The following is a 230,686-nucleotide window of genomic DNA, read 5'->3' on the forward strand; positions in this document are numbered from 1 at the left end:
AGCCTTAATTCTGATTACAGGAGCTGTTACTACCTTACTATTCCGGAAAATAAAACAACCGTTAGTTCTAGGTTATATTATAGCTGGGTTTCTTGTAGGACCATATATGTCATTAACTCCTACAGTTGCCGATACGGAAAACGTGGAGACCCTGGCAGAAATTGGTGTAATCTTCCTATTATTTAGTCTAGGCCTTGAGTTTAGTTTTAAGAAGTTGATGCGCGTGGGAGGCGCCGCTTCTATTACCGCATTCGTCGAGATTATCTTCATAACCCTGTGCGGCTACGGAGTTGGCCGATGGATGGGCTGGTCAACTATGGATAGCTTGTTTTTAGGGGGGATGCTGGCCAGTTCGTCTACCACAATCATCATTAAAGCCTTTGATGAACTAGGTGTAAAAACGAGACAGTTTGCCCGGATCGTTTTTGGAGTACTGGTAGTGGAAGATATAGTGGTTATATTGCTGATGGTATTATTGTCTACCGTGGCAGTTACCCAACGGTTTGAAGGTGCCGAGATGCTTTTTACAGTAGCAAAACTATCGTTCTTCCTTCTATTGTGGTTTATTGCCGGCATATTTCTTCTTCCCACGCTCCTTAGAAAGGCTAAAAATTTGCTTGATGATGAAACCCTGCTTGTTCTATCGATTGCGCTATGTTTGGGAATGGTTGTAGTAGCAACGCATGCAGGATTTTCAGCAGAACTTGGCGCGTTTATCATGGGATCCATTCTTGCAGAAACGACAAAAGCAGAAAAAGTGGAACACGTGATTAAGCCTGTGAAAGATCTCTTCGGGGCTGTATTCTTTATTTCTGTAGGGATGCTGATAGACCCCGTTACTATTTTTGAGTATCGCTGGCCTGTTCTCTGGGTAACGCTGCTGACCTTATTTGGGAAGCTTATCAGTACTACTTTCGGCGCTTTATTATCGGGGCAACCTTTGAAGCAAGCCGTACAAGTGGGGATGAGTATGGCTCAAATAGGAGAGTTCGCATTCATTGTGGCCGCCTTGGGTCTTTCATTAGGAGTTACCAGCGAGTTTCTTTTCCCTGTTGCGGTGGGTGCTTCCGCTATTACCACCTTTACTACTCCCTATCTAATTAAATTTTCGCCGGCAGTTTATGAGCAGTTGGTGAAGGTTTTGCCCGCCAGGTGGGTAGTCTCTCTTGATAACTATTCAAGTAGTACTGAAAACTTGCAGGCCGAAAGCAATTGGAAAAAGGCAATCACAGCCTATGCAAAAATTGTGGCTACAAACGGAATAGTGCTGCTTGCATTAATACTACTTACAACCAATTTCATCATCCCGCTACTGCAGGAAAACATTACGAATCCCCTGCTCCTGGATATCGCTGCCTTGGTGGTTTCGCTCGCATTATCCGCACCATTCTTGTGGGCACTAATGGCTAAACATCCTAATAATATGAGTTATAAGGAGCTGTGGCTCGACAAAACTTACAGTCACGGTCCTCTTCTGGTACTAGAGATAACCCGAAATCTAATAGGGTTATTGATCATCACCTTCTGGGTTCGCTATCTTTTCTCGGGAACGGTAGCCATCCTGGTCACTGTACCGGTCATAATCCTCGTACTGGTGCTGTTTTCTAAAAGACTTCAAAAGTTTTATCATCGGTTGGAGCGCCGGTTTCTCATAAATCTTAATTCACGTGAATTGGCTGCGGAAGAAGAAAAGAGGCTCAACGAAAATATCCTTACAAAACACTTTCATGCTATTGCAGATCCTTCCTCCTGGAATAGCCACCTTGTCGACCTCGTAGTTAACCAACATGCGGAGTACGTTGGATTGAACCTGCAGGAGCTTGCCTGGCGGGAACGGTACGGTATTAATATAGCTTATATTAAGCGTGGTGATAAAATGATCTATGCTCCGGGAAGAGATAACAAGCTGCTTCCTTTTGATCATGTAGGCATTATAGCAACGGATGAACAGATGCAAGTCTTCAAACCCGTTTTTGACGCCGTAGAAAAAACGAACGGTCAGGAGCCGGATGTGGAGGATATTATTGTCCAGAAGCTGGTTGTTGATGAGTATAACAAGTTGAAAGGCAAAACGATAAGGAATTCCGGTATCCGGGAACAAGCCAACGGACTGGTGATCGGTATCGAGCGGAACAAGGAGAAGATTCTGAACCCCAATCCAGAAATGGTATTTGAATGGAATGATATCGTGTGGATAGTAGGAGAGCGGAAAAAGATTCAGAAGCTGAATGAAAGAAAGAGTTGATGTTGTAACATGCCTTTAGCTGAGCGGCCCTTTTTACGGCCGCTCTTGTTATTATTTCTCGCCTACCTTGTATGGGTTTCCTTCCTTGTCAAAGTTAAATACGCCACTTACAAGAACCTCGTCCTCACAAACGGGGCATTCTACTACGAGATTAATTATAGATACGTTAGGTCGGTTGGTTAAGGCTTTACCGGATATATGTATAACACCTCCGTGTTCAGGGCAAATTACATTCATGATTTTAAATATTGAGTGTTAATAATTTAGTTCGATCATTACTTGAGGGAACTGCAACATCGGGCTCGGGAGTTTGGGATCCTTAATTTGCTTTTTGTTTTCATATGTAGAACTTTAGGACTCCGGAAACGGATTCGAACCGTTGTAAAAGGTTTTGCGGACCTCCGCCTAGCCACTCAGCCATCCGGGCTTATTTTAATTATCAGTTATCCTTTATCTTTCATTTTTTCAGCTGGTCGATCACCCAAATAGTACAAATGCGATGACAAGCGTAACTACTATGTTGAAAGCCTGGGCGATGACAAATGCTAAAAAGGGCTTTTTGCTGTTCTTGTTAAATAAGTCTGCAAAGCGGGTTTCCAGACCGATGCTTGTGAAGGCCAATGCAAACCATAAACCCTGTAAGCTTTTCAAACTGTCTTTCACTTGAGAAGTAGTTTCGGTGGAGAGCACAAAAGAGAACAGTAGAGAAGCCCCAATGAAGCCCAGCACAAATTTCGGGAAGCGCTCCCATATTACTGCCAGCGTTGGTTTCGTCTCTTTATCTTTTACTAGCGGATTTTGCGTATATGTCCAGTAAATGGAAATAGCGAAAGCGGCGATCCCCAAGAGCACATTCTGAGAGAACTTGACGATCGTACTGATCTTCAGCGCTGTTTCTCCAACCAGCGTACCCGATGCAACTACAGCTCCCGTTGTGTCGATGCTGCCTCCCAGCCAGGCACCTGTTACTTCCTGGGGGAAATTGAAATAATGGGCAAGGTAAGGCATAAAGATCATCATCGGGATGGCGGTGATTAATACCATCGAGATGACATATGATAATTTTTTTGAATCGCCTTTTATGGCTCCTGAAGTAGCAATGGCAGCAGAAACGCCGCAGATGGATACGGCACTGGAGATCATCATCGTTAGATCATCGTCTACTTTCAATTTCCGACACAGCCAGAATGCGAAGTACCAGACGGAGAGGACCACCACCAGGGCTTGAATGAGACCTAGCGAGCCAGCCTTGAGAATATCAGAAAAGATAACGCTAGTGCCCAGTAGCACTAAGCCAGTCTTTACATAGAGCTCGGTGGAAAGCGCAGATCGGAACCAATCCGGAAGCTTAAAAAGGTTGCTGACGATGAGTCCGAGCGAAAGACTAAAAATGACCGCTTCGAGGTTCAGGTTTTTTACTTGTTTATTTCCTGCTATTATTAGCGCGAGCAATGTGATGAAAAATACGGTTGGAAATACTACCAACAGATGTTTAAGTGGCTTCCCGGCAAGTAAGGCTCCAAGGAGTGCGATGCCGAGTACCAGTATAAACTGAGCGCCAACGGCCAACAGGTTTTCGACGTGAAAAACTTTGTCCGATAGGTCGGTTACAGAACTCCAACCAAAAGAAGGGACTGGAATAATTATTCCAAATATAGCAAGCAGGATGATCAGGCCGCTTAGAATTACAACAATCCAGTCCTCATGTAGGGTAAATGGGGTATTATTTGTTGACATATGTGTTGCGTGTGATTTAATTGGTCTTTTTAATTAAATAAGTGGCTTGGCTTTCAGATTAAATACGTCTTTTAGTGCCCGTTTTGCAGCGAAGTAGCCACACATGCCGTGCACCCCTCCTCCTGGGGGGGTAGAGGAAGAACAGATATACAAGCCTTTGGCAGAAGTTCGATAGGGAGAAAGGCTAATGACAGGCCGGGTGAAAAGTTGGCCGATGTCAATAATACCTCCGTTGATATCACCGCCGATATAATTCGGATTATAGTCTTCCATCTTAGCCGGGCTAAAGCTGTGTTTGGCCAGAATCCGATCCTTGAATCCCGGCGCAAAGCGTTCTATCTGGTTTTCGATGATCGAAGTCATATCTACCTTCGATCCATTCGGCACGTGACAATAGGCCCAGGCGGTATGCTTGCCTTCCGGCGCGCGACTGGGATCAAAAATGCTTTGCTGAGCAAGCAACACGAAAGGTTTTTGCGGTGTTGCTCCGATTGATGCAGTATGCTCTCCGGCGGCGATTTCTTCAAGCGTGTTTCCGATATGGACGGTACCCGCTTTTCGGGCAGCTTCTGCTGTAAAGGGAATAGCATCATCCAAGGCCCAGTCTACTTTGAACACGCCCATTCCATAGCGATACTTCTTAAGCTGCCATTTGTACAAACTCGAAAACTTGTGGCCAGCGATCTGTAGTAATTGTTTCGGCGTAACATCGAATAACACAGCATGGGCAGACGGAAGCTGCTGCAACGATTTTACATAATAGTTCGTTTCGATCTTCCCGCCAAGGGACAAGAAGTAGGAGGCAAGCGCGTTGGCAATGGACTGTGAACCTCCTTTGGGAATTGGCCAGCCCCCCAAATGCCCAGCGGCCATCAACACCACACCTATCGCCGAGGTTGCTAAATTTGACAAAGGTTGGATAGAGTGAGCCGCCATGCCGGCCCATAATCCTTTGGCTTCTTTTGTACTGAAACGTTTTGCCACCATCAATGCAGAAGGCATTGCTTTCAGTCCGAATAAAGCCATGTCGATCGGGTGAGAAGGAATGCTCAGAGGTGGGCCTAGTACTGATTTATCGATGCATGGCCACGACTTAACCACCGGCTCCATCAGCCTCAGATACGCTTGTTTATCTGTTCCTAACAGAGAAGCTGTTTCTTCAAGGGATTTCGTCAGTATAGCCGCGGTGCCATCGTCAAAAGGATGAGCTGCGGCAACTTCGGGGTAAATGAACTCCAACCCATGTTGTTGCAGGGGTAAAGTTTTAAAAAATGGCGACGCAGCTGCCATTGGATGAATAGCGGAGCACACATCGTGGACAAAGCCCGGCAGCGTAAGTTCCTTCGATCGTAGTCCACCGCCAATAACGTCTTTTGCTTCTACCAAAAGAACTGAAAGTCCTGCCTGCTGCATGGTAATGGCAGCCGCCAAACCATTTGGTCCTGAACCAACTACTATAGCGTCAAAATCTCTTTTTTCCAATGCTGTTTTTATGCTTTGCCCTCGGGCCTAAATAATACTGTTCCATCTCGTTTAATCCGCCAGGCGGTAATGGGATTGAGGTGATAGCCGCCCATATCCCGACCCCGGGCCTCCATTAATTGCTTCATGGTAGGTTGGATATATCCAGTTTCGTCAATTGCCCGACTTAGTATTTCTGTCTCATCACCTCTCCAATTCCAGAGGTATCTGAAGTAGGTATGTGCTTTGTCCATCACCGGTCCCTGCAATTTAGCCGAATTCCATGTTTTTCCGGCATCGGTGCTTACTTCCACTTTAACTATTTTTCCTCGTCCGGTCCATGCGATCCCCCTGATCTCCACCCAGCCCTGTTGCAGAATAACAGGATATGCAGGATAGGTGATAATCGAACGTGCGTCCATATCGAAACTGAATTGTCTGATCTTTCCTCCCTTTATTCCCTCCGTATACTTTGAAGTTTCTTCCCGCGTCATGTAGGGTTGATCAGATACCTCTATCCTGCGGATCCATTTAACGGAAGTATTACCTTCCCAGCCGGGAAGAAAGAGGCGGGCCGGGTATCCCTGCTGCGGCCTGATCGCCTCTCCGTTTTGTGCGTATACGATCATACCGTCTTGCAGGCCTTTCTGCAGAGGAATACTTCTTGTCATTACCGCTGCATCTGATCCTTCGGCTAAAAACCAGCTTGCTTTTGATTTTATACCCACTTCGCGAAACAGGGTAGAAAGCATGACGCCCGTCCATTCACTCTGACTAGTCAAACCGGCAATCTCCTGCGGCATCATTTCTTCTTTTCCTGTCCGGAAGTTTCCTGAGCATTCCAAAAAACAGATACGGGAAAAAGCCGGGAAGCGCTTAAGGTCGGCAAGGGTGAATATCATAGGTTTTTCTACCATTCCATGAATCAGCAGTTCGTACTTCTCAGGATCAATAGTGGGAACACCGCCATGGTGACGTTCATAGTGGAGGTCAGCTGGAGTGATAGTACCATAGAGGTCCTGCAGCGGTGTACGGGAAGAGGTGTCGGATGTTTTTTTCAAAGGACGTTCAAAGGGAGAGCGCGTGCCAAGGTCGAATGGTGGCGGTCCCTGAACTTTAGTAGGGTCGGCTGGGATATAAAGAGATTCAGGGATAGCCGTTTGAATCTCACCAAAGGAAGACTTCACCAGCGCAACTGCTGCTGTAGCCGCTCCTCCCAATAATAATTTCCGACGGCTTATTTTCGCCAATGCGTGATTGGTTTCGTTTTTTGTTTCTTCTGACTTGATACCCATGGTGATTTTTACTTTACTTCCCTTCCGCCACGACGGTCGTCATTTACAAATAATCCCTTCGCTGGCATTTTAATTTTAGCAAGGTTCCTGTTCGTTACTATCTCATCTCGTTCAACGATGCGGTTCTCGTACAGTAGGTAAGCTGTCAGACTGTACACTTCATCCGGGCGAAGAGAACCTGGTGCATTGAACGGCATCGCACGATTGATGTAGTCAAATAGCGTCGTAGCGTAAGGCCAGTAATTGCCGATTGCTTTCGGTTTTTTTCTACCCTCATAATCCGGTCTGGACAGTCTTGCTACCAGTTTAGCCTCAGGTCCTTCTACGCCAGTCCTTCCATGGCAAGTGGCACATTTAGCCAGATAGATCTGCTTACCCAGAGCTACCGTTCCTGATCCTTCGGGAAGCCCTTCACCATCTGGTCTAACGTCTATATCCTGACGTGCTATTTCATCTTCCTGAGCTTCCCTGCCGATTTGAAAGCTCTCCGGCCAATCCCTGGTGTCGAGGGTATTGACCGGATTACTTTCGCTTTCTATAGGAGTAGGCCCTTGTAAGTTCTCGCTGCGATTGCATCCTGCAAGGGCTAAAAACAAGCAGAGAGTTAGATATCTTTTAAGTTTCAATTTCTTAGTATTTACCTGCCACCAGCGTACTTTGAGACAAAGCATACTTCCGCTCAACCTTATCAAGCACTACATAGATGGAGTCGTTGTTTTCGTTGGTGCCTGTTAAAATAATCCGATTTCCATCGTCCGTTTGGTATTTCAATACCATGCGTTTACGCTTCTCATTTTTAGGTGCTTTAGCAAATTCGCGGTTGCGACGGGTAGAAGCAGCTCTTTCATCTATAAAGTTTACCTCATTGCCGATATGCTCCCAGGCCTCTTTGCTGATCCATTCTTTCTGTTCATTCCCCTGTTTGACCTCTTTATTCAGGCCCTCGATGAATCCGGAAGCAGCTCCATTGTCGGTACTGCCAGCCACCCGGTTACGACGATCCGGGACCTTCTTGTACTTATCCTGCAGGTAAAGCACCTTGTCTACCGTATCCGCGTAGTAATGGAAAGTTCTTCTTCCGCCGGCCGTCCCGGTAATTTCAAAGTTTCTGTTGATATCCCGTTGAGGGTCGCCACCTCCGTTTGAGAGATCGATAGGAACGGCCTTGTTTACTTTAAAAGTTAGGGTTGTCCAATTTTCAAACGTAGCTTCCTGCCATCTTACCGAGTCGAGGGGATTGTAAGGGATTACCTGATCGTTGAGACGGAACTCTGTTACCGTGTAATTCCCCCTTAAGCTTTTCACCCCTGCAGTTGAGGGCTGTTTGTACGGATCGTATTTGAAGTTGACGTATTGCAGATAGAAGAGAAGTACAAGAAATACATACAAGACTGCGGTTTTAAGGCCGGCCCTGGTCCATTTTATCCACGATGCCGAAAGGTCCGGATAGTAGAAGTTGAAGCGGGCCGGCTTCTGTTGCACGAGTAGTTGATATAGAGGCTTCAGGTAAGGAACAAGCAGGAAGCCTGATAAAACTACGAAGTAAGAGCTGTAACCATGCACTCCGCCATCGTAGGCAAAGTTTACGTAAACGATGTCGCCTAAAGCAGCAAACAACAGGGCGGCTCCCCATAAGGTGGTCTTGCGGAAAAATAGCAGTGCGCCCGCAAGGACTTCCACCACCCCAGCAAATACCTGATACCAAGGCACAATCCCAATTGATAGCCAATAAATCTTTTGAGCGGTGAAATCGCCGAAATCCGTGTTAAGTAAGGCATAAGAAGGATAAGGCATTTGTACTGGGAGGAGCTTGGTAAATCCAAACCCGATAATTCCAATACCTGCCCGGTAGCGTACAATCACTCGCAGCCAATAGTACAGGGTATTGTATTCCTTCGGTTCGGGCTTTCTCCTTGAATCGACGAGGGTCCAGATTAATCCCGCGACGACGGAAATGAGCAGGGTAATGATCCAATTTGCGTAACCCAATAAAGTGCTGCCGAAAACGGAATTTCCTAACAAGTTGATTCCGGAACCGAAACGAGCGATATCATAGAGATCCCGATAATGCAAATTTGTCCAATCAATGTTGGCTACGTGCTTGTACCATTCAACGCTATTCGGAAATGAAAGCGCGATAAAGAATATGAAGGCTATGCGAAAGGCAACGCGATGCCAGGGTTTCCAGTAGGTTAAGGTCTGTTTTTCCTCCTGGTGTGCAATATAGGGAGCTTCGCTGAGCTCAAGATTGTCGTTAGAAGTTTCTTTTGCCATCGTTCAACGTATTGATGATTATAACTTGATGCCTTTCCTGCGTCCCGATTTAGCAGCTTCTTCGAGCAGGTATTTCTTGTTGATCTTATCCAGAATTACATGGATTGAATTATTCTGCTGATCCGTACCAGTCAAAATGATCCGCGAATTATTTGGCCTGCTGAAATTTAAAGTGAGTGTCTCGGTGGCGTAATTTTTATTTCGGTTGTGCAGTACCAATTGCTGCTTCGCTTCATCAATTTGATAGCCGTAATAGTGGCGGCCGGCAGCGCCCGCCAACTCGTAATTTCTTAACTTTTCATCCTTGTGAATCTCTTCTGTGAGGCTGTGTTCCAATTGGACAGGACGGTTAGAGCGGATGCTCAGGGTGGCCCATTTCTCGAATACCACATCTTTCCAGCGAATTGTGTCGGTAGCCGAGTAGGGTAGTACCTTATTGTTGATCCGGAACTCAGTTACATTATAGATGCCCGCTGCATCTGCTAAGCCCGCTGTTTTAGGATACTGGTAAGGGTCGGTATGATAACCTGCGTACGATTTGTATCCGTAAAGGAAGACAAAGAAAAAAATGAAGGCTGATTTTAGCAGTAACCTCCCTTGCTTCAGATTTCCCTTAAATACCGGTTTGAATTTGTCGGGCAGTACGGTCTGTTCCACGCTAAGGAAGTAAAGTCGTTTCAGGTCGTAAAAGCCTAATAACAGTGCAAAGCTTATTAGATAAAGACTGTAAACGTGTTCTCCTCCTTCGTAAGCAAGATTAGACATAAACACGTTTCCGTGAAAAAGCAGTACAATGAAAGCTCCGAAGGTGGCAGTACCTCTGTAAAGCAGTAGTAAACCTGCAAAAATCTCGATCAGGCCCAGGAAAGACTCATAGTTCGGAACGATTCCTAAACTCATCGAGAAGACTTTCCAGTGAGTCAGGTCACCATAATTGGTGTTCAGATTACTGATAGAAGGTAGCGGCGACTGCAATGGATAGAACTTCAGGAAGCCATAACCGATTACGCCGAGAGCCAGTCGGTAACGCGCTATCACTCTTAAATAGTAGTAAAGGGTATTGTAGTCGCGACTTTTTTTATCCAAAAAGCTCCAGATTCCGGCTCCGATTGCTGCAATTGCAGCTACAATAAGCCAGTTCAGGTATGATTGCCCCTCGATGAATTGCGGGTAGTAACGGGTGAGATTGAAAATGTCGCCGTAATGGAGCTCGAGCCAATTGATGGAAAATAGAGTCTTGTAGAATTTCCAGTCGAGCGGCACTGCCTGAATGAAAAAATAGAGAAAAGCAAACTTGAAGACCAGCTTCTCTACTGCGTTCCCGTCGGGCATAATTGGGCGGTAAGGCCGCGATGCTTCAGTTGTTTCGTTTACTTCAGCCGACTTTGTTTCTTCAAAAACTTCAGTAGTAAATGATGTTAACTTACTCATGATTGTTTTATTAGGTTAAAAATGATTGATTTACTTATATCCCAGTGTCTGCTCCAGTGCTCTGTCTGCCAGCAGTTGCTCCGCTGGGATAGGCATCACAAGTCTGAAATCTTCTGTGATGTTCAGCACCTGTTTTGCTCTTCCGGTCCTTACCAGATCAAACCACCGGTGTGGCTCGTAGGCAAATTCCAGTCTTCTTTCATTTTCGATTGCCGATAACACCTGCTCTTTTGTTACTGCGCTGGTAGGGGCTAAACCGGCTCTGTCGCGAACAGCATTCAGATCTGCAATGGCTTCAGCTAGCTTGGCTGGATTTGCATCAAACTGCTGCGCTTTTGCTTCGGCGCGGATCAGGTAAAGCTCGGCGGTACGTATGATGTAAGACGGATCAGACGGAGTGGGGCGGTAGTAAAGCGTACCATACCAGCGGTTCTGGTTGTCCTTTGCTACCAGCGTGCTTCTGCCGCCGCTAGTAACGGGATCAGTTACCAGGGCTACAAAAGCGTTGTTTGGTGCCCATTGCCTGGTGCCGCCCAGATTCTGCGGAAGCCATTGGTTTTTGTGAGTGTTTTGTTCGGTTGTGCCATTGTAGAATAGTTCAAAAACTGATTCCTGAGTACCTCTTGCGTCGTTCGCAAAGAACGAATTGAAGGGTTTTAATAAGCGATAGTTCCCGTTATCTGCCACAATCTTGTCGGCGTATTCTTCTGCTTTTGTCCAGTCATTCCGGTACAGATAGTAGCGGGCTTTCAATGCAAAGGCCGTTTTTCTGTTTGCTCTATACCTGTCGGATCCACCAACTGCAATATTGCCTGGAAGAGGAAGGAGTGTCTCTGCCTGATCCAAATCGGCCAGTACCTGATTATAAACCTGTTCTATCGTACTGCGGGTAATTCCGATATTATCAGCAGGGGTTTTAGTCGGTTTGGTGACGATGGGAACGCCTCCCCAGGTGCGAGCCAGATCAAAATAAGCCAGTGCACGTACGAAGTAGGCTTCTCCCAAGATCTGCTTTTTTGCAGTTTCAGTTAGCAGAGGGTCGACCACCTCAGGTACCTTTGCTATCACATTGTTAGCCCTGTTGATGGTGCGGTAGATCGCCACCCAAGCCGTGCTTATAGTGGCATTTTCTGGGTTTACTTTATGATTGATAAACTCCTGGATTTGGGATTGAGAACCCGTCCACTGGATATTGTCGCCATTTAGATATCCTATCGACTGGAAGCTCATTCCGTAATAGCCGGCATCGGCCAGCCCGTTGTACACACCATGCAAGGCCGACTCAGCCGAACCTTTGTCGTAAATAGTTACTTCATCAGATACGGAGGCACGAGGTTCTACTTCCAGAAACTTTTCGCAGGAGCTGAAAGAAATAACAAAAGCTATAGCAAGAATATATTTTATCGGATTTGTCATTGTAGTTCTGTTTAAAAGCATCATAAAACTTATAAGGTTAAATCCACTCCAAATTGAATGGTGCGAGGCTGAGGCGGAGTACCTAAGTCGATACCTTGCTCGTTTTGGGCGCTACTGGACGCCGACTCAGGATCTAAGCCGGAATACCTGGTGAAGGTGAGGAGGTTGCTGCCCGTTACAAATAGCCTTAATCCTTCCACCCGGGCTTTTTGAGTTAGATTTTTAGGAAGCGTGTAGCCAATCGAGGCAGAGCGGATCCGGAGAAAGGAGCCATCTTCCAACCAGCGACTTCCGCCGTCCCGGTAGTTATTTACGTTCACGCCGTCTGATTTTGGTACGTCTGTAACATCTCCGGGTTTTTGCCATCTGTCGAGATTACTTGCAAAGATTACCCGTGCTGCATCTCTCGCTCCGCCGCCTTCGCCAAAGAATTTATTATGATTGTAAATCTTGTTTCCGTACTGGAACGCCGCGAACACATTTAAATCAAATTCTTTAAAGGTGAAGTTGTTGGTCAGGCCGCCGAAAAACTTAGGCCAAATGCTTCCATGCAACTGCCGGTCGTCCACAGTAATTTTTCCGTCCTTGTTCACATCCTCGTAAACCGCGTTCCCAGTTTGAGGATCAATGTAAAGTTGCTTGTACACCCAGAAGGAATAAAGCGGGTAGCCTTCTTTGTGCATAATCAGATCGCGACTTCCATACCGAAGCGGATTCTGCAGTTTTTCAACTTTGTTAATATTACGGGAGACATTAAAACTGGTGCTCCATGTGAAATTTTTCTTGCTGATGTTTCTGCTATTCAAGCTGAATTCGAAACCTCTATTACTAATCTCAGCCACATTGCTCCAGTAATTGCTGAATCCGGTGGTTCCGGGAAGCGTCAGCTGCAGCAAACCGTCGGTAGTGTACTTTCGATAGAGGTTAAATTCGAAGTTGAGGCGGTCGTTAAGTATTCCAAGGTCGAGACCAAGGTTAAGCTGCGTAGTTTTTTCCCATTTCAAGTCAGGGTTTGACAGCTGTTGGGGAGAAATACCAGCGCTTCCCTGATAAGGAGAACTTCCACTCCACAGTCCCAGGGCAGCGAAATACCCGATGCCGTTCTGGTTACCTACAGTTCCGTAACTCGTTCTTAATTTTAGTTCGCTGATAAAGTCGACGTCTTGCAGGAAGTTTTCCTGTTTAATACGCCAGGCAGCACCTACAGAAGGAAAATATCCCCAGCGATTACTTGCACCAAAGCGGCTCGAGCCATCAGCTCTCAGGCTCGCATCGATCAGGTATTTACCGTCGAAATTATAATCAACTTTTCCAAAAAATGAAGCCAGTGTACTCTTATTCCAGGTTTCTGAACTGGTGCTGCTGGAGGCGGATGAAATGACTTTAAAGGAGTTATTCGCAAATCCTCGCCCTTCGGCTGATGTTCTGGTCAGCTGATCAAGCTGAAGCGTGTTACCCAGCAGGAAATTGAGGGTATGCTTGTCGTTGAAGCTTTTGCGATAGGAGAGCGTCTGCTCATTAAGAAGTGTAGTAAACTGTCCGATGGCCGAAGTTGCCAATCCTCCCTGGGCTCCTAAAAGGAGAAAGGTGTTCCAGTATTCTGACTCATCGTAATTGTTGTAGTCGACACCAACGCTTGAGCGCAGTTTCAGGCCGGGAAGAAGTACGAAATCGGCATTCAGATTGCCGATGTAGCGTAAGCTAACGGAGTTTACGTCGTAGTTTTCCAGCAAGAGCGTTACGTTGTCAAATCCAGCCCGGCCAACGAGTACTCCTTGCTCGTTATAGGGCGAAAGGTAAGTAGGCGTGTGGAGCGCCGCTTGTAATAATCCCCCTTGCGGACCATCACCTGCGCGGGCCTGATTTCTGAGGGTTCTGCTGAAGGTGTTGCTTATGCTAAGTTGAACGTTGTTGTTTATTCTTTGATCAAGGTTCACCTTAAAGCTCGCTCTTGAAAAATCGATCGGACTTAAGATGGATTCCTGATTGGTGTAGCCGCCACCGATATAATAGCGGGTGTTCGCCGATCCGCCAGTAAGGGCGAGATCGTAATTCTGTAATTGTGCTGTGCGGAAGACCTCACCCAGCCGGTCGTAGGTTTGCTGTTCCTCTGGCAAACCCCGGCCTCCTTCAGAAACAGGACGGAAAGGGCGGGTCGCAAAAGATCCTCCTGTATTGACATGCCACTCATTTACCAACTGCGCGTGCTCGGGCCCAGAAGCCAGGTCCCAAAGTTTCTCCGCCCGGGCAAATCCCTGAGTGGTATTGAAGGAGATCTTTGGCTTTTGGTTAAAATTACCTCGCTTTGTGGTGATGAGAATGACACCGTTAGCACCACGCGAACCGTACAGCGCAGTTGCTGAGGCATCTTTTAATACCTCGATACTTGCAATATCTGCCGGGTTAATATCGGCTATCGGTGATGAAGCTTTACCGCCGGTGCTAATCGTTTGAAGGCTGTTGTTGTTGATGAAGACACCATCAATAACATAAAGCGGATCGGTGTCAGCATTGATAGAAGTGGCCCCGCGTACACGGATATTTGCAGTTTCTCCCGGTACTCCGGTGTTGCTTGAGATCTGGACGCCGGTTATTTTTCCTTGCAATTGCGCGTCGAAACCTCCTGTCGGTATGTTTTTAGTTTCTGCAGGATTGACTTTCGCGATGGAGCCAATAAGATCTCGACGGGTTTGGATTCCATATCCTACAACCACTATTTCTTTCAGCTCGTTGGAGGCTTCTTTTAAAAATATCTCAATGGGACTACCTTCAGCAACCACTTCCTTTTTTTCATAGCCGATATAACTCAAGACTAATGTGTAAGGAAATTTCTGACCAGTGATAAAATTGAATTCACCATTGTTGTTGGTAGATGAAGCATGGGTAGTTCCTTTTATCTGAACTGTAACTCCGATAAGAGGTTCCTGAGTTTTGGCGTCGAGAACGCGCCCACGCAGGGTTGAATTGATAATAGGGCGATTTTCTTGAGAAAACGCGCAGGAAGAACCGATTGTTAAATGGGCTAAAATGACGAGAGCATAAGAAAACACAATAACCGAAAAGCCGTGATGGCGGTTATTTTTCATAACTTTGGACTGTTTTTGTTAATGATTCAATTCATTGATGAAAGCGGGATGAAAATCAGTGGTGATTGGCGTTACTGGCTGATTTCATCAACACAAGCCGGCGGGACTATCCTGTCGGCCTTTTTTTTAATTGCAGCAGCACATGTTCGTATCGGTTTTATTCACAAAAATATGTTAAGATGATAACGGACCTGCAGGTCCATGCTGCAAATATAAAAGTAAAATATAATTATCCTATAGAGTTAGTAGATTAATTGGAAATTTTTGCCCTTTTTCTGGCGTATGATCATAAAGGCTTCAAATCGCACTAGCGCACTACAATTTCCTTCTGAATTTTGTTGATGTATTCTGCCACATCCACCATAGTTGCTATCCATAGGTCTGCCTCCCGTTGCTTCAGGTAGTTCAACAACTTGTTGTGTTCCGCTTCACTGATATTCAAACTATGTTCGCCTCCAACGCCGTGAAAGAGTAATACCAGCAGTGAACCTGATTGCTCAGCTTGCTTTACAGCCTCAATCAATTGCTCCCCCGTATGATTATTTACAAAAAAGGCATTGATGTTCTCAAGGTTGACTTGTCGGGGTGATTGAAGTCCTGACGCTACGCCGCGAGCACCAGCAAATTCAGATTTTAATAAATTATAGTAGAGCGAACCGCCTATTTTTAAATCGCCACAAGGGTAAGCAAAAGTTCGTTTTGTTTTTCCATCGATGGCCTTCAAAAGCGTATTTGCGATCCGTATTTCATTAACGGCTCTGCTAAGTGTAAACTTGCTTAGATCTGTTTCTGCAGTCACGAAGCTCCTTCCGCTCAGATTTCCGTCGCAAGGGTGAGTTAGGGTATGATTACCTAATTCATGTCCTTTTTTAGCAGCTTTTCGCCAATCCTCTAGCCGATTCGAAACTACAGGAGAGACGCCAATCAGATAAAAGGTTCCTTTGAGCTTCCGGGAGTCAAGAGCTGGAATTACTTTGTCAAGGTGAACATTTAACGCATCGTCATAGGTAAGGACTACAGCACTCCGTTTTTTATTCCAACTTCTTTCCTGGATTTGAGCAGTCGCTGATTGGAAAGTAAAGGTAGCGATAACGCTAAAAAATAATAGTTCGTACTTCATCTTACAATGGTGCATCTCGGAGTGAAGAACTTGAGTCCGGAGAATCAGACTCGCAGTTCTTAATCCAAAATACGGTTTTTTCAGGAAGTGCCGATTCTTGCGGTTGAATTTCGGCGCCTTTAAAAAGGGAAGTTGGTAGATGCAGAGTCGAGAAAGGAGAGAATTATTATTACCAAAATAAACGATGAGCGCACTTCCCTTATAAGCTTTTGCTGTGATTATGAATAAATTCTTTGATATATAACATCGAACAGCTAAGATATTCCTTCACTGTATGTTTCGATATGTTAAGTACTTGAGCGGTCTCCTCATAGGTTTTGCCCTCCATTTTGCAGAGGTTAAACACCTTCTGTTTCTGAGGGGATAATTGATGGATTGCTCTCTGTAGTAGCCCTAATTGCGATTGGTAGAGCTCAGAGCTTTCAGACTCCGCTGTTTGTTCATCATTATAAAGGGTGTCGAATGCCAGGCATTCTTTCAATCTTTCCCGCTTAAAGCTGACTGATTTGTTAAAGCTGGTGACGAACAGCCAGCCGCTAACAGATTGTTGAGGGTCCAATGAACCGCGTTTTTCCCAGAGACAGTAGAAAACGTCTTGTAAGATGTCGTCTGCTGCTTCCTCGTCCTTTAAAATTTTCAAAATATTGCGGTGGACGGCAATATGATATTTCCAGTACAGAAGATCAAAAGCTTCAGCGTCATCTCTTTTTAGTTTTAATACTAATTCTTTGTCCGTGCTCATAGTTCAAATTTTGGAAGGATGATTTGTAGACAGGTGCTTTTAATCCTGTTTTCTTTCTAAACTTCATAGAATCGACAGGATTTCTATTGAGTTTTTGAAAATACTGTTTTGGAAGGGTGTTGTTAGGTGTAAATTTTTATATTTTTTCTGATTTTTGCAAGAAAAACTTAAAAAAAATGTTAAAAGTTATTTTCATATAATATTTTATTAAAAAAAATCTAGCGTATCCCCCCGTTTTGTTGATCTTTTCGTATTTACAGTAAAATATCTCTTCGATGGCGAGTGAAAAAGACATACTTTCTAGGATCATACAAGCTGAGTCTTTGGCCAAGGAAGAAGAGTTATGGCTATTGGAATATTTGGAAAGGGGGGAGGTCTCCGAATTGAAGTGCCTGCTAAAGGATGAATTTGATGGGTCTCTTTCAAACGCCAACACCTTTGCCAAGCCAAGTTCAGCAACTATACTTGGTAATATTCACAAACAGATCAACAGCCGCCAACACAGCCGGAACCTATGGAAGAGGATGGGGCGGCTTGCTGTTGCAGCAAGTCTGTTACTGGGCGTATCGATTGCAGTTTATCTTACGAGAAGGGGAAGTGAGTCAGGGCTTAAGCATTTGAATACAACGAAGGTGCTGTCCCGAGACATTGCCCCCGGAGGCAGGAAAGCTACATTAACATTGGCCGATGGCCGTGTCATTGTTTTGACAGACGCTTCAGAAGGTGCACTGCTAAGTAAGGGCGGAGTAGAAATTAAGAAAAAAGAAAATGGACTAATAGAATATTGTGTGAAGGAGAGTAGTTGTAGAAGCGCTTCTTTGAATCTGCAGTTCAATACCATCGCTACTCCCGTTGGAGGGCAGTATAAAGTTATTCTATCAGATGGCACACTCGTTTGGCTAAATGCTCTTTCTTCCATTCGCTTTCCGGCAACTTTTTCTCCTAGCGAGCGGAGGGTTGAAATCACCGGAGAAGTTTATTTTGAGGTGGCAAAAGACCGTAAGCGCCCCTTCAAGGTGTTTACTGGGACTCAAACGGTTGAAGTTCTTGGGACTCATTTTAATATCAATGCTTACCCCGAGGTGGAGGGCATACAGACAACGCTCTTTGAAGGGAGCGTTCGTGTGAGTAAAGGGGCAAAAAGCGTGAAGCTAAAGCCGGGAGAACAAGCCAGGGTGGCTCGAGTGTTAACCGTCCGCAAGCTTGAAGATGCCGCCTCTACAGTTTCCTGGCTTTCCGGCACATTTTACTTCAAAGATGCCGGAATCAAAAATGTAATGAGGGAAGCAGCACGGTGGTATGACCTGGAAGTTGAGTATCAGGGCGAGCCATCACAAAAGCAACTGAACGGAAAAATATCCAAAAATGTTCCGCTCTCCCAATTCCTGTCGATGTTGGAGTTTTCAGGAATCAAGTACCGACAGGAGGGGAGGAAACTAGTCATTCAATAGAACAACAAACCCACTAATCATTAATTTAATAAGAACTTATGAAACAGCAACAGGAAGTTTAACACACCAGTAGGGATAAGCAAAAAAAAACCGCAAAAGCGTTGACAGCACTTCTGCGGGTAAAGGGCTAATCCATCAGCAAACCACGCAATCAGGTATTAACCAAAACATTACAAAGGTATGTATTTTATTACTTCTTTTAAAGGCATGGGAAAGCTATGCCTGTCCAATCCCAAAATCTTCTTGGTCATGCAACTCACTGCCGTTTTCCTGATGGCTGCAATTATGCAAGTGAATGCAGCAGCTATCTATGCACAGAAAATTAATTTGAACGAAAAGGATGCCTCCATCGAGCGAGTTTTCACATCCATCGAACAGCAAACGAATTTCAGCTTTTTGTATGACAAGCTGGAGCTGAAAAAGGCCAGCCGGGTAACTGTTCAGCTAAAGGACGCTACACTTATGCAAGCCCTGGAAGTTTGCTTTAAGAACCAACCTTTAGCCTATAAGATTTTTGAAAATACCATCGTCGTAAAAGAAAAGATTTTGCAGAAGGCAGAGGTAATTCAAGATGCTTTGCCACCTGTCACTGTTACAGGAACAGTGGTGGATGACAAGGGTGAAACATTGCCAGGCGTTTCTGTGATGATCAAAGGAACAACCCGGGCAACATCTACTGGTCTGGACGGAAAGTTTAAGATCACAGTTGATGATGACAAGGCGGTGTTGGTATTCTCTTATATAGGTTTTAAAGCAAAAGAGCTGGCCGTTGGCAAAAATACTAATCTGAAGGTGGAGCTCTTACCTGACACCAAACAGCTGAATGAGGTAGTGGTAGTAGGTTACGGTACGCAAACTAAGGAGGAGTTTACCGGTTCTGCCGCACGCGTTTCCGGAGAAGCCTTGAAGGACGTTCCCGTACAAAGCTTTGACCAGGGCCTGGCGGGAAGAGCAGCAGGCGTTAGTATTGGCCAGCCGAATGGTGTGCTTAATAATGCACCTGTTATCAGAATCCGTGGTGTAAACTCTATTTCCTTGAGTTCTTATCCTTTAGTGGTAGTAGACGGTATTCCAATTACTACGGGAAATGCGTCTGATAATACTACGGTTGCAAATAACCCGCTTGGGGATATTAACCCTGCGGATATAGAATCGATCGACGTGTTAAAGGATGCTGCTTCTACATCAATTTATGGATCGAGGGCAGCAGGAGGAGTGCTTTTGATCACCACCAAAAAGGGGAAACAAGGCAAGGCAAAGGTGACTTATGAAGGCTGGTCAGGGGTAACCCGGGCCGTACGTTTGCCGGAGATGCTTAATGCGGAGCAGTATATGATGATCAAGAACGAGGCCGTGATGAACGCAAAGGTGCTTGGTGGAAATGCTAACAACCCTAACGTTGCTTCAGCACTGTTCTTTCCAACCTACCGGGAAGATGGATCACTGGTTAGTACCAACTGGTACGATCATGTATATCAAAACGGGGTATCGCAAAACCACAGTTTAAGTGTTGCAGGGGGCTCAGACGCTACACGTTACTATTTCTCCGCCAACTACAGCAATCAAAACGGTATTCTAAAAACCAACGAGTTCACCAGGAAGGCGGCCAGGTTTAATATAGATCACAAGCTGGCAAGTTGGATAAACCTATCGGGAAATGTGAACTATAATAATACCCTGAATGCTTCTCCATCCACAGGGTCACTTTCCGGAAATGCCTTTGGCCTGGTTGGATCGGCGCGACTGGCTTGGCTGACAGCCCCCAATGTATATGCAGTGAACCCCGATGGATCCTACAATATTAATATTGCTACTAACTCCATGGGCATGGGGAACAATCAGGTTCAAAGCAACTTTTACAACCCGGTTCCATTGCTTGATCTGAACAAGTTTACGTCGGAGAACGACCACATCATTGCAAATTTTACTGCTAGTGCAACGCTGCTAAAGGGATTGAATTTGAAAACCTATTATGCGATGGATAATACCAGTATCGAAAATATCAGTTTTCAGAATGCTCTGCATGGTGCTGGTGCAACCAGTCAGGGTAGTGCTGCCAACGTGATCCGTCGAATCAATAGCTGGAACTGGACGAATACGTTGAACTACAGTCGGGTTTTGGGAGCGAAGCACAGTGTTTCCGGCTTGCTTGGGTATGATATCCAGAAAAGTAACACCAATGGCTGGGGGGCGACCAGGACTCAGTCGGCCGATGCATTCTTTACCGACTACCAGGGCAACTTTGGAGCGGTGACTGTGCCAGCCGGTTCGATTGCAATGAATGAGTGGGCGTTAGTGTCCTATTTCTCTCGTCTGACCTACGACTTCGACAAGAAATATTTTCTGACGCTGAACTACAGGAAAGATGGTAACTCCCGCTTGGGCGCGGAGCGGAAATGGGGCGATTTTGGCGGTGTTTCTGGGGGGTGGACTTTATCTGAAGAGGAGTTTTATAAGAAGTCGAAGCTTTTTGACATTGCCAACAGTGTAAAGTTGAGAGCTAGCTGGGGCCGGGTAGGGAACGCTTCTTTGTCAAACTCTTACGGTTCTTTGAACTTGTTTGAGTCAAGCCTCTACGGCTCTAACACTACCTGGGCCTATAGCCAGGCGGGTAACCCGGATCTGGGTTGGGAAACCAGCAAGCAGACCAATATCGGCGCGGACGTAGGTTTCCTGAACAACCGCTTCCAATTAGAAGCTACCTACTTTAATAACAATGTGGACGGTCTAATCCTGAGCGTTCCTCAGTCACCATCGAAAGGTATCCCCGGGAACGCAATTCTGATGAACGTAGGGGCGATGTACAACAGAGGTTTGGAGCTCGGTCTGAATGCCTTTTTGATCAGCAAGAAGAAGTTCAGCTGGAATAGCAACATCAACTTCACCAGCATTACCAATAAGGTGACCGACCTGTACGGTGAAGGGTCTGAAATTGTTGGAACAACCAGTACTGCCGCCGAAGCTACCAATATAACCCGGGTAGGTTATTCGGTGGGAAGCTTGTACGGTGCTAAAACAGATGGTGTCAATCCAGCAAACGGACAACGGATTTTTATCAATGGAAAAGGAGAGCGGGTACAATACAGCCACGTCGTTCCATCAGGCGGAAGCCGCTGGACTTACCTTGACGGGACTCCTGCTCCGGCAATTGGAGTAAATGATTACTATCTGATCGGCAACGCGCTGCCAAAATGGTACGGAGGTATCAACAACTCCTTCAAGTACGGGAACTTCGACATGGGTATCAACTTCACTTTCTCGGGTGGCAACTACGTGATGAACGGCAGTAAGGCTACCTGGAGAGACCAACGTTTCTGGAATAACTCTACTGAAGTTTTGGAGAGATGGACGACGCCAGGTCAGGTGACAGACGTGCCAAGGGTAGTTTACGGCGACCTTCTTTCCAACGGATCTTCCTGGCCGATCTCTGAAAATGCCGAGAAGGCCGACTTTTTACGCCTGCAAACTGCCTCTATCGGCTACCGCTTTCCGGCAAAGGTTTTGGGTAAGGCCGGTATTTCCTCTGTCCGGATCTACGGTCAGGTATACAACGCCTTCATCCTGACGAAATATTCAGGCACCGACCCGGAAATATCGGTAAACGGAAATAGTAACACTACGCCGGGCGTTGAGAAGAACTCGGTACCTCAGGGAAGAACATTCACAGTTGGTTTAAATGTAGGATTCTAATACTTAAAACTGAGAAACATGAATTTAAAAGAAACTATAAAAATATCCTGCACTCTTATCGGATTGAGTTTGACTGCCTTTTCTTGCAACGAGAAGGAGTTGTTAAATCCCGAACCACCTACTCAAATACAGGAAGCGAACGTCTTTACTAGCCCGGAAAGGATTCAGGGTGTTGTAAATGGAATGTATGCCAAGGTAAAAGCAGCTAACTTTTACGGTGGCCGGTACCTGATGGTCTGCGATATCCGTGGCGAAGAGTTTATTAACCGTACGCAAAACGTGTTCACGGGTTATGATGCCTGGAGTCATACGGTAATTTCAGGTTCGAATGATGCTTCTAACTCCTGGATTGCTATTTATGCGGCTATCAACTCTGCGAATATCCTCATTAAAGGGCTTGAAGATAATGCTGGCAAGGTAGAGGCTACTCTTGCTGCACAATATACCGGTGAGGCAAAGTTTGTGAGGGCATTAAGCTATTACAGTCTTATAACTCTTTACGCTCAACCTTATGTTAAGGATGCAGGAGCATCGCCAGGAGTACCGCTCCGGTTATCAGCAGAGGTTTCTCCCGAAAATAATAACATGCCTTTAAGTACTGTGGCTGCGGTGTACACGCAGATTCTTAAAGATCTGGATGAGGCTGAAGCAAGCCTGCCGGCTGCCTACACCGGAAGTTCTGCCGCCTTGCTCAACACTACTCGTGCGCACAAAAGCACCGCCATCGCTTTGAAAACGAGGGTGTATTTAACGATGGGCAACTATCCGAAGGTGATTGAAGAAGCGACTAAGATCGTAAGTGCCAGTGCTCCTTTCAAAACTACTTTTGGGGTTCAGCACCAGTTGCAAGCCGATGTGAAAGCTGTTTTTGCACCCGCGGCAACAACGGTAGAATCCATTTTATCCATGCCGATGACGGACCTGGATTTTGTGAGCGGCCAGTCGGCTCTAGCCTACGAATATTGGGTAAACAAGGAATACAATCTTAATCCTTCGGGGATAGTGGGAGATACTGAGTGGAGGACGGCGGATGCCAGGAGAGGCATGATAGCGACTGCTTCCAACTTGCCTTATCTGTTGAAATACAGTGATATTGTTACTCCTTATACAGATTTTATTCCCGTTATCAGGTACGCCGAAGTGCTGTTGAACTACGCTGAAGCATTGGCAAGAATAAGCTCTCCCGACCTGGCAAAAGCAACCGATCTTCTGTATGCTGTTCGTCGCCGTTCTGATCCAACTTACACATATCCAGCAACTGCTCTTGCCAGTCCCGCTGCTTTCGTAAGTACTGTTTTGAAGGAACGACGAATTGAACTGCTTGGTGAGGGGTTCAGATCGAACGATCTGCTAAGGAATCTGATGACTATTCCTGCTAAGGGAAGTGGAGGCCTTTCCTCGCCATCGGTTGGTCCAAACGAAAGCAGCTACGTTTTCCCGATTCCAAATGCTGAAATATCCACCAATAAAGCACTGTAACTAAACGAGTAGTGAGGCCTGCCCTTGCTACTCTCATCCCTGATGTATCTATAAATTAATATAACATGAGAATGAGATTGAATCAACTGCGAAGAAAAATCGCTGTACTGGGAGCAGTATGTATGGCTGCCAATGCCTTAATACTCCCACAAACCGCAGTCGCCCAGGCTCCGGCTATCAGTCCTGCTAAGCTAGACGCCCTGAAAACGGAGCTGATGGCAGAAATTGATAAACAACAGAAGTTTACCCAGGAGATGGTGGATATGGTGTTCAGCTTCGGGGAGTTGGGTTTTCAGGAGAGCGAGACTTCCAAATATCTTACTGACATCCTCAAAAAAAACGGATTCACTATCGAGAATGGAATTGCTAATATTCCAACGGCATGGACAGCGAAGTGGGGATCAGGAAAGCCGGTGATAGCTGTAGGCAGCGACATCGATTGTATCCCAAAAGCTTCACAGAAGCCCGGCGTAGCTTATCATAATCCAATCATTGAGGGCGCTCCCGGACACGGGGAAGGACATAACGGGGGCGTTCCTCTTAATATTACGGCGATCCTGGCGCTTAAGAAAATCATGGAAAGGGAGAAGATTCCGGGGACGCTGGTGCTGTGGCCCGGAGTGGCTGAAGAGCAGCTGGGAACCAAAGCCTACTACGTAAGGGATGGCTACTTTAAAAATGTTGACGCCTGCATTTTTACTCATGTCGGCAATAACATGGGCGTATCTTATGGCGATGGAGGTGGCAACGGGATGATATCGGTTCGTTTTGATTTCGACGGACAATCTGCTCACGCTGCCGGTGCCCCCTGGAGAGGCAGAAGTGCGCTGGACGCCGTGGAGTTGATGAACATCGCCTGGAACTTCCATCGCGAGCATATGGAACCCACGCAGCGCTCCCACTATGTGGTAGTAGATGGGGGCGACCAGCCTAACGTCGTTCCGTCTAAGGCTTCGGTGTGGTATTACTTCCGCGAACGCAGTTATCCTAAGATTATGGAGATGTATAAGGATGCGATTAAGATGGCGGAGGCAGCGAGTACCATGACTAACACCACCATGAAGTACGAAGTACTGGGTAGTGCCTGGCCGGGTCACTTCAACCAACCGATAGCCGAGGCAATGTACGAGAATATCAAGATGGTTGGTTTGCCGACCTGGTCGGAAGATGATCAGACACTTGCCCGGGCTCTTCAAAAGGAAATGCAGGCGCCGGCTACCGAGGGTAGGGACAATACGAAGATTGATGGTCTGAGTACAACCATATCGCCCATCGGGAAACCGGCTGTAAGTACCTCTGCAGGGGGTGGCGGCTCTGATGACATCGCTGATATATCCTGGAATGTGCCTACAGTAGTACTCCGTTTTCCTTCCAATATTCCCGGCCTTCCGGGGCACCACTGGTCAAACGCCGTAGCAATGGCAACGCCCATCGCCCATAAGGGCGCAACAGCCGGCGCAAAGGCCGAAGCCCTTACGCTCCTCGACATGCTGGTAAAACCCGAAGTGATCCAGGATGCCTGGAAGTATTTTAACGAGGTGCAGACTAAAGAAATTAAATATACTCCGCTTGTTTCTGCAACTGATAAGCCCGCTGTACACCTGAATAAGGATATCATGGCCAGGTTCCGGCCGGAGATGAAAAAGTACTACTACAATCCTGCAAAGTATAAAACCTATCTCGATCAGCTGGGAGTTAAGTATCCTACGGTCCGCACTACTACCACCGCTGCCAAGCCAGAAAGTGGGGGTAAATAACTGGTATCAGCAGGTTTAAAAGATTTTGATTTAGTATGATTAGGATTAGCTCTGTGTCGCATCACTACAACAATTCCGTCTCTTTCAATTTTCCCGATTGGAATATTGGCAGGGGGGAGCAATGGGTACTGCTTGGAGAATCCGGAAAAGGAAAAACAACACTTCTTCATATCCTTATTGGCATCTTACAGCCTAAGGAAGGAGAAGTGCTCATCCTCGACCAAAGTTTGTACAAGCTGAAAAAGCGGAATCTCGACAAATTCAGGGGAGAACATGTGGGCGTCGTTTTACAACAACCCCATCTCCTGAAGAGCCTTACAGTTTGGGAGAATCTGCAGCTGGCACAGAGCTTTTCCAACATCATCGACAAAAGAAGGATCGAGGATGTACTCGAATCAGTAGGTCTATCGGAGAAACGGAGGAGCTATCCTCAGGAGCTCAGTCAGGGACAGTTGCAACGCGTTTCTATAGCCAGGGCTGTGATAAACAAGCCGGTACTAGTGGTTGCAGATGAGCCCACCTCAAGTCTGGATGATCGAAACACGGAGAAGGTCTTAACGCTGCTGAAACGTCAGACTGAGCTGCATCAAGCCGCACTGGTAGTTGCAACGCACGACAGGCGGGTAAAGGAAGCTTTTATAAACCAATACAGGATAGCATGAGTTGGATTCGGATCAGTTGGAAAAATTTACTGTCGAAGAAAATGAATTTTTCGATGAACGTGCTCCTTGTTGCGTTTGGTACCAGCATTCTTACGCTACTGTTGCTGAGCAGCGAACAGTTTAAAAGCAAGCTGAGCAATAACTCGAGAAATATTGACCTGGTGGTAGGGGCAAAGGGTAGCCCCATGCAGTTGATCCTTAGCAGTGTCTATTATGTCGATTTTCCTACCGGAAATATTCCCTTGAAGGAGGCCAACAAGCTGGCAGCACATCCGATGGTAGAGCGCGCAGTTCCGCTGGCGTTGGGAGACAATTACGAGGGATTTCGGATGGCTGGAACGGACTCCAATTTTGTGATCCTCTACGGCCTGGAACTGAAAGAAGGGAAATTTTGGAAAGCGCCTTTTGAAGTGACAGTGGGATCAGAAGTGGCCAGGAATCAAGGGCTTCAGGTGGGAGATGTGATACATGGCGCTCACGGACTCAGTTCTAGTCAGGATCTGCACGCCGAGCGGGGGTACACGGTGACGGGAATCCTGAAACGGAAAGGGAATGTGACCGATAACCTCGTTTTAACCAGCGTCGAGAGTATCTGGAACATGCACGGTGGCCATGACGAAGAGCAGGACAAGGAGCTGACAGCCTTGTTGATAAAATACAGTTCACCAATGGCAGTAGTGATGTTTCCGAGGATGGTAAATCAAACTACGGCAATGCAGGCGGCTTCTCCAGCTTTCGAAAGTGCCCGCCTATTTACTCTAACGGGGATAGGGATGGAGGTCCTTCGTTGGTTTGCAATTCTTATTATGCTGATTGCAGGCGCCAGCATCTTTATCAGTCTCTATAGCTCGCTTCAAGAGCGCAAGTATGATCTGGCAGTGATGCGGGTAATGGGGAGCTCACAAGAAAAGATCTTCCTGATTGTAATGATGGAAGGGGTGCTCCTGACGCTAATTGGCTCCCTTGTTGGAGTGTTTCTAGGGCATCTGTCTCTTCAGGTTGTCAGTCACTATCAGGAAATGGGGCAAACGCGGTTCGAACCCTGGATTTTTATGAAGGAAGAGTTTCTGGTGCTAGGTGGTGGGCTTTGCCTCGGCTTACTTGCCTCCGCGATCCCCGCTGTTCAGGCTTATCGATCTGATATTTCTTTAATTCTTGCTACACATTAATATGCGAAAAATATTGCTGTCACTTGTTTTAGTACTATTCTCCTTCTTTGTCAAGGCACAGGCACCGACACATGTGCCGCTCATGACTCCGGTCTGGGAGTTAATTGCGAAAAGGACTTTTAAGAAGAACGCCAACTTCAAAATGGTTCCAGCTTTCCCTGCCCAGCTGCAGATGCTTCAAAATAAGGTGGTAGAGCTGCCGGGGTATATTATTCCTCTCAACACCGACTATGAATCTTCTCACTTCATGCTGGCGGTTGTTCCCTACGACCAGTGTGCATACTGCGGTCAGGGAGATATACCACAAATGGTGGAGGTGAATATGGCAAAGCCTCTTCGCTATACAGACAAGCCTATAAAAATAAGGGGCAAGCTTTTATTGAACGAATCCGGCGACAAACGTTCGGAAGTGTTTCTGTTCAACGCAGAGCAGGTAAAATAGGACGAGCCAGGGTTGCACATTGAAATTGATCTTAACACATGAAAATTAACACATCATTATTACTCATAGGCTTAGCTTTAGCCGATGTATCTTTTGCTCAAACACCTGCGCGAAAAGCTTCGACAGACGCTCCCGCGAGGGCAAGCAGCATCTCTTCCCTTACGCAAGGGATGAAAAAACACGAGGGTTTCTTTGATTTTTGGTACGATGAGAAAACCGGAAAGATATTTCTCGAAGTCGACGAGTTCGATAAAGAGTTTCTTTATTACAGCGGCCTTGCAGACGGGGTGGGCAATGGTGGACCGGAAAGGGGACAGGCCTCTTCGGCAATAGCGAAGTTTGTGAAAGCCGGACCGAAGGTATTGCTGGTGGTGCCCAATTACTCTTACCGGGCGATAACTGATAAGCCTGCAGAAATCAAAGCAGTAGAAAATGCTTTTGCCAAGTCGGTGATCTGGGGATTTATGCCTGTAGCATCCGAAGGTACAAAGGTATTGCTCGACCTGACTCCTTTCCTGATTCGCGATAGTCAGAAAATCGGTGATCGGATTGCCAGTACACGGCCTCTGGGGATATCGGGAGCGAATGCAGCCAGGTCTGGTGGTGCGGCATCTGCCCCCTACCGTATGGACGAAAGTCGCTCGGTTGTGTACATGGATAACACCAAAAACTTTCCGAAGAACTCAGAGTTTGAAGCCATGATTACCTTCGTAGGGGGTGCAATGCCCACTAACCGGTGGGGTGGAGGAGTAAGCATCGCTCCTGATCCCAATGCGATCACGGTGAGAATGCATCAGGCCTTTATCGAACTTCCCGACACAAATTATAGTCCCCGCAAGTTTGATCCCCGTTCGGGCTTCAACATGTTCAGCTATCTTGACTTTTCCGCTCCGATGACAGAACCGATGATTAAGCGGTTTATCAGACGCCACCGTCTTCAGAAAAAAGACCCGAATGCGGCGGTAAGTGAAGCGGTGAAACCTATCGTTTACTATGTTGATGCGGGAGCACCTGAGCCAGTAAAACAGGCGCTTATAGAAGGTGGTGCCTGGTGGAATGAGGCTTTTGAAGCTGCCGGTTTTAAAAATGCCTTTATCGTAAAAGAGTTGCCTGAAGGGGCAGACCCAATGGACATCCGGTATAATGTTGTCAATTGGATTAATCGTTCCGGTAGTCCTCAACGCGCTTTTTCCTCAGGCGCTTCGTATATTGATCCCCGCACAGGGGAAATTATTAAGGGGGTAGTCACGCTTGGCTCTGACCGCCACCGGCAGGATTACTTAATTGCTGAAGGGCTGCTTCAGCCTTATGAAGACGGAAAAGCAGTTAGTCCTGAGATGCAGAAATTGGCACTGGCACGCATCCGTCAGCTTTCCGCCCACGAAATTGGTCACACCCTTGGCTTCTATCATAATTTTACCTCAAGTTCTCACGAGCGAGCCTCTGTGATGGACTATCCGTTTCCAAAATTTTCGTTGGTAAATGGACGAGTTGATGTTACAGATGCTTATGCCAAAGGAATAGGAAGCTGGGATAAACGGGCCGTTATGTGGGGATACACCGAGTTTCCGAAAGGCGCAAACGAAGAAACCGAGTTGGAGAAAATCATGCAGGAAACCTTGCAGCAGGGCCATATTTTCATTCCTGATATCGGAGGTTACGTTCACCCAGCCTCTCATCAGTGGGACGACGGTAAGGATCCGATTGACCAGCTTGGTAATTTGATGGAAGTACGCCGCCACGTGCTCGATAATTTCTCCGAAAAAGCAATTCCGGCAGGCGCACCAATGGCTACTTTGGAAGAAGTATTAGTGCCCATGTACCTGCTACATCGCTATCAAATTGAGGCGGTAGCTAAGTCTATCGGAGGGCTTTACTTTACTCATGCCCTGAAGAATGACGGGCAGACGGTGACCAAAATGGTTGAGCCGGCAGTGCAATGGAAAGCTTTAGACGCGCTGTTAACCACCATCTCTCCCGAAGCGCTAATCTTGCCGGAGAAGCTATTGCAAAAAATACCGCCCCGGCCAGTTGGCTATCCTGCTTCTATCGAAACATTTACGGGGCATACCGGCCCTACGTTTGATCCCATTGCCGCTGCCGAGTCGGCCGCCAGTACCACCATTGCCTCTATCCTGGATCCTCATCGGGCAGCAAGGTTGGTGGAGTACCACTCGAGGGATAGCAAGCAGCCAGGCTTTGCACCTGTAGTGGATAAATTAGTGGCTGCTACCTGGAAAGTACCTATGGCAAGCGGATACAAAGGGGAGTTGCAGACCCTGGTAAACAATCTCACCCTGAAATACCTCCTGCAGCTGTCGGCTAATACAGAGGCGTCAGAAAGCGTACGCGGACATGCGCTCTTGAAGGTTGAAGAACTTAAAAAATGGATGAGTGCGAAAGCTGCTGCTGCCGCCCCTATGCAAAAGGCCAACCTCTTGTTCGGTCTGACACAAATAAAGGAATTCGAAGCTACTCCGGACAAGTTCCAGCCAGCACCAGCGCTTGAAATGCCACCCGGTGCTCCTATCGGTATGCCTGATAACGAATTCGAGTTTTAATATCTAAAATGCGCTCTCCGGTAAGCCGAATTTTATTCGGCTTACCAAAATTTTCGGTCAGTTTTTCTGTCCGCCCGGGGATTTTTTGCCATCTCATTTAGAATCCCTTCTTAGTTCAGGTTTTTAAAAAAAAACTCGCATTATTTCAATGAAGTTAAATTTAGATTATCAGGAGAAGTTTGAGAGGAGGCATATCGCCGCCATTGATCATGCCACTGCAGAAATGCTGGAACTTGTGAATGCCGCCTCTTTGGATGTTCTTATACAGGAAACCGTTCCTGTAAGGATTCGATTAACAAAACCGCTCGACCTACCTGCAGCAAAAACAGAATTTGAATACCTGAAGCATTTGCAGGAGTTGAGCTTAAAAAACAAAGTCTACAAATCCTTCATCGGACAAGGATATTACGATACCATAACACCACCCGTTATTCTGCGGAACATCTTCGAGAATCCGGGGTGGTATACCCAGTACACCCCCTATCAGGCAGAGATCTCGCAGGGAAGACTTCAGGCCTTGCTGAACTACCAGACGATGGTGATTGACCTGACAGGAATGGAGATCGCCAACGCGTCTTTGCTGGATGAAGGAACTGCAGCAGCAGAGGCGATGTTCATGCAGTACTCCCTGCGGAAGAACAAGGAGGCGAATATATTCTTCGTCTCTCAGGAGCTATTCCCGCAAACCATCGACATCCTTAAAACCCGTTCAGCCCCTTACGGGATTGAAGTGCAGGTGGGGGATCATCAGACTGTAGCACTTACAGAGAGGATGTTTGGTGCTATCGTACAGTACCCGGCAGGAAATGGAGTAGTTTACAACTACAAAGATTTTGCCTCAGCAGCTCACGAAAAAGGCATTAAGCTAACCGTGGTAGCGGACATCCTCAGCCTTGCTCTGCTTACTCCTCCGGGAGAATGGGGTGCAGACATTGTGGTGGGAAACACGCAGCGATTTGGTGTGCCGATGGGATTCGGTGGTCCTCATGCCGCTTACTTTGCTACCAAGGAAGAGTACAAGCGCTCCATCCCCGGAAGGATTATCGGGGTAACCATTGATTCTGCCGGCAACTATGCCCTTCGCATGGCACTTCAAACCCGCGAGCAGCATATCCGCAGGGACAAGGCGACTTCCAATATCTGTACAGCCCAGGCACTACTGGCCATCATGGCTGGTATGTATGCTGCTTACCATGGGCAGGATGGCTTAAAGAAGATTGCAGAGCGGGTGCACGGACTGGCAGTGGTGCTTTCCGATGCGCTGGAAGCTTTAGGCTACAAACAGGAAAACGAACAGTATTTCGATACTCTGCGGTTGGATGTGGGTGATCTTGCCGGTCCTATCCATGCCGAAGCGCTAAACAACGACATCAACCTCCATTATCAGGGCTCGATAGTCACGATCTCACTTGATGAGACAACCAGCCTGGAAGATATCACTACCATCGTTCGCTTTTTTGCAAAAGTAAAGGCTAAAAGCATCAACGATGTAGATTTTGATAGAATCAAAACAGGATTAACAGCAAGAATTCCTGTTGAGCTAATCAGAAGCAGCGAGTTTCTCACTCATCCGGTTTTCAACACGCACCACTCTGAGCATGAGATGCTCCGGTATATCAAGTCACTGGAGGCAAAAGATCTTTCGCTGTGTCATTCCATGATTCCTTTAGGTTCCTGTACGATGAAGCTGAACGCCACTTCCGAGATGATTCCGGTTACCTGGAACCATTTTTCCAAGATCCACCCTTTTGCTCCAACCGACCAGGTGGGAGGCTATATGCAGGTGATCGACGAGCTGAATAACTGGCTGAGCGAAATTACCGGCTTTGCATCCATGAGTTTCCAGCCTAATTCCGGTGCCCAGGGAGAGTACGCAGGGCTGATGGTGATCCGTGCTTACCACATCGACAGAGGTGAAGGACATCGCAACGTGGCCCTAATCCCATCTTCTGCTCACGGAACCAATCCCGCTTCAGCGGCCATGGCAGGAATGAAGATCGTCGTAGTAAAATGTGACATCAACGGAAACATCAACGTAGCAGATCTGCGGGCAAGAGCTGAAGAACACAAAGAGGACCTTTCCTGTCTGATGGTGACTTATCCCTCTACACACGGAGTTTTTGAAGAGTCGATCATTGAGATCTGCAACATCATCCATGAAAATGGCGGACAGGTTTATATGGACGGCGCTAACATGAATGCACAGGTGGGACTTACCAGTCCTGCAAATATCGGTGCAGACGTTTGTCACCTGAACCTGCACAAAACCTTCTGTATCCCTCACGGAGGAGGCGGTCCTGGTATGGGCCCGATCGGAGTGGCTAAACACCTGGTTCCCTACCTTCCCGGTCACCCGGTGGTAGATATTGAAAGAGGAAAATCCATTCATGCCGTATCAGCAGCGCCATGGGGATCGGCTTCGATCCTGCTTATCTCCCATGCTTACATCGCTATGATGGGAAGTGAAGGCCTAACAAATGCTACCAAGTACGCGATCCTAAACGCGAACTACATTAAAGCCAGACTGGAGCAGCATTATCCGGTGCTTTATGCTGGAGCAAATGGCCGCTGCGCACACGAAATGATCCTGGACTGCCGGGCTTTCAAAAACGCAGGAATTGAAGTAACAGATATTGCCAAACGACTGATGGATTATGGCTTCCATGCACCTACCGTCTCTTTCCCAGTAGCCGGAACGCTGATGGTAGAGCCTACAGAGTCAGAGCCGAAACATGAGCTAGACCGCTTCTGTGATGCCATGATTGCTATCCGTCAGGAAATAAGTGAAGTGGAAAGCGGAGGAATGGACAAGGCTAACAATCCTCTGAAGAATGCACCACATACCGTTGCTGTTGCTACAGACAGCAACTGGGACAGACCCTACTCAAGAGAGCAGGCAGTATTCCCGCTTCCTTACGTGAAAGAGCACAAATTCTGGCCTTCTATCGGCCGCGTGAATGATACCTACGGTGATCGAACACTTATCTGCTCTTGTCCGCCGCTGGAAGCGTATGAGGAGGAAAGTCTCTTGGAGGAGCCGCTCGAAATTCTTGAATAGTCACCTTAACAATCTTAGATATGAATTTTCCAACAGAACTAAAATATACCCTTGATCACGAATGGATTAAAGTGGACGGTAGTGTGGCCTATGTAGGCGTGACAGATTTTGCACAGAGAGAGCTCGGCGACATTGTTTTTATCGATATCCCTGTTCCGGGAGTGGTGGTGGCAAAGAATGAGGTTTTTGGGTCGGTAGAGGCGGTCAAGACCGTTTCCGATCTTTTTATGCCTGTTTCCGGAACAATTACAGAGCTAAATCCGCTATTGGAGGCATCGCCGGAATTGGTGAATAGTGATCCTTACGGAGAGGGGTGGATGGTGAAGCTCGAACTGGCAGACCTCTCAGAGCTGGATGTCTTGATGAGTGCCGAGGAGTACAAGGAGCAGATAGGAGGTTAATATGGAGATAAAAAACACGGCTTTAACTCAAGTCCATATATCCCTTGGTGCTAAAATGACTCCTTTCGCTGGATATAATATGCCGGTTCAGTATGGGGGGATTAATCAGGAGCACGCCGCTGTACGAAATGGAGTGGGAGTGTTCGATGTAAGTCACATGGGCGAGTTTATTTTAAGTGGAAGAAACGCCCTTGATCTCATTCAGAAAGTAACCTCTAATGATGCTTCAAAACTTACTGACGGGAAAGTGCAGTATTCCTGCTTGCCCAATGAAGCCGGAGGAATTGTGGACGACCTGCTGGTTTACCGTTTTACGCAGGAGAAATACATGTTGGTCGTCAACGCTTCTAATATCGAAAAGGATTGGAACTGGATCATGAGGTATAATACGATAGGAGTAGAAATGGAAAACGTTTCGGATCAGACTGCCTTGCTGGCAGTTCAGGGACCCAAAGCTGCTGAGAGCATGCAACTACTTACCGATGTAGCTCTGGCAGCTATGCCTTACTACACGTTTGTAACGGGAACTTTTGCGGGCGTTGAAAATGTAGTGATCTCCGCCACTGGCTACACAGGGGCAGGAGGATTTGAAATCTACGTACCAAGTATGCAGGCCCGCCAGGTGTGGAATGCCATTTTTGTAGCAGGAGAGGCCTTTGGAATTGTACCAGCAGGGCTTGGCGCCCGGGATACGTTACGGTTGGAGATGGGGTATTGCCTTTACGGAAATGATATTGATGATACCACGTCTCCCCTGGAAGCGGGACTGGGATGGATCACTAAATTCAATAAGGATTTTGTGAATGCGGTAGCGTTGAGGAAACAAAAGGAGATGGGCGTCGAGCGGAAACTTGCGGGATTCGAGATGATCGAGAGAGGCATTCCCCGACACGGATATCCGGTGACTGACGAACAGGGAAAACTGATAGGAAGGGTTACATCGGGAACACAATCGCCATCCTTACAAAAAGCCATCGGTCTTGCTTACGTGGAAAAGGACTGGGCGGAGGCAGGCAAAGAAATTTACCTGCAGATCCGGGAAAAGAAGGTGAAAGCCACCATTGTTAACCTTCCATTTTTCAAGACATGAGAGCAGTATCAGAACGCTACAACAAGGTATTCCTCGCTGAAAGTATATCCGCTTTCGACATGTTTAAGATTGGAGTGGGACCGTCTAGCTCTCACACATTAGGTCCCTGGAAGGCAGCTCTCGAGTTTCTGGAGATCCTGAAATCCCAAACGCCGCTACATAAGATTAAATCCGTCTCTGTAATGCTGTACGGTTCACTCGCGAAAACGGGTGTAGGTCACGGAACGGACGTCGCCATCATGATGGGATTAAGCGGTCACTTACCAGAAAGTATAGATACAGGCCTTATACCGGCTTATCTGCAAACCATCCGAAACCAGGAAATGCTGGTGCTTGACGGCACCACAACGGTAGAGTTTTCTCCAGAGAGCAATATTATTTTTCTGTACAGCGACTCCCTGCCTTTTCATCCTAACGGAATGACTTTCCTGGCCGAAACGGGTAGCGGGAGCCAGTTTGTCGAGACTTTCTATTCGGTTGGAGGCGGCTTTATCAGTAGGGATGGGGCTCGCGATCATAAGAGCAGTGTGGCGAGCGTCGTGCTTCCTTTTCCTATCAATTCAAGTGCAGATTTGCTTGCTTATTGTCAATCGACCGGCTCTTCAATTTCATCCATCGTACATACAAACGAGATGAAATGGCGTAGTGAAGCACAGATCTTACATGATTTGCTCCAGATTTTTCAGGAAATGAAAGATTGCGTGTACCGTGGCTGCAATGCCGAGGGCTTACTACCGGGAGGTTTGCAGGTAACGCGGAGGGCCAAAAACCTGAGTAGGGAATTGCTTAATACGGATTTTCCGGTAGCCTTTGAACAATGGATTTCGCTCATCCGCGAGAAGGGAACGGGATTCCAGTACACCCTGGACTGGGTAAGTTGTTTTGCCCTGGCTGTAAATGAAGAGAATGCTTCGTTTGGCCGGGTGGTAACTGCTCCTACCAATGGTGCAGCCGGCGTGATACCAGCTGTTCTTCTCTATTTTATCATTTTCTGCGACGGCTACTCTGAAGATAAGATTTGCCGCTTTTTACTAACAGCAGCAGAAATAGGGAGCATTTTTAAAAAGGGGGCAACTATTTCAGCAGCAATGGGGGGGTGTCAGGCGGAAATCGGAGTTTCTTCTGCGATGGCTGCAGGGGCATTAACTGAAGTGATGGGAGGTACTCCTGAACAGTGCTTAATGGCGGCGGAAATTGCCATGGAACATCACCTCGGCTTAACCTGTGATCCGGTTGCTGGCCTAGTCCAAATTCCCTGTATTGAGCGAAATGCCATGGGCGCCATCAAGGCGATCACCGCTTCCCAGCTTGCTCTTAAAAGTAATCCTCAACATGCAAAAGTTTCGCTGGACCATGTCATTAAAACTTTGTGGGAAACAGCCCGGGACATGGATTCCCGCTATAAGGAGACGTCTGAAGGCGGCTTGGCTGTCAATATTCCAATCAGCTTAAGCGAATGTTAATCAGTTACTACTGTTTCAAATTTTTCAAAAATGAAGTACAAAAAACCTCTTGATTTATTAGTTAAAGAAGCTGCTGAAACAGGTAGCGGAACCTTGAAGAGAACGCTTGGTGCCGGCAACCTGATAGCCCTTGGTATAGGTGCAATTATTGGAGCCGGTTTATTCGTGAGAACCGCTGCTGCCGCTGCCGATCATGCCGGCCCTGCTGTGACGCTTTCCTTTATTCTTGCCGCCGTTGGGTGTGGATTGGCTGGCTTGTGTTATGCTGAGTTTGCCTCGATGATTCCTATTGCCGGCTCTGCTTATACTTATTCTTATGCAACAATGGGTGAGTTTATAGCCTGGATAATAGGGTGGGATCTGGTGTTGGAGTATGCCGTAGGAGCGGCGACGGTATCCATTGCCTGGTCCGAATACCTGAACAAGCTTTTGGAGACGGTCGGGCTTTCTATTCCCTACCAGTTTTTCCATTCACCGTTTCAAACCTCTCCTGATGGCGTGCAGGGTATTATCAATCTGCCAGCCTTATTTATTGTGATTGTCCTTTCACTGGTGTTGATACGGGGTACGCAGGAGTCTGCTACGGTTAATGGCATCATTGTGATATTGAAGGTTGCCATCGTGATTTTGTTCATAATCCTGGGTTGGAGTTTCATGAACCCCGCAAATCATACTCCTTATATTCCAGATAATTCTGGTGAAGTCGCCCTCCAACAGGAAAATTCAAGCTGGCTAGATTTTTTCAAAAATGATTTCGGAAACTTTGGGTGGTCGGGGATCATAAGTGGCGCCGGTGTGGTTTTTTTCGCCTTCATTGGTTTTGATGCGGTGTCGACTGCTGCCCAAGAGGCAAAAAATCCAAAAAGGGACATGCCTATTGGTATCCTCGTTTCCCTGCTCATCTGTACTGTGCTGTATGTGCTGTTTAGCCATGTGCTAACCGGCGTAGCGAATTACAAGGAATTTGGGGTAGCAGGTAAGGAAGCCTCTGTTGCTTATGCAATAGACAATTATATGAAAAGCTATTCGTGGCTTTCGGTATTGATCACCGTAGCGATACTGGCTGGCTTTTCGTCTGTCATCCTGGTGATGTTGCTGGGCCAGTCGCGGGTTTTCTTCTCTATGTCAAGAGACGGACTTATTCCCAAGATTTTCTCGACAGTCCATCCCAGGTATCAGACTCCTTACAAATCCAACCTGATTTTTTTGGTGTTCGTGGGGCTCTTTGCGGCGTTTGTACCGGGTGACATTGTAGGAGATATGACCAGTATTGGAACTTTATTCGCCTTTGTATTGGTGTGCATTGGGGTGATTGTAATGCGAAAGACAGATCCCGATACAAAACGTCCCTTCAAAACTCCATTCATGCCGGTACTACCTATTGTGGGGGCACTAGCTTGTTTGTTGATGATGGTAGGACTTGGAGCACATAACTGGGAGCGCTTGCTTTTATGGATGGGGATCGGTTTTATCATCTACTTCACATACAGTGTCAAAAATTCATTAATCAGGAAAGGCCTGGTAGTCGTTCCAGTAGATCCGGCAGAACCGAAATTATAGTCATCAGTAGTATTCATGGAACAAAAGAGGATAGTTTATTCATTTACCAACCGCGACGCATACTCGCTTTCGAAATACTTGCAGGAGATAGCGAAATTTGGAACCTTGTCTTCCGCTGAGGAAGAGGAGCTAATTGAGAAGATTCGGCTGGGTGATGAAGAAGCGGTTCAAAAACTTGTCACCTCCAACCTGCGCTTTGTAGTTTCTATTGCGAAGCAATATCAGCGAGAGGGTGTTTGTCTGGAGGATTTAGTTAGTGAAGGAAATATTGGCCTCATCAAGGCTGCAAAACGGTTTAACAATGAGAAGGGGTTCCGTTTTCTATCTTATGCTGTTTTTTGGGTGCGTCAGGCCATTATGGATTCCGTTTCAGAATATATCAACCTGGTATATCTGCCGCAAAATCAGTTGGACGCCCTGAGTAAGATAAGAAAGGCAAGGGTGAAACTGGAGCAGCAATTACATCGGGAACCCAGTGACTCCGAAATTTCTGACTTTTTAAATACCTCCATTGAGAAGATACCCAGCAGTTGTACTTATCTTTCGCTTTACGCCCCGGCTAAGGCAGGCGATGAGCGGCCCCTGATAGATATGTATCCCAGTCATGCAGCCTTAGCAGATCACCACCTCGACACTGAATCGCTTTCGGCCGAGATCAGGCGTTATCTTACCCTTCTCCCTGCAAAAGAAATGGAGGTGGTTAGTTTATATTTCGGTATTGATACCCCATTCGCACTCAGTCTGGAGGAGATTAGTGATAGATTTTCTCTCTCCCGCGAGCGAGTTCGTCAGCTTAAGGAAAAAGCGATCCAGTTGCTGCAGGCGAATGCGGTCAAGTATAGACAATTATTATCTGCCTAGTTTCTGGGTGGAAATAGCCGGTCCTCTTTCATTGTTTCGGGGCCGGTTTTTTTTGTTCCTTCCTTAGTGGCAGTTCCAAACACTTATCTTTTTAATGTCTTAACTTAGTGAAAACATAAACTAGAAGATATGAAATGTCCAAACTGCCAAACTACTTTACTTATCAGCGACAAGCAGGGTGTAGAGATCGACTACTGTCCGAATTGCCGGGGCATCTGGCTGGATAGAGGGGAATTAGAAAAGATTATTGAAAGATCGGCTGACCACTACTCGAAACGAGAGAATTATGAGTCGGATTATAAAAGATACGGCTATCAGGATTACCGGGAAGATGAGCACAAACGGCATCCCCATAAAAAAAAGAAATCATTCCTGGACGATTTCTTTGATTTCTAAAAATTTAGCTGGTGGGAGAAACGAGGATAAAGCCCTTTCTCCCTTTTCGTTACACGATGGCGCTGGAGATGTTTGTTATTTTCCAACCGTTACTGCTATTGGCTATGGTAACAAAGTTGATCCGCGAGAAACCTGAATATTCCATGCGGACTTTGACAACCGCCTGAGTAGGAGTTATATCGAGCACTTCGACGCTGGTGCTGCAATTCTGCTCGACGTTTTCAATGTTCTTCAGATGGCTCATCATTGCTTGTCGGCCATAGTTGCGAATTTTCTCTCTCACTGTTAACGTAAACTTGACGTCGGCATCCAACACCTTATATAAACCTTTTATATTGCCGTGTACCATCGCATCGATGTAAGTGTTCACGGCATGATCAAGCTGGAGCTTTTCATTTTTGCTATCATCAGTTGCAAATGCGCTGAAGGATAGGACCATTAATACTGCTGCAAGTACTGTTCTTAAAGTTTTCATATCTGTTGCTGTTTTTTGAGTGCTATTGTTGGTTTGATGACTCAAAACTAGCTTGAGATAGTGGGTTAGAGAACAGAAACTAGGCCGGCGAATGAAAGTATTCGGTAAATAGTGGGGAAAAGCCGGCGAATGAACTTCAGTAAATTTTCACCGCCTTTATTTCTTTGCCGGATCAGAGAAAACTTGGGATACCTCTCTCCATTCAACCGCTGCCTCTCTCAGAGGGTGATAAAAATCGATCTTCGCTCGATGGGACTGAGATTCCTTGTTTTGTGCCCTTTACCTTCCGTGTCTTCTACCAAAAGGATGTCTCCGGCACCAAACTGTCGTTTCTCGCCGAGTGAAGTTTCAATCTCTATTTCTCCGTCGAGCAGAATGATAAACTGGCGTGCAGGAGCGTTATGAAACTCATAGTCGTACTCCGGTAACACCTTTCGGAATACGAGATTCTCAACTTTGTATTTCTCAGAAAGGTAGCCTATGGGACCAGCTTCTGTTAACGGGATTCTAAGTTCATCGAAACAGCTTTCTCCCGATTCGTTCGAGAAAATCCTTGTTACCACAAAACCTTCCATAGCTACGATAAGATCAGTTGATTGGCCAGTTGGATCTCTTCCATCTGGATAGTGTGCGGCCGCCCTTTATAAATTTTCAAAGTCACCCTTGCCTTTAGCTCTTCCAGGATCGACACGCTTTCTTCCACTCTTCCTACGGGCACGTGTGGATCCGGATCTCCTGTGGTTAAAAGGACAGGGGTGCCGGCAAAATCACCTTTGTAATTGCTCCTGTCCAGCTTCTCACCGATCAGGCCGCCCGTGTAAGCAATTACACCTCCATATCTTTTCCCATTTCTGGCAACAAACTCAAGTGAAAGGCAGGCACCTTGTGAAAAGCCCAGGAAATAGATATGCTCCGACGGTATTCCTTTGCCCTCAACTTCCGCCAGCAGAGAGCCAATCAGATCGAGCGCAGAATCAAGCGCCGGCTGATTTTGTTGCACCGGCGCCATGAAGCTGTAGGGGTACCAGCTATTATTGGTCGCTTGCGGTGCAAGGATAGCTGCATCCGCGAGTTGCAGATGATCAGCAAGTGAAGCAATGCTTTCCGCTGTAGCGCCTCTTCCGTGTATCATAATCACCACTTTCTGTGCCTCCTCCAGCGGAAGCCCTTCGGTCAGAATATTTTTTTCGTGTGTGTACATTTTAATCTAATTTTGGTAAACGACTGGCTATGTCCTCCCGGTAGCCTTCATATTGAGGTGGCAACTTCAACCCTGTTCCCAGCTCATCCACTGTTTCGTCAGTTGCAAATCCAGGATTATCACTGGCAATCTCGAATAATACTCCTCCCGGCTCACGGAAATACAGCGAGTAAAAATAGTTTCGGTCGATCTTTTCGGTGATATGAAGTCCCGCCTCTACGATCCGATCGCGAAAGCGCATTAAAACTTCATCATCCTTTACTCTGAATGCCACATGGTGCACTGAACCGCCTGCTACATGTCCAATCGCTTCTCCCGGCGCCTCTACCAGGTCTACGTAAGCAGCTGTTTCAACTGCATCCGTCACAAAGCGGTATCTGTTTACATGCTGTTCCAGTAACTTGTAGCCAAACAAATCGGTGAGGACGCTTGCGGTCGCTTCAACTTTGTTGCTGGTGATGGTGACGTTATGGAAACCGCGGGTAGCATGTTCAGCACCTACTTCCGCCGTTTCCCAAGGTTGCCGGTGGTCGCTGTTTTTAGGGACCGTCAACTCGAACTTCAATCCGTCAGGATCCAGAAACGTTAGGTACTGTTCACCAAATTTCTCGGCAATTTTATTATAAGTGATATTGTTCTTTTCAAATCTCTTGAGCCAAAACTCCAGACTGTTTTCAGGTACTGAATACCCAATTTCTGTCACCTGCCTTGTTCCGCGACGACCTTTACTAATTCCTTCCCAGGGAAAAAATGTGAGAATGGTCCCGGGAGTACCTACCCGGTCACCGTAGTAGAAGTGATAGGTGTAAGGGTCATCAAAGTTGACGGTTTTTTTTACCAACCGGAGCCCTAGTATCCGGGTATAAAAATCATAGTTCCTTTTTGCTTCACCCGCTATCGCTGTGATGTGATGAAGTCCTAAAATTTTATCTTCCATAATACTTCTTATTAGTAATTCTGCCTTTCAACAATTGTTTTTATTGTTGATGTAATGCAAAACTACGGCGGGAAACAAGGCTCAGCATTGATCTAGGATAAGAACTCAGCCACTTTTCTTTTTGTGAAGATTTGACCTGATTCTGCTTAGTGATTCGGGAGTGATGCCAAGGTAAGAGGCTATTTGTGTTTGTGGCACCCTTTGCGGGATGGTGGGGTAGCGACTCATGAAATCCAGGTAACGTTGCTCGGCAGTATGTGATACAGTCGCATAGAATCGGTTTTCAAGTACGCTGTAGGAGCGTTGCAGCATCAGGCGGAACACCCGCTCCAGGTGAGGTAGCTGCTGGTAAAGAAGTTCTTTGCTCTCATAGTCGATGATTAGAAGCTCGGTGTCTTCCAGTGTTTCTATGAAGAGGTTCGATGGTTTCTGTTCTGAAAAGCTTCCAATGTCACTGATCCACCAGTCCTCTACTGCAAACTGAAGGATTACCTCATCTCCGTTCCTGTCGATATAATACTTCTTAACACATCCGCTCACGATGTATGCCTCAAAGCGGCACACTTCCCCCTGGCTAAGCAGCACTGTTTTCTTTCGGTAGTTCTTCCTTTTCAAGCGGGCATGGAAAAGCTCTAGGTCGGTTGCTGAAAAGGGATGGCAGCGCGTGATGTGTTTGTCGATTTCATTGAACATTCACAAAAATAAAATAAGCTTTATTAAAGTTTGTGAAGATGTTGCTGAAGGGGCAGGTTCTGGAGATTTAGGACGGAAAGGTGTACCGTCCGAGGAAAGTAGGCTGCATGGTTTAGTAAAAAGGCCGGAAAAAATATTCCGGCCTCTGGTCTTATGCTTGTTTAACCAACTGGATCTCTGCGTGCAGTTTGATTTCGTCGCTTACCACAACAGCGCCCGCTTCAGTTACAGCACTCCATGTTAAACCAAATTCTTTTCTGCTTATTTTGCCATCCACTGTGAAGCCAGCTTTTGTCTGGCCATAGGGGTCAACCACAATACCGCCAAACTCTACTTTTACGGTAACTGGCTTTGTGATACCACGGATGGTCAAATTTCCATGTAATTGAGCTTCTTCGCCATCTCCCTCGTACTTGTTGCCTACAAATTTCAGTTGCGCATACTCCTCTGCATTAAAAAAATCAGCAGACTTCAGGTGCGTATCCCGTTGCTCGTTATTGGTGTTAATTGAGTTGATATCTGCAGTGAACTCAATTTTAGAAGCGGTAGTGAAGTCGTCGCTTTCAGTTACCACCTCCAAATCAAAGGTTTGAAAATATCCGGTAACGGTAGTGATCATCAAGTGTTTTACTTTAAACTGCACTTCACTGTGCGTAGGATCAAGTTTCCAAGTAGTTGCCATAGTTTTATGTTATTTAATTTAAGAAATGGTTGTTGTTCGTTTTTGTTTAACAAAACTAGAATAGTCCCCGGTTCTGTAAATTGATCTATGATAAGAAATTCTATTAACGCTAAGGACAAGACTTTAAGATTTTGCTAAATCGGAAAAGCCCGACAAGGCCTCGTCCATAAGGGAATTACTGCTTATTTTGGAGCCGAGTGCTTATATTCGCATTGGAAAACTTGGTCATGTATTTCAAAAGAATCCTTTTCGTAATCACTCTTATCGCTTTTTCAGCTTGCAGCACTTCCCAAAAAATTGAATCATTAAAACCTGCTGCCAGCTATTCAAAAGCCCTTGTTTACGATAAGCAAATTTCCCATCTGGCTTTACCTGTCGAAATCAGCATTGCCGACATTCAGCTGCAGGTCAATAAGTACTTGAACGGACTAGTTTATGAAGACAATAATCTGCTCGACGACGACCGCGAGCTTAAAGTTTGGAAGCAGGGCCCTATTTTGATTTCTGAAATGGATGGTAAACTGCAACTGGAACTCCCTCTGAAAGTTTGGGCTAAGATCCGTTACGGCGTAGAGAAGCTAGGGGTTTCGGCACACGACACCCGGGAGGTGAACCTAAATGGCGTGCTGAAGTTAAGCGCTGCGGTTGGCTTTAGTAACTGGAGGTTGAGCACCGTTACCGAAGTACAGGATGTGGTATGGACAGAAAGTCCGACCCTTACCATCATGGGCAAAAATTTAGCAATTACCTACCTGATTAATCCAGCCCTTGCGCTATTTAAGGGGAAGATGGGTAAAATGGTGGATGAGGCGATGGCGAGCTCCGGGGATGTACGGCCGATGGTGCTGGCAGCGCTGGAATCAGTTTGTAAGCCGCGGCAGCTGAACGAGGAATACAACGCCTGGTTGGCAATACAACCATCAGAAGTTTATGCGAGTAAAGCTATTGTTTCTGGCCGAAAAGTTACCATGAACCTGGGGATGAAGGCTTACCTGGAAACAGCCATCGGCTCAAAACCGGCGCTGACCCTCGACAAGGGGAAGTTGCTGATGAAGGCGGTGGATAAGATGCCCGCCGATTTCAATGTTACAGTTGCCAGCTTTGTGACTTATCCTAACGCTGCAGCCCTTATTCAGAAAAACCTTGTGGGACAGAAATTTGAATCAGGTAAGCGCTCAGTGACGGTTACGAGTGTAAATCTCTGGGGGAAAGATAACAAGATGATTATTGAACTGGGGCTGAAGGGTACTGTGAACGGCTTAATCTACCTCTCCGGTATTCCAGGTTACGATGCCGCCAAACAGGAAATTTTTATGCAACAGGTAGATTTCGTGCTGGATTCAAAAAACAAGCTTTTAAAGATGGGCGATTGGCTAGTGCATGATCTCATCTCGAAAAAAATAGAAACAAATTGTCGGTTTTCCATTAGCAGCTATTTAAAGGAAGGTCAGAAGTCCATTTCGTCCTTTCTAACAAACTATCAACCCATAGAAGGGGTAAGGATAAACGGCACGCTTACAAAACTCGCTCCAAATAAAGTTGTTCTTACACCAAACGCTCTGGTGGCTTTGGTTGTAGCTAAAGGAAAAGCAGGAATAAGTATCAACGGCATGAAACCATAAACTCCTGTCCGCATTATATGATTCACTTAGCCAGCAGATCATGTTGACCAGAACTGCCAGAAACAATGAAGTAAACTTCGACATTCTCTTCTATCGAAGTCCGCTGCCGATGTTAATATTTGACGTGGATAGCTTGCGTATTGTCGATGTGAATGACGCAGCCCTCGAATTCTATGGCTATACGGTAGAGGAGTTCCGGAACATGACGACCCGCGACCTGCGCGTGCCACAGACCAGGAAGGATTTCGATAACTTGGCCCCGCAATTTAAGACGGAGGACAAGATCTATGTGGATGCACAGCATCAAAAGAAGTCGGGAGAAGTTGTAGACCTGCAGATCGTTTCGTATTTAATCGAATATGAAGACAAGACTTATCGTCTGGGTCAGATGCACGACGTGACCACCAAGGTACGCCAGGCAAGAAATCTGGAAATATTAATATCAATAGGCAAATCTATCTCCGAGGAACTTGACCCTAAAAGCGTATTGCAAAAGGTAACAGATGCTACTACTCAGCTCTCTGGCGCAGAGTTCGGTGCGTTCTTTTACAACTTACGTAACGAGCAAGGAGAAGTCTTCCGCATGCATACGTTTTCGGGAGTACCTCCAGAAGCTTGCAAAGAGCTTGAACGGTTTGCCTCCACCTTTCATCCTACATTTTCCCAGGTTCAGCTATTACGGATCGATGATGTGACGAAAGGTCCCCGATTCGGAAAAAACTTCCCTCATGACAACTTGCGTGGGCAGGACTTGTGTTTAACCAGTTTTATGTCTGTTCCCGTGATTTCCAAATCCAGGGAAGTAGTGGGTTGCCTGTTGTTTGGGCACCGCCTTACCGGAGTGTTTTCGGAGGAAGCTGAGCACATGGTAGTGTCAGTAGCATCGCAGGCTGCTATTGCTTTAGATAATGCCACTTTGTTCGAAGATCTGCTGCAGGCTAACAAAGAAAAAGAAGAGTTATTACGGCAGGCCCAGGAGCAAAATTTCAAGAAAGATGAGTTCCTGAGTATTGCCAGCCATGAACTAAAAACGCCTGTTACCAGCATGAAGGGCTACCTGCAGATATTGACCAGGCAAGCCCGGAAAGAAGAAAATTCCGCTTATGCAACGATGGTAGACAATGCGAACCGGCAGGTAGATAAGATAGTACGCCTGGTGGATGAACTTCTTAATCTTTCCAAGTTGGAGTCAGGAAAGATGGTTTATAACCTGGCCGACTTCGCGATCAGTGAAGTGATTGAAGACGTTATTACTCATTTTGTAAATAGTAGAACATCACACTCTATCCGAATTTTCGGAGATAAGAGTCAGCAGGTCTACGGCGATAAGAATCGGCTAGAGCAGGTGATCGTTAATCTGATAGACAATGCCATCAAATATTCGCCGAAGGCGACAGAAGTATTGGTAGGACTTTCGCAGGAAAGGGGCTATTTTAAGTTGGAAGTCAGGGATTTTGGACCCGGTATCCCCGAAGAAAAGCTGTCACTCATTTTCGATCGCTTCTACCGGGGCGAAGAGAACTCGTTCAATACATCCGGCCTTGGTTTAGGCTTATATATCTCTTCCGAGATTATTAGAAGTCATGATGGAAAAATGGGAGTGGAAAGTGAGATAGGCAAAGGCTCCAATTTTTGGTTCATGATTCCGGCGAGTTCCGGCGCCTAAACAAGAAAGCGCCGTAGTAATTGCACACTTTGTGAGGCTCTCTCCGCTTCATTGTTTTGTTTAGGGAACGATAACTATTTTCCCTTTTGTATGATGCGTTTCAATTTGTCGCATGGCAGCGGCTGCTTCGGCCAGAGGGTACCAGTTGCTAAGGTGTACCTTCAGTTTTCCACGATCAGCCATTTCCGCCAGCGCTTCCAATTGACGGCTGTTAGGTTCAACAAAAACATACTTAAAATTCAAGTCTTTTGGCAGGTCTTCCCCGGTATTTAGAATAGACACTAGTTTTCCGTCCGGCTTTAGCGAGGCTAAGCTTTTTTGTAAAGTCTCTCCGCTTGCAGCATCAAAAATAAGATCTACGCCTTCACCGAACAGGTCCCTTAGCTCTGCGGCAATGTCAGTGTCCCGGTAATCAATCGTATGATCGGCGCCAAGCTCTTTCATATATTCATGGTTAGTCTGGCTTGCCACGCCGACTACCTTCGCCCCCTTTTCTTTTGCAATTTGAATCCCCATGGTTCCAATACCTCCCGAAGCACCTAAAATAAGTACTACCTGGCCTTCCTGAAGTCTGCCTGCATCGATAAGGGACTGCATGGCCGTTAAACCGACTAATGGAATGCCTGCTGCTTCGCTAAAGGTAAGTGTGCGAGGTTTGAGCGCCAGATAGGACTCAGGCAATACGATGTATTCGGCAAACGTTCCATGTTGTACCACAGGCCGGCGGGCATAGGCATACACTTCATCACCTGGCTCGAACCTCCGTGCGCTGTAAGCCCTGTCTTCCACAACTCCGGCTACATCCCATCCAGGAATGGCAGGAAATTCCACCGGAATAAAAGATTGCAGATAGCCTTCGCGGACGGCTGAATCTACCGGATTTACGCCCGCCGCCCTGATTCGTATAAGAACTTCTCCTTCCTTTAGCTCAGGAACAGCTATTTGTTCTAGCGCAATTTTATCAGCAGATCCAAACTCTTTGTAAACTGCCGCTTTCATTAGTCTTGTCATAGCGAGATGTTTCCTTAGAAATTTTTTGTACTGCTAATTGTTTTGATTTATCGCATCCATGCTGCAATAAACTAGCCTTCTCCTTTCATCCTAAAACTATTATCGCAACCGATAGTTTAAATTGTGTTTACAGTTAAATACAATCCTTCACGCGTGGAGGGTACAATAAGGTACTATGGATCTGGATACCTACGGCGAATTTTTAGAAACTCTTCCCCTGGCTAGCTTTCTTTTTGACCTGTCCTCGGGGAAGGTGGTCTATAATAACACTTCATTAAGACGACTTCTTGGCACTGATCTTCAGGACTTCAGTGCCGGGAAACTGATAGAGTTGGTTCCGCAGGAGGATAGGGCCTACCTGAAAAAGCGATATTCGATGCTACGGAAGGGGAGCGACCAGAGAGACCTGGAATTCCGGATTTATGCTAAGGACGGCAAAGAGCGCTGGCTGCGCTTAAGTGCTACGCTTGTAGAAGCAGGAGGTAGAGAATGCATAGTTGCTACACTGGCGGATATATCGCCTGAAATAACGAATCTGCATCAGTACAAGAAATTCGCAAATAAAAAAGACTCTATCCTGCAGATACTGGCTCATGATCTCAGGGGACCTCTTGGCACCGCACAAATGGCTACCACTGCTATTACTGCCCGGTTGGGAGATTCGGAGCTGGTCAGACTGACGAGGTCCATTTCAAGTATCCTCAAACAATCGATAGACCTCATTTCTGACTTAACAGAAAGGGAGTTTTTGGAAACAGCTGAGGTAGTATTAGTCAAATCAAGGATTGACGTCGTCTCTAAAATAAAAGAGTGGTTTGAAGAGTGTCAGAAAGCGGCAGGTCTCTCCAACCGGGTTTTTAAGTTCCTGGCTGATAGGGATAGGGTGTTCTTAACGGCCGACGAGGGAAAGATTATCCAGATTTTCAACAACTTGCTTACCAATGCTTTAAAGTTCACGCGGGACGGCGGCACGATTAGTCTTTCGATTGAGGAGAAGCAAAACTCGGTGATGTTTTCAGTGGCCGATGACGGAATAGGGATTCCTGATCATCTGCAGTCTTCGCTTTTTGAGAAGTATACAGAGGCCGGCAGGGCTGGACTGCAGGGAGAGCCGAGCATAGGGCTAGGTATGTACATTGTTAAAACAATTGTAGAGTGGCACCACGGAACGATTTGGGTAGAAAGTAAAGAAAACCAGGGAACGACCGTGTTTTTTGAACTTCCGAAAGCTTAGCTCTTTTCAAACGGTTTCTCTCTTTCTATTAAAATTTAAAGCAAAATCTGCCTGCACCTGTTCCTCGAAAAAACAAGCGACCTATGTTTAAGTACCTTAGGGAACATCAAGAAGATACCATGGCTGTGATGGTTACCGGAAAACTGCAACGGGCTGACTATGATAGTTTGCTGCCGGAGTTGGAACAGAAGCTGCAGCGTTATGGAAAGGTAAATCTGTACTGGGAGATGAAGGATTTCGAGGGTTGGGACGTTTCGGGTGCCTGGCAGGACTTAAAGTTGAATGTGAAGCATGCCAATGACTTTAGGCGGGTGGCGATGGTAGGCGATAAGCATTGGGAACAGCAGCTAACTAGTCTGATGAAACCGTTTAGCAAGGCGGAGATTAAGTTTTTCGATATGTCGGAGGCTGCAGAGGCCAAGGTATGGGTGCAGGGAAAAAATAGTTGATTGAAATGTCGGCGGGCTAATCTAAACCTGATTGACGTGGAAAACCCGCAGCCGAAGCAATGACCAGTGAGAGGGGCGAGGATTTGGAACAGAAAGCAGGACTGGCGGTGAAAAGAGGAGGTTTGCTGTTTTCCAAATAATCCAAAGAAGGAGTCATCCGGGCCTCAACACGGATGACCGATCGCTAGGGTACATCTTGCCGCGGAATGCCGGTCTTTTCTGATAAATACTCCTCTACGTCAATTGGATTGTTTGATTTTACTTCGCGAATTGCTTCGACAACCTCCTCAGTGGTAAGGTTGTATTTTGTTCGCAAATAGTTTACATCGTAGACCTCTTCAAGGTTAGCTCCCGGCTTATCCTGATCCTCTCTTAAATTTGAATTATCGACCATGTTATTTCATATTTAGTGCAACAGATTAACAAGTCCTGATATCAATTGTTGCGGGAAATTTATGTTGGAGAGGGGGCGTATCGATTATCTGCGCACTTCCGTAAAGCCCACCAGTTCTTCCCATCTGGAGCCAGGCCGGCGGTAGTAGAACAGGACCTGGTAGCTGTTGTTGGTCTGAAAAAAGGAACCTTCAAAGGCGGTATGATCGACGTACCGGGTGTTGCCAGACCGCTCTACCCACACGTACTGATAATCATAAACGCCCTGTTTAAGCAGGAGATCTCCATAGAAGCGCTGGTTGGCAGCATCGTAGTTGAGCTTGTTATCTTCCCGCAGATTGTAGGAGTTGAAGCGCCCCACCACGTAGGCGTCACCCTGATCCGAGGGAGCGGAAGCGGCCAGAGTAAATTTTACGGTGGCGTAATCGGCATCGGTACGATTGTCGCGACCGTCCTGATTACGGATGTAGAAAGCACCATTTTCATCAAAGTTGAAGGTATACCCAAGGGTGTTGAGATTGGGATCGGGAAGTAGCTGGACGATGTTCACCGAATCGCGAACGATTCGCGCGACCCGTTCTGTCTGGAAGCGGAGGCTTCGGATATCAAAACGGCGAAATTCATTGCCGGCCGGAAAATCAAATAAACGGATGTCGTTATAAACCAACTGCCCCTGACGCACATAAGTAGGTCGTTCTGCCAGCACGGCAATATCAAACCGGGCATTTTGCATTACGATTGTCTTGATATCTAAATAAGGATTTTGGATCGCCAGCTGTGGATGATTAATGAGCAGGTTGATCTTCTGGTTCTTATCCCGACTGGCCACCTGTGTAGAAGCAGCTATTTCGGCACCTATGGAAACTTGCGGGTTCACTACAAAAAAGCGTCGGGTTAAAATCAGCTTCCGCGGATCGTTGTCTTCGTACACCTTCAGCAGGTAGTTGCCGGAAATTTTGGGCCTGATGCTGAAGTTGGGTAGAGTGACTTCGTAATGGGTGTATTTTTGGAAGGTATTGAACGAAAAACGGTAATCGTTGATGCGGTCTTCCGAAAAATTCTCGAGGTAATCGATAGGAGAGAGGTTGCTGCTATTCCATTTCGAATCGCAGTGCTCAATAGTATAGTAGTAATTCCTGCTGCCGGCTCTCAAGTCGTCGAAGGCGAGAAGGAGCTCATCATTGGAACCCAAAGTGATGACGGGAACAGACTGTTCTTTCTGGCGGTTATAAAACTCTACGGTCTTTATTTGTGGAAGATCGGTCCAATCGTCGTACATCAGCTGTTGCCCGGGGGTGGCTGCCACAGGGGACGATCTTGTTCTGCGCTGGGCAGAACAAGATGTAAACAGGACGAGGAGTAATAGAACTGCCGGGAGCTTTTTCATGCTTGTATAACAGCGGTGTAAGCTAGGCGTTTTCTAAGTCCAATATTTGTTCGGCGAGGCTTTCCCAATCCGCTTGTACTGTTTGCAAGTCTGTCTTCGCTTTCTGGTAACGTTCGTTGACCTCCCTAAGTTTCTCCTGGTCGCTGTAAAGGCTTTCATCACCAAGCTCTAGCTCGGCCCGTTTGACCTCTTTCTCCAGCTCATGGATTTTCTCCTCCAGGCTCTGAAGCGTTTGGTTCAGCTTTTTCAGCTGCTTGCTCTTGTCTTCCGTAGGAGCGGCCTTCTCTTTAGGCTTTTCCTCCTTTTTCGGAGCTGGTGGAGCCGGCTTGTTCTGCACTACGCGCTTTGATGACCACTCTTCGTACTCCTTGTAAGTACCGGGATAATCTTTAATTTTTTGATCTTCGATGTACCAGATCTTGTTCGCTACGTTGTCCAGGAAATACCGGTCGTGAGATACGACGATCAGCGTTCCTTCAAACTGCTGCAAGGCCTGGATCAGGATGTTCACCGACTGGATGTCCAGGTGGTTGGTAGGCTCATCGAGGATCAGGAAATTCGCGTCTGCGGTAAGTGCTTTCGCAAGAGCTACCCTCGATTTTTCACCACCGGATAACACTTTGATTTTTTTGAATACGTCGTCTCCTGTGAACAGGAAACATCCTAAAATAGAGCGAAGTTCTGTCTCCGTGTGTTTGGGGGCGAAGGCCTGAAGCTCACGCACAATCTCATTTTCCAGGTGAAGCGATTCTAACTGGTGCTGTGCGAAGAAGGTCGTGGTAACGTTATGACCCGTTTCTGCCATTCCTTCAAATTCCTTATCTGTTCCTGCAATGATACGCAGTAGGGTAGATTTACCGCGACCATTCGCTCCGATCAGCGCAATCTTATCGCCTTTCTCAATCACCGCTTCTGCGTCCTTCAAAATTTGCAGTCCCGGATAGGATTTGCTGATGTGCTCCATGCGTACAACGTGGCGCCCGGACTGCTTGCTGAACTTGAAGCTGAAGTTTACCGTAGGGTTGTCGTCATCTACATCATCCACTCGTTCCATTTTCTCCAACGCTTTGATGCGGGATTGAGCCATCTTGGCCTTACTTGCTTTGGCACGGAAACGCTCAATCAGGCGCTCTTCCTGACGGATCTTGGCTTGCTGGTTTTTAAACTGATTGGCCTGAATCTCTTCGCGTAAAGCTTTCTCTTCTAAATAAAAACTGTAATTACCTGCATAGGGAATAAGCTTTCCTTTGCGGGATTCCACAATCTTATTTACAATCCTGTCGAGGAAGTAGCGGTCGTGAGATACGATGACGATGGAGCCTTCAAATGCCTGTAGATAACCTTCCAGCCACTTAATGGATGGTAGATCCAGGTGGTTGGTAGGCTCATCCAGCAGCAGGATATCAGGTGTCTGAAGCAGGATTTTTGCAAGCATTACCCGCATGCGCCAACCTCCGGAGAAGGTAGCTAAAGGACGGTTCTGTTCGTCCTCACTGAAGCCTAGTCCTGCAAGAATCTCATGGGCTCTGAATTCAATGTTGTAACCATCCAGAGCTTCGAATTCATGTTGTTTATCACTCAGCTTATGTAAGATATCGTCGGAGTAGTCGGTCTCTAATTTTTTCAGCAATTTCTCGATCTCTGTGTGCAGCTGGTTTTGACGTTCAAAAGCTTCCATTGCCACATGAAGAATGCTCTTGTCTGAATTGTAGGAAAGAAGATCCTGGTTAAGGTAGCCGATCTTGATGTCTTTAGCCATCGAAATCGTTCCGCTGGTGGGAGAGTAAGCACCGACAATCAGTTTAAGCAGTGTTGTTTTTCCTGTACCATTCGCCCCAATCAGTCCTATTTTCTCGTTGGGTTTGATATGTAAGTTAGCGTCGTCGTATAATGCCCTTGCACCAATCTCGAACGTAAGGTTGTTAATCGCAATCACAATGCAAATTTATAATTTTAACTCTATATAGCTTTCCTCGCAATTAGGCCCGGAAGAAATAGGACTTTGATGCTACAAACGCAAATCGGGAATGCTTATTTTACTGATCGAAAGGGAAGCCGAATTCAATGCCGGTACGACGAGAGCCTGCCTTCCTTCGTATTCAAGGAGCTGCTTATTTTACGGTTATTCCAGTTACTTCTTTTAGCTTGAAGTAGGATTTAGCAGCGGGGATAAATACTTCGATTTCCTTCCAGTCGATAGTTACGCTTTTCCCGATAAAGGCTTTGGGATTGCTGATATACTTTTCAGAACCAGGAAATTGTCTAAGCCATATGAAGCTCTTTTCTTTGTTATCCGAGCCGGTGAGAATGAAATAATTAAAGTCTTTCGTGTCAATTCTTTTGAGCACTCCTGTACTGGCCGAGCTAAGTTCGGCGTCGTCCGAGGAGTCAGATTTTACCAGGGCCATCGAGAGTTTTAAAAAGGACTCGCAGTTCTGATTCAGCAGGTTTTTCCCGATATCCATTCCCAACTGGCGCATAGCAGTTTGGTCTGTTATCTCCACTTTGCGTTCCTGCGTTAACGGAATTAGTAAAGCCGCCTGCTTCCCAAAGCAGTCCATAAAGGCTGTCTCTGCTTTTTCTTTTGTCTGGATGGACGAGAATCAAGCGTTTTCAGGCAGGCGCAATAGAATCTGTAATGTTTTGTTCTATTGGGCCGGTTTTACTTTGTGCGGTGGTAAAGAAGCAAAGAAGAGACAGTGCGGCGGATAACGTTAGGTGTTTCATGTTTTATTTTTTGCAAACATACGCCGGTGGCTAAGTCAGGTTACCAAAAAACAAAAGAGGCAGCTTAAACGCTGCCTCTTTTGTTTTTACCAGATTCTAATCCTGTCTTCCGGTTTTTTATAAAGTTTGTCTCCCGGTTTCACATTAAATGCTTCGTACCAGGCATCCATGTTTACCGGCGCACCAATGGTGCGATAAGGACCCGGAGAGTGTGGGTCAGTAACAATAAATTGTGCGGCCGTCTCATTCAGAATATTTCCTCTCCAAACCTGCGCCCAGGAAAGGAAAAAGCGTTGATCGGGTGTGAAACCGTCAATTTTCTCGTTCGACTGCCCTTGCTTCGTCATCTTGAAGGCTTCGTAAGCAGCATTTAAGCCGCCAAGGTCACCGATGTTTTCCCCAAGGGTAAATTTACCGTTTACATGCAGGGTGTCCAGCACGGTATAGGCGTTAAATTGCTCTACCAACGCTTTGGTCTTTGCATCAAACTTAGCTCGATCTTCGTCTGTCCACCAGTTTCTCAAGGTTCCGTCTTTATCGTACTGACTTCCGGAATCGTCAAAACCGTGGGACATTTCGTGCCCTATGACAGCACCGATACCACCATAATTTACTGCGTCATCGGCGTTAGGATCAAAAAACGGGAATTGAAGAATTCCCGCAGGGAAAACAATCTCGTTCATCACCGGACTGTAATAAGCATTTACAGTAGGAGCCGTCATTCCCCAACGGGTACGGTCTACCGGTTTACCTAGCTGGTTGATCATATCATTGTATGCCCAAACAGAAGCATTACGGACGTTATTGAAGTGAGAAGTCCTGCTTATTTCCAGACCTTCGTAGTTTTTCCATTTGTCCGGATAACCGATCTTCGCTTTAAATGCCGCCAGCTTAGCCAGAGCCTTTTCCTTCGTCGCGTCGCTCATCCAATCCAATCCTTTGATGCGGATTTCAAATGCTTTGCGCAGATTTTCTACCAGTACCTGCATTCTCGCTTTCGCCTCCGGCTTAAAATGTTCCTTCACATACAGCTGTCCAAGCAACTCACCAATAGTATTATCAGTTAATGCAGAAACGCGTTGCCAGCGTGGCGTTTGTATTTTTTGGCCGGTTAGCACCTTGTTGTAGGCAAAGTTGGCATTCACGAAAGGAGAACTCAACTGAGACGCTGCGTTTTTCAATACGTTCCACTGCAGATAGGTTTTCCAGTCCGCTACAGGAACTTTACCCAGAAGGGAATTCAACCCTACAAAAAACTGGGGGTTAGAAACGAGAATGGTGTCCTGTCCGTTTACTTTCAGCTTGCTCAGGTACGACTTCCAGTTAATTGCTGGTGTCGACTTGTTGAATTCAGAAATGGCAAACTTGTTATACGTTTTCTGCGGGTCACGCATCTCTACGCGGCCCATTTGTTGTTCGGCAAGCGCTTTTTCAATAGTAAATATTGTTTCAGCATGTTTTTGAGCTACAGCCGCCGATGTTCCTGTCAACTGAAACAGCGTGCTCACATATGTTTTTAGAGCCTCTTGTGCTTTTAAACTTCTGGCATCCGTTTTCAGATAATAGTCTCGATCCGGAAGAGAGATACCGCCCTGCGTCAGTTGCGGAACCATCTTTTCCACGTTTTTCCGGTCCTGACCAACATGGAAACCGAACATGGGCGATGCGGCACCGGCGATGCGTAAATTCGCAGCTTCATTAAGTACTCCAGAGAGATCCTTTATTCCCTGAATTCGACTAAGATCTGGTTTGATAGGCTGGTATCCTGCTTTTTCAATAGCTAGGCTGTCCATGGCCGCCGCGTAAAAGTCACCTACTCTTCTTTCAATAGAGCCTTTAGGTGCAGTCTTGTCTGCAGCAGCATCTGCGAGCAATTTCTTCACTGCGTTGATGTTAAAATCTCTGAGTACCTGGAAGCTTCCCCAACGGGTTTCCTTTGCGGGGACGGGGTTGTTCCTGATCCAGGTACCGCCTGCGTAGGTATAGAAGTCATCTCCGGGTTTTACAGAAAGATCCATATGTGCCGGATCGATGAATTTTTGCTGAGATTCCTGGGCGGAAACCTGAAGGGTACAAGCAATCATACCCATTGCAATAAGCTTAAAACTTTTACTATTCATTAATGATTTGTGTTAATAAGTAGATTTCCTAAAAATAACTTCTGATCGGTTGAAAAATTATTCTGATTAAGTGGCGGGATTGGAAATCCAGGTGTAAAAGAACTAATATGTTCCGAGAATGACAAAGAGGATTTTTAATTTTTTCGTTACAATAACTTAATCTACGAGTGCTGAGGGGGGAAGATAGTGACTAGACTAGTGTTCTGTTGGTACAACAGCATTAGCATTCAAAAGACAAAAGCCTGTAAAACGTTACAGACTTTTGTTTTTTGTTTGTCTGGTATCAATCGTAATCTCTCAGATATTTCAACACCGTTATTCCGAGAGGAGGAAGCGTGAGGTTCACCGAGTGAGAACGTCCGTGTTTAGGAATAGGGAAGGCCTCAATATCTCCGCTGTTCAAAATATCCGCACCGCCATATTTGAGATTATCTGAATTGAAAATTTCTTGGTAATAGCCCATCTTCGGCACACCGATACGGTAGTTTTCTTTCACTGCAGGCGTAAAGCTGGCCACAAAGATCAAGGACTCGTCCGGATCTTTTCCTTTCCTCAGCCAGCTGATCACACTGTTTGCCGAGTCATTGATGTCGATCCATTCAAAGCCCTCCCAGCTGAAATTGTTTTCATAGAGTGCCGACTCGCCTTGATAGAGTTCGTTCAGGTCTTTTAGCACTTTTTGAATGCCGTTGTGTAACGGATGGTTGTTTTCATGCCAGTCAAGACTGAAGTCGTGACGCCATTCATGTCGTTGCGCAAAATCTCCTCCCATGAAGATTAGTTTCGCACCGGGGTGCCCGAACATATAGCTGAACAGCAGCCGCAAGTTGGCAAACTGCTGCCATTCGTCGCCCGGCATTTTATTGATTAGCGAACCCTTTCCGTATACGACCTCGTCGTGTGAAAGGGGCAGGGTGAACTTCTCTGTAAAGGCGTACACTAAGCTAAAGGTGATTTCGCCTTGGTGATACCTGCGGTAGATAGGGTCGGTCTGGAAATAGTGAAGCGTGTCGTGCATCCAGCCCATCATCCATTTCATATCAAAGCCTAATCCTCCGATGCTGGTTGGATGGGTAACGCCCGGCCAAGAAGTTGACTCTTCCGCCACCGTAAAGACGTCGGGGTGATGTTGATGAACTGCGTCGTTAAATTCCTTCAAGAAGCTGATAGCTTCCAGGTTCTCCCGACCGCCGTGCTGATTGGGGATCCATTCGCCTTCCTTCCGCGAGTAATCGAGGTAAAGCATCGACGCAACAGCATCTACACGCAAACCGTCAATATGATATTTATCCAGCCAATAAAGGGCATTGGAGATCAGAAACGCTCTTACCTCATTTCTCTCCAGATTGAAAATGTTACTTTTCCAATCGGGGTGAAAACCTTTTCTCGGATCTGCGTACTCATAGAGGTGTGTGCCGTCAAAGTAACCCAGGCCGTGCTCGTCGGTAGGGAAATGGGAAGGCACCCAATCCAGAATTACGCCTATTCCTTCCTGGTGCAGTGCGTCAATTAGGTGCATGAATTCCTGCGGTGTGCCGAACCTGCTGGAAGGAGCATAGTAGCCTGTAAGCTGATAGCCCCAAGAGCCGTAGAAGGGGTGCTCCATCACCGGCATAAACTCCACATGCGTAAAGCCCATGTACTTACAGTATTTCGGAAGCTCCACTGCCAGGTCCTTGTAGCAAAGGAATTCCCCTTCTGCATTTCTTCGCCAGGACCCAAGGTGTACCTCGTAGATGGAGATGGGCTTGCTAAGCGCATGGGTGCTGGCCCGCTCTTTCATCCAATGTTCGTCGTTCCAAGTGTAGCTGGTGTCCCAAACGACGGTAGCGGTGGCGGGAGGCGTTTCCCAATGAAAAGCATAAGGGTCGCCTTTTTCTACTGAGTAGCCGTTAAACGACTCAATAAAGTATTTGTAATATTCTTTGTCGCCTACCTCCGGTAAGAAGGCTTCCCATACTCCCGATCCATCCCAGCGAAGTTTCATCGGATGCCCCTGCCGGTTCCATGCGTTAAAATTGCCTACTACCGAGACGAAGCGGGCATTTGGTGCCCAAACAGCGAAGTACGTTCCTTTTTGGCCTCCTACTTCCACCAGATGTGCGCCGAGCTTGTTGTAGAGATGATAGTGTTTCCCGGCCTTAAAAAGTTCTATATCGAAATCAGAGAACAAGGAAAAGTGCGATTGTTCATCAGTCATCAGTCCCACTCCCTGAAGGGATTCCCCTGCATTTTCTTCGTACTGTGGTACTATTTGCGATTTTCTTCGTGTCATAACTTTCTTCATTTTATGCAGTTACCATTCCGTTATCCTGCATAATTGCCTTAATTCCCCTTATCGGGATGATGACCCAGTCAGGTCGGTTGTTCAGTTCGTAATTTAGCTCGTATATCGCTTTTTCCAGCAGGAAGGTTTGCATCAGGATATTCAGATCTTCCTTGTTGTTAGGCACGAGTGGAGTTCCTGAAACGGTTTCCAGATAAGCTTTCATGAAGAACCCGCTCATATAATGATACCACTGTTCTGCGTAAGGTAACAGCTTCTCCATGTCTTCTCGGTTGATCTGATCATCAAGGAAAAGACCGCCATAAGCGGCATAATGGAAAGACCTGATCATGCCTGCCACATCGCGAAGTGCTGATCTTTTCAGCCTTCTCTCGCTGTACGGTCTTGCCGGTTCGCCTTCAAAGTCGAGGATTACGAAGTCTTTACCAGTAAACAATACCTGACCGAGATGATAGTCGCCGTGAGTTCTGATCTTCACCACATCTATTTTTTTGCTATAGATGCGTTTCAGCACATTCAGGATTTCAGTGCGCATGTTCAGCAGTTCTTCCGCTTCTCCGCGGATACTTTCATCCACCTTTTTGATATTCCGGCTTTGATTCTGGAAGGTAGCTCTTACCAGGGATTGGAGGGAAGAGAATAGCGATCGCTGGTAGTGCAGCGAGTACTCTTCGGGCCTGAACTCTGGTATGTCGTCGCCTTTCAACAAAGCAAGATGCATCTCACCGGTCCTGACTCCCAGCAGACGAGCTCTTTCAGCTATGCTCGCATCCAGAAGCAACTTAAATTCTTCAGGAGCATCTTCGTAGGCAACGGGGTCTGTCAGTGTTCCCCGAAGGTCGGAAGCTGGCGGTTCTACCCGTGTTCCTGACAATAGCGTTTGATTGTAGTCGTTCAGACGGTCAAGCATGTAACTCCATGCGTCACCGCTGTTCTCCACCATTTCCTGCATCATGCCTAACACCATGGTGTCTTTCTCATATTTCCATTCAATTGCGCCTAAAAATGATGGAATATTTTCAAAGTGGGCATGGTTGGTGAGGAAATGGGTAATTTCCAGATCCGGGTTAATAGCGCGGTCGACCTTCCGATAGATCTTCAGAAAGAACTTATTGTCGAAGGTGAGGGAGGTATTGCTCTGTTCAGCAGACAAAACACGCGATTTCACTTTCTCATGCTCAGAAACATAGGTCCTCAGGGCCTTGGTTCCTGAAAACGCCAGCGCGCTGTCTCTTAAATCGATGGTTTGGTTTCCGGAAATCTTATTAAACAACAACTGCTGAAACTCTTCACAAAACAGCGCATCGAACAGCACGCCGTCTTCACCCTCCAGCCGCAGTCTCGATAGCACCGCTTTAGGGTTCTCTGATTCCAGGGTTGCTGCTACAGAGGCTGATCCAAAGGTAACGGGCAGCTGATAGATTTCTGGTAGTCCGCTATGGTAAGCTACTTCTACCAGTAGGATTACTGCTCCACTTTTAGCAAGGGGAATAGCAGCATGATTGATGATCTTAATACTTTCTATCGACCGTCCCTTACCTCCAAACCAGCGCACTTTCATCAGATAGTCGGGCAAAATCGTTTTCTCCAGGCGGGCGAAGGTCTCTTCTTTGGTAAAGTCTTTCCAGCTTGTCAGTTCTACCATTGGCAGTGTCCGTTGCTCCGGAACGTCTGCATTCACCTGCTCTAATAAAAACCAGTAGCAATCGTAGGGGCCCAGGGTAAAGAAATAAGGCGTTTCGTCCTTGATGCCAGGAAACTTATTCTTACTGAACACTTCAACCGGAACGTATCCCTTGTAAGCACTCAGATCCAGTTCTGCCGGTTGCGAGTAGCGCGATAGGTTAACGATAACGAGCATTGTTTCGTCCTCATAAGTCCGCGTAAATGCGAGTACCTTCGAGTTCTCCAGGTTCAAAAACTTGAGATCTCCCCGGCTAAAGGCTTTGTATTGCTTACGTGTATTGATGATCCGTTTGGTCCACCACAACAATGAGCTGGTGTTTCTGCGTTGGATATCTACGTTTACCGACTCGTAGTGGTAGGACGGGTCGAGGATCACCGGCAGGTACAGCTTGTGCGGGTTTGCTTCAGAGAAACCTGCATTCCGGTCGGACGACCACTGCATAGGCGTGCGCACCCCGTCGCGGTCGCCGAGGTAGAAATTGTCTCCCATCCCGATCTCATCGCCGTAATAAATAACAGGGGTGCCGGGCAGCGAGAATAACAGGTAATTCAGCAGCTCGATCTTCTGCCGGCTATTGTCCATTAGCGGTGCCAGGCGGTGGCGGATGCCGAGGTTAATACGGGCTTTCGGGTCTTTAACATACACTTTATACATGTAGTCACGCTCCTCGTCCGTCACCATCTCAAGCGTCAGCTCGTCGTGATTACGGAGGAAGATGCCCCACTGACACGTTTCAGGGATGTCCGGGGTTTGATCAAAGATGTCGGTGATCGGATACCGGTCTTCCATTTGCAAAGACATAAACATCCGGGGCATTACCGGAAAATGGTAGTTCATGTGACATTCATCGCCGTCTCCAAAATAGGCTGCCGAATCCTCAGGCCACATATTTGCCTCCGCCAGCAACAGCGTTCCCGGGAATTTCTCGTCGACATGTTTGCGCAGCTTTTTCAAAAAGGCATGCGTCTCGGGAAGGTTCTCGCAGTTCGTCCCTTCTCTTTCAAACAGATAAGGCACTGCATCCAGCCGGAAGCCATCAACGCCCATCCGACACCAATAGTCGATCATCTTGAAGACCTCTTCCTGCACCTGGGGGTTGTCATAGTTCAGGTCAGGCTGGTGATGGAAAAACCGGTGCCAGTAGTATTGCTGGGCAACAGGGTCCCAGGTCCAGTTGGAAGTTTCATAATCCTGGAAAATAATGCGGACTTCCCTGAATTGATTCGGGTTATCGGTCCATACATAATAATCCCGGTATGGCGATCCTTTCGGCGATTTTCTTGCCCGCTGGAACCAGGGGTGCTGGTCCGACGTATGGTTGATCACCAGCTCGGTAATGACCTTCAGATTGCGTTTGTGAGCTTCTTTTAAAAATTGCCTGAACTCCTTAATGTCGCCATAGGAGGGATTGATGCTGTAGTAGTCCGCAATATCATAGCCGTCATCCTTTAACGGGGATGGGTAAAACGGCAGCAACCAGATAGCAGTTACCCCCAGGTTCTGCAGGTAATCGAGTTTTTCAAAAAGTCCTTTAAAGTCTCCAATTCCATCGCAATTTCCATCGCGAAAAGCTTTGATGTGAAGTTCGTATATGATGGCATCTTTGTACCAGTGAAGCTTATCGTCTAGTTTCGTTTCTTTCTCAGGCATAGTTCGGTTATTTAAGTTCAACCCTGAATACATGCACGGGCATCTCAAAGGGGTTCAGTTCTACATAGTTCCAGTCATCCACCCAGCGGTAACGGCTACCACTTAGCAGGTCGTGCACAAGGTAAGGCTGGCCCGCCGTTAATCCCAACAGGTTTAGTGGCACCTGCACATGCGCACCCTGGGTGTTGTGGACGTCGAGGTTAGCCACCACAATGAAGTGCTGGCCCGACTTCTTATCAATTTTCGCAAAGCAGAAGATTTGATCATTGCTGGTGCTAATCAACTCCAGGTTGTAAGTGGTGTGGAAGGCAGAATGTTCTTTTCGGATCCGATTAATCCGGGTGATAATGTCTTTAATGCGGGTATATTTATCCCAGTCCCAATGCCATATCTCGTATTTTTCATTGTCAATGTATTCTTCTTTGCCGGGACGGGGGGTGTTCAGACCGAATTCGTATACCGGTCCGTATAGACCATAGTTTGCGGACATGGTTGCAGCAAGAAGTAGGCGCAGGATATGTGCATTTTCTCCACCGTAAGTTAGAAAAGGTGGCAGGATATCCGGTGTGTTGGGCCAGAAATTTGGCCTGAAATAGTACCTCCGCTCAGTTTTGGTAAGCTCGGTGATGTACTCTTCAAGTTCGTACTTGGTATTTCTCCAGGTAAAGTAGGTGTACGATTGGCTGAATCCGATCTTCGCCAGCCGTTCCATGATTCTGGGCCGCGTAAAAGCTTCGGCCAGGAAGATGATTTCAGGATGCGCTTTTCGAACCTCCCCAATCATCCATTGCCAAAACGGAAACGCCTTTGTATGCGGATTGTCTACCCGGAAGATGCTCACTCCCTGCTCAATCCAGTAGTCGATTACACTTTTTAATTCCTGCCAAAGGTTCTCCCAGTCTTCGCTTTCAAAGTTGATAGGAAGGATGTCCTCGTATTTCTTAGGCGGATTTTCAGCATATTGAACGGTGCCATCTGGCCTCCATTTAAACCACTGCGGGTGTTCTTTTACGTAGGGATGATCGGGGGCGCACTGATAAGCAATGTCCATCGCGATTTCAATGTCATAGGCTTTCGCCTGTTCAAGCAGGTCCTTGAAATCTGCCAGACTACCCAGCTCCGGGTGGATATCTTTATGACCTCCCAGCCTGTTTCCAATCGCCCAGGGAGAACCGGGCTCGCCCGGTTCAGCAACCAGCGAGTTGTTTTTACCTTTTCTGTTGATTTCTCCAATCGGGTGGATGGGAGGGAAGTAGATAACGTCGAATCCCATCTTCGCTACCCGAGGCAACAGGCGAGCAGCATCTTTAAATGTCCCATGTTTTCCAGGCTCTGCAGCTGCTGATCGGGGGAAAAACTCGTACCAGGAGCTGAAGCCTGCTTTCTTTCGTTCAATCTCCACGTCGAATATGTGTGGATAAAGGGTGTCAAGCGTTTTATCGCGGAGCCGGTACATTAGTTGTGCTACCTCGTTGCTGGTGGCCAGGGCGACTAGCAGGTCGGGACTTTCATCTCCCCGAAGTCGCGAAGCATATTGTTGCAGGGCTGCTTTGTCACTTTCGGAGCTAGTAGCTAACGTTTTTTCTAATAGTTCGGCCCCGATTAAAAGCTCCACCCGAATGTCTTGATTGGCGTCGAATTTTTTCACCAGTCCTTTTTTCCAGGTGGTATAGTGGTCAATCCAGCCTTTGACCTGAAACTGGTAAAAGCCCAGCTGCTCCGGTTGGAGTATGGCCTCCCAATGGTCATTTATGACGAATTTCATAGGTAGCTCGGTCCAGTTATCCTGATCTTTCAATCTTACCAGAACTGCAGCCCCTACTTCGTCGTGACCGTCACTGAAAATATCGGCCGAGATAATTACTTCTTCATGAATCGCCGCTTTTGCGGGAAATTGTCCCCCTTCAATAGCTGGCGATACGTTGGTGATGATAACTCTTTTTCTTCCGTCGGAATTAATCATTACGTATGTTTTATAGATAGATAGAGAAGAGCTTCCTGTTAAAAGCTCTGTTCAAGAACTTTGTTCGGACAGTAAAAGTTTGAAGAAAATCGAATTCGAAATTTGGTGCAGGACAGTTATGTGAGCGGCCTATTTTGTTTAGAACTTATTTAGAGATAATTGGTTATTACACGAGTAAGCGGATTTGGTGGGGTCGTTAGTCACGATATTTAAGCAGCTGCCTATGATCATAAAATCTACTTTAACGTTTCTTATCGCTTTAACTCTCTCTGCAGCCCATCTTCCATCACAGGGCGAGCGGGTAGTCGGCAAAATTGTGAATGAAGATTTGGAACCTCTGGAAGGGGTTACTATCCTGAACGGTCGTACAAGGATAAGCGCCCAAACAAATTCAAGTGGTGTTTACTCGATTAAAGCCGTCCCGGGGGATCCCTTACTTTTTTCTCTCTATGGACGTATAGGCACTCGCAAGGTCGTCCGGAATTTGAAGCAGGTGATCAATATCATTCTTCTTGATGAACCGAAGGAGGAATTTGACATGGCAGAATTGGAGAAGAAACATCAGAAGCTTTCGAAATTAGCGCAACAGAAAGGCATTTGGAACTATTGACGTGGACATTAAAACTATGAGAAACAACACATCCCTCATGAAAATTAAATCGATTATACTGTCGGTTCTCCTATCTTTTTTTCTTCAGGGTTGTGTAGTAGTTGGTGGGAACTGGGGCGGCGGATGGGAGTTTTACTTTCTGCCATTCTTCCTGATTTTTCTCCTGCTCGCCTTTCTTCGTGGATTTAGACGAAGGAGGTAAAATTGATGGATATTAAAAAACCCGAAGGATCAGGGGTACCCCTGGCTCTCTTCGGGCTGCCTGATTAAAGTGATGCTGTTTTTATTTGTAAGGATCAATGGTTACAATGGAACCATCAGGACGGTGACTCAACTCTGTAACCTTAACATTTCTCAAATGTGTTTTTCCCGATAATTCTGTGTCGTGATAGAACAAGTACCATTTTCCTTTGAACTCAACAATGGAATGATGCGTTGTCCAGCCCTTAACCGGTGTTAGGATGACGCCCTGATAGGTGAAGGGTCCGTAAGGATTGTCGCCCGTAGCATATACCAGCTGATGCGTATCTCCAGTGGAATAGGTTAGGTAATATTTGTTATTGTTTTTATAAACCCAGGGTCCTTCAAAAAAGCGTCTGTTTTTATCCGTAGCTAGAAGAGGTTTGCCCTCCTTATCCAGGATTTTGATCTCTTTCAGAGGCTCTGCGAAGGTCTTCATGTCTTTGCTAAGTCTTGCGATCCTAGGGCCTAAAGCCGGACGGTTTCCGCTTGGTTCTTCCGGAGCGTTTGCATTATAGGTCCCGGTTTCCCAGCGTTGCAACTGACCACCCCAAATGCCTCCTAAATACATGTAATGGTTTCCATCCGTATCCTTGAATACTGCAGGATCAATACTATAACTTCCTTCTATCGGCTGCGGCTCTGCTTTAAAAGGACCAGCCGGCTTGGTGCTGGTCGCCACGCCAATTCTAAAGATATCGTTTTTGTCTTTTAACGGAAAATACAGGTAATAAGTACCATTTGCATAGGCAGCGTCAGGTGCCCACAACTGTCTTCCAGCCCAAGGGATATCGTCAACGCTTAGTGCCACACCATGATCTGTAACTTCCCCGCCAATACTATCCATCGAAAGGATGTGGTAATCGCGCATTGCGAAATGGTCTCCCTTGTCATTTTCCGGTACTCCCGCTTCAATGTCGTGGGAAGGGTAAATGTAAATTTTTCCTTCAAAAACGTGCGCCGATGGGTCAGCAGTATAAATGTGACTAACCAGGGGCTTGGAGATAGGTGTGCTGTCTTTTTGAATGCTGGTGCTAGCGGTCTGATTCGTTGTTGTTTTAGTCTTACAGGCTGCAATGACTAATGGAGCGAGAAGCAAAGCGGTCGCTGCGGTTTTTAAATCTTTTACCATGTTGTTTAATTTAGTGCAATCGGTTGCATAAAGAAACAAAAATAATTTGATTTCAAAGAAGTTGCGGCGGTTTTTTCCTTGGAAGCTTTACTTCTGGCTTTTTTTTGGGTATAGAGTTAGTATTTTTCGTTTATGCCGTTAGCGCTGCTGCAGCTGCTCCTGCATTAATGGTGTAAAGTGACTGATTCAACGTACAATTTCCGTCTTTAATTACCAGCATCTGTGGAGACTCGTGCTCAACGCCAAACTCTTGAGCTACAGCGTCTGAAACATTACGATAGCTGAGTAAGTCAAGGAAGTAAACAGCTGTCCCCTCCGGAATTAGCCCCGCATCCTCTTCAAACTTTTCCCGGGTCATTTTACTGATGGGACAACTGGTATTGTGTTTGAAGATAATCGAGCTACCCTTCGCATTTTTGATTGCATGAACTTGTTCTTCGGATTCTAATTTTTGAAATTCCATATGTAGGTATTGTTTTAATATTGATTCTGATTTTAAAGCAGCTTTTCGAGCGCACTTTTTGCTTTTGGCAGGTCAATTCCTGTTCCCAGGACTCCTTTAAAAATATCTCCCTGTTCCTTTATCTTGTCGAGGGCGTTAAATATCGTATAATCTTTTATGGTCAACCCCGACCTGATCTCCTCCCAGTCAAGGGGCATGGAAACTGTAGCACCGCTGCGTGGACGAAGGGAATAAGGACCGGCAACAGTAGCCTGAGGGCGGTTCTGTAGAAAGTCGATATATAACTTGCCCTTCCTTTTCTGCGTGAGACGCTCGATGCTGGTAAACTCCGGCAGTTCCCTGTGGACCAGCTTAGCAATTACCCGGCCGAATTCCTTCGAATCTTCGTACGTGTATTTTGCTTCGAGTGGGATATAGATATGTAGACCGGTTGAACCGGATGTTTTGCAGAAGGAAGTGATACCCGCTGAGTCGAGGACGTCTTTTGTAATACAAGCGGTTGCAATTACCTCCTCAAATGGATTTTTATCCGGATCAAGATCAATAATACACCAGTCGGGGTTGTCAGGTGAAGCACAGCGGCTGCTCCAGGGATTGATCTCTATACAGCCAAGGGAAACGAGGTATAGCAGACTCGCTTCATCATTTGCTACCGGGAATTCTTTTAGTCGCTTGTCCGTTTCGCTGTAGTATTCAAAGGTAGCGAGCCATTCGGGTACCTTACCCTTTACATCTTTCTGGTAAAAACTTTTACCATGAATTCCGTTGGGAAAACGATTCATAGTCTGGGGCCTTTCCTTCAGATATGGCAGGATATACGGCGCGACCTGATAATAATAGTTGAGCATATCCCGTTTGCTCACTCCCTCTTCCGGCCAAAAAATCTTACTCAGGTTACTGAACTTCACATCGTAGCCATTGATATTCCTAACCTGAGACTCTTCTGCGGGGTTCAGCAAGGTCTTTCTTTCTTTTTTGCCCGGCCGGGAGATGACCTGCTTTTCGTGCAGTGAGCCTGCATCCTCTACCAGTTTCGATGTACCTGCTGGTCGCTCTCTTGTTACCTCGCGGGCATTTTTATCCTCTCTTAAGCCCCTGAAAGACGGTTGCCGGATCGCCCCGTCTTTCGTTAGTTCCCGATAACTAATTTCTACTACCAACTCTGGTTGTACCCAGGTTACTGATGCTTTCGGGGGATTGGGCCGAAAGCGCGAAGGTTTGTTATAGTCGGGAACGACGTTGAATGGACATTCTTCCAAAATAAGCGGCTTTAATTTTTCCAGGATTTCGGACTGCAGTTTAGCGGAGAAGCCTGTGCCCACCGGACATACAAATTTGAATACACCCTCATCGAAGATCCCGAGCAGTAAGGCGCTGAATTTTCTGGATGTATTTTCATTTTTAGTATAGCCTCCAATTATAAGCTCCTGATGCAGTTCTGTTTTTATTTTCAACCAATCCTTCGAGCGGAGGTCGGGGTGGTACTTGCTGTCTGCTTTTTTAGCGATAATCCCTTCCAGTCCCATCTTCTCAGCGGCAGCAAAAAAGTCGGTCCCCTTTTCATTAAAAGTTCTGCTTACTTTAATAATTCCATCCGCCGGAACAAGTTGCTCCAGCAATTCTCTCCGGGTGGATAACGGTTCGTCCATCAAATTTTTTCCGTCAAGCCAGAGAAGGTCGAAAGCGTAAAATACCAGTTCACCGTCAGCCTCGCTTCTCCATCCCTGCAAGTCAGAGAAATCCGCAATCCCTTTTTCGTTGATCACTGCAATTTCCCCGTCAAGTATCGCATCTACTTTCCACTGTTTAAAAGCCTGGTAAATAGGATAGAATTTTTCGTTGAACGGGTTGTTATTTCGTGACCGCAATTCGACTGTTCCGTTGTCAACATAGGCTATTGCACGGTAGCCATCCCATTTAACCTCATAAATCCACCCTTCTTCATCGAACGCTTTATCCACCAGTGTAGCAAGCATCGGCTTTAAGTCCTTTGGTTTCTCTGCCGGCTTAGTTTCTGTTTTTTTTGCGTCCGATGTACTCTTTGCCATAAATTCGTTATTATTTCTATTCAACCGAGGTGCTGGCCCTTTGGTTTTTTATCGAACATCCTGCATATAAATAATATGGATCAATATCTGATAATAGCTTACGATTTTACGACGAAAACGCACTTGCCCGGCGAATGGAAGCCCGTCCCAAACACTTTGATATGGTGCGAAAACTGAAAGCGACGGGAAACTTTATTGTGGGTGGTGCAATTTTAAATGAGGCAGGGACTATGTGTGGGTCGTCCTTAATTGTGCAGTTTGAAACAGAAGACGATCTGCAGGAATGGTTAAAGCAAGAACCATATCTCCTGCATAAGGTTTGGGATAGGGTAGACGTGAAGCCTTTTAGGGTTGCAGATGTATAGAATGCCGGAAAGGTCGTGATAGAAAAACGAGTGGCGGGTTTTCATCCGCCACTCGTTTTTTTGCTATACTGCCAGGTCGCTCATGATCGCAGTAACCTTCTCATCCAGCTCTTTATCGCTTTGCTTATAATTTTCGCTGCTTGCTAAAGATCCTTTTACGCTGCAATAGAACTTAATTTTTGGCTCTGTTCCAGATGGACGGGCAGAGATGATGCTGCCATCCTCTGTTATAAACTGGAGTACATCTGATTTAGGAAGCTCGATCTCTTTGACAGATCCGGAAGTGATATCCGTTTCCTTTCTCAGCTCATAATCTTTTAGCGTCACTACTTTAGAATTTCCGAGAGACACGGGTGGATTGTTGCGGAACCTTTCCATCATTGCCTTAATCTCTTCAGCTCCGCTTTTTCCTTTTTTAGTCACTGATACCAGCTTTTCTTTGTAAAAACCGTACTGCTGATACATGTTCAACAGCACTTCGAACAGGCTGCTGCCTTTGTCTTTGTAGTAGGCCGTCATCTCTGCAATAAAGGCGGCAGAAATCACTGCATCTTTATCGCGCACCAGTTCGCCGATGAGGTACCCGTAGCTTTCTTCGCCACCGCCAATAAATGTTTTCTGGCCTTCGAACCGCGTCATCAACTCACCGATATACTTGAAGCCCGTCAAGGTGTTGTAGCATTCGACATTTTTCGACTTCGCAATTTCATCAATGATATAAGAAGTTACGATGGTTTTAACGATATATTCATTGCCGGTAAGCTTACCCTTCTCTTCCCAGGCTGTCAGCAGGTAGTTTATAAGCAAGCTACCGGTCTGGTTTCCGTTCAGAAGGACGAATTCGCCCTCGTTGTTTTTTACTGCGATACCTACGCGGTCAGCGTCAGGGTCGGTCGCCAGGATCAGATCTGCATCAATTTCCTGTCCTTTTTTTAGCGCCAGTGTCAAAGCTTCTTTTTCCTCCGGATTTGGATACACTACAGTAGGAAAGTTTCCGTCAGGTTGTATTTGCTCTTCTACCAATGTGACGTTGGTAAAGCCGAATCGCTCCAGCGCTTTTGGTACCAATGTTATGCCCGTTCCATGGATGGGAGAGAAAACTATTTTTAGGTCTTTTTGACGCTGGATAGCATCAGGAGAAACAGAAAGTTTCACGATTTTATCCAGGTAAAGTCCATCGATCTCTTCTCCAATTAACTCAATGTTTGACTCATCAGGGGTAAACCTTACTTCGTCAACTGACGTGATTTTTGCCACTTCCTCCATCACTTTCTTGTCTTCCGGAGATACGAACTGACCACCGTCTGCCCCGTAGGCCTTGTATCCGTTGTATTCTTTTGGATTGTGAGATGCAGTTAACATAACGCCGCTCTTACATCCTAATTCGCGGATGGCGAAAGACAGTTCAGGGGTAGGACGGAGCTCCTTGAAAAAGTAAACATAGATGCCGTTGGCAGAGAATACTTCCGCAGTGATGCGGGCAAAAAGATCGGAGTTGTTTCTGCTATCGTGGGCAATTGCAACCTTGATCTGTTCATTTGGATACGTTTTTTTAAGATAGTTGCTCAGACCTTGAGTTGCCGCGCCGATTGTATATTTATTAATCCTATTTGAACCAGGCCCCATGATTCCTCTTAATCCGCCTGTTCCAAATTCCAGGTCTCTATAAAAAGAATCAGTAAGTTCAGTGTGGGCTCCTGAATCCAACAAGCTTCGAATTTCTTTTTTGGTTTCTTCATCATAGCTACCGTTAAGCCAGCTATTAACTCGTTCTAAAACGGAAGGGTCTAATTCTTGCATAAAGTATAAGTTGTAAGTGTAGATTAAATTTAATGATACAAGTATAATGATTTGTCTGTTCTTCTGCTTGAGACAGATCGCATAGGTAAATTGTAGAACCTAGGCGGATTTCAACAGCTCGACCGTGTTCCAGTTCAATACCAGCCAGTCGGCAACTTCAACTTGGGTTTTAATTTGGGGAGGCATATCCAGCCAAATCATTCGTTCTATCTTCAAACACTCTTCGCGGCTTTTCAGTCCCCATTGTTTTTGCAATGCATGGATGAAAAAGATCATTTCGTAGCGGTTGAATCTGTTGAAGATCTCGTTGTTTGGCATTCCCCTGTATTTGTCCTCTTTAGGCTTAAAGACCAGAGAATTTTCGTATTTGTATTGCAGGTCGCGGAGATGGAGTAAAAAGTTCAAAACGGTAATCTAATTTCTATTAGTTCGCTAACAGATTTTTCAATTTTTGGTTTTGTTCTTGATCATTTTTTCATTGAAAGGACTAATTGCTTATAATATAGTTCAAAGTGTAGATTTTTTGAACGCTGGTTAGTTGGTCCTATGGAAGTTGGAGGCGATTTTAGTATAATTCTAACTAACTGTTTGTTCTGTAGTCTTTTAAATGCTAGGTGTTTCTGTTGTTTTGGCGCTTTAATAGCGGTTTTTGTTTCCTGCTAGGCGCAATGGCATTGTTCTTGTTTTACGGAGGTGACAACAAATTACACACTTATGAGACATCTTAATTTTTACTCCTTATTTCGCGAGAAAAAAAATACCAAACCTATTATCAATACCAACACTATTTTAACGGCCGCATGTATTGTTGCCGCTTCTGTTTTTTCTTCCTGCAAGTCCAATAAGGCTCTGTATGAGGCGCCTTCCGTGTACGGTTTTAAAGGCAAGGGGATGCTACCGCCGCCCGGAATGGTTTATGTGCCTTCAGGTACAATCCTTTACAAAAGTTCTGCCGACAACGATGGTGCTACTCGTAGGGTTAGCTTGAGTCCTTTTTTTATTGACGCTACCGAGGTAACCAATAAGCAGTATCGGGATTTTGTTAATTGGGTAGCAGATTCTATTGTAATTACAGATTATCTGAAAGACGATAGTTACTATCTGAAGCCGGGTAAAAGTTCTACATCTACAGCTAAATATATCGATTGGAGCCGAATCGACAAACTTGGAGCACCACTATGGCAAAGTAACGACGAGGCAATCACCTCAAAAATTATGGGGACCCTTGTCATCTCAGAAAACGGAAAGAAAGTATTGAACAGCGAGCTTCTAAAATATCAGTTGTCTTATTTTCAAGCGGGCGGCGAAAATGCTAACAAGCAGATTACTGAATTTGTGAAAGTGATCCCGGAAAACGCTGTGTGGGTTAAAGACTTTCCAAACTCACAGATGGGATTCATGGCCGCTAATTATTATGATCATCGCAGCTATGATAATCATCCCGTAGTTGGTGTTACCTGGAAACAAGCCCGTGCTTTCGCCGACTGGAGAGGGAAGGCTGCAGCTTCTCAGCTACAGCGAAACGCCTATTTAAAAGCCTATCAGCTTACATTCAACCTGCCTACTGAAGCGCAGTGGCAGTACGCTGCTTCCGGTGTTCGCCATCCGGAGGAAGCAGAAGGAAGTCCGGCTCTTAGTTACAAAGACCGTAAAGGAGAGAAGTTGCTGGTTAACTTCAAGCAGGGAGAGGGAAATTACACGCAAGACGGTTCTACGTTCACCTTGCCGGTGAAATCCTACAGCCCCAATACATTTGGCGTGTTCAATATGGCCGGCAACGTTTCAGAATGGACACTAGATGCTTTCAGCCCTTCTGCTGTAGAGTTCGTACACGACTTAAACCCTGTATTGCTTTATGATGCCGCTGATACTGACCCTGTAGTAATGAAAAGAAAAGTGATAAGAGGCGGTTCCTGGAAGGACAATGCTGAATTATTGAATATCGATACCAGAAACTACGAAGCCCAGGATGCTTCCCACTCTTACATCGGATTTCGGTGTGTAATGCCGGCCCCCGAATTGCTGAGCGAGCAAGTGCGTACCAGAAAGACGGCAAGCAAAAGCAAACGGAGCTCGTCATCAGAAGGAAGAGCTACAAGATCGACCTCAAACACTTCTTCTAAAGGAATGAAATCAGTATCAACTAAGGAATAATTGACCCTACGTCTAACCGAAGAAAAACAATGAAAAGATATATCTATACTACGCTAGCTGTAGTTGCGAGTTTAACAGCTAATGCTCAATTGAAACCAGACACGGTGGTGGCAGCAAGCCAAACTAACCTTTCAATGTCGTCATCTACAGCGGTACAGGCAGCTCCTACCGCGAATACACCCATGAAACCAGTGGACGGCTTTTATAACTACTCCGTTCTCGGGAATGCAACGCCATTCAATTACCCCTACATCAACCCGAACAATGTTCGTTTCTACAAGCGTTTATGGAGAGATATCGATCTTTCGGATCCTCAAAATCAAATATTAGCTACCCCAGGGAACACACTGATCGAGATGATTATTGAAGGAATTAAAGCTGGCAAAATTACAGCTTATGATCCTTCTGATGATAGCTTCAAGCATCCGCTTAAAGGCGACGAGGCTTTCCGGAAAATGTCGGACAGTGTACTAGTTCCTATTTTTGATGGAGATGGTAATCAGATTGACGCCAAAATGATGGCAAACGATTTTAGTCCCGAAAAGATCACCAAATTCAGAATCAAAGAGGATATCTTTTTTGACAAGCAGCGATCTAAAGTGGAGACGAGGATCATCGGCATAGCACCTATTATGAAAGTAACTTCAGGAGAGGTGCAGATGGGAGAGACGCCCGCTTTCTGGCTCTACTTCCCTGAATGCCGCAATGTTTTCGTAACTAAAGATATCTCTGACCCTGACCGTAATATCTTTGATATGAGTATGGATGATGTCTTTTTACAACGGAAATTCGCCAGCAGGATCATCCGCGAATCTAATACATCCGGTCAACGTATTGCTGATTATGCGCAGGATGAGGCAGAGCAGGAGAAAGAAGCCAAACGGATCGAGGAAAATATCGAAGACTATAAAAAGAAGATCTGGGGATATAATAAAAAGGATTAACGTCCGAAAACTAGAATTGTAAAGGAAGGCTTAACGCCTTCCTTTTTTTGTTTCCCAATAATGGCTACAACCGTTATCAAAACAGTGTGTTCCCCATTCTAAAATCTGCGGGTCGTTATCACCACTTGCGATCCCGGGTTTTGTATAGTAGCATTTTTTTCCGCGGTAACATAAATCCGTGTAGGTTTAAAGGGAGTGACGGTCGTTAAGGTGGCTTCTAACGCATTAGAGAAGAAACCACTTGAACTAACAAGACGACCAATGTTTTTAGTGCCGTCGGTTTCGGTTTCCAGCCAGACCACATAGACGTCCTTTGGGGGTGTCAACTTGCTCGGCGGCGCAAGGTTTTCAATGCTGACATTTACTGAGTAATTGTCGTTGTCGTCTTTCTCGATTTTGACTCGCCCGTCGGCCGCAGGCACCACTGTAGATGTAGCAAAACGAACCGTTTTTGCACAGGAGCAAAGCGTAAGGACCGGTAAAGCGAGAAATAAAACAAGACAGAGTGTCTGATTCGATTTTGAAGGATTGGTTTTCATAGGTAGAGAGATAGATGTATTGAACCAACTCGTCCCACTATTTTTTGTTTCGCTCCGGGAGCTCTGAATGCAATATTAACACCACCCCGAATTTTAAATGCGCTATTCTTTCAGATTTAGTAGTTTTACCGCCGAAAAAGCGAGGGAAGATGTGTCACACATCGTGGCCTCTTATCGTATAAAAAAACAAAGAAAAAATGAACTATTGGTTGGTCAAGTCTGAGCCCTTTAAGTACAGCTGGGAGAAGTTTAACGAAGATGGTAGAACTTTTTGGGATGGAGTGCGCAATTTTCAGGCTAGAAATAATCTGAAAGCTATGAAAGAGAACGATCTCGTTCTTTTTTATCATAGTAATGAGGGTAAGGCGGTTGTGGGGATTGCGAAGGTGGTAAAGGAATTTTACCAGGACCCTACGACGGACGATTCGAATTGGGTAGTGGTTGATCTCGCTCCTGTTGAAGCTTTGAAAAATCCTGTTACGCTGGAGAAGATCAAGGCTGATTCTCAACTGGCGGATGTAGGTTTGGTAAGACAAGGAAGACTCTCTGTAATGCAGTTGAAGCGCGAAGAGTTCGACCGGATTGTGGAGCTAGGCTCTGGAGAATAAATTTCTGGTTGAGTATATTTTTAAATATCTTTAAGGCGAGTTTAGCGGGAACTGCCCCCCTTGCCCTTTTACTTCTAAGGATGAAATTAAAACTAGTTTCGACCATACTAATGGTCATTTTCGCTGTCAATGTAGCTTCAGCCCAAAAAAAAAATAAGCAATACACTTCTAAGGTATATCTCACATCTAATAAGGTAGAAAGAGGTGTGCTGCAGTCTGCTGATGAAAAAGGAATTTACATTCTTGACAGACGAGACTCTACTCATTTCATCGATTTATCTCAGATAGCTGTTTTAAAACTGCGCCCAAAAAAGGCTGCATCGAGAGGAGCAGTGATTGGTTTACTTACTGGTTTGGCCATTGGGGCTACCGCTACCTATTTTATTGAGCCGGATGACGCACTGGAAAGAACAGTAAGCGCCGTAGGTACCGCCGGTTTATCCTTTGCGAGTATGGCTATCGGAGGCTCTATCGGCAGCAGAGCCCGAGAAACTTTTCAAATTAACGGTAATCGTCAGGACTTTCTGCAACACCTTCAACAGATAAAATCATTTTCCCTTCAATAAAGGGTGCAGATCACTGCATAGAAAAGCAGCAGGAAAGGCTAGTCAGTGCTTTTTTGCTGCTTTTTTTCATTTCTTTAATTTCTCAAATTGGTTAAAACTAAGTCGTTTCGCGAAGGTTTTTTTAGATACACTAACTATTGAAAACATGCGAGAAAAAGAATTAGTTCTTAGCAGGAACTGTGATGACATATGGAGGGAAATTTCAGAAGATTTCGCCCGAGATGCTCCCTTGCAATATCAAACCATAATTCAAGACGACGAAGCAAGTGTTCTGTTAGATTTAGATATTGATCTTGGTGGAGGCTTTGAAAGTGGCTACGAGCTAACCACGCTGAGCTCGAAAATAAGGAATAAAACCAACTTTCGTTTTGCAATTCATGATCAGGATTTCATCGACGAGATCGGAAAATTTTTTGGGATGCAGGATGCTACTACCGGGTATCCGGATTTTGATGAAAAACTAGTCGTTAAAACAAACAACGAAACAGAAGTGATGCTTTTATTTAAGGATGCCGAGGTCAGGGAAGTGTTGCAGGATTTAAAAGATTTTCATTTTGGAATTGTTTCCCATACAGACGACAAGGGAGACTCACAAATTTATCTCGAATTGGTGGTAGAAGAAGGGATTACAGATGTAACAAGACTACAGCTCCTTCACAGGACTTTTGTGGCGGTGTTGAAGCGGATCGAGAGTCTTCAACTTCTTTGAGGTCAGTGATTTATCCTTTTTTTCTTTGGCAATCTTTGCGGGGCTACCGAAAATGTAGTACAACTTTTTCCTTAGCCCCTTGGCTTTTTTTACATCCTCCAGTATATCCATGTACTCATGGAAATTGAGGTATAAGGGGTTTAGCTTACTGTCCAGCTGGGTAGTAAGCCCATAGTCAGGTTTCTCTTCCTCCTTCTGAAACGTCCCGAACGTCCGATCCCAAAAGATGAAAGTGGCGGCGAAGTTTTTATCCAGGTACTTTTCGTTTGATCCGTGATGTACCCGATGATGGGAAGGGGTAGCAAAAATATATTCGATAGCTGGATGAAGTTTGCCTATATACTCTGTATGCACCCAAAACTGGTAAAGCACCGCAATTTGGTTGGCAACAAAGAAAATAATAGGATGAAAGCCCGCAAAGGCAAGCGGCAGAAAAAAGATAATCTTGAAATGCTGTACCCAGCTTTGCCTGAAAGAAACGGTAAGGTTGTAGTGCTCTCCAGAGTGATGGACAACATGTGAGGCCCAGAAGAAACGCTGAAAATGAGATATTCTGTGGGACCAGTAGCTACACAGGTCATAGAGGATATAACATGGGATAAAGGTCCACCAGTTTAACTCCATGCGCCATGGAACGATATTGTAGATCCACACCGCACCATAGAGCAGAGTAATTTTCATCGCCAAATTTACCCCCAGGTTACCCGCCCCAATCAGCATCGACCCCAAAGTCTCTTTCATTTCATAGTTGTCTTTTTTTAAATACCAGGAGCAGAAGATTTCCAGAAGCGTAAAGAAAACTACTATAGGAAGGGAGTAAACGATAAGTTCTGGAGAATCTTGTTCAATTTGCGTTAGGGATTCAAAAGGAATCTCTGGGGCGCCAAATAATAGCAGTATCTGGTTTAGTTCAGTCATACTCAACATAGGCAAGCTTCTTAGGAAACGCTTACCAAGACGCAATGTTTAGGATTTTCCTTTTCCGGATCCAATGAAGCGACTAGCTTATCCTATTAGTGATGCTCGCTGTCTTTGTTTGGGATGATAAGTACAGGACAACGTGCCTTTTGCACCACCTTTTCTGCTACAGACCCTGAAATAAAATGATCGAAGCCAGTGCGGCCATGCGTTCCAAGAATGATCAGATCCGCATTCCATTCCTCAGCGGTACTTAATATTTCATCACGTACGCTTCCCATTTTATTAAATGTATAAACTGTCATCTCTGATCCATAAGCATCTGCAATACGGTCCAAAAGTCGCTTGCTTGCGTCCTCCTGGGCGGTAATCATCTCAGGCATCACTACCGGAGCTTCATTTACCAGGGGGTCGGCAAGGTAGGGGGTAGCCACAGGTATTTCGTTTACATGAATCAGCGCTACCTCTGCTCCAAGTTTTCGGGCCAGGTCAAATCCGTAACTCGCTGCCCGATCTGAGTACTGGCTGTCTTCTACGGCAATCAGTATTCGATGAAGTTCATTCAAACTTTTCATACACTGAAAACACCGAAAGTATTGGTTAAGTTTTTAAAGTTAGCCAGGCCTAAGCAAAAAATTATTTCTTTTGTATTTATAAGATGGATAAAGAATACGGAATTTGTCATTTGTCGATTGTTCCTTTAAGGGCAGAAGCATCCGACAGAAGTGAAATACGGAGTCAGCTATTATTCGGCGACTGCTTTGAGGTGGTGGAGGTATCCGAAAAGTGGGTGAGGATCCTCACCATTTATGATGAGTATTCCGGTTGGATAGACAGAAAGCAATATCTACCCCTAAATAAGCAGGACTACGGGACCCTTCTAGAAAGTACAAAGGTACTAGGGCCAGCGCCCTTCCACCTCGCGTCAAAGATTCGAACAGGCGAGCCGCTTTACCTCGTTTCGGGCAGCTCTATACCAACTTTGCAGGATGATAACTACTTTTCCCTCGGTGCCGAGCAGTACCAGCTTCTGGGATCTCCGGCTTTCGCGACAGGTACCGATTTTTCGAGTCTTGTTTGTGAATATGCCCATTTCTTTCTCCATGCACCGTATTTGTGGGGAGGAAAATCACTTTTTGGCATCGACTGTTCTGGGTTCACCCAAGTAGTTTTTAAGATGCTGGGGGTGAAGCTTAAAAGAGACGCCTGGCAGCAGGCAGAGCAGGGAGAAGTGGTGAGTTTTCTGCAGGAAGCCCGGGCGGGGGATTTGGCTTTTTTTGACAATGAGGAGGGTAGGATCACGCACGTGGGTATAATGTTGGACGACCAGAAGATCATTCATGCTTCAGGTAGGGTAAAAGTTGATCCGATCGATGATCAAGGGATTTATAGTCTGGATCTGCGCAAGCACACGCATAAGTTGAGAATTATAAAACGATATGTTTAGAATTTGATTCTTGAGCTGAAGAATTTGAATTTTTTTTCGTTTTTTGTGAAAGAGACTAAAATATGAAAAGTGTATTTTTACTAGTAGGTTTCTTGTTTCTTTCTGTTGCTTCCTTTGCGCAATACGGTCGATTACAGCGGCTTAGTACCAGCGACACCACTTTAGTTCTTAGAACTCCTGAAGAGACTATTTCGAAACTTAAAGAACAGGGAGATAAGAAGACTAGAAGGGTAGGCAATTGTATCGAATCTGTGGAGCGTCAGTTGGACTTTGTCCGTTCGGGCTTCACCACTAACCAACTCCCCACAATGAATGTCCAATCCTTTTTAAATTGTATAAAGTATTTGGAAGCAAATGGCATTGACGTAAATTACTACGTACAGGAATACTTCTACTATTTCCCGCAAAGGGGTTCTAAAGAAAATCGAACCAACAGGGCCTATTAGGCTGTAGTTAAGAGAAGTCAACTTTCCAGACGTTCACGTCTTTATCGTCGCTGATAGAAATTAAATTTCCGGTTTGTTTATCCCAGCAAATCTTATTAATTGAATGAGAGTGGGAGGGATAGCCCTTCTCTCTACTGATAATCTTTCTAAGTTTGAGGCTTTCTGCATCCCATATTTTTATAGTTTTATCCTGACTACAAGTAGCAAAATAAGGATATTGGGGGTGAAAGCGAATATCGTATATGGAGAAGAGATGCGCTACAACTGTATCTTTTAACGAGTAATCCAAGAGGTCCCAAACATTAAGCTTTGCATCCCGTCCACCGGAAAGCAAGCTTTTACCGTCGGGTGAATATTGAATAGAGGTGATTGGGTGAGTGTGGCCATTCAGCTCCCGAAGAAGCGTGTAGTCGTCAAGACTATAGATCCTGATAATATTATCCTTGCAACCAAATGCTACTTGTTTTTCATCCGGACTAACTGCAATCACCCGAACCGTCTGGTCGGCTACGTGGAACCTGTAAAGCAGCGAATAATCTGTTAAACTAATAACAGAAACAGAGCCGTCTTCCGAAGAGGCGAGAAGCTCTCTTTTGCCGGAAACGGAACAAAGGCCGAAAACAGGGTACTTATGATGATCAAGTTTGGCCACCACCTTTTGCGCTTCAAAGTCAAATATGGCTATTTGTCCACTCCGCATTCCAACAACAAGCACGGGAGCAGATTCAGGAGCATGGAGGGAGTACACAGAAGAAGAAACAGGCATAAGCACCTTGATAAACTCGTTTTTGCTGAGGCTCCATTCCACTACCCCTTTATCATTGCCAGCGGTAAATAGAATGCCCGGCTTCTGAGAAAGTTCTAGAGCATAAACCGGATTCTGATGTCCGGTTAGCGAGGCTATGCGTGTTACTTCTATCAATTACTTATGTCTTTGTTCCAGATTCTTAGCGATCGTCTCTAAACTGATGTTCTTCTCTTTCAAAAGAACAAGCAAATGAAAAACCAAGTCGGAAGCTTCGTTAATAAAATCGGTTTCTGTTTCATTTAGGGCGGCTATCACCGTTTCCACACCTTCTTCTCCTACCTTCTGGGCAATTTTATTCAAACCCTTCATGTGAAGTTTGTTCACATAAGAACCTTCGACAGGATTTTTGTAGCGGTCATTAATAATATTTGCCAGCTCGAAAATGAAGTTCTGATTGTATTCGGTTTTGAAACAGCTTCTTGAACCAGTATGACATGTAGGCCCAACCGGATTCACTTTAATCAATAGGGTGTCATTGTCGCAGTCGATGCTTATGTTCTTCACCCATAAAAAGTTTCCACTTTCTTCACCCTTTGTCCAAAGACGACTTTTTGTCCTCGAGAAGAATGTAACCCGACCTTCTTCCTCCGTTTTTTGATAGGCCTCCTCGTTCATGTACCCAAGCATAAGCACTTCAAGTGTTTGCTCATCTTGAATCACCACAGGAACGAGTCCGCCTGATTTAGAAAAATCTATATTCATTTAAAGTCTTACTTCAATGTTGTGGGTTCTCAGGTCCTCTTTTAATGCAGGAATAAGAATCTCACCGTAATGGAAAACAGAGGCAGCAAGAGCTGCATCTACGTTAGTTTGATGAAATACATCAATAAAATGTTGCACGTTGCCAGCGCCACCCGAAGCAATAAGGGGAATTGATATCTGGTCATTAATCTTGCGAAGCAAGCGATTGTCGAAACCTCCCTTGGTGCCGTCATGATCCATCGAGGTCAACAAAATTTCTCCTGCACCTCGATCTTCAGCTTCCTTAATCCATGATTCGGTCTCGAATTCCGTAGCTATCCGTCCGCCATTTAGGTGTACCAGATTTTTATCGCCTACCGCCTTTGTATCCACTGCAACTACTACAAATTGCTTTCCAAAAGCCATCGCGAGGTCATTGATAAGTTGTGGGTTTCTCACTGCGGCAGAATTGATAGAAATTTTATCTGCACCTGAATTGAGAAGTATATCAGCATCAGCTATTTCGTTGATGCCACCACCAATGGTAAAGGGAATATTTACATTCCTCGCTACAGCCTTTACCAGTTCTACCATAGTCTTCCGGCGCTCGTGGGTAGCTGTAATGTCCAAAAATACTAGCTCGTCGGCTCCCTGTTGGGAATATTGCCAGGCCAGCTCCACCGGGTCACCAGCATCCCGGAGGTCGACAAAATTTACTCCTTTAACAGTGCGACCGTCTTTAACATCAAGGCACGGGATAATGCGTTTTGCGAGTCCCGTGCCTTGATGATTTTTAGAATCGTAAGTATTTGAATTGCTCAAACGGCCTAAAATGAAATTAGCGATTTTAAGTTCCAGTCTTTGATTTCTTCGATGGTGATGCGGCCTTCATAAATTGCTTTGCCTACCACACACGCTTCCACTTTAATTTCCTGTAAAGCGCGGATGTCCTCCATCGAACTCACTCCACCAGATGCAATTAATTTGATGAAAGGAGAGTGGTCAAGCAATTTTTGATACAGCTCAACTCCTGCACCGCCTAGTTTACCATCTTTGTTGATGTCTGTGCAAAGGAAGCGGAAGAATCCTAAGTTAAGGCAACGGTCAACGTAATCCATCAGCTTAATAGGAGAGCTTTCCATCCAGCCGGAGTATTTGATCACCTCATCAAGAACATCGATAGCCACCACAATTTGATCTGATAATTTCTCTTTGCCGCAAAGCTGTTCGCTCAACTCAGGTAGAAAATCAGGGTTAGTAACCGCTTGTGTTCCTACGATCACGCGGTGAATACCAGCGTCTAAAAGTTCTTTTACCTTTTCAATACTTCTGATACCGCCACCGTATTGAACCTTCATTTCCGTTTTCCGGATGATATCAAACAGGTAACCCTGGTTGCTGAAGTCACCTTTAGCACCGTTCAGGTCGATGATATGAACGTATTCTGTACCGTTCGACTGATACTTCTCTATCATCTCCTCCAGTGTTACATCGTAAAATGTAACCTGATCGTAGTCGCCTTCACGTAAGCGCACTACCTTTTTGTCCAGAATATCAATTGCAGGGATTATGTACATATCTTTCTATAGTTCTGAAAAGTTTTTTAAAATTTTCTCGCCAGCTTCCCCTGACTTCTCGGGATGAAACTGAACTCCGTAAAAATTATTTTTTTGCAGCGCAGCCGAGAACTTAATGCCGTAATCGGTGGATGCGATTGTAAAAGTAGGATTAAATTCTATAAAATAGGAATGAACGTAGTAAAAGTAAGTTCCTGGTTTTATGTCTTTAAATAATTCATTATCAGGCACTGCGTTAACTTTGTTCCAACCAGTATGAGGTATTTTTAGTTTTAAATTTTCGGAAAAATGACAAGTTTTGACAGAAGCAATACCAAGCAGTTCAGCGTTGCCTTCTTCAGAAAATTCGGTCATTAATTGCATGCCTACGCAAATGCCTAAAACGGGCTTCGACGTTCCTTTAATCTTGGGAACCATCCCGCTCTCTGCCAGTTTTTGCATGGCAGCGCCTGCATGACCTACACCGGGAATAATATAACGCTCATATTTGTCGAACTCTTCCGGAGAATTGATCATCTCATAAGCGATGCCCTGTCTGTCGAGAGCTGCAGTGAGAGAGAAAATGTTGCCGGCTCCGTAGTTTACTATTCCCAGAAGTTTGGGAGTGGTTGAAGCAGAACCGGTATCGATACTCTTATTTTCTACCATAATTTGGGCTACAAATATACCGATAATCTCCGGTGAATAGGAAAAGGTATTTCCCTTGTCACAGGTCCTGCAATTTTTACAGCAGTCCTTTTGTGCTGGGAAGCTGCATATTGTTCACGTCCCGCTTCGCTGCCATTTTTATTGCTTTAGCAAAAGCTTTGAAAATGGCCTCTATTTTATGATGCTCATTTTGACCTTCGGCCTTAATATTCAAATTGCTTCGGGACGCATCTGAGAATGATTTGAAGAAATGGAAGAACATCTCGGTCGGCATTTCTCCCACCTTTTCGCGTTTAAATTCCGCGTCCCAAACAATCCAGTTTCTCCCTCCAAAATCAATTGCTACCTGTGCCAGGCAATCGTCCATGGGCAGGCAAAAGCCGTAGCGCTCGATACCTCTTTTGTCGCCAAGTGCTTTCGCGATGGCTTCACCTAAGGCAATTCCTGTATCTTCAATGGTATGATGTTCATCAATATGAAGGTCGCCTTTAGCAGTTATCTCCAGGTCGATGCTGCCATGACGTGCTATCTGATCCAGCATGTGATCAAAGAAATGAAGACCTGTACTTATTTTAGCTTCACCTTTTCCATCCAGGTTCAGCTTGATGAAAATGTCGGTTTCTTTGGTAGTGCGCACGTGTTCCACCTCCCGTTTTCCCACTTTCAGAAACTCATAAACATCCTTCCAGCTTGTGGTGTCAACGGCAATAACCTCGGCAAGGGTAGCATCTTTGTCTGTAATTTCCGCTAAGCCCAAGGTAGCATCCTGTTTCAGCCAAATCGCTTTGCAATCCAAGTTTTTTGCAAGAGCCACATCGGTAATCCGATCGCCGATTACAAATGAGTGCTCTAAGTCAAATCGGTCTTTATCAAAAAAGTGAGTAAGTAAACCAGTGCCCGGCTTGCGGGTTGGAGCATTTTCATGAGGGAAAGTCTTGTCGATCAGTACTTCCTTAAAAAAAACTCCTTCGGCTTCAAAAGCATCAATGATGAAGTTATGCACCGGCCAAAAGTTTTCCTCCGGATGGGAGCTGGTACCGAGTCCGTCTTGATTTGTCACCATCACCAGGTCAAAGTCAAGTTCCTCGGCGATCTTCGTAAGGTACTTGAAGGCTTGTGGATAGAACTTCAGCTTGGCGAATGAATCCACCTGGTAATCTTCGGGCTCCAGGCAAAGTGTACCATCTCTATCGATGAATAAAACTTTACGTGGCTGTGCTTTTACAGTCTCATTTGCCTCAGTTGTTGGGTTATCCAGACTCATGTTATGATTGAAAAGATTTGAGCGTATTGACTAAAATTTCGTTTTCAGAAGGAGTGCCTACTGTGATTCTCAAGCTGCCTTCGCACAGCTCCACCTTGGTGCGGTTTCTCACAATAATCCCCCGCTCCACCAAAAAGTTATAAATGCCATTTGCATCAGTAGTTTTAACCAGAATGAAGTTGGCATCAGAGGGGTAGATTTTTAACACGAAAGGCAGCGAGTGAAGATTACCAACCAGCTTCTCCCGTTCTCTGATTGTTTCCTTAATCCAGTCGTTAACCTGGTCAATATTTTTCAAAGCTTCCAAGGCTAATTCCTGGGAGGCCTGATTGATGTTGTACGGCGGTTTTACTTTATTGAAAACTTCGATGATCTCTTCACTTGCGAAGGCCATCCCCACACGCAAGGCTGCCAGTCCCCATGCTTTTGACAGCGTTTGCAGGATGACGAGATTGCTGTATTCAGTGAGTTCCTGGATAAACGTCTTTTGACGTGAGTAATTGATATATGCTTCGTCGATCACTACTAATCCAGGGAAGTTTGCCAGCACTGTTTCCACATCTTCTCGGTTGATTGAATTTCCTGTTGGATTATTGGGCGAGCAAATAAAGATCATCCGGGTATTCGCATCAATTGCTTCTGCGATGCCTTCCAGGTTCAACTGGTAGTCAGGAGTCAGCGGTACTTTTTTGATCGCTACATCATTAATGTTGGCAGATACTTCGTACATGCCGTAAGTAGGAGGAACGGTGATTACATTGTCGACACCCGGGCGGCAAAATGCTCTGAAGAGGATGTCGATCGCTTCGTCACTACCATTTCCCAAAAAAATGTTTTGAGGTGGAACTCCTTTAATCTCACTTAAACGTTTTTTAACCTCCCACTGTAAGGGATCCGGATAACGGTTATAAGCGGTTTCGAGCGGGGAGCCGTAGCTGTTCTCGTTAGCATCTAGAAATACGGACGCTTCTCCTTTAAATTCATCACGGGCGGATGAGTAAGGAACTAAGTTTTTTATGTTGTCTCTTAAAATAGAGTTAATATCAAAATTCATCGTTTTAGCATTAAAATGGACATTGCTTCAAATCTCCTTACTTTCCGGCCAAAGACTTCCGTACTGTCACGGCGTTCTTGTGCGCCTGCAATCCTTCCAGTTCGGCGAGAACTTCCACCGTTGTGCCCAGATTGTTTATCCCCTGAGCTGTCAGATGCTGGAAAGTGATCTTTTTTACAAAGGAATCCACAGAAACACCTGAATAGGATTTCGCGTAAGCGCTGGTTGGAAGGGTATGATTGGTGCCCGAAGCGTAATCACCGGCACTTTCAGGAGTAAGATTTCCCAGAAATACCGAGCCTGCGTTGCTGATCAAGCCGGTAATCTTCTGCCAGCTTTCTGTCGCGAGGATCAGGTGCTCAGGGGCGTACTCGTTGCTAAATGCCATCGCCTCTTCCAGGTCAGCAGCCACCACAGCATAAGAATTATCAATGGCTTGTGCAGCAATCTCCTTTCTTGGAAGTACGGCCAGTTGCTTTTCGAGTTCGGCGATTGTTTTTGCAATGATTTCCTCGGAAGTTGCCACTAATACCGCCTGTGAATCCACCCCATGTTCTGCCTGAGCTAGCAAATCAGCAGCGACAAAAACGGGATTTGAAGTCTCGTCCGCGATCACCAGCACCTCTGACGGTCCTGCCGGCATGTCAATAGCAGTAGGGGTAGTCGACTGAACAATCGTTTTTGCCTTGGTCACGTATTGATTTCCCGGTCCGAAGATTTTGTCCACTTTCGGCATACTTTCCGTTCCATAAGCCATTGCTGCTACAGCTTGCGCTCCTCCAACTAAATAAACGCGGTCTATCTGCAGCAGCTTTGCTACGTAGGCGATATAGCAGTTAATTGATCCGTCTTTCTGAGGAGGTGAACACACAACTATTTCTTTACATCCGGCAATCTTAGCAGGAACACCCAGCATTAAAAACGTGCTGGGAAGGACAGCTGTTCCCCCCGGAATATAAAGTCCCACTTTTTCAATGGGCCGAAATTCACGCCAACAGGTAACGCCCGGCATGGTTTCTACCTGGGCTTCCTTTTTTAGCTGCGACTGATGGAATTTATGAATATTGTTGTAGGCAGTGTCAATCGCCAAACGTTGCTCGTCGCCGATCTGTGCTGCTATCGTAGCTATTTCTGCCTGATTGAGGTAAAGTTTAGACAGGCTCACTTTATCAAAGGTCTCCGCAAAGCGGATCAGTGCCTGATCACCTTCGGCCTTCACAGCCGCAATAATTGACTCCACCCGTTCGCCGATTGTATTGTTCTCATCGGCATTACGTGAAACCAGTTGCTGTGTTGCTTCCCGATTTAATTCCCTGTATTGATAGATCTTAAGCATCTTTTCAGTAGTTAATCCCTTGAGATCTCGGTTAAGCCCGGATCTTTTCAGAGAAGAAGTTTAGGACGTTAAAGAATTATCTTTTCAATTGGCATCACCACAATTCCCTGAGCGCCGGCAGCTTTTAGCTGATTAATGCGGCTCCAGAAATCTTTTTCAGGAATAACTGTATGAATGGCAACCCAACCTTCTTCTGCCAAAGGAACTACAGTAGGGCTTTTGATCCCGGGTAGTAAAGTTTTGATCTCATCGACGTTCTTCCGTTCGGCATTCAGTACCACGTACTTCGTTTCCTTTGCGCGCAGAACGGATTGGATACGTTGAATAAGCTCCTGAATGAGCGGATCTTCCTCTTCTCCTTTGCGTCCGATAAGAACAGCTTCAGAGGATAGTACATCGCCGAAAGGCTTTAAGCCGTTGCTTTTTAAGGTGCCTCCCGTTGAAACGATGTCGCAAATGGCGTCCGCCAGACCTAAGCCCGGAGAAATTTCTACAGAACCCGAAATAGTTCTTATTTCGGCTTCCACGTTATTGTCCTTAAGAAACTTGCCGAGGATAACCGGGTAAGAGGTTGCAATCGCTTTTCCGTTAAGATCCGCAAGAGCTTGAATATCGCCTTTATTAGGGATAGCAAGTTTTAAAGTGCATTTTCCAAAGCCTAAGCGTTGGAGGTAGGCTACTTCAACTTCTGTTTCGCAAATTACGTTTTCACCTACAATTCCCAGATCAGCAATGCCATCCTGAACGTATTCAGGAATATCATCGTCGCGAAGAAAAAGAATCTCTAAGGGGAAATTGGATACCGGAGATATCAAAGAGCTTTTATAATTTTCGAAGCTTAAACCACAATTTTTAAGAAGCTCTACGGATTTTTCATTTAACCTACCCGACTTCTGGATAGCTATTTTGAGTGTTTTCAATGTTTAAATTTTAGTAATCAGACCAATAAAAATATTCGGGGAATCAGTTTCACGTAGAAACATACATTTATCTATCGCCGCAATGGCGATGATGAGCATGCATGTGATGTGTGAAAACTAATATCATTTGTTGGTTCCTGATTAAATCGGGAGTCGCAAATATACGTATCCCACCTAAAAATTAAAATTTTATATCCTTTTATACGCTCCGGGTTTCGTTTTAGAGAACGCGAACAAATTTTTTCTGCTTTGCTGCAGCAATTTTATTTTTGCAATCCCAACTATCGCAATGCCGGAAGTAGTTTTAGTTATTTTTATTATCGCACTGATTTGTTCTCCACAAATTCTTGCTGGTTTACTTGCAAGAAGCATGGGACGTAGCTTCTGGTTTTGGTTCTGGATCTCTTTCCTGATCCCTATTATTTCGTTAGTGATTCTTCTGTGCAAGAAGGATGACCGGCCTGGCCAAAGTTATAAGCTGGCCGATCACGTAAAAGGGGAGTAGTCTTCGTAATGCTACAACTGCTGCTGCGGGGCTTGCGCTTCCACCACTTGTTTTAAAATTTCTTCAACCCCGAGTGAGCTATTGTTTTTTGTGGTGTATTTCGCCGCCGCCTTTACGTCCGGATGCGCATTCTCTACGGCATAGCTGAAGGCAGCCCGTCCCAACATGCCTATATCATTCTGATAGTCGCCAAAGGCAATTGTTTCTTCAGGGCCTATGTTGAACTTGCTCTGCAGGTATTCAATAGCGTGCCCTTTGTTGGTGGCCTTGTCGGCGATATCCAGCCAGATCTTTCCGGAAACGGTTACCTGCATTGATTCCCGGTACTGTTTGAAATGCTGAAAACTATTCCGCTCGGCTCCCTCAAAATCACAGATCGCAATTTTCAAAAAGTCGTCATCCTTGACGTGCTCGAGGCTCTCTACCAGTTCGTATTTATCGTAATACATCTTCACCTGCTCCAAAAAACGGGGAGTATCGTTTTCGATGTAAGCCTGTTTCTTTCCGCACAACACTACTTCAGTGCCCGGGAGGCTGCCTGCCTCTTTAAGAATTCTCTTCACTAAATCAGGATCAGTGGGCTGCACCATTAACTCTTGATCCTTTTGCACTACATAGCCGCCGTTCTCTGCCACAAAGATCACATCGTCTTTTACCCGTTCAAACGTTTTGATCAGGTTGAAGTATTGCCGACCGCTGGCAGCAACGAAGAGTATCCCGAGCTCCTGTAGCTGCTGAAATAGCGAGTAGAACTCCCCGCTCAGTTGGTGCTGAGGATTGGCAAGCGTGCCATCCACGTCGGTTGCGACAAGTTTTATATTTGAAAAATCGATCATGTATAAGCTGATTTAAGTGGTGAAAATAGGAATTCCTGCCCCTGAACCTAATGCAATTGCTTGTGTACAAATTTCCTGCCGATTAGCAGGATGCCCAGGCTACTGACCGAACAGGTTGCCATTACGGCGGTCATCGGAATTGCTGTATGGTTGGTCAAAATGCTGACGCAGAAGGAAGTGAAGGCGCCCACGGCCATTTGAACACTTCCCATCAGTGCCGAGGCACTGCCCGCGTTTTTTGAAAAAGGAGCCATGGCCAGTGCTGAGGTGTTCGGGAAAGTAAATCCCTGGCAGCAAAGGAAGAGAAAGATAAGCGCAATGGTGCTGTAGAGTCCGGTGAATCCAAACATGGCTCCGCTAACAAGCAAAAGCCCTGTACTTACCTGACAAATGAGGGCTCGCAAAATGATAGTTCGGCTGCTAAGGTGTTTTAAAGCAACCGTGTTTAATTGGCTGGAGCCGATAATACCAACAGCAATGGCGGCAAAAATCCAGCCGTACTCCTGTTCAGTCACCTGGAAAATCTCCATAAAAACGTAGGGTGAGCCGGAGATATAAGCATAAAGCCCAGCTGCGGCCACAGAACCACTAAGGGTATAAACAAGGAATTGAGGCTCTTTCAATACTGCCAGAAAGTTGCGGAGGATGGGGCGCGGTTTCAGGGATAAACTGGTGTCCGGCTTCTGGGTTTCGGGGAGGACGAAAAAGACACCCGCGAGTACGGCGAGGCCCATTATAAATAGGATGACGAACACAGAATGCCAGCCGAAAGTTGCTGTTACGTAACCACCAAGAGTAGGGGCAATGATGGGAGAAACCCCAATTACCAGCATGAGGGTAGAGAAAACTTTTGCGCTTTCAGAGACTGGAAACAGATCACGAACCATCGCTCTCGAAGCTACCATCCCTGCGCATCCTCCTGCTGCCTGAAGAAAACGAAGGGCAATAAGTCCCTCCACACTTTCCACAAGGGCGCAGCCAATGGAAGTAAGCACGTAAGCCGCCAAACCAAAGTATAAAGGTTTTTTCCTACCAAAACGGTCTAATAAAGGACCATACAAGAGCTGACCTGCAGATATTCCGATAAAAAAACTAGTTAATGAAAGCGAAACCTGGGCTACCGAGGTATCAAGATCTTCTGCAATTGCAGGAAACCCAGGCAAGTACATATCAATAGAAAATGGGCCGATAGCCGAAAGAGCACCGAGTATAAGAATAAGAAGAAAGCGGTTTTTCATCAGAATTAATAATGTAAAAAGTTTACAAGGAGCAAGTGCTTATGTTTGATTGCAAGCCTAACTGGGGAAGATTATGACTTCCAGCAGATTTTTAATCTACTTTTTGAGTCGCTGGAACCAAAGCGTCAATCGCCAAAAGTGGCTGGTAAAGGAGAGCGTGAGGCAATTGTTAAGCCTGGGACGAAGAGTTGGGGCCTTGCCGAAAGAAACGGTTCGGGCCCCAAAACATTACTTCATCAAAAAGGTGTAATTATCAATATTTTTTAATGCAATATTGGTTCCCCGTGCTACTGCTCTCAGCGGATCATCAGCTATCCGTACTGGAAGCTTGGTTTTGGAAGATATACGCCGGTCGAGGCCTCTTAACATCGCCCCTCCACCCGTTAGGTAAATGCCGGTTTGATAAATATCTGCCGAAAGTTCCGGCGGCGTAATTTCAAGTGCTTTTAGCACAGCTTCTTCAATTTTAGATATCGACTTGTCAAGGCAATGGGCGATTTCTGTATATGAAACCGTGATCTGTTTTGGCGTCCCGGTCATTAAGTCTCTACCTTGAACTGCAAAATCTGCGGGTGGGTCAGCAAGCTCAGGCATGGCCGCACCGATCTCCATTTTAATACGCTCTGCAGTACGTTCGCCAATCATAATGTTATGCTGGCGGCGAATGTAATTGGTAATATCTGCATCAAAGGTGTTGCCAGCAATACGCAGAGATTGATCAGACACAATACCAGAAAGTGTCACTACGGCTATTTCTGTAGTTCCTCCGCCAATATCTATAATCATGTTGCCTACAGGCTGCTCTACGTCGATACCAATACCAATAGCGGCTGCAAGCGGTTCTGGAATAAGGTACACATCCTTTGCACCCGCAATTTCCGCCGAATCTCTTACTGCTCTTTTTTCAACTTCCGTAATGCCCGAAGGGACGCAAATAACCATCCTCAAAGATGACATGGAACGGCGCCCATTGTTCATCATCCCGATCATGCCGCGGAGCATATGCTCTGCCGCACTGAAGTCGGCTATTACTCCATCTTTCAGTGGCCTTGATGTCCTGATGTTTTCGTGTGTTTTACCTTCCATCTGCATAGCCTGCCGCCCTACTGCCAAAACTTTATTAGTGGTTCGGTCGAAGGCAATAATTGAAGGTTCGTCTACCACAACTGTGTCGTTGTGCATTATAAGTGTATTGGCCGTGCCAAGATCGATTGCAATTTCTTTGGTTAGAAAATTAAAAAGGCCCATATTTTAAATAGGATAAATGCTTCCGTTTTACCCTCCTAATACGGATATCGGAAGAAAAAGGTGTGCAAAATTTATTTTTTTAACGACTTACCTATGTAAAGTCGCGCTAAAATAGAAAAAGGGAAGCCAGCAGGCTTCCCTTTTTTTAAACTTAATTGCACGTTAATATTTCAGCCGGTTAAGAAACTTTTTCTTCTTCTGATGACGGATTTTCGACCTCAGTTACAGCCATTTCTTCTTCTTTTTCTTCTTTTCTTCCGGTAATTCGTCTCCAGATAGGGCCTGCTACTGCTGCCAGTCCAATCAAAATGAATTTCCAGAATTTGAAAAGCATCACCAGAATGCCTGTTTTAGCCAACACTTTTCCGGCGACCAAGCCGCCAATAGTCCAGGTTGCTACCTCGTCCAGATCCGGATTGAAGTCGGCGTACGTAAAACCCTCTTCAAATTGTACTATGTTCAATACTTGTGGAACGTCTTTCTGCACCTGGGCCAAATTTCCCATGGATGCGATGGCGTTTAGTACCAGCACTCCCTTTCGTCCAAGCACCCGAATATTGTAATTTAATGTGTTTTCAGTCGCCTTACCGAATTTAGCCTCCTTAGCCCAATGTAGTATCTTCCTGTCCTTGTCATAAAACGGCTTCGCCGCCCAGCCAACAATGGTTACGGGTTCGTATCCGGCTTTTTCACGCTCCTTATTTTCTTCTTTCGTTTCCTCCTGGATCTCTTTCAGCAGTTCATCGTAGTCTATATCATCTGCATCATCATCCTTTACATAACCAATTTCATCGTACTGGATGTTAAATACATAACCCCCGGCGTCAAGAATGTTCTGATCCTCCCTGAGAAGTAGTCCCAGAGTCAAGTTTTCACCTTTAGGGTTTCCCCAATAGTCAGTCAGTACCTTCTCTGCCTGTACTGGTTCAAGGTATTTGAATCCTTTGGGTACAGAAATACTTCCAATGCCGTTACCTAGCTTAATAACTCCATACTGGTACTTGAAAGACTTCTCAACAGAATCAACAAACTTTTGATCTGTGTCTTCTTGCTGGGCCAGAACAGTTTGATGAATAAGGAATGCGAGGAATAAGAGTAAGATTTTTTTCATTGTGATTTGGCTTGGTGGGTTTAAAAATAATTGTATATCAAATCTACATGATACACGCAATAATTAAAATAGTGGCGATATTTTTTTTCGCGACTTAAGACTCGTTTTTTCTCCCTGCTTCTTGTCGGAACTGCCTCTGTTTCTATGTGGGAATCTGAAAGTACCCCGGTAGGGGGGGGCGGTCTACCGTCTGCAGGTGAGTGCTTCATCTGTTTTTTCGCTTTTGAAAAATGTCTAGGGAAAGAAGATGATGAATTACTGAAATCTTTGGCCCGATATTGGTTTTATAGAGGAAGACAGCCTGGCCTGTCGCACAAAACACTTAGATAACACCTTTCTTTTTTAAGATTACTTAACTAGTTGAGAGGACTCATTAGAACTTATGCTATTATGAGCAGAATATTTACAATAACAGAAGGCCTGGAAAATATGGGGGCGCTGAAAACCGGAGGGCAGGGTTCTGTTTACAAAGGAAAAAGAATTGGAGAGATTATTACGGCAGTAAAATTATTGCCCACGCCTATTCATAGGGAAGATAATGACGACAAGAACTTCAGGGATTTTCAGAACGAGGTTGCCAAACTTAAAAAGGTAAACGAACTGCCCAATCCCAATGTCGTAAAGATTTTAAGCTCAGGGATTACCGAGAGTGGAGGACTTCCTTTTATCGAAATGGAATTCATTGAGGGGCCGGACCTCGAAGAGCTGCTAAAGCCGCCTCATGATCCTGTTTTCACTGTTCCGGAAGTCATAAAAGTGGCGAGCCATCTCTCAAATGCGCTTGCCCATTGCCATCGGGTAGCTGTAAAACATGGCGACGTGAAAAGCAACAATGTGAAGTTCAATGTCCACACGGGTAATTATATGCTTCTGGATTTTGGCTTGGCAATTATGTCGGATGAGCAAAGGAGAACAAGCTTGAGACAGGCGGGAGCTATTGAGTTTATGGCGCCTGAACAGAATCAGGGGGAAATGTTCTTCCAAACAGATGTGTATAGCTTTGGAGTAGTTCTGTTTGAACTTCTTGCAGGAGTTGTTCCTTTTCCGCTGGCCGACAACGGTGAAACGTCTCGGAATAACGTGATGGTATCGCACCTCGAGGCTCCCGTGCCTGACGTGCTCGAGTTGAGGAGGAAGCACCTGCCCGAAAACTGGTCGGAAGAGCGAAAACAAAAAGAAATGCAGGTGCCTGAATGGCTGGTCCAGCTGGTTAACAAATGTCTCGAAAAAAAGCCGGAAAATCGCTTTGCGGATGGCATGCAACTGCAGGAGGCCATTCTCTTCAATAGTCTTCAACCTCTGACGACAGCTACAAGAAACGCCGAAGAGCTTGCCGTGATTAAAAAAGAAAATGAACATCTGCGGGCGCTGCTGCTGCAGCAAAAAAGAGGAAGGCGCGAAGCAGCACCAACCGAACGTAGTGCTGGTGGATGGGCAGGTAATTTAGCGTATTACAAGAATAAATTTGCGGGCCTAAATGTCGGAGCTCAAGTGGCCATTGGAGTGGTACTGCTCTTTCTGATTGTGTCAGGCTTTTCCAGGATATCAGGCAGCAGAGCGGATGCCGCCTTTGTAGCTGATACGGCGCTCTTGAATGCTGAAAACAGAAGCTTGAGAGACTCTTTGAAATATTTAAATGCGCAGCGGCTGGAAGACTCTGTCCGGGCAGCGCAAGCGCTTGCCGAAGCAAGGGAAGCTGAGGCGAAAAGAGTACAGGCATTGTACGCCGGTAACGATCGTGAAAAAGACTGGGAGAAGGATCGCGAGAAGCAAAGGCAAAAACGTAAAGAAAAATTAAAAAAGTTTTTCGAGGTTCGATTTGAGCGCTAGTGCAAATTGTTACAGAATTCTGTTCCCTGGTTCCCATGCTTGTCCCGGGAAAATTTCTAACTTTAGGGGTTTAGCCCTGGGAAAATGAAATTATCAAGGAGAAAAATGTTGATCTCTACCAGTTCTCTGGTAGCCGGATCTCTCTTACCTGAAAAGCTGCTGGCCAAGCCGGAAAGCATCAATGACACAGCTGCGTCTATTCTTACAGCTGATCCCTCTCCGGATTTGTCTCAAGCTGTTAATTTGTACGATATCGAACAGCTCGCGAAAGCGCGGATAGGCAAAATGGCCTATGATTTTATTGACAGCGGGGCAGCAGACGAAATTACGGTAAAGTGGAACAGGGAGTCGTTCGACAAGATCCGCCTGAAGCCGAGAGTACTTACAGACGTAAGTAAGTTAGACACTTCCGTGGATCTTTTTGGAGAAAAGCTTCCGTACCCCATCCTGATCGCGCCCTCTGCCTATCATCGTATTATACACCCTGATGGAGAAATAGCGACGGCAAAAGGAGCCCGAGCAGCACAGGCGCTCTATGTGGTCAGTTCCAACACCACCACACCTATTGAAGAGATCCGAGAATCCTCAGATGGTCCCCTATGGTTCCAATTATACATTTGGGACGACCGTGAGAAAACGAAAGAGTTGATTTTTAAGGTGATTGAAAACGGAGTGACAGCTATTTGCGTAACCGTTGACACGCCGATCAACGGGAGTCGTGACCGGCAAATCAAGTCGAAGTTTGCTTTGCCAAGCGACGTTCACGCACCCTATCTTTCTGACCGTGCCATGGCTCGTGGTGGTAAGATTCCTCAAACCCTTAAACCCCTCACCTGGAAAGATATCGAGTGGCTTAAATCGTTTACCAAAGTGCCTGTGGTACTTAAAGGTATTCTTAACCCTGACGACGCAGAGCTTGCTATTCAGTCGGGCGCCTCCGGTATTATCGTTTCTAACCACGGAGGTCGTAATCTGGATACCCTTCCAGCAACAGCGGAGGTGATGCCTTTTATTGCAGATAAAGTGAAGGGGCGTGTTCCACTACTGATGGACGGTGGGATCAGAAGGGGAACCGACGTGGTAAAAGCCTTAGCGATGGGAGCAAATGCGGTTTTGGTTGGTCGCCCGCCTTGCTACGGTTTGGGTGCTGGTGGCGCTGACGGTGTCACAAAAGTGATGAATATGTTGAGAAACGAGTTAGAGATCGCCATGCGCCTCTGCGGGAAACCTACCCTAAAAAGTATAGACAGGTCAGTTTTATTTTAAGCGAACGATGAATTGCCAGTTTTAAGCGAGCGATGAATTGCGAGTGTTAGATGGAGGTCAGTCGTTACAAATACCCTTCTTTTAAATTTTTCAAACAGAAGCCGCTCTGATTTTGTCAGCTATGCATGGCAGAGATAGGATACCAGGCATCGCACGAACAGTTTGCGCCTTCTGAGTTGTTAAAATTGGTAGATCTGGCTGAAAAAGCGGGTTTTCAGGCAATAAATTCTTCTGATCATTTCCATCCCTGGAGCGAGCGACAGGGACACAGCGGCTTTTCCTTCGCCTGGCTCGGGGCTGCTATGCGAAATAGCTCTGTGCCCTATGGGGTAGTCTGTGCTCCCGGTCAGCGATATCATCCTGCCATCGTCGCGCAGGCGGCAGCTACGCTTGCTGAAATGTTTCCCAACCGGTTTTGGGTGGCTTTGGGAAGCGGGGAAGCGCTCAATGAAAAGATTACCGGTCAGGTTTGGCCACCTAAGGAAATTAGAAATCAGCGACTGCTAGAGTGTGTTACGGTGATGCGCCGGTTGCTGGCAGGTGAAACAGTGAGCCACCGTGGCCTGGTGGAGGTCGAAAATGCCAGACTATACTCCCTTCCTCCTGTGTCGCCATTGCTTATTGGAGCTGCCGTGACGAAAGAGACAGCAGCATGGGCAGGCTCATGGGCCGACGGCCTGATCACCATATCCAAGCCTATAGAAGAATTACGTGAAGTGGTTAAAGCTTTCAGAGACAATGGGGGGGAAGGAAAACCTATGTACCTGAAAGTACAGTTATCTTATGCCCATACCGAAGAAGAAGCGCTGATGGGCGCTTTCGACCAGTGGAAGACTAACATCTTTCAGGGCACGGTGCTGGCAGATCTACCTACTGTGGCTCACTTCGACGCAGCAGGAGAGTTTGTGAAACCGGAGGATTTGTTTGGAAAAGTGAATATATCTGCAAGCCCGGAAAAGCACACCCAATGGATTAAGGAGTATGAAAGTTTAGGTTTTCAAAAAATTATATTGCATAACGTGAACCGCGAGCAGGAGTTGTTTATAAAAGACTTTGGCGAAAAAGTATTGCCAGCTCTTAGATAGCACAAGTAGAATTACCGGTTCACCACGGTAAATACAAGAGGTAAGTCCGGTAATTCCAACTCGTACCGATGTGATGGATGTGGTGATAGAAGAGACCGAACGACCTCCGCTTATGGATGGGAAGCAAATGACGTTGGGTGGCTTTCGCAGTCTGGAGTAGCGTTGGGCCTTTGCGGATGCATTAGCGTTCATGGAAAGGATCGGCAAAGAGAATATATACCACCGGTTCATGCCCTTAACAGGATGTGTAAAATTGGCCTTGCAGCCATGCCGCAGGTACAGCTCATACACCTATTGACAAGGGTAATATCATGATGGAAGTGCCGTATTTCTACGGATCAATTCCCGTAGTTCATCCCGTATCGAGGAGGATATCAATCTGTACCTTTGTATAATCATAACTATCTAATGAAAAAAAGAATTTTGGTGATCGATGATGATCAGGGTATTTTAGAGGCTGTTGGAGAAATTCTTGATTTTGCCGGATTTGACGTGGCAAAACTTCCCAATTGTGAACAGATGTTTGAAACGATAGCCGTTTTCAAACCTGATCTTGTGCTTATCGATTATTTGTTGTCGGACATCAACGGGGGCGAATTCTGTCATCTCATCAAATCCAACGAGACAACAGCCGCTATACCCGTTATAATGATGTCGGCGTATCCCAAAGTTTTCCTTTCATTGGGAAATTATAATTGTGATCTGTTTATTGCTAAACCTTTCGATCTGGACGATCTTATTCTAAAAGTTAATACCTGTCTTGCCGGCGCTTTACAAAGGGCAGTGTAATTTTTTTTTGTGTATTTAAGATGATGTTTTAGGGTAACAATTGCTCCAACTTGCTTGTTACCCTTCAAACATCTAATACTATGGAAACAAATCAAAAAAACAGTCTGGAGGTATCCAAGAATTTTTCGGTGCAGAGAGAGAGGTTGTTTAAAGCCTGGACCACAGAAGAGGACTTGAAACAATGGTGGAAACCGCTGGGTAGCACGCTGGAAGAGCTCAGGGATGACCAGAAAGAAGGTGGCACCGTTCGCTACAGGTTTTCAAGAAGTGGGGGCGAGGAGTTTGTGATTGAAGGTACTTACCAGGAAGTTCAGCCAAACGAGCGCCTTGTCTACAGCTGGAACTGGAATCTCCCGGAAGTGAACACCGATGAAAGCAAATACACGCTACAGGTTGAGTTTGTCGATGACGAAGGAGGTAGTTCGATCAGGATAACTCAAAGTGGCTTTAGTTCAGAGGAAGCGTCGCAGCCGCATCTGGATGGCTGGAACCAGGGGCTGGATAGCCTCAAAAAACATTTGGAAGGTAACTCCGAAGGAACTGCAGAGGCAGCCGAAGTGCCGGGGTATAACGAAGCTCCCCAGCAGCAAAAAGTAGGAGAGTAGCAGTCCCAAAAGCAGCTGTTATTCGATTTACTCAACAGCTGCTTTTGTTTTTTCATCCTTCTGATCACGTCTAATCAAAACTACTGCTACCTTAGCTAAAAATTATAAACTAAGTCTTAACTTGTCTTCAATATCCCGAAGAGAATTTATGACGAATACCGAGCCTGCTTCCCGAATCGATCTGGTCGACTCCTTACGCGCCTTTGCAGTTCTTGCTATCATGCTGCTGCATAACATCGAACATTTTGACTTTTACTATTTGCCAAAAGATTTGCCGCCGGTAATTAAGAGCGTGGATAGCGTAGTGTGGGATACGCTATTTTTTCTTTTTGCGGGTAAGGCCTATGGAATATTTGCGTTGCTTTTCGGCTTTACTTTTTATCTACAAATTAGTAATCAGAGAAGTAAGGGTGTTGACTTCCGGTTAAGGTTTATGTGGAGACTCTTTCTTTTGCTCATTTTCGGTTTCATCAATACGATGTTTTACGAGGGAGACATCCTTTCGTTCTATGCCGTTTTGGGAATTGCACTCGTCCCCATGTCGAATATGAGTGACCGAACGCTGCTCGTAACTGCATTAGTGCTTCTCTTTCAGCCTTTTCTAGTTGGCAAAGCAATTTATATATTTACTCATCCAGCCTATCAGCCTGATCCTAACCTCTCGGACCCTTATTTTGCTAAAATTGCCACCTACCTTGCCGAAGGATCTTTTTTCACTGTGCTAAGGGAAAATATCTTGAATGGGAAGCCCGGTGTTTTCTTTTGGTTCTGGGAGAATGGCAGATTTTTACAAACTCCTGCACTGTTTATGATAGGGGTAGTATTGGGAAGGCAACAAAGGTTTTGTCTCCACTTGCAGCATAGCCGATTCTGGTTGAAAGTGCTGGTCTTTTCACTGATCGCTTTTGTCCCTCTCTACCTTTTGAGGGAGTCGGTAAATGATATGGTCGAACTGAAGGCATTGGCCCGCACTCTTCGCCTCCTTTTCAGACTATGGTCCAACATAGCATTTATGTTTTTTCTGGTAGCACTCTTTGTGTTGCTCTACTCTTTTACACGCTTTAAAAACGCTGTAAGTGTGCTCAACCCGGTAGGGAGGATGAGTCTCACGAACTATATCATGCAGTCTATCCTTGGCTCGTTTGTTTACTACGGTTTTGGACTCGGTATGTACCAATACACGGGCGCCACCTATGCCCTGTTTATAGGAATAGCTCTGTTTATCCTCCAACTTGTTTTTTGCCGTTGGTGGCTGAGCCGCTACAAACAGGGCCCCCTCGAACATTTATGGAGCAAGGCAACCTGGATAAAAACCAAGGTTCGCCCATCGCAATAGAAAGATGAGCTTTTTAGAAACATAAACTAACTTCTCGTCTCAGGCTTGTACCTTTGCACTTTCTAAAATACGTGCATTGAAATATCTATTTACGGGTCTGGTATTTTCGGTTTTGTGGGCTTCGGCCTCTGTAGCTACAAAAGTTGGTGTTCAGGTTGCTCCTCCGCTTATTCTGGCTAATATTCGGTTTTTCATTGCGGGTGGAGTCCTCCTCGGCTATTCTTATCTGTCAAAAAAAAATCCCGATTACCGATTACCTACTAAAAGCGAATGGAAACAGTTGTCGATATTCGGGTTGCTCAACACTACTTTATACCTCGGCCTATATGTTTTTGCGATGGAAAAAACGGCAGCCGGAATTGGCAGTCTCGCTGTTTCTACAAATCCTTTAATTATTGTGATCCTTTCGGCTGTTTATCTGGGCAGAAAGCCTTCGGTGAGCGAGCTTTTTGCTATCGCTTTAGGCATGGCCGGAATAGCAGTAGCCTCATGGCCGCTTGTTGCAAATAGTTATAGTACTATAGACGGAATTGTGCTGTTGATGGGAAGTATGATTGTAGTTTCTTGCGCGAGCGTTTATTACGCTTCCGTAAATTGGCGACTGCCTAATCTTCTTATAAATGGTTGGCAAGTGTTACTAGGAGGAGTGTTTCTGTTACCCGTGACTCTTTTTACAAGTAACTATCACGCAGTAACCTATAATACCTCTTTTTTCTTCTCTGTGCTGTGGTTGAGTCTGGCAGTTTCTGTTGTGGGCCTCATCTGCTGGTTTTATTTACTTCGCATTGATACTGTAAAAGCATCGCTATGGCTGTTCTTGTGTCCTTTTTTTGGTTTCTTTTTTGCCTGGTGGCTGATGGAAGAGCCCATCACCATCTACACGATACTGGGAACGTTAATGGTAATAGCAGCGTTGTATCTGGGGCAGCGTTATAAGATTCGCGGGAGGAGCTCGGGCAGGGGTATTCCTTTGTCAGAAAAAGCAACAGCCGGGTAAACGAGATAGATTGATCTGCTAGCGGAGTAGGACAGGAGACGAAGATCGAAGCAAGCAGAAACCCTAGGTAACCGTTTTTTTTAAAAGCAAGCAGGAAGCGCAATTTTTGGACTGGCCTTTGCCCGGATTAACGCATGAAAGTTCCAGGGATATTAAGTTCGGCGGTTATGGCTACTTCCTGTATGACGACTTTTAGCTACGCCTGCTCTGCTATATGTAAAGAAAACATGCGCGAGCCTCTGCTGTTGGCAGGGTTCATAAAAGGATGGGGACCGAATGTGACTTCCGAAAACTCGAAGGCTATCGGATGGACAGGTCATTATACCATGGGAGCTGGCTGGGCCTTTGTTTTATACAGGGCGCTTGTTAGTCCTTCATCTCGGAAGGTAACTTTAAAGCCGCTCGCGAGTACGCTAAGTGGCCTGGTAGCGGTGCTGATTTGGCATCAACTCTTCCTCTCCATCCCCAATAAATCAAAGACAGATAAGCGAATTTTCTATCCGCACCTGATACTGGCTCACTGGGTTTATACCTACTCTCTGGCTTACTCCCTTAAACGCTGCAAGCTAGTTTAACGGTGCCGAGACCCACTCTCTGGCAACGTCTATATCCTGGAGCCTATAAGTCCTGATTTCACCATGTACAAGAGGGCTTAGCAGATCGTAGGCTTTCCTTAGCCAGGTCTCATTGGTCACGATAGCCATCCTGTTCCACTTACTAAAATGCTTAAAGCTAATCTTCAGGTAGTCAAAAAAGGCAGCGAGGCTGTAGTTATCCATGTCTGTTTCGAGGTAAACCAGGAAATTTATATGACCGAATTCTGCAGCTACTTCGTCTACCCGCGACATCACCAGCGCCCGGTACTCTTCCTTGCTTACTGCGCCCGATGCTTTGTAGGCTGCAACATGAGGAGGGAAATCTGTTAGTAACTCTACCATAGAGTAGTAATTTTTAAAGTGCAGCATTGTTTGCGCCTTTCTGATTTTACCCTTTGTTGCAAAACTTACAAGAATCCGACTACCTTTGTCGCAGTCCTGAAATTTCACAAAACCTAAAGATAGATTTTCTAATGTATCAGATCAAAATCATAGAAAAGAAACGGTCAATACAGCCACTGGAGGCCCTTGTAAATGATTGGTTATCCGCTAACCGGGTAAATTTAGTCAGTATCAATTATAACGGAGATAGCGTCCTGATTCTTTATAAAGTTTAAGAGGAATTACCTTTTGGGGACTTTTGTTGGCTGAAGGAGCATTCTATTGATGTTTTTGTGTTGATTTTGGAAGTACCTGTTTTTGCTGATTTTATAAAAAAAAGCGTTGCTTTTGGTGTGATTTGTTATACTTCTGCTAACTTTGATATGCAAATTGATGCAGAATATCGTTTTTTTGAAATACTATAAACAAATACTAGATAGGATTGCGGCGAGGGAAACTGATCCTTTGAATCAGGCCCGCGTAAAGGTGCTCTGCTATGGATTAACCGCCAATCTTGCTTTGACATCTATCGCAACCCTGCTTTATTTCATCCAGGGGCCACCACTTCAATTCTTTCGAGGTCTTATCGCTTTTGCTATCGCAGTAGTGTCGGTGTACTTGGTATACCATTTCCCTGTATGGCGCAAGGTATCTCATTTCATCTGCATCGTATTAAGTCTGGTAGTGTGGTCTAACCTGTTGGTTTACGTCAAAGGCACTAACATCCCTACTCTTCAATTCGCCTTTCTTGTTGTCGTATTTTCATTTTATGTGCTGGGACAGAAGTGGGGGCTTATTTACTCCCTATTGAATATCCTACCCATAGTCGCTTACACTGTTCTTGATGGGAAGCATTATTTTTTCAGCAACATTCCTGCACAACCCATATCACAACCGGCATATGTGTTTGTCGTTACTTATAATTTCCTCCTAATAGTTTTTCTACACTACCATTTTTTTAAGACGTTCAACCAGAATATTCTCCATGTAACCAAAGCTAAAAATGACCTCAGTTCTATGAACAAGGTTTTACAGCAGGCTATGAAGGAGTTAGAAAAGACTTCAAAAGCCAAGATGGACTTTCTTTCGACAATGTCGCATGAGTTGCGCACGCCATTAAACGGAGTGATTGGCTTGTCGAATATTATGCTAATGGAAAATCCGCGGGAGGACCAGAAAGAGAACTTGTCGGTACTCAAGTTTTCTGCTGAAAATCTGCTCTCACTAATAAATGATATCCTGGATTTGAATAAGCTGGAGTCCGGTAAAACCGAGTTAGAAAAAATTCCTGTCGATCTGACGGACCTGCTGCAAAAAATCACGGCCAGCTTGCAGCTTAAAGCAACTGAAAAAGGACTCGTCTTCGAGCTTGTTGTCGATAAGTTTTTGGAGAATAAAATCGTTAACAGCGACCCCACGCGTATCACACAGGTCTTAATCAACCTTATAAATAATGCTATCAAGTTTACCGAAACTGGAAGCGTGAAGGCTTGTCTAGAGGTAGTTGATCACTCCAAGGAGTTGCTAACCGTTCGGTTCTCTGTTACGGATACAGGAATTGGGATCCCGCCCGAGAAACAGGCAGACATATTTGAACCATTCACTCAAGCGTCCAAAAGTACCACCAGACAATTTGGAGGGACGGGGCTCGGCCTCGCCATCGTGAAAAAAATTCTCCTGATGTTTAACACTAGTATACACCTGGAGAGTATTCCCGGAATGGGTACGAAGTTTTGGTTTGATATCCAATTCGCCTACTCCGAAAGGGAAGCGAAAAGGCGATCAGAGGCGCCGGCTATTCAAAATGAGCTACAAGGGTTAAAGGTGCTCGTTGCTGAAGATAACCTTGTAAATGTAATGGTGATTAAGAAAATCCTTTCGCATTGGGACATCAATCCTAAAATAGCGGAAAATGGAGCTGTGGCTATCCATTTGTTGAAAGCAGAGGACTTTGATGTGGTGTTGATGGATTTACATATGCCGGAAATGGACGGGTACGAGGCCAGTAAACGCATTCGCCAACTTCAGGATCCTGCAAAATCAAGTGTGCCTATTATTGCCCTTACTGCCTCAGTAAGCAATGCTGTCGACCGTAAAGTATTGGATGCAGGAATGGATGGTTACCTTTCCAAGCCGTTTAACCCCGATGATCTTTACGATAAACTGATACGACTTACTGCTTCCGAACAATAGCCGTTTGTAATTCCTTAAAACAATAGTCGCAGCTGTAGCATTTTCAATAGAAAAATGCCTACTATGAATGCTTTAGAAAATAACACAACACCTGATCCGGAGAATCAGGAAAATACAAGCGACCAGCCGGTACACGACAATACCATCGATAACAGCAATAGAAGCGCTAACCAGGATGATGGTGATTCGGACATAGATAGATATAATCAGGCCACGAGGGCATCAGAAGCTTCTTTTACCCTAGAGCCTGAAAAAGGTTTGACTCCCGACCCTGACACGCTAAACAGCGGCGACGAAAAGGAGGAGAACAACATCAAGAAATAGCTTTTCATTTATTGGTTTTATTGCAAGAGGGGCTTTCGGAGCAGTTTCGGGCCCTTCTTATTCAGTCCCCCTGTCGGATTTCCGCACAATCGCCCCTGACTACTTTTCCACACGCCTTTCTTATCTAATTCCCTCTGATTATATTTGGTTATTCCTAAAAAAAGAAAAGGGGCTTTGAGTTTGGTTTCTGAAAACCAGAAAGCCTATACCAAATCATAATTAAACTCGATGGGAAAGCTTGAAAAGATTGCCGACAAGTTCCGGCAACTGCACAATTCCGAACCGGTGCTCGTGCGGGCTCCAGGTAGAATTAACCTAATTGGCGAACACACAGACTACAACCTGGGATCTGTCCTTCCGGGCGCCATTGACAAATGTATTTATATGGCCATAGGTACCCGGTCTGATAACCAGATCAATGTATACGCTGCGGATTATAGTGATCACATTGTAACAGTGGTAGATCCTTTGGAGAAGGCCTGGAAACTCTGGCCTAATTACGTGTTAGGTGTTATCAACGAAGTGAAGAAGCTGGGCGTTCAAGTGCCTGGTTTGAACATTGTTTTAGGTGGCGACATTCCCCTGGCTGCCGGACTCTCATCTTCAGCTGCTATTACTGTAGCAACTACCGTTTCACTAAATTATGTGCTCGATCTGGGTTTCTCTAAATTAGAAATGGCGCAAATTGCTCAAAAAGCAGAACACAATTTCGTTGGCGTTCAATGTGGTCTGATGGATCAGTACGCGAGCCTGTTTGGTAAAAAGGGGCACGTAATTAAACTTGATTGTAACACTAATCAACATGAATACATCCCTTTTGAAACCACTGAGGTAAAAGTTGTACTTTTTGATACAGGCGTTAAACATCACCTGGTTTCTTCAGCTTACAACGAGCGTAGGGAACAATGTCAGCGGGGGGTAGAGTTGGTGAAGGCTCACCATCCTGAAATTATCGGTTTGCCCGATATTACCGAGGAAATGTTATATAAATACGTGAAACCAGAAAGTGAGCTCTTGTTCAGACGTTGCTTATACGTGGTACAAGAGATAGAACGCTTGAAAGGGGCTTGTGAGGATCTCGTGAAAAACGATTTTGAGTCGCTGGGTGGAAAAATGTTTGAAACCCATGCAGGGCTGAAAGATATGTACGAAGTGAGCTGCGAGGAATGCGACTTTTTAGTGGACACCGTAAAAGCAAGTATGAATGTGCTTGGTGCAAGAATGATGGGTGCTGGTTTTGGGGGCTGTACCATTAATCTCATTTATTCAGATGCGGTAGATAAAGTAACAGAGTCGGTGAAGCAGGCTTACAAAGAGAAGTTTGGAAAGGACCTGAAAGTATATCTCACCTCCATAGAGGACGGAGCGGAAGTGCTGAAATAGATCTGTAAATACTCCTTCCGGAACGGCTTCATCCACTCCGGAAGGCTTTTTCACTTCTGCGCAGCGGGAAGTGTAAACCAAAAAGTAGAGCCGCGCCCTTCATTACTAATCACACCAATACTGCCTCCATGTTTTTCTACGATCCCTTTAGAAATATATAAGCCGAGCCCCATTCCCCCATAGTTTTGAGACGATTCTTCTACTCGAAAATACCGTTCAAACACCAGTGGTAATTTTTCTTTTGGTATTCCTATACCAAAATCCCGTACAGAGACCCTCACGAAGGGGCCGGTCTGCTTTACCTCCACGATGATCTTGTGACTGCCGGGGGAGTATTTTATCGCATTAGATATCAGATTGACAAGGACCTGTTCGATTCGTAGCTTATCTGCTTCCACAAATAAATCGGGTTCTCCTTCTAAAACTAGTTCATGTGTTTTTATGCTGTAAAAGATTTCATCCGCTACTTCCAGAACCGCTTCTCTCATACTAAAAACGATCTTTGATAGGGCAAGTTGCCCCTCATTAATACGAGCTACGTCCAGTAAATCTTTAATTATGTTTGTTAGGCGGTTAGTCTGCTCATTTGCCTTAGCAATAAAAGGGTAGACCTTTTTTCCCTCTTCAGATTCTAATTTTGCGCGTCCAATGAATTGAAGATAGGCTTTTATGCTTGTAAGCGGGGTTTTTAACTCGTGAGCGGCAATGCTGATGAAATCATCTTTCTTGATCATCAGCTCCTTTATTGCGTTAAAAGAATATTCAAGCGATATAGCCATGCTATTCAGATTAGTGGCTAGGTTTCCTAGTATGTCGCTTTGTTTTTCATTCAGGCGCACAGAGTAGTCACCCGCCGCCACACGGTCGGCCACTCCTTGAATTATTTTAAGCCGTCGCTCTGTCTCTATCGACTTTCGCTGAAGGTCCCGATGTAGCTTCGTATTCTTGTAGTAGACGATTTTTAACTCTCTGCAGAAGTAATAGGTAACTAAAATGCTGACCAGTGTGATAAAAACGATGAGGAATGGAGTCAGCGAGGAAAGCGTCTGCCATTGTTTCGTTCGTCGTGCCAGCAATCTTCGTTCTTCGCGCTGCATTTCTTTAACAAGCGATCGGGCCTCGTCCATGATCTTTTTGCCTTTAGTAACTGATGACAGCGCCACCTGTTTTCCTTCCCTTTTTAGTCTAACCTGCCTTGTTAGAGCCATGTATCTGTCGCTTATGGTGTTGCTCAGGCGGGAGAGTGCCTCCTGCTGAGTAGCGTTGTCTCGGGTAAGAAGGACCAGCTCCCTGTGGGTTTTTGCAGTCCGCTCATATGAGCCCACGTAGGGTTCAAGCGTTTCCGGGTCGCCGGTAATAATATATCCTCTTACCCCGGTTTCAGCGTCCTTCAAATTCGAGATCAATAGCTCCAGCTTTTCAAGTACCCGCTCCGTGTGATTGACCCAAACCGCCTTTCTATTTGACTGGTAAATAGTAATATAGGAAGCAAGCGACACCGTCAATAGTAGGAGCGTAGTTAAAACAAATGCACGGTGCAGATTTTTTATAAAAGATCCTTTCATTATTTTTTTTAAGGAGAGCGCTATTGAAGTAACAGCGGGAAAAGGTTCTGGTTCTAGAGTAGATAAACTTCTAGTATTAAGCTAAAGGTAAAGGTTAGGCTGAAATCTGTCCCATGCTAGCTACCTGGCCCGGGACAGATTTCCGGAATTACACGGCGTCGTAAATTACAACTTTTTCGAAAAGTCCTCTGAACTCATCTAAAAACGCTTTGTGTACCGGGTGCACCTGGTACACGTCGTGCCCTGCCAAATCATCAAAAATTATTAAAAGAGAAAAAGTGTAGCTAGTATCGACTACTGCCCGGCTTATCGGAGCCGGAGTTCCAATATACATTGACTTTACAGTTTCAACTTTCTCCAGTGATTCTAAACCAGCTCTGAAAGCCTGTTTTTCCTGTTCTGTAGTTTCCGGCTTAAGCCAGAATAGCACGTGATGGGTAAGCATGTTTCTAGAATAATTAATAGCTAAAGCACGCAATATTATTAAAAAAATGCTATCTCGGGCTATTTCTACCGCACAAAGTCGGATTTTTATTTTCAGGTTCCACTAGCCTTAACTATTTAAAATAAAAACTGTCCCGGCAGGATCCATTATCCAATGCGCTCCCTCGGGAATTTTTTCAAGTTCATCACATGTTGATACTTCATGTGAGCTAAGATATTCCGTAGCTTCGTTAACGTCGGATGTTTTCAGTTCCAGCCATGTCTCCGAATGAGTGTAGTTATCCACGCAATCAAGCCAAAGGGTAGTAGCTCCGAAATTAACCTGGTGGGTGCGCGAGACGGTAGGATGTTCAATCGGTTTTTCTTGTACTTCCAGCTTCAAAATCTTCTTGTAGAAGTGAACGGTTTCTTCATATTTACTTTTGGGGATTTTAACAGCGATGTTTAATCCTCCTTCAAATTTTATGTCCATATGGAGTTAGGCTTCTAGAATTCTTTTGTAAACAGTTTCGGTTGCTTTTGCCTCCTCTCCGGAAGGGCTGATGTTAAACATAGTAATATAAAGTTCATCTTCCGATCTCAAATCAATTTCTGTTCTCCATCCCCATCTCTCTGACATTTCACGACTACCATAGCTTCCAGTAACAGCGAAAGATTTTTCCTGATGCGGCCCCTCCGAAAACATAATACCAGTCCCCATATGAAAGCTGTCTATCCATGCGGACTGAAACTTGTTGTTCTGGAGGTCATACCCGAAAATAGCGAGTCCCTCTAATGCTTTTCCACTCATACTTCCTTTATACTCATGAAGAACAAAGCGTCCATCTAAAATTAAACTGATGGTTCCGCTCGCCGGCGATTCATCAGCGAGTACATCGGGCTCAAACCACACTTTAGTAATACCTGTCCATTTTCCCACGAGCGAAGCTAATTGTTTATGTTCGCCTGATGATTTTGAAGTTTCAAACTTTTCCATGGTAAAAGGTAGTAAACAAAAAGTGTTTTAAAGCAGGGAGGAACAGCCATAAATTATGGCCCTTTAAGACAAAGTTCTTATCTTGTTATCAAATTTGCACTATGATCCACTTAGCACTCTTACTAACCAAAAAACATCGCTTGCTCAGTTTGGCTGCAGCTCTGGATGTGTTTGAAACCGTAAATACCTTTTACGAGAAGAGTCATGGACGCTCCTTTTTTCGAATTAGCTTGCTGCACGGGCGTGATTGTACAACTTCGTCCCAGTATAGCGGCTATATCTCCCAATGTATAGATGAAGCAGACAAGCAGGATTTAATATTTGTACCCGCCTTCGGTAGTGATCCGCAGGTTGCAGTTCAGGAAAATCTTGAATTTATTCCCTGGCTGCAGCAGCAGTACGCATTGGGTGTTGAAATCGGCAGTTTTTGTACCGGTGCATTTTTGCTCGCCGCCAGTGGCTTGCTTGATGATAAGATAGCGACCACTCATATTGATGCAAGTCTGGCCTTAGCAAGTTGTTTCCCCTCCGTACGGGTTCAGGCCCATGCGGTGGTCACTTATGATGCAGGGTTGTATACTAGCGGTGGCGCTACCAGCAGCTTCCACCTGATGCTCTACGTAATCGAAAAATACTGCGGCCGCGAGATGGCTGTAAGAGTTGCAAAGCTGTTTGCTATCGATATGGATCGAGACAAGCAACTTTATTTCGGTTCATTTATTCCAGCCCAGGAGCATGGTGATAAAATCGTACTGCAGGCTCAGCGCCAGATTGAAAGCAATTTTGATAAGCTGGAAACCATCGAGGAAATCGTTCATAATATCCCTTCCAGCAGAAGAAATATCGTCAGACGGTTTAAACAGGTTACGGGAATAACACCTATAGAATACCTGCAAAAGGTGAGAGTGGAGGCAGCAAAGAAGCTGCTCGAACTAACCGACAAAACAATATTGGAAGTGATGTTGATGTCGGGCTATAACGACATGAAGGCCTTTCGCGAGATGTTTAAGAAAAGTGTGGGTATGACGCCAAAAGCTTATCGCGACAAATTCCAACTCGCGCGCGCCCCTGTTCTTCAGCAGACGCTTGGGTAGCTATTCGGCCAAATTTTCCAAACACCAGCCTGTGCTGCCTGTTGCTTTGCTATACAAACTTTTGAAGGAAACCTATGGAAAAAGTAAAATTAGCAATTGTCTACTACAGCGCTACCGGCACTAATTACCAGCTATCTCAGTGGGCAGCTGAAGCAGCCCGGGAGTTTGGTGCAGAAGTTAAAGTGTTAAAGATTCCTGAACTGGCACCACAGCAAGCAATCGAAGCAAATCCTGCCTGGAAAGAACATTACGAAGCTACGAAGAACGATCCGGAAGTCTCGTTGGATGACCTTGACTGGGCGGACGCCTACATCTTTAGTTTCCCTACCAGGTATGGCAATCTGCCGTCACAACTCAAACAATTTATTGATACAACGGGCGGCCTGTGGTTCCAGGGCAAATTAGCGAATAAGGTAGTTAGTGCTATGACAAGCGCACAAAATCCTCATGGGGGACAAGAAAGTACTTTATTGGCATTTTACGTCACGATGTTCCACTGGGGCGCTATCATTGCGGCTCCTGGCTACACATCTAACGTGATTTACGGTGCTGGAGGAAATCCTTACGGGACTAGTGTGAGTGCTAATGGTCAGGGTTTTCAGGAGGGGACACGGGAAGCGGTATTCCATCAAGCACAAAGAACGGTTCAGGTAGCAAAATGGATAAAACAGGGTAAGGCAGGTGATCAGCCAGTATAAAAAGTTTCACCTACACAGAAGAGGCTCGGTGTAAAACGATCGTTTTGCCGCGGCCTCTTCAGCTTTTAGTCGATAGTCTCTTTAAATTTCTCGACGGCATTTACCAGGCAGTTAACCAGTTGTTGTTGTCCTGACCAGGAATTCATGTATTTCTCTTCGGTGGGATTACTAATAAATCCAAGTTCTGTGAGTACGGCCGGCATTGCTGCCTTTGCCAGCACAGCTAAACTTTGTTCTTTTACTCCACGGTCTAATCTTCCAGCTTTTCTGAACTCTTTTTGGATAAGTTGCGCTACTTTGATGCTCTGCTCGCGGTTACTGTTTTTAATCAGTGAGAGTACTATAATACTTGCAGGATCTTTAGGATCGTAACCGTCGTAGTTCTTTTTGTAATCTTTCTCCAACAGGATAGATGCGTTTTCCCGAATCGCGACATCCTGTTCCTTAAGCCGGTTAAACCCGGATACAAAGGTTTCCGTTCCCCTTATCTGCGACCGGTTTTTAGAACTGGATGGAAGCGAATTGCAATGTAATGAGATGAAGAGATCCGCTTTCACCCGGTTGGCGAGAGCTATTCGTTTATATAGGGGGACCTGAACGTCACTAGTCCGGGTATAATAAACTTTAATACTCGGGTACTTAGCTTTTATCGCCTTTCCCAGTTTTAATGCTACTTTTAAGGTGATGTCTTTTTCCCTTGAAATGAGCCCACGGGTCACTCCATCTGCACCCCCATGACCGGCATCTATAACAATACAATCAAACCGACCACTTGCGTAACTACCAGATAGCGAATTCAGAAAAAAGACCAGAATAAGCGGAAAGACTTTTTGGGAATCCTTAAAAAGTGTTGAAAACATAGGCAATAGATAGATTTTGAAACGTTGTATTGCCGCAATATTAATAAAACTTAGTTCGGAAAAAAAAGTATTTTCCGCTGTTAAGCTAACCTTTCTACTCCTTCCAGCTGATTTTCAAGTAAAGCTTTAGTTACAACGCAAAGCAACTTCAAATCCTTAACTACATGCGTAAAAGGTTGGGAAGCTCAAAATGACGTTTTAATTATAGAAATTACCCGGGCAGATAAAGTCTCCCAGCCTAAATCTTTTATTTTTGCTGAAAAGGTTAATAAATCAAAGATCCATGCCTGTCGACCCGACCTATAAAGCTGCAAGTATTATCGCCCCGGAGATAGAACAACATTTTTTGCAGTACGTTGCTGGTGCCGAAGAGGCGGGAGAACGTGATCTTGCTCCGGTCCCCTCTGCGTCTGTTATTGAAACTATTATAGATGTTAGCTTCTGGACGAGTCTGCGCCGGGAGGAGGGACATTCGCCTAGGATCTCCCTGGCTTACTTGCCCCCAGATAAAGCGGGCAAGCCCTTAATATTTGGAGAAAAGCTGGCTCTGACCTCCGGAACGCTGATAAAACTAGCCCCTGGTATAGAGCGCGCCGGGATTCACCTTGGCATCTGGCACGAGGGAGACGAGCTTTTGATTTGGGGAACTACCCGTACAATACCCAGCTTTTGTTTTGTACTGGAAATGGTAGAACCAGGACTACTGGTGGTGAAACACCGTCGTTTCCAGGGATTCGGTAAGTATGTTAATGTGGCTGTTTTGAAAGGCGACCAGATTAAAATGGTGGATGAGCAAAGCGGATCGTTGCCTGACTGTCCGGCTCTCTTAACAGATCTACTCGGCGTTACCGCTACATCCTCCTGGAATGATTCTGTAAATATTCTTATTCAGCTGGCTACTTCTATGCGAGCCCACGGCAGGGGAGGGACGCTCCTGGTGGTACCATCTGGATCAGATAGTTGGAAAGATTCTATTATCCACCCTATTTCCTACACCGTAGCACCTTCTTTTAATGCGCTGACTGATCTGATGGCCGAGGAGGAGTACGAAAAAAAGACGGCTGAATGGCAGGCATCTTTAAACCGGATCGTTGATACCGTCGCAGGGTACACGGCGATTGATGGCGCTACCATCATTACTGACCGCCATGAGTTGCTTGCTTTTGGAGCTAAAATCGCCCGGGCAAAAGGACGGGAACCGGTGGAGCAGATCATGCTGACTGAACCAGTGATAGGAGGAGAAATCAGTATAGTACATCCGGCACAGAATGGTGGAACTCGTCATTTATCTGCTGCGCAGTTTGTTCATGATCAGCGGAACGCCATTGCACTGGTGGCTTCACAGGATGGTAAGTTCACGATCTTTGGATGGTCTCCCTGTGAAGGAATGGTCCATGCTCATCGTATCGATGCACTGCTGCTGTAGTTATTTATTGTAGTGAGGAAGAAGGGGGCTAAGTGCAGTTTTTTACAATTCCCCGGCTTTTATAGGCTTTCCGTATAGTCCGTTCAGCGCATAATCTTTAATCATCATCATATTGCGGGTCCGGTTAAATTGGAGCCTGATCCACCCATAGTTGATCTTGCCGTTTGATTCAACCCTGACCCCAATTGTCTTTTCCTGTTCGTCACTCCATTTGCCTGAGAACGAAACGTTTTCTGATAAATAGCGCACCGCCAGCAGCCCCTTCACCTTATCCCACGAGTTAGCAGAGCCGGTTTCTGTCGAAACCAGTTGGCCGGGTTGTAAAGACACCAGGTCCCTGCAGTGGAAGCTATAGTTATATGTGTTGTTCGCGAGCACGATCTTGTTTTCTTCAACGCTTTCAATAAGAAAGGCTTCAATCGTTTCGTGATCGCCATTAATGGTTTCCGTGTAGAACCTAAAGTCAGTCTGCTTGTCCTTGTTGAGGTCTAATTCAATAATTTCGGATTTCGCGTTAAAGCTGCTATCCAATGAGCCGTGTAGAAAGGTGTCTGCTTCTTCTAGCTCTGCGTCTTCCTTGGAGCAAGCAAGGTTGAAAAAGATAATAAAAAGTGCGGCTAATTTAACTGTGGTCCTTCTCATATTAATGTACCCTTCGAAGACGAGTGCCCCGATCTAAATGTGACAAGAGCAGCAAACTACTCTAACAGGCTTTCTCCATGTGAAGCTTTTAAGAACTATTCGCTTTTAGTTCTGTTATGTCTTTCAAATACTTAAATGCACTACTATGAAAAATTATAAAGATTTACTTCAGGATGCAGAATCTCTGTTTAGGGATGTAAAAGATAGCGCTGTAAGCGATGATAGTTCCAGCAACGGTAAAGTAATAGCTGCAGCGGTAATCGGTTTGGCAGCTGGGGCTATCCTGGGAATTTTACTTGCACCGTCAAGCGGACAGGAAACAAGAAGTGCCATTTCTGACTCTGTAAATAATATGGCAGGCACTGTTAAGGATAAAGCCAGACAGGGATATGACAAGTTAGGCGATTTAAAAAATCAGGCTGTTGATGCTGTTAAGTCCAAAGTGGGCAGCAATGGTACTACTGCGGATGCAGATACTGTCTAAGCTTACAAGAAACACTCCCCGGCTGTTAGTCGGGGAACTTTTATAATACCTCTACCAAACCTCCAGGCAAAACTGCCACTGCCTATCTTTCGTTAATAATCTCAATCATTAACTACTGTTAATTTAATGTTGTAACATCTTCGCTTTATTAGAAGTATAAGTCTTAGAATAAGCTTAGGAATGGATGAGTGTGTTTAGATCCTCACCTCGCGGTTTCAGTTGACTCTCTCGCTTTTTTTTCTTGAAGTATGATTAAGAGCCAAAGCTTGCTTTACTTTTTCACAGTATTATTTCTTTTTACCATTCTCAAAGCAGATGTAGTAACTGCTCAAGAGAGGGTGAGGTTTACTAACCTGACTAGTGCTCATGGACTGTCGCAAAATACGGTCCATGCGATAGTTAAAGATCATCTAGGCTTTATCTGGGTTGGTACTGAGGATGGTTTAAATAGATACGACGGTTACAAATTTACCGTCTACAGAAATAAGCCATCAGATCCAAAGACTCTAAGATCAAACAATATTAATGCCCTTCTCGTAGATCGAAAGGGAAACCTCTGGGTTGGTACTACCATTGGTGGTTTAAGCCGTTACGACAGGCGGACCGACTCCTTTACTCACTTTTTCGATAAGGGACCTCAGGGAAAAACGCTTACGAATCGCGACGTGGTGGCCCTTAACGAGGATAAGGAAGGGAATATTTGGATCGGTACTTACTGGAATCTTAATAAACTTGACCCAGCTACCGGGAAGATTGAGCAATACTTTGCCAACCCGGATGATAAAACCGCCCTTGTACACTCAAGTATTCCCACTATTTATACAGATAAAAAGGGAAATGTATGGATTGGGACAGGAGGAGGACTAGCCAGGTACGAAAAAAAGACGAACACCTTCAAACGGTATTTGCATAACGACGCTGATGCAAAAAGTTTGAGCGATAATTCGATCCGCTCTATTATTGAAGATTCCCGTGGTAATTTATGGGTTGGAACCAACTCCGGCGGTTTAAATTATTTCAACGTGTCCACTGGTACCTTCACTCATCTTAAAAATGACCCGTCTAAGGCTAATACTCTTAGTAACAACTGTGTAACCTCACTGGCCCATACAGGCGATGGCAGAATGTGGGTCGGTACCTCTTTCGGACTTAATCTGTTTGATCCACGAAAGTCAACTTTTGTAAGTTTCTTTCCTAACGCCAATATCGGCGGTGCTCTTCCAGTGGGAGGCATTGAGTGCTTGCTACAGGATAGAGCTGGGATAACTTGGATTGGAACTTATAACGGAGGATTGAGTAGATACGATCGGAACCTGACATATTTTATGCATTTTAAAAGTAATGCGGCTGATATTACTAGTTTGGAAAGTAGCTCTGTTACCTCGTTTGCCGAGAGGGAAGACGGCGATATCTGGGTCGGTATGGATGGAGGTGCAGGCAATCTTTACAGGAAGTCATCTGATAAATTTGATCGTTTTCTACTTGGTCCCAATAGAACGTATAACATTGCAAGCTATTCAATCTTAAGCTTAATAACTAGCAGAGACAAAAAACATATCTGGGTTGGAACGTATGGTTCTGGAATGGAGAAGGTAGACGTGGCAACCAAAATTGTAACCCATTTTCCGGCGGGTGAGGGACCCGATAAATTGAATAATTCGGCCGTTTATACCCTTTTTGAAGATAGTAAAGGCAATATCTGGGCGGGTACCAATGGCGGCGGAATTAACGTATTGGAAAAGACGACTCAGCGTTTCAAAATTTACAAATTTGATAGTTCCAAACCCTACAACAGCTTGCCGAACGACTACGCCCGCTGCGTTATGGAGGATAAAGATGGGACGATATGGGTGGGTACCTACTACGGTGGTATCGGTGTTATCGATCATAAGACCGGGAAGGTTACAGTTTACGACTCATCTAATTCTGGTTTAGGTAGTAATGTTGTATTCTCTCTGTTTCTGGACAGTGAAAATAATATCTGGGCGGGCACTTTAGGTGGAGGTCTCTGTCGGTTTGATAGAAAAACAAAGAAGTTCAAACTTTATCAGATGGAGCAGGGCTTGCCAAACAACACCGTCAATTATATCACTCAGGATAATAAGGGTTTTATCTGGGTTAGTACTAATGGCGGACTTAGTCGACTTGATCTGAAAACTGAAACCTTTAAGAATTTCAATGAGAACAATGGCCTGCAAAGTTCCCAATTTAACGCAGGTTCAGGATTTAGAGATAGTGAGGGCAATATCTTCTTTGGTGGTCCTAACGGTTTTAACATTATACAACCCTTTGATCTTGTAGTCAATAAAAACGTACCGTCAATAGTATTTACCGACTTTCAATTGTTTAATAAATCGGTTCGACCAGGCGGCAAAGATTCTATTCTGCGAGAAGACATTTCTATAACTAAAAAGATTACTCTGGCTTACGAGCAATCTATGTTTTCCATAGAATTTGCGGCCCTCGATTTCTCAAAGCCGACAATGAATCAGTATGCCTACAAACTGGTAGGTTTTGATCAGAACTGGAATTATGTAGGTACGAGAAGAACTGCGACCTATACTAACCTTAATCCCGGGGAATACACATTCATCGTAAAGGCCGCAAACAACGATGGAGTTTGGAACGAAACAGGCATCTCATTGACCATCGTGATTACGCCTCCTTTCTGGATGACATGGTGGTTCCGAACGCTTGTTATTGTTTCTGTAGCAGCAGCTTGTTACGCCTACTACCGGTCAAGGATTAACAGGATTGAACTACAGAAAAAGGAGCTGGAGTTGGAGGTACAGGAACGTACTAAAGTAATTTCAAAACAGGCGGGACATCTTCAGGTGATGAACGAGAACCTTCAAAATCAAGCTGACGAATTGCAAGCACAGGCGGAAGAATTGCAAGCTCAATCGGAGGATTTGCAGTCGCTGAATGAAGAACTTCAATCGCAGACAGAACATCTCAACGAAGTCAATCAGGAACTATTCAATCAAAGAGAGGAAGCTGAGCTAGCAAGGAAGGAAGCAGAAAAAGCAAATCAGGCTAAAAGTACCTTCCTGGCTACTATGAGCCATGAGATACGAACTCCAATGAACGGCGTACTTGGAATGGCATCGCTTTTATTTGAAACAAAACTGGATAAGGAGCAGCGGGAATATGCCGAAACAATCTACAACAGCGGTGAAGCACTGTTGAATGTAATTAACGATATCCTGGACTTTTCGAAGATCGAGTCGGGCAACATGGAGCTGGACCACCACGATTTCGAACTCCGCCAGTGTGTTGAGGAGGTGTTGGATTTGTTTGCCAGTAAGGCCGCTCAAACGGGGATAGATTTAATCTATCAACTTGACTACCGCCTGCCGTCCCAGCTTTTTGCTGATAGTCTGCGTTTGCGGCAGGTGCTCATCAACATCGTTGGTAATGCCATCAAGTTTACTCAAAAGGGAGAGGTATTTATTGGGGTTGAATTGCTTCGTCAAATTGATGAAAAAAATCTTGAACTTCAATTTTCTATTAGGGATACCGGAATAGGTATTCCAGAAGATAAACTGAACAGGCTCTTCAAAGCCTTCTCTCAGGTAGATTCATCCACCACCCGGAAATACGGTGGTACAGGCCTCGGTTTGGTGATTTGTGAACGACTTGTGGAACTAATGGGAGGGGAAATAGAGGTTGATAGTGAGGTTGGCGTAGGAACAACTTTCAAATTTACCATTAATGCTTCTGTTAGCCATAATGAACAACTGCAGTACCGAAATCTTTCAATTGAAGGTTGCGAAGGCAAAAAGGTATTGGTTGTGGATGATAATAAGACCAATTTAAGGATCCTTAAAGCACAGCTGGAACAGTGGAAACTTTCAGTTGCGCTTAGTGAATCCGGGCAGGAGGCAATGACAATTCTGGCAGCCGGGCAAGTGTTTGATTTGGTAATAACAGACATGCAGATGCCGGAAATGGATGGGGTTGAGTTGAGTCAGAACATCAAAAGGGATTATCCGGGGCTGCCTATTGTGCTGTTAAGCTCTATAGGCGACGAGACGAAGAAAAAATATCCGCAAATGTTTTCTGCAATCCTCACCAAACCTGTAAAACATCACCACCTGTTGAATGTGATACAGCTTGGCTTGAAACAGAAAAGTGAAAACCAGACACAGGAGAGGGCAAACACCAATTTGCTGTCAGAAGAGTTCGCGCTTCAATATCCCTTCAATATTTTGGTTGCTGAGGATAATCCTATCAATCAAAAACTCATTACCAGGGTACTAACTAAGTTGGGGTATGCACCTCAGATTGCTGACAACGGTAAAGTGGCAGTGGAGATGATGAAGGACGAGGTGTTTGATATTGTGCTGATGGATGTTCAAATGCCGGAAATGGATGGTCTGGAAACAACCCGATACATCAGGAAGAATTTTACGAAGCAGCCGGTCATTATAGCAATGACTGCCAACGCTATGGCGGAAGACCGTGAGGAATGTTTAAAGGCCGGGATGGACAACTACCTTTCAAAACCGATGAAGCTGGAAGAGCTGATGAACGTATTGAGAGAAACTGAAATCGCAAGCACTTAACTTGTTGAATCTGTCTGACTTCTTAATCTTCCTACGATTTTAAGCATTGTAAGGAAGTACCTTTTCAGCATTAAGAAGTGTTGTCAGATAAGAACCGAGTGGGAGTGGCTTTTTCTGGATTAATCGCTTTCTACAGACTCGGTATACATAGCGTCAATCTCGGCAGCATATTTTTTCTCAATAACCTTTCTTTTTGCTTTCAGTGAGGGAGTCATTTCTCCCTCTTCAATAGTAAAAGGGTTTCGTTTTATGATGAACCCTTTAATACGCTCGAATTTCGCCAGTTCGGTCGACAGCTTCCGGATGTCCTGGCCGATCCACTCGTGTATTTCTTTATCCTCAATGAAGAGATCTTTCTGCTGAAAGAACTCTTCCGATAAGCCAAAGGTTTCCTGTAAAAGTTCCCTTGATGGCACAACGATGGCAGTGACAAATTCTCGCTTGTCGCCAATCAAGAATATTTGTTCAATCTTTGGGCTCTTCAGGTAGGTGTTTTCGACGGGTGTAGGATAGATGTTTTTACCGAAAGAGTTGACCAGCATATTTTTTAGACGGTCAGTTATCTTCAGGTTGCCTTTGTAGAAGCGGCCTATATCGCCGGTATGAAACCATCCCGCTGAATCGATTACCTGGGCAGTCTCCTCGGGTTTGTTCCAATAACCCTTCATGACACAGTGTCCCCGAACTACGATTTCACCTTCCTCACATTCAAAGTTTTCATCAAAACTTTCGTGTGTTTGAATCGCTATAAATTCTTTTGTTTCTATGTCCTGAATTCCTACCTCTATTCCCGGGATAATCCTTCCGACCGTTCCATAAATCTGTCGCTCGTATTCTGTTACTGCCATCACTGGAGAGGTTTCCGTCAGGCCAAAGCCTTCGAGCACCTTAATTCCCAGATTTCCAAAAAATTCCCCCACGTTCTGAGGCAGCGCAGCCCCTCCCGAAAGCATAAATTTAAGTCGTCCTCCTGTTTTTTCCTTAATCTTAGAAAATACTAACTTATCGGCGAGTTTTTGCTGCATTTGCAGGAAAAAGCCCGGAGACTGGCCAGCCTCCTGCACTTCTCTGAATTTTTTTCCGGTTTCAATTGCCCAAAGGAAGATCTTTGTTTTGGAGCCACCGGCAGACATGCCGTTTTTCATCGCCTTATCATGGATACGCTCCAGCAGACGGGGTACACAGGCCATTACCGTTGGCTTCACCTCTTCCATGTTCCTTGCAAGCAATTCTATACTTTGAGCAAACGCGATCTTACAGCCCGCCATACAGCAGACGTAGTAGGTGGCGGTCCGCTCGAACACGTGTGATAGAGGCAAAAAGGACAGGAACGTTTCATATTTGTCGATAACCGTGATTTGCTCAAGCGAGGACTTTACATTCTGAACAAAATTCGAATGGGTGAGCATGACACCCTTGGGCACGCCGGTAGTTCCTGAAGTATAAATAAGGGCGGATAGATCTGAGGCTTGCACCATTCCCCTGGCTGTTTCTATCGTTTGTGCCAGTTCTGGCAGACATTTTTTTCCTTCCGCAATCATGGTGGTAAAACCGATGACTCCTGCATTTAGGGTTTGTCCTTCAATGTTCTTTTCGTAATTGTCAAAGACCGGTATGATACGCTCTAAGGCGTTGCACTGGTTAGCAATCTTTACAATCTTTCTCAACAGAAAGGGATTGCCAACTAAAAGTACTTTTACCCCGGCATCATTCAAGATATATGCAATTTCGCTTTCCGAAAGGGTAGGGTAGATGGAAACATTGACTGCACCTATCTGCTGCAGCGCCTGATCGTAATATATATAGGCGGGCGAGTTCTCAATAATCAGTCCGAGGCGATCTCCTTTCTGGACTCCTATGGACAACAAATAGCTGGAGATGGCATCCGCTGTCGCAAGCACTTGCTGATAACTGATTTCTTCCCATACTGCCCCGTTTTTGTGTATCAAAAAAGTTTGATGATCGGGGTGAAGATGTTTTACGGTATTTCTTAATAACTGGGGTACAGTAGTGAATTCGCCTGTCAAATTCATTTTTAAAATTGGTTATGCTTAAAGATACAAAAAGCCTTTAAACAGAAAAAGGGGCATAAAGCCCCTTTTGTTTACCCTTAGGCAACTATTTTCTAATTAAACAGAGAAACTTTCTCCGCAACCACAAGTGCGCGAAGCATTTGGATTGTGGAAGTTAAAGCCCTTGCCGTTTAATCCATCGGAGAAATCCAGTTCTGTTCCTGCAAGATAGAGGAAAGACTTCATGTCAAGAGCGATCTTAACTCCTTTATCTTCAAAGAATTGATCGCCGGGCTTTTCCTCGTTGTCAAAATCGAGATTGTATGACAAGCCGGAACAACCGCCACCTTGCACAGAAACCCGCAGAAAATAGGAACTATCCAGACCAGCATCCTGAATCAGGTGTTCTACTTTTTCTTTTGCTTTTTCTGTTACTGTTATCATCGTAAGCTGTTTTAAGTACCAATTATTATGAGCAAAAATCTTGCCTACTGGTGCTTTATACTCTCTTAGTGGTGAGATTTTTCACTCTCAATCGGAGCAAGACCATTTTTAACACGGTAATCGTTGATTGCCGCTTTTATCGCATCCTCAGCTAACACAGAGCAGTGAATTTTAACCGGAGGCAAAGCAAGTTCTTCAACAATGTCCATGTTGTCAATTGCGATAGCCTCGTCAATTGTTTTTCCTTTTAACCACTCGGTGGCCAGTGAAGAAGAAGCGATTGCTGAACCACATCCGAAAGTCTTGAACTTAGCGTCTGTGATTACATTTTCTTCGTTAACCTCGATCTGTAGTCGCATTACGTCGCCACACTCGGGAGCACCAACCAAACCAGTACCAACTTTATGACTGCTTTTGTCAAGTGTACCAACGTTACGCGGGTTGGTGTAATGATCGATAACTTTATCTGAATAAGCCATAGCTCTTTGTATTTATAATTTTAATATTCTAACTATTTCCCAATGTATCGGGTACTATTTAATGTTCAACCCACTCTACCTTGTCCAGGTCGATGCCTTCTTTAAACATTTCCCACAAAGGAGAAAGTTCACGAAGATGATTAACAGCCTTTTTCGTTTGCTCGATAGCAAAATCAATCTCCTCTTCTGTGGTAAATCTTCCCAGTCCGAAGCGAATAGAAGAGTGTGCCAAATCATCTGACAAGCCTAAGCTTTTAAGCACGTAAGACGGCTCTAAAGAAGCAGAAGTACAAGCAGATCCTGAAGATACCGCCATGTCTTTCATTGCCATCATCAGTCCTTCTCCCTCAACGTATTTGAAAGAAATATTTGCAACGTGTGGTAGCCTGTATTGCGTATTACCGTTAACGTAGCTTTCTTCAAGCTGAGTCAGTGCAGATTCAAGTTTATCGCGCAAAGCGGATAAGCGTGCAGCCTCTTCAGCCATTTCTAACCTGCATAGTTCGCAGGCTTTACCAAAGCCAACGATGCTTGGGACGTTGAGCGTTCCCGAACGCATACCGCGCTCATGACCGCCGCCGTCCATTTGAGCTGTTACTTTTACCCTTGGGTTTTTACGGCGAACATAAAGCGCACCTACACCCTTCGGTCCGTACATTTTATGACCAGAAAACGCCATCAGGTCGATTCCGTCAGCATTTACATTTACCGGGATTTTACCAACAGCCTGAGTAGCATCAGTAAATAGTAAGGCCCCATTCTTGTGTGCAATAGCGGCGATTTCTTTGATCGGCTGGATCACCCCAATTTCATTGTTTCCGTACATAATGGAAACAAGGATCGTTTTATCGGTGATGGCATTCTCAAGTTCCTGAAGATCAATGAGACCATCTTCCTTCACAGGAAGGTAGGTAACAGAAGCGCCTAGTTTTTCAAGGTGCTTACAAGTGTCAAGAACTGCTTTATGCTCTGTAACGCAGGTAATAATATGATTACCCTTGTCTTTATACATTTCGAATACACCTTTAATGGCAAGGTTGTCGGCCTCTGTAGCACCTGAAGTGAAGATAATTTCCTTCTCAGTAGCGCCTATTAATTGAGCTACCTGCTCGCGAGCGTAGTCAACACCCTCTTCTGCTGCCCATCCAAAAGCGTGGTTACGACTTGCGGCATTTCCAAACTTTTCTGTGAAGTACGGAAGCATAGCCTCAAGAACCCTCGGATCCATCGGGGTGGTAGCATTATTGTCTAAATATATTGGAAGATTCATATCAGAAGATATTGTTTTAACAACTGCAAAGATAAGAAAAGTTTCAGCCGATTCTTATTGGTTCTGTCTATTAGCCATAAAGGGGTAGTCATTTTTTTGCCATAAATTTCAAAGCGTAATTGATGTTGTTTTTTAGACGGGTGTAATGTTAGTAATAGGATCCTGAACTGGGCTTCCAGCGATGGGATTTCAGGATTTCCCTTGGCCAATATCCTTGTCATATCGTTTAGATCCTGTTACCTTTGAAGCACATGGGATACAAAAATTTACAGGAATGCGTCGCTGATCTGGAGAAAAATGGACATCTGGTTCGGATAAAAGAAGAAGTGGATCCGTATCTGGAAATGGCCGCTATTCACCTTAGGGTTTATGAATCGCAAGGACCGGCTCTTTTTTTCGAAAATATTAAGGGAAGTAAGTTTCCCGCTGTTTCTAACTTGTTTGGGACGATAGAGCGTTCGAAGTTCCTGTTCAGAGATACACTGGAAAAAATGCAAACGCTGGTGCAAATCAAATCTGATCCTATCAGGGCAGTTAAGAATCCTTTCAAGTATGCTAACGTAGCATTGACCGCTTTTTCTGCCCTTCCCATGAAAGTGCAGCGACCGGCAGACCTGCAAAAGACGAAGATCTCAGAACTTCCTCAAATTGTTAACTGGCCAATGGATGGTGGCCCATTTGTTACCATGCCACAGGTATATACAGAAGACATCGAGCAGCCGGGAATTATGAATGCAAACCTGGGCATGTATAGGATTCAGCTATCCGGGAATGATTACGAACTAGATAAAGAGGTTGGCTTGCACTATCAGTTGCATCGCGGCATCGGAGTTCATCAGACTAAAGCAAACGCTAAGGGGCAACCGCTGAAGGTGAGTATTTTTGTCGGCGGACCGCCCTCACATCCTTTGTCTGCGGTAATGCCCTTACCAGAGGGGCTATCAGAGATGACTTTTGCAGGTGCATTAGGTAATCGGCGTTTTAGGTATTTCTATGACGAGGAGGGTTTCTGCATTTCGGCTGATGCTGATTTTGTAATCACCGGCTCCGTTTATCCGCATGAAAATAAACCAGAAGGGCCGTTTGGAGATCACTTGGGGTACTACAGTTTGATACATCCTTTCCCCTTGATGAAGGTGCACAATGTGTATCACCGGCCAAACCCAATCTGGTCATTCACGGTTGTCGGACGTCCACCCCAGGAAGATACTAGCTTTGGTGCTTTAATTCACGAAATTTCAGGCTCAGCCCTGCCAAAGGAAATTCATGGACTTCACGAGGTGAATGCAGTTGATGCTGCCGGTGTTCATCCTTTGCTTTTCGCGATTGGCAGCGAGCGATATACCCCTTATCTGAAAGAGCGGAAGCCGCAGGAAATCCTTACCATTTCGAATCATATACTGGGCAAAAATCAGCTCAGCCTCGCTAAATACTTATTCATTTCTGCAAAAGAAGATAATCGTTCTTTGCACACGCATGATATTGAAAAGTTCCTGATTCACATGCTTGAGAGAATAGATTTTACTCGCGATCTTCATTTTCATACCAATACAACAATTGATACGCTCGACTATACCGGAAGCGGTTTGAACAGTGGGTCGAAAGTAGTTTTTGCGGCAGCAGGAGAAAAGAAAAGGGATTTATGGAAGGAAGTTCCGTCGGGATTCAGCATGCCCCGACCCTTTAATAATTATAGACTAGCAATCCCGGGAGTATTAGCCGTAGATGGTCCAAGCTTTAGCCAGGAGTCAGACACAGATTTGCAGGTGAAAGTTCTGGACGAGTATTTGAGAGGGCAGGATTTGAATGGGCTTGCCTTAATTGTCCTCTGCGACGATGCCGGTTTCGCTGCTGATTCTATTAATAATTTGGTTTGGATTACGTTTACGCGCAGTAACCCCTCGCATGATATTTACGGGATCAATAGTTTTATTCAGCATAAGCACTGGGGCTGTAAGGGCCCTCTTATTATCGACGCTCGAAAGAAACCTCATCATGCGCCTGAGTTAGTGAAGGATGTAGCGGTGGAGAAAAGAGTGGACAGGTTAGGAGAGAAGGGAGCAAGTTTATACGGAGTGATATAAAAAAAGGGAGCGAAAATCGCTCCCTTTTTTCTTGTTTTAATATGTTTCTAAAACCTAAATCCGATGGTTGCAAAGATGTTGGTCCAGTTGTTTTTAACAGCCGCCTGGTCTCCTGACCCTGTCTCGGGATAAAAGAGGTAGTCCTCAGAAATCCGATAAGGTGAAGTGCTGTATTTTCTTGAGTTACTGGTAAGTGCCAGGTCAAAATAAGTGGTTTTTCCTCTGAATCCTATACCTGCAGAGAAGGTGTCTGAGGAAAAATCGGCGTTGTTATATGGATTTCCATTTGTTGAATAGCCCGCTCGCAATAAAAAACTTGCCGGAAGTCGTGCTTCTGCTCCGATCCGCAGATTCACTGCGCTCTTGTAAAGGTCTCGAATGTCCCGATTAGTGTCCTTAGTCGCGTCAGGTGAGCCTGAGGCCGAAAAATGCATAGACTGATAATCCACATATTCCACATCGCCTGAGATGAGTCCAAATGGGGCGATGGTTACTGCTACTCCGCCGTTTAACTTATAAGGTGTACGGATGGTATAATCCTGATCGTAATATTCCTCTTCTCCTGGTATATTACTTGACCCACTTGAGGTAGTATAACGAGCGTCCAAGGATTCCATAAATGAATCGGAGACCGTATACCAGGTAGGAGTCACAAAACTTACACCCAAGCGTAGGCTGCTAACCGGCCGGTAAATAAGTCCTAGCTTACCGTTTACGCCAGATCCATTTGTTAGTTGATCTGATATATAACCCAAGCGGTAATTGCTGTTTAAGTAGGGTCGACTTGCGTCCTCTACAACAAGTCCAGCGTCCTCTATATTTTGAGGTAGGAGGGTCTGGCCGCTCTCTGTGTATTCCCGCTGCATTTTATAATTAAGCGAGGTAAAGGCAAACGCGGCTCCGACATAAAGCTTGTTTTCGTAGTTAGCACCGACAGCAAAGTTTACTTCTGATTGAAATCCCGTTCTATATGTTGTGTTCTGCTGGTTGTTACCAGGACTTGTTATCGGATAGTAGCCGTAAGTATCATCAAAGGCTACGAGGAAATTATTATAAGCAGCGTCGCCCAATGCAGAGGGATTGAATCGTTCCGCTTCATCCGCTAAAAAATCAGCAAAAGAGCTTCTGTTATTTTGGCCACTATAATCTGTAGTTACATTAAAATTGTTAGTTTTATTGTATCCGATACCAAAGTTGAAGCTTAGCCAGCCAGACGTTAGATCAGAGGCTCCTGAGCGCCTGGTGGGATTGTAAATAACCAGGCCAGCTTGATCAATCCCACCTCTGTCTTTTTGAAAACTTGAAGAGGTGCCGAGGTATTGAGCATTAAGATTGCTGTTTGAGAAATCGGCCGTTAAGCTTGCTTCCGATTTGGTGAACAGTCCCAGGCCTGCAGGGTTACCCCCCAGCGAGCTTAAGTCTCCACCTAATGCTGTTTGTGCTCCTCCCAGTCCCCGGAAGCGGGTAGTTAGTCCGGGTTCAGCTTGTGAGAATCGAAGAGCGTCTTCCGCATACTGGGCAAAAGAGGCTCCGGCAGGAAGGATTAATCCCGCCAGGAGTGCAATATTCTTAAGTTTCATCTATTTTTCTAAGTGCAAGTGTTCAACAATTATCTGCCACCTCTGGATGGGCGTCCGCCTCCTGAAGAACTTCTTCCCGAAGAAGATCCCCCGGAAGAACTACCGCCTCCTGAATTCCCGGAAGAACGACCTGAGTCGTAGCTGGGCGGAGGTGTATAAGTCCTTTCAGGGCGCGAAGGTCTTGCAGTTTCAGTGCGCTCTCTGCTAGGAGTTGAGGATGTCCGTGGTTGGGTATTCTCAGTCCTTGTTGGTCTTGTCGGCCTTGTAGATTCACCTCTTGACGATCCTGATTCAGTACGTGTTGGTGCTGTGGCGGAAGTCTCGGGCCTTGTACTTCTTGTCGGTCTGGAACTTGTTCCGGACTGGTCAGCGGCTTCAGCGGTTCTGCCAGTTCTTCCTGAGGAATAGCCCGGCATTGGTCTCGATGTTCCCCTACCGTAAGAAGTGCCATTAGTTGAGGGTCTGTCATACGCTCCTGAACCTACACCTGTTTCCCGGTTCGGTCTTGGACGATAGTTACGGCTAGTGTAAGCTCTTCCCGGATAGTAACCGCCATAATAACCTCCTCCATAATAGCCATAGCCCGGATAGGTGTTATAATAGGAGTAAGGTCCCCAAAAACGGCTCTGGTAAGGATATCCGTAATAGCCCCAGCTGTCATAATAACCCCACCTTGGAAAAGCGCCTACGCCAACCCATACAGAAACACCAGGACGATAAAACCAGGGATCGTAGAAGAATGGGTCGTAGCGATAGGTGTACCAGGGGTTATAACTGTACGTGTACCAGCTGTCGTAGTAAGATCTCCAGGGAGAACGATTGTAAAAACGATTTAATCGGGACGCATAACCATAGTCGTAATCGTAGTTCGAATAATCGTCATAATATTCTTCATCATTGTAATTTTCGCCACCGTAAAGTTGTTCATCGGTGCGGTAGGAGCGTTCCTCGCGCTGCTCTCCTACAACGTTAGCAGCTGGCGGAGCAATTTCCTTTGCCTTTGCCGCAGTGAAATACACGTCGTCGTTATTGTCCTGCTGAGCGAGTTGTGTGGTGGAGCATGAAGCCAGCAATAATGCTGATGCTGAAAACGCAGTTAGTAGTAAATTTTTCATTGCCGTGTGTGTTAAGCCTATCTCTCAAATCTTACTAATACTGACGAACCCGGGAGATAAATGGTTGCATCAATTTCCTTAAAAATACCTCGGTTAGTTTTATAACTTTGCTGCCTTGATATTTGTGTTTAAAGTTACAAAAAAATCTTTCAAAAAGCATTATGAGTAAGGGAATTACAAGCAAAAGCGAGGATTATTCGCAGTGGTATAATGAACTTGTTACAAAAGCCGATCTTGCCGAACATTCTGCCGTGCGGGGCTGCATGGTAATTAAGCCTTATGGCTATTCCATTTGGGAAAAAATGCAGGCTGCGCTGGATAAGATGTTCAAAGATACCGGCCACACCAATGCTTATTTTCCGCTGTTTATCCCTAAATCATTCTTCTCTAAAGAAGCTTCTCACGTGGAAGGCTTTGCAACAGAATGTGCCGTAGTGACTCATTACCGTTTAAAAAACGATGGCAATGGAAATATTATTGTAGATGAAGAGGCAAAGCTCGAAGAAGAGCTTATCGTTCGTCCTACTTCCGAAACAATTATTTGGAATACCTACCGGGGATGGATTCAATCTTATCGCGATCTGCCTATTCTGGTTAACCAATGGGCGAATGTGGTAAGATGGGAAATGCGGACGCGCTTATTTCTCAGAACAGCCGAATTTTTATGGCAGGAGGGGCACACCGCTCATGCCACATCGCAGGAAGCGATAGAAGAGGCAGAAAAAATGCTGGAGGTTTACGCTGATTTTGCTGAAAATTGGTTGGCTGTGCCTGTGGTGAAAGGGGTGAAAACTCCTAATGAACGCTTTGCAGGTGCTGTCGAAACTTATTGCATTGAAGCGCTGATGCAGGATGGAAAAGCATTGCAAGCGGGTACATCACACTTTCTGGGACAAAATTTCGCAAAAGCATTTGATGTGAAGTTTACCAGTAAAGAAGGGAAACTGGATTATGTATGGGCCACTTCCTGGGGAGTTTCTACTCGTTTAATGGGTGCCTTAATTATGGCTCATTCTGATGATTCGGGTTTGGTGCTTCCGCCAAAACTGGCTCCGATACAAGTAGTAATTGTTCCTATTTATAAAGGTGAGGAAGAATTAGGTAAGATAACAGAGGTTGCAGATTCGCTGGTGGCTCAGTTGAAGCAGAAGGGTATTTCGGTGAAGTATGATGACCGCGAGACACAGCGCCCCGGTTTTAAATTTGCGGAATATGAGTTGAAAGGTGTGCCTGTACGTGTTGCCATTGGCGGACGTGATCTGGAAAACGGAACAGCGGAACTTGCAAGGCGCGATACAAAATCAAAAGAGACCGTAAACAGGGAAGGGTTAGCTGAAAGAATTGAGGGTCTTCTTGTTGAGATTCAGGATAATATATATCAAAAGGCGCTTCGGTTCAGAGAAGAAAAAACGACGGAGGTGAATTCATACGAGGAATTTAAAAAAGTCCTGGATGAAAAAGGCGGCTTTGTTTCTGCTCACTGGGATGGTACCCCTGAAACGGAGCAGAGGATCAAGGAAGAGACCAAAGCAACTATTCGTTGTATTCCTTTGAATAATAAGGCGGAGGATGGTGTCTGTATTGTCACTGGTCAGCCATCCCCTCAACGGGTGCTGTTTGCCCGGGCCTACTAGTCTTTAATGGAACAGAGCTACTCGTATGCGAATAGCTCTGTTCCTGCTTAGATACTGTTCTGCTGTTTTTTTGTGGTGTTTTCAGGGTCAGTCGACTTAACGGCTGCAGATCCTGAATGATCTTTAAAATGTTTACCTGATCCTTTTTTGCTGACAGTGGTGGCGCCCTTTTGCTCACTTTTTTTCATTTCACCCTTGTGTTTAGGAGTAGACCCATCCACTCCCTGATTCCCTACATTGCTTTTATTGCTCATAATAGATGGACTTTAATTTGGTAGAAGAATGTAAATATCGTGCCAGTTTATCCTCGTTAACAGGCTATTCTTTCTCCTTTACTTAGGTTGAATTCCAGTATTCCGGCTACCATCTCCCTACCAGCCGGCCATCTGGTATGTATGTCCCCTGATCTTGGTCAGATCTTGTTCGTATATGAATTAGCTTTTCCTACGGGATATGAGCATCAGATAGGCCTTAGATGAGGGGGAAAGTGCCGGAGGGTAGGGAGTTGGTCCGGCTCAGGGTGCTGCAGTATCAATGAGTACGGTATCTTCTTTAAAGATTAGGTTCAGCGCCAGCAATGCCCTGAACTGTTTATATCCCGCGGTGCCTGGAAAGTAGGCATGAAGGAACAGAAGCGGTCTTCCGTCGGGGCCGGTGGTGACAGAGGGGTGGCCGGGAGCGACCCAGCTGGCTGAGGATTGCAGGAAAGGTTGCCGGCTCTTTCGGTAAGGTCCCAGAAAATGGTCTGCAATAGCTACCCCAATCCCGTACTTGTCCGTTGAGAAGTCGTTTCCGGCGTAAAAAAGGTAGTATCGCTTGTTGTGTTCTGTAATCCATAATCCCTCTACAAGGTGAGCCTCCCAATCCAGGTCGTTTTCGATTATCTTCTTTTTCTCACCTATCAACTGGTTGCCCTCCTGGTTAAGTCGTTGCGCATACATAGGCGTTTTCATGAAGTTTAGAATTGCTGGGATTTTACTCATAACCGACTCCTCCTGGCTCTTTTCCAGGACTTGCTGAAGCCTTGCTTGAAAACCTGAAAATCTTTCGATCACCGCTTCAATAAGCACCTGTTCAGCCTGAAAGCGTTCCATTGGCGGTAGGTGTTGCATCCAGGGCCAAATGGTGAGCAGAAAGCAGGCTGTTTTTTGATCCTCGACGCGCTCAAAAAGTGTTGTTACCAGGGAGGGGTTGGAATATAGGAAATCAACCAATTCGTTGGGCCACCGCTCATTGTTGTCTTCTTTCCAGAGTAGGTAAGTTTCGGATTCGTCTTTTATAAATAAGTGCGGGTCGATTACATTCCCGCGCAGTATTGGGCTTGTTTCGCTTCTGTAAGGTCCAGCGACGTCCCTAGATCTTGCCATTCCTATGCACAGTTCCCGGGTAGTTTTATCTCGTGCAACAAAATACAGCCGAAATTCTTGTCCTACCTGGTGGATTTCTGGCGCCCAGTAGTCTGCATTGAATTCTCCTTCTGCCGCCCAGGCAGGCTTGTTTCCTGGGGGAAAGATGTAGCCTGCAAATTCCCATGTCTGTAAATCCCTCGAGCGGACCAGAGGAAAGGAGAAGCTTGCATCGTTGGATGTGGAGGCGATGTAATACCATGTTTCCTTAGCTTCCTCCACTCTTATGGCTGCCGGGTCGCCATATCCGTAATACATACGATCGTCAAGGTTTTTGTCAAGCAACACTCGGTAGTTGTAGCTGGCACTGGCTGCCGAGACGGGTTCGGTTTTGTTTCTGGGCAAACGCAAACCAAAGTCGTCAGCGAGCTGCTCAAAGAAGGTCAGGTAGGAGGAGTGCAAGCGGTCTTTCAGTTCGTAGCTCCTCTTGTTCGTAGCTAAATCATCCTGATTAAATTCCGTCACCTGGACCTGTAATTCACCGGCAGGGGTGTCTTTCATGCTTATCTTAAAGGAAAATGGAGTTCCATCCGGCGAGTAGTACTCGTTGACTATTGTTGTATTCATTTTGGTATCAATCAGGAATATAAACACTGAAATTCTTAAATGTTTCGGCTGGCACTATCCTTGCCGTTTTTAGAAGAACCAAAGTTTAAAAAGATGAAGATTGAGGAGGCAGAAGTAGAAGTAAAAAAGCAGCAGTATGATGTTGCTCAGATTATGGGCGCCCTATATGGCGATGGAATTACTGGTCTTAAAGGTGCCTTTAGCAGAGACTGGGTGGAGCGTCTGCGCGAAGATATTGAAGTGTTGTATAAGGATGCGTTACAGCGCCCTGGCGGCGCCGTTGGGCGTGGTCCTAAACGCCATTATGTGGAGATTCATCCGGAGGATATTCGGGGGTTCGTGGATTTGGCGATGCATCCCTGGGTGATAGCTGTATGCGAGGCCGTGCTGGGCCCTGAGTACAAAATAGTGGAAATTGGATTTGATGTGCCCAATCCTGGAGCCCAGAATCAACCGTGGCACCGCGATTTCCCTGCACCTGATGATACATTGATTGGTAGGCGATTGAACTCCCTGGCGTTCAACCTGACGACGGTAGACGTTTTTGAAGATATGGGGCCTTTTGAAATTGCACCCGGTACACAATGGGACGATCCCGCAGGCTTTGAGCACGGTATGTTTCCTCCCAAGGAACTGTATAGCAGGTATGAGCAGCTGGCACAAAAGAAAATGCCCAAGATGGGAGATGTGTCAGTTAGATCCGCCCTCACTATTCATCGAGGAACTGCCAATCTTTCCCAGAAGGCGAGACCCGTGCTGGTTTTGGGTGTAGATGCTCCAGGAGCTAATAATGCCGAGCGTCATGACCTGCAAATTACTCGCGGTTACTGGAATACGCTTCCGGAGTATTTGAAGCAGCACATTACCTGCAGATTAGTAAACGAGCTCGAGCCGATTGTTCAAGCTCATACTATAGAGGGACTAATGATGGGTGAGGCGTAATTTGCTATTATTTTATCATTTTCTAGCCTGTATTGAGTTTTTATAATCAATACGGGCTTTTTTGTTTAAAAAATTTAGGTTTTGTGTTATTTAAGTGTTAAAATTGAAACTTCGATCGTGTGTTTTTCTTGGTGGTTTTAAAAAAGTAGTAATAATTATTAGTTATGAAGGTTAAAGAAGTTGCAAATTTTCACAAAAGTCCAAAATCTGAATTGAAAACAACTATTGAATTTGAGAGAACGCACGGAAGGGATCTAAAATTTGTAAATATCATCAAAGAATTAGATCAAAACTTGTTTGCAATGTATAACCACAATAGCTACAAGTTTGATGTGGATATTAAAGTGGATCATATTGATACAGTCGTTTTGGCTTCTATCAAAAACATTACTATCGGAGGTGGATGTTTTAAAGCGCTGGATGCGAACACTGCGGAAGTAAAACGCTTGTTTGTAAATCCTTACTTCCGGGGCTTAGGAGTTGCCTCGGGAATCCTCGATGAAATCGAAGCCTGGGCGAAGGAACTGAACTTTGGACGTCTGATGCTAGAGACAGGAGAGTTGCAGGAGCAGGCAATTAAGCTTTTTGAAAGACATGGATTTCTGGTTACAGACAGTTTCGGTCCTTATATAGGGGTGGCAGGAAGCGTTTGTATGGCTAAGAGGATCTAGGGGCATTTTAAAGTGAAACGAGGCTACCCTGATGAAGGGCAGCCTCGTAACAACTTATCGGTTACCCTGCGGGCGTTGCCCGTTTCTCATTCGGGTAGCTCGCTCCTCTACATAGGTGTTGTAGATTTTCTTTTGCTCGTCATTTAATAGCGCTCTTACCTTTTCGTCGTTAGCGTTGGTAATTGCCATCATTTTAGCCCGCATTGCCTCTCTGTCGCCACCTTGCCCTGTAGCCGTAAACAAACTATCTCTTGATTTAGCTTGGTTTAAAAAGATCGCGGAAATCTTTGTTTTTTGATCGTCGTTAAGATTCAATGTTTGCGGCAAGCGCTCCATTTGCATCTTTGCACTCTCTTCAGGTGTTCTTCGCTGGAAACCTCCCTGGCCCTGTGCGTTCGAATAAAAAGAAACAGACAAGAGAAGCCCCAGAATCACTAATAACTTTTTCATAATTTAGTTTTTTTAATGAAAGCAAGTTACAAACAGCAGCTTTAAAAGCCGAAAAATCGTGTCCCCATATGTCTATATTTCGGGAGACTACGTCTACTTAAAACCATGCTTTAGCTATTTCAATCTCCAGCGGCCGCAAAAGGTGCTAAAATACTTCCATTTATCCTGCTCCAGGAAAAATCTCTTTCCGCTTCGAGCCCGCATTTAGGCATAAGTATTGAGCGTATTTTTTGAATGTCAGAAATTAAGTTTGATATTAGAAGGCTGCTAGTAGCAGGCCGCAGGCGTAAACATGGATTTTAGAACACTTATCAAGACATATTACTCATCTATCCTCATATTTTTCTGTTTACTTGCCTTTACTCTGTTTGCTTATTCTACTGTAGAAACATCAGCGAAAGCCCGAAGAGAAAGGTTGTTTGAACAGCGGGTGCAGCGCGTCACTGAGACGATAAAGAACAGGGTATCAGACTATACGCAAATATTAAAGGGATGTCAGAGCTTGTTCTATGCCTCTGATTCGGTAACTTATGAAAACTGGAAAACGTATATAGAGAATCTAAATCTTAACGTCAATTATCCGGGGATACAAGCGGTGGCATATGCGGCCTGGGTTCCTAAGGAAGAAGTGCGGCTGCTTGAAGCTAAACTAAGGGAACGTCTTAATGCAAACTTTACGGTCAAATCAGATTTTCAGCAAACGCATCTCGCTCCTATTATCTATATAGAACCCTTTACGGGTAGAAATCTTCGGGCTTTTGGTTACGACATGTATAGCGAGGTGAAAAGGCGGGAAGCAATGCACCGGGCAATGACAACGGGGCAGCCGGCTCTCACCCGGCGAGTAACGTTAGTTCAGGAAACGCATGAAGATGTGCAGCCGGGTTTTTTACTTTATCTGCCCGTATACGCGAATCAAAAATCAGTAAAAACAGCTGAAGATCGCGTAAGGAACCTTCGGGGTTTTGTATACAATCCATTCCGTGCCCGAGATCTCATGGGTTCAGTCTTGAGTAATTTTAAAGATATTCAGGTCGAAATCTATGATGGGAACCATTTTGCTGAAGAAAACTTGCTCTACGCGTCTGGACCTAATCTCTACGCTATAGAGGAAAAACGCCGTGCCAACGTTGAATTTACATCAGATACTACCATTTATACAGCCGGAACCCAGTGGAGGGTATTTGCGTCTTCTTCCGAGACGTTTGGCTCCTCTATTGAGCGCGATCAGCCAGTTTTGGTCTTAATTGTCGGTTTAGCTATCACTTCTCTAATGGTAATCATATCAGTGAATTTCGTGAGAAACCGGAAAAGGGTTCTTCATGAGCTTATGCTCAGTCGTGAGATTGAGAAGAAGAAAGACGAATTCATAGGCATTGCCAGTCACGAGTTGAAGACCCCGCTCACAAGTATAAAAGCCTACATTCAGTTGCTGGACCGGGCGGATTTGCGGGAAAGCGACCGGATTTTTGTAAGGAAGGCTAATGTTCAGATAAAAAAACTTAATAATCTGATTTCCGACCTTTTAAATGTATCCAAAATTCAGGCCGGTAAGCTACAATTTAACATCGGATCTTTTTCTGTAAAGGACTTGGTGGAAGATAGCGTTGAGAGCGTGCAGCATTTGTATTCAAGTCACAAAATAATTCTGACTTCAGCCCCTTTGGAGTCTACGGTAGAAGGGGACAAGTTCCGGTTGGAGCAGGCGTTAACCAACCTGTTAGTGAATGCGATTAAATATTCTCCCGGCAATTATAATGTATATGTAAGCACCCGTATTGAAAAGGGATGTGTAGTGATTGAGGTGAAGGATGAAGGGATTGGCATTAGCGAAAGAAGCCAAAGACACATCTTTGAAAAGTTTTACAGGGCTGAGGGGCTATCTCCTGCACTGTCTGGGCTAGGCATGGGATTGTACATTTCGAACGAGATAATAAGAAGGCATCATGGTAAAATAGTAGTTAAGAGTGCTCCTGAGAAGGGGTCTGTCTTTTCGATTTATTTACCACTGAGTTCGCCTAATCCTAGTGGGGGTGCTTAGTATTTGGCTTCAAAATCAATAAATGTTTTATGAATATCGAGACATTAAGAGAGTATTGCATGAGTAAAGATAGGGTGACCGAATCTTTCCCTTTTGGTGAAGATACTCTCGTTTTTAAGTAGCGGACAAGATTTTTTTACTAGCAGGCCTCAACAATGGCAGTTCTTTTAATGTAAAGTGTGATCCTGAACGGGCAGTAGCACTGCGGGAGGAATTTGATGAGGTAACTCCCGGTTACCATATGAATAAAGTGCATTGGAACACGGTGAGAATGGACGGAAGACTACCTGATTCGCTATTACAGGAACTGATAGATCACTCCTACGAGTTAGTTTTAAAAAGCCTTCCAAAGAAGGTTCAGGCCGAGATTAGGAGACAGTGATTTTTGTTTAGTCATTGGCTAACGATAATTTTTTTCTTTTTCTCAAACAAAATCTGTCTAAAATCAATTTCTATTGGAGTAAGCTAAAGAATAGAAATAAATTTGTCTTATTGTTAATAAAAAAGGCGATTTGTTTATATTTACACAATAAAACTCTCATTTTTTTTAAAATGCTACAGAAAACATATCTCAAAACTAAAGACTATTGCAAAGTGAAGTTCTCAGTATCTCCTGAAAATGCTGAAACTGTAGAGCTGCTAGGGCTAAATAACGATTGGGAAAATCCTATTCCTTTAAGTAAAAAGAAGGATGGAACGTTTAGTGCAGAAATTACTTTGCCTAAAAATACTCAGCATGAGTTCAAGTATCGGGTTAACAATTCCGAGTGGATTAATGATCCCGAAGCCGACAACGAAAGTGAGAATGAATTTGGTAGCAAGAACAGTGTACTAGTTCTGTAACTGCTCTTTTAATCTGCGCTATAAGGCTTTATTGATAAATTATTTTGAAGGCATAGCGGTTAATCTGCTATGCCTTTAGTTTTTTCTATTCTGTAATTCCCGAACCTGAAAAAGACTTCCGGTCTTTAAAATGTGACAATTAAATTTTTTACGTTTTATGACTAAAATTTTTATTTTGCGAATCTAAACTAGTTATCGGACCGTTTAAATGCGGACTAACCAATATTATGAACAATTACATTTTAGGAATTAATATTAATATCCCGGGGATTGAGGTTGCAGTAGTTGATAGTGGAAGCAAGTCAATTGTAGAGGGCACGAGAGTAAAACGAGGAATTCACCCGCAGGAAACGGTTGAAAACCTTTTGGATTGTTGGATAGGCGCTATCAAAGAAAGTCTCCAGCTTGCAAATATTACCGATTCAACTCCCAAGATAGGATTGGGTATGCCAGGGCCGGTTGATTATGAGAAGGGGATATCTTTGATGAAGAATCAGAATAAGTTCGATGCCTTATACGGCTTAAATATTAAGGAGCTTATAGGTGAAAGGTTGGGTATTAGTCCCGAAAATATCCGTATGGAAAACGTTACACCTTGTTTCCTCCAGGGGGAAGTTTTCGCGGGAGCAGCAAAGGGATTCACCAACATTATTGGCTTTACGCTAAACTACGGTCTGGGTACCGCTCTTTATTCTAGCGGTGCTGCAATTGATGCCAATCTTTGGAATCAACCCTTTAAAGATGGAATCGCGGAGGATTATCTCGGTATTCAGTGGATTTCCAGGCGCTATGAGGAATTTACAGGGCTTCAGGTCAATGACTTGAAAGAGCTTACCCTAATGGCTAAAACTGACGACGGGATCGGTCAGTTGGTTTTTAATGAGTACGGAGAAAACTTTGTGAAGTTCCTGATGGAGCAAGTAGGAAAGTACGACCCGGATATGGTTTTAATAGGTGGCCATAACGACGCCTGGGAATTATTTATTCCTCATGTAAAAGACCGGTTAAGTGATAAAGATATTAAAGTGCCTATTAAACAGGCGGTACTGGGAACGGCTGCGACGCTGATTGGCGCTGCTAATCTCTGGTCCTAGTCTCTCAAATTCAGGGAGGTGTTATAAGACGCCTCCTTGCTGTTTTCATTCCGCCCAACCTTAGTTTATTACAATTCAGACTTTCTCCACACCTTCATCTTCTGTTTGCTATTTTGCCTAATACAGCCATTCAAAATGCTGTATATTTGAAACATGAATCATTTAGTGGCACCCTCTGTATTAGCAGCAGACTTTGCAAATCTTCAAAAAGACATCGAAATGGTAAATGGAAGCCGAGCCGATTGGTTTCATGTTGACATTATGGACGGCGTCTTTGTTCCTAATATTTCCTTTGGTTTTCCTGTTTTAGATGCATTAGCGAAACACGCTGCTAAGCCGCTCGACGTACATTTAATGATTGTTGACCCCGACAGGTATATCGAGCAGTTTAAAAAAGCGGGCGCTTCTAATATAACCGTTCATTTTGAAGCTTGTACTCACCTGCACCGAACTGTTCATGCCATCAAGGAACTTGGATGTACAGCTGGAGTCGCCTTAAACCCGCACACGCCAGTGGCTGTTTTGGAGGATATTATCGATGACCTGGATTTGGTTCTTTTGATGTCGGTAAATCCCGGTTTTGGCGGACAGAAGTTTATCGAAAATACCTATCGGAAGATCCGCGCGTTAAAAGCCCTTGCCGCTGGCAGAAATGATAGTTTACTTATTGAAATTGACGGCGGTGTAAACGCAAAAAATGCATCCACTCTTTTAGATGCAGGGGCGAACGTTCTGGTCGCTGGCAACTTTGTTTTTACGGCCCCAAATCCTGCAGAAGTAATATCTCAACTAAAAGAAATCCAACCGCACGTTCTTCAGGCTTAGTTGATGCGTCTCCTTTCTCTGCTTTTTTTGCTGCTTCTCTCTTTTGGCGTCTCGTCTCAGTCGCTTGTAGAACTGAGAGGTCAGGTGACAAGCGGGCAGGGGGAAGGAATTGAAAACGTAACGGTTAGGGTGATAGGAGAGACAAACTACACCACTACTGATAGTTCCGGAAATTATGTGCTGAAAATCCAACTCCCCGGGAAGGCTCGCGTTACCTTTAGTCGCACCGGTTTTATTAGCACTACGTTCGTCCTGGAAGCGCCGCAAACGGCTTCGATAGTGAAAAATGTAGTGCTGGAGAAGGATGTTAGGGAATTGAGCGAGGTTGATGTTCGCTCCCGATATCACGGAGCGGGAAACATGATGGAGATCGAGAGAAGAGCGATGGTAAATATGCCATTGGCCTCCGGCAATTTTGAATCTCTGCTAAAAACGCTACCCGGAGTTTCAACGAATAATGAGTTGAGTTCCCAATATTCAGTACGTGGTGGTAATTTTGATGAGAACCTCCTGTATATAAATGACGTCGAAGTCTTTCGACCGATGTTGGTACGCAGCGGACAGCAGGAGGGCTTGAGTTTTATTAATCCTGACCTTATCAGTACCGCGAGCTTTTCTGCGGGTGGTTTTGCACCTCGCTTCGGCGATAAAATGTCTTCGGTCCTTGACGTACGGTACGGAAGGCCCGATAGTTCCGGGACCGTAATTTCTCTCGGCTTGCTAGGTCTTTCTGCAACTGTAAAACACGCTGCAAAAAATAGCTATCTGTTGTTGGGATTGAGAAACAAAACCAATCGGAACCTTTTGAAGAGCCAACCTGTAGAGGGCCGATATCAACCGCAGTTTTATGATATCCAGGGCTTGTATCATCTCAACCTATCATCAAAGGTGGGTATAAGTTTTTGGGGGGATTATAACCTGAGTAAGTTTAATTTAATCCCCGAAAGCAGAGAAACGACGTTTGGTACATTGAGCCAGCAATTTCGTTTGATGGTTAATTATCAGGGGCAGGAAAAAGACCGATACGAATCAGCAGCAGCTGCACTCACTTTAAACTATTCACCGGCAAATAACATCTCTTTAAAGTGGATCAACGCTGCCTTTCGAAATTCTGAGAATGAAACTTTTGATATTGAAGGCGCCTATATCTTCGACGAATTAAATGACAATACGGGGGGCCTTGCGCCTGTTCGGATAGGGAGGGGGATCGGAATTGATCACCGCTATGGAAGGAACAAGTTGAATGCAGATATTTACAGCTCCGAATTACGCACTCATCTTCAACGCAGACGGCAGAACTTTGAGGCGGGAGTAAGATTGCAATTTGACCGGATAGAAGATCATCTGAATGAGTTTCACCTCATCGATTCTGCGGGCTACTCCATCCCCCAAAACGAAAGGACTTTGCTTGTTCAGGATTTTGTATTTGGCAGAAACGTGGTCGAAACGACAAGGTATAGTGCTTACATTCAAAACAGCTTTCCTCTTTCAGATGAAATCGGGCTCACTTTCGGAGTTCGGGCCAACTTAAGCTCCTATACAAAAGAAGTCCTGATAAGTCCGAGGATAGGTGCCACGCTGTCCCCTCAGGAAAGTAGCGTTTCCTGGAGGATTTCGGCCGGGGCTTACTATCAGCCTCCCTTTTATCGTGAAATGCGTACCGTGAACGGTGAACTAAACCCGCAAGTTCGAGCACAACGCTCGCTGCATTTTTCAATAGGCGCCAACTCTTCATTTACGGGACTTGGAACCCGATTAAATCTGGACACTGAGGTGTATTATAAGAGCCTAAGTCTTCTTATTCCTTATAAGTACGATAACGTTCGGATCAGGTATATGGCTGGACAGGAATCGAGAGGATATGCGGCAGGGGTGGATGTAAGTTTAAGGGCGGAGTTTGTAAAAGGATTGGAATCTGTCTTTCGACTTTCGCTGATGAAGACAGAAGAAGATATTAAGGGAGATAAAAAGTTTTTAAAAGGTCCGGATGGGGTTTTGACGACAACTCATCCAGGATACTTGCGACGCCCGAGCGATCAACGCGTTAATTTCTCTGCATTTTTTCAGGATCAGCTCTTCCATAACCCGGCCAACAAAGTACATCTTACCCTGCTGTACGGGTCAGCCTTGCCTGTCGGACCGCCACTTGCAGAGCGATTCATGGATATTTATAAAATTCCCTCCTACAGGAGAGCTGATATAGGCTTTTCGAAGGAGATACTGGAAGGTAAAAAGGGCCAGTTTTTAAGACGGTTAACAAATACTTTTAGTTCTTTAACAGCTTACGCTGAAGTCTTTAACCTGCTGAATATCAACAATACGGTGTCCTACCTCTGGATAAAGGATGTAAGTAACAATCAGTTTGCCGTTCCTAACTACTTAACATCCCGACAGTTGAATTTTAAAATTATTGCAAAAATTAAAAATAAGTAAAGAAAAATATATAAATCTCCTAAATTTGGCAGCACAACAAAATATACCAAATCATGAAATGTAATTTCGGCGCAGGCCCTTGTATTCTACCGCAGGAAGTATTTAAACAAGCTTCAGAGGCTGTTTTAAATTTTAATGACACCGGTTTATCAATACTGGAAATTTCCCATAGAGCACCCGAGTTCGAAGCTGTGGTAGATGAATCGATTAGCCTTGTTAAAGAATTACTTAACGTACCTGACGGTTATTCTATTTTATTCCTTCAGGGTGGTGCTAGTCTTCAGTTTTCTATGGTTCCGATGAATCTTTTAGCTGAAGGTCAGACAGCAGCCTATCTTGATTCTGGTTCATGGGCAAGCAAAGCAGCTAAGGAAGCAAAGCTATTTGGTAATGTACACATTGTTGCGTCATCCAAGGAGGCAAACTATAGCTACGTTCCGAAAGGATACGAAATTCCGGCTGATGCCGCTTATTTCCATGTGACCAGCAACAATACTATTTTCGGAACAGAGCTGTTTGATATCCCATCATCGCCAGTTCCTTTGGTAAGTGACATGTCTTCTGATATCTTCAGCCGCCAGATCAATGTTGCTGATTTTGGTTTGATCTATGCTGGTGCACAAAAGAATATGGGCCCTGCCGGTGTTACCCTTGTGATTGTGAAAGATGAATTGATTGGCAAATCCGGAAGGAAGCTGCCTTCCATGCTGGATTACAAAATCCAGGCAGATAATAAGTCTTTATACAACACGCCTCCGGTATTCGCTATCTATGCCTCCATGCTGAACCTTCGCTGGTTGAAATCAAAAGGCGGAGTAGCACAAATTGAGAAAGAAAATATCGCGAAAGCAACTGCTTTGTATGCGGAGATCGATAGAAATCCTCTTTTCAAAGGTACTTGTGCAGTCGAAGATCGTTCTCGCATGAACGTATGCTTTGTGATGGAAAGCCCAGAACTGGAAAAACCGTTCCTGAAATTCGCAACAGAGCGTGGAATGGTAGGTATCAAAGGTCATCGTAGTGTCGGTGGTTTCAGAGCATCTATTTACAATGCGCTTCCGATAACAGCAATTCATGCCCTGATTGAAACAATGCAGGAGTTTGCTGAACAAAACGGTTAATATCTGACGAAAGGTCAGGCTTTTTAAATCAAATACTCCGTAAAAAACTGAAATAAAAATGATTAAAATATTAGCGAATGATGGTATAGATCCAGTTGGAAAGCAGATGCTTGAAGAAGCTGGTTTTACCGTTGAAACTCAGAATATCCCTCAAGATCAATTATCAGAAGCTTTAAAAAATTTCGACGCTATTACAGTTAGAAGTGCAACAAAAGTTCGTAAAGATTTAATTGACGCTTGTCCTAACTTAAAGCTTATCGGCCGTGGCGGTGTTGGAATGGACAACATAGATGTGGAGTACGCAAGGAGCAAGGGATTGGCCGTTGTAAACACACCAGCAGCTTCTTCTCCTTCAGTGGCGGAGTTAGTATTTGCTCATTTGTTTACGGGTATTCGGTTTTTGCACGATGCTAATCGTAAGATGCCGGTTGAAGGAGCGACGAAGTTCAACGACCTGAAGAAAGCTTACGCCAAGGGAATTGAATTAAAAGGAAAGAAGATCGGTATTATCGGTTTCGGCCGTATCGGTAGAGAAACTGCTAAAATTGCCCTTGGTTTAGGCATGGAAGTTTTAGCTTATGATCTTTACGATGTACCTGCTGAACTTGAACTTAATCTTGCTGGTGGTGTTAATGTAAAAGTTCCGGTTGTGAAAGCTTCGCTGGAGCAGTTGTTGACCGAATCAGACTTCATCAGTCTTCATATACCTTTCACAGAAAAGCCTGTACTAGGGAAAGAAGAGTTCGAAAAAGTAAAAAAAGGTGTTGGCGTTGTCAATTGCTCTCGTGGCGGAACAATTGACGAGGACGCGTTGATCGAAGCGTTGAATTCTGGTAAAGTAGCTTTCGCTGGATTAGACGTATTCGATAATGAGCCGACTCCACGTCAGGACCTGTTATCTCATCCAAAAATTTCTCTAACACCTCATATCGGTGCCGCTACTAACGAGGCGCAGGAAAGAATTGGTGTAGAGCTTGCAAGTTTGATCATTGATTTCTTCAAAAAGTAGAAATAAGATTTTCAAAGATTTAAAGGGTTGTACATTGTGCAACCCTTTTTTGTTAAACATACTACGTAGCCTGCCGTTTAGTTTCTATGCCCAATATTGCTCCGTTTAGATGGATTCACCCTTCCTCTTCTTTTATTCAGAAAGTGCCTGTTTATATAGAAAACATGAGCTTAGAGGAAGCGAAGGTGCAAAGAAGCAATAACGACTATTCATTTCTGCATTTGCTTACCCCTGAACCGGATGAGGAGGATGGCAAGGATCCTAAAGAGGCAGTATTTGGTAAAATAGCCAAAAATCTGGCAGCATTTCTTGCATCAGAAGTAATGGTAGAAGAGGCGGAGCCAGCTCTTTACATCATCGAGATTTCCAGGGGCGGGAAAAGTTTTAAAGGGATTTGGGCTTTAACAGCAAGCAGTGAGCTGGAAACTAAAATTTTGAAGCACGAACGCGTCCAGCCCGAGCGGAAGGAGCATATTGAAAGTTACCTGCTAAATTCCGGTATTGACGGAAATCCCGTTCTGCTTACCTATCCGCAGTCCCAGATTTTGATGGAAATGATGAATGAATTTTCAGGGGTAGATCCGCATTTGAGATTTCAGGCAGAGGATGCTGATCATCGATTGTGGCGGGTGAGTGCTGCAACTGAGGTAGCCGCAGTGGTCGCAGCGATAGCAGCGCTGCCGGCAGTTTACATTGCTGATGGGCATCATAGAGCGGCGGCTTTTCAATCCCTGTTCAAACAGGATAGGGGAGTTGATGGCCGGTTTCGGTATTTTTCATCGGTCTATATTCCTTCCTCGTCAGTCCACCTAAAGTCTTACCATCGTTTGATAAAGGATCTCAACGGTCTCAGTCTGCAGGAGGTACTTCAGGCTATTAAAAGAAGCTTTCATATCAATCAAATTACGCAGTCTTCCGACACTCGCATTTCCGGAAGTTTCGATTTCTATTGTCAGGGAATGTTTTTTAATCTAATTCCTAAGGATCATATCCTAAATCATAAAAATCCAGCGGCTGATATTACAGTTCGATTGCTGCATGATTCTATCCTCGCCCCCCTGTTGAAAATAACGAATCCGACAGAAGATTCGCGAATAAGATATGTGGAGCAAGACGCTATCGCGGCAGTGATTGGAGCAGTAGATAGAAACGAATATGAGGCGGCTTTTTTACTGAATCCGCCTTCCATTGAACAGGTAATGGCGCTGGCCGATGCAGACGAAGTAATGCCTCCTAAATCTACATATATAGAACCAAAGTTCCCGGCAGGAGCATTAGTGCATTTGTGTTAGGCTTAAAAATGCCGCCATAAGTTATAGTTCAAAAACTTCTCCTTTTTCTGGTATTTGCACCTGATAGCCTTCCTGCACCAAATCGCTTCGTAAGGCTTCCATGCTTTGTAGCTCCCCATGTACCAGAAAAACTTTCTTCAACTGGGCTTTGTCCTGGTTTCTCACCAAAGACACGAGACCTTCGTGATCAGCATGCCCGCTGAATAAATCTGTTTGTTTGATGGTAGCATACACTGCCAGTTCCCTATCCCGGATGTGCACTACCGGGTCTCCCCGAAGGAGTCGATGACCTAGCGTGCCTTTGGCGCTGTAGCCGATAAAAAGGATGGTGCAGTAGTAGTTTTGAATGTTATAGTACAAATGGTCTTGAATCCGGCCTCCCTCCAGCATTCCCGCAGAAGAGATAATTATACAGGGTTCCAGGTAGTTGGTCAACTCTTTACTCTCTTTCAAGTTTTGTACATAAAAGAGATTGTCAAATTCAAAATTGTCCCCCTTCAACCGGTAGAACTCCTGTGCGTCTTCGTTCAAGCTGCTGCTGTATTTTCTAAAGATTTCTGTTGCATAGTTCGCCAGAGGACTGTCGACAAAAATCTTAACCTTCGGGAGTAAGCCCTTACTAAAGATCTTGTTCAGGGAAAAAACCAGGGCTTGCGTTCTGCCGATGCTGAAAGCCGGTATAATGAGTCTGCCTGGATTCTTTATGCAGGTTTGCTCTACAGTGTCAAGCAGCACTTGTTCTATTTGAGATTCCTTGCTATGAAAGCGTCCACCATAAGTCGACTCCGAGACGAGGTAGTCCACCGGTGGTAACGGCTGTGGATCGACAATTACCGGATAGTTGTGACGTCCTATGTCCCCTGTAAATGCGATTTTCTTTTGAGTCCCATTCTCTTCAACCGTGAATACCGCACTGGCGGCTCCCAGTAAATGACCGGCAGGAATAAATTCCACCGACACGGATCCGTTCAAGCGAAACGGCTTGTTAAATCCGATGGTAACAAACCGTTCCATTGTATCCATCACGTGCTTCTGCAGATAGAGTGGCTTCGGACCACTCGACTTGCTTCTTCTCTTATTCCGGTTGTGTTTGCGCTCCTTGCCCAAAAAAATGTTGACTGAGTCTAGCAACAGGAGCTCGGTTAAATCTGCAGTAGGGGAGGTGCTTAAAATCTGTCCATCAAATCCCATTCTTACTAAAGTCGGAATATTCCCGGAATGATCAATATGGGCATGTGTAAGCACAACAACGTCTATATCTGAGGGGGCAAAAGGAAAAAGCTCATTCTCCTCCTGCCAGGTGCCTTTTTCATAGTCAAGGCCGCAGTCTATCAAGATTTTGTAGTTGTTTATTTCCAAAAGGTGCATGCTGCCGGTCACCTGGCGTGCAGCACCCCATATAGTTAGTTTCATTTAAGCGATGTGTTCTTAATTCAAATAGATAATACAATAACGACAAAGACCTTTTGTTTGATCTTCAGTGCCTGATTATCCTACCAGGATGTTAGGCTTCAAACTGAAGTTGACTAAGATAACGGTAAAGTCCTTCTTCGTTTTGGATTAACTCGTCGTGCGTGCCTGATTCCAATACCTGTCCCTTTTCCAGAACGACTATTTTATCAGCCTCACGAATAGTGGATAGGCGATGAGCGATAATAATCGAGGTACGATCTTTCATCAACACCTCCAATGCTTCCTGCACCAGACGCTCAGATTCAGAGTCAAGAGAAGAAGTCGCTTCATCAAGGATTAAGATGGCGGGATCTTTCAACAATGCTCTCGCAATGGCAATGCGCTGTCTTTGTCCCCCCGAAAGTTTTATTCCACGTTCTCCTACAAGGGTATCATACCCTTCGGGCAGATTTTTGATAAAGGAATGAGCGTTTGCTTTTTCTGCAGCAGCGATGATCTCGGACTCCGAGGCGCCTAATTTTCCATAAGCAATATTCTCGCGAATAGTACCCCCAAATAAAAGGACATCCTGAGGTACAATGGCCACCTGATTACGGATATCTGTCAGCGGGAAGCTTTGAGAAGGTAGATTGTCGAATAACAGCTGTCCTGCATCCGGTTCGTAGAACCGCAGTATTAAGGAGGCGATGGTGGATTTTCCAGCGCCACTGGGTCCTACAATCGCAACCTTTTCTCCAGCTTTTGCTTCAAAGGAAAGGCCTTTTAAAATTTGAACCTCTTTGCGCGAAGGATATGCGAACCAAACGTCCTCGAACTTAAGGTTCCCCTCAAGAACACGTTTTGTCGCATTATCTTCTACGGAAATTGATATTGGCTCGTTTGTTTCTTCTAAAATCTCTACGATTCGTTCAGTCGCACCCAGGGCTTTTTGAACGTTTGCGAGGAGATCGGGAAAAGTACCCATTGCAGCTCCCACGAACATGGAATATAAGATATACGTGCTTAACTGCCCGACTGATAGGATATCCTGTTGAACTAGTGTAGACCCATACCAAATAACTCCAACTATAGCCCCAAAAAGACAGAAGACTATAAACGATGCAAAAGCTCCCCTTAAGGTTGCACCTCTTAAAGCAATAGTCACCACCTCTTGGAGGCTTCTGTTATACCTATTTACTTCATATGATTCGTTCGTAAAGGCTTTTACATTCGCAATCCCCAGTAAGGTCTCATGAACTACAATATTTGATTCCGCAAGTTTGTCTTGAGCTTGTCGAGAGATTTTTCGTATTAATTTTCCAAAGAACACGGCCGAGACTACCAGCAAAGGAAGAATAGCGACATTAAACAAGGTCAAACGCTGTGAAACAAACAGGAGAATAATTATACTACCTATGAAAAATATTGCCTGCCTTACCATTTCAGCAAGGGTTGTTGTTAGCGTGTCTTGAATTTGAGATAGGTCAGCAGTGAGCCTACTGTTCAACTCTCCCACACGCCTATTGTTAAAAAAGTCCATTGGAAGAGTTATCAGCTTAAAATACGTCTCTCTTCTGAGGTCCGCAATCGTCTTTTCAGCGACTTCTACAAATAACTTGATCCTAAAGAAGGATACAAACGATTGTATAAATAGAACCACAAAGGCGGTAGCACCGAGCGCATTGATACTGGGAGAGATAAAATCAAACTTGTATTTACCTTGTGCGGCATCAAACATTGCGCCTAACAAAGCTGGTATCGCAAGGCCCGTGAAGCTAGAAATAAGAAGAAAAAAAAGGCCTAATAAGAACTTTCCGCGATATGGCTTGACATATGACAAAAGTCCCTCCGCTTGTTTTAAGCTTTCTTTAGTTATTTTAGTTTTCGGTAGCTCCTCTTCCGGGGTTGTTCCACTATTAAATCTATTTCTTGCCATCTATCATTAAAACGCCATCAACAGCGGGAACAAAAATAGCTTTTTTCTTAGCTCTTGCTTGCCCGTAAAATCAACACCGCGTAATTTTTAGTGAAACTCTACCCGTACAATATCGCCGAGGTGAAGGCCTAGTAGTCCGCTGGCATTCCCCTTATTGATCGCGATTTCCAGATAGTTGCTAATTCCGAACAAACATAGCTTTTCGCCTTCTGGTACTTCATTGTAATGCCAGCTCAATTGAGAAATTGATTCACTTTTGCGGAAATATAAAGTGAAAGGCCTTCCTTGCTGAACTTTGCTGAATAGCTCTTTCGATATGTTGGTAATTACGTTTTGGAAAGAGTCGATATAAATCACACTTCCCCTGATCATGTCTTTCTCGATAACAGGCTGCAGATTTACCTTTTCTTCAAGTTCAGTAACTGGAATTCCTATTTCAGACAGCGGTTTGCCGGCAGCGAGGTGGCAAGCAGCTTTTGCAAAGATGTCGGTCAGCGGGAAGTGCAGGAATTTAAGATCCTGCATGATATCGAGCTCCACAATTTGCGAGGGGGGCTCTTGAAACATCAGTGAAAAAATGCCGTTGTCGGAACCCACAAAGAACTGTCCCCGGTACTCCATTGCCAGGTAGCGGGTACGCTCGCTGTAGACAGAATCTATACCTACTAAATGAACGGTTCCCGGCGGGAAATAAGGAAAAGCATTTTTTAAAACGAAAGCAGCTTGTGGAACGTTAAAAGCAGAAATACTGTGGGTAATATCAACTAGATTGACGTTTGGCAACAGGCTGTAGATGCTTCCTTTGAGCGCCGCCTGGTAAAAATCTTTGTAACCGAGATCGGTCGTTAAAGTTATTATTGCCATCAAAAAAGTGAATATTAATTGTTAATCTTGTGAGTAAAGATTGCAGCCTGCAAATATTGAATTTTAATTGCACATATAAATCAACAAACTAAAAAAAGCATAACTTGAACGAATTACGACTTGATCTTGATACGATTAACCCAGTAGTGCTCTGGGGCCCTAATAACGAATATTTCGAACTCATCAAACGGCAGTTTCCAAAGCTAAAAATAGTGGCCCGCGGAACAGAGGTGAAGGTACTTGGCGACGAGGTAGAACTGACAGCTTTTAAACATCGGTTTTCCGAATTAACCAATCATATCGAAAAATACAACAACCTTAGCAGTAATGATGTAGAACGTATTTTGGGGGCTAAATTACCAGCTGCAGCTGAAAGCGATACTGCAGAAAAAGCTCCACTTGGCGGCGGAGAGGCCATTGTGTTCGGGCCGAACGGCATCGTAGTAAAAGCACGGACGGTTAACCAGCGGCGGATGGTAGAGAGTATCAATAAAAACGATATTCTTTTTGCTATTGGTCCGGCAGGTACGGGAAAAACATATACCGCTGTAGCACTTGCCGTAAGGGCGCTTAAAAACAAAGAAATTAAACGAATAATACTCACCCGACCGGCAGTAGAAGCAGGTGAAAATCTGGGCTTTCTTCCGGGTGATTTGAAGGAGAAAATTGATCCGTATCTCCGCCCTCTTTACGATGCTCTTGACGATATGATTCCGCCTGAAAAGTTGAAAGTCTATCTGGAAAATCGAACAATTGAGGTTGCTCCCTTAGCCTTCATGCGCGGTAGGACGTTGGATAACTGTTTCGTTATTCTCGACGAGGCACAAAATTCGACGGATATGCAGTTAAAAATGTTTCTAACCCGTATGGGACCATCTGCCAAGTTTATCGTTACCGGAGATATTACTCAAATAGATCTTCCGAAGAAGCAGCAGTCGGGATTACATACTGCTCTTCGCGTACTTAACGATATCAAAGGCATCGACATTATCTACCTTAGCGGTGAGGACGTGGTTCGGCATAAACTAGTTAAGCAGATTTTGAAGGCCTACGGCGATATTCAGTAGAAACGGATTACGTGATTGATTGAGATTTTTTAGTCCATATTCGCTAAAAGACTATTTTTGCGCATTCAATCACATCATTCAACTATTTATTAATGTCAGCAATAAAAGAAACACATTTCAATCTACCAGGGCAAACGGGCTTTTATAAAGGAAAAGTTAGAGACGTTTATAATATCTCGGATAAGTTCCTGGTGATGGTGGTGTCTGACAGGATATCCGCTTTCGACGTGGTTTTACCTGAAGCAATTCCATATAAAGGTCAGGTCCTTAACCAAATTGCGGCCAAGTTTTTAAATGCTACTCAGGATATAGTTCCTAACTGGATCATTGATGTTCCGGATCCCAGTGTCACTATAGGTAAAATCTGTGAACCGTTTAAAGTGGAAATGGTAATCAGAGGATACCTGGCGGGTCATGCATGGCGGGAATATCAGGCAGGAAGACGGCAGGTTTGCGGTGTTCAATTGCCTGAGGGATTGAAAGAGAACGATAAATTACCCAAGCCGATCATCACACCGACAACCAAAGCGGCAGTAGGGCATGATGAGGACATTTCGAGAGAGGAGATCCTGAGCAGAGGTATCGTTAGCGAAGCGGATTACGTGGAACTCGAAAAATATACGAGGGAGCTGTTTCTACGCGGTACGGAAATGGCGGCAGAACGCGGTTTGATTCTGGTAGATACCAAGTATGAGTTTGGGAAAGCGGATGGTAAGATTTATTTGATTGACGAAATACATACGCCGGATTCCTCAAGATATTTTTACAAAGAGGGTTATCAAGAACTTCAGGCTAAGGGAGAACCGCAAAGACAGTTATCGAAAGAGTTTGTCAGAAAATGGTTGATTGAAAATGGCTTTCAGGGTAAAGAGGGCCAATCTGTTCCTCCTATGAGTACCGAGCTGGTTAATTCCATCTCTGAGCGCTATATAGAACTCTATGAACACATAACAGGTGAGGCCTTTAGAAGGGCAGAGGGAACAGATGTATTGGCGCGGTTAGAAAATAATATCTTAGAAAGTTTAAATCGGCTAAAGTGAAAATAATTTGCTAATATTGTAGTACAGAAACTGGTTTATATGAAATTTACGATTGATAAACACGAGAAGTACGTATTAATAAAACTTAACGAGTCAAAGCTGAATAGCCTGGTGTCGCCACAGCTCAAGTCAGAGTTAATTTTGATTAATACAGAGGGGATACGTAACATAATTCTAGACCTTTCGGCTGTTAAATATTCCGACTCCTCAGGTTTGAGTAGTTTGCTGGTTGGTCACCGTCTATGTAAAAATGCTGAAGGTAGTTTTATCATTACCGGCGTAAATGATAACATCAATCGTTTGGTTACCATATCTCAGTTAGAAAACGTGTTGACAATTATCCCTTCTGTTGAAGAAGCCATTGATATCATTTTCATGGAAGAAATTGAGCGTGAGCTTAAAAAAGAGGCGAGGTAATTGCTGCTGAGGATGCATGAGATTTGAGGTTACCATTTTAGGAAGTAGTTCAGCAACTCCCATCTTTAACAGAAATCCCAGTGCGCAGCTTTTAAATATCAATGAGCGTTTTTTTCTTATTGACTGTGGCGAGGGGACTCAGCAGCAGCTTTTAAGAAACGGACTAAAGGCGCAGCGAATTGAGTACATCTTTATCAGCCATCTTCATGGTGACCATTACCTTGGATTAGTAGGTTTGCTATCATCGCTCCACCTGAATGGTCGGACAAAACCCTTATTTCTTTTCGGACCACCTCAGTTGAAGGAGATTCTGGATATTCAGTTTAAGTATTCCCAGACCGAATTGAGGTACGAGTTAGTTTTTCGCGCTACACAGACGGAGCGGCCTGAAATGATATTCGAAAATCAGGACGTGGTGGTCGAAACATTTGTGTTAGATCATCGCATACCCTGCACCGGGTTTAAGTTCAGCCAAAAGCGCCGCTTAAGAAAAATAAGAAAAGATAAGGTCGAAGCCCTCAATATTCCTGTAGAAATGATTCCGCACATTAAACGGGGGGCAGACTACACCTCGCCAGATGGACGGGTTCATAAATCTGCCGAATTAACGACAGAGCCCGATGAACCTAAGAGCTACGCCTATTGCTCTGACACACTCTGCAGCTGGGGATATCTGCCTCAAATTAAGGGAGTGGATACCTTGTATCACGAGGCAACCTTTATGCATGACATGCACGAAAGGGCTCTCGAAACGTATCATACTACGTCTCTTCAGGCCGCGGAAGTTGCCATTAATGCAGGTGTGAAACAACTGCTTCTTGGTCATTTTTCGGCCCGTTATCGCGAGTTGGAGCCTTTGCTTGACGAGAGCCGGTCGCTTTTCCCAAATTCCAAACTAGCGCTCGAAGGACAAACCTTTGTCATATAGCCGCCCTCAACGAGCGTCAGTTTTTCTTCCTCTTTTTTCATCTTCATATTGTTCCCAAACAGAATAGGGGGTAGCAGGTTATTTATTGTTCTATTCGAAAGTACTTGTATGGATCATATGCTGTTATTTAATACTTCTGGAATAATTGCCTGGGGTGGTTTTTTTATCATTGCCTTGTTTGTATTCGCCGAAACGGGACTGTTGCTGGGACTGGTCGTGCCAGGCGGAGAGACACTTCTTTTTACTGCAGGATTGCTGGTGAGTACTGATTCGTTACATGGAAGTATTGAAACGCTTTTAGTGATATTAATTCTTGCAGGTGTGGCTGGCGATATTTCAGGTTTTTTCATTGGCAGGAAATTTCAGAAACGGCTGTATCGAAAGGAGGATACCTGGTATTTTAAGAAGAAGTATTTGAAGGCGGCTGAGGATTTCATCAATAAACATAAAAAATCGGCTATCATCTTTGGTAAATTTCTGCCGATTATCCGTCCTTTTACCCCGGTGATCTCAGGGACCACTCATCTCCCTTTTTCGATTTTTATTACGCTATCTATTATTGCATGCCTTATCTATATGTGTGCATTTACGCTTACTGGCTATTATCTAGGATCCAGTTTTCCTCAGGTAAAAGACTACCTTGGTTGGATTTTGCCGATAAGCATAATTCTGGCGTTAATCCCGGTTGTGAAGCAGATAAGGAAGTATAAATAGGCCCGCACAGAAGGTATCTTGAGATACGATACTCCCTTACGTCTGGAAGGGGTACGTTTCCGGCAGCTTATGAGGATCAGCGTGCATATGCAAGGGATGTAAAGCCTTGGTTTTGTCGATGTATAAAAACGCATCGTACCTTGCGTTCAGGACGGTAGGTACATAGTTTCCGTACTTCTCGTAGGCGGGATTATACACCACGCCGATCGCCCTGTGAGGCATTACTCTACCAAACCGTTCTTTTTTATTCAGGCGATCAAATATCAATAGCTTGTTTTCCGGCGATTCTTGATGAAGTATCTCTTCAATACTGCCGGGGCGCGCATCGGGAACAAGCATGCTTTCCATTTTAGCTCCCCAGCTGTCTCCGGCGATCACTCGTCCTGAATACGATCCGAAGCCAACAAGCACCGTATCAGCTTCTCCTTTCTGTTCCCGAACCAGCTGGCCAACGTTAATCATGCCAGCTTTTTTCATATCTGTATATCTGGCATCTCCAATGTGGGTGTTGTGTTCCCAAACAATCGCTTTTGCCTCCTTGCCGTGAAATTCGAGAAGGCGGTTCAAGGTCTCCATCATGTGGGTATCCCGTAGATTCCAGGTATTATCATCAGCGCTAACCATATTTCGGTAGTATTCTTCTGCATTTACCGCGATGATAGCGTTCTGTTCCGTGTTTAGGGTTGCTTCGGGGTCGTGATCATAGACCTGTGCCTTCTTTCTGATCTCCTGCAATAAGCGGATTACTTCATCCCGACATGAATCTTCCATACGATATTGCGATCTTGCATACCGGTGTTCATCTTCGCCGTAAGGCTCGAAACACAGAATCGCCTCGCGTGCAAATTCGGCTGCTTTGGGGTCATTTTTGGAAAGGTAGTCCATTAGGGCCTCCATTGATTCCCATAGGCTGTACACATCCAGTCCATAAAAACCTATGCGTTTGTTAGCGGGGAGATGGGTGTTGAACTCCTTCAGCCAGTCGATGAGCGCCACTATCTCCCAGTTTGCCCACATCCAGGTTGGCCAGCGGTCAAAACTTTTCAATACCTCTACCGCTTTCTTATCCTGATCAGCATACCCCTTTATATATCTGTTAATACGGTAACAATCAGGCCAGTCTCCTTCCACCGCGATGAAATTAAAAGCCTTTTCCTTTATTAATCTTTTGGTAATTTCCGTTCTCCAGGTGTAATATTCATGAGTTCCGTGAGAAGCCTCGCCTAGTAACACATGATGCGCATCCCCAATTCTATCCATCAAAGGATCGAGGTCCTTCGCAGATTTGAGTTGATAACTTGTTTCCTTTTCTTCATCCCCTCTGGACCCCCAGGAGCCTGTGTAATTCATCCCTGCCATAATTCCTTGTCGTTGCTGTCATTTGATGCCTGCGGAAATTGTTCAATTATTATTCCAGAACCGCAAGGCAAAGGGAGGAATTCCAGGGGTAATGACGAACGCATACTCAACCTATTTACAAACAGTTTTGGTTTTTATACTTTGTTGTTTTACCTTTGCACGCTATTAATAAAATATTTAACAGCTTTAATATTATTCAAGTAATGTATTTAAGTAAAGAGTACAAAGCGGATATTTTCGCAAAACATGGTAAAAGTGCTGTCGATACTGGTTCAGCAGAAGGTCAGGTAGCATTATTTACAGCTCGTATCGCTCATTTAACTGGGCATTTGAAAAAGAACAAAAAGGACTTTTCAACTCAGTTAGCACTGCAAAAATTGGTAGGTAAACGTCGTGCGTTGTTAGCTTATCTATATAAGAAAGACATCCAAAGATATCGTGCTATCATCAAAGCATTAGAATTAAGAGATATCATCAAGTAATTCTAAGCGAAAAAAATTAGGAGCCATCTCTTTGGAGGTGGCTTTTTTATTTTAATTTAGCCAAAAATCAAGTTCAAAAAAAGGTGTATACTGAAAAGAGGAACTATACACTGCAATAAAAACACAATGAGTTATAATGCAATTAAAAAAGAGTTCGATCTGGGCGATGGCCGTATGATCGAAATCGAAACCGGAAAGCTTGCCAAACAGGCTGACGGCTCTGTGGTGGTGAAGATGGGAGACACCATGCTTCTGGCGACGGTAGTATCTTCAAAAGAGGCTAAAGAAGGAGTGGACTTCCTTCCGCTATCGGTTGATTACCAGGAGAAGTACGCTGCAACTGGTCGTATTCCAGGCGGTTTTCTTCGTCGTGAGGCACGTTTATCAGATTATGAAGTATTAATCTCGCGTTTGATCGACAGGGCTCTTCGTCCGATGTTCCCTGAAGATTACCATGCAGATACGCAGGTGATGGTTTCGCTGATCTCGGCGGATAAGAACATAATGCCTGATTCTTTAGCCGGACTAGCCGCATCTGCTGCTCTTGCCGTTTCTGATATCCCTTTCAACGGACCTATCTCTGAAGTGCGCGTTGCCAAAATCGACGGGAATTTGGTAATTAATCCTTTTAGGGATGATCTTGAAAGAGCGAGCCTTGAGTTCATCGTAGCTGGTTCAGAAAATGATATCGTGATGGTAGAGGGAGAGTCGCACGAGATTTCTGAAGAAGAAATGATCGCAGCGATTGAATTTGCTCACAAAGCCATTAAAGTACAGGTTCAGGCTCAGAAGGATCTGGCCGAGGCAGTTGGTAAAACTGTAAAGAGAACTTACTCTCATGAACACAGCAATCCGGAACTGAAGGAGCAGGTGTACGCTGCAACTTATCAAAAAGTATACGAGATAGCAAAATCAGGTTCAGCGAAGCATGAGCGTTCTGACAAGTTTAAACAAATCGAAGAAGAATTTATCGCATCATTAGGTGAAGAAATTGATGATGTTACTAAGTTCCTGGCAAAGAAATATTTCCACGACGTTCAGTACGATGCGGTTCGTAATTTGATTCTTGACGAAGGAATCCGACTGGATGGTCGTGATGTACGTACTGTGCGTCCTATCTGGAGTGAAGTAGGTTATCTTCCAGCTGCTCACGGTTCTGCCGTGTTCACAAGAGGCGAAACCCAATCATTAACAACTGTTACGTTGGGAACAAAACTGGATGAGCAAATGATCGATGGTGCTTTCATCAACGGTTACGAGCGTTTTATCCTTCACTATAACTTCCCAGGTTTTTCAACCGGAGAAGTTCGTCCAAACCGTGGTGCTGGTCGCCGGGAAATTGGGCACGGAAACCTTGCCCAACGTTCACTTAAGCAGGTAATGCCTCCTGATGAAGAGAATCCATACACAGTTCGCGTGGTTTCAGATATTCTGGAATCCAACGGATCGTCATCTATGGCAACCGTATGTGCGGGAACGCTAGCATTGATGGATGCAGGGGTAAAATTGAAAGCGCCTGTTTCCGGAATTGCGATGGGATTAATCACGGACGAAAAAACTGGAAAATACGCGGTTCTTTCTGATATCCTGGGAGATGAAGATCACCTCGGTGATATGGACTTCAAAGTAACAGGTACAGAAAATGGCATCGTAGCTTGTCAAATGGACCTTAAGATCAACGGTCTGCGTTGGGAGGTTCTTCGTGCGGCTCTTGAGCAGGCAAAAGAAGGCCGTCTTCATATTTTGAATGAAATGAAGAAAACTCTTGCAGCTCCTAATACAGATTACAAGCCACATGCTCCACGTATTGAGGTGTTGAGAATCGACAAGGAGTTTATCGGTGCGGTGATTGGTCCTGGTGGTAAAATTATTCAGGAGATGCAGCGTGAGACAGGTACAACCATCACGATCGAAGAGAAAGATAATCAGGGTATCGTGAGCATCTTTGCGCCGGATAAGGAGTCTATCGATAAAGCTACTAAACGTATTAAAGGGATTGTTGCTAAACCAGAAGTTGGAGAAATCTACGAAGGGAAAGTTAAATCGATCATGCCGTTTGGTGCTTTCGTGGAAATTATGCCAGGTAAAGATGGTTTACTTCACATTTCTGAAATTGATTGGAAACGTTACGAGTCGATGGATGGATTGTTTGCAGTAGGGGATGAAGTGCGCGTTAAACTTCTTGATGTCGATAAGCAGGGTAAGCTGAAGTTGTCAAGAAAAGCATTGTTACCTCGCCCTCCAAAACCTGAGAACAGGGAAGAAAAAAAAGCTGAAGGACAAGCTCCATCGGCTGAATAAAAATAGAATAAAGCCCCGAAAGGGGCTTTTTAGTTTTTGAATTATTAAGTTCCGATTATGGATGATACTGAATACAAAAAATCGTTGAATGAGATACAACAGGAGCTGCAGGGTTATAAAGATCTATTAACCGAGGCCTTGAAGTCAATCAAGGATATGATCCCTGAAATTGACAGTCCTGCCGGTGAGAGTGAAGAAGAGGGAAAAGATCAGGCGAAAGCTTAGTCCATCTGCAGTGCTGGCTACTTGCTTTACTGGTGTTTATGCTTATGAGCGGGATTCCATCCCTGAGAGGCATTGGAGGAAATTGGGATCAGATAGAGTACTTGTCTATCATTTCCTGCGTGATCTTCATGCCTCTGCCGGTTTTTAAATCAATCAGAACATAGTCGAACCACCCATCGCTGCAAACCTTCCCAGTTTTGGAGCTGACAATGTCAAAGGAAACTTTGCTGCTTTTCTCATCCATACTCATGATGCCGGTAGTCACCTTGAATGATTCTCCCAGTGTTAGCGGTCGTTTAAAATTCACATGTGCTGTTTTAACTACCCAGCCGTAACCCATCTCCATAAATTGTTCCATGGACATCCCGTAAGCGGTCTCCATCTGTTCATACCTTGCTGCAAGCACATAGTCGAAATATTTGCTATTGTGCACGTGATTAAACATATCAATATCGTCGGGCCGTACTTTCAATTCGGTTGTAAATCGGCTGTATACTTTATGCTCGGTCATGTAGTATTATCTTGTTTGGTGCTTAAGGGGTAAAAATAGGTCTTGGCGACTAAATTCCAGACTTTAATTGGTAAAATTCATCCAGGCGCTGATTCAATCCCTTCCTAAAATGATATCAAGGATAAACATTGTTTTAGTGTCCAATTCAGCTAGTCGCCATTGACAGCCTAACACAAATAATGCTTTTCCTTGTTGCATCAGATAAGCTAAGTCAAAATGAATTGTTTTCCATTATTAGTTCTTTTGGTACTTCTTTCCTGCGGACGCAACAGTTCTGATTTATCGGGTGACAAAAACACAAGTCGAGGTATGAACAGTATTAATCAAAATGCAGACAGCGCACGTTTATATAAGCATGTTGAGTTTTTAACAAGCATTAACCCTCCACGAAATTCTGAAAATATAGCTTCTCTCAATCAGGCAGCTAATTATATAGAGCGGGAATTAAGGGAATATGGACTAAGTACCGGAGAGCAGAAATGGAAAGTGGGGGGCGAGGAATTCCGGAATGTAATTGCTTCTTATAATCCTGAGAAACCTGGACGTCTCATCGTTGGCGCACACTATGACGTTTGCGGCGATCAGCCGGGAGCCGACGATAATGCCAGCGCTGTTGCAGGTCTACTAGAGACGGCACGACTAGTTGCTATGAAAAAGCCAGACCTCGACTATCGGATCGATTTCGTTGCCTATAACCTGGAAGAACCACCTCATTTTTCTACCAGCGAGATGGGAAGTTATGTGCATGCGAAGTCTCTTAAGGACCAGCAAGTGCCTGTGATCGGCATGATTTGCTATGAAATGATCGGATATTTTTCTGATAAACCAAGGTCTCAAGGTTTTCCCTCAGATGAGCTAGCTGCAAAATATCCGAATACGGGCAATTTTATCATTGTTGTTGGATTGGAGCAGCAAAAGGAATTCAGTGAGCGCGTCTATAGCTTGATGAAGGCCACCAACGCGCTGGATGTTCAGAAAATAAATTTCCCTTCACCCGTAGGCCTTGCAGGTCTGTCTGATCATAAAAACTATTGGTTGTTTGGCTTTCCTGCCGTGATGATCAACGACACCTCGTTCTTGCGGAATCCCAATTACCACAAAACTAGTGACACCATTGGTACTCTCAATTTTACCAAAATTGCGGCAGTGGTAGACGCGTCTCTCAATGCCATACTGAACTTTTAAAAAGCAAAGGGCCGGTATTTCTCCGGCCGGTAGTCTGGTAAGTGGTGGTATTAAATCTCTTTAAATTCCTCCTTCAGCGGCCTCAAGTTCGCTTTCTGGAATCACATGAGAAAAGTCATCGCCTTCCAGCATTACTTTAACCTCAGTTGAGTTATCTTCCTGGTCTTCCTGAACTATGCCCTCTTTACCTTCAAGTGTCTTAACTTTGTCTCCGAATTTATATTTAGCCATAGCGAAACTTTTTTAATAAGAACAGAAGTGAGTTCTTCGGGTTTTCGTTTATTCGATTAAAATTGATGTTCCAGCTAGTTCCGCTTCCCTTATTGTTGATCCTGCTCGCAGGCATTGCTTATAGTGTCCTACATCGAAAACTTACACTTGATGCAGCGCTTGTAGGAGCAGTCCTGGCACTACTGATTTTCGCTGGCGCGGGTTATACGGGAGTAACGATGATGAGCATTTTTTTCGTTTCCGGGACTATAGCAACGTCTGTAGGCAAACGGAATAAACAACAAGCCGGTTTACAGGAAATGGACAAGGGGAGGAGGAATGTCTCTCAGGTTTTGGCGAATGCAGGTGTTGCCGCCTTGGCGGGCCTATTGATTTTGCTGTTTCCCAAAATCGCAGCTCCCCTTCAGGTCGCAATGGCGGCAAGTTTAGCCGCTGCGTGCTCTGATACCTTGTCCTCAGAATTGGGAAATGTGTACGGCCGTTCTTATGTTAATATTCTAACCTTTAAGCCAGATAGGAGAGGACTTGACGGAGTCATTAGTTGGGAAGGTTGTTTATTCGGATTAGCCGGAAGTTTTCTTATAGCCGCCGTATTCGGGCTAGGTTTTGGCTATCACTGGGCTTTCTGGGTCGTAGCTGTAGCAGGGATGGCAGGAAATCTTTTAGATTCAATTTTTGGGGCATCTCTGCAGCGAAAAGGTTATCTAACGAATGATGCTGTTAACTTTCTCAATACCTTAGCAGCGGCTTTGTTATCCTATGTATTTATCACTTTAATTGGGCTTTAAGCGAACAAAGTTTCGGGTTCCGTTTTTCTTCTTATGTAACATTTGAAGTAAAGCGGTCTCTGAACTAAGAAATTCTGGTACTAATGCGCAAGATCAATGCCCTCCCCATTCTGATTATTCTCCTATTGGTGCTCCTGCTGGATCTGTATGTCTTTCAGGGAGTGAAGGCCTTAGTGCAGGAGAAAAGTCTGGAGGTTCAGCGAAATACCACCTGGGCTTTCTGGTTTTTTACTTTCGGCTTAATCGTCGCGTTCTTTTATGGTTTCTACCGAAGTATACTAGCCGGGAGAATTACGCTTATCTTCAATACCACGTTCAATGCCTTTCTAACGCTGTTTGTTACTAAGCTCGTATTTTGTTTCGTTTTACTTCTGGGGGATGTTTACCGGTGGCTCGTCGCCGTTTTTTCTTCTGAAGCATTTCCTCCCAGATCCGCTACAATCAGCCAGATAGCCCTTGTCATTGCTGCTATTCCCTTTTCTGCATTTCTTTTTGGGGTTACGAAGGGGAAGTACAATTACAAGGTGAGGCGACTCACACTCCGCTTTCCGGATCTTCCAGAGGCTTTTCGAGGTTTTGCTATCGCCCAAATATCTGATATTCATGCCGGAAGTTTTGATAATCGTGAGGCAGTGCAAAAGGGGGTAGAGTTGTTGAAGGAGCAAAAGGCCGATGTTGTTGTTTTTACCGGAGATTTGGTAAACAACCGGGCGGAAGAGGTGCTGCCTTGGATGGACCTTTTTAAGTCAGTGGACGCTCCTTATGGGAAATATTCTGTACTAGGAAATCATGACTACGGGGATTATATAGGATGGGGCAGCCTGGAGGAGAAAAACAAAAATCTGCAGACGCTGAAGAAGTACCACGAAGAGATGGGCTTTAAGTTATTGCTGGATGCCAGCGAGCGGGTATCAAAAGACGATCATCAGATTTATATTTTAGGAGTAGAAAACTGGGGACTCGGTTTTGGGCAGCGCGGAAATTTGAATAAGGCGCTAGTCGGAGTTGATCCCAAAGCATTCAAAGTACTTTTATCGCACGATCCTACCCATTGGGAAGCGCAAGTGAAGACTTTAGGGGTTAAAATTCATCTTACCCTTTCAGGGCATACTCATGGGATGCAATTTGGCATAGAGGCCCTTGGAATCAAATGGAGCCCGGTGAAATACCGCTATCCCCACTGGGCTGGTCTGAAGGAGGAGAATGGCCGAAACCTTTATATAAATCGGGGCTTTGGTTTTTTAGGCTTTTCAGGAAGAATCGGAATATTGCCCGAAATTACGGTGATTACTCTTGAGAAAGGCTAATTGCTTTGTTTTTGAAATACTTTTACCTGTAACGAAACTTTTGCTATGTTGCAGCTTAAACTTCGGTAGTCGCCATCGGCTACTCTTTGTTTGGCCCTGCAATTCGGTCTGCACGTAACCTGAAATCAAGTTTTACCGTAGAATGCGAGTTGTGCTGTGGGCTAGAGGGGGGTTTTACTAAGCAATAATAACTGAAAGGTTAAAACAAGGTAAATCTAAATTGGCTCTATTTAAAGTTGTTTACTGTTTTTCCTGCTTATCGCAATTATGCAAAAAACGTTTTAGTGTTTTCTGCTGCATTTTCTTTTTGTTCTATTTTTCCTCAGCCTATTCTCAGACGATAACCGTTGGAAGTGTTGTAAACAGCGGTACATATGGTCAAAAAAGTAGTATTACCGTTCCTCTTAAGGTGGATGGCTGTTTCAAGCTGGACAACAAATTTGAGCTCTACCTGATTGATGCCAGCAATAACAGGCGTTTAATCGGAAATTTTGAAAGTCATTTTGCTACATTCGTTAATGGAGTCATTCCCACCAATGCTGCAGCGGGAACCTATAAACTGGAAGTAAGATCTACCAATCCGGCACTGACGGTGCCGGTGACTGAGCAAATTACTATTGCCGCCCGCCCGGTTACTGAAATGAAAATAGGAGCTAGTCATTTATTGAAAGAGGACGTTTTCGGTTTTTGTACACAGAGTCCCAGCGGTAATAAACTGACCTTGGAAAACCAGACGCTGGGAAATGTGAGAGTGACCGGTACGCTGACTAATGATTACCAGGGTGGCCAGCAGTCGCTTGCGTTTCAAACCCGGTACTTAGAAATTTCTCCGGCTTTGGCTTACTATACCGCACATTTCACCACCGAATATACCGACGAGGGCCTAATCTCGACCCGAAGCTACGTAGTTCTGAACTCTACTTATAACTTAAATTTTGGAGATAACCAACAGGTAGACATCTGTACGCCTGATAAGCTGACTTTTCTAACGAGTTTGGATGTTATAAAAACTAACTATCCAGGAGTAGTTTATGAATTCAAGTGGGGAGATCAAAAAACTGAGCAAATAAGCCATTGCGAACTTGTTTCCCAAAACGGAGCAATGGTGCACGAGTATGATGAGTCCAGTTGTGGTCTTTCGATCCCCCTTCCCGGGCAGGTAATTTTTAATGCGTATTTAGCACGAGTCGATTTTCCGAGAAGTCAATATTGTTTCAATGATGTTCCTGCTTCAAAATTTATCCGAGTCTCTAAGCAGCCGATATCTCGATTCAATGGGCCTGATAAGGGTTGTGCAGGAGCCCCCATCACGTTTCAAAATATCTCAGAAGAAGGCTCTCTCTACAATTCCGTCGGCGCTGATTGTTCGGCTCCATCTACTTACAAATGGTATGTAAAGGGACCCTCTGAAAGCCAGAAAACGCTCGTCAGCTTAGTGCAAGGTAAGCCAAGGGAGGAAGCAAATCTCGTTTACACTTTTCCAGCCCCTGGGATATATGAAGTGGAGTTGACAGCAGAAAATGCTTCCTGTGAACCTCACCCCCGGAAAACTACCATCTGCATCGTTGCAAAACCTGAGGCTGATTTCAGCTTTTCAAAGAGCGACAATTGCGCCACCGTTAATATCCAAACAACTAATACATCAGTAATCCCTGTCAATAGCTGTAGCCCTCAGACATATAAATGGGAGGTACTTCATAATGACCCGACCAAATTGCCTTATTCACCAGTATTCCTTGATGGCACTACATCTACTCAGCGAGATGTTAAACTGAGGATCCCAGATGCCGGAAACTACTTGCTCCGCCTTACGGTAAGCAATGGCCTGCCAGATGATGATGAGTGTTCAAAATCGGTGAAGGAGATGCCATTCACTGTATACGGTCCAGTATCAGTTTCTTTTCCTGCCGACGATAAATCCTATTGCCGGGATTTACCTCAAATCATCGATTTTAGTACAGATCCCATTCATCGTCCTACGTATACCGGTGTTCCCCTGAATAAGCTGGTGAAATGGGAGATCGCAGGCCCCGGCTATTCTTACGAGCAGAGCACCAGTGATGTAAGCGACTTTCCTATTGTTAAATTTAGTCAACCGGGTCGTTATACTATTAAGGTTACGTACAAGAGTGACTGTGGAGACATTCAAAGTGCTACCCAAACTATAGAATATTTGGCCCCTATTGTAAGAAATGCTGGTCCGGATGAAACCATCTGTTTCTTTCCGAGACAAGCAGTTAATTCTTACCAGATGAGAGGGAACACGCCGGGGGCAGGTGAGACTGGAAAGTGGTCTTTAGTTTCCGGTCCGAATATGCCTGGCTTTGCGAATGAAACCAATCCTCAAACCGAAGTTACAGGACTGCAGCCTGGTGTCTATACGTTCAGGTGGACAATTAAAAATGCACTTTGTGAAGAATTTGACGAGGTTGTTATTACCGTTTCAGATCCTCCTGCAAAGCCCCTTATTTCCAATCCAGTTGTTTATTGCTTAAACGATGCGCCTATACCTTTAACAGCTATTGCTTTGCCGGGAAATAACCTCCTTTGGTATACCGATGCAGCGCTAACTACAGGTTCTGTAACCGCTCCGACTCCCTCTACTGCGGGTGCCGGACAAAAGGAATATTATGTCGTTCAGGTTACTCCTGCCGGTTGTCAAAGCGATACTGCAAAAATTATAGTTAGAGTTTTGCCTGCCATTGCTAATAATACGTTGGGAGCCAAGGCCGCTGTCTGCTACGATGGGAATCCCGGGACTATTCAAACTGCTTCAGGTTTGACGCTTGACGGTGGAACGGGAATTTTTACTTACCAATGGCAGGTGTGGGATGCAAATCAAAACGATTGGGTTGATATCACCGGCGCTAATGGCGCAGAATACGCTCCCGGGCTGATGAAGGTCTCGAAAAAGTTTAGAAGAATTGTTTTTAGTGGAAACTGTAGTAATCCATCAAATGAAATAACCATTAATGTTTACGACAAGGTTGAGAACAAACTAAACATTCCGACACAAACAATTTGTGAAGGACTGACTCCAGCTAATTTGGATGCTGCTCCAGCAACCGGTGGAAATGGCGCTTTTGCATATCAATGGCAGCGGTCATCCGACGCAACGACCTTTGTTGACATACTTGGAGCTACAACAGAGGATTTTCAGCCTGGAGCCTTAACAAGCACAACTTACTATCGCCGACTAGTAAGCAATGATTGTGCTAATCGCTTCTCTTCTACTGATATTGCTCAAGTGATAGTAAATAAGAACGCTCTCTCCGAATTTACAGCAAGCAAAACTATTCAGTGTGCACCATTCAACATAACGGGAGCCAATATTATTACTAATCCTCATAATGATCGAAATGCTTCATTTACTTGGGAAGTAGACGGCGATATATTACCTTCCAACAGCTATCAGTTTCCTGGATATACTATCAACGATCCTGGGAAAACCGTAAAAATAAGACTTACTACCACCTCAAAAGCGGTTGGCTGTAATTCTAGTGTACAGGAGATGGACTTTAGCACCTATAACGATATAAACTACGCATCTTTTGATGCGGATAAAATTTCCGGCTGCGGTCCATTGAAAGTTGAATTTACCAACATGTCTTCTCCCTTAACCGGTGTAAATTTTGAGTGGGACTTCGGAAATGGACAAACTTCTACAGCCGCACATCCTGGTGAAATTACCTTCCCACCTTCCCCTGACAATAACGATATCACTTACACAGTAAAACTCAGAGTTTTTACAGATTGTGATAGTAAAGTCTTTACCCGCGAAATTACCGTAAAAGCTCCGCCGGTGGCTGTTTTTTCTCCGAACCTGACATCGGTATGCTCTTCTGATGCCATAAAATTCACCAATCAGTCCCGAGGCAGTGGCAATACTTATGTTTATGATTTCGGGGATAGCAGTGCTCCGGTAAGCAAGTCGGATAACTCAGAAGTCATTCACCAATATTTTGTTTCAGAGAAGACCACCTTTACAGTAAGGTTGACGGCGACAAACTCTTGTGGCACAGATACCAAAACTTACGATATCGTCGTGTTCCCAAATGATGTAGTAGCCGAAATGGTGGTTAATGGAAATCAGTTGACAGGATGTGCTCCTTTCACGGTAAGGTTTGATAATAACTCAACCGGAGCCACTACGTTTGAGTGGAACTTCGGCGATGGCAATACCCGAACCACGATTGGCCCCCCTACCAGTTTAACGCATACATTTAATAGTCCCGGGAAATATATTGTAACCCTGAAAGCGATTAACGGTTGCGCTGTAAAACATACTACAGAAGAAATTGAGGTTTACGAAGCCGCTACTGCTGCTTTTACGACCTCAAAGGAAGTTTTTTGTGAGAAGGAACTCATACAGTTCACTAATACCTCGGGTCTTAGCAGTACTTTGAATGCAAGTTCATCCTACCTTTGGGACTTCGGGAATGGCGCCATCAGTACTCAAACACATCCTGCGTATGCATTTACCTCAGGCGGAACCTACCGCGTTAAATTAACTGTTACCACTAGTTTTGATGACGGGTCGAGCTGCAGCAAAATCTTTGAAAAGAACCTGGAAATTATTCCGCTTCCGGTAGTAAATTTCACATCCAATATTTCTGCTTTAAACTGCGCCCCTTTCGAGCTGGATGTGCGCTCGACCAGTACGGGAGCTTTTAATGTAGATTGGAATTTCGGCGATCCGACTTCCTCAGATAATTCCGAAATTGGGACTAACGCGAAGCATGTCTATAACACTCCAGGGACTTACTGGGTAACTTTGAACGCTTATAACAGTTTGGGCTGTGCCGAAACAAAGCGAGTTCAATTTACAGTAATTGCTTCACCGATTGCAGACTTCGAAGGGGGAGATGTTACAATTTGTGAGACATCGAAGCAGATTACCTTTAAAAACACCACCACGTATGTTGGCAGTGATGCTTACAACTGTAAGTGGTATGTAAATGGTGTTTTGTATTCAACCAGCAAGGGAAACTTTACCCACTTCTTTTCCGTTAACAGCAATCTTACTTTGCCTTCCAGGTTTATTGTAACCCTTGAAGCAACAAGTGCCTTAGGTTGTACAACACGGTCAAGCCAGTTTGTTCAATTTAATCCTATCCCTGTTCCGGTATTTTCTGTAGCAGAAGTGATAGGGTGCCCTCCTTTCAAGCCAACCATTACGAACAGCTCTATCAATGCTGATTCTTACGAGTGGTATTTAGACGGTACAATCGTATCTACGGACGCCATACCCATGATTACACTAACGGAGCCCGACAAAATTTACAAATTGAAGCTGGTGGCGAAGAACCAATATGGATGTGAGCGAACGTCGTCCGAGCAAACCCTGCGTACTTTCCCTATTCCAGCTCCGGTATTTGAGTTGGAAAAAAAGGTGAGTTGTAATGGAAGGTTGATTCTGGCTTTCAAAAGTCTTGACTTAGGAGGTGCTACAGGCCATATCTGGGATTTTGGTGATGGCAGTCCACTTTCAACCGCAGTGAAGCCGGTTAAAGATTATTCGGTCCCTGGCAAGTATAAATTAAGATTAATTGCAACGATAGGCAGCTGCTCGAGGGTGTTTGAAGAGGAAGTGGTAGTTACCCGGCCACTTCAGCCGCTCGGCGTTGCAAGTCCTACAAATGGTTGCAAGACCCTCACTGTTCAATTTGGAAGTACAAGCTTAAATGCTTCACGAGTGGTATGGGATTTTGGCGATGGGACCTACCTAGAGTCCTGGAACCCGGTCAAGACTTACACTTACCATAAATCTCCTTACATCGTCAAGATGACAGCTTACGGAGAAAGTGGTTGCGATAGCACGATCGTAGTAGATACCATCGTTGTCAATCCTCCTCCTAAAGCGAAGTTTATTGTGTCTCCAGGCAATGTTATCAAGATTCCGAACTTTACTTTCGCCTTTGAAGAAAAGTGCGAGGGAGCAATTAAGTGGAGTTGGGATTTTGGGGATCATACTCCTTTTTCGAAGGACCAAAATCCTACGCACACCTATAAGGATATTGGTACGTATGAAGTTAAATTGCGGGCGACTAACAAAAATGGGTGTGATTCCGTATATGTGGATTATGTGACAGTGGAAAATGTTCCCGGTTACTTGTATGTTCCAAATGCCTTCGAACCCGGAAACGCGAATACTAAGGTTAAGTATTTCAAACCCGAAGGGGGGGCAATCGTGAAGTATGAGGTAAAGATCTTCAACCGTTGGGGCAAATTACTTTGGAGCTCTACAAAACTAGATGAAAACGGGGCGCCGGCAGAAGGTTGGGATGGAACAGAAAATGGAGTTCCGGTGCCGCAGGGAGTTTATATATGGGATATTACCGCTCAGTTTCTTGACGGAACCGAGTGGAAGGGAATGAAATATGAAAATAGCGCACAGCGGAAAAGTGGCCCTGTCCATCTGATACGATAAAATGAAAGTACATCTGCTTGTTGTATTCTTTATGTTTATGTCGGCCATCGGGCTTGCCCAGGACCCGATCTATTCGCAATTTTACAGTGCGCCAAATTATCTTAACCCCGCGCTTAACGGACAATTTGAAGGGGATCTTCGACTTAACTTTATCCATCGCACGCAGTGGACGAATATTCCGGGCCCGCTGAATTATTACTCATTCTCTGTCGACTATAGCGTACCCAGCTTTGGTGGTGGTTTTGGACTGATGGTAAATAGAAGCAGTGAAGGGACCGCCTATCTAAAAAAAACTAGTCTTTCGGGAATCTACTCTTACAGCGTCAGCTTTGAGAATGCAGTGCTTTCCTTTGGCCTGATCGGGGGACTGATCAATCGGAAAATTGACTATGACAAGCTGGTCTTCGGAGATCAACTAAATAAAGACGGGATCATCCCTGGTGGAGAAACCAATGCTTCGCTTCCTGCTTTTAATAGTAAATTTTACTTCGATGCCGGAGCAGGTTTGAACCTGGTGTTAGGCAACCTCATGGTTGGGGGAGCCGCACAACATTTGAATAAGCCTGACGAATCTTTTACCGGATCCAAGGCACTGCTAGATATGCGTTATAACGGCCACCTTAGCTACCGCTGGGCTCTTGATTACTATGATGAAGAGAACAGTCCGCTTTTGATTCCTTCTGTTCTTTATTATCAACATGGCCAGTTCAGGTCGGTAAGTGCGGGCATGCAATATAAGTTTCGCCGGGCCAATGTGGGCGTATGGTTTAGGGGAGAAGGGAAACAGAGCGATGCGATAGTCATTTCGCTTTTGTTCGACCTGTTCAATAGAAGAGATTACTATGATAAAGTAAGGGTAGGGCTAAGCCATGATGCTACTACGTCTAACCTGAATTATGGAAAAACGGCGGGAAGTACAGAAGGCTCTATTACTTGGGAAACTACTTTTCCGGGACGGAACGGAGGAGGCGAGGATAGATACCACTATGGAAAGCGCTGCTACGACTTCTATTGATCGCGGTTATTGTACAACCGCGACCTTTGCAAGCTCCGCTTCCAGAGCCTGAACCCAATCGTTAAATAGCTCTGTTTCTATTTCTACTGCCTGTTGTGCATGTTGCTCCCAGTCTTCAGAGAATGATTTCAATTGGGCGATCATCTCTTCCAGATGGCCCTCTTCCTCCATAATGATTGATTTAACATTTACCTTGCTCTTTTCAGAATCCAAAGCAGCTTGATAAATCGGGTAAAGTTCGTCTGCCCGTACTTCGATGGCATAGGTAACTAATAGGTAAGCCCCAAATCGCAGCTCTGGGCCAGTCAAATTGAGCGTGCATTTCAGATATCTACATACATTTACGTCTAACTTATTCAAGTAGAGTCGGCTTTCCACCGGTGCAACGAGGTATTCGTCTGCGTATGTGCTAAATCCTTCTTCCGCTATTTTACCAATTTGTTTTTTTAGGTAGTAGGCGTGGCGATGCTCTTCAGCCGCATGCTTGAGCACAATTAATGTTACGTCAGTCTTATGTTCGCAGGCAGAAATCTTTCTCGCACCGGTATTCTCCATCAAGGATAGGGTATTCAGCCATTTGCAGTGAATTTCGGGGCTCCTGACAATCTGATCAAGTAGTTGTTGTAGTTTCATAATACCAAAATTGAGGCAAATATATTTTTTAGGTTCAACAGCGCTGCGAAAAATATGAATTAATTAAATTTCTTTATATTTAAACACGCTCCCATCCATTTGTACTGCGGCCCCACGGTCGACTTTTTAAAAGATTTTGAAACTATATAAAACGCTTTTCGTTTTAATGAAAATTTAATAGGCAAATGTTTTATTTTTTGCTATAATTGCAATGCAGTTGTCCTATTGTTAAACTCAACCAAATCGCGTATGATTTCAGTTCTACTTAATAATGTTACTGGATCCTTCAAGCAAATTTTTAAGTCTCGTTCGGAAAAGCAAGTTACTTCAGGTTCTGTAGGAAAAGGCTATAAGGAAGAGGGCTTTAATCTGAAGTCTGCATCTTTTCTGATAGTAGACGATGATGCCTTTGCCAAGTTTGTTTTTGCCAAATACGTGGAGCGTTGGAACGGTAAAGTTGAAATTGCGAACTCAGGAGCAGAAGCAATTGAGCGGTTGAAATCTAAAAAATACGACGTCGTTCTGATGGATATAGAGATGCCCGGAATGGATGGTATCGAGGCGACCAAGCAAATCAGACAGCTGGAAGGCATATATTATCAAAAAGTTCCTGTCCTTGCAGTAACGTCACTGTCGCCAGAAGTGATGAAGGCTAAACTGGCAGCTGCAGGAATGGACGATTGTATTTCCAAAGAAATTCCTCCAGCAGAGCTTTATACTCGTTTGACTTACTTTTTAAGTCGTAGTAAAAACATTTACTGATTTTAGAAAAGGGGATAAAAATCAGGGCTAATATTTGGCATTTGTCAAATATTATGCTATTTTCATTAGCATGTCTTTGTTTGTGGCTTCTTTAAACTCTGGTAGTAATGGCAACTGCTATTATGTAGGAAATGAAAAAGAAGCAGTGTTGATTGATGCCGGTATCTCCTGTAGGGAAATTGAGAAAAGGATGAAAAGGCTTGGACTCGACCTAAAAAAGGTAAAGGCCGTTTTTATCTCTCATGAACATAGTGATCATATAAAGGGGCTCACTACACTTTCGAGGAAATACGCACTTCCTGTATATATCACTTCTAATACATATCGTAATTCCGGATTGCAACTAGAATCGAGTGTAGTAGCTGGATTTAAGGCACACCTTGCCATATCTGTTGGCAGTTTATCGGTCCTTGCTTTTCCCAAATTTCACGACGCCTCTGATCCTCATAGTTTCATAGTTACCTGCAGCGGGGTAAAAATTGGTGTTTTTACCGATATTGGAACTGTCTGCGAACAAGTGAGGTTGCATTTTCAGCAGTGTGACGCAGTGTTTCTAGAAGCAAACTATTGCAGCAAGTTATTAAGCGAAGGCTCCTACCCTTATTTTCTTAAACGAAGAATAACCGGAGGAAACGGGCACCTTTCTAATGACCAAGCTCTTGAACTGTTCTTGCAATACCGGACACCCAGGTTGACTCACTTGTTTTTGTCGCACCTTTCAAAAGATAACAACTGCCCCAAGCTTGTAGAAAACCTCTTCAGCAGCCAGTGCCCGGAGGTTAAAGTTGTGGTAGCGTCTCGCTATGAGGAGACAGAGGTTTTTTGCATCGGTGCTGGTGCGACAAGTTCTTACAGGATACCTGACAAGGAAGTTTTCCAGTATACCTTATTTTAACCATTCAAATTCGGCTGGTTGTTGCAACAGCGTACTCCCGCGATCAATTTTTCAATTAAAGTATAGAAGCAGTTTTTGATATAGGACTAGCCAGAGCACAGTGGTCGTTAAAATCAAGTCTGTAACCCATTTTGTTCTAACTTTCTCTCATTTCGTAGATGCTTTAATTTAGTTCCGAGATAAACCAAGTTCCGGCCTTGCCGTTATTAGTCAATGCAGCTTTTTCTTAATTTTTTAAAACTAATCCTCCTGCTATCGCTCGCTTTTGCGGCCTTTGTACCATCCGCAAGTGCTCAAAGCCAGTATAATGTGATTGCGTATTTTCTGGGCGGCTCTTCAAAAGTTAGCTCTATTGATCCTACTAAGCTTACTCACATCATTCACAGCTTTGAGGGGATAAGAGGAAATAAGTTCGTAGTTTCAGACTCAATAACTGTCAGAAGACTGGTTGCACTCAAGAAAAAGAACCCGAAATTGAAAGTGCTGTTGGCTTTCGCCGGATGGGGTGGATGCAAGACCTGCTCTGATGTGTTTCAATCGGCAGCGAACCGGGAAGCATTTGCAAAATCGGTCAAGAGCACCTGTGAGCGGCTCGGCGCTGATGGCATCGACCTCGATTGGGAGTATCCGGCAGTTGAAGGCTTTATTGGGCACAAATACGCGCCCGAAGACAAAAATACCTTTACCCTACTGGTACAGCAACTTCGAAAAACACTGGGTAGTAAATATGAGATAAGTTTTGCCGCCGGTGCATTTACTGAGTATCTGGAAAAAAGTATTGATTGGGCGCCAGTTATGCGGGAGGTTGACCGCGTTAATTTGATGACCTATGACCTTGTCAATGGTTATTCAAGGGTGACAGGGCATCATACTCCCCTCTACTCCACAGGAGAAAACAAAGAATCGGTAAATAATGCAGTCGAATTTCTCTTGCGCCAGGGTGTCCCGGCCAATAAAATTGTAATTGGGGCAGCCTTTTATGCCCGCACCTGGCAAAACGTACCGGACCGAAATAACGGGTTGTATCAGCCCGGGACTTTCAGGAATACTGTCGCTATCAAAAATTTTATTTCAGTTTATACGCCCGCTAATGGTTTTCGAGCTTTGTGGGATGATACCGCCCAGGCCCCATTCCTATATAGTCCTTCCCGGAAGCTGTTTGTCACTTTTGACGATAACAGATCGGTAAAGCTCAAAACCGAGTATATGATGGAGCGAAAGCTCAACGGAATCATGTTCTGGCAAATCCTACACGATAAATCCTCCGGTAGTCTCCTCGGTACTATTGTAAATACCATCGGGCAGAATAAGTAAAAAACAAAAACCCGGAAATTCCGGGCTTTTGCTAAGGGTGTTTTTAATTGTTGGGTATTTTATTTTTCGTCTACTGGGCGGCAGTTGTGTCGCGAGTAGGTTGTGTGGTAGACGTAGAGTCCTTTTTCGTCTTGTTTTTTCCCTTTTTCGCTTTTTTGCTTGTATCCTGTAATACAACTGTTTCATTTTCTAGCGACGAGTAGTTGAACGTGCTTGCGTTGATCGTTGATAAACCTGCCAGGACCAGTGCTGTTGCAAATAATACCTTTTTCATGATTTCCATTTCTAGATGTTAACTGCTCCTTTTATTTACATAACTATGCCAAAATCGTGTTTTATGCCTTGCCTATTGAGGTTCAATGATTTACACAGGAAATTCGGCTTCGCCTTATTTTTTTCAATGCATAAAATTTCAACATGGTGTCGAGCGTTACAACAAGCAGGGATTGGCTCTTCACAGACGAGTAAACAGCAGTGAATTAAAACGATTTGCTTATTTTAGTACTTATAGTACGAGTCTACCTGATCTGCTTATATCTATCGAATTAAAGAATGTCAAATTATAGGAAAAGGCCTTTAGCCCGATTCACCAAAGGTAAAGTTATCATTGCCTTTCTTCTGGGTTGTGTATTCTTTGTTTTGGCATGGAGTGTTAGTCGCTATGCCTCTAACGAATTGCTTTCTACCGTTAAAAGTATCTCCGCCCCCAATGAAAAACTTCGAATTGTTAACGGTCTTTATCATAAAATCATTCAGCTCGACCAGCAAAAGCGGGCTCAGGCACTAACTGGGGGAACCTATAAGGATGACTCTGCGGCGTTGCAGCTAAGTATGGATTCGCTGAAAATGCTTTATCGCGGCGATGAGCGGCAACTCAACCGCATAGACTCGATGAAAAGCTTGCTCGCTATGCGGGACAGTCTCTTCACCGGTTACCGGAAACAGCGGGAGGAACTAGTTAACAATGAAGTCTTTTCCAGTCACCTCGACTCTTTACCTACTCTCATTTCTATTGGTACCATCAAACAGGAAAGTACGCTTGTGACTACCGAGCGTAAGAAGTCATTCACAGTGGTCCCAGTTGCTCCTTCCAGTGTTCCGGAAGAAAAGAAGGGTTTTCTCCGTAAGCTATTTGGCCGAAAAAAAGAAGATCAGCCTGCAATTGCTCAGGAGCGGGTTATTGAAGAAGAAATTGATGTAAAGATTGATACTATTATCCGGCGAAGACCAGACACCGTGTATAAAGCCGTAAGCAGCGTTGTCAGGACCATAAAAAATAACCATGCAAAACAAAGTTCAAGTTTTATCAATCGCGAGGCCGAATTAGCGAGTTCTGGAAGTAAATTGATTAATCAAATATTGTCGATCCTGAAGGATGTAGAAAGGGAAGTTATTTTACAGTCGGAGAGTAGCGGGCAAAGAGCGGTATTATTGGTAGATAATAGCATAAAGAATATCAGTATCATCATGCTGACATTCCTGGTCATCACCTCGGTGTTCTTCTATTTAATTATAACTGATATCAGTCGAAGTAATACCTATCGACTCAAACTGGAAGAGGCCAAGAATGAAGCGGAATTCCAGAACATGGCCCGGCAGCGATTTCTGTCAAGCATGAGCCATGAGATTCGAACCCCACTGCAGTCTATTTTAGGATTTGCAGAGCTCATCCGCGATCAGGATAGGCCGGCTAGAAGGGACGTTGATGCCATCTATCAATCATCAAATCACCTATTGCGTATAGTTAACGAAATCTTAGACTATAGCAGGATTATCTCCGGCAAATACAAGTTCGAAGATCAGAGCTTTCGAATGTATGAAGTTTTAGAAGAGGTAATGACGGCGATGCGGCCTCAGGCCGAAGCAAAAGGCCTTCAGTTGAGCCTTGCCGCAGAAGTTGATACGGAAGCTTCCCTTTTAGGGGACCCATTTCGCCTTAAGCAGATACTTTTTAATCTGCTCGGAAATGCAATTAAGTTTACGGATAGGGGGGAAGTTAGCTTATACGTTACCCGACAGAGTACAGAAACGGCTGCCAATTATAGTTTTTATATCAAAGACAGTGGTTGTGGTATTGCTAAGGATAACCTTCCATACGTCTTCAATGAATTCGAGCGGGTTGGAGTGCTACAAAATGATCAGTCTGGAACAGGCTTGGGCCTAAGTATTGTGAAGGGATTGGTAGAAGGGCAGGGCGGAAGCATTGAGGTAGAGAGTGAATTGGGAGTAGGTACTGAATTTATCGTGCGCCTGTCGTATCGGCTATCTGAGGCTCCCGAGCTTGCCTCGGAACCGGAACCTAAGGCTGCTCGGATTTTCTCTGGCACCGTCTGGCTGATTGACGACGATCGTTTCATCCTTGATTTTTGCTCTTCTGTTCTTAGTAAGAATCAGATTAAGCATGAATGTTTTCATTCTGCTGCGGCTATTCTTAAGAGGGCAGAAGGCGAGACGCCTGACGTAGTGTTGATGGATATGAGGATGCCTGAAATCACCGGCATTGAACTCGCTGGTTTGTTGAAAGAGAAATTGTCTGAAGAGGTGGCTTTTTATGCAATTACAGCCCAAGCGCTGCCCGAAGAAAGAGCGCAAATTCTGGAGTCGGGCTTTGATGGTTTGTTGATGAAACCATTCCGAGAAACGGAATTAATTGATCTGCTGAATAAGGTACCGCTTACCGAATCAGAGGAAGAGGCATTCGAGGAAACAGCGTCCTCTGTTGTCGATATTGATGCTCTGAATAAAATCGCTTTTGGAGACAGGCTTCTTGTAGAAAAGATTTTATACCGATTTGTAGAAGATTCCGCGACAGATATTGATCAGATAAAAGCATCGATAGCGAAGGCAGATAAGGAGCAGCTCATGCTCACCATGCACCGGGTGGCCGGGCGCACTGCACAACTGGGAGCAAAAGACCTGGCTGGTAAGTTTAGAGTAGCAGAGGTGGCTCTGAGGGAGAATGGATTTGCAGAATCACACCAGGCGGAGCTTCTTCAATACACGGAGGAGCTAGATGAGCTAATCCATCAAGTCCAGGAAAAGGAGCTCGCGGCTTACTCAATTTGATACTTCTCGATCTTGTTATATAAAGTGGTACGGTCGATATTAAGGAGCTTAGCAGCTTTAGACTTGTTGTACTTTACTTTCCTTAGTGTTTCTATAATCAACTCTTTTTCCTGAGCCTGGTTGAGCGCTTTAAGATCTGTTGTATCAGGACGTGGAGCGGAGTTTTTAATACTTATTACCATCTCATCAGGAAGGGTCTCCAGCCCGGCTTCTTCTCCCTTGCTCAAAAGAACCATACGCTTGATAACATTTTTTAGTTCCCGAAGGTTACCCGGCCAATCGTACTTGTTGAAGATTGCTGTGACTTGAGGACTTAGTCGCTTCACATCGCGTCCTAGTTCTTTGTTTGCTTGGTGTATAAAATGTCCTACAAATAGATGGAGATCGCCGTTTCTGGTTCTCAAAGCGGGCACCTGTATCTTGAACTCGTTTAAACGATGATACAAATCTTCTCTAAAATTACCTTTACTAACACTGCTTACAAGATCCTCATTGGTAGCGGTAATTAGGCGCACATCTACTTTAACTTCCTTGTTGCTGCCTAAAGGCTGGATAACGCGCTCTTGAATAGCCCTTAACAATTGTACCTGCACGTCGTAACTCAGGTTTCCTACCTCATCGAGAAATAAAGTTCCCCCACTCGCTGCCTCAAAACGGCCCTTTTTATCTTGCAGAGCCCCCGTAAACGCTCCTTTGCTATGGCCAAAAAGTTCACTCGCGGCTAAGTCTTTAGACAACGAGCCGCAATCAATTGCAACAAATGTTTTATTTGCTCTTTTGCTTAGGCGATGAATAGAACGAGCTACATTTTCTTTTCCGGTTCCACTCTCTCCCTGAATGATGACTGACATCTCAGTTGGAGCTACGAGCTGGATATACTCCTGGAGCCTTTTTGACTCTTCGCTCTGCCCTTCAACGAAATCCGATTCGGCGGTTTTTCCGGTCTCAACGCTGGTGTCTTTTTTTTCAAGAGCGGACTTTATTACCATCAACAACTCATCCGGGTTTACTGGCTTTGTAATATAGTCCCGCGCACCAGAACGAATTGCTTGTACGGCGGTTCGCACATCGTTAAAACTAGTCATGATAACGGCAGGCGTCTGCAGATTCAACTTTTCTGCCTCCTGCATCAGTTCTAGCCCGTTTCCGTCGGGCAACCGATAGTCGAGGAGAAGTAAATCGTACTTGTTTTCACGAAGCGACCGAAGTCCGGCTTTGGCCGTATATTCCAGGTTTACCTCATATCCATTTTTTTGCAGGAAACCCTCAAGTATCATGGAAAAAGTAGTGTCATCCTCAACAACCAGAATTTTTATCATATAATCAGAGTCTATCACAAAAATAGAAAAAAGAAGCAGATTTAATTTTTTGCCCCTTTTCTCTACTAACTAAACGCTGATTATTCCTGTATTGTATTTTTTACAATGGTCGTGAAGTCGGTCAGGTCAAACGGTTTCGTCAAATAGGCGTCAGCTGATACTTCTTTAATGGTGTTTTGGTTTGAGCAAAGGATCAGTGGGATGTTTTTTAGTTGCTGAACGTTCTTGATCTCATTAACCGTTTTGCAAAGATCTGAGTTGTTGGTGTAGTGGTCAATGATTAAAAGATCTGGCTGGAAGGTTGAAGCTTGTTTAGCGATTTCGGCAACGTTTTTTTTTACTTCAATTTTGTAATGTTCTTCGAGAATGGAAACTAAAACGTCAGCGATCGCCTCGTTTTCTTCGATAAGGTAAACTTTTTTCATAGAAGGTAATAGAATGTAGTACTAAGTAACGATTAAATTTGTGGAAATGAAAATCTTTTTAAAAATTCTAAACAATTTCCAGTTTTCGCGGAGTTTTTCTTTATTAAAGGACGGTTAAATAGTTTTACATAAAAATTAATTTGTTGCAGCAAACTACGGGTAGTAGAGAAAATCTAAAGTGTCCCCTCTTCCTTAAAGATACTAATCTTCTCAAATGCAACGTTAGCAAGATATCTCCTTTTTCCATGCTAACGATCCTCAGATTTTCCCCGTTATTTCTTTTTTGGTTTCTTATTCTCTTAGAGCCTCTCGCTGCTCAAACCAAGACACCATTTGTCCCAAGAGCGGAATTTTCTGTTGTTTTAGATCCCGGTCATGGAGGACGGGACAGCGTAACCCGGGCAAAGGGACATCTGGAAAAGGACATTGTGTTGAACATTGCCAGGGAGGTGGAAAAATATCTGGTTGCACGGGGAATGACTGTTGTGATGACAAGGAACAGGGACGAGTACATTTCGCTAAGCCAACGGGCAGCAGTTGCGGGCGACGTATTTATATCCCTGCATGCAAATAGTGTAGCAGATAGTATTGGCCCTAGCGTACGGTCGATGATAAAGGGAATAGAAATCTATACTGATAGAAACATGCTTGATGGAAAACTTGTGACAAAAAGTAAGGAGTTGTCCATGCATTTCAGTCGCCAGCTCTCCGGTTTGGAGGGTATCAGCTTCAGAGCTGAAAGACAAAAAACGTTAGCTGTCTTAAGTAGAAACAGTTCACCAGCTATTCTAATAGAGCTTGGTTATCTCTCAAACGATGAGGATCTAAGCTTTTTAACTCAGCAGCGGAACTATGTGAAGTTAGCGGAAGCGTTTTTCAAGGCGCTGCAAGAATATCGATCCCAAAATCATCGCTGATTTTACTCCCCCCAAGCAGTAATAATTAGTCTTCTGGACCCGCCGTAGTTCCGATGTTCGCAAAGGTATACTCCCTGCCAGGTACCTAATGCTAACCGGCCCATTCTGATCGGTATTGTTACGGAAGCGCCTAGCATAGACGCTTTAAGATGCGCTGGCATATCGTCCGCCCCTTCGTAATCGTGCAGGTAGTCAGGATCGTTCTCTGGTACGGCTTTCGTAAAATAGGTTTCAAAGTCTTGCCGAACGGTCGGATCGGCGTTCTCATTGATTGTCAGAGAGGCCGAGGTATGTTGAATGAATACTTGACAAAGCCCGATTCTGATTTCAAAGAGTTGTGGGATCGCCTGAGTAATCTCTGAGGTAATCAGGTGAAAGCCTCTTTTTCGTTCTTTAAGTTGTAGTACTTCCTGGAAAATTTTCATCAAAAATGCTTAAGCTCTTTTTTAACCTAAAAATTCAGTTGATGGTTGAATCTGATAGGGCTGATTCAACTTTTTCTGATATATACTATGCTACAGCGGCCAGCTTGTTGTACTTGTTACGGTATTCGACGGGCGACAGGCCGGTAATTTTTTTAAAGGTACTTCGAAAGGCCTTTGGGTCGGTGTAACCGGTTTTGTACATCACCTCATTTACGTTATCTCGCATCGACTCAAAACTAAGTTTTGCTGCTTCGATCCGTACCCGCTGCATGTATTCGGCTACCGTGTTTGAGGTTGCTTTTTTGAAACGTCTTTCTAAATGGCGCCTGCTAATGGCTAGCTGATCCGCTAATTGTTCAATCGTTATCTTTTCTGTATAATTCCTTTCAATAAACTCCTGCGCCTTTTTGATCAGGTCGTCGTGGTGATCTTTCTGTCCTTTAAAGATGATGAAGGGCAGCTGACAATCCCGTTCTATTTCAATCTCAAACACTTTTGAACAGAGCACTGCCATATCTCTGCCTGCAAATTTTTCGATCAGATACAATACCAGATTCAGAGAGGAGTAGGCGCCTCCGCTGGAATAAATACCCCTTTCATCCGTGATGATTTTGTCGGGCACCAGCCTTACTTCCGGAAACATTTCTCTAAAGTCGTGAGCAGATAGCCAATGAGTAGAGCATTCTCTTCCCTTTAGTAATCCAGTAGACGCTAGAATAAAAGCGCCTACGCAGAGACTGGCTACTTCAGTACCATTTTTGTATTGCTTTTCTATCCAGGGAACAAAACGAGCATTCAGTTCAACTACTTTCTTTATATCACCATGAACGGCAGGAATGATGATTAGATCGGTTCTAAAATCTTCGGCAATCGTGAGCTCGGGATTAACAGTGAATAATCCGTTAGTAAGTCTAGTTTCTGCAGAAAGGCCGACAAGTTGCACTTTGAATACTGGTTCTCTGCCATTACTGATCAGAAAACCGTTTACCATGTTCAACATCTTGTGAGTGCCTTCAACATTGCTCAGGCTGGTCTCGCCTTCCAAAACAAGGATAGATATATGCATCATATGTTTAGATTTTATTCTGTCGCATTTCGCCCCTCAACTAGTCGTATCAGCACCCTTCTGTAAAGGTAATAAGTATCTAGCTTTACCTCTGTATCATAGTTAAATTTTTGACCGACTTGTCATCTATACATAAATGGAAGCTACTGTAGAGGTTTTTAGAACGAATGTTGAAAGTCAAGAGCAGGCACAACTCCTTACCAATCTTTTATTGCGTCACTTGCCGGATAGTGCAGTTAACTTTGATCTGGAGGATTGCGACAAAATTCTGCGGGTCGAAGCAATGGATGTGCCGACCAAGGAAGTAGAAAGGTTGTTGGCAATGAAAGGTTTTAGCTGTCAGGTGTTGGACTACTAACTTACAATTAAATACGAGATTGGGCTGTTTTCCTAAACTTCTTCCGTTTTATCAAATTTAGACCTAAATTCAGCCGCCCTGGATGTGTGTCCAAGGTACAGATTTTGAATGGTAGGGTTATGATTACACCAACAAGTCGGATCAGAACGGTAGACGTGACGCGCTATGTGACTCCTTTACGGGAAGGGGGATCGCTGCCAGCAATTGCCGAAGCTGATGACGATTTTCTTTATGTTTTAAAGTTTAGGGGAGCAGGGCAGGGGCCCAGGGCTTTGATTGCAGAGCTAATAGGTGGCGAAATTGCGCGCTATCTGGGATTCCGGGTGCCCGAGATTGTCTTTGCCACCCTCGATGAGGCCTTTGGACGTACTGAGCCGGATGAGGAGATTCAGGACTTGCTGAAATTCAGTCAGGGGCTAAACTTAGCGCTCCATTATCTGCAAGGTGCAATTACTTTTGATCCGACGGTAACAAAGGTAGATCCGGATCTGGCTTCCAAGATCGTTTGGCTTGATTGCCTGCTTACCAACGTGGATCGTACTGCTCGCAATACCAACATGTTAATGTGGCACAAAGAGTTATGGCTGATTGATCACGGTGCTTCATTGTATTTCCACCACTCATGGACTAACTGGAAGGAGAGCGCAAAAAGACCTTTCGCGCAGATTAAAGATCACGTATTACTCCGGCAGGCAAGTAAACTGGATGAAGTTGACGAACAATTTAAGGCGAAACTGGATATTTCAGCGGTGGAAGAAATTATTGACCTCATCCCGGATGAGTGGCTTACCGGCGATGCTTTTGATAGCTCGGCGGAGTACCGCAGAGCCTACCGGCGATTCCTGGAGTTAAGATTGGCAAATTCAAATATTTTTGTTGAGGGAGCGAAAAATGCAAGAAAAACACTTGTTTGAGTATGCCGTAATTCGGGTTGTACCGAGGGTAGAGCGTGAAGAATTCCTGAACGTTGGGGTAGTGCTTTTTTGCGCGAAGCAAAAGTTTCTAAAGTGTATGTATTCCATTTCAGCCTCACGAATTCAAGCACTTTGCAACGAAATAGATTTGCAGGAGTTAGAAGCAAACTTGCAAGCATTCGATCGGATTTGCCAAGGAGGAAGGGAGGCTGGTCCGATAGGCGAACTGTCGCCTCCAGAACGTTTTCGCTGGCTTACTGCTGCCAGAAGTACGGTAGTTCAAGCGTCGAAAGTGCATCCGGGGCTTTGTGCCGCCCCGGAACAGAAACTACAGCAACTCTTTCAGCAACTGGTGTTATAGCTGGCAGCAGCCTCAGTTGCCGGTACTAATTTTTCTAATTTCTTTAACTTCAATTAGGCCCTTGTTTTCATGGAGAAGCTCGCAGTTCAGCTGCGATTTCTCCGGGCACCGCGCTACCTGGTTGAACCGGGCTTTAACAAAATCGCCATTTCTGAAAGCGGCGACGGCATCGCTGTTGCAAATCAATAAATCCCCAGCAGCGCTTCTTAAATAATCGCCGGTACAATCTTTGATCACCTGCACCTTTTGCTCGCCGGTTTCGGCAGCTTCTTCTTTGCAATGGACATTGAGTATTCCTAAAACTAAAAGGAGTGTAAAAGGCCTCATAAATCAATTTTACTCAATACGAATAGCCTTCCTTGAACGCAACAGCCATTAGCTATTTTTGAAAAGCGTGTGAAGACAGACTCAAGCCCTTGCCCGAAAACTTTCATAATATTTTAATTGCCGTTACTGCAAATTTACCGGGTGTAGGCTGGTAGGAGGTGCAATAACGGCAATTAAAGAGTATAACGCGGATTAAGTTGCATAGCCAGAATTAGGCCTCGGGTATGAGGTTTGGTTTCTTCTTTCCCTTTCCTGGCGATCGTTTTCTTTAAGAACTTCGTAGTTGTCTTCCACTCGAATAGCGTTTTCATTGGGTTCGATTTCGTGTCCATACCTCTTGGCATAAACCTGCGTAAACTCTGCGCCGAAAAAGAGAATTAAACAGGAATACGAGACCCATAACAATACCAAGATAACAGAGCCAGCTGCCCCATAAGTGGATGCAGGCTCAGCTGCTCCAAAGTAGAAAGCGAGCGCAAATTTTCCGATTACAAAAAGTAAGGCAGTAATGGCTGCACCTACCCAAACGGTTCGCCACTGGATGGTGACATCGGGCAGGAACCGATAGAGCATCGCAAACAATAGGGTGATGATACCAAAGGTTACCAGGAAATTGATGATGTAGAAAATGTAAAGAAAAAAGTCTGGCATGCGGGCGGCAATCCAGTCGCTCAGCGTGGTGAGAACAGTAGTAAGTGTGAGCGAGATCAGGAGCAAAAAGCCGATGGCTAGTATCACTCCAAACGACGTTGCTCTGGTTTTCAAAAGAGTCTTAAAGCCGGATTTGGTTGGATCCGCTTTTACCTCCCATACTCTGTTAAGCGATTTTTGTAAGGCGACAAAAACTCCCGTCGCACCAAAAAGTAGGGTAGCCACTCCGATCACCAAGGCTACAGTGCTGCTATCTGTTCTGTATGATGCTGCTATCATCGCCTGGATTTCTTTAGCGGCGTCTGCTCCGATAATTCCACCGATTTGACCGGATAACTCGTTCTGCACTGCCTCTTGGCCAAACACGGTCCCAGCCACGGTGATGATGATGATTAGCAAAGCAGGTAAGGAGAATATTGCATAATAGGCTACAATTGCACTCAGGTCGAAGGGCTCGTCATCCATCCACTCTTTATAGGTTTCTTTTAGTAAAGAAGGGATATCTTTTATCTTAAATCTGTTAGATGCAGGATTTGTGTCCATAGTTTCATTTTTGAGTTACACACGATGCAATTTCAAAAAAGGTGCCTAAAAGGCTGACTGCTTCTCATTTTAAAAAATTAGCGGCGTCGGCTCTCTGTTTTATTAGTAAGCGGTACTACCTTTGCAGAGTGTCCATTGTAAATAAAAAGGCAGTTCCAAAGAAAAGGAGGGCGTCTTCCCGAAAAAAGCCGGCCGGCAAAAAGATCAAAAAGGGTCTGTCACCCGCAGTTAAAATACTGATCGGGGCTTTGCTTCTTATCCTGCTTTCTCCGTTTTACTACGGATACGTCCTGAAAACCTTCAGCGCCACCTGGAGGTGGGTGGCGGATATTGGAGAAACCCCCGGCTATAGAACTTATGATGATTTCGATATTCCTATTCCTTCTAAATATAGCGTGCATGGGATAGACGTTTCTTCGTATCAGGGGAAAATTAACTGGCAAAAGGTGAAGGAGATGCGTGAAGACGATGTGGAGATTCGCTTTGCCTTCATTAAGGCAACGGAGGGTATTATGCATGTCGACCCCTATTTTCAGCGCAACTGGAGGGAAGCCCCAAAAGCTGGTATTGTTTGTGGCGCGTATCATTATTTTAAACCAAATAAAAGTGGCAAGTGGCAGGCAAGGTTCTTTCTGCAGACCGTCCGGCCAGAAAAGGGAGATCTGCCCATGGTAGTAGATGTAGAGGAATTGAACGGGGTTGCACCGGAGCGTATGAGAAAGGAGCTGGCTCTTTTTCTTGATCACATAAAAAGTAAAACCGAGGTAAAGCCAATCATTTATACGGGGCTTAGCTTTTACCGGGATTATTTAAAGGGGCATTTCGACGATTATGACCTTTGGATAGCTCACTATTACAAGTCGGAGTTAAAGGTGAGTAAAACTACCAGGTGGAAGTTTTGGCAACATTCGGATAAGGCCCGAATAAATGGAGTGGGCCATGTAGTAGACATGAACGTGTTTAATGGTGACAGTCTAGCTTTCGATAGATTGATTGTAAGATAGGTTGCAGGTTGGTGTCCAGGTAAGGAGCATTCCAACCTGCTTTAACGCTACAATTCTCTTTTTTCAACGGAAATCCCCTGGGCGTTCTCGGGGCGTGACGCAGGTGCGGCATCTGGTTTCGTGAAATCGATTTTTTTGTTTTCTCCTTCAATGTAAGCATTGCCCGAAAACGTATTTTTAACCAGGTTGACTATTTGCGCTAAAAGTAGATCGGGACTGTCCCAGTATTCAGCTTCCTCGGGCGTAATTTTTAGCAAGCAAAGATTAGGATCATCTTTTCCATAGGGGAACCAGGCTTTAAAGCGGTCGCTCCATAATTCTTCTACTTTCGTGGGATTATTACTGATCTCAGCCCTTCCGTTGATCGTTACGTAGAGGTCGTGGGTCGGATTGCTGTAATTAAGGACTACTTCAGGGTTTGCCTCAATTTCTTTCACCTTACGCGATTCCCGAGAGATGAACATCCAGATAATTCCATCATCTTTCAATTCAAATGTGTACATCGGTCGACTATGCGGCTTTCCAGTCGCCGTAATTGTAGTGAGCAGGGCAATTTTAATATCTTTTAGTTTTCCGGCAAGTTCTCTTACCTTCTTAATTTGTTCAATTTCCTGTAATTGTTCAGATACGGTGTTCCCGTGTAATTTTTCCATAGTTCGAATGATTACCTGAAGTAAAAAAGTTTTTAATGAATTTTTGTTTAAAGAAATTGTACTTAACCTGGGCTTGCTGTTTCTTTGTTCAATATGTTGAAGGCGGCAATGTTCTGGAGTGGCGGTAAAGATTCGGCACTGGCACTTTACAAAGTTCTTAAAAGTTATCCTCAGCTTCGTGTCGAGTACCTGGTGACTACTATCAGTGAAGAGTTCCGTCGTATTTCTATGCACGGCGTAAGGGAATCTTTGCTTGACGTCCAGGCGCAATGTCTTCAAATTCCTCTCTACAAAATGATCATGCCTGGCCGGGCAACTAATGAGGCGTATGAGGAATCATTAGCAAAAACCTTCGAATTTTTGAAAGAGCAAGGAGTCTCACATGTTATTTACGGCGATATTTTTCTGGAGGATTTGAAGATGTACAGAGAGGCATTTCTACAAAAACACCATCTTTCTGGCATCTTCCCTTTGTGGAAGCAAGATACTTCTTTACTACTCCAGGAGTTTCTTTCCCTAGGCTTTAAAACAATCACCTGTTGTGTCAGTAACAAATACCTTTCTGTGGCTTTTTTAGGAAAAGTGATCGATCAGGTATTTATTGAACAGTTGCCGGCGGGGGTAGACCTTTGTGGAGAAAATGGAGAATATCACACATTTTGTTTTGATGGGCCACTTTTCAAAAAGGCCGTTACTTTCCGGGAGGGAGTAAAGGAATTTAGGGCTTTGAATGTCAACAGTGAGGAGGTAGCAACTGAAGGTTTTTGGTTTATAGATCTTGTATGTGGATAAATTGAGCAAACAAGACGCCTGCATTTATAGTTTACAGTTAGATTAATTTATAGGCAATAATCTGTCGTGTGATTTCGACAATAATTCAATAATTTTTTTTCTACCTTTGCAAAAACTACTGAAAAACAGAAGTATAACCTTTCTTCGCCGGATGGATTTTAGTGATTGGTTGAATATTACAAATAATTTATTAATTAAATACGTTTGCAAGGCTTCTCTCTACCAAGTCTTACAAACTTCATCTGTCTATATTTTTTTGCTACAGAAAACTATTGCCCCTAATGAAAAACAGTTTGCTGGGAAACTACAGCGTCGATCTCGCTTCCGTATTAGACACTATTTCTGATGCGTTTTTCTTGCTTGATCAGGATTTTAAATTTTTATTCCTTAATGCTAAAGGAGAAGTTCTTTTAGGACAAAAAAAGGAAGATCTACTCGACAGTTCTATTTACGACCATTTCTCTGTGGGAGATAATTCTGTTTTGGCTCAAATCCTAATCAGATGTTTGTCCTCAGAAGAAAGATCGGTGGAGGATTTCTTTGTGTCTTCTTTAAATCGCTGGTTCAGAGTAGTAGCCCATTGTTCAGCTGGTAATTTTTTGATTATTTTTTCTGATATCCATGAAGAAAAATTAGTGACCCGCAAACTGATTCAACGCGAGGAGCAGCTTAAACGAACATTAGACACTTTACCACATGTTGCTTTTTTGGCTCGCCCAGGAGGTGAGAATGTTTATTTAAACCGAAAGGGTCTCGAATACCTGGGTGAGGTTTGGCCGCCTGGCGAAGTGTTAAACTGGAAAGAGTTGGTGCATCCAGCCGATTACACCAGAGTTATTAATAACTGGATCCGGGCAAGCCGTGCCGGCATCAATGTTTTCGAAGGGGAGTATCGGTTGCGAAATTATAAAGGAGAGTACTGGTGGTGTTTTGTTAAAGCGGAAGCGGTTCTTGACCCCGCGGGCGAGATTAGCTTGTGGCTCGGTACAGTTACGGATATCCATAGGCAGAAGCTTGCCGAGGAGGAACTCAGGGAGAGTGAGTACTTTATTTATCAGCTGACGGAATCATCTCCAGACCTGCTTACAATTTATAACATCCAGCAAAAGCTATTTAGCTACGTCAACCAAAAAATATTTTCTTTTCTAGGATACAATCCGAAAGATTTGAATAACCTCAGCCTTGCTACCATCCAAACTAAAGTTCATCCGGAAGATGTGTCAGATTTTTTAAAATACCACGAAGAGTTTACGAATGCTACTGATACAGAAGTGAGAGAAATGGAATATCGGGTCCTGAATGTTGAAGGGGAATGGCGTTGGCTGCGGGTTCGGGGAAAGGTGTACCAACGATCGGCGGACGGAGACGTTTCTCACTTTATTGCGACCACCCAAGATATAACTGACCTTAAGCATGGAGAGGATCGGCAGAAAGAAATAGTCCAGTTGAAAAACATCCTGGACAAAAAGGAGGAGTTTATCAGTATTGCTTCTCACGAGCTGAAAACACCGATCACCAGTATCAAAGCTTCACTGCAGATTTTGAAACGTTTGGTAGGAAGTAACATCGACGAGAAAACGCTGCAGGTGTTTATTGGTAAGACTAACCAGCAGATTAACAAATTAGTGGCATTGGTGAAGGATCTCATTGAGAATTCAAAGAGTGAAGATGGGAACCTGAATCTAAACTTCAGCACGTTTGAGATCCAGGAGGTGATCAACCATAGTATTGATTATTGTACGGATGAGGATCGGATAATTGTACGCAACGAGGTAAAAGAACTCATAGAGGCTGATAAACATAAAATAGAGCAGGTGCTAATCAACTTTATCTCTAATGCGAATAAGTACTCAGCAAAAGGGAAAGAAGTGTATATCTCGGCCGAAAAAGAAGACGACTATCTCAAAATTTCTGTAACCGACGCTGGTATTGGTATTCCCCTTGATAAGCAGGCCAGAGTGTTTGAAAAGTTCTATCGCGCCAATGGCTCGGGAACAGTTAGTGGCCTCGGGCTTGGACTTTACATTTCAGCTGAAATTATTAAGCAGCATAAAGGAGCTTATGGCGTAAGAAGTGAAGAGGGACGAGGTTCCACGTTCTGGTTCAAAATTCCTTTTAAGCAGGGACGTTAAAATAACACCATCGGTTGTAAGCAGAGTTGAATGTCATTTGGTAAGAATTCGTAATTTCGCCTTCTCTCTCAAATGCTAGGGTTGATGAGCCCGATTGCTTAAGATCGAATTGTTGATGAAATATAGCCAGAAGGTCTGGGCGGATAATATGCGGGTATTGGCCACCGTGAGTATGATTCTGCTGCACGTAATATCGCCTATTCTTTACAAGTTTGGAAATGCATCCTGGCAGCTATGGCACGCCGGTAATCTTATTGACAGTGCTGTTCGCTTCTGCGTACCGGTGTTTGTAATGCTCTCGGGCGCACTGTTGCTGGGCAAAGATTTTCGGTTGAAGGACTTTTTGGTAAAGCGACTGCTACGAGTAGTATTGCCATTTGTGTTTTGGAGCGGAATTTATATTGTCTACGATCTTCTAATGGGGAAGAGCCGGATGGTCGGCCTTGCGAATTGGTTGGTTTTGAAGGTGCAGGCAGGAGCAGCCTACCACCTGTGGTATATTTATATGATAGTAGGCCTGTATCTTTTTATTCCTATCCTGAACAAATGGATTAAGCACTGTTCCCAAAAAGAAATTCAGTATTTTCTCTGTATCTGGTTTACTACGTTGATGTTAAATCAATCGTTATTTTCCCGATTCAAGCCCGCTATCGAACTCTCATATTTTTCGGGCTTTCTAGGTTACCTGGTATTGGGCTATTACTTGTCGACCGTTCAGTTCGCGAATATTGCTAAGGCGGTTTCGATTTCGTTTTTGTTGCTGGGTGTAGGCATTACTGCAACTGCCTGGGGAACCTTCCATTATTCAGCAGAGGAAGGAAGGTTTGTAGGAATACTTTACGGGTTTCTGACACCAAATGTATTGCTCACTTCTGCCGGTGTTTTTATCCTGGTAAGGCTGCTTACTCCTCAAAAGAAGCGCGACCGGAAGCTTCGAGATTTCATCTGTACCTATAGTTACGGCATTTACCTGGTACATGTGCTCGTATTAAGCGAACTCGGTAGAAGGGGCCTTAACTATGCTTTTGTTAACCCAGCAGTTGGCATTATTAGTACCACCGTTTGCTGCATAGCTTTTTCAGCGCTGCTGGTTTTTCTAATCAGCCGCTTTCCTTACGGAAAATATGTTTCGGGGTAATGGGGTTTTACTGTTTCTTGTACTACCGGGCTAATATAAACCTGATGGAAACGGAAAGCCCGGAGCCCGCCAGGAATAGTGGGAGAGACGCGAGGACTTGCAGTGAACAGCAGGACTGCAGCCGTTTTTTGTACAGCTGCTCGTTTTCAAAAAATTAGAACGGAATTTCGTACAGGTCCGCTTCAACACCAGCATCTCCATTTTTCCTCTCGCTAGTTGGTGAATCAAAGACCACGAGTAGATGCCGCGGGTCAAAAAGGGTGATGCCCTCTGCTTTATCTTTACCCGACGTTTCTCCATGCCCATGCGGAATATCGAATAATCTATCGAGTTCCTTACGATGGGTGATGCTTTCGTCCTCTTGTTTCAAGCCATTCTTCCAGCGGTAGACAGCGATGGTCCCATCAAGATCCATGGAAGGGCCGGCCAGGACCAGGAGATCATCGTTTAATACTTGCAAGTCGCGGATGCCCATGCCCTCCAAATGCAGAAAATGCTTTTTGTAAAGACGATGCTTTTTGTCAGGCTTCAGCCGGAAGTAGTTATCAGTTAATTCTTCAACACGGAGTTCCAGGATAACGGCCCATCCCCGAAGTACTGGCCCACGTATACCAAGAAAAACCTTGTCTTTTCTGACAGCAATCCCTTCAATATCAAAACCATTGTCCTTGCCGGGGATTTTTAGGAAATGTTTGAAATGTACATCGTTTTCCAGCGCTTCCATCAGCTGATTACGTACTCCATCGCCCGCCAGCTGCGCAGCACTAGCAGTCTCAGAATAATCAAGCTTGTCAGGGCAGATCTTGCATAGCTCATAATCGCCGCTTGATTCGTTTAGACTGAGGGGAATCCTTGCCAACAGGTACCGGTTAGGGTCTTCCTTGACTTTAGCAAGGCGTTTTATTTGTTTCTCTGGCGACTCATCTTTTTTGGGTTTTTTTCGCATGAGGCTATGCGAGCCAACCAACCAGAGGTACTTACCGTCAGAGGCAAAACCTTCAATATCTATTTCGCAGTCAGCGTTCGCTGGAAGTGTGAGATATTCATTTAAGTTATAGCTCACATGATGTCCAAAGGCGCCATCCTCATTAAGTGTTAGCCTTTCTATAGTGCTTCGCTCATCGCATGCAATCCAGAGGTTATTGCCTGTACGAAGGGTGGCAGAAAGGCCGTCACGCACATGGCGGCCCTTAGGATTAAAGCTTAAATCGGGGTTGAAGTTGAGTAGTATTTTTTTCTTGTAAGCGTTGCTCATTGATGATCTATTGTGTAGACGATAACAACAAGTGCTTACAATGTGTTGAGCAATAACGCAACCTTTCTAAACTTACCTGTGGAGGCGCGTCTCTGCCAGTACCGCTGTTTTAGGTCTTTCAGCTTCAGGCAGCTTTGCTGCGGTAGTTGCGGTGCTAGCCGCAGGGGTATTTATTTTTTTGTAGACAGAGGGGTATTTTGCCTTATGAGCTTTTAACAATTGGGCAAAATTGCCGGCCTTCGATAAGTCTGATGCTTCCTGTAGATCCTGACGAGCGAGTTCGAAGTCTCCCTTCAATATTTTAACTACACTCAAATTTAATAGGGAGCTAATGGTAGCGGCAGTATCTGCGAGTGTCCTGGCTTGTGTATTAGCTTGAATATAAAACCATTTAGCCTGCGACAGGCGTTTTTGTTGCAAATGCAGACCGCCGAGGAAATCAAAAGTGCGTAACCGTCCGTTGAGGTTATCGGCAGAGCTGAAGAATCCAAGGGCTTTGCTTGTTGCGTAGAACTCGGCCAGCTTTGGTTTGTTTTCATTTCGCTTGATTTCTGCAATCCTCAGGTAAACCGATCCTAAGCTATCTCTTTTACAAACCTTATCGTATGCATTTTTTGCTATATCTGCGTATTTAAACGCCTCCTGATAATTCCGGCGCTTAAAATAATAGTTGGTGAGATGAAAAGCAGTGTTTCCTGCAGAGACAAATTCCCCGGCTGTATTCCAGATCTTAATAAGCTCGTCATATCTTTTTTTCGCTTCGGTGAAAACTCCGGTCTTCTCGTAATAAGCAGCGAGTGTTTGGGTTACTTCCGCCCGTCCATATAGATCGCCCTGTTTTTTATACAGCGCATCGGCGGTAGAAAGTTGTGCAAACGCTTCTTTGCTCTTGATTCGCGTTAGCAGCTTGCCCATTGCCATCCTTACGTTCGCCTCCCAAAGGTCATCTTTGATCGTGTTGGTAACCAATGCTTTCCTGTAATTTTTCACTGCCTCTGTCGGTTTTTTTGGCGAGAGGAGGGAGGCCTGTAACATAAAGCTGTCGACTTTATGAGTTATAGAATCTGGTTGTGTTTTGGAAACAGTAATGGAGTCTTTAACAGACGCAATACCTTGCTTATGGAAAAATAAAAATACTGTTAAGTAGATAAAAGCTTTCATGTAGTGGTGTTTTTGAAAGCTTGTCTATAAGAAACTTTCAATACAGCCTCAGAGCAAAGCTTGTACCAATTATAATTAATGAACATAAAAACAACATACAGGCCTTATCTTTGGACTAGTTGGAGGTGAAATAAATGGATATACGATATCAATATTATAACGAGGTAGTGCTAGCCTTTGGAGACTATGAAACGGATTTCAACGAAGGTGTTATTATCATTTATGTACCTGATGATGCAAAACCCTTTGATGTGGTTGTTGGAAAAATTGAAGGTCAGCTTCAGCGAATTGCTCAGGCGCTTGATGTGCGGGATAAGGATGTGTTGATTAAGGTTCAACGAACAAATGAAAGTAGGGAAATTCTTTTGGCAAGTGAATAGGTGTTTGAATAATAAGTATTATGAGAGTTAAGAGTATTTGTGTTTACTGCGGGGCCAATTTCAATGGCGATGAACAACTAAAGCTAGCGATCGAAACACTTGCCTCTGTTCTGGTAAACAAAGGCATTCAGCTGGTGTACGGAGGAGGTAGTGTGGGCGTAATGGGGCTGATTGCTGATGCCGTGCTGGGTAAAGGGGGAAGAGTGACAGGCGTTATCCCTCAGTTTCTTATGGATAAGGAGGTGGGCCACGGAGGTGTTTCCGAGATGATCGTCACCGAAAACATGCATCAGCGGAAGCAGAAGATGGCCGACATTTCAGACGCTTTCATTGTCTTGCCGGGAGGATTTGGCACACTTGAAGAATTTTTTGAAGTACTTACGTGGCTTCAGCTCGGCCTGCACAATAAGCCTATCGCCGTGCTTAATATAGAGGGCTTCTATGATCATCTGTTTGCTCAAATGGATTTAATGGTAGAACGACAGTTTTTAAAACCCACCAACCGGAATTTGGTGATCAACGAGGCAGACCCGGAGCGACTGGTAGAAAAAATTGAATCTTTTGAGGCTCGTCCTGACGATGTCTGGTTCAGAGATCGCAACTTAACCTAAAAAAGGTAGACGTTGCCACTTGTTTCTGTTTCTTCGTTGGAAAATATTTCTACTTTTTGAGTTACTTTCCTACAGGTGTTTTCTTTTTAGTTTGTCTTTTTAAACTGCTGATTTACTAACACCTTTGCTTTGTATTTGTTTTAAAAAAGGTGAAAAAAACCTTGTTCGAATTTGGGTCATTTCCTATATTGTAGTGGCTTTTAGCCGCTTTGATGAGTATAGATGGAAGCACAAAAAGATTTACGTAGTACGAAGCATTATATTGTGTTCAGAATTGGGGCTGATACCGATATCAAAAATGGAAGGGTGAAGATGGTTGAAAAAACATTGAAGGCTTTAGAGGCGAAAGAAGATTATGTCGCTTGTCAGGCGTTGTATGATGCCCTGCAATTTCATTTAACACAACAGCCGAAACTGGTTGAGATGGCTTAATACAAAGGCTTTATCCCAAGCCGTTTACTTTTGTAGCAACAACTTGGGATATAGCCTTTTCAATTAGACGTCCCGGTTGGTATTAAAGGACGAATTAGTGTTGCGATTGTTTTTAGGAAGTTTGTCAACGTCTACCTCTGTTCGTTTTACTGTATCACGGATAGTTTCGTCTCTTTCCTCAACCTCCTTATTTAAAGAAACTTCTTCTACTACCCGAGCCTCTTTGTTGACAACGGGTATCTCTTTATGTTCTTTAAATTCTACAGTTCCTTCACGGAATGTATCGAAATCGGCCTGAGAAGCTTCTCGATTCACGGGATTGCGCTCTACTGTCACCCGCTCATTGCGTAGTCGCACATGCTCTTCAACGGGTTTTTCTACAATACGACTGTGAAGGCGGGTGCCCCCACTTTCCACCTCACGTTTACCTACCTCGAGGTTCTCTTCGATCACCGGGATCTTTCGGTTGGTCATGTCGTCTAGGTTCCGGTCCGTGTAGGCGTCCCCTGTGTTTAAACTTGTATTGCCCATGCTGTTTTTATTCAGATCTCCGTAGTCGGTTGAACTGCGGTATTGCGCGATGCGCTCATCCACATCAACAGCTCCGGCCTGGTCTAAAATTTCCGCTGCGCGTTCGGCTTCCGATCTGTTCTCTGCATAAACAGTGATGGTAGAACCGCGACGGGCTACCTCCGCATAGTTACGCGCCTCATCATTGTCATTCCCAAAAAGATTGCTGAAAAAGCCACTGATACTGCTTGCCCAGTCGCTGTCCTCTTGGTTATCCACATCGTGGCTATCGCCCCTCTGACTGATGTCGATTCTTTCTCTGGTAAAACCTCTTGCGATCAACTTTTCTACAGCATCTTGTGCCTGATTGGTGCTGTCAAAAATCCCAATTACTGTTTGTGACATGTTTTTTACCTCCTTAGTTAGGTGTTTGATAGATGTTTGTTTGTTCACTGTTGGTTCGGGTCAGCGTTCACCCGACTTATTATGACTTCTTCTTTGCGCAGAATATCCTGATGAGTACTTGAAGTTTTCTCCTGCTTTCTGGTGATGCGGACCTCTTCTACCAACAGTAACTTCTTTTCTACTACCAGTACTTCTTTTAATATAGGGATGATGGTGGTATCTCCTTCTTGCCGCATGGCGGGAGGGGCAGTGTCAACATATTGATTGATCTTCACCCTGTCCACATTAACGTGCTCGTTAGTTACAGGGATGTCTACACTTTCTACTGTCTGGTGAACTTTTTTCGTCACAGAAACCGTCCCCGACTCAACTGTTTTGGATTTTATGTCGAATTGTTCTTCTATTACCGGAACTATTACTTGTTTATCTGTACTTTGTATTTCCGGTGTTTGATCTGGTCGCCTTTGTTGCTGTTCCATCTGTTTTTCGGCTACTTATTCCTGTGTTGATTTGTGAACACCCTGTCGTTCGCAATAGGCGGACCACCACTATTGTAAATGGATTTAAATCGAATATTTCTCGTGGGTTAAGCCGCATGGGCAACTATCACGTAGAATATCTATAGTTTTAGGACAAATCGTTGAAGTCAAAGAAAGCCTGCAATAATTCGTTAGGTTCCAAAATGTGTACTTTTTGTAGTCTTGAGGGGTCAAATACACAATTTTTAATTTCAATTTAGGCTTCTGTAGAGATATTGTAATTTCAACTGTTCAATTTTTTTGAAAGATATTTTGAGAACTCTGCGTTTTTTATTCTGTTTATCAACTATCAATAACAATAACTATGATCAGAAAATCAACAGCTGTTTGGCAAGGAACCGGAAAAGAAGGAAGCGGTACCTTAACATCAACTAGCGGAGTATTAAGTAATACACCGTATTCATTTGCAGCCCGTTTTGAAAGCGAAGATGGACAGGCTGGTACAAATCCGGAAGAATTAATTGCTGCGGCCCATGCCGGATGTTTTGCCATGGCCCTTAGTTTTCAGCTTAGCGGCGCAGGCTTCCCTCCTGATAAACTGCAGACAGAAGCTTTAGTTAGGGTGGATGCGGTAGAAGGAGGTTTCGCTGTAACTTCTATTACCTTGAAGCTGGAAGCTACAGTTCCTAATATTAGCGAGGAACAGTTTATGGAGTTAGCTCAGTCAGCCAAACAAAACTGTCCTATCAGCAAAGCCTTATCAGCTGTAGACATTTCTTTAGAGGCTAAATTAGTCTAACAAAAGAAAACCGGAGATCACAATTTCTCCGGTTTTCTTTTCCTCATCAATAAATTCCTTTTTTCCTCATTTGATTAATTTCTGCAGCACTCAAGTCTGCAATAAAATAGGTGTTCACTCCAGCTATTTTTAGTTCATCGAGAATGTCAACAAGATTTTTATAACTCGATTTATCACTTGGCTTCACCACCACAATTAGTCCTTTTGTTATACTCCCCGAACTCTGGATAGCCTCTTTGTTTTTGGCCGTAATCTCTTTTCGAATGCCACTGCTGCTATAGTGAGTAGTGCTCGGCCCTGCGAGGGGATTAGCTACAGCTCCCATGTACCACAGTACCTTGTTATTGTCCCCAAGGCAAATAGTCATCGATCGATTATCGGGAATTTTAAAGCCACTACCCCCAGGCGCCTTGTCTGGCATTGCTAACGGCATGTTGTGAAACTTGGAAAGCGAACTGGTGAGCATAAAAAAGGTAATTAACAGGAACATTAGATCTACCATTGCAGTCAAATCAACTCGCGCTGCTATAGTTTGAGTTCTCCTTCGGCCTCTCAGGCTTCTGGCTTGGGTGTTTAATTCGGCCATTGTTTTAAGGGTTATATCAGATAGATGAGCTGCGTGCTGGATTTCCATAAGCTGCCCAAGGGGTTTCAAGCCTGATAAATAAATAAACGGACGTCAACATTTTCCCCGTTTAGCTGTTGCAAGCCTGTTTACTTTATTACTATGATAAAACGTTACCTATTTGATAAGCTATGCTTGTTGGTTCTGCACATTCTTGGAGTTCTTTATGTTGGCTGGCTACGGGCAGAGTGCTTCGTTGTAGAGTTCTTTGATCGGCAGGGAATTGCAGGGAATAAGCAGAAGTAATTTTAAAGCTTCTGGATTTATTGGAGTCTCGCTGTAAGATCATTTTCAAGTATTTAACTATTTATTTAATAGTAATTCTCTACTTAAAAAGGTTCTCATATTTCAATATTTTCTCTTCTTTTTGATTAAATTATCAAAAAAATAGCACCTTTTTTAAAAAAGATTGTTTCGATAGTACATCTACAAGTATTATTGAGAAATCTACCTATGAAAAAAGCGTACATTGTTCTTGCTCACAAGAACCCGGATCAACTTTATCGACTCATTGAACGCCTGGACGACGGCTCATCAAAAGTCTATCTTCACATTGATAAAAGAATCCCTATTTCAGAGTTTCAGGGAGTGGAACGGTTTGGGCATTTTGTCCAGATGGTAAAGCGCGTTCCCTCTGCCTGGGCCAGTATTGGAAATGTTTTAGCTACGCTCAACGCTATGCAAGCAATCAAAGAGTCGGGGGTGAACTACGGTCAGGTGATTTTGTTGAGCGGCCAAGATTATCCGATAAAAGCTGCCGAAGAAATTGACCGCGCTTATGAAGAATCGCCCTATTCGATTTTCTTTGAGTACTGGCCTATGCCGGACTTCGAGCGCTGGCCACATCACCAGGGTGGCATGTACCGGGTTAACAAATATTTTATTGGGATGAAGAGCCATGAGATCTTTTGCTCTAAATCGCTCAATTTCATCGGGAACCTTATTCCCCCCTTATCCAGGAAGGTCCCGGAAAGAATGCAACCCTACGCCGGTTCTACCTGGTGGAGCATTGATATGTATGGTTTAAATTATGTTTTGGACTATGTAAATAAGCATCCAGGATATATCAATTACCACAAGTACACTTTCGGATCCGACGAGCTGTTCTTTCACATGATCCTGCTTAATAGCACCGATGAGAAGTTGCTTAGCCGCATAGAGAACAATAACAAGAGATTTATCAGATGGCAAACCACTTCAATTGCTCACCCTGATATTTTGCAAACTGAAGACCTTGATCAAATTCTTGAGTCGCCCGGCCTTTTTGCCCGGAAGTTCGATATGTACAAGGATGAGCAAATCCTTGATCTGATTGACGAACACTGCCTGATGGCAGTTTAAATATCTAGAGAAGCCGGCATCAAGCCGGCTTTTTCTTATTCCAAAACAGTGCTTTCCTCCTTGCCCGACAGCAGCCCCTTGTCCTGTTCCTTGTCGGTTTCAATTTCGGGAATAGCTTCAGTAAAAATGAGACCTTTTCTTGCTGCGTGTGCTGCAGCATCCGCCGCATTGTCTATCATTAGCATCTCGACGTTCATCTTCGCTACCTCCGCAGCTACCTCAAGCGCGATTTTTTCCCTTGCCACCACTTGCACATCGCGGATGTAAATGGCTATGATTCTTCCGGGATATCTTTTTACTACCTCCTGGTATATCTTAGGGTCCTCCTGTCCACTATCGCCGATCAGCACAAAGTTCAGATGAGGATACGTTAGCAAAATGTTTTCTATCTCCTTGAATTTGTGACTCATATGATCGCCGCCCATTAGTCTGTTTTGGTCAACACCGAAGTCGCGAAGCAATAGTGGGCCTGCCGGGATGTCGTTCAGGTCCAGGTACTCTTTCAAAAGATCGTAGAGATTCCAGGGGCTGCTTGAGACGTAAAAAAATGGGTTGTTACGTTTTCCGTTCCGTCCCAGCTGCAACGACTTGTAAAAGGCCGACACTCCTGCAAAGGGTAGGCGAGTCCGAGCATTGTTCAGAAAAACGGTTCTGGACATCGCTAATAGGTTGGTTGCTGAGGTGTGGACGATCGTATCGTCAATATCGCTTATAACGCCAAATTCGGCGTCAAAGGGAGGAATCAGCACTTCAGCCTGAACTTTTAGATTTTCAGGATGTGGGATAGGTGCGCTCAATAGTTCAATTTCTATCGGGTGCCAGATATCATCCAGCTGCATCAGCTGAGAAGGGGCGAGGTTGAGCTTGAAGTAACCTTCATGATCAGTAATAACCTGATGCTCTTCATGCTGAAAGGTCACCCGGAGGATGGCGCCCGGGACTTCGTCACTCTCAAACCGCTTATACATGTTCAACAGGTTATTGAGGATCGTATCCTTGTCCGTTCCTGGCCTAATGAGCTTGTCTTCCAGAACCCGTCCAGTCAAATACAAGCGGTTTACCGTTCCGTAGCTTCGGTAAGGCACAATTTGAATCGGGTCGTTTAATTTCAACCGCTTCCGAAGTCCGAAGGTGAGATCGTCAAATTTTTCCTCCACCTCCGCGATGTAATTTGAAAAGACTGATTTCCAATCCATATGTTGGGGCTCGGTAATTCTTGTTAAATCAATCCCGGAGCATCGTTTTCAATTGCTCTTCCCAAAGCCTGCAGGTCTTCATGATTGAGCTCAAAGCTCCCCTGATCAAGAATCACCCAACCCTCTGTTTTCGTTTTTTGTACGATCAAATTTGGTGGCCTTTGACTTGCAATAGTTGTGTTTTTGGGATCTTTTTCCTCGTCGAATGCGTTAGCACTCTCCAGTTCGATCGCAAATAAACTGTCTTCCACCTGGTTTACATGTACGTCTGTCCGCACCCCCTTGAGTAAAAAATGAGTCCTGAATCCTGCCATATTTTTTTTATTAAAAGACAAATTCAAGCTGCGATAGTTTGATGAAGCTGCAGGCTGCCTGCCATTTTCCTTATTATTAGCTTAAGAAATCCTCCCTTACAGGCGAGAAGCTGTCTACCAGACGTGCCGTTTCGGAAAGCAGTTGAATGCCATGCATCTTGTTGGAGGGAACGTAAAACATGTCGCCAGCGCGTAGATGTTGCGGTTCTTCACCTTCCATAAAAAATAGGACTTCTCCTGCGGCAATGTAGCAGGTTTGTTCATGGGGATGCGAGTGCATTGGATCAGGTTCGGCTTTCGGACCGTTGCTGAAATCCATGATGGCAGTTAGCATCTTTTCAGTATGGACTAGTCGTCGCTCAAGACCTTCTGCAGGATGTTGAACTTCTGCTTCCTTGTAAATTAAAACTGGCATTTTTTTATGTTGTATAGTGGATAAATCTCGATTTCTAATACTTGTTTTTTTTGTTGTGGAGAATTTGAAGGAGATCCGGGCCTACGGCTTCCTCTAGTAGCAGATCGCCTGAGACCTGAGGGGCAGACAGGCCTTCGCCCCAACTATCAGGTGCAGTGAAGATCCGGGCCTCATCCCAAAGGCCTGCCTTAATAAATAGTTCCAGCGTTTTTACACCACCTTCTACAATGAGCGATTGAATGTCCATCAGGTATAGTTGATAGGATATCAATTGTGGGAGGTAATGATCAAAATCTTCGACTTCGAGGAATTTCAGGTGCTCCTTCGTTTCCGTCTTGATAGAGTTGAATACAATTGTCTCTTGACTTCCGTCGAACAGATTCAAATTTTGTGGCAGCTCTAAATTTCGGTCAATTACGATTCTCTTGGGATTTCTTCCCGGCCAGTCGCGGGCGGTCAGTGAGGGATTATCGATAAGTGCTGTGTTTTTCCCAATCAGGATAGCATCTTCCTCTGTCCGACAACGGTGGCTCAATACTTTTGCGGCACTTGAGCTAATCCACCGTTGCGATCCGTTTTCTGGAGCAAAACGTTTATCTGCAGTCTGTGCCCATTTTAAAATGATATAAGGCCGTTGTTTTTTGACCCGGGTAAAAAAGCGTCGGTTCAGGAACTCCGACTCTTCACGCAGGATATTCTCTTCTACTTTTACCCCGGCAGCACGCAGCTTTTCTATTCCACGGCCGTTGACATGTTCGAACGGATCGGGGCAACTTACTACGACGTGCGGAATCCCATAACGGATGATTAAATCTGCACATGGAGGCGTTTTTCCATAATGAGCACACGGTTCTAAGCTTACATAAATCGTAGATTCCTTTAGTAGGGATTCTGCGTTGGAATAATGTTGCAGCACCCAGTTTACTGCGTTCACCTCTGCATGCGGTCCTCCATACTTCTCGTGATAGCCTTCTCCTATGATTTTGTTATGATGAACGATGACAGCCCCCACCATCGGGTTAGGACTTACCGAACCCGCTCCTAAAGCAGCAAGTTCGAGGCAGCGCCTGATGTATACAGTAGATTCTTCCAAACTTATTTTTTTAGCAATATGTGCAACGAGTAGCGTCGCGTATTTCTCCGCCCCGCTCTACTTTTGTCTTTCGAGAACAATTATAATCATCAACATCGGTAAATGATACCGGCTTGAGAAAATTGAGAACAGTTATTGGCTACTGACTGTTCATCTAAAAAATCTGACCTTCTCCACTATAGATCAGAGAAGGGGGACAAAACCAAGCAAATTCACATTTTTATTTACTTTGCCAGAATTATGACGTTAGCCGAAATCGAGTCTATTTATATTGAGCAACTACCCCCAATGTATGAAAGGGACGAAGCAAAAAATCTTGCTGGAATGGCAATTGAACACGTGTGCGGGCTTTCCAGAAGTTTCATCATGCTTCACAAGGCTCACGAGTTAACTATGAAGGAGGAAACCTCCCTGATTCGCGTACTGGACGAACTCCGTTTTGGTATCCCCTTGCAATACGTATTGGGCGAGGCGGATTTTTACGGTTTGAAGCTTAAAGTGAACTCGAGCGTGTTAATTCCCCGTCCTGAAACAGAGGAACTGGTACACTGGGTGATCCAGGATTATCAAACCTTGCCCGAATCCCTGGATAAGGATTATGGAATCAGTGTGCTTGATATAGGGACAGGCAGCGGCTGTATTCCTATCGCCATTAAGAAGAACTTGCCTCATGCAGATGTTTCTGCTTTTGATATTTCTGATGGCGCCATCGAAACCGCTATTCAAAATGCAGTAAGTAATCAAACAGAGGTGCATTTTTTCAAAGCCGACGTCCTGGATACTCATTTAAATTTACTTCCATTAACTTTTAACGTGATCATTAGTAATCCGCCTTACATCATGGAGTCAGAGAAAGAGCAGATGCACAAAAATGTGCTCGACCACGAGCCAGCGTCTGCATTGTTTGTTCCTAACGATGACCCACTAGTTTTTTACAAAAGGATTGCCGACTTTTCACTAAAACATCTGAACGCAGGAGGAGCCCTGTTCCTGGAAATTAATGAGCGGCTTGGATCTGCCATGTTTGAGATGCTCAATAGCAAAGGGTTTGAGGTAGAGCTACGGAAAGATGCACAGGGAAAAGATCGGATGGTGAAAGCCGTGTTAAACTAAGGTTTAGTGATCGACATTGCCGCTGAGGATAGTTTAACGCTCTTTGCTCAGGAAAAATGATAGCCACTTTCTTATTACAGGGTTTTGAGGGCATACAAAAAATCCTACATTTGACACCGTTTAAATAGTAATCGATATTCATGTCATCCTCAAAAACTCAAACTACAACATCTTTACCTCCTGTAATTTTTGGAACCAGTGGATTGGGAAATTTATATACCGCCCTGGATGAGTCAGTAAAATGCGAGATTGTTGGCAAGGCTGTAGCGCATTCTAAAGGTAAGGCTGTTTTTGATTCTGCAGGGAAATATGGCGCCGGACTTTCATTAGAGGCGCTTGGAAATTGTTTGAGAAAATTAGAGGTGAAGCCTGAGGATGTTATCATCAGCAATAAATTGGGTTGGTATCGCACGGAGCTCCGCACCCCGGAACCAACTTTTGAGCCTGGTGTATGGCGAGATATCAAGCACGATGCTGTACAGAAAATATCTTACGAGGGCATCCTCGAGTGTTTCGAACAGGGGAATGAATTATTGAATGGCTATATACCACAACTGGTATCAGTACATGATCCGGACGAATATCTGGCAACAGCCAAAACCAAAGAGGAACGGTTGAAGCTTTATCAGGATATCTTGAAGGCCTATACAGCTCTGTCTGAATTAAAAGCCGAGGGTAGGGTAGAGGCGATTGGAGTGGGCGCCAAGGACTGGACGATCATTAAGGAGATCTACCAAGATGTGAAACTTGATTGGGTAATGATTGCAAATAGTATGACCGTTCACAGTCACCCTGCAGATTTACTTGCTTTTATGGAGCAGTTACACTCGGATGGTGTTCAGATAATTAATTCAGCAGTATTCAATGCTGGATTTCTGATCGGCGGTGATTATTATAACTACAAATTGATTGATCCGCTACTGCCTGAAAATCAGGCCCTGTTTCAATGGAGAGAAGAATTCTTCAACCTTTGTCACGACTTCAATATCAAGCCAGCGGAGGCTTGTGTGTATTTTGGACTTCGGGCACCGGGGGTTTGCAGCATTGCGTTAAGCACCACCAATCCCGACCGGATTGAGGGTAATATCGAAATGGCTTACAAAGAAATTACTCCTGCTTTTTGGGCGGCGATGAAGGAAAAGGGTTTAATCAGGAACGACTATAAATATGTATAGTCATTCCTGCCTATAACTCTTATTGCTTTACGAAAATCTTCGAAGCCCGGCTACTTCCATCCGTATAGATAACGAAGTAAGATCCGGAGGCTAGTTTCGAAACATCAATTTTTGCTTTGGTTGTTCCAGCTTCAAGTGTGTGGGACGAAACTTTTTTACCTGAAGCATCTGTTATGTCGATGGTGGAACCTGTTTGTGCTTCAGAAACAGTAAGACTCAGTTCTTTTGTCACCACACCTGGTTCAATCTCAAGACTGATACTGGCCTTGTTGATCTCTCTTACTGTTGATAGTTCGCTTCCATAGGGTACCTCTCCATATGACACTGTTACAACCAGAGTCAATAACATGATTTTCAAAATCAAATGCGGCCTTCCAAATTTTCTCATTTCTTTATTTGTTGTAGATGAGCTTTTTACGCCCGTATTGTGACCTGTGTTACATGTTTTCTGATTATATCTAAAACCTTCTCGTATAACTGGCCCTATCGGTAAAAACTAAGAGGTGGATCACTTGTTTATTAATGACAAATTCTACATCTATGAGCACACTTTTCTCTTTTCTTCGCAATTTGTTCTTCTCGAAGAGATCCCGGTTCAAGGATAATAATAGTCAGGTTTTGAACATGTGGAGCAAGTTGGCCAGTAAATAGTTTGTAATAAATAGAGGTAACTTTTTTCTGTGTTCAGAAGTATACATCCATTACTTACTATGGATATCTATACTTATCTTTCTCTTTCTCCTCAGGAGCAAGCCGAGCTTGTATTTAGTGAATCATCCCTATCACATCGCCAATGTGATAATTTCCTGGTAATGCTCCATACTGTAGGCGATTTTTACGTAGAGGTATTTTATAATCCCGCCAACAACGATATCATCAAAATGCACCCGTTCCAAAGCCGCATTTTGTTAGAACCCTATCTCGATAATCTCGACATCCCTCAAGATCTTACCGTTTTCAAGAGTGCAGATGAAGATCAGCTACTGTAAGCTGATCTCTTTCTCCAGCAGCAGGTAAAGTTCCTCCTTAGTAATGGGCTTTATTTTGTAACCTGATACTGTTGCGTAGTGCTTGTATAGCTCCATATCCCTCGGGTTTACAGAGGATGTACAGATATAGATCGTAATCCTTTCTTTTCCAAAGGAGTTTCCTGAAAACTGGTCCAAAAACTCCCATCCGTTCATCACGGGCATATCCAGGTCCAGAAATACCAAATCGGGTAGTAGTTCCGGATGATGCTTGTTCTCTAAAAAATAGTCTAACGCTTCCCTGCCATTAGGAAAGGGTAGAATCGCATCAATAATTTTCGTCGATTCCAGTAATTTGGTGATAATGAATTGGAAGAGCTTATCATCATCAATCACACTCACCGTTGATAATCTTTTCATTGTTCCTGAGTTTTATCGAGCGATAATTCAAGAAAGTCCTTATTACGCGCTGCAAGTACCAATGGTTATGCTTTTTCCCAATTTGTAATAGTTGTTGCCCTCCCCTTAAAACAATTCCATAGGAGGCACCGTAAAAGGCTGAACCACTTAATTAGAACACACTTGGATATATGAAGGATTTTTTTGGGATGAAGCTAGTTCCGGATCGTGAAGAAGAACGCCTGAAAAATTTGTGGTCCTATAGAATTATAAGTTCCGGGCCTGAACCTGCATTTCATCAGCTGGCCGCTGTTACTGGTTCTTTGTTTAATGTCCCCGTAGCTATGATCAATTTCGTGGATGGAGATCGTGTGTGGACGAAAGCTACCGCAAACGGAGAAACGGGACTGGAGGTTCAAAGGGGAACATGTTTATGTTCGCTTACCATTCTGAAAAGCGAGATAACGGTCTGGGAAGACGTGAGTAAACTGAAGACGATGCATTGGGACGGCTTAATTACCCGACCTGGCAGTTTTCGTTTTTATGCCGCTGCTCCGATAGTGTCAAAAGAAGGGTTACCTCGGCACGGTTGGTATTGTCGATTATTTTTCAAGAGAATTCAAACGAGAGGAGTATTTTAAACTTCGGTGGATAGCGGATAAAGTAAGCAAACAGTTAGAGAAAAGATTGGCTGAGAGCCCTGCTGGAATAAATAATTTTATTTTTTTGTAACCTCTAGAAGGGGATGCTTCGTATACAGACTGTCTAACTAAGAAAACTATGGCAATCAAGACTGAGACTTCCGTCGGTAAAAAAGTGAATCATTCTATACTTGCTTTTTCTCACCAGGCTACTCAAGCTTATAGGTACTTTACCAAGGAAGACTTTCTTTTTATGATGTCTGACATGTCGTTGGAAGATATCCTTCTCGACCTCGCTCGCTTTAAAGACCTTGAGGAATATGAGATTTGTGAAAAAATCAAATTTGTTGCTCAGGAGAAAGAAAAAATGGAGAGTTTGGATCTGATCAGTTTGAAGGAGATTCTTTTCTAATTACTTCCCTGCAACTATTTTAAGCCTCAATCTGTAGAGACGTGGTTTTCTACTACAGCATTATGTGGATTGTTCCAGCAGTTTTGGTTCCATATTGTGTTTGGAAGGCTAAAAAACAGCATGTAATTTTGTGGCATACTTATTCTGATTGGGGTCGTAGTGAGAGCGTAATAATTTGTTAACCTGTTTAAATCTACCTGAGGGTACAAATGTGACTGTATGAGAGGACTAAATTTAGTGGCATTGCTATGCCTTCCGCTGACCTTTTCTTCCTGCCAGAAAGAAGAAATTTCTGAAATTCAAGTAGCAGACAGCTCGGCAACCAAGTTGAGTTTTAAAGACGTAGCGGTATCGGCCGTCGCAAATTCTTCAACCAGAGGCCTTTCCGACCGACGTAGCTACCTTGATGGCCAAATAAAAAGTCATGCCGCTAAAAAAGCTGTGCTGAAACTGGGAGCGGGAAAGTATCTTATTTCGGATGCTATTGCATTGCCCTCTAATACCATGATTGAAGGAGTGGGGCCGGAGACGGAGATTATTCTCTCGGGAGGTACGAAACCTCAGCGGAATGTGTTTCGCATCCATAAGGGAGCCAGTAATATTAGGCTTTCTAAGTTAAAGCTGAATGCTAATCAAGCGGAGAATTTGGGCGCAAGTTTAGTCCCTTTGTTGATTTACGAGGGGGTGACCGGAGTTACCCTGGAAAATGTTACTGTTGCTGGGGGAAGAGATCGTGGTGTAGTTCAGGTATTGGGACTTAATCATGCTCAAACCAGTAACCTCAAATTTTTGAACTGTTCATTTCCTGAATCCGGGCGTACCGCTATAGAATTGCGGGGAACAAAGAATACAGTTATTTCCAAATGTACTTTTGAGAATTGGGGAACTCAAAATCCTAATTCACCCGCCATTCAACTCCAAAGTCAGGACAATATCAACGTACAAATCACTGAAAATACGTTTAATAATACCAAAGGGATTCAGTTTGCAATCGAATCCGCTGCCGCCTACGTATTGGATTCGAAGATCTCGAACAATAAACTTAATGATTTGAAGCATCTAGGGGGAAATGGTATCTCGGGGTATTTCAAAAATACAGAAATTAGCAGCAACACCTTTAACGGTGGTATAGGTAACCACAGAAGTGGGTTAGAAATTTTTGGGGTTAAGAACAGTATGATCTCCAATACTATTTCTGCCGGAAGTATTGCAATTGCTCCCGGATCTAAAGAGGATGGTTCTCACATATTAATTAAAAACAACAATGTGAAAACCAAAGGCGCCAACAATGCCGGAATTCTGATGGGAAACGGGAAGTACAACCTTCATAATATTACCGTTGCTAATAATGTAGTTGATACCCGTGCTTCCACAGGAAACTCTTCTGCTATTGTGGTCGGCACTTATGGGATACCGAGGGTTGTAAATGATGTAAAGGTAGAAGCTAATACGCTTTATTCAAACGCTTTTTGTATTCGTCTCGAGTCTTTGCCGGTGAGTAAAAACATTTTTCTCAGCAATAATATATGCAAAGCAGGTATGAGTTGGCTGGGTATTGTTACCAACTCGTTTAGCAATATTCAGGCAACCGGAAATATCAAGGAAATGAAGAACAAGGGGATTATCTACAGTAAACCGATGCCCAAAGTAATTGAAAGATAATTTATATTGATGTAGGGTTGTAGGAGTAGCCGGTTATCCGGTTACTCCTTTTTTTGTGAAAGTTTGATTTGGTTTTCAGTGGTCACAAAGAACCTTCAAACTATTTTCATCCTCTGTTTGTGACTCTGCTCATGAAGGTTTTATTTTAATCCAATCCGCTTACCCCACCAGAAACTACCAGTTTCATCGCCTCACTGGCAGACATCGCTAATGGTTGAACTTTTTCGGCTTTAACGATACATAACTGACCCGCAAAGGAGTAGGAGAAGGGGAAGTAAACGGCAACTTCTCCCGGAAGGTTAATTCTCGAAAGGTCTTTATGTGTGATAAAGCCGATTTGCTTTAAGCCCGTTTCATTTATCTCAACTACCACCGGTTCATTAAACTTTTTTTCATCGCCCACAAAGGCTTCAGTTAAATCTTTTATTGAGGAGTAGAGAAAGTTAAAGAGGGGAAGTCTATGGAACCACCTTGAAAACCAGGCTTTAATAGGGTCGGTAATGAAATTGGTGACGACAATTCCAGCAATCAGGATGATGACAATTACAGTTAGTATCCCAAGACCCGGAATGTAAACCGGCTCGCCCGTTGTCGGATTGATCCATAAATTACTAAGATTCAGAGTATTGTCTATAGAAGAGAAGATCCAATAGATCAGGAAGATAGCGGCGCCTATCGGTACTACCACTAAAACTCCCTTTATAAAATAGTTAAATAATGACCTGAATATTCTGTTCATCAGTGCTATGAATAAGTCGCAAAAGTAAAATTAAAAAACGCAAAAATATGCTGAATGAGATATCCGCCTTATTCGTAGTAATACACTCGCTTAACTCTTTCTGAAATCCCTGTAAATACCTCATAGGGAATAGTTCCAAGCTGATCTGCAATGTCTTCGACCCGGATCTCTTCATTGAATACAATCACTTCATCGCCTTCTGTCGCATCTACTCCTGTTATATCGATCATGCACATATCCATACAAATGGTCCCAATGGTAGGGACTATCGTTCCGTTTACAAGCATTTTTCCCAAGCCATTTCCCAGTTTTCGGCTATAGCCGTCCGCATAGCCAATTTTTACTGTTGCTATTTTTCCACCCTCGGGTAAAACACCTCGTCTGTTGTAGCCTACGGTTTCTCCTGGTTTAAGCTCTTTAATTTGAGAGATACTCGTTTTAAGAGTAGTTACTGTCTGCAGTGGAGATTTTTTATTTTTATAGCTGCCGTCAAAGCCGTAAAGCCCGATACCGAGGCGAACCATGTCGAACTGCGCCTCTGGCCAGCGACTTATCCCTGCTGTGTTTGAAACGTGTTTGATGAAACTATAGCCAAGCGCTTGTTCAAGACGTTCTGTTAGCGTTTTAAATTCTCTAATTTGCTGGCGAGTAAAGTCATCAGCGCCTGCATCTTCACTTGCAACCAAGTGAGAAAAGACACTTGTCACCCTGATGGATTTATTAGTGCTTAGCTCGGATATTAAAGCGTCTAATTCCTCCGCAACGAATCCAAGCCGGTGCATTCCGGTGTCCAGCTTGATATGAACAGGGTAGTGCTCTCTCGTTTTTTTATTTAATGCCTCCGTGAAATCTCTTAATACTCTAAAACTATAGATCTCTGGCTCAAGCTGATGTTCTACCATTGTATCAAATGCCATCACATCCGGGTTCATTACCATAATTGGAAGGCTTATGCCGGATCTGCGAAGGGTTACCCCTTCATCTGCATACGCCACGGCCAGATAATCTACTTTGTTAAACTGCAGCAGGTTGGCTACCTCAAAACTGCCGCTTCCGTAGGAGAAAGCCTTAACCATGGCCATTAGTCGAGTGCCAGGATTGAGCAAAGACTTGTAATAGTTAAGATTATGCTCTAACGCGTTCATGTTGATTTCGAGAACCGTCTCATGAACTTTTTGCGTTAGAAGTTTACTTATACGTTCAAAGCCAAAGCTTCGGGCTCCCTTTAATAAAATAGTTTCATCGGCCAAACTTAGCGCAGGCAGCCGATCAAGCAGCTCTTCTGTACTCTCAAAGAAAACCTTATCTAACGAAAACTTATCCCTGTGACGGGTGATCTCTGTGCCAACGCCGATTAACCGGTCAACATCTTTGGCTTCCAGTAGCTGGGCTACCTGCTTGTATAATAGTTCAGCTTCCAATCCAGCCTCGAGGATATCAGAAAGGATAAGGGTTCGCCGATCGTTTTGATTTTGTTGCCGCAGAAAGTCCAGGGCAATTGCGAGTGATGAAATGTCTGAACTGTAAGAGTCGTCTATGATCGAGCAGTTGTTGATTCCGTTCTTTAGTTCCAGCCGCATTCTTACCGGATGTAAGTTTTCGAGTCGCTGCCCTGCATCCTCGGGTTGGTAGCCTAGTGCAAGCACCGAGGCCCAGCAGCAGATCGCATTTTCCACTGAAGCAGCGTCTATAAAAGGTATAGTGCACTGAATCTTCCTTCCCTGAAACTCGGCCTGGATAAGAGTCGCTTTTCCCTCAACAAGTTCGTTTTTCGTCAGTTTTAAATCAGCGTCTTCTTGCCATCCCCAGGTGAATTTCTTCTTTCCAGGGATCTTCGCCTTGAATCCCTGCAGGTATTTGGAGCAGTAAATAAACAGGTCAGCGTCGTTGAAGAGCGTTAGTTTTTCTGCTATTTTCTCCTCTCGTGATGAAAATCCTTCGTTATGAGCTTCACCTATAGTGGTCAGAATGCCAATAGTCGGCCGGATTATTTTTTCCAGCGCCGCCATCTCACCTGTATGTGATACTCCAGCTTCAAAGATTGCCAGTGTGTGATCTTCGTTCATCTCCCAGACAGAAAGGGGGACACCAAGTTGAGAATTGAAGCTTTTGGGGCTGCGGATAATATTCTCATTTGGTCCTAGCAGTTGATATAACCACTCCTTCACCACCGTTTTTCCATTGCTTCCGGTTATTCCGATTACGGGATAGTTAAACAGGTGCCGATGGTAAGCTGTAAGCGCTTGTAAGGCGGCGAGTGTGTTTTCTACTACGTAAAAATTTGCCTCTGGATAGTTGGACGCAAAGGCGGCATCCCGCACCACAAAGCTTCGTACTCCTTCCTGGTATACCTCTTGAATAAATTCGTGTCCGTCGCGTCTTCCGCTAAGCGCGAAGAACAAAGAGTGCTCCACGTCCACCAACTTGCGACTGTCGAAGGCTAGCGTCCGGATAACGGCCGATTCATCTTCAATAACTCCCTTTGAATGAATTATTTCCTGAATTTCAAGTGGCGAATATGATTTATGGTGCATACGTCTGCTAATTTCAACGAAATTTTTATCTTTTGTGTGATATTTTTGACAGGATTTTTAAGATGGCGAACACAGATCAAACACTGCCCCTGGATAGGAAAACTGCACTGGCAAAGCTGGAAGCTTACTGTGCCTATCAGGAACGCTCGCAGCAGGAAGTGCGCGACAAGTTGTTTGGATACGGCTTGCGGTCGGCAGAAGTGGAGGAGCTAATTGTGGAGTTAATTCAGAACAATTTTTTAAATGAAGAACGTTTTGCCATGGCTTACGCATCCGGAAAGTTTAATATGAAGGGCTGGGGCAGGATGAAAATTAAGCAGGGACTGAAGTTCAAAAGGGTGTCGGACCGCTTAATAGCAAAAGCACTTCAGTCCATCGACGACAGCGAGTATTTTAAAAAACTTCAGCTTCTGCTCGAGAAAAAGGAGAGACTATTAGTGGAGAAAGACCAGCGAAAGAAGCAGTATAAGCTATTGCAATACGGTCTGGGCAAGGGCTATGAAAAAGATTTAATTTTAACCGCTCTGAATTCCAGAGAATTACTCTGAACTGCCCGAAGAAATCAGAAAAAAATTACAAATCTATTGACAGGAGTGGTTTTCTCCCTATATTTGCATCACCAAAACGCAAAAGCAATATTGCTTAGCATTTTGCGAAAGTAGCTCAGTTGGTAGAGCACAACCTTGCCAAGGTTGGGGTCGCGAGTTCGAATCTCGTCTTTCGCTCTAACAACATCCCTTCTCAAAAGGAAGGGATTTGAAATTTAAAAGGTTTCTAAAACCTGCTCGGGTGGTGGAACTGGTAGACACGCAGGACTTAAAATCCTGTGACCCTTAAAGGTCGTGCGGGTTCGATTCCCGCCCCGAGTACCAGTTAAAAAAAGGCTCAAACCTTTATACGTTCTGAAATTGTATGCGAAAGTAGCTCAGTTGGTAGAGCACAACCTTGCCAAGGTTGGGGTCGCGAGTTCGAATCTCGTCTTTCGCTCTTTAATATCCCTTCCCAAACGAAGGGATTTTGTTTTTATAAGGTTCTCGTTCTGTTTTCAAGCAGAACATGCCTGCTCGGGTGGTGGAACTGGTAGACACGCAGGACTTAAAATCCTGTGACCCTTAAAGGTCGTGCGGGTTCGATTCCCGCCCCGAGTACTGCTTAGAAAAAGTCAGCAATAAGAGTGCTATACTAGTTTTTTCAATGTCAGTCCAATAGCTCTGCTGATCGTCTGTTGCGGATTTTTACTGAATTCGTTTGTGATCCTGTTTGCCAGGATGGCGTTTACGGAGAGTGCTTCATGGCCTAATACCTTCGCCAGCGCGTAAAGTCCTGCTGTTTCCATTTCCAGATTGGTAATAGTTGCACCCTGATGCTCAAAGTCGCTAAGATGCTGAATCAGGTCGTTTACCCGATTTTTAGCACGAACCAGTCGACCCTGTGGGGCATAAAAGCCCGGTGTCGTTACCGTGATTCCTTTCGAGACGCCTGTTCCAAATTCCACTAACAGTCTTTTGCTAGCTCTGCAAACATAAGGCGAGATTCCGGGAAGGCTTGAAAGATGCTCGCTGAAGGCTTGTTTCAGGCCGAGTTCTTCCTCCGAGTCTTCCATCTCATAGTAGTGCATCAGAGAATCAAGACCGACAGCATATTCAGAAACCAAGACACTGTCAACGGGAACTGAGGACTGAAGGGCTCCACTGGTGCCTATTCTTACAATGGTCAAACTCTTCTTTTCCGCTTTTGGCTCTCGTGTTTCCAGATCAATGTTCACTAAGGCGTCCAGTTCATTTAATACAATATCAATATTGTCTGTGCCAATACCGGTCGAGATAACTGAAATCCTCTTCCTTCCGATATAGCCAGTATGCGTAACGAACTCTCTTTTACTTTTCTTTATTTCGATCGTATCGAAGAAGAACGAAACCTCTGCCACCCGATCCTGATCACCAACGGTAATAATGGTATCGGCAATGTCTTCCGGTAGCAAATTTAGATGATAGACGCTGCCATCAGGATTAAGGATCAGATCAGTAGAGGCGATTTTACTCATATTGTAGATATATAGCGTAGTTTCAGACTTTCTATTTTTTCAAATTTTCCCAATGTGCTGTTTAATTGCGACTTTGGGATTTCTATCTCAGCTGTGCAGATGTTTTCAAACTCTTGTCGCCGGATCTTCAGATTTTCATCCTTGATCGTTTTCATTACGACATTCATCTGCAGGTAATCAAAGGTGATCGAATACACATCCTTAATGCTTAGTTCTATTACCTCGGCCAGCTTCAAGGCTTCTGCCGTCGCTGTCTTGTAGGCATTGATCAGTCCGGGAACTCCTAAAAGTGTTCCCCCGAAGTACCTCACCACTACTACGCAGATGTTTGTTAAATCGTTCGAAAGTATTACGTTTAGAATAGGGCGGCCGGCTGTACCGGATGGCTCACCATCATCATTGAGACGAAAAACATTGCGATCAGGACTAAGCCTCAAAGCCCAGCAGTGATGCCTTGCCTTCGGATGTTCTTCTTTTAGCTGCGACACATGCATCTTCGCCTGCTCTTCTGACCTCACAGGGAAAGCATATGCAATAAATTTGCTGCCGCGATCTCGAAAAATGCCTTCAAGGGGCTTCTCTATGGTTTTATACTTGTCGTCAAAAAGCATCAGGCAATGATAGGAAAAATGACCCGCCCGGTATAAAAACAGCCCACGAAAACTTCAAAATATAAACAAAGAGTCAAATAAGACGAACAAATGGGTCAGGGCTTTGCAGGGCTTTTCGAAACTTGTAAATTAGCCCTTCCAAAAAAATATTATGTCTCAGGAAACCGAACACGTACAATGCTTGATAATTGGTTCCGGGCCGGCTGGTTATACGGCTGCTATTTATGCTGCCAGGGCTGATCTGAAACCTGTTCTATACACCGGAATTGTTCCGGGTGGACAACTTACACAAACAACAGATGTTGAAAATTTTCCGGGTTATCCTGAAGGAATTATGGGCCCTGAAATGATGGAGGATTTTCGTAAACAAGCCGAACGGTTTGGTACAGACATTCGCTTCGGTTATGTTACCTCTGTTGATTTTTCCGGCCCGCCGCACACGGTGGTAATCGATGAAAATAAAGTTATAACTGCTGATACAGTAATCATCGCCACAGGTGCAACAGCAAAATGGTTAGGGTTAGAAAGCGAGCAGAAATATAACGGATTCGGCGTCTCTGCCTGCGCTGTATGCGATGGTTTCTTCTTCCGAAATCAGGATGTAGCTATTGTAGGTGCGGGCGACACTGCGGCGGAGGAAGCTACTTACCTGGCGAAGTTGTGCAACAAGGTGCACATGATCGTACGCCGGGATGAATTCCGTGCGTCTAAAGCAATGGTTAACCGGGTGTTGAACACGAAAAATATAGAGATTCACTACGAGTCAGAAACACAGGAGATCCTTGGCAACGGACAAACCGTAACCGGAGTTCTTATCAAGAATAAGAAAACAGGTGTTGAAACCACCCTGGATGTCACTGGCTTTTTTGTTGCCATCGGGCACAAGCCCAATACCGAGATCTTTAAAGGTTGGCTGGACATGGACGAGACCGGCTATCTGATCACCAAACCGGGTACTCCGCTTACTAACGTAGAAGGGGTGTTTGCTTCGGGAGACGTGCAGGACAAGCATTACCGCCAGGCCATTACCGCTGCAGGAAGTGGCTGTATGGCCGCTTTAGAGGCAGAGCGCTACCTTGCAGCGAAAGAGGACGTGGTTGCTTAGTCGTTTGATAGCGAGGTAGCTAAACTCCTTGAAAACATTCTTAAACGGCTTATTGTTAAAAATAATCATTTAATGTTTTCACTATGGGAAAAGGCGATATCAAAACAAAACGAGGAAAAATCACCAACAAATCATTTGGTAAGAAAAGACCTCACAAGTTGGAGAAAAAGTCCGGCTCTGTTGAGCAGGAAAAAAAATTAGAGTAAAAGTGCCATAAAGGCACTTTTTTCGTTATATACCTATGATTGGTAAATTACTTCGTATACGTACTGCCATAATTCTTGTCATCTCCATCATCACCATTCTCTTTCTAGTTTTTCTGTTCTTCTTTATCAAAAGACAATTTTCTGTTACCCGTACGGAGATAACAGAGGACGTGATCATTGAAAAGATTTCGAATATCGGCAGGCTGGAGCTGGTGAAATATTCCATGAAAGATGTCATTGAAAAAAAGGAAGTGCGGCCGATCTTACCTGATAAAAGGATCCTGTTCGTAGCTGCAGGCGAGGTGACGGGGTGTATTGACCTGACCAAGATGACCAAGGAAGATATAAAAGCTACCGGAGATTCTGTGACCGTATTTCTCCCTCAACCGGAGATTTGCTATACCAAACTCGATCACCAGCGGTCTAAGGTCTACGAGCTGTCGGGCGTATGGTCTCCGAATGATCGTCAGGCTATGATAGAGGAAATTTATAAGCTGGCAGAGCAGCGTCTTCAGAAAAATGCGCAGGAAATGAATGTTTTGGGCAAAACCAGGGAAAATGCGCATGTTATATTTAAGCCGATGCTGGAGAATATTTCAGGTAAAAAAGTAGGAATTCAATTTCGGTAATTTTGCTAAACTAATGTTCAGGATGATGAATAAAATCTCTGCCCTGTTCGCTCTTTTAGAGCTTTTTGTGGTATCTGGTTTTGCTCAGGATAATGCCAGAAATAGCTTCCTTGCTTCCGTAGGGAAAGAGGAGGAGATGGAGAAATGCGGATTTGTCGTCAATGCAGAAACGGCTATCCTGTTTGAATCGAAAGAAGAAGAGCAGGTCGCCCGACTTTTCCAGGAAATGTTGAAACAGAATTACGGGCTTGACCTTGTTCTCGCCAAGGCGTTTATAAAGCCTCCTGCAAGTATCATTCGTTTTAGTTCGGCCTATACGGGGGATGCTGAGGGCTATCATCTTACCATTAATCCTGATCAGGTGAACCTTGCTGCTAAAGGCGACGGGTTACTCTACGGAACGCAGACGCTTCTTCAATTGTTTCCTGCTGCCAAGAGCTTGCAATTGGAGTTGCCCTGTCTGGAGGTTCTGGATCAGGCAAGCGGGGAGAAGGGAAATCGAAAAGCCGGAGTTCAGAAGCTTTACTTTCCTCAATAGAACCGGGTTGCAGATGAGTACAAAAGTGGCGCTGATTTTCTGTCAAATAAGTATATTGGCGCTTCAAACCTAGAATAATGAGATTTACGATCATTGCAGGAGCATTTCTCGCACTAACTATAGCTGCTTGCAGCAATTCTGACCAGCCTAAGGATCAGGGCTTGGCGCAACAAGAAGGACAAAATAAGGAGGCAATTTCAGGTATAGGTGGTCCTTTTCGCTTTCATAAAGCCATTGAAGTAAAGCCTGGATTGACCTTTGACGTGGTGAGCTGGGGAAGGGGATCGGAGCACGTAGGCTCGTACCTGATTCTTCGTTCTGACTCGAGCCGTTTAAAATACAGAACTACTTCCGGCGAGCTAGAGGGCACCATTGTGGATGCCTGGAATATGGATATGGACTCGGACGGAAATCCGGAGATATTTATCCAGTCAAAGGGAGAAGACAAGGATTCGTACCTGAATATGTATGTATATGAGTTTAATGATTCAGGATCAGCTCAGGAGCTTCGGTTTCCAGATTTAACTTCTTCTACCAAACGGACCTATCAGGGAAAAGATTCTGTGTATATCAAGGAAGGAAGTTTGTACCGGGAGTTTCCGGTGTTTGATGAAGCGGATACCGCGGCCACCAATCCTACAGGAAAAAAAGTGCTTGAGTATGTGCTAAGAGGAAGCAGCTTTTCTGTGAAAGAAGTAAAGGAAGAGGATCAGAAGAAATAAGCCTAAATTTACTCATTTAAGGTCATTTCCATTTATTGGCCAGTGCCACAGCTGTTTCTAACATCCAGGGCTTCCAACTCTCTATATTCCAATCCGACTTAGAAAGGGACGAATGCTGGACACGGGAATAGGTTTCAGCATAGCTGGAGGAAGTTTCAAGAATCTCAGAAAGCTCTAATTGTTGCTGATAAAGCGCCTCGTCTTCCACAGGCTGCGCTTCCAACAAAATGTCCTCAGGAAGAAATCTGTTGACCGGAGCGGCCCCTTCTAACTGAACAGCCCGTTTTACGATTGCCTCCATCTTCAAAAAATCAGCGTAAAAGCCGGTTTTACTTTCAGCCGTCTTCAAACCGGCGCCCACTTGCTCCATCACCACGTACTTCAGTTCAGGGCATTTAGGGATGGCGAGTTCCAATAGTTGGAATACCTCTTCAGGTACGAGATCATCGTGGGTGTCACGCCGGATCTGTCTATTGGTTAAATGTTCGGAGCTTTCCCAGCTACCTCCGGAAATATGAATCTCACGGACCCGATGCAGGGGATACAGCTGGATCAGCTGGTCGAAATCAAGCTGGAAATTATGAAGTTGACAAAAAAGGTTGTGAAGATCCAGGATGATAAAACCGTTGATCGGTTCCACAAGCTTCTCGAGAAATGCTCCTTGCCGTTGAACATCGTCTAAGGAAAAAGCAAAAGCTAAATTCTCTAATCCTATTGGGCAATGACAGGCCTCCTGAATACGTGCAAGCCGGTCGCGGCCTATTGCCAGGGTTTTTTCATTGCATGGGATGTTGAGCGGCGCACCGTGATGGAAGTTAGGACCGGTCATGAAGCCGAAGTGCTCGGTAATGTGGTCGAATTTTAGGTGAGAAGCTGTTTGACGGAGCTGCTTTAGCCATTCTTTCTGCTCCGGCAGAAACCGGCCGGAAAATATAGAGAAGAAGACGCCGTGGCCGATCAGCCTGTTTTCCTTACTGTAAGTATGCAGAAGCTCCTGAAACCAGTCAGGAACCTCTGCAATTTTGTACAGGGCATCAAACGACCATTCGATAGCTTCTACTCTTGACTCTGCCAGGAGAGGGATTGTGGCGGCAAGAATATCCCTGTCGAGGTTGCAAGCTACAGAAGAATAGACCGTCTTCATTCAAAAAACACTTATCCCATGCCACAGGCAGGGCAGGGATCTGAAGTCGTTTTTGTCGTTTTTTCTTTAGCCGCTTGTTCCTGCTCAGGACTTGCTTCGTCCTCGGCCTCACAACTGGTAGTTTGCAGGGTGACACCCAGTAAGATCGCCCCCAAAAGTGCTTTAGGTAATTTCATAAGAGTCTTTTTTTAACCCTTACGGAACAGAATAGAAAAGCGATACAAGGGGAAAAGCTTTTATCCTTACAAAATTAGTGAAGGACTATAAAAAGCCTAATTCCAACTTTGCTTCTTCGCTCATCATTTCCCGATCCCAGGGTGGGTCGAAGGTTATTTCCACCCGTACTTCTTTCACTTCTTCGAGCTCGCCCACTTTTTCCTGAACGTCGCGAAGGATCTGATCTGCTGCGGGACAAGCAGGAGCCGTCAGGGTCATGGTGATTTTAGCAATTCCGTTTTCTTCGGTTAGCAGTTCATAAACCAGTCCTAGTTCGAAGATATCTACCGGTATTTCAGGGTCAAAGACCTCCTTCAGCTTATCAATTACTTTATCTTTTATTCCTAGTTTATCGATCACTATCATGTCGGCATCTTTTTAGTACTAGCCAGGGCCAGCGCGTATAACTTGATTTGCTTCACCATTGCGAGTAAGCCATTAGAGCGGGTAGGAGACAGGTGTTCTTTTAAGCCAATCCGATCAATGAAGTATAGCTCTGCATCCCGGATCTCTTCCGGTGTGTATCCCGATAGCACTCTGACAATAAGTCCCACCAAACCTTTAGAGATAATGGCGTCGCTATCTGCATAAAAGATCAGCTTCCCGTCCTTATACTCAGGAAACAACCAAACTTTTGATTGGCAGCCTTTAATAATATACTGATCTTGTTTTAGTTTCGGATCCATTTCGGGCAGTTCCTTTGCTTCCTCGATAATGTGTTCGTACTTGTCCATCCAGTCGCCAAGGAACTCGAATTCTTCTATCAGCTCGTCTTGTTTTTCGTTAATCGTCATCCTGATCTTTTTATACCAGCATTTTTATTGCTCTTCTAAGGCTCTCCAAAAACTTGTCGATTTCTTCCATGGTGTTGTAGACAGCAAAGGAAGCGCGCACAGTTCCAGGGATACAGAAGAAGTCCATAATAGGCTGGGTACAATGGTGCCCGGTCCTTACCGCTATTCCCATTTTATCAAGCAACACACCTACATCATAAGGGTGGGCTCCGCGAATATTGAGCGAAAGAGAACTTGCTTTGGCTTTTGCTGTTCCGATAATCTGTACTTCAGGTAGTTGTAATACCTGTTCTGTCGCATATTTTAGTAGTCCCGCTTCAAACCTGGCGATTTCATTTATCCCAATTTCCCGGATAAAATCTACCGCTGCTTTTAATGTAATGGCTCCCTCGATGTGTGGCGTCCCTGCTTCGAATTTAAAAGGAAGGTCGTTGTATTCCGTCTTAACGAAAGTGACCGTTTTAATCATGTCACCCCCTCCCTGATACGGAGGAATTTTATTCAGCCATTCTTCCTTCCCGTAAAGGACACCGATTCCGGTAGGACCGTACATTTTATGTCCGGAAAAGACGAGAAAGTCGCAATCGAGACTTTGAACATCTATGGGAATATGGTGAACAGCCTGGGCAGCGTCGATTAGTACGGCGCTTCCGTTTTTGTGGGCCAGTTCTATAATTTCCTTCACGGGATTGATAGTTCCGAGCGTGTTGGAAACATAACTCACTGCCACGATTTTTACTGTTTCGTCCAGAAGCTTTTCAAACTCATCAAGAATGATTTCACCGTTTTCGTCGATAGGGATTACCTTGAGCGTGGCATTCCGCTTCTCGCAAAGCATCTGCCAGGGCACGATATTCGAATGGTGTTCCAGTGAGGTAATGACAACAGAGTCTCCCTCGTTCACCGCATAACGACCGAAACAATCTGCTACAAGGTTGATACCTTCAGTCGTTCCTTTGGTAAAGATTACTTCTTTAGATTGCCTCGCATTGATAAATTCCGCTATCGTATTCCGGCTTATTTCATATGCATCTGTCGCCTTCTGACTAAGATAATGTACCCCCCTGTGAATATTACTGTTCATCTCCACGTAATACTTGTTGGTGGCATGGATCACCTTCCATGGCTTTTGAGTGGTAGCTGCATTGTCCAAATAGATCAGCGGCTTTCCAAACACGTCCTGATGTAAAGCAGGAAATTCATGGCGTACGGGAGCACCCTGATATTCAAGATATGAATAATTTATTTCTGACTTAATTTCCATTAGTCTCCTTTCTGATGATCCGGTTAGGCGGTTACGAGGCTGTCCGTATCCAACTTAGCTTGCAATAGCTGAAGCACGTATTCCTGCAGTGCCTTTATTGGTATTCGGGAATGCACGTCCAGAACAAAGGCCTCTATCAGCATTTTTCTTGCTCTTTCTTCACTAATTCCGCGTGTTTTTAAATAGAAAAGCGCCTGCTCATCTATCTGCCCGACAGTAGATCCATGTGAACATTTCACGTCATCCGCAAATATCTCGAGCTGAGGTTTGCTATTAATGGTAGCCTGATCGCTCAAGAGGATATTGTTGTTCTGTTGAAAAGCATTTGTTTTTTGTGCATCCAGACGTACAAATATCTTCCCATTAAACACCCCATGGGAGCGATCCATCATGATTCCTTTATAGAGCTCCATGCTGTTTGAGTTGGGCATTTGATGATCAACCACCGTATGATTATCTACGTGTTGTGTTCCATTTGTAATGTATGAACCTAGTAGATTGGTCTCAGTAACGCTGCCTTTCAACCTGCAGTTAAAGTTGTTGCGGATGAAAGCTGCGTTCCCCAGCGCAAGATTAGAATTGTTATATACACTTGTCTTAAATTGCTCCACCTCGCGATGATGAATCAAGTTCAGGTCTTCTGCGGCGGCGTTAATGAGATGGGTATGCAATACAGCCGACTGCGCAACTTGAACTTCACTCACGTAACTCGCAAGGACAGACGCTTGTCCATCTGAGTGGAAGGTTTCAATTAGCGTCGACTCGCTCAATTCCTCTGCAATAACCAGCAAGCGGTAAGGAATAATGGAAGGAGAGCCGGCTTCACTGAACTTGTGGATCAGATGGATCGGCTTTTCGATCAGTTTTTTCGCTTTGACGTGCAGCACATAGAAGTTTTTGAAGAACGCTGTATTGAACGCAAGCATAGCGTTGTTATCATCCACTGCTATGCTTCCTAACAGCTGCGAGTAGGAGGGATTAGCAAGGGCTGCCTGTGTGTCCAGGAAGATAAGCCCCTCCGGCAGCACATCGCTCTGTTCTATTGCGAGGACGCCATTGATAAGGACCAGCCGGCAGGCATCTAAGCCAGCAATGGATTCCTCAGCTTTTGCAAACGAGATACTTGGTGGCCGTAGGCTGAAGTCTTGCTTTAGAATTCGGTTGAGGTTCGTGAAACGCCACTCCTCGTCTTTAATAGATGGAAACCCCTTCCGACTAAAGACCTGAAACGCTGCCGCTCGTTTGGCAAGCAAAGTTTCGTCCTCGAAAGACCGTTCCGGAAGATGATCTTTTTCGAAGCTTTCTATAAGCGATTGATATGTTGAATTAAATATTCCCTGTTCCATTCTTTTACTCTTGGAGTTAAATCAAAAAGAGTTAGGTCGGTGATTGTCTGGAAGTCCTTAACCTCCTACGACTTCCTCGCGCAACCAGTCGTAACCTTTCTCCTCCAGTTGCAGTGCGAGATCCTTGCTGCCAGATTTGACGATTCTGCCTTCGAACAGGATATGTACCACATCCGGGACAATATAGTCGAGCAAACGCTGATAGTGAGTAATCACCAGAAAAGCATTTTGTTCTGAGCGTAGTTTGTTGACACCTGCAGCCACTACCCGTAGCGCGTCGATATCCAATCCTGAATCTGTTTCATCCAGAATAGCCAGCTTTGGCTCGAGCATAGCCAACTGTAAGATCTCATTACGTTTTTTCTCGCCGCCAGAAAATCCTTCATTAACTGAACGGTTCACGAGCGAAGTTTTAAGTTCCACCAGTTCCTGCTTTTGCTTAAGCAACTGCATAAACTCTTTCGCTGAAAGGGGAGGCAGACCTTTATGAGTCCGTATTTCTTCGAGTGCAGTTTTAAGGAATGTCATATTGGACACGCCAGGGATTTCCACGGGGTATTGAAAGGCTAGAAATAGTCCTTCCCGCGCGCGTTCCTCAGGAGCAAGGTCGAGCAGGTCCTTACCTTCAAAAAGAGCTTCCCCGCCGGTAATTTCAAAGCCTGGATTGCCTGCCAGCACGGAAGCTAAGGTACTTTTCCCAGAACCATTCGGGCCCATAATTGCATGGATTTCGCCCGCTTTAATTTCCAGGTCGATACCTTTCAGTATCTCTTTGTCGTCAACTTTCGCCTGTAAGTTTTTTATCTTTAACATAGCTTATATTAATTTTAAAGGCCAGAATGACGCTTGTGTCGTTGCATTCTGGTTTTGATAACGAACATATTTATTCCCTTCCGGGAGCGTCTTTATCCTACACTTCCATCCAGTGAAACTGCCAGCAACTTCCTGGCCTCTACAGCAAACTCCATGGGCAGCTTATTTAAAACTTCACTTGCATACCCGTTTACAATTAAGGCTACTGCTTTCTCTGTATCGATACCTCTCTGATTTAAATAGAAGATCTGGTCTTCTGCAATTTTAGAAGTGGTAGCCTCATGTTCTATCACCGAAGAGCTGTTCCGGTTCTCAATGTAAGGAAAAGTATGGGCGCCACAACGGTCACCTATCAGTAGCGAATCGCACTGGGTAAAATTCCTGGATCCAGGCGCCGAGGCGTGGATGCTTACCTGCCCCCGGTAGCTATTGTGGCTGTTACCTGCGGAGATTCCTTTTGAGATGATCCTGCTGCGTGTGTTCTTGCCCAGGTGGATCATTTTAGTACCGGTATCGGCCAATTGCTTGTTTCTGGTCAAGGCCACCGAATAAAATTCACCTACCGAATTGTCGCCTTTCAGGATTACGCTAGGATACTTCCAGGTAATCGCAGAACCGGTTTCAACCTGCGTCCAGGAGATCTTCGAGTTTTTTCCTTTGCAGATCCCACGCTTGGTAACAAAGTTATAGATACCGCCTTTCCCTTCTTTATCTCCGGGATACCAATTCTGGACTGTCGAGTATTTTATTTCAGCGTTATCTAAAGCTATAAGCTCCACCACTGCCGCATGCAATTGGTTCTCGTCGCGCATAGGAGCAGTACATCCTTCAAGATAGCTGACATAACTTCCTTCGTCGGCTACGAGTAAGGTTCGTTCAAACTGCCCCGTATTCTGCGAGTTGATGCGGAAATAGGTAGACAACTCCATCGGACATCGAACACCTTTTGGTATGTAGGCAAAAGAGCCGTCGGAAAACACTGCTGCATTTAAGGCCGCAAAGACATTATCTGTTTGTGGTACTACAGTTCCCAGGTATTTTTTCACCAGTTCAGGATGATTTTGGACCGCTTCCCCGAATGAACAGAAGATAATACCCTGCTCTGCAAGTTTCTCCCGGAATGTTGTTGCCACCGACACGCTGTCAAAAACAGCGTCTACTGCTACTCCCGATAGTAATTTCTGTTCTTCCAGCGGAATGCCTAACTTATTAAAAGTGTCTAGCAACTCTGGGTCCACCTCATCGAGACTTTTTAGCTGATTTTTCTTTGGCGCAGCGAAATAGGAAATGCCCTGGAAATCAATTTCAGGCATTGGAAAGTTCTGCCAATCCGGCATAGACATCTGCAGGAAATGCTTGAAAGCCTTCAATCGCCACTCAAGCATCCATTCAGGTTCGTTTTTCTTTTCGGATATATAGCGTATGGTGTCTTCATTTAGCCCTTTAGGGGCCAATTCCATCTCTATGTTAGTAGTAAATCCGTAGTCATACTCATTGGTCGCCAATGTCGACAATAAGTGTTCATCTTTACTCATTATGTACTCCCTTTCTTTACAGCCTTCCCGGCTGCAGTTGATGATTAAATTAGTAACACATCCAAGCCATTTATGGTTGAATGTTTTTCTGCAATATAGGTAGCAATAGCCGTTCCTTAATTCACCGGAAAGTCGGTTTTTTGCAAGGACAGTGTCAAGAAAGGTAGCCGTAACTCCTGTTTTATGTGTCGTTTACCTTCACGACTTTTTCCTGATTCTGCTGAACACCATCGGAACCAGATACAGAGAGGGCAGGAGCACAAAAATGATTAGCGTAGTTGAGATAGGGTATAAATGCAGTCGATGAAGCGCTCCAAAGTTGTATAAAGAATTGAGATAGATGAACAAAGGCTTAAACAGAATGACGAGCACAACATGGAAGGAGAATACTTCAAGAGAATATCTGCCAATAAGGCAAACCGGCCTGAAAGTAAACCAAGACGTGTATTTAGCAGATATAAAATAAATTATGTAGGCGATGGCAGAAAAGTTTAACAATCTCAGGGGACGCAAGTGACCTTTATCCGTTAGTTGAGCTATTAAATTCTGGGAAAGGCCTAAATGAGTTCCAAAAACTTTTAATACAAAGAATACGAGGGCTGTAAAGATGGCAACCCTAAAGATGTTTTTATTACTTTTTAGTATTCCGAGTTGTTGGTGATAAGTAAGATATCCAAGGTGAAGCCCAATCAAAAACAAAAGTTGCCAACAGAAAGCATTAAAAATGCCGTAATGCACCCCTGGAAGTAAATTAGTGATAGGATCAGTGATGCTGCTGCTTGCAACAAGGTAAACCAGCCCTGAAACAATTAGAATCGGCACTGCCCTTGCACGACTAAATTGTTTTATAGCAAAAGGTACAAGTAGCAGAAAAAGCGCATACATGGGTAGTATATCCAAAAATGGCGGCTGGTATAAAAGGACGCTCCCTAAAAGAAGTTGCCTGATAGGGTCTTCAAAAGATAAGTGCCGTTCTTTCCAATAAAGCTGCATAGGGTCGGAACTCAAAATCACCAGCATAGTGAATAGGAAGAGGGCAAGGTGATAGCCGTAAACTTTTACCGCCCTACTGATTGCAGACTTTTTTATAAATGCTTCTCCTTTTGTAGCGAATTTGTAAGAATAAACAAGACCCGCAGTTAGTCCTGAAATAAAAACAAAGGCTTCTGCCGAAGTTACCCAGCCAAAGGATTGGAAGGTGAAATCGCGAATGATACTCTTTTGATTAAGTAAGTGATTGAAACTAATTAATATGAGGAAAAAGCCTCTAAAAAAGTCCAACTGATAATTTCTCTCCACGGTAGAAAATGATTTATCTCCACAACAACCTTATTTTCTACATTGTTTGCAAAGAGTTCGAGATCAACTAACAGTTTAGCAAAACACGTCTATCAGCTGAAAACAAGAAAAACAGGCTAGTGTAATAATTGAAGCAATTTTGGTAAGAGAAAATTGAGATGCCTACCTTCGCGGCCTAAAGTGTAAAAGGTACAATAAGTGAAAAGAAAATTACTACCGCTGGCGGCAGGGGGACTGGGGATCGGGACTACCGAATTTGTAATGATGGGTGTTCTTCCAGATGTAGCGAAGGAGTTTGCTATCTCTATTCCTGATGCTGGCCATATGATTTCAGCCTATGCATTGGGGGTTGTTATTGGTGCTCCTACATTAGTAGTCGCCAGCAGCAGAATGGCTCCTAAAAAGATTCTGCTTGGTTTGATGTTGCTATTTACCATTTTTAATTCCATGTCGGCATTTGCTCCAAACAGCGCCATACTGTTCATTTCGAGGTTGCTGGCGGGCTTACCTCACGGGGCATTTTTTGGGGTCGGCTCCGTGGTTGCCAGTCGTTTGGCTGAAAAAGGGAAGCAGGCACAAGCAATATCAACGATGTTTAGTGGCTTAACTATCGCCAACCTGTTAACTGTCCCTCTGGGCACGTACATTGGTCACGAATACTCCTGGCGATATACTTTCGGCGGCATAGGATTAATTGGGTTGCTTACCGTGGCATCTATTTACTTTTTTCTCCCCTCGATTCCACCTGGCAGGACGAAAAGTGTCGCGGCAGAACTGCGGGTGTTCAAGAAGATAGAGCCCTGGTTGATTTTTATGATCACGGCGATCGGTACAGGCGGTTTGTTCTGCTGGATCAGCTACATAGCACCATTAATGACCGAAGTCGCTAATTTCTCTGCGTCGGCGGTTCCCTATATTTTAATGATTGCAGGGTTGGGAATGGTAGTTGGGAATATTGTAGGTGGAAAGCTGGCCGATAGCCTGAAGCCGCTCAGTGCCTGCATTGTTTTGCTTATCGCGATGGCCATTACCTTACTGCTTATCTACTTTTTCTCAGGTAGTCAAATTCTTTCCGTGCTTTTTACCTTCATCGCCGGCAGTTGTTCTCTCGCTCTGGCAGCTCCGATACAAATGCTGATGATTGAGAATTCAAAAGGTGCAGAGATGATAGGAGCTTCTATTACTCAGGCTGCTTTCAACCTTGGCAATGCACTCGGTGCTTTCTTGGGCGGCTTACCAATCGCAGCAGGCCTGGGTTACACTTCACCATCAATGGTCGGAATGATAATGGCACTGGGAGGAGTGGGGTTTGCCTGGCTGATGATCTTTAGACAAAAACGAGATTCAGAGGGAGCACCTGGTTCTCAACCTGAAACATTGATATAGGTTGGCCGACCCTACCGTAGGCTTTTAGGAACAGTGGGGCTAAGCAGTTTCAGCAGATCTTGTTTAGTAAGGGATTGGAAGAAAGAACCTTCAGCGTCAATAAGCTTTTCAGCAAGCAGGCTCTTGCTTTCCTGTAGCTGTAGGATTTTCTCTTCCACGGTGTTGGGACAGATCATTCTTACCGCCACTACTTTTTTCTTTTGTCCGATACGGTATACCCGGTCGATGGCCTGACTTTCAACAGCAGGATTCCACCAGGGGTCTAGCAGGTACACGTAGTCAGCTTTTGTTAGGTTTAGTCCTGTTCCTCCAGCTTTCAGGCTGACTAAAAATACCCTAACACCTGCGTTGTTTTGAAACGCTTCCACTGCACTTTGTCGGTCTCTGGTTGCTCCAGAAAGGTAACTAAAGCTGATATTTCTTTTCTCCAACTCTTTTTTTACAAGATCCAGCATCGTAACAAATTGCGAGAATACGAGGATTTTATGATTATTGGATTTGGCAGAAATCTGTTCGAGCAGCGCTTCTATTTTCGAAGATCCGATCTCGTCCAGCATGGGTTCATGTAAGAGAAGAGGAGAATCGCAGATCTGCCGTAATTTCGTAAGACTCCTTAATACATGTATTGCGTTTTTAGCGATATCGTCATTAGGAATGCCCTCGATGTAGTCTCTGATCTCTTGTTCATAGCGCTCATAAACCTTACGTTGAGGCTCCTGCATCTCGCAATACAAGATCATCTCCGTCTTTTCCGGCAGCTCGGCAGCGACTTGCTTTTTAGTTCTTCTGAGGATGAATGGTTTGATTAGATTTTGTAGTTCTGTGGCTCTGGTACGATCTTCAAATTTATCTATCGGAGTGGAATATACATCCCGGAAATACTGTTTGCTTCCCAATAGGCCAGGACAAGCAAACGAAAGTTGAGCGTATAAATCGAAGGTGTTGTTTTCAACAGGCGTGCCTGTTAAAATGATTCGATTCCTTGCTTTTAGGAGGCGGGCAGCCTTGTAACGCTGCGACTCGGGGTTTTTTATGTTTTGTGATTCGTCCAGGACTGCATAATTAAAATCAAACTTCTTTAGGATATTAATATCGGAAAGAAGGGTTCCGTAGGTGGTTATTACAATGTCGTAATCAGCTAACGAACTGATTTCTGTCACTCTTCCGGCTCCATGCAAGGTATACGCCGTTAGGTCAGGGGCAAACTTCGCAATCTCCTGCTGCCAGTTAAAAATCAGCGATGTAGGCACTACAAGCAGGTTGCAGGATGGACCTCTTTTTTGCTTCTGAAGTAGGATAAAAGCAATTACCTGAACCGTTTTCCCGAGTCCCATGTCGTCTGCCAGACAAGCGCCGAAATTATAGTCGTCCAGGAAATTAAGCCAGTTTAGTCCCTGTTGCTGATACTCTCTCAACTCCCCGCGGAAACCAGCTGGAACTTCTACTTCTTTTATCGATTCAAAACTGTTCAATGAATGATGCAGTTCATCCAGTTCTATTCGGATGTCGTTCGGTAGTACTTCCTCCTCAAATAGCTGGTTGATCAACAGGAAGTTGGATTTCGGGATGGCAAATGCGTCGTCCATGTAGTCGGTCGCATCGAAAAAGCGCTTTAACTTCTCAAGCCATTCATCCGGCAGGAGTCCCAGGGTCCCGTCATCCAGCTGAACGTACTTGCTCTTATTCTTGACCGCCTTTTGAATTTGTTTCAAGCTCGCCTTTTTCTTCCCGTATTTAACCTCGACATCTACGTTGAACCAGTTCAGACCGCTTTTTATTTGAACGCCCACCTTCGCCTTGTACTGACTAAGTTTGTTGTTTCTGATCTTGTTAAAGCCCAACACTTCAATGCCCATTTTTTCCCACTCTTCGAACGCGTTTAGAAACCAGTCTTCCTGCAAAAAGCGATCTTTCCGCAAGTAGAAGTAGGGGATGCCGTCTTCCAACTGCTCCAGGAAATTCGGATGTTGTCGGGCTAATTGAGATATAAACTCGAACTCAGCCTGATTGTCGCGTTGCACATAAAAAGCATCTCCATGGATGCCGGAAGCGTAAATTTGTCTTCGGCTTAAGATTGCTATTTCCTCCCGCCCATACCGCATTACCGGCTCCAGATCAATATAGGGATCAGAATCAGTGAGGTAAACGAGTTTCCTCGGCGGCTCGTCGAAGCTATTTTCTTTGAGCTGTTCAGCTGTGGCCGGCTTCAGGTAAGTGTAGCGAACGCTGACGTCCTCCTCAAGTTTGGCTAAGAAGCTTTCCCTGAATTCAGCAAACTTGCTTTCGTGGACTTTCAGTTCGTAATCGTTCTGCTTAAATAGGGTAAAAAGCTTTAGCGTGTTCAGGTTGCCAATCAAATGGAGCTCGCCCCCCAAATCCACAAAGTAGTCAAACTTTAGCTCCACATCTTCCAAAGGTGTGTTGATATCATTTATTGAAATCCAAGCTCTTATTGTGTGAAATGCTCCCTCTTTTGATACGGACAATTTGAGGTCGCTTAAAACCTCCCCAAAATGCATCTGCTTCAAAGCTTTTGGTATCAACCCTTCTGATATGTTAAGGAAGTGTTGATAGATTCTCAGGTTTAGCGGGTTTTTTAAGATCAGTTTAAGGCCATCAATCAAAAATTGCGACGGTTCTTTTTGCACCGGGTTTTCAAATAGAGAGACGGCGGTGTAAAACTTCGCTTCGGCCGGGTCTTCAGCCTTCCATACAAATTCTGCAGAAGCAAGTTGCTGTATCGGCGCTCTTATTTTTCCGCTAGCGGTTATTTCTGCCTCAGCTAGCTGAACCAGCAGGTGCCTGTAATATTTGTGCTGCCTCAGCACCAGGAAATGCTCTTTTTTTTCGGTGTCGGCATTAAGAAGCCGGGCTGGTTTATGCGCTTTCGTAAGCTGTTCCCGGAGTTGCAGGTTGCTCTCTTTTGTTACTGGTATCAGTCCTTTTAAACGAGGTTTTATGGACAATCGATCGCTTGCTAATGCTAGTTCAAAATATTGCTCCAGTTCCTTCTCATTCTCGAGGCCGTATGGTTCAGCGAATTTTTTAAGCTTTTCATTTCGTACCTGTTTATCGAAGAATAATCTTAAATCAGGCTTTTTGACTATATTATAAAGGGCTTTGGCCTGAAACTGGCAGAGCTTTGGACCTGAAAAACTACAGCTGCAACCTACCAGCAGACTTTCCTCCCGAATGGTGACGGTCACCGCAACAGGGTTTGGTAACGACTGGTCGATAAAGAAAATTGAATCGATCTCGGCTTCTTCGGCCACCAAGTCGGTGAGCGATCGCGGAGAAGGATAGAAAGCCTCGGCACCGTGAATTTGAATATAAACCTCGTTCAATAATTGTATATCAAAAGGTGCGATAACAGTGCGGTGCTGTTCCAGGCTTGTCCTTTGCTCGTTCATCCTCTCCAAATATGCGATCAAATTTTGAATGAATCTTTGTCTTTGTGTTTTTAATTCTTAGCGAATGAATTGACTTTATGGCTATGTCTTGAAATTGAGCACCGCTAGTTTCGCGATTTCCGTATTTATCCTCGTGCCGGCAGGTATAATCACGTGTTTTAGCCGTTATTCTACCCGAATTTGCCTGAAAGTTGCTGAATGGTAGCTTGATTGATACAGCAATAGTAGCTCCTGCTCGAGGATACGAGGAGCATAGGTGTTAACTAATTGTTGTGTTATGAAGAAGATCAGTGTTAGAAAGCAAACCTTCCCGAAATGTTATAGTGAGATAGATAATCGCCAGATTTGTCAGACTTTCCTTTCTCTCCCTTGTAAACTTAAACTTTCCTTTTTGTGCACATGATCTGCCACAACTCGTCTGACGTCCAATTAATCAAATTAACTACTTAGTCCTGAATTTATGGAGCAAAATGATCATATACAGGTTTGGGGTGGAATAGAGTCTACCATAAACCGGGTAAAAGATACCTATTTAGACCAGCTTGAGTATTGCGGTCACTATGATAGAGAAACAGATTTGGATTTGATTCACTCGCTTGGCATAAAAATGCTTAGGTACCCAATTTTGTGGGAGAAGCATCAGCCGGAGCCAACTACAGTAATAGATTGGAGCTTCGCCGATAGGAGACTGAACCGGTTGCGAGAGCTCGAAATTACGCCGATCGTCGGGCTCGTTCATCACGGCAGTGGTCCCAGGTATGTGAACTTTTTCGACGGTACATTTGAAGAGGGGTTGGCGGCATATGCAAAACTGGTAGCCGAAAGATTTCCCTGGGCTGAATACTACACGCCGGTGAATGAACCTCTTACCACGGCACGCTTTTGTGGTCTTTACGGACACTGGTACCCTCATAAAAGGGACAATTATAGCTTTTTTAAGGTGTTGCTAAGCGAGTGCAAGGCAACGGTGCTGGCTATGGAAACGATCCGAAAAATCAATCCGGAAGCGAAGCTCATCCAGACGGAAGACCTTGGAAAGTGCCACGCGACCCCCTTGCTACAGTACCAAGCTGATTTAGAAAATGAACGCAGATGGGTTTCTTATGAGCTCCTGAGTGGAAAGCTCACCCCCGATAAGGTAATGTGGAAGTACATGGTTGATTCGGGGATTGATGAAAGCGAATTACATTTTTTTCTCGAGCATAATTGTCCACCCTACATCTGCGGCTTTAATTATTACTTGACATCCGAAAGGTATTTGGACGAGAAGCTGAGCAGGTATCCTGAACAGTATCACGGTGGTAACGGGCGACATTCCTATGCAGATATAGAAACGGTATTAGTTGATTTGGATGTAAAGACGGGCCCATCAGTATTGCTCAAGGAAGCCTGGGAACGACTGCAATTGCCTCTTGCTATCACGGAGTGCCACCTTCATAGTAAAAGGGAGGAGCAGATGCGGTGGTTTAACGAGATGTGGAAAACGTTGAATCAGTTGAAGGCTGAAGGGGTTGATATTAGAGCTATTACCGCTTGGGCACTGTTTGGATTATATGGTTGGAACAGCTTGGTTACCCGTCCATGGGGCGACTATGAGCCGGGAGTATTTAATCTCAGTTCGGGAACTCCTAGGCCTACGGCTCTTGCCACATTTCTGAAGATGCTGAACAGAAATAATGCGTACGAGCATCCCGTGCTGGAAGGACAGGGCTGGTGGAAGAGCGAAAAGCGCCGAATCTATTACTCAAGTCGGCAGTCGCTCAAGTTAAACACGGCAAAGGTTGCTCCGAGTTGTCGACCGGTTCTGATTGTGGGTAAAACAGGAACTCTTGGCTACGCTTTCCAAAAGATCGCAGAAGGAAGAAATATTCATTTCATTGCTACATCCCGTGGGGATATGAGTATCACCGATAGGGAACAGATCGAAGCAACCATGCGCAAATTTAATCCCTGGGCAATCATTAATGCTGCTGGCTTTGTAGATGTTGACGCCGCAGAGACGATGGAGGAGGATTGCCTGGCAGCAAATTGTATTGGACCCGTACTGCTTGCCGATTTATGCAAGAAATATGGAATAAAGTTCCTGTCGTTTTCCTCCGATTTGGTTTTTGATGGAGAAAAAAATGAACCTTATCTTGAGAGCGATGCCCCTAATCCCCTTAACGTTTATGGCCGGAGTAAAGCGCTGGCCGAGCAAGAAATGCTTGCTGTAAACCCTGACTCCTTAATTGTGAGAACGAGCAGCTTCTTTGGGCCTTGGGATAAGCATAACTTCGCTACAAGTCTTATCGTAAGTTTAAAAAACAACAGAACGGTTCAGGCTCCTACCGACATTTGTGTATCTCCAACTTACGTTCCCGATTTGGTGAATGAATGTTATAATTTATTGCTTGACGATGAGAGTGGTATCTTTCATCTCGTGAATCAACAGGGGGAAATGAGCTGGTACGAATTTGCTAGAAAAGTAGCGGAAACGGCAGGGCTTGACAGTTCGCTCGTCAGGTGGAACAAATTGAGTAGAATGACGTCCAAGGCAGAACGCCCCAGGTACTCAGCACTGGGCAGCGAGAAAGGCATTAAACTTCCCACTTTTGATGATGCCTTGTTGCGATACTTAGAGGCGGTAGAGAATGCCTATTTCAGTCGCAAAAAGGTAGGATAAAGATTGTAGCGGGATTTAACCCGCTACATAAATTCATTCAACTAGCTCGTCTCAGGGTAGAGCTGACTCTCCGAATTTATTGACAAAGCAAGCATACTTTCAAGATCGCCGCCGGAAGAGACTTCTGATGGTCTTCTTCTACAACCAGTAATGGCCCAAGAGGGGTTTAGTCCGCGCTCCACAACAGCGCCGCAGAGGCTCCGCCGAAAAGCAGGTTTTAGCGGAGCCTTTGCAGTAATGGTACCGTAGCGCTGCGCCGCTGGCCATACTCCGACCAGGTGCGAACCGTTGAATGCTGAAGGTGTGAAAATGGTTATAGCAGGATGAGATGGGTCGGCTGCTTAAGTTCATTTTTACCTAGCTGCTTATTTCCTTTTTTCTTTTGCTTGTTCTTTTCAAGTTGCTTTTTGTAAAAGAAGCTTTTGACTTTCCCATAATTAGAACAGTAAATGAATAGAAGAAGAGTTGACTCCCCAAAAAAAAGACCGCCATAATCAATATGGCGGTCTTTTCTCTAGCTTTTTCGTAGCCTGATGATTTTACTCCAGTGAAGAAGTTTGATAATCGGAAATACAGGATCGACCTCGAACCATCGTTGTGCAAAATTAGCGCTGTTGGGATGTCGGTGGTGGTTGTTTTGAAACAGCTCACCAAGCATTAAAAAGTCAATTGGACTTGTGTTTTTGGAATGATCGTCGTTGTTAAAATTTGAATAACCGTATTTGTGACCACACCAGTTTACTATTGCACCTTGAATAGGGCCAATCATAAAATGAATCGGCAATAAAAGGAACATCCAGTAAGAGGATGCGAAGGCGAGATAAAAACAAAAGTACCCAATGCCAAACAATAATCTTGATGGGATGCTGGATCCTATTCGGTCTATAAGAGGCCATTGAGGGAAATTCCCGGCAGGCTTATCAGCATCACTTTTAGACCTTTTTACATGATCCCGATAAGTGAGCACTGTTGCTCGCGTCATCTGAAACACATCCTTAAAAAAGTGCGGTGAGTGAGGGTCTTTTTCCGTGTCGCTGAAAGCGTGATGATCCCTGTGCATAGTGGCGTAGGCAAAAGGATTCAAAAAGGAGGAGCCCTGAAAAATGTAAGTCATGAGGTAAAATGCCTTTTCCCAAAAATTGCTCATGCTAAATACCTTGTGGGATGCGTAGCGATGAAGGAAAAACGTTTGGAAAAATAAGGATAAAAACCAGTGGCTAATTAAAAATATGAGGATATACATGCATTGATGGATTGGCTGAACTAAAGGACTTCCAGAACAGGCGGGTAAATAAATTATCAAAGCGGTAAACGAGGGCGAGCCCAGGTTTTACCGCTTTGTGTGGTCTTTTAGTTGCTTGCGAAAGCCTTTTTCTTCGGACGGAAAGGGCGTCTTTTAGCGTTTTTTCCTTTGTTTGCTGCTGGTTTTGCAGGAGCGTGCGTCATCGCCCTGCCAACAACAAAGTAGGGATGGTTGTCTACCACAGGAATTGTCTGTGAGGTAATTTTATTGATATCTCTTAGATACTCCTGTTCTTCCAGGTCACAAAAAGAAATAGCGGTACCTGAATTTCCAGCGCGACCAGTCCGGCCAATCCGGTGGACGTATGTTTCCGGTTGGTTCGGCAGTTCAAAATTAATTACGTATTTGAGTTCTTCTACGTCAATTCCCCTTGCCGCAATATCAGTTGCTACCAACACCCTGATTGCCCCGGATTTGAAATTAGTTAATGCCTTCTGTCTCGCATTTTGCGATTTGTTTCCGTGAATTGCATCGGCAGAAACATTAGCTCGATTTAATAATTTCGCTAATTTGTCTGCTCCAAATTTAGTCCGCGTAAAAACAAGGATATTTTCCATCTCTTTGTTGTCAAGAAGATGCAACAGCAGAGATGCCTTGTCTTTTTTATCTACAGGATAAACAGACTGGCTGATTTTTTCAGCAGTTGAAGAGACAGGTGTCACTTCAACCTTTGACGGATTTCGAAGTATCGAATTAGCAAGTCCGGCAATTTCCGACGGCATTGTGGCCGAAAATAGCAACGTCTGTCTTTTAGCAGGAAGTTTGGCAATTACCTTCTTCACATCGTTAATAAAACCCATGTCCAGCATTCGGTCCGCTTCATCAAGTACAAAAAGCTGGATATGTTGGAGATTTATTGCCTTTTGCGCCATAAGGTCAAGCAGTCTTCCTGGTGTCGCCACCAAAATATCTGTACCACTACGCAAACTGTTAATTTGATTGAACGCGGAAACGCCTCCAAAAATAACCAGGTGCTTTAAAGATGTATGTTTTCCGTAAGCTTCAAAACTTTC

At 44.6% G+C, this 230,686-nt stretch carries 210 protein-coding genes and 5 tRNA genes (2 of these 215 running past the window's edge); 109 read left to right on the plus strand and 106 right to left on the minus strand.

Annotated features, from left to right (window positions below; all coding sequences use genetic code 11):
* Positions 1-2,245: the 3' portion of a cation:proton antiporter gene (locus tag J4N23_RS05715; protein WP_207426060.1), read on the plus strand. 32 nt of this gene lie to the left of the window's left edge; only the last 2,245 of its 2,277 coding nucleotides appear in the window; the start codon falls outside the window, past its left edge; its stop codon occupies positions 2,243-2,245.
* A gap of 51 nt (positions 2,246-2,296) precedes the next feature.
* Here the strand turns inward: J4N23_RS05715 and J4N23_RS05720 are convergent, their stop codons facing one another.
* The 10 genes from J4N23_RS05720 to J4N23_RS05765 all read right to left on the minus strand — a co-directional run bounded on the left by J4N23_RS05720 (position 2,297) and on the right by J4N23_RS05765 (position 14,945).
* Positions 2,297-2,482, minus strand: coding sequence for a hypothetical protein (locus J4N23_RS05720; RefSeq protein WP_207426061.1), 186 nt, complete (start codon positions 2,480-2,482; stop codon positions 2,297-2,299).
* A 118-nt stretch (positions 2,483-2,600) separates the two neighbouring features.
* A tRNA-Cys gene (locus J4N23_RS05725) sits at positions 2,601-2,672 on the minus strand.
* Positions 2,673-2,722: 50 nt separating this feature from the next.
* A complete protein-coding gene (locus J4N23_RS05730; RefSeq protein WP_207426062.1) occupies positions 2,723-3,982 on the minus strand; it encodes a YeiH family protein in 1,260 nt (419 codons plus the stop codon).
* Positions 3,983-4,015: 33 nt separating this feature from the next.
* Positions 4,016-5,464 (minus strand): NAD(P)/FAD-dependent oxidoreductase, encoded by a 1,449-nt coding sequence (locus J4N23_RS05735; RefSeq protein ID WP_207426063.1) that lies wholly within the window; start codon positions 5,462-5,464, stop codon positions 4,016-4,018.
* Positions 5,465-5,472: 8 nt separating this feature from the next.
* Complete coding sequence (gene soxC / locus J4N23_RS05740) at positions 5,473-6,738, minus strand: sulfite dehydrogenase (protein ID WP_207426064.1); 1,266 nt, start codon at positions 6,736-6,738, stop codon at positions 5,473-5,475.
* 8 nt (positions 6,739-6,746) lie between these two features.
* The gene (locus tag J4N23_RS05745; protein WP_207426065.1) at positions 6,747-7,364 is read right to left on the minus strand and encodes a c-type cytochrome; all 618 of its coding nucleotides are present in this window, start codon (positions 7,362-7,364) and stop codon (positions 6,747-6,749) included.
* Positions 7,365-7,368: 4 nt separating this feature from the next.
* Complete coding sequence (locus tag J4N23_RS05750; protein WP_207426066.1) at positions 7,369-9,012, minus strand: hypothetical protein; 1,644 nt, start codon at positions 9,010-9,012, stop codon at positions 7,369-7,371.
* Between the two features lie 18 nt (positions 9,013-9,030).
* Positions 9,031-10,443 carry a DoxX family protein gene (locus tag J4N23_RS05755; protein WP_242689132.1) on the minus strand — a complete coding sequence of 471 codons (1,413 nt, stop codon included), beginning with the start codon at positions 10,441-10,443 and terminating at the stop codon, positions 9,031-9,033.
* A gap of 30 nt (positions 10,444-10,473) precedes the next feature.
* Positions 10,474-11,859 (minus strand): RagB/SusD family nutrient uptake outer membrane protein, encoded by a 1,386-nt coding sequence (locus J4N23_RS05760; RefSeq protein WP_207426067.1) that lies wholly within the window; start codon positions 11,857-11,859, stop codon positions 10,474-10,476.
* 29 nt (positions 11,860-11,888) lie between these two features.
* Positions 11,889-14,945 carry a TonB-dependent receptor gene (locus tag J4N23_RS05765; protein WP_207426068.1) on the minus strand — a complete coding sequence of 1,019 codons (3,057 nt, stop codon included), beginning with the start codon at positions 14,943-14,945 and terminating at the stop codon, positions 11,889-11,891.
* A 21-nt stretch (positions 14,946-14,966) separates the two neighbouring features.
* Here J4N23_RS05765 and J4N23_RS05770 point away from each other — a divergent pair, with 21 nt between their 5' ends.
* Positions 14,967-15,128, plus strand: a complete 162-nt coding sequence (locus tag J4N23_RS05770) for a hypothetical protein (RefSeq protein ID WP_207426069.1) — start codon at positions 14,967-14,969, stop codon at positions 15,126-15,128.
* Between the two features lie 124 nt (positions 15,129-15,252).
* Here J4N23_RS05770 and J4N23_RS05775 read toward each other — a convergent pair whose 3' ends face one another.
* Entirely contained in the window at positions 15,253-16,065 is an 813-nt protein-coding gene (locus J4N23_RS05775; RefSeq protein WP_207426070.1) for a polysaccharide deacetylase family protein, read from the minus strand.
* A gap of 199 nt (positions 16,066-16,264) precedes the next feature.
* On the minus strand, positions 16,265-16,807 hold the full coding sequence (locus J4N23_RS05780) for an RNA polymerase sigma factor (protein WP_207426071.1): 543 nt from the start codon (positions 16,805-16,807) through the stop codon (positions 16,265-16,267).
* 275 nt (positions 16,808-17,082) lie between these two features.
* On the opposite strand from J4N23_RS05780, the gene J4N23_RS05785 reads away from it, so the two are divergent.
* The 15 genes from J4N23_RS05785 (at position 17,083) to J4N23_RS05855 (ending at position 38,847) form a co-directional block, all read left to right on the plus strand.
* Entirely contained in the window at positions 17,083-18,258 is a 1,176-nt protein-coding gene (locus J4N23_RS05785) for a FecR family protein (protein ID WP_207426072.1), read from the plus strand.
* A 207-nt stretch (positions 18,259-18,465) separates the two neighbouring features.
* A complete protein-coding gene (locus tag J4N23_RS05790) occupies positions 18,466-21,948 on the plus strand; it encodes a TonB-dependent receptor (RefSeq protein ID WP_242689133.1) in 3,483 nt (1,160 codons plus the stop codon).
* A gap of 18 nt (positions 21,949-21,966) precedes the next feature.
* Positions 21,967-23,427 (plus strand): RagB/SusD family nutrient uptake outer membrane protein, encoded by a 1,461-nt coding sequence (locus J4N23_RS05795; RefSeq protein WP_207426073.1) that lies wholly within the window; start codon positions 21,967-21,969, stop codon positions 23,425-23,427.
* Between the two features lie 71 nt (positions 23,428-23,498).
* The gene (locus J4N23_RS05800) at positions 23,499-25,184 is read left to right on the plus strand and encodes an amidohydrolase (RefSeq protein ID WP_242689134.1); all 1,686 of its coding nucleotides are present in this window, start codon (positions 23,499-23,501) and stop codon (positions 25,182-25,184) included.
* A gap of 35 nt (positions 25,185-25,219) precedes the next feature.
* On the plus strand, positions 25,220-25,846 hold the full coding sequence (locus J4N23_RS05805) for an ABC transporter ATP-binding protein (protein ID WP_207426074.1): 627 nt from the start codon (positions 25,220-25,222) through the stop codon (positions 25,844-25,846).
* Positions 25,847-25,887: 41 nt separating this feature from the next.
* Positions 25,888-27,015 carry an ABC transporter permease gene (locus J4N23_RS05810; protein ID WP_242689135.1) on the plus strand — a complete coding sequence of 376 codons (1,128 nt, stop codon included), beginning with the start codon at positions 25,888-25,890 and terminating at the stop codon, positions 27,013-27,015.
* Position 27,016: 1 nt separating this feature from the next.
* Positions 27,017-27,457, plus strand: a complete 441-nt coding sequence (locus tag J4N23_RS05815) for a DUF3299 domain-containing protein (protein ID WP_207426076.1) — start codon at positions 27,017-27,019, stop codon at positions 27,455-27,457.
* Positions 27,458-27,495: 38 nt separating this feature from the next.
* Positions 27,496-30,018: a zinc-dependent metalloprotease gene (locus J4N23_RS05820; protein WP_207426077.1), complete on the plus strand. Its 2,523-nt coding sequence runs from the start codon at positions 27,496-27,498 to the stop codon at positions 30,016-30,018.
* A gap of 148 nt (positions 30,019-30,166) precedes the next feature.
* On the plus strand, positions 30,167-33,076 hold the full coding sequence (gene gcvP, locus J4N23_RS05825; RefSeq protein WP_207426078.1) for an aminomethyl-transferring glycine dehydrogenase: 2,910 nt from the start codon (positions 30,167-30,169) through the stop codon (positions 33,074-33,076).
* Positions 33,077-33,096: 20 nt separating this feature from the next.
* A complete protein-coding gene (gene gcvH, locus J4N23_RS05830; RefSeq protein WP_207426079.1) occupies positions 33,097-33,477 on the plus strand; it encodes a glycine cleavage system protein GcvH in 381 nt (126 codons plus the stop codon).
* 7 nt (positions 33,478-33,484) lie between these two features.
* A complete protein-coding gene (gene gcvT, locus J4N23_RS05835) occupies positions 33,485-34,567 on the plus strand; it encodes a glycine cleavage system aminomethyltransferase GcvT (protein WP_207426428.1) in 1,083 nt (360 codons plus the stop codon).
* Positions 34,564-36,030, plus strand: a complete 1,467-nt coding sequence (locus J4N23_RS05840; RefSeq protein ID WP_207426080.1) for an L-serine ammonia-lyase — start codon at positions 34,564-34,566, stop codon at positions 36,028-36,030. The genes gcvT and J4N23_RS05840 overlap by 4 nt, the downstream gene beginning before the upstream one ends.
* Before the next feature lie 30 nt (positions 36,031-36,060).
* The gene (locus J4N23_RS05845; RefSeq protein ID WP_207426081.1) at positions 36,061-37,590 is read left to right on the plus strand and encodes an amino acid permease; all 1,530 of its coding nucleotides are present in this window, start codon (positions 36,061-36,063) and stop codon (positions 37,588-37,590) included.
* Between the two features lie 15 nt (positions 37,591-37,605).
* Entirely contained in the window at positions 37,606-38,451 is an 846-nt protein-coding gene (locus J4N23_RS05850; protein ID WP_207426082.1) for an RNA polymerase sigma factor RpoD/SigA, read from the plus strand.
* 129 nt (positions 38,452-38,580) lie between these two features.
* On the plus strand, positions 38,581-38,847 hold the full coding sequence (locus J4N23_RS05855; RefSeq protein WP_207426083.1) for a zf-TFIIB domain-containing protein: 267 nt from the start codon (positions 38,581-38,583) through the stop codon (positions 38,845-38,847).
* Between the two features lie 49 nt (positions 38,848-38,896).
* Here the strand turns inward: J4N23_RS05855 and J4N23_RS05860 are convergent, their stop codons facing one another.
* The 6 genes from J4N23_RS05860 to J4N23_RS05885 form a co-directional block, all read right to left on the minus strand.
* Positions 38,897-39,322, minus strand: a complete 426-nt coding sequence (locus J4N23_RS05860) for a nuclear transport factor 2 family protein (RefSeq protein ID WP_207426084.1) — start codon at positions 39,320-39,322, stop codon at positions 38,897-38,899.
* A 218-nt stretch (positions 39,323-39,540) separates the two neighbouring features.
* On the minus strand, positions 39,541-39,897 hold the full coding sequence (locus tag J4N23_RS05865) for a hypothetical protein (RefSeq protein ID WP_207426085.1): 357 nt from the start codon (positions 39,895-39,897) through the stop codon (positions 39,541-39,543).
* A 2-nt stretch (positions 39,898-39,899) separates the two neighbouring features.
* Complete coding sequence (locus J4N23_RS05870; protein ID WP_207426086.1) at positions 39,900-40,523, minus strand: alpha/beta hydrolase; 624 nt, start codon at positions 40,521-40,523, stop codon at positions 39,900-39,902.
* A 1-nt stretch (position 40,524) separates the two neighbouring features.
* Positions 40,525-41,460: a ring-cleaving dioxygenase gene (locus J4N23_RS05875; protein WP_207426087.1), complete on the minus strand. Its 936-nt coding sequence runs from the start codon at positions 41,458-41,460 to the stop codon at positions 40,525-40,527.
* Positions 41,461-41,565: 105 nt separating this feature from the next.
* The gene (locus J4N23_RS05880; RefSeq protein WP_207426088.1) at positions 41,566-42,153 is read right to left on the minus strand and encodes a Crp/Fnr family transcriptional regulator; all 588 of its coding nucleotides are present in this window, start codon (positions 42,151-42,153) and stop codon (positions 41,566-41,568) included.
* 151 nt (positions 42,154-42,304) lie between these two features.
* Positions 42,305-42,835, minus strand: a complete 531-nt coding sequence (locus tag J4N23_RS05885; protein ID WP_207426089.1) for a YceI family protein — start codon at positions 42,833-42,835, stop codon at positions 42,305-42,307.
* A gap of 227 nt (positions 42,836-43,062) precedes the next feature.
* On the opposite strand from J4N23_RS05885, the gene J4N23_RS05890 reads away from it, so the two are divergent.
* Together J4N23_RS05890 and J4N23_RS05895 are read left to right on the plus strand one after the other, a co-directional pair.
* Positions 43,063-44,457, plus strand: a complete 1,395-nt coding sequence (locus tag J4N23_RS05890; protein WP_207426090.1) for a DUF4403 family protein — start codon at positions 43,063-43,065, stop codon at positions 44,455-44,457.
* A 40-nt stretch (positions 44,458-44,497) separates the two neighbouring features.
* Positions 44,498-46,123 (plus strand): ATP-binding protein, encoded by a 1,626-nt coding sequence (locus tag J4N23_RS05895; RefSeq protein ID WP_207426091.1) that lies wholly within the window; start codon positions 44,498-44,500, stop codon positions 46,121-46,123.
* 60 nt (positions 46,124-46,183) lie between these two features.
* Here the strand turns inward: J4N23_RS05895 and J4N23_RS05900 are convergent, their stop codons facing one another.
* Positions 46,184-47,134, minus strand: coding sequence for an NADP-dependent oxidoreductase (locus J4N23_RS05900; RefSeq protein WP_207426092.1), 951 nt, complete (start codon positions 47,132-47,134; stop codon positions 46,184-46,186).
* A gap of 175 nt (positions 47,135-47,309) precedes the next feature.
* Between J4N23_RS05900 and J4N23_RS05905 the strand changes: the two genes are divergently transcribed.
* Complete coding sequence (locus J4N23_RS05905; RefSeq protein ID WP_207426093.1) at positions 47,310-48,368, plus strand: PAS domain-containing sensor histidine kinase; 1,059 nt, start codon at positions 47,310-47,312, stop codon at positions 48,366-48,368.
* Between the two features lie 83 nt (positions 48,369-48,451).
* Positions 48,452-48,817: an STAS/SEC14 domain-containing protein gene (locus tag J4N23_RS05910; RefSeq protein ID WP_207426094.1), complete on the plus strand. Its 366-nt coding sequence runs from the start codon at positions 48,452-48,454 to the stop codon at positions 48,815-48,817.
* Positions 48,818-49,001: 184 nt separating this feature from the next.
* Here the strand turns inward: J4N23_RS05910 and J4N23_RS05915 are convergent, their stop codons facing one another.
* From J4N23_RS05915 to J4N23_RS05950, 8 genes are all read right to left on the minus strand, one after another.
* Positions 49,002-49,211 (minus strand): DUF3606 domain-containing protein, encoded by a 210-nt coding sequence (locus J4N23_RS05915; protein ID WP_207426095.1) that lies wholly within the window; start codon positions 49,209-49,211, stop codon positions 49,002-49,004.
* 84 nt (positions 49,212-49,295) lie between these two features.
* On the minus strand, positions 49,296-50,597 hold the full coding sequence (locus J4N23_RS05920; RefSeq protein WP_207426096.1) for a DUF5103 domain-containing protein: 1,302 nt from the start codon (positions 50,595-50,597) through the stop codon (positions 49,296-49,298).
* A gap of 22 nt (positions 50,598-50,619) precedes the next feature.
* Positions 50,620-52,533 (minus strand): ABC-F family ATP-binding cassette domain-containing protein, encoded by a 1,914-nt coding sequence (locus J4N23_RS05925; RefSeq protein WP_207426097.1) that lies wholly within the window; start codon positions 52,531-52,533, stop codon positions 50,620-50,622.
* A 175-nt stretch (positions 52,534-52,708) separates the two neighbouring features.
* A complete protein-coding gene (locus J4N23_RS05930) occupies positions 52,709-53,158 on the minus strand; it encodes a hypothetical protein (RefSeq protein ID WP_207426098.1) in 450 nt (149 codons plus the stop codon).
* 252 nt (positions 53,159-53,410) lie between these two features.
* A complete protein-coding gene (locus J4N23_RS05935) occupies positions 53,411-55,444 on the minus strand; it encodes a M13 family metallopeptidase (protein WP_207426100.1) in 2,034 nt (677 codons plus the stop codon).
* 283 nt (positions 55,445-55,727) lie between these two features.
* Complete coding sequence (gene glgB, locus J4N23_RS05940; RefSeq protein ID WP_370527236.1) at positions 55,728-57,719, minus strand: 1,4-alpha-glucan branching protein GlgB; 1,992 nt, start codon at positions 57,717-57,719, stop codon at positions 55,728-55,730.
* 13 nt (positions 57,720-57,732) lie between these two features.
* Positions 57,733-61,068 carry a maltose alpha-D-glucosyltransferase gene (gene treS, locus J4N23_RS05945; RefSeq protein ID WP_207426101.1) on the minus strand — a complete coding sequence of 1,112 codons (3,336 nt, stop codon included), beginning with the start codon at positions 61,066-61,068 and terminating at the stop codon, positions 57,733-57,735.
* Between the two features lie 7 nt (positions 61,069-61,075).
* On the minus strand, positions 61,076-63,031 hold the full coding sequence (locus J4N23_RS05950; RefSeq protein ID WP_207426102.1) for an alpha-1,4-glucan--maltose-1-phosphate maltosyltransferase: 1,956 nt from the start codon (positions 63,029-63,031) through the stop codon (positions 61,076-61,078).
* 223 nt (positions 63,032-63,254) lie between these two features.
* On the opposite strand from J4N23_RS05950, the gene J4N23_RS05955 reads away from it, so the two are divergent.
* Positions 63,255-63,641, plus strand: coding sequence for a hypothetical protein (locus tag J4N23_RS05955; RefSeq protein ID WP_207426104.1), 387 nt, complete (start codon positions 63,255-63,257; stop codon positions 63,639-63,641).
* A 16-nt stretch (positions 63,642-63,657) separates the two neighbouring features.
* Positions 63,658-63,843, plus strand: a complete 186-nt coding sequence (locus J4N23_RS05960) for a hypothetical protein (protein WP_207426105.1) — start codon at positions 63,658-63,660, stop codon at positions 63,841-63,843.
* Between the two features lie 81 nt (positions 63,844-63,924).
* Here J4N23_RS05960 and J4N23_RS05965 read toward each other — a convergent pair whose 3' ends face one another.
* The 3 genes from J4N23_RS05965 to ligD form a co-directional block, all read right to left on the minus strand.
* On the minus strand, positions 63,925-65,013 hold the full coding sequence (locus J4N23_RS05965) for a glycoside hydrolase family 43 protein (protein WP_207426107.1): 1,089 nt from the start codon (positions 65,011-65,013) through the stop codon (positions 63,925-63,927).
* A 130-nt stretch (positions 65,014-65,143) separates the two neighbouring features.
* Entirely contained in the window at positions 65,144-65,476 is a 333-nt protein-coding gene (gene ytxJ, locus J4N23_RS05970; RefSeq protein WP_207426109.1) for a bacillithiol system redox-active protein YtxJ, read from the minus strand.
* A 32-nt stretch (positions 65,477-65,508) separates the two neighbouring features.
* The gene (ligD, locus tag J4N23_RS05975) at positions 65,509-67,524 is read right to left on the minus strand and encodes a DNA ligase D (RefSeq protein ID WP_207426111.1); all 2,016 of its coding nucleotides are present in this window, start codon (positions 67,522-67,524) and stop codon (positions 65,509-65,511) included.
* 134 nt (positions 67,525-67,658) lie between these two features.
* Here ligD and J4N23_RS05980 point away from each other — a divergent pair, with 134 nt between their 5' ends.
* Positions 67,659-67,889, plus strand: a complete 231-nt coding sequence (locus J4N23_RS05980) for a YciI family protein (RefSeq protein ID WP_207426113.1) — start codon at positions 67,659-67,661, stop codon at positions 67,887-67,889.
* 63 nt (positions 67,890-67,952) lie between these two features.
* On the opposite strand, the gene J4N23_RS05985 is transcribed toward J4N23_RS05980, so the two are convergent.
* Both J4N23_RS05985 and J4N23_RS05990 read right to left on the minus strand, forming a co-directional pair.
* The gene (locus J4N23_RS05985; protein ID WP_207426114.1) at positions 67,953-69,689 is read right to left on the minus strand and encodes a phospho-sugar mutase; all 1,737 of its coding nucleotides are present in this window, start codon (positions 69,687-69,689) and stop codon (positions 67,953-67,955) included.
* A 99-nt stretch (positions 69,690-69,788) separates the two neighbouring features.
* Positions 69,789-70,094, minus strand: a complete 306-nt coding sequence (locus J4N23_RS05990; protein ID WP_207426115.1) for a hypothetical protein — start codon at positions 70,092-70,094, stop codon at positions 69,789-69,791.
* Between the two features lie 309 nt (positions 70,095-70,403).
* Between J4N23_RS05990 and J4N23_RS05995 the strand changes: the two genes are divergently transcribed.
* Both J4N23_RS05995 and gldN read left to right on the plus strand, forming a co-directional pair.
* On the plus strand, positions 70,404-71,843 hold the full coding sequence (locus J4N23_RS05995; protein ID WP_207426117.1) for an SUMF1/EgtB/PvdO family nonheme iron enzyme: 1,440 nt from the start codon (positions 70,404-70,406) through the stop codon (positions 71,841-71,843).
* A gap of 29 nt (positions 71,844-71,872) precedes the next feature.
* The gene (gene gldN, locus J4N23_RS06000; protein ID WP_207426119.1) at positions 71,873-72,787 is read left to right on the plus strand and encodes a gliding motility protein GldN; all 915 of its coding nucleotides are present in this window, start codon (positions 71,873-71,875) and stop codon (positions 72,785-72,787) included.
* A 98-nt stretch (positions 72,788-72,885) separates the two neighbouring features.
* On the opposite strand, the gene J4N23_RS06005 is transcribed toward gldN, so the two are convergent.
* Positions 72,886-73,326, minus strand: a complete 441-nt coding sequence (locus J4N23_RS06005; protein ID WP_242689137.1) for a hypothetical protein — start codon at positions 73,324-73,326, stop codon at positions 72,886-72,888.
* A 197-nt stretch (positions 73,327-73,523) separates the two neighbouring features.
* On the opposite strand from J4N23_RS06005, the gene J4N23_RS06010 reads away from it, so the two are divergent.
* The 3 genes from J4N23_RS06010 (at position 73,524) to J4N23_RS06020 (ending at position 75,209) form a co-directional block, all read left to right on the plus strand.
* The gene (locus J4N23_RS06010) at positions 73,524-73,934 is read left to right on the plus strand and encodes an EVE domain-containing protein (protein ID WP_207426120.1); all 411 of its coding nucleotides are present in this window, start codon (positions 73,524-73,526) and stop codon (positions 73,932-73,934) included.
* A gap of 80 nt (positions 73,935-74,014) precedes the next feature.
* Positions 74,015-74,500 carry a hypothetical protein gene (locus J4N23_RS06015; RefSeq protein WP_207426121.1) on the plus strand — a complete coding sequence of 162 codons (486 nt, stop codon included), beginning with the start codon at positions 74,015-74,017 and terminating at the stop codon, positions 74,498-74,500.
* 145 nt (positions 74,501-74,645) lie between these two features.
* Positions 74,646-75,209: a hypothetical protein gene (locus J4N23_RS06020; protein WP_207426122.1), complete on the plus strand. Its 564-nt coding sequence runs from the start codon at positions 74,646-74,648 to the stop codon at positions 75,207-75,209.
* Here the strand turns inward: J4N23_RS06020 and J4N23_RS06025 are convergent.
* On the minus strand, positions 75,144-76,127 hold the full coding sequence (locus tag J4N23_RS06025; RefSeq protein WP_207426123.1) for a sterol desaturase family protein: 984 nt from the start codon (positions 76,125-76,127) through the stop codon (positions 75,144-75,146). The genes J4N23_RS06020 and J4N23_RS06025 overlap by 66 nt on opposite strands.
* Before the next feature lie 95 nt (positions 76,128-76,222).
* A complete protein-coding gene (locus tag J4N23_RS06030) occupies positions 76,223-76,702 on the minus strand; it encodes a universal stress protein (RefSeq protein WP_207426124.1) in 480 nt (159 codons plus the stop codon).
* 83 nt (positions 76,703-76,785) lie between these two features.
* On the opposite strand from J4N23_RS06030, the gene J4N23_RS06035 reads away from it, so the two are divergent.
* Together J4N23_RS06035 and J4N23_RS06040 are read left to right on the plus strand one after the other, a co-directional pair.
* Positions 76,786-77,574: a C40 family peptidase gene (locus tag J4N23_RS06035; RefSeq protein ID WP_207426125.1), complete on the plus strand. Its 789-nt coding sequence runs from the start codon at positions 76,786-76,788 to the stop codon at positions 77,572-77,574.
* Between the two features lie 62 nt (positions 77,575-77,636).
* Positions 77,637-78,020 (plus strand): hypothetical protein, encoded by a 384-nt coding sequence (locus tag J4N23_RS06040; RefSeq protein WP_207426126.1) that lies wholly within the window; start codon positions 77,637-77,639, stop codon positions 78,018-78,020.
* A 7-nt stretch (positions 78,021-78,027) separates the two neighbouring features.
* Here J4N23_RS06040 and J4N23_RS06045 read toward each other — a convergent pair whose 3' ends face one another.
* The 13 genes from J4N23_RS06045 to J4N23_RS06105 form a co-directional block, all read right to left on the minus strand.
* Positions 78,028-78,942 (minus strand): WD40 repeat domain-containing protein, encoded by a 915-nt coding sequence (locus tag J4N23_RS06045; RefSeq protein ID WP_207426127.1) that lies wholly within the window; start codon positions 78,940-78,942, stop codon positions 78,028-78,030.
* A complete protein-coding gene (gene hisIE / locus J4N23_RS06050) occupies positions 78,943-79,530 on the minus strand; it encodes a bifunctional phosphoribosyl-AMP cyclohydrolase/phosphoribosyl-ATP diphosphatase HisIE (RefSeq protein WP_207426128.1) in 588 nt (195 codons plus the stop codon).
* Positions 79,531-80,331 carry an imidazole glycerol phosphate synthase subunit HisF gene (gene hisF, locus J4N23_RS06055; protein WP_207426129.1) on the minus strand — a complete coding sequence of 267 codons (801 nt, stop codon included), beginning with the start codon at positions 80,329-80,331 and terminating at the stop codon, positions 79,531-79,533. It lies immediately after the preceding gene.
* Between the two features lie 5 nt (positions 80,332-80,336).
* Positions 80,337-81,086 (minus strand): 1-(5-phosphoribosyl)-5-[(5-phosphoribosylamino)methylideneamino]imidazole-4-carboxamide isomerase, encoded by a 750-nt coding sequence (hisA, locus tag J4N23_RS06060; protein ID WP_207426130.1) that lies wholly within the window; start codon positions 81,084-81,086, stop codon positions 80,337-80,339.
* A 6-nt stretch (positions 81,087-81,092) separates the two neighbouring features.
* Entirely contained in the window at positions 81,093-81,734 is a 642-nt protein-coding gene (gene hisH, locus J4N23_RS06065) for an imidazole glycerol phosphate synthase subunit HisH (RefSeq protein WP_207426131.1), read from the minus strand.
* Positions 81,735-81,810: 76 nt separating this feature from the next.
* Positions 81,811-82,998 carry a bifunctional histidinol-phosphatase/imidazoleglycerol-phosphate dehydratase HisB gene (gene hisB / locus J4N23_RS06070; RefSeq protein ID WP_207426132.1) on the minus strand — a complete coding sequence of 396 codons (1,188 nt, stop codon included), beginning with the start codon at positions 82,996-82,998 and terminating at the stop codon, positions 81,811-81,813.
* A gap of 1 nt (position 82,999) precedes the next feature.
* Positions 83,000-84,052 carry a histidinol-phosphate transaminase gene (gene hisC, locus J4N23_RS06075; RefSeq protein ID WP_207426133.1) on the minus strand — a complete coding sequence of 351 codons (1,053 nt, stop codon included), beginning with the start codon at positions 84,050-84,052 and terminating at the stop codon, positions 83,000-83,002.
* A gap of 37 nt (positions 84,053-84,089) precedes the next feature.
* Complete coding sequence (gene hisD, locus J4N23_RS06080; protein ID WP_207426134.1) at positions 84,090-85,388, minus strand: histidinol dehydrogenase; 1,299 nt, start codon at positions 85,386-85,388, stop codon at positions 84,090-84,092.
* Between the two features lie 68 nt (positions 85,389-85,456).
* Positions 85,457-86,308, minus strand: a complete 852-nt coding sequence (gene hisG, locus J4N23_RS06085) for an ATP phosphoribosyltransferase (RefSeq protein WP_207426135.1) — start codon at positions 86,306-86,308, stop codon at positions 85,457-85,459.
* Between the two features lie 516 nt (positions 86,309-86,824).
* On the minus strand, positions 86,825-87,649 hold the full coding sequence (locus J4N23_RS06090) for an HAD family hydrolase (protein WP_207426136.1): 825 nt from the start codon (positions 87,647-87,649) through the stop codon (positions 86,825-86,827).
* 47 nt (positions 87,650-87,696) lie between these two features.
* Positions 87,697-88,887: a multidrug effflux MFS transporter gene (locus tag J4N23_RS06095; RefSeq protein WP_207426137.1), complete on the minus strand. Its 1,191-nt coding sequence runs from the start codon at positions 88,885-88,887 to the stop codon at positions 87,697-87,699.
* A gap of 228 nt (positions 88,888-89,115) precedes the next feature.
* Positions 89,116-90,135, minus strand: a complete 1,020-nt coding sequence (locus tag J4N23_RS06100; RefSeq protein WP_207426138.1) for a rod shape-determining protein — start codon at positions 90,133-90,135, stop codon at positions 89,116-89,118.
* Between the two features lie 178 nt (positions 90,136-90,313).
* Positions 90,314-91,246 (minus strand): DUF2167 domain-containing protein, encoded by a 933-nt coding sequence (locus tag J4N23_RS06105; protein ID WP_207426139.1) that lies wholly within the window; start codon positions 91,244-91,246, stop codon positions 90,314-90,316.
* 390 nt (positions 91,247-91,636) lie between these two features.
* Between J4N23_RS06105 and J4N23_RS06110 the strand changes: the two genes are divergently transcribed.
* The 8 genes from J4N23_RS06110 to J4N23_RS06145 all read left to right on the plus strand — a co-directional run bounded on the left by J4N23_RS06110 (position 91,637) and on the right by J4N23_RS06145 (position 99,729).
* Positions 91,637-93,076, plus strand: coding sequence for a serine/threonine-protein kinase (locus J4N23_RS06110; protein WP_207426140.1), 1,440 nt, complete (start codon positions 91,637-91,639; stop codon positions 93,074-93,076).
* A gap of 84 nt (positions 93,077-93,160) precedes the next feature.
* A complete protein-coding gene (locus tag J4N23_RS06115; protein WP_207426141.1) occupies positions 93,161-94,342 on the plus strand; it encodes an alpha-hydroxy acid oxidase in 1,182 nt (393 codons plus the stop codon).
* 125 nt (positions 94,343-94,467) lie between these two features.
* Positions 94,468-95,427, plus strand: coding sequence for a TIGR03885 family FMN-dependent LLM class oxidoreductase (locus J4N23_RS06120; RefSeq protein WP_207426142.1), 960 nt, complete (start codon positions 94,468-94,470; stop codon positions 95,425-95,427).
* A 408-nt stretch (positions 95,428-95,835) separates the two neighbouring features.
* Positions 95,836-96,216 carry a two-component system response regulator gene (locus J4N23_RS06125; protein ID WP_207426143.1) on the plus strand — a complete coding sequence of 127 codons (381 nt, stop codon included), beginning with the start codon at positions 95,836-95,838 and terminating at the stop codon, positions 96,214-96,216.
* A gap of 80 nt (positions 96,217-96,296) precedes the next feature.
* Complete coding sequence (locus tag J4N23_RS06130; RefSeq protein ID WP_207426144.1) at positions 96,297-96,821, plus strand: SRPBCC domain-containing protein; 525 nt, start codon at positions 96,297-96,299, stop codon at positions 96,819-96,821.
* A gap of 148 nt (positions 96,822-96,969) precedes the next feature.
* Positions 96,970-98,157, plus strand: coding sequence for a DUF418 domain-containing protein (locus J4N23_RS06135; RefSeq protein ID WP_207426145.1), 1,188 nt, complete (start codon positions 96,970-96,972; stop codon positions 98,155-98,157).
* Between the two features lie 76 nt (positions 98,158-98,233).
* On the plus strand, positions 98,234-99,154 hold the full coding sequence (locus J4N23_RS06140; protein WP_207426146.1) for a DMT family transporter: 921 nt from the start codon (positions 98,234-98,236) through the stop codon (positions 99,152-99,154).
* A gap of 134 nt (positions 99,155-99,288) precedes the next feature.
* The gene (locus J4N23_RS06145) at positions 99,289-99,729 is read left to right on the plus strand and encodes a hypothetical protein (protein WP_207426147.1); all 441 of its coding nucleotides are present in this window, start codon (positions 99,289-99,291) and stop codon (positions 99,727-99,729) included.
* On the opposite strand, the gene J4N23_RS06150 is transcribed toward J4N23_RS06145, so the two are convergent.
* The gene (locus J4N23_RS06150) at positions 99,721-100,092 is read right to left on the minus strand and encodes an STAS/SEC14 domain-containing protein (RefSeq protein ID WP_207426148.1); all 372 of its coding nucleotides are present in this window, start codon (positions 100,090-100,092) and stop codon (positions 99,721-99,723) included. The two genes, J4N23_RS06145 and J4N23_RS06150, sit on opposite strands and share 9 nt — an antisense overlap.
* Before the next feature lie 432 nt (positions 100,093-100,524).
* Here J4N23_RS06150 and J4N23_RS06155 point away from each other — a divergent pair, with 432 nt between their 5' ends.
* The 3 genes from J4N23_RS06155 (at position 100,525) to galK (ending at position 104,031) form a co-directional block, all read left to right on the plus strand.
* On the plus strand, positions 100,525-102,324 hold the full coding sequence (locus J4N23_RS06155) for an ATP-binding protein (RefSeq protein WP_207426149.1): 1,800 nt from the start codon (positions 100,525-100,527) through the stop codon (positions 102,322-102,324).
* 63 nt (positions 102,325-102,387) lie between these two features.
* Positions 102,388-102,648 (plus strand): hypothetical protein, encoded by a 261-nt coding sequence (locus J4N23_RS06160; protein WP_207426150.1) that lies wholly within the window; start codon positions 102,388-102,390, stop codon positions 102,646-102,648.
* Positions 102,649-102,876: 228 nt separating this feature from the next.
* Entirely contained in the window at positions 102,877-104,031 is a 1,155-nt protein-coding gene (gene galK / locus J4N23_RS06165) for a galactokinase (RefSeq protein ID WP_207426151.1), read from the plus strand.
* Between the two features lie 50 nt (positions 104,032-104,081).
* Here the strand turns inward: galK and J4N23_RS06170 are convergent, their stop codons facing one another.
* From J4N23_RS06170 to J4N23_RS06185, 4 genes are all read right to left on the minus strand, one after another.
* Positions 104,082-105,596: a CHASE3 domain-containing protein gene (locus tag J4N23_RS06170; protein ID WP_207426152.1), complete on the minus strand. Its 1,515-nt coding sequence runs from the start codon at positions 105,594-105,596 to the stop codon at positions 104,082-104,084.
* A gap of 148 nt (positions 105,597-105,744) precedes the next feature.
* Positions 105,745-106,041 carry a Dabb family protein gene (locus J4N23_RS06175; protein ID WP_207426153.1) on the minus strand — a complete coding sequence of 99 codons (297 nt, stop codon included), beginning with the start codon at positions 106,039-106,041 and terminating at the stop codon, positions 105,745-105,747.
* Between the two features lie 108 nt (positions 106,042-106,149).
* Entirely contained in the window at positions 106,150-106,512 is a 363-nt protein-coding gene (locus tag J4N23_RS06180) for a glyoxalase (protein ID WP_207426154.1), read from the minus strand.
* 6 nt (positions 106,513-106,518) lie between these two features.
* Positions 106,519-107,016 (minus strand): DUF1579 domain-containing protein, encoded by a 498-nt coding sequence (locus J4N23_RS06185; protein WP_207426155.1) that lies wholly within the window; start codon positions 107,014-107,016, stop codon positions 106,519-106,521.
* 101 nt (positions 107,017-107,117) lie between these two features.
* Here J4N23_RS06185 and J4N23_RS06190 point away from each other — a divergent pair, with 101 nt between their 5' ends.
* Together J4N23_RS06190 and wrbA are read left to right on the plus strand one after the other, a co-directional pair.
* Positions 107,118-108,110 carry a GlxA family transcriptional regulator gene (locus J4N23_RS06190; RefSeq protein ID WP_207426156.1) on the plus strand — a complete coding sequence of 331 codons (993 nt, stop codon included), beginning with the start codon at positions 107,118-107,120 and terminating at the stop codon, positions 108,108-108,110.
* A gap of 74 nt (positions 108,111-108,184) precedes the next feature.
* A complete protein-coding gene (wrbA, locus tag J4N23_RS06195) occupies positions 108,185-108,808 on the plus strand; it encodes an NAD(P)H:quinone oxidoreductase (RefSeq protein ID WP_207426157.1) in 624 nt (207 codons plus the stop codon).
* A gap of 65 nt (positions 108,809-108,873) precedes the next feature.
* Here wrbA and J4N23_RS06200 read toward each other — a convergent pair whose 3' ends face one another.
* A complete protein-coding gene (locus J4N23_RS06200; protein ID WP_207426158.1) occupies positions 108,874-109,668 on the minus strand; it encodes an N-acetylmuramoyl-L-alanine amidase in 795 nt (264 codons plus the stop codon).
* 283 nt (positions 109,669-109,951) lie between these two features.
* Here J4N23_RS06200 and J4N23_RS06205 point away from each other — a divergent pair, with 283 nt between their 5' ends.
* Positions 109,952-111,094 (plus strand): putative sensor domain DACNV-containing protein, encoded by a 1,143-nt coding sequence (locus tag J4N23_RS06205; RefSeq protein ID WP_207426159.1) that lies wholly within the window; start codon positions 109,952-109,954, stop codon positions 111,092-111,094.
* Positions 111,095-111,136: 42 nt separating this feature from the next.
* On the opposite strand, the gene J4N23_RS06210 is transcribed toward J4N23_RS06205, so the two are convergent.
* A complete protein-coding gene (locus tag J4N23_RS06210; RefSeq protein WP_207426160.1) occupies positions 111,137-111,736 on the minus strand; it encodes a hypothetical protein in 600 nt (199 codons plus the stop codon).
* A gap of 145 nt (positions 111,737-111,881) precedes the next feature.
* On the opposite strand from J4N23_RS06210, the gene J4N23_RS06215 reads away from it, so the two are divergent.
* Both J4N23_RS06215 and J4N23_RS06220 read left to right on the plus strand, forming a co-directional pair.
* Positions 111,882-112,220 (plus strand): YtxH domain-containing protein, encoded by a 339-nt coding sequence (locus J4N23_RS06215; protein WP_207426161.1) that lies wholly within the window; start codon positions 111,882-111,884, stop codon positions 112,218-112,220.
* 248 nt (positions 112,221-112,468) lie between these two features.
* The gene (locus J4N23_RS06220) at positions 112,469-116,788 is read left to right on the plus strand and encodes a two-component regulator propeller domain-containing protein (protein ID WP_207426162.1); all 4,320 of its coding nucleotides are present in this window, start codon (positions 112,469-112,471) and stop codon (positions 116,786-116,788) included.
* A 119-nt stretch (positions 116,789-116,907) separates the two neighbouring features.
* Here the strand turns inward: J4N23_RS06220 and J4N23_RS06225 are convergent, their stop codons facing one another.
* The 4 genes from J4N23_RS06225 to J4N23_RS06240 form a co-directional block, all read right to left on the minus strand.
* Positions 116,908-118,821, minus strand: coding sequence for a long-chain fatty acid--CoA ligase (locus J4N23_RS06225; protein WP_207426163.1), 1,914 nt, complete (start codon positions 118,819-118,821; stop codon positions 116,908-116,910).
* Positions 118,822-118,917: 96 nt separating this feature from the next.
* Positions 118,918-119,244, minus strand: a complete 327-nt coding sequence (locus J4N23_RS06230) for an iron-sulfur cluster assembly accessory protein (protein ID WP_207426164.1) — start codon at positions 119,242-119,244, stop codon at positions 118,918-118,920.
* 65 nt (positions 119,245-119,309) lie between these two features.
* Positions 119,310-119,723, minus strand: a complete 414-nt coding sequence (gene iscU / locus J4N23_RS06235; RefSeq protein WP_207426165.1) for a Fe-S cluster assembly scaffold IscU — start codon at positions 119,721-119,723, stop codon at positions 119,310-119,312.
* Positions 119,724-119,781: 58 nt separating this feature from the next.
* On the minus strand, positions 119,782-120,993 hold the full coding sequence (locus J4N23_RS06240; protein WP_207426166.1) for an IscS subfamily cysteine desulfurase: 1,212 nt from the start codon (positions 120,991-120,993) through the stop codon (positions 119,782-119,784).
* Between the two features lie 251 nt (positions 120,994-121,244).
* Here J4N23_RS06240 and J4N23_RS06245 point away from each other — a divergent pair, with 251 nt between their 5' ends.
* Positions 121,245-123,077, plus strand: a complete 1,833-nt coding sequence (locus J4N23_RS06245; protein ID WP_207426167.1) for a UbiD family decarboxylase — start codon at positions 121,245-121,247, stop codon at positions 123,075-123,077.
* A 47-nt stretch (positions 123,078-123,124) separates the two neighbouring features.
* On the opposite strand, the gene J4N23_RS06250 is transcribed toward J4N23_RS06245, so the two are convergent.
* Both J4N23_RS06250 and J4N23_RS06255 read right to left on the minus strand, forming a co-directional pair.
* Positions 123,125-124,657, minus strand: coding sequence for an OmpP1/FadL family transporter (locus J4N23_RS06250; protein WP_207426168.1), 1,533 nt, complete (start codon positions 124,655-124,657; stop codon positions 123,125-123,127).
* Positions 124,658-124,686: 29 nt separating this feature from the next.
* On the minus strand, positions 124,687-125,772 hold the full coding sequence (locus J4N23_RS06255; RefSeq protein WP_207426169.1) for a hypothetical protein: 1,086 nt from the start codon (positions 125,770-125,772) through the stop codon (positions 124,687-124,689).
* A 161-nt stretch (positions 125,773-125,933) separates the two neighbouring features.
* Between J4N23_RS06255 and proS the strand changes: the two genes are divergently transcribed.
* On the plus strand, positions 125,934-127,406 hold the full coding sequence (proS, locus tag J4N23_RS06260; protein ID WP_207426170.1) for a proline--tRNA ligase: 1,473 nt from the start codon (positions 125,934-125,936) through the stop codon (positions 127,404-127,406).
* A gap of 47 nt (positions 127,407-127,453) precedes the next feature.
* Here proS and J4N23_RS06265 read toward each other — a convergent pair whose 3' ends face one another.
* Complete coding sequence (locus J4N23_RS06265; protein WP_207426171.1) at positions 127,454-127,660, minus strand: hypothetical protein; 207 nt, start codon at positions 127,658-127,660, stop codon at positions 127,454-127,456.
* Positions 127,661-127,921: 261 nt separating this feature from the next.
* Positions 127,922-129,379 (minus strand): family 43 glycosylhydrolase, encoded by a 1,458-nt coding sequence (locus tag J4N23_RS06270; RefSeq protein WP_207426172.1) that lies wholly within the window; start codon positions 129,377-129,379, stop codon positions 127,922-127,924.
* 93 nt (positions 129,380-129,472) lie between these two features.
* On the opposite strand from J4N23_RS06270, the gene J4N23_RS06275 reads away from it, so the two are divergent.
* On the plus strand, positions 129,473-130,321 hold the full coding sequence (locus J4N23_RS06275) for a phytanoyl-CoA dioxygenase family protein (RefSeq protein WP_207426173.1): 849 nt from the start codon (positions 129,473-129,475) through the stop codon (positions 130,319-130,321).
* Between the two features lie 164 nt (positions 130,322-130,485).
* Complete coding sequence (locus J4N23_RS06280; RefSeq protein ID WP_207426174.1) at positions 130,486-130,992, plus strand: GNAT family N-acetyltransferase; 507 nt, start codon at positions 130,486-130,488, stop codon at positions 130,990-130,992.
* A 54-nt stretch (positions 130,993-131,046) separates the two neighbouring features.
* Here the strand turns inward: J4N23_RS06280 and J4N23_RS06285 are convergent, their stop codons facing one another.
* A complete protein-coding gene (locus J4N23_RS06285; protein WP_207426175.1) occupies positions 131,047-131,442 on the minus strand; it encodes a hypothetical protein in 396 nt (131 codons plus the stop codon).
* Between the two features lie 292 nt (positions 131,443-131,734).
* Here J4N23_RS06285 and J4N23_RS06290 point away from each other — a divergent pair, with 292 nt between their 5' ends.
* The 9 genes from J4N23_RS06290 to J4N23_RS06330 all read left to right on the plus strand — a co-directional run bounded on the left by J4N23_RS06290 (position 131,735) and on the right by J4N23_RS06330 (position 142,100).
* Positions 131,735-133,483 carry a CHASE domain-containing protein gene (locus J4N23_RS06290; protein WP_207426176.1) on the plus strand — a complete coding sequence of 583 codons (1,749 nt, stop codon included), beginning with the start codon at positions 131,735-131,737 and terminating at the stop codon, positions 133,481-133,483.
* 130 nt (positions 133,484-133,613) lie between these two features.
* Positions 133,614-133,865 carry an MmcQ/YjbR family DNA-binding protein gene (locus J4N23_RS06295; protein ID WP_370527241.1) on the plus strand — a complete coding sequence of 84 codons (252 nt, stop codon included), beginning with the start codon at positions 133,614-133,616 and terminating at the stop codon, positions 133,863-133,865.
* A gap of 170 nt (positions 133,866-134,035) precedes the next feature.
* Positions 134,036-134,326, plus strand: coding sequence for an isoamylase early set domain-containing protein (locus J4N23_RS06300; RefSeq protein WP_207426177.1), 291 nt, complete (start codon positions 134,036-134,038; stop codon positions 134,324-134,326).
* Between the two features lie 227 nt (positions 134,327-134,553).
* Positions 134,554-135,420 carry an ROK family protein gene (locus tag J4N23_RS06305; protein ID WP_207426178.1) on the plus strand — a complete coding sequence of 289 codons (867 nt, stop codon included), beginning with the start codon at positions 134,554-134,556 and terminating at the stop codon, positions 135,418-135,420.
* Positions 135,421-135,573: 153 nt separating this feature from the next.
* Positions 135,574-136,245 (plus strand): ribulose-phosphate 3-epimerase, encoded by a 672-nt coding sequence (gene rpe, locus J4N23_RS06310; RefSeq protein WP_207426179.1) that lies wholly within the window; start codon positions 135,574-135,576, stop codon positions 136,243-136,245.
* Positions 136,246-136,248: 3 nt separating this feature from the next.
* Entirely contained in the window at positions 136,249-138,678 is a 2,430-nt protein-coding gene (locus J4N23_RS06315) for a TonB-dependent receptor domain-containing protein (RefSeq protein WP_207426180.1), read from the plus strand.
* Between the two features lie 53 nt (positions 138,679-138,731).
* On the plus strand, positions 138,732-139,799 hold the full coding sequence (gene serC / locus J4N23_RS06320) for a 3-phosphoserine/phosphohydroxythreonine transaminase (RefSeq protein ID WP_207426181.1): 1,068 nt from the start codon (positions 138,732-138,734) through the stop codon (positions 139,797-139,799).
* Positions 139,800-139,857: 58 nt separating this feature from the next.
* The gene (locus J4N23_RS06325; protein WP_207426182.1) at positions 139,858-140,808 is read left to right on the plus strand and encodes a D-2-hydroxyacid dehydrogenase; all 951 of its coding nucleotides are present in this window, start codon (positions 139,858-139,860) and stop codon (positions 140,806-140,808) included.
* Positions 140,809-140,894: 86 nt separating this feature from the next.
* Positions 140,895-142,100 (plus strand): DUF1015 family protein, encoded by a 1,206-nt coding sequence (locus J4N23_RS06330; RefSeq protein ID WP_207426183.1) that lies wholly within the window; start codon positions 140,895-140,897, stop codon positions 142,098-142,100.
* 21 nt (positions 142,101-142,121) lie between these two features.
* Here the strand turns inward: J4N23_RS06330 and J4N23_RS06335 are convergent, their stop codons facing one another.
* From J4N23_RS06335 to J4N23_RS06345, 3 genes are all read right to left on the minus strand, one after another.
* Positions 142,122-143,513: an MBL fold metallo-hydrolase gene (locus J4N23_RS06335; protein ID WP_207426184.1), complete on the minus strand. Its 1,392-nt coding sequence runs from the start codon at positions 143,511-143,513 to the stop codon at positions 142,122-142,124.
* 91 nt (positions 143,514-143,604) lie between these two features.
* Positions 143,605-145,428, minus strand: a complete 1,824-nt coding sequence (locus J4N23_RS06340) for an ABC transporter ATP-binding protein (protein ID WP_207426185.1) — start codon at positions 145,426-145,428, stop codon at positions 143,605-143,607.
* A gap of 87 nt (positions 145,429-145,515) precedes the next feature.
* On the minus strand, positions 145,516-146,292 hold the full coding sequence (locus tag J4N23_RS06345) for an S-adenosyl-l-methionine hydroxide adenosyltransferase family protein (RefSeq protein ID WP_207426186.1): 777 nt from the start codon (positions 146,290-146,292) through the stop codon (positions 145,516-145,518).
* A gap of 104 nt (positions 146,293-146,396) precedes the next feature.
* Here J4N23_RS06345 and J4N23_RS06350 point away from each other — a divergent pair, with 104 nt between their 5' ends.
* From J4N23_RS06350 to J4N23_RS06370, 5 genes are all read left to right on the plus strand, one after another.
* Positions 146,397-147,359, plus strand: coding sequence for a PhoH family protein (locus J4N23_RS06350; protein WP_207426187.1), 963 nt, complete (start codon positions 146,397-146,399; stop codon positions 147,357-147,359).
* Positions 147,360-147,451: 92 nt separating this feature from the next.
* Positions 147,452-148,399, plus strand: coding sequence for a phosphoribosylaminoimidazolesuccinocarboxamide synthase (locus J4N23_RS06355; RefSeq protein ID WP_207426188.1), 948 nt, complete (start codon positions 147,452-147,454; stop codon positions 148,397-148,399).
* A gap of 39 nt (positions 148,400-148,438) precedes the next feature.
* Positions 148,439-148,816, plus strand: coding sequence for an STAS domain-containing protein (locus J4N23_RS06360; RefSeq protein WP_207426189.1), 378 nt, complete (start codon positions 148,439-148,441; stop codon positions 148,814-148,816).
* Positions 148,817-148,832: 16 nt separating this feature from the next.
* Positions 148,833-149,744: a ribonuclease Z gene (locus J4N23_RS06365; RefSeq protein WP_207426190.1), complete on the plus strand. Its 912-nt coding sequence runs from the start codon at positions 148,833-148,835 to the stop codon at positions 149,742-149,744.
* A gap of 117 nt (positions 149,745-149,861) precedes the next feature.
* Positions 149,862-150,458 (plus strand): DedA family protein, encoded by a 597-nt coding sequence (locus J4N23_RS06370; RefSeq protein ID WP_207426191.1) that lies wholly within the window; start codon positions 149,862-149,864, stop codon positions 150,456-150,458.
* 36 nt (positions 150,459-150,494) lie between these two features.
* Here J4N23_RS06370 and J4N23_RS06375 read toward each other — a convergent pair whose 3' ends face one another.
* Positions 150,495-151,808, minus strand: coding sequence for an erythromycin esterase family protein (locus tag J4N23_RS06375; protein ID WP_207426192.1), 1,314 nt, complete (start codon positions 151,806-151,808; stop codon positions 150,495-150,497).
* Between the two features lie 212 nt (positions 151,809-152,020).
* On the opposite strand from J4N23_RS06375, the gene rpsO reads away from it, so the two are divergent.
* From rpsO to J4N23_RS06390, 3 genes are all read left to right on the plus strand, one after another.
* A complete protein-coding gene (gene rpsO / locus J4N23_RS06380; RefSeq protein ID WP_207426431.1) occupies positions 152,021-152,299 on the plus strand; it encodes a 30S ribosomal protein S15 in 279 nt (92 codons plus the stop codon).
* Between the two features lie 126 nt (positions 152,300-152,425).
* Positions 152,426-154,600, plus strand: coding sequence for a polyribonucleotide nucleotidyltransferase (gene pnp, locus J4N23_RS06385; protein ID WP_207426193.1), 2,175 nt, complete (start codon positions 152,426-152,428; stop codon positions 154,598-154,600).
* 57 nt (positions 154,601-154,657) lie between these two features.
* Positions 154,658-154,825 (plus strand): hypothetical protein, encoded by a 168-nt coding sequence (locus J4N23_RS06390; protein ID WP_207426194.1) that lies wholly within the window; start codon positions 154,658-154,660, stop codon positions 154,823-154,825.
* 88 nt (positions 154,826-154,913) lie between these two features.
* Here the strand turns inward: J4N23_RS06390 and J4N23_RS06395 are convergent, their stop codons facing one another.
* A complete protein-coding gene (locus tag J4N23_RS06395) occupies positions 154,914-155,336 on the minus strand; it encodes a thioesterase family protein (protein WP_207426195.1) in 423 nt (140 codons plus the stop codon).
* Positions 155,337-155,645: 309 nt separating this feature from the next.
* Here J4N23_RS06395 and J4N23_RS06400 point away from each other — a divergent pair, with 309 nt between their 5' ends.
* On the plus strand, positions 155,646-156,521 hold the full coding sequence (locus J4N23_RS06400) for a M28 family peptidase (RefSeq protein WP_207426196.1): 876 nt from the start codon (positions 155,646-155,648) through the stop codon (positions 156,519-156,521).
* Between the two features lie 60 nt (positions 156,522-156,581).
* Here the strand turns inward: J4N23_RS06400 and J4N23_RS06405 are convergent, their stop codons facing one another.
* Complete coding sequence (locus tag J4N23_RS06405; protein WP_207426197.1) at positions 156,582-156,752, minus strand: hypothetical protein; 171 nt, start codon at positions 156,750-156,752, stop codon at positions 156,582-156,584.
* Between the two features lie 65 nt (positions 156,753-156,817).
* On the opposite strand from J4N23_RS06405, the gene J4N23_RS06410 reads away from it, so the two are divergent.
* The 4 genes from J4N23_RS06410 (at position 156,818) to J4N23_RS06425 (ending at position 166,292) form a co-directional block, all read left to right on the plus strand.
* A complete protein-coding gene (locus J4N23_RS06410; RefSeq protein ID WP_207426198.1) occupies positions 156,818-157,540 on the plus strand; it encodes a DUF92 domain-containing protein in 723 nt (240 codons plus the stop codon).
* Between the two features lie 83 nt (positions 157,541-157,623).
* Entirely contained in the window at positions 157,624-158,847 is a 1,224-nt protein-coding gene (locus tag J4N23_RS06415) for a metallophosphoesterase (protein WP_207426199.1), read from the plus strand.
* A 307-nt stretch (positions 158,848-159,154) separates the two neighbouring features.
* Positions 159,155-165,277 carry a PKD domain-containing protein gene (locus J4N23_RS06420; protein ID WP_207426200.1) on the plus strand — a complete coding sequence of 2,041 codons (6,123 nt, stop codon included), beginning with the start codon at positions 159,155-159,157 and terminating at the stop codon, positions 165,275-165,277.
* Position 165,278: 1 nt separating this feature from the next.
* Entirely contained in the window at positions 165,279-166,292 is a 1,014-nt protein-coding gene (locus J4N23_RS06425; RefSeq protein ID WP_207426201.1) for a PorP/SprF family type IX secretion system membrane protein, read from the plus strand.
* 6 nt (positions 166,293-166,298) lie between these two features.
* Here the strand turns inward: J4N23_RS06425 and J4N23_RS06430 are convergent, their stop codons facing one another.
* Positions 166,299-166,925, minus strand: a complete 627-nt coding sequence (locus tag J4N23_RS06430; RefSeq protein WP_207426202.1) for a hypothetical protein — start codon at positions 166,923-166,925, stop codon at positions 166,299-166,301.
* A gap of 249 nt (positions 166,926-167,174) precedes the next feature.
* Here J4N23_RS06430 and J4N23_RS06435 point away from each other — a divergent pair, with 249 nt between their 5' ends.
* From J4N23_RS06435 to J4N23_RS06445, 3 genes are all read left to right on the plus strand, one after another.
* Positions 167,175-167,687, plus strand: coding sequence for a response regulator (locus tag J4N23_RS06435; RefSeq protein WP_207426203.1), 513 nt, complete (start codon positions 167,175-167,177; stop codon positions 167,685-167,687).
* Positions 167,688-167,769: 82 nt separating this feature from the next.
* Complete coding sequence (locus J4N23_RS06440; protein ID WP_370527237.1) at positions 167,770-168,582, plus strand: MBL fold metallo-hydrolase; 813 nt, start codon at positions 167,770-167,772, stop codon at positions 168,580-168,582.
* Between the two features lie 213 nt (positions 168,583-168,795).
* Entirely contained in the window at positions 168,796-169,896 is a 1,101-nt protein-coding gene (locus tag J4N23_RS06445; protein ID WP_207426205.1) for a glycoside hydrolase family 18 protein, read from the plus strand.
* Between the two features lie 70 nt (positions 169,897-169,966).
* Here the strand turns inward: J4N23_RS06445 and J4N23_RS06450 are convergent, their stop codons facing one another.
* A complete protein-coding gene (locus tag J4N23_RS06450; RefSeq protein WP_207426206.1) occupies positions 169,967-170,170 on the minus strand; it encodes a hypothetical protein in 204 nt (67 codons plus the stop codon).
* Between the two features lie 278 nt (positions 170,171-170,448).
* On the opposite strand from J4N23_RS06450, the gene J4N23_RS06455 reads away from it, so the two are divergent.
* Complete coding sequence (locus J4N23_RS06455; RefSeq protein WP_207426207.1) at positions 170,449-172,962, plus strand: ATP-binding protein; 2,514 nt, start codon at positions 170,449-170,451, stop codon at positions 172,960-172,962.
* Here J4N23_RS06455 and J4N23_RS06460 read toward each other — a convergent pair.
* Both J4N23_RS06460 and J4N23_RS06465 read right to left on the minus strand, forming a co-directional pair.
* Positions 172,950-174,281, minus strand: a complete 1,332-nt coding sequence (locus J4N23_RS06460) for a sigma-54 dependent transcriptional regulator (protein WP_207426208.1) — start codon at positions 174,279-174,281, stop codon at positions 172,950-172,952. The two genes, J4N23_RS06455 and J4N23_RS06460, sit on opposite strands and share 13 nt — an antisense overlap.
* Positions 174,282-174,361: 80 nt before the next feature.
* Positions 174,362-174,706, minus strand: a complete 345-nt coding sequence (locus J4N23_RS06465; protein ID WP_207426209.1) for a response regulator — start codon at positions 174,704-174,706, stop codon at positions 174,362-174,364.
* Between the two features lie 245 nt (positions 174,707-174,951).
* On the opposite strand from J4N23_RS06465, the gene J4N23_RS06470 reads away from it, so the two are divergent.
* Complete coding sequence (locus tag J4N23_RS06470; protein ID WP_207426210.1) at positions 174,952-175,623, plus strand: N-acetylmuramoyl-L-alanine amidase; 672 nt, start codon at positions 174,952-174,954, stop codon at positions 175,621-175,623.
* Positions 175,624-175,625: 2 nt separating this feature from the next.
* Here the strand turns inward: J4N23_RS06470 and J4N23_RS06475 are convergent, their stop codons facing one another.
* Positions 175,626-176,048: a secondary thiamine-phosphate synthase enzyme YjbQ gene (locus J4N23_RS06475; protein WP_207426211.1), complete on the minus strand. Its 423-nt coding sequence runs from the start codon at positions 176,046-176,048 to the stop codon at positions 175,626-175,628.
* 85 nt (positions 176,049-176,133) lie between these two features.
* Positions 176,134-177,117, minus strand: coding sequence for a GlxA family transcriptional regulator (locus J4N23_RS06480; protein WP_207426212.1), 984 nt, complete (start codon positions 177,115-177,117; stop codon positions 176,134-176,136).
* Positions 177,118-177,250: 133 nt separating this feature from the next.
* Here J4N23_RS06480 and J4N23_RS06485 point away from each other — a divergent pair, with 133 nt between their 5' ends.
* The 3 genes from J4N23_RS06485 (at position 177,251) to J4N23_RS06495 (ending at position 178,747) form a co-directional block, all read left to right on the plus strand.
* A complete protein-coding gene (locus J4N23_RS06485) occupies positions 177,251-177,472 on the plus strand; it encodes a hypothetical protein (RefSeq protein WP_207426213.1) in 222 nt (73 codons plus the stop codon).
* A gap of 119 nt (positions 177,473-177,591) precedes the next feature.
* The gene (locus J4N23_RS06490) at positions 177,592-178,386 is read left to right on the plus strand and encodes a HipA family kinase (RefSeq protein WP_207426214.1); all 795 of its coding nucleotides are present in this window, start codon (positions 177,592-177,594) and stop codon (positions 178,384-178,386) included.
* Positions 178,364-178,747, plus strand: a complete 384-nt coding sequence (locus J4N23_RS06495) for a DUF3037 domain-containing protein (RefSeq protein ID WP_207426215.1) — start codon at positions 178,364-178,366, stop codon at positions 178,745-178,747. The genes J4N23_RS06490 and J4N23_RS06495 overlap by 23 nt, the downstream gene beginning before the upstream one ends.
* A gap of 12 nt (positions 178,748-178,759) precedes the next feature.
* Here the strand turns inward: J4N23_RS06495 and J4N23_RS06500 are convergent, their stop codons facing one another.
* Both J4N23_RS06500 and J4N23_RS06505 read right to left on the minus strand, forming a co-directional pair.
* Positions 178,760-179,074 carry a hypothetical protein gene (locus J4N23_RS06500; RefSeq protein ID WP_207426216.1) on the minus strand — a complete coding sequence of 105 codons (315 nt, stop codon included), beginning with the start codon at positions 179,072-179,074 and terminating at the stop codon, positions 178,760-178,762.
* Between the two features lie 192 nt (positions 179,075-179,266).
* Entirely contained in the window at positions 179,267-180,268 is a 1,002-nt protein-coding gene (locus J4N23_RS06505; protein ID WP_207426217.1) for a YihY/virulence factor BrkB family protein, read from the minus strand.
* 128 nt (positions 180,269-180,396) lie between these two features.
* Here J4N23_RS06505 and J4N23_RS20945 point away from each other — a divergent pair, with 128 nt between their 5' ends.
* Positions 180,397-181,272 carry a glycoside hydrolase family 25 protein gene (locus J4N23_RS20945; protein ID WP_370527238.1) on the plus strand — a complete coding sequence of 292 codons (876 nt, stop codon included), beginning with the start codon at positions 180,397-180,399 and terminating at the stop codon, positions 181,270-181,272.
* A gap of 47 nt (positions 181,273-181,319) precedes the next feature.
* Here the strand turns inward: J4N23_RS20945 and J4N23_RS06515 are convergent, their stop codons facing one another.
* Positions 181,320-181,925 carry a pyridoxamine 5'-phosphate oxidase family protein gene (locus J4N23_RS06515; RefSeq protein WP_207426218.1) on the minus strand — a complete coding sequence of 202 codons (606 nt, stop codon included), beginning with the start codon at positions 181,923-181,925 and terminating at the stop codon, positions 181,320-181,322.
* 93 nt (positions 181,926-182,018) lie between these two features.
* Here J4N23_RS06515 and J4N23_RS06520 point away from each other — a divergent pair, with 93 nt between their 5' ends.
* From J4N23_RS06520 to J4N23_RS06530, 3 genes are all read left to right on the plus strand, one after another.
* Positions 182,019-182,717, plus strand: coding sequence for a diphthine--ammonia ligase (locus J4N23_RS06520; protein WP_242689138.1), 699 nt, complete (start codon positions 182,019-182,021; stop codon positions 182,715-182,717).
* Between the two features lie 281 nt (positions 182,718-182,998).
* Entirely contained in the window at positions 182,999-184,849 is a 1,851-nt protein-coding gene (locus tag J4N23_RS06525) for a PAS domain S-box protein (protein WP_207426219.1), read from the plus strand.
* Between the two features lie 115 nt (positions 184,850-184,964).
* Positions 184,965-185,987: an acyltransferase gene (locus tag J4N23_RS06530; RefSeq protein ID WP_207426220.1), complete on the plus strand. Its 1,023-nt coding sequence runs from the start codon at positions 184,965-184,967 to the stop codon at positions 185,985-185,987.
* 154 nt (positions 185,988-186,141) lie between these two features.
* Here the strand turns inward: J4N23_RS06530 and J4N23_RS06535 are convergent, their stop codons facing one another.
* Positions 186,142-187,242 carry a DUF3616 domain-containing protein gene (locus J4N23_RS06535; RefSeq protein ID WP_207426221.1) on the minus strand — a complete coding sequence of 367 codons (1,101 nt, stop codon included), beginning with the start codon at positions 187,240-187,242 and terminating at the stop codon, positions 186,142-186,144.
* A 72-nt stretch (positions 187,243-187,314) separates the two neighbouring features.
* Positions 187,315-188,403: a lipopolysaccharide assembly protein LapB gene (locus J4N23_RS06540; protein ID WP_207426222.1), complete on the minus strand. Its 1,089-nt coding sequence runs from the start codon at positions 188,401-188,403 to the stop codon at positions 187,315-187,317.
* A 134-nt stretch (positions 188,404-188,537) separates the two neighbouring features.
* Here J4N23_RS06540 and J4N23_RS06545 point away from each other — a divergent pair, with 134 nt between their 5' ends.
* The 3 genes from J4N23_RS06545 (at position 188,538) to J4N23_RS06555 (ending at position 189,826) form a co-directional block, all read left to right on the plus strand.
* Positions 188,538-188,783, plus strand: coding sequence for a hypothetical protein (locus J4N23_RS06545; RefSeq protein WP_207426223.1), 246 nt, complete (start codon positions 188,538-188,540; stop codon positions 188,781-188,783).
* 20 nt (positions 188,784-188,803) lie between these two features.
* Positions 188,804-189,394 carry a TIGR00730 family Rossman fold protein gene (locus tag J4N23_RS06550; RefSeq protein ID WP_207426224.1) on the plus strand — a complete coding sequence of 197 codons (591 nt, stop codon included), beginning with the start codon at positions 188,804-188,806 and terminating at the stop codon, positions 189,392-189,394.
* Positions 189,395-189,616: 222 nt separating this feature from the next.
* On the plus strand, positions 189,617-189,826 hold the full coding sequence (locus tag J4N23_RS06555) for a hypothetical protein (protein WP_207426225.1): 210 nt from the start codon (positions 189,617-189,619) through the stop codon (positions 189,824-189,826).
* 63 nt (positions 189,827-189,889) lie between these two features.
* Here the strand turns inward: J4N23_RS06555 and J4N23_RS06560 are convergent, their stop codons facing one another.
* Together J4N23_RS06560 and J4N23_RS06565 are read right to left on the minus strand one after the other, a co-directional pair.
* Positions 189,890-190,741: a YsnF/AvaK domain-containing protein gene (locus tag J4N23_RS06560; RefSeq protein ID WP_207426226.1), complete on the minus strand. Its 852-nt coding sequence runs from the start codon at positions 190,739-190,741 to the stop codon at positions 189,890-189,892.
* A gap of 44 nt (positions 190,742-190,785) precedes the next feature.
* The gene (locus tag J4N23_RS06565) at positions 190,786-191,220 is read right to left on the minus strand and encodes a YsnF/AvaK domain-containing protein (protein ID WP_207426227.1); all 435 of its coding nucleotides are present in this window, start codon (positions 191,218-191,220) and stop codon (positions 190,786-190,788) included.
* A gap of 364 nt (positions 191,221-191,584) precedes the next feature.
* On the opposite strand from J4N23_RS06565, the gene J4N23_RS06570 reads away from it, so the two are divergent.
* Entirely contained in the window at positions 191,585-192,019 is a 435-nt protein-coding gene (locus J4N23_RS06570; RefSeq protein ID WP_242689139.1) for an OsmC family protein, read from the plus strand.
* A 46-nt stretch (positions 192,020-192,065) separates the two neighbouring features.
* Here the strand turns inward: J4N23_RS06570 and J4N23_RS06575 are convergent, their stop codons facing one another.
* A complete protein-coding gene (locus J4N23_RS06575) occupies positions 192,066-192,605 on the minus strand; it encodes a biopolymer transporter ExbD (RefSeq protein ID WP_207426228.1) in 540 nt (179 codons plus the stop codon).
* A 141-nt stretch (positions 192,606-192,746) separates the two neighbouring features.
* On the opposite strand from J4N23_RS06575, the gene J4N23_RS06580 reads away from it, so the two are divergent.
* On the plus strand, positions 192,747-192,890 hold the full coding sequence (locus J4N23_RS06580) for a hypothetical protein (RefSeq protein WP_207426229.1): 144 nt from the start codon (positions 192,747-192,749) through the stop codon (positions 192,888-192,890).
* A 207-nt stretch (positions 192,891-193,097) separates the two neighbouring features.
* Complete coding sequence (locus tag J4N23_RS06585; RefSeq protein WP_207426230.1) at positions 193,098-193,985, plus strand: beta-1,6-N-acetylglucosaminyltransferase; 888 nt, start codon at positions 193,098-193,100, stop codon at positions 193,983-193,985.
* Positions 193,986-194,020: 35 nt separating this feature from the next.
* Here the strand turns inward: J4N23_RS06585 and J4N23_RS06590 are convergent, their stop codons facing one another.
* The 4 genes from J4N23_RS06590 to ribD form a co-directional block, all read right to left on the minus strand.
* Positions 194,021-195,181, minus strand: coding sequence for an App1 family protein (locus J4N23_RS06590; protein ID WP_207426231.1), 1,161 nt, complete (start codon positions 195,179-195,181; stop codon positions 194,021-194,023).
* A 23-nt stretch (positions 195,182-195,204) separates the two neighbouring features.
* Positions 195,205-195,495 (minus strand): hypothetical protein, encoded by a 291-nt coding sequence (locus tag J4N23_RS06595; RefSeq protein ID WP_207426232.1) that lies wholly within the window; start codon positions 195,493-195,495, stop codon positions 195,205-195,207.
* Positions 195,496-195,571: 76 nt separating this feature from the next.
* The gene (locus J4N23_RS06600; RefSeq protein WP_207426233.1) at positions 195,572-195,910 is read right to left on the minus strand and encodes a cupin domain-containing protein; all 339 of its coding nucleotides are present in this window, start codon (positions 195,908-195,910) and stop codon (positions 195,572-195,574) included.
* A gap of 34 nt (positions 195,911-195,944) precedes the next feature.
* Complete coding sequence (gene ribD / locus J4N23_RS06605) at positions 195,945-197,003, minus strand: bifunctional diaminohydroxyphosphoribosylaminopyrimidine deaminase/5-amino-6-(5-phosphoribosylamino)uracil reductase RibD (RefSeq protein WP_242689140.1); 1,059 nt, start codon at positions 197,001-197,003, stop codon at positions 195,945-195,947.
* A gap of 240 nt (positions 197,004-197,243) precedes the next feature.
* On the opposite strand from ribD, the gene prmC reads away from it, so the two are divergent.
* Together prmC and J4N23_RS06615 are read left to right on the plus strand one after the other, a co-directional pair.
* Complete coding sequence (prmC, locus tag J4N23_RS06610) at positions 197,244-198,116, plus strand: peptide chain release factor N(5)-glutamine methyltransferase (RefSeq protein ID WP_207426234.1); 873 nt, start codon at positions 197,244-197,246, stop codon at positions 198,114-198,116.
* Positions 198,117-198,256: 140 nt separating this feature from the next.
* A complete protein-coding gene (locus tag J4N23_RS06615; protein ID WP_207426235.1) occupies positions 198,257-199,291 on the plus strand; it encodes an aldo/keto reductase in 1,035 nt (344 codons plus the stop codon).
* Between the two features lie 19 nt (positions 199,292-199,310).
* Here J4N23_RS06615 and J4N23_RS06620 read toward each other — a convergent pair whose 3' ends face one another.
* Positions 199,311-199,679 (minus strand): T9SS type A sorting domain-containing protein, encoded by a 369-nt coding sequence (locus J4N23_RS06620; RefSeq protein WP_207426236.1) that lies wholly within the window; start codon positions 199,677-199,679, stop codon positions 199,311-199,313.
* 322 nt (positions 199,680-200,001) lie between these two features.
* Between J4N23_RS06620 and J4N23_RS06625 the strand changes: the two genes are divergently transcribed.
* On the plus strand, positions 200,002-200,280 hold the full coding sequence (locus J4N23_RS06625; RefSeq protein WP_207426237.1) for a hypothetical protein: 279 nt from the start codon (positions 200,002-200,004) through the stop codon (positions 200,278-200,280).
* On the opposite strand, the gene J4N23_RS06630 is transcribed toward J4N23_RS06625, so the two are convergent.
* On the minus strand, positions 200,272-200,679 hold the full coding sequence (locus tag J4N23_RS06630; protein ID WP_207426238.1) for a response regulator: 408 nt from the start codon (positions 200,677-200,679) through the stop codon (positions 200,272-200,274). The genes J4N23_RS06625 and J4N23_RS06630 overlap by 9 nt on opposite strands.
* A gap of 170 nt (positions 200,680-200,849) precedes the next feature.
* On the opposite strand from J4N23_RS06630, the gene J4N23_RS06635 reads away from it, so the two are divergent.
* The 3 genes from J4N23_RS06635 to J4N23_RS06645 all read left to right on the plus strand — a co-directional run bounded on the left by J4N23_RS06635 (position 200,850) and on the right by J4N23_RS06645 (position 203,373).
* Entirely contained in the window at positions 200,850-201,299 is a 450-nt protein-coding gene (locus J4N23_RS06635) for a GAF domain-containing protein (RefSeq protein WP_207426239.1), read from the plus strand.
* 139 nt (positions 201,300-201,438) lie between these two features.
* A complete protein-coding gene (locus tag J4N23_RS06640; RefSeq protein WP_207426240.1) occupies positions 201,439-201,711 on the plus strand; it encodes a hypothetical protein in 273 nt (90 codons plus the stop codon).
* A gap of 219 nt (positions 201,712-201,930) precedes the next feature.
* Positions 201,931-203,373, plus strand: a complete 1,443-nt coding sequence (locus tag J4N23_RS06645) for a right-handed parallel beta-helix repeat-containing protein (RefSeq protein WP_207426241.1) — start codon at positions 201,931-201,933, stop codon at positions 203,371-203,373.
* A 145-nt stretch (positions 203,374-203,518) separates the two neighbouring features.
* On the opposite strand, the gene J4N23_RS06650 is transcribed toward J4N23_RS06645, so the two are convergent.
* Together J4N23_RS06650 and J4N23_RS06655 are read right to left on the minus strand one after the other, a co-directional pair.
* Positions 203,519-204,112: a DUF502 domain-containing protein gene (locus tag J4N23_RS06650; RefSeq protein ID WP_207426242.1), complete on the minus strand. Its 594-nt coding sequence runs from the start codon at positions 204,110-204,112 to the stop codon at positions 203,519-203,521.
* A gap of 68 nt (positions 204,113-204,180) precedes the next feature.
* A complete protein-coding gene (locus J4N23_RS06655; protein ID WP_207426243.1) occupies positions 204,181-206,646 on the minus strand; it encodes a bifunctional UDP-N-acetylmuramoyl-tripeptide:D-alanyl-D-alanine ligase/alanine racemase in 2,466 nt (821 codons plus the stop codon).
* 62 nt (positions 206,647-206,708) lie between these two features.
* Between J4N23_RS06655 and J4N23_RS06660 the strand changes: the two genes are divergently transcribed.
* From J4N23_RS06660 to J4N23_RS06680, 5 genes are all read left to right on the plus strand, one after another.
* A complete protein-coding gene (locus tag J4N23_RS06660; RefSeq protein WP_207426244.1) occupies positions 206,709-207,194 on the plus strand; it encodes a regulatory protein RecX in 486 nt (161 codons plus the stop codon).
* 104 nt (positions 207,195-207,298) lie between these two features.
* Positions 207,299-207,371: transfer RNA gene (locus J4N23_RS06665), tRNA-Gly, on the plus strand.
* Between the two features lie 58 nt (positions 207,372-207,429).
* Positions 207,430-207,518, plus strand: a tRNA-Leu gene (locus J4N23_RS06670).
* 42 nt (positions 207,519-207,560) lie between these two features.
* Positions 207,561-207,633, plus strand: a tRNA-Gly gene (locus J4N23_RS06675).
* Positions 207,634-207,708: 75 nt separating this feature from the next.
* Positions 207,709-207,794 (plus strand) — tRNA-Leu (locus J4N23_RS06680).
* Positions 207,795-207,823: 29 nt separating this feature from the next.
* Here the strand turns inward: J4N23_RS06680 and J4N23_RS06685 are convergent.
* Both J4N23_RS06685 and J4N23_RS06690 read right to left on the minus strand, forming a co-directional pair.
* A complete protein-coding gene (locus J4N23_RS06685; protein ID WP_207426245.1) occupies positions 207,824-208,690 on the minus strand; it encodes a nucleoside phosphorylase in 867 nt (288 codons plus the stop codon).
* Positions 208,687-209,301, minus strand: coding sequence for a YigZ family protein (locus J4N23_RS06690; RefSeq protein ID WP_207426246.1), 615 nt, complete (start codon positions 209,299-209,301; stop codon positions 208,687-208,689). Before J4N23_RS06690 ends, J4N23_RS06685 begins: the two co-directional genes overlap by 4 nt.
* Before the next feature lie 151 nt (positions 209,302-209,452).
* On the opposite strand from J4N23_RS06690, the gene trxB reads away from it, so the two are divergent.
* From trxB to J4N23_RS06715, 5 genes are all read left to right on the plus strand, one after another.
* Positions 209,453-210,406 (plus strand): thioredoxin-disulfide reductase, encoded by a 954-nt coding sequence (gene trxB, locus J4N23_RS06695; RefSeq protein WP_207426247.1) that lies wholly within the window; start codon positions 209,453-209,455, stop codon positions 210,404-210,406.
* An 83-nt stretch (positions 210,407-210,489) separates the two neighbouring features.
* Positions 210,490-210,612 carry a 30S ribosomal protein THX gene (locus tag J4N23_RS06700; protein ID WP_207426248.1) on the plus strand — a complete coding sequence of 41 codons (123 nt, stop codon included), beginning with the start codon at positions 210,490-210,492 and terminating at the stop codon, positions 210,610-210,612.
* A 35-nt stretch (positions 210,613-210,647) separates the two neighbouring features.
* Positions 210,648-211,241, plus strand: coding sequence for a DUF4230 domain-containing protein (locus J4N23_RS06705; protein WP_207426249.1), 594 nt, complete (start codon positions 210,648-210,650; stop codon positions 211,239-211,241).
* A 22-nt stretch (positions 211,242-211,263) separates the two neighbouring features.
* Complete coding sequence (locus J4N23_RS06710) at positions 211,264-211,779, plus strand: glycoside hydrolase family 20 zincin-like fold domain-containing protein (RefSeq protein WP_207426250.1); 516 nt, start codon at positions 211,264-211,266, stop codon at positions 211,777-211,779.
* 77 nt (positions 211,780-211,856) lie between these two features.
* The gene (locus J4N23_RS06715) at positions 211,857-212,501 is read left to right on the plus strand and encodes a hypothetical protein (RefSeq protein ID WP_207426251.1); all 645 of its coding nucleotides are present in this window, start codon (positions 211,857-211,859) and stop codon (positions 212,499-212,501) included.
* A gap of 22 nt (positions 212,502-212,523) precedes the next feature.
* Here the strand turns inward: J4N23_RS06715 and J4N23_RS06720 are convergent, their stop codons facing one another.
* From J4N23_RS06720 to opgC, 9 genes are all read right to left on the minus strand, one after another.
* Positions 212,524-213,645: a DUF692 family multinuclear iron-containing protein gene (locus tag J4N23_RS06720; RefSeq protein ID WP_207426252.1), complete on the minus strand. Its 1,122-nt coding sequence runs from the start codon at positions 213,643-213,645 to the stop codon at positions 212,524-212,526.
* 11 nt (positions 213,646-213,656) lie between these two features.
* A complete protein-coding gene (locus J4N23_RS06725) occupies positions 213,657-213,821 on the minus strand; it encodes a hypothetical protein (RefSeq protein ID WP_207426253.1) in 165 nt (54 codons plus the stop codon).
* Positions 213,822-213,906: 85 nt separating this feature from the next.
* Entirely contained in the window at positions 213,907-214,227 is a 321-nt protein-coding gene (locus J4N23_RS06730; protein ID WP_207426254.1) for a metal-sulfur cluster assembly factor, read from the minus strand.
* Complete coding sequence (locus J4N23_RS06735) at positions 214,224-214,655, minus strand: SufE family protein (RefSeq protein ID WP_207426255.1); 432 nt, start codon at positions 214,653-214,655, stop codon at positions 214,224-214,226. The genes J4N23_RS06730 and J4N23_RS06735 overlap by 4 nt, the downstream gene beginning before the upstream one ends.
* A 10-nt stretch (positions 214,656-214,665) precedes the next feature.
* Positions 214,666-215,919 carry an aminotransferase class V-fold PLP-dependent enzyme gene (locus J4N23_RS06740; protein ID WP_207426256.1) on the minus strand — a complete coding sequence of 418 codons (1,254 nt, stop codon included), beginning with the start codon at positions 215,917-215,919 and terminating at the stop codon, positions 214,666-214,668.
* Positions 215,920-215,942: 23 nt separating this feature from the next.
* Positions 215,943-217,265 carry a Fe-S cluster assembly protein SufD gene (gene sufD / locus J4N23_RS06745; RefSeq protein ID WP_207426257.1) on the minus strand — a complete coding sequence of 441 codons (1,323 nt, stop codon included), beginning with the start codon at positions 217,263-217,265 and terminating at the stop codon, positions 215,943-215,945.
* A 57-nt stretch (positions 217,266-217,322) separates the two neighbouring features.
* Positions 217,323-218,078 (minus strand): Fe-S cluster assembly ATPase SufC, encoded by a 756-nt coding sequence (gene sufC / locus J4N23_RS06750; protein WP_207426258.1) that lies wholly within the window; start codon positions 218,076-218,078, stop codon positions 217,323-217,325.
* A 92-nt stretch (positions 218,079-218,170) separates the two neighbouring features.
* Positions 218,171-219,613 carry a Fe-S cluster assembly protein SufB gene (gene sufB, locus J4N23_RS06755; protein WP_207426259.1) on the minus strand — a complete coding sequence of 481 codons (1,443 nt, stop codon included), beginning with the start codon at positions 219,611-219,613 and terminating at the stop codon, positions 218,171-218,173.
* Positions 219,614-219,811: 198 nt separating this feature from the next.
* Positions 219,812-220,912, minus strand: coding sequence for an OpgC domain-containing protein (gene opgC, locus J4N23_RS06760; RefSeq protein WP_207426260.1), 1,101 nt, complete (start codon positions 220,910-220,912; stop codon positions 219,812-219,814).
* 198 nt (positions 220,913-221,110) lie between these two features.
* Here opgC and J4N23_RS06765 point away from each other — a divergent pair, with 198 nt between their 5' ends.
* The gene (locus J4N23_RS06765) at positions 221,111-222,298 is read left to right on the plus strand and encodes an MFS transporter (protein WP_207426261.1); all 1,188 of its coding nucleotides are present in this window, start codon (positions 221,111-221,113) and stop codon (positions 222,296-222,298) included.
* An 11-nt stretch (positions 222,299-222,309) separates the two neighbouring features.
* On the opposite strand, the gene J4N23_RS06770 is transcribed toward J4N23_RS06765, so the two are convergent.
* Positions 222,310-225,708 carry a DEAD/DEAH box helicase gene (locus J4N23_RS06770; RefSeq protein WP_207426262.1) on the minus strand — a complete coding sequence of 1,133 codons (3,399 nt, stop codon included), beginning with the start codon at positions 225,706-225,708 and terminating at the stop codon, positions 222,310-222,312.
* 460 nt (positions 225,709-226,168) lie between these two features.
* Here J4N23_RS06770 and J4N23_RS06775 point away from each other — a divergent pair, with 460 nt between their 5' ends.
* Positions 226,169-228,370: a family 1 glycosylhydrolase gene (locus J4N23_RS06775; RefSeq protein ID WP_207426263.1), complete on the plus strand. Its 2,202-nt coding sequence runs from the start codon at positions 226,169-226,171 to the stop codon at positions 228,368-228,370.
* A gap of 514 nt (positions 228,371-228,884) precedes the next feature.
* Here the strand turns inward: J4N23_RS06775 and J4N23_RS06780 are convergent.
* Both J4N23_RS06780 and J4N23_RS06785 read right to left on the minus strand, forming a co-directional pair.
* Complete coding sequence (locus J4N23_RS06780; protein ID WP_207426264.1) at positions 228,885-229,613, minus strand: acyl-CoA desaturase; 729 nt, start codon at positions 229,611-229,613, stop codon at positions 228,885-228,887.
* Between the two features lie 107 nt (positions 229,614-229,720).
* A protein-coding gene (locus tag J4N23_RS06785) for a DEAD/DEAH box helicase (protein WP_207426265.1) crosses the window boundary here: on the minus strand, positions 229,721-230,686 show its 3' portion. Its footprint extends 276 nt past the window's final position; 966 of the gene's 1,242 nt are visible here — the last part of the coding sequence; the start codon falls outside the window, past its right edge; its stop codon occupies positions 229,721-229,723.

The sequence above is a fragment of the Pedobacter sp. SYSU D00535 genome (assembly GCF_017355855.1).
GTDB lineage: Bacteria > Bacteroidota > Bacteroidia > Sphingobacteriales > Sphingobacteriaceae > Desertivirga.

What these genes read in the sequence shown, in the direction of transcription:
- J4N23_RS06555 (WP_207426225.1), top strand. Translation starts at nt 189,617, where the DNA reads ATGGAAGCACAAAAAGATTTACGTAGTACGAAGCATTATATTGTGTTC.
- J4N23_RS06360 (WP_207426189.1), top strand. Translation starts at nt 148,439, where the DNA reads ATGAAATTTACGATTGATAAACACGAGAAGTACGTATTAATAAAACTT.
- J4N23_RS06290 (WP_207426176.1), top strand. Translation starts at nt 131,735, where the DNA reads ATGGATTTTAGAACACTTATCAAGACATATTACTCATCTATCCTCATA.
- J4N23_RS06255 (WP_207426169.1), bottom strand. Translation starts at nt 125,772, where the DNA reads ATGAAAAATTTACTACTAACTGCGTTTTCAGCATCAGCATTATTGCTG.
- J4N23_RS06090 (WP_207426136.1), bottom strand. Translation starts at nt 87,649, where the DNA reads ATGATCGATTTTTCAAATATAAAACTTGTCGCAACCGACGTGGATGGC.
- sufC (WP_207426258.1), bottom strand. Translation starts at nt 218,078, where the DNA reads ATGTTAAAGATAAAAAACTTACAGGCGAAAGTTGACGACAAAGAGATA.
- J4N23_RS06040 (WP_207426126.1), top strand. Translation starts at nt 77,637, where the DNA reads ATGAAAAGTGTATTTTTACTAGTAGGTTTCTTGTTTCTTTCTGTTGCT.
- J4N23_RS06375 (WP_207426192.1), bottom strand. Translation starts at nt 151,808, where the DNA reads ATGAATTACACAGGCTCCTGGGGGTCCAGAGGGGATGAAGAAAAGGAA.
- J4N23_RS06025 (WP_207426123.1), bottom strand. Translation starts at nt 76,127, where the DNA reads ATGACTGAACTAAACCAGATACTGCTATTATTTGGCGCCCCAGAGATT.
- J4N23_RS05910 (WP_207426094.1), top strand. Translation starts at nt 48,452, where the DNA reads ATGTTTAAGTACCTTAGGGAACATCAAGAAGATACCATGGCTGTGATG.
- J4N23_RS06570 (WP_242689139.1), top strand. Translation starts at nt 191,585, where the DNA reads ATGATCAGAAAATCAACAGCTGTTTGGCAAGGAACCGGAAAAGAAGGA.
- J4N23_RS06250 (WP_207426168.1), bottom strand. Translation starts at nt 124,657, where the DNA reads ATGAAACTTAAGAATATTGCACTCCTGGCGGGATTAATCCTTCCTGCC.
- J4N23_RS05730 (WP_207426062.1), bottom strand. Translation starts at nt 3,982, where the DNA reads ATGTCAACAAATAATACCCCATTTACCCTACATGAGGACTGGATTGTT.
- J4N23_RS06740 (WP_207426256.1), bottom strand. Translation starts at nt 215,919, where the DNA reads ATGGAAATTAAGTCAGAAATAAATTATTCATATCTTGAATATCAGGGT.
- J4N23_RS06585 (WP_207426230.1), top strand. Translation starts at nt 193,098, where the DNA reads ATGAAAAAAGCGTACATTGTTCTTGCTCACAAGAACCCGGATCAACTT.
- J4N23_RS05895 (WP_207426091.1), top strand. Translation starts at nt 44,498, where the DNA reads ATGTTGACCAGAACTGCCAGAAACAATGAAGTAAACTTCGACATTCTC.
- J4N23_RS06130 (WP_207426144.1), top strand. Translation starts at nt 96,297, where the DNA reads ATGGAAACAAATCAAAAAAACAGTCTGGAGGTATCCAAGAATTTTTCG.
- J4N23_RS06345 (WP_207426186.1), bottom strand. Translation starts at nt 146,292, where the DNA reads ATGGCAATAATAACTTTAACGACCGATCTCGGTTACAAAGATTTTTAC.
- J4N23_RS05795 (WP_207426073.1), top strand. Translation starts at nt 21,967, where the DNA reads ATGAATTTAAAAGAAACTATAAAAATATCCTGCACTCTTATCGGATTG.
- J4N23_RS06010 (WP_207426120.1), top strand. Translation starts at nt 73,524, where the DNA reads ATGAACTATTGGTTGGTCAAGTCTGAGCCCTTTAAGTACAGCTGGGAG.
- J4N23_RS06220 (WP_207426162.1), top strand. Translation starts at nt 112,469, where the DNA reads ATGATTAAGAGCCAAAGCTTGCTTTACTTTTTCACAGTATTATTTCTT.
- J4N23_RS06270 (WP_207426172.1), bottom strand. Translation starts at nt 129,379, where the DNA reads ATGAATACAACAATAGTCAACGAGTACTACTCGCCGGATGGAACTCCA.
- J4N23_RS06210 (WP_207426160.1), bottom strand. Translation starts at nt 111,736, where the DNA reads ATGAGAAGGACCACAGTTAAATTAGCCGCACTTTTTATTATCTTTTTC.
- J4N23_RS06720 (WP_207426252.1), bottom strand. Translation starts at nt 213,645, where the DNA reads ATGAAGACGGTCTATTCTTCTGTAGCTTGCAACCTCGACAGGGATATT.
- J4N23_RS06590 (WP_207426231.1), bottom strand. Translation starts at nt 195,181, where the DNA reads ATGGATTGGAAATCAGTCTTTTCAAATTACATCGCGGAGGTGGAGGAA.
- J4N23_RS06560 (WP_207426226.1), bottom strand. Translation starts at nt 190,741, where the DNA reads ATGTCACAAACAGTAATTGGGATTTTTGACAGCACCAATCAGGCACAA.
- J4N23_RS06215 (WP_207426161.1), top strand. Translation starts at nt 111,882, where the DNA reads ATGAAAAATTATAAAGATTTACTTCAGGATGCAGAATCTCTGTTTAGG.
- J4N23_RS06125 (WP_207426143.1), top strand. Translation starts at nt 95,836, where the DNA reads ATGAAAAAAAGAATTTTGGTGATCGATGATGATCAGGGTATTTTAGAG.
- J4N23_RS06575 (WP_207426228.1), bottom strand. Translation starts at nt 192,605, where the DNA reads ATGGCCGAATTAAACACCCAAGCCAGAAGCCTGAGAGGCCGAAGGAGA.
- J4N23_RS05880 (WP_207426088.1), bottom strand. Translation starts at nt 42,153, where the DNA reads ATGTTCAATGAAATCGACAAACACATCACGCGCTGCCATCCCTTTTCA.
- J4N23_RS06470 (WP_207426210.1), top strand. Translation starts at nt 174,952, where the DNA reads ATGCTAACGATCCTCAGATTTTCCCCGTTATTTCTTTTTTGGTTTCTT.
- J4N23_RS06280 (WP_207426174.1), top strand. Translation starts at nt 130,486, where the DNA reads ATGAAGGTTAAAGAAGTTGCAAATTTTCACAAAAGTCCAAAATCTGAA.
- J4N23_RS06265 (WP_207426171.1), bottom strand. Translation starts at nt 127,660, where the DNA reads ATGAGCAATAAAAGCAATGTAGGGAATCAGGGAGTGGATGGGTCTACT.
- gcvP (WP_207426078.1), top strand. Translation starts at nt 30,167, where the DNA reads ATGAAGTTAAATTTAGATTATCAGGAGAAGTTTGAGAGGAGGCATATC.
- J4N23_RS05840 (WP_207426080.1), top strand. Translation starts at nt 34,564, where the DNA reads ATGAGAGCAGTATCAGAACGCTACAACAAGGTATTCCTCGCTGAAAGT.
- J4N23_RS06120 (WP_207426142.1), top strand. Translation starts at nt 94,468, where the DNA reads ATGGCAGAGATAGGATACCAGGCATCGCACGAACAGTTTGCGCCTTCT.
- J4N23_RS06490 (WP_207426214.1), top strand. Translation starts at nt 177,592, where the DNA reads ATGATTACACCAACAAGTCGGATCAGAACGGTAGACGTGACGCGCTAT.
- J4N23_RS06170 (WP_207426152.1), bottom strand. Translation starts at nt 105,596, where the DNA reads ATGAAAGGATCTTTTATAAAAAATCTGCACCGTGCATTTGTTTTAACT.
- J4N23_RS06615 (WP_207426235.1), top strand. Translation starts at nt 198,257, where the DNA reads ATGTCATCCTCAAAAACTCAAACTACAACATCTTTACCTCCTGTAATT.
- J4N23_RS06425 (WP_207426201.1), top strand. Translation starts at nt 165,279, where the DNA reads ATGAAAGTACATCTGCTTGTTGTATTCTTTATGTTTATGTCGGCCATC.
- J4N23_RS05905 (WP_207426093.1), top strand. Translation starts at nt 47,310, where the DNA reads ATGGATCTGGATACCTACGGCGAATTTTTAGAAACTCTTCCCCTGGCT.
- J4N23_RS06770 (WP_207426262.1), bottom strand. Translation starts at nt 225,708, where the DNA reads ATGAACGAGCAAAGGACAAGCCTGGAACAGCACCGCACTGTTATCGCA.
- J4N23_RS06410 (WP_207426198.1), top strand. Translation starts at nt 156,818, where the DNA reads ATGTTCCAGCTAGTTCCGCTTCCCTTATTGTTGATCCTGCTCGCAGGC.
- soxC (WP_207426064.1), bottom strand. Translation starts at nt 6,738, where the DNA reads ATGGGTATCAAGTCAGAAGAAACAAAAAACGAAACCAATCACGCATTG.
- J4N23_RS06685 (WP_207426245.1), bottom strand. Translation starts at nt 208,690, where the DNA reads ATGAGTAAAATCGCCTCTACTGATCTGATCCTTAATCCTGATGGCAGC.
- J4N23_RS06325 (WP_207426182.1), top strand. Translation starts at nt 139,858, where the DNA reads ATGATTAAAATATTAGCGAATGATGGTATAGATCCAGTTGGAAAGCAG.
- treS (WP_207426101.1), bottom strand. Translation starts at nt 61,068, where the DNA reads ATGCCTGAGAAAGAAACGAAACTAGACGATAAGCTTCACTGGTACAAA.
- J4N23_RS06030 (WP_207426124.1), bottom strand. Translation starts at nt 76,702, where the DNA reads ATGAAAAGTTTGAATGAACTTCATCGAATACTGATTGCCGTAGAAGAC.
- J4N23_RS06015 (WP_207426121.1), top strand. Translation starts at nt 74,015, where the DNA reads ATGAAATTAAAACTAGTTTCGACCATACTAATGGTCATTTTCGCTGTC.
- J4N23_RS06715 (WP_207426251.1), top strand. Translation starts at nt 211,857, where the DNA reads ATGAGATTTACGATCATTGCAGGAGCATTTCTCGCACTAACTATAGCT.
- J4N23_RS06700 (WP_207426248.1), top strand. Translation starts at nt 210,490, where the DNA reads ATGGGAAAAGGCGATATCAAAACAAAACGAGGAAAAATCACCAACAAA.
- J4N23_RS05805 (WP_207426074.1), top strand. Translation starts at nt 25,220, where the DNA reads ATGATTAGGATTAGCTCTGTGTCGCATCACTACAACAATTCCGTCTCT.
- J4N23_RS06100 (WP_207426138.1), bottom strand. Translation starts at nt 90,135, where the DNA reads ATGGGCCTTTTTAATTTTCTAACCAAAGAAATTGCAATCGATCTTGGC.
- J4N23_RS06640 (WP_207426240.1), top strand. Translation starts at nt 201,439, where the DNA reads ATGGCAATCAAGACTGAGACTTCCGTCGGTAAAAAAGTGAATCATTCT.
- J4N23_RS06460 (WP_207426208.1), bottom strand. Translation starts at nt 174,281, where the DNA reads ATGATAAAAATTCTGGTTGTTGAGGATGACACTACTTTTTCCATGATA.
- J4N23_RS06435 (WP_207426203.1), top strand. Translation starts at nt 167,175, where the DNA reads ATGATTTCAGTTCTACTTAATAATGTTACTGGATCCTTCAAGCAAATT.
- J4N23_RS06735 (WP_207426255.1), bottom strand. Translation starts at nt 214,655, where the DNA reads ATGACGATTAACGAAAAACAAGACGAGCTGATAGAAGAATTCGAGTTC.
- J4N23_RS05935 (WP_207426100.1), bottom strand. Translation starts at nt 55,444, where the DNA reads ATGAATAGTAAAAGTTTTAAGCTTATTGCAATGGGTATGATTGCTTGT.
- hisIE (WP_207426128.1), bottom strand. Translation starts at nt 79,530, where the DNA reads ATGAATATAGATTTTTCTAAATCAGGCGGACTCGTTCCTGTGGTGATT.
- J4N23_RS06625 (WP_207426237.1), top strand. Translation starts at nt 200,002, where the DNA reads ATGGATATCTATACTTATCTTTCTCTTTCTCCTCAGGAGCAAGCCGAG.
- J4N23_RS06175 (WP_207426153.1), bottom strand. Translation starts at nt 106,041, where the DNA reads ATGCTTACCCATCACGTGCTATTCTGGCTTAAGCCGGAAACTACAGAA.
- J4N23_RS06475 (WP_207426211.1), bottom strand. Translation starts at nt 176,048, where the DNA reads ATGAAAATTTTCCAGGAAGTACTACAACTTAAAGAACGAAAAAGAGGC.
- J4N23_RS05855 (WP_207426083.1), top strand. Translation starts at nt 38,581, where the DNA reads ATGAAATGTCCAAACTGCCAAACTACTTTACTTATCAGCGACAAGCAG.
- J4N23_RS06115 (WP_207426141.1), top strand. Translation starts at nt 93,161, where the DNA reads ATGAAATTATCAAGGAGAAAAATGTTGATCTCTACCAGTTCTCTGGTA.
- J4N23_RS06315 (WP_207426180.1), top strand. Translation starts at nt 136,249, where the DNA reads ATGCGTCTCCTTTCTCTGCTTTTTTTGCTGCTTCTCTCTTTTGGCGTC.
- iscU (WP_207426165.1), bottom strand. Translation starts at nt 119,723, where the DNA reads ATGGCTTATTCAGATAAAGTTATCGATCATTACACCAACCCGCGTAAC.
- J4N23_RS05985 (WP_207426114.1), bottom strand. Translation starts at nt 69,689, where the DNA reads ATGCAAGAATTAGACCCTTCCGTTTTAGAACGAGTTAATAGCTGGCTT.
- J4N23_RS05920 (WP_207426096.1), bottom strand. Translation starts at nt 50,597, where the DNA reads ATGAAAAAGCTCCCGGCAGTTCTATTACTCCTCGTCCTGTTTACATCT.
- J4N23_RS05885 (WP_207426089.1), bottom strand. Translation starts at nt 42,835, where the DNA reads ATGGCAACTACTTGGAAACTTGATCCTACGCACAGTGAAGTGCAGTTT.
- J4N23_RS06505 (WP_207426217.1), bottom strand. Translation starts at nt 180,268, where the DNA reads ATGGACACAAATCCTGCATCTAACAGATTTAAGATAAAAGATATCCCT.
- J4N23_RS06365 (WP_207426190.1), top strand. Translation starts at nt 148,833, where the DNA reads ATGAGATTTGAGGTTACCATTTTAGGAAGTAGTTCAGCAACTCCCATC.
- J4N23_RS06780 (WP_207426264.1), bottom strand. Translation starts at nt 229,613, where the DNA reads ATGTATATCCTCATATTTTTAATTAGCCACTGGTTTTTATCCTTATTT.
- J4N23_RS06485 (WP_207426213.1), top strand. Translation starts at nt 177,251, where the DNA reads ATGGAAGCTACTGTAGAGGTTTTTAGAACGAATGTTGAAAGTCAAGAG.
- J4N23_RS06355 (WP_207426188.1), top strand. Translation starts at nt 147,452, where the DNA reads ATGTCAGCAATAAAAGAAACACATTTCAATCTACCAGGGCAAACGGGC.
- J4N23_RS06340 (WP_207426185.1), bottom strand. Translation starts at nt 145,428, where the DNA reads ATGGCAAGAAATAGATTTAATAGTGGAACAACCCCGGAAGAGGAGCTA.
- J4N23_RS06705 (WP_207426249.1), top strand. Translation starts at nt 210,648, where the DNA reads ATGATTGGTAAATTACTTCGTATACGTACTGCCATAATTCTTGTCATC.
- ligD (WP_207426111.1), bottom strand. Translation starts at nt 67,524, where the DNA reads ATGGCAAAGAGTACATCGGACGCAAAAAAAACAGAAACTAAGCCGGCA.
- J4N23_RS06580 (WP_207426229.1), top strand. Translation starts at nt 192,747, where the DNA reads ATGATAAAACGTTACCTATTTGATAAGCTATGCTTGTTGGTTCTGCAC.
- J4N23_RS06020 (WP_207426122.1), top strand. Translation starts at nt 74,646, where the DNA reads ATGCGAGAAAAAGAATTAGTTCTTAGCAGGAACTGTGATGACATATGG.
- J4N23_RS06370 (WP_207426191.1), top strand. Translation starts at nt 149,862, where the DNA reads ATGCTGTTATTTAATACTTCTGGAATAATTGCCTGGGGTGGTTTTTTT.
- J4N23_RS06185 (WP_207426155.1), bottom strand. Translation starts at nt 107,016, where the DNA reads ATGGAAAAGTTTGAAACTTCAAAATCATCAGGCGAACATAAACAATTA.
- J4N23_RS06405 (WP_207426197.1), bottom strand. Translation starts at nt 156,752, where the DNA reads ATGGCTAAATATAAATTCGGAGACAAAGTTAAGACACTTGAAGGTAAA.
- J4N23_RS06565 (WP_207426227.1), bottom strand. Translation starts at nt 191,220, where the DNA reads ATGGAACAGCAACAAAGGCGACCAGATCAAACACCGGAAATACAAAGT.
- J4N23_RS05775 (WP_207426070.1), bottom strand. Translation starts at nt 16,065, where the DNA reads ATGAAGTACGAACTATTATTTTTTAGCGTTATCGCTACCTTTACTTTC.
- J4N23_RS06480 (WP_207426212.1), bottom strand. Translation starts at nt 177,117, where the DNA reads ATGATGCATATATCTATCCTTGTTTTGGAAGGCGAGACCAGCCTGAGC.
- gldN (WP_207426119.1), top strand. Translation starts at nt 71,873, where the DNA reads ATGAAAAGATATATCTATACTACGCTAGCTGTAGTTGCGAGTTTAACA.
- J4N23_RS05770 (WP_207426069.1), top strand. Translation starts at nt 14,967, where the DNA reads ATGATTCAATTCATTGATGAAAGCGGGATGAAAATCAGTGGTGATTGG.
- J4N23_RS05955 (WP_207426104.1), top strand. Translation starts at nt 63,255, where the DNA reads ATGATCATAAAATCTACTTTAACGTTTCTTATCGCTTTAACTCTCTCT.
- J4N23_RS05890 (WP_207426090.1), top strand. Translation starts at nt 43,063, where the DNA reads ATGTATTTCAAAAGAATCCTTTTCGTAATCACTCTTATCGCTTTTTCA.
- J4N23_RS06415 (WP_207426199.1), top strand. Translation starts at nt 157,624, where the DNA reads ATGCGCAAGATCAATGCCCTCCCCATTCTGATTATTCTCCTATTGGTG.
- J4N23_RS06300 (WP_207426177.1), top strand. Translation starts at nt 134,036, where the DNA reads ATGCTACAGAAAACATATCTCAAAACTAAAGACTATTGCAAAGTGAAG.
- J4N23_RS06200 (WP_207426158.1), bottom strand. Translation starts at nt 109,668, where the DNA reads ATGTTTTCAACACTTTTTAAGGATTCCCAAAAAGTCTTTCCGCTTATT.
- J4N23_RS06110 (WP_207426140.1), top strand. Translation starts at nt 91,637, where the DNA reads ATGAGCAGAATATTTACAATAACAGAAGGCCTGGAAAATATGGGGGCG.
- pnp (WP_207426193.1), top strand. Translation starts at nt 152,426, where the DNA reads ATGAGTTATAATGCAATTAAAAAAGAGTTCGATCTGGGCGATGGCCGT.
- J4N23_RS05995 (WP_207426117.1), top strand. Translation starts at nt 70,404, where the DNA reads ATGAGACATCTTAATTTTTACTCCTTATTTCGCGAGAAAAAAAATACC.
- J4N23_RS05930 (WP_207426098.1), bottom strand. Translation starts at nt 53,158, where the DNA reads ATGGACTGCTTTGGGAAGCAGGCGGCTTTACTAATTCCGTTAACGCAG.
- J4N23_RS06230 (WP_207426164.1), bottom strand. Translation starts at nt 119,244, where the DNA reads ATGATAACAGTAACAGAAAAAGCAAAAGAAAAAGTAGAACACCTGATT.
- J4N23_RS05755 (WP_242689132.1), bottom strand. Translation starts at nt 10,443, where the DNA reads ATGAGTAAGTTAACATCATTTACTACTGAAGTTTTTGAAGAAACAAAG.
- prmC (WP_207426234.1), top strand. Translation starts at nt 197,244, where the DNA reads ATGACGTTAGCCGAAATCGAGTCTATTTATATTGAGCAACTACCCCCA.
- J4N23_RS06035 (WP_207426125.1), top strand. Translation starts at nt 76,786, where the DNA reads ATGGATAAAGAATACGGAATTTGTCATTTGTCGATTGTTCCTTTAAGG.
- J4N23_RS06005 (WP_242689137.1), bottom strand. Translation starts at nt 73,326, where the DNA reads ATGAAAACCAATCCTTCAAAATCGAATCAGACACTCTGTCTTGTTTTA.
- sufB (WP_207426259.1), bottom strand. Translation starts at nt 219,613, where the DNA reads ATGAGTAAAGATGAACACTTATTGTCGACATTGGCGACCAATGAGTAT.
- J4N23_RS06775 (WP_207426263.1), top strand. Translation starts at nt 226,169, where the DNA reads ATGGAGCAAAATGATCATATACAGGTTTGGGGTGGAATAGAGTCTACC.
- J4N23_RS06515 (WP_207426218.1), bottom strand. Translation starts at nt 181,925, where the DNA reads ATGGAAAAATTACACGGGAACACCGTATCTGAACAATTACAGGAAATT.
- J4N23_RS05850 (WP_207426082.1), top strand. Translation starts at nt 37,606, where the DNA reads ATGGAACAAAAGAGGATAGTTTATTCATTTACCAACCGCGACGCATAC.
- hisD (WP_207426134.1), bottom strand. Translation starts at nt 85,388, where the DNA reads ATGCTTAAGATCTATCAATACAGGGAATTAAATCGGGAAGCAACACAG.
- trxB (WP_207426247.1), top strand. Translation starts at nt 209,453, where the DNA reads ATGTCTCAGGAAACCGAACACGTACAATGCTTGATAATTGGTTCCGGG.
- sufD (WP_207426257.1), bottom strand. Translation starts at nt 217,265, where the DNA reads ATGGAACAGGGAATATTTAATTCAACATATCAATCGCTTATAGAAAGC.
- J4N23_RS05965 (WP_207426107.1), bottom strand. Translation starts at nt 65,013, where the DNA reads ATGGTAAAAGATTTAAAAACCGCAGCGACCGCTTTGCTTCTCGCTCCA.
- J4N23_RS06525 (WP_207426219.1), top strand. Translation starts at nt 182,999, where the DNA reads ATGAAAAACAGTTTGCTGGGAAACTACAGCGTCGATCTCGCTTCCGTA.
- gcvH (WP_207426079.1), top strand. Translation starts at nt 33,097, where the DNA reads ATGAATTTTCCAACAGAACTAAAATATACCCTTGATCACGAATGGATT.
- galK (WP_207426151.1), top strand. Translation starts at nt 102,877, where the DNA reads ATGGGAAAGCTTGAAAAGATTGCCGACAAGTTCCGGCAACTGCACAAT.
- J4N23_RS06455 (WP_207426207.1), top strand. Translation starts at nt 170,449, where the DNA reads ATGTCAAATTATAGGAAAAGGCCTTTAGCCCGATTCACCAAAGGTAAA.
- J4N23_RS05750 (WP_207426066.1), bottom strand. Translation starts at nt 9,012, where the DNA reads ATGGCAAAAGAAACTTCTAACGACAATCTTGAGCTCAGCGAAGCTCCC.
- J4N23_RS05780 (WP_207426071.1), bottom strand. Translation starts at nt 16,807, where the DNA reads ATGAGCACGGACAAAGAATTAGTATTAAAACTAAAAAGAGATGACGCT.
- J4N23_RS05960 (WP_207426105.1), top strand. Translation starts at nt 63,658, where the DNA reads ATGAGAAACAACACATCCCTCATGAAAATTAAATCGATTATACTGTCG.
- J4N23_RS06520 (WP_242689138.1), top strand. Translation starts at nt 182,019, where the DNA reads ATGTTGAAGGCGGCAATGTTCTGGAGTGGCGGTAAAGATTCGGCACTG.
- serC (WP_207426181.1), top strand. Translation starts at nt 138,732, where the DNA reads ATGAAATGTAATTTCGGCGCAGGCCCTTGTATTCTACCGCAGGAAGTA.
- hisA (WP_207426130.1), bottom strand. Translation starts at nt 81,086, where the DNA reads ATGTACATAATCCCTGCAATTGATATTCTGGACAAAAAGGTAGTGCGC.
- J4N23_RS05720 (WP_207426061.1), bottom strand. Translation starts at nt 2,482, where the DNA reads ATGAATGTAATTTGCCCTGAACACGGAGGTGTTATACATATATCCGGT.
- J4N23_RS05870 (WP_207426086.1), bottom strand. Translation starts at nt 40,523, where the DNA reads ATGTACACACACGAAAAAAATATTCTGACCGAAGGGCTTCCGCTGGAG.
- J4N23_RS06495 (WP_207426215.1), top strand. Translation starts at nt 178,364, where the DNA reads ATGCAAGAAAAACACTTGTTTGAGTATGCCGTAATTCGGGTTGTACCG.
- J4N23_RS06155 (WP_207426149.1), top strand. Translation starts at nt 100,525, where the DNA reads ATGCAGAATATCGTTTTTTTGAAATACTATAAACAAATACTAGATAGG.
- hisC (WP_207426133.1), bottom strand. Translation starts at nt 84,052, where the DNA reads ATGAATTTTGATATTAACTCTATTTTAAGAGACAACATAAAAAACTTA.
- J4N23_RS06630 (WP_207426238.1), bottom strand. Translation starts at nt 200,679, where the DNA reads ATGAAAAGATTATCAACGGTGAGTGTGATTGATGATGATAAGCTCTTC.
- J4N23_RS05785 (WP_207426072.1), top strand. Translation starts at nt 17,083, where the DNA reads ATGGCGAGTGAAAAAGACATACTTTCTAGGATCATACAAGCTGAGTCT.
- J4N23_RS05860 (WP_207426084.1), bottom strand. Translation starts at nt 39,322, where the DNA reads ATGAAAACTTTAAGAACAGTACTTGCAGCAGTATTAATGGTCCTATCC.
- J4N23_RS06595 (WP_207426232.1), bottom strand. Translation starts at nt 195,495, where the DNA reads ATGGCAGGATTCAGGACTCATTTTTTACTCAAGGGGGTGCGGACAGAC.
- hisB (WP_207426132.1), bottom strand. Translation starts at nt 82,998, where the DNA reads ATGAGTCTGGATAACCCAACAACTGAGGCAAATGAGACTGTAAAAGCA.
- J4N23_RS05760 (WP_207426067.1), bottom strand. Translation starts at nt 11,859, where the DNA reads ATGACAAATCCGATAAAATATATTCTTGCTATAGCTTTTGTTATTTCT.
- J4N23_RS06500 (WP_207426216.1), bottom strand. Translation starts at nt 179,074, where the DNA reads ATGAGGCCTTTTACACTCCTTTTAGTTTTAGGAATACTCAATGTCCAT.
- J4N23_RS06530 (WP_207426220.1), top strand. Translation starts at nt 184,965, where the DNA reads ATGAAATATAGCCAGAAGGTCTGGGCGGATAATATGCGGGTATTGGCC.
- J4N23_RS05800 (WP_242689134.1), top strand. Translation starts at nt 23,499, where the DNA reads ATGAGATTGAATCAACTGCGAAGAAAAATCGCTGTACTGGGAGCAGTA.
- J4N23_RS06430 (WP_207426202.1), bottom strand. Translation starts at nt 166,925, where the DNA reads ATGAAACTACAACAACTACTTGATCAGATTGTCAGGAGCCCCGAAATT.
- J4N23_RS05810 (WP_242689135.1), top strand. Translation starts at nt 25,888, where the DNA reads ATGAATTTTTCGATGAACGTGCTCCTTGTTGCGTTTGGTACCAGCATT.
- J4N23_RS05980 (WP_207426113.1), top strand. Translation starts at nt 67,659, where the DNA reads ATGGAAGCCCGTCCCAAACACTTTGATATGGTGCGAAAACTGAAAGCG.
- J4N23_RS06145 (WP_207426147.1), top strand. Translation starts at nt 99,289, where the DNA reads ATGAAAGTTCCAGGGATATTAAGTTCGGCGGTTATGGCTACTTCCTGT.
- J4N23_RS06730 (WP_207426254.1), bottom strand. Translation starts at nt 214,227, where the DNA reads ATGATAGTGATCGATAAACTAGGAATAAAAGATAAAGTAATTGATAAG.
- J4N23_RS06205 (WP_207426159.1), top strand. Translation starts at nt 109,952, where the DNA reads ATGCCTGTCGACCCGACCTATAAAGCTGCAAGTATTATCGCCCCGGAG.
- J4N23_RS06160 (WP_207426150.1), top strand. Translation starts at nt 102,388, where the DNA reads ATGAATGCTTTAGAAAATAACACAACACCTGATCCGGAGAATCAGGAA.
- J4N23_RS06540 (WP_207426222.1), bottom strand. Translation starts at nt 188,403, where the DNA reads ATGAAAGCTTTTATCTACTTAACAGTATTTTTATTTTTCCATAAGCAA.
- J4N23_RS06305 (WP_207426178.1), top strand. Translation starts at nt 134,554, where the DNA reads ATGAACAATTACATTTTAGGAATTAATATTAATATCCCGGGGATTGAG.
- J4N23_RS06330 (WP_207426183.1), top strand. Translation starts at nt 140,895, where the DNA reads ATGCCCAATATTGCTCCGTTTAGATGGATTCACCCTTCCTCTTCTTTT.
- J4N23_RS06180 (WP_207426154.1), bottom strand. Translation starts at nt 106,512, where the DNA reads ATGGACATAAAATTTGAAGGAGGATTAAACATCGCTGTTAAAATCCCC.
- J4N23_RS06725 (WP_207426253.1), bottom strand. Translation starts at nt 213,821, where the DNA reads ATGAAATTACCTAAAGCACTTTTGGGGGCGATCTTACTGGGTGTCACC.
- J4N23_RS06645 (WP_207426241.1), top strand. Translation starts at nt 201,931, where the DNA reads ATGAGAGGACTAAATTTAGTGGCATTGCTATGCCTTCCGCTGACCTTT.
- J4N23_RS06245 (WP_207426167.1), top strand. Translation starts at nt 121,245, where the DNA reads ATGGGATACAAAAATTTACAGGAATGCGTCGCTGATCTGGAGAAAAAT.
- J4N23_RS06545 (WP_207426223.1), top strand. Translation starts at nt 188,538, where the DNA reads ATGGATATACGATATCAATATTATAACGAGGTAGTGCTAGCCTTTGGA.
- J4N23_RS05865 (WP_207426085.1), bottom strand. Translation starts at nt 39,897, where the DNA reads ATGGAAGGTTTTGTGGTAACAAGGATTTTCTCGAACGAATCGGGAGAA.
- J4N23_RS06655 (WP_207426243.1), bottom strand. Translation starts at nt 206,646, where the DNA reads ATGCACCATAAATCATATTCGCCACTTGAAATTCAGGAAATAATTCAT.
- J4N23_RS06635 (WP_207426239.1), top strand. Translation starts at nt 200,850, where the DNA reads ATGAAGGATTTTTTTGGGATGAAGCTAGTTCCGGATCGTGAAGAAGAA.
- J4N23_RS05820 (WP_207426077.1), top strand. Translation starts at nt 27,496, where the DNA reads ATGAAAATTAACACATCATTATTACTCATAGGCTTAGCTTTAGCCGAT.
- J4N23_RS06390 (WP_207426194.1), top strand. Translation starts at nt 154,658, where the DNA reads ATGGATGATACTGAATACAAAAAATCGTTGAATGAGATACAACAGGAG.
- J4N23_RS06600 (WP_207426233.1), bottom strand. Translation starts at nt 195,910, where the DNA reads ATGCCAGTTTTAATTTACAAGGAAGCAGAAGTTCAACATCCTGCAGAA.
- wrbA (WP_207426157.1), top strand. Translation starts at nt 108,185, where the DNA reads ATGGAAAAAGTAAAATTAGCAATTGTCTACTACAGCGCTACCGGCACT.
- J4N23_RS06150 (WP_207426148.1), bottom strand. Translation starts at nt 100,092, where the DNA reads ATGGTAGAGTTACTAACAGATTTCCCTCCTCATGTTGCAGCCTACAAA.
- J4N23_RS06095 (WP_207426137.1), bottom strand. Translation starts at nt 88,887, where the DNA reads ATGAAAAACCGCTTTCTTCTTATTCTTATACTCGGTGCTCTTTCGGCT.
- J4N23_RS06285 (WP_207426175.1), bottom strand. Translation starts at nt 131,442, where the DNA reads ATGAAAAAGTTATTAGTGATTCTGGGGCTTCTCTTGTCTGTTTCTTTT.
- J4N23_RS05875 (WP_207426087.1), bottom strand. Translation starts at nt 41,460, where the DNA reads ATGGAAGATAAAATTTTAGGACTTCATCACATCACAGCGATAGCGGGT.
- J4N23_RS05915 (WP_207426095.1), bottom strand. Translation starts at nt 49,211, where the DNA reads ATGGTCGATAATTCAAATTTAAGAGAGGATCAGGATAAGCCGGGAGCT.
- J4N23_RS06275 (WP_207426173.1), top strand. Translation starts at nt 129,473, where the DNA reads ATGAAGATTGAGGAGGCAGAAGTAGAAGTAAAAAAGCAGCAGTATGAT.
- J4N23_RS06190 (WP_207426156.1), top strand. Translation starts at nt 107,118, where the DNA reads ATGATCCACTTAGCACTCTTACTAACCAAAAAACATCGCTTGCTCAGT.
- J4N23_RS06690 (WP_207426246.1), bottom strand. Translation starts at nt 209,301, where the DNA reads ATGCTTTTTGACGACAAGTATAAAACCATAGAGAAGCCCCTTGAAGGC.
- J4N23_RS06550 (WP_207426224.1), top strand. Translation starts at nt 188,804, where the DNA reads ATGAGAGTTAAGAGTATTTGTGTTTACTGCGGGGCCAATTTCAATGGC.
- proS (WP_207426170.1), top strand. Translation starts at nt 125,934, where the DNA reads ATGAGTAAGGGAATTACAAGCAAAAGCGAGGATTATTCGCAGTGGTAT.
- rpsO (WP_207426431.1), top strand. Translation starts at nt 152,021, where the DNA reads ATGTATTTAAGTAAAGAGTACAAAGCGGATATTTTCGCAAAACATGGT.
- hisH (WP_207426131.1), bottom strand. Translation starts at nt 81,734, where the DNA reads ATGGTAGAAAATAAGAGTATCGATACCGGTTCTGCTTCAACCACTCCC.
- J4N23_RS06465 (WP_207426209.1), bottom strand. Translation starts at nt 174,706, where the DNA reads ATGAAAAAAGTTTACCTTATCGAAGAAAACGAGGCGATCGCTGACGTT.
- J4N23_RS05950 (WP_207426102.1), bottom strand. Translation starts at nt 63,031, where the DNA reads ATGATTAATTCCGACGGAAGAAAAAGAGTTATCATCACCAACGTATCG.
- J4N23_RS06535 (WP_207426221.1), bottom strand. Translation starts at nt 187,242, where the DNA reads ATGAGCAACGCTTACAAGAAAAAAATACTACTCAACTTCAACCCCGAT.
- rpe (WP_207426179.1), top strand. Translation starts at nt 135,574, where the DNA reads ATGAATCATTTAGTGGCACCCTCTGTATTAGCAGCAGACTTTGCAAAT.
- J4N23_RS05845 (WP_207426081.1), top strand. Translation starts at nt 36,061, where the DNA reads ATGAAGTACAAAAAACCTCTTGATTTATTAGTTAAAGAAGCTGCTGAA.
- J4N23_RS06650 (WP_207426242.1), bottom strand. Translation starts at nt 204,112, where the DNA reads ATGAACAGAATATTCAGGTCATTATTTAACTATTTTATAAAGGGAGTT.
- J4N23_RS06135 (WP_207426145.1), top strand. Translation starts at nt 96,970, where the DNA reads ATGACGAATACCGAGCCTGCTTCCCGAATCGATCTGGTCGACTCCTTA.
- J4N23_RS06240 (WP_207426166.1), bottom strand. Translation starts at nt 120,993, where the DNA reads ATGAATCTTCCAATATATTTAGACAATAATGCTACCACCCCGATGGAT.
- J4N23_RS06395 (WP_207426195.1), bottom strand. Translation starts at nt 155,336, where the DNA reads ATGACCGAGCATAAAGTATACAGCCGATTTACAACCGAATTGAAAGTA.
- J4N23_RS05765 (WP_207426068.1), bottom strand. Translation starts at nt 14,945, where the DNA reads ATGAAAAATAACCGCCATCACGGCTTTTCGGTTATTGTGTTTTCTTAT.
- J4N23_RS05815 (WP_207426076.1), top strand. Translation starts at nt 27,017, where the DNA reads ATGCGAAAAATATTGCTGTCACTTGTTTTAGTACTATTCTCCTTCTTT.
- J4N23_RS06105 (WP_207426139.1), bottom strand. Translation starts at nt 91,246, where the DNA reads ATGAAAAAAATCTTACTCTTATTCCTCGCATTCCTTATTCATCAAACT.
- J4N23_RS06445 (WP_207426205.1), top strand. Translation starts at nt 168,796, where the DNA reads ATGCAGCTTTTTCTTAATTTTTTAAAACTAATCCTCCTGCTATCGCTC.
- J4N23_RS06400 (WP_207426196.1), top strand. Translation starts at nt 155,646, where the DNA reads ATGAACAGTATTAATCAAAATGCAGACAGCGCACGTTTATATAAGCAT.
- glgB (WP_370527236.1), bottom strand. Translation starts at nt 57,719, where the DNA reads ATGACACGAAGAAAATCGCAAATAGTACCACAGTACGAAGAAAATGCA.
- J4N23_RS06450 (WP_207426206.1), bottom strand. Translation starts at nt 170,170, where the DNA reads ATGAAAAAGGTATTATTTGCAACAGCACTGGTCCTGGCAGGTTTATCA.
- ytxJ (WP_207426109.1), bottom strand. Translation starts at nt 65,476, where the DNA reads ATGGAATTTCAAAAATTAGAATCCGAAGAACAAGTTCATGCAATCAAA.
- J4N23_RS06660 (WP_207426244.1), top strand. Translation starts at nt 206,709, where the DNA reads ATGGCGAACACAGATCAAACACTGCCCCTGGATAGGAAAACTGCACTG.
- J4N23_RS05900 (WP_207426092.1), bottom strand. Translation starts at nt 47,134, where the DNA reads ATGACAAGACTAATGAAAGCGGCAGTTTACAAAGAGTTTGGATCTGCT.
- J4N23_RS06225 (WP_207426163.1), bottom strand. Translation starts at nt 118,821, where the DNA reads ATGAATTTGACAGGCGAATTCACTACTGTACCCCAGTTATTAAGAAAT.
- J4N23_RS06710 (WP_207426250.1), top strand. Translation starts at nt 211,264, where the DNA reads ATGATGAATAAAATCTCTGCCCTGTTCGCTCTTTTAGAGCTTTTTGTG.
- J4N23_RS05790 (WP_242689133.1), top strand. Translation starts at nt 18,466, where the DNA reads ATGGGAAAGCTATGCCTGTCCAATCCCAAAATCTTCTTGGTCATGCAA.
- J4N23_RS06335 (WP_207426184.1), bottom strand. Translation starts at nt 143,513, where the DNA reads ATGAAACTAACTATATGGGGTGCTGCACGCCAGGTGACCGGCAGCATG.
- J4N23_RS06620 (WP_207426236.1), bottom strand. Translation starts at nt 199,679, where the DNA reads ATGAGAAAATTTGGAAGGCCGCATTTGATTTTGAAAATCATGTTATTG.